214 protein-coding genes, 2 tRNA genes, 2 pseudogenes and 1 other annotated feature are annotated in these 230,686 nt (G+C 49.8%); of the genes and pseudogenes, 114 read left to right on the forward strand and 104 right to left on the reverse strand.

All coding sequences use genetic code 11. The annotated features are described in order from the left end of the window. Positions 1–81: 81 nt before the first annotated feature. From OH773_RS09075 to manX, 4 genes are all read right to left on the reverse strand, one after another. Positions 82–540: a DUF986 family protein gene (locus OH773_RS09075; RefSeq protein WP_270144996.1), complete on the reverse strand. Its 459-nt coding sequence runs from the start codon at positions 538–540 to the stop codon at positions 82–84. A 61-nt stretch (positions 541–601) separates the two neighbouring features. Further along, positions 602–1,456 (reverse strand): PTS mannose transporter subunit IID, encoded by an 855-nt coding sequence (locus OH773_RS09080; RefSeq protein ID WP_034495941.1) that lies wholly within the window; start codon positions 1,454–1,456, stop codon positions 602–604. 12 nt (positions 1,457–1,468) lie between these two features. Beyond that, entirely contained in the window at positions 1,469–2,266 is a 798-nt protein-coding gene (locus OH773_RS09085; protein WP_183269532.1) for a PTS mannose/fructose/sorbose transporter subunit IIC, read from the reverse strand. Positions 2,267–2,341: 75 nt separating this feature from the next. Further along, on the reverse strand, positions 2,342–3,310 hold the full coding sequence (gene manX / locus OH773_RS09090) for a PTS mannose transporter subunit IIAB (RefSeq protein WP_183269531.1): 969 nt from the start codon (positions 3,308–3,310) through the stop codon (positions 2,342–2,344). Between the two features lie 480 nt (positions 3,311–3,790). On the opposite strand from manX, the gene yoaE reads away from it, so the two are divergent. Continuing rightward, a complete protein-coding gene (yoaE, locus tag OH773_RS09095) occupies positions 3,791–5,350 on the forward strand; it encodes a CNNM family cation transport protein YoaE (protein ID WP_270145003.1) in 1,560 nt (519 codons plus the stop codon). Here yoaE and OH773_RS09100 read toward each other — a convergent pair whose 3' ends face one another. The 4 genes from OH773_RS09100 to pabB form a co-directional block, all read right to left on the reverse strand. Continuing rightward, on the reverse strand, positions 5,351–6,946 hold the full coding sequence (locus tag OH773_RS09100; RefSeq protein WP_270145006.1) for an EAL domain-containing protein: 1,596 nt from the start codon (positions 6,944–6,946) through the stop codon (positions 5,351–5,353). A gap of 220 nt (positions 6,947–7,166) precedes the next feature. Next, positions 7,167–8,531 carry an L-serine ammonia-lyase gene (gene sdaA / locus OH773_RS09105; RefSeq protein ID WP_270145009.1) on the reverse strand — a complete coding sequence of 455 codons (1,365 nt, stop codon included), beginning with the start codon at positions 8,529–8,531 and terminating at the stop codon, positions 7,167–7,169. 211 nt (positions 8,532–8,742) lie between these two features. Then, on the reverse strand, positions 8,743–9,321 hold the full coding sequence (locus OH773_RS09110; protein ID WP_270145011.1) for a CoA pyrophosphatase: 579 nt from the start codon (positions 9,319–9,321) through the stop codon (positions 8,743–8,745). Positions 9,322–9,325: 4 nt separating this feature from the next. Further along, the gene (pabB, locus tag OH773_RS09115; protein WP_442865662.1) at positions 9,326–10,690 is read right to left on the reverse strand and encodes an aminodeoxychorismate synthase component 1; all 1,365 of its coding nucleotides are present in this window, start codon (positions 10,688–10,690) and stop codon (positions 9,326–9,328) included. A 109-nt stretch (positions 10,691–10,799) separates the two neighbouring features. On the opposite strand from pabB, the pseudogene OH773_RS09120 reads away from it, so the two are divergent. After that, a pseudogene (locus tag OH773_RS09120) lies at positions 10,800–10,973 on the forward strand (YoaH family protein); the annotation flags it as partial. A gap of 113 nt (positions 10,974–11,086) precedes the next feature. Here the strand turns inward: OH773_RS09120 and OH773_RS09125 are convergent. Next, the gene (locus tag OH773_RS09125) at positions 11,087–11,431 is read right to left on the reverse strand and encodes a RidA family protein (RefSeq protein WP_270145015.1); all 345 of its coding nucleotides are present in this window, start codon (positions 11,429–11,431) and stop codon (positions 11,087–11,089) included. A 121-nt stretch (positions 11,432–11,552) separates the two neighbouring features. Here OH773_RS09125 and OH773_RS09130 point away from each other — a divergent pair, with 121 nt between their 5' ends. From OH773_RS09130 to rnd, 5 genes are all read left to right on the forward strand, one after another. Further along, on the forward strand, positions 11,553–13,463 hold the full coding sequence (locus OH773_RS09130; RefSeq protein ID WP_270145017.1) for an ATP-dependent DNA helicase: 1,911 nt from the start codon (positions 11,553–11,555) through the stop codon (positions 13,461–13,463). Positions 13,464–13,533: 70 nt separating this feature from the next. After that, positions 13,534–14,229: a tRNA (adenosine(37)-N6)-threonylcarbamoyltransferase complex dimerization subunit type 1 TsaB gene (tsaB, locus tag OH773_RS09135; protein WP_270145019.1), complete on the forward strand. Its 696-nt coding sequence runs from the start codon at positions 13,534–13,536 to the stop codon at positions 14,227–14,229. Positions 14,230–14,274: 45 nt separating this feature from the next. Beyond that, positions 14,275–14,880: a Slp family lipoprotein gene (locus OH773_RS09140; RefSeq protein ID WP_270145020.1), complete on the forward strand. Its 606-nt coding sequence runs from the start codon at positions 14,275–14,277 to the stop codon at positions 14,878–14,880. A 204-nt stretch (positions 14,881–15,084) separates the two neighbouring features. Further along, entirely contained in the window at positions 15,085–16,770 is a 1,686-nt protein-coding gene (fadD, locus tag OH773_RS09145; protein ID WP_270145022.1) for a long-chain-fatty-acid--CoA ligase FadD, read from the forward strand. Positions 16,771–16,841: 71 nt separating this feature from the next. After that, a complete protein-coding gene (gene rnd / locus OH773_RS09150) occupies positions 16,842–17,963 on the forward strand; it encodes a ribonuclease D (RefSeq protein ID WP_270145780.1) in 1,122 nt (373 codons plus the stop codon). A gap of 101 nt (positions 17,964–18,064) precedes the next feature. Here rnd and minE read toward each other — a convergent pair whose 3' ends face one another. From minE to minC, 3 genes are read right to left on the reverse strand one after another with little or no spacing between them, the layout of a single operon-like run. Next, entirely contained in the window at positions 18,065–18,343 is a 279-nt protein-coding gene (minE, locus tag OH773_RS09155) for a cell division topological specificity factor MinE (RefSeq protein WP_034455225.1), read from the reverse strand. Between the two features lie 3 nt (positions 18,344–18,346). Next, positions 18,347–19,159 carry a septum site-determining protein MinD gene (gene minD / locus OH773_RS09160; protein WP_270145026.1) on the reverse strand — a complete coding sequence of 271 codons (813 nt, stop codon included), beginning with the start codon at positions 19,157–19,159 and terminating at the stop codon, positions 18,347–18,349. Between the two features lie 24 nt (positions 19,160–19,183). Further along, complete coding sequence (gene minC / locus OH773_RS09165) at positions 19,184–19,891, reverse strand: septum site-determining protein MinC (RefSeq protein ID WP_270145028.1); 708 nt, start codon at positions 19,889–19,891, stop codon at positions 19,184–19,186. Between the two features lie 125 nt (positions 19,892–20,016). On the opposite strand from minC, the gene OH773_RS09170 reads away from it, so the two are divergent. From OH773_RS09170 to OH773_RS09195, 6 genes are all read left to right on the forward strand, one after another. Continuing rightward, on the forward strand, positions 20,017–20,292 hold the full coding sequence (locus OH773_RS09170; protein WP_183269515.1) for a YcgL domain-containing protein: 276 nt from the start codon (positions 20,017–20,019) through the stop codon (positions 20,290–20,292). A gap of 75 nt (positions 20,293–20,367) precedes the next feature. Next, positions 20,368–21,435, forward strand: coding sequence for a lytic murein transglycosylase (locus tag OH773_RS09175; protein WP_442865663.1), 1,068 nt, complete (start codon positions 20,368–20,370; stop codon positions 21,433–21,435). Positions 21,436–21,513: 78 nt separating this feature from the next. Continuing rightward, complete coding sequence (locus OH773_RS09180; RefSeq protein ID WP_270145031.1) at positions 21,514–22,173, forward strand: fumarylacetoacetate hydrolase family protein; 660 nt, start codon at positions 21,514–21,516, stop codon at positions 22,171–22,173. Between the two features lie 87 nt (positions 22,174–22,260). Continuing rightward, positions 22,261–22,707 (forward strand): YcgN family cysteine cluster protein, encoded by a 447-nt coding sequence (locus tag OH773_RS09185; protein ID WP_270145034.1) that lies wholly within the window; start codon positions 22,261–22,263, stop codon positions 22,705–22,707. 95 nt (positions 22,708–22,802) lie between these two features. Next, positions 22,803–22,979 carry a cold shock small protein YmcF gene (gene ymcF, locus OH773_RS09190; RefSeq protein WP_442865678.1) on the forward strand — a complete coding sequence of 59 codons (177 nt, stop codon included), beginning with the start codon at positions 22,803–22,805 and terminating at the stop codon, positions 22,977–22,979. Positions 22,980–23,050: 71 nt separating this feature from the next. Next, a complete protein-coding gene (locus OH773_RS09195; RefSeq protein WP_270145036.1) occupies positions 23,051–23,287 on the forward strand; it encodes a putative hemolysin in 237 nt (78 codons plus the stop codon). 48 nt (positions 23,288–23,335) lie between these two features. Here the strand turns inward: OH773_RS09195 and dsbB are convergent, their stop codons facing one another. Then, positions 23,336–23,866 carry a disulfide bond formation protein DsbB gene (gene dsbB, locus OH773_RS09200; RefSeq protein ID WP_270145037.1) on the reverse strand — a complete coding sequence of 177 codons (531 nt, stop codon included), beginning with the start codon at positions 23,864–23,866 and terminating at the stop codon, positions 23,336–23,338. A gap of 182 nt (positions 23,867–24,048) precedes the next feature. Then, positions 24,049–25,614, reverse strand: coding sequence for a Na(+)/H(+) antiporter NhaB (nhaB, locus tag OH773_RS09205; protein ID WP_270145039.1), 1,566 nt, complete (start codon positions 25,612–25,614; stop codon positions 24,049–24,051). Between the two features lie 292 nt (positions 25,615–25,906). On the opposite strand from nhaB, the gene fadR reads away from it, so the two are divergent. After that, the gene (fadR, locus tag OH773_RS09210) at positions 25,907–26,626 is read left to right on the forward strand and encodes a fatty acid metabolism transcriptional regulator FadR (protein ID WP_270145041.1); all 720 of its coding nucleotides are present in this window, start codon (positions 25,907–25,909) and stop codon (positions 26,624–26,626) included. Positions 26,627–26,703: 77 nt separating this feature from the next. Here fadR and OH773_RS09215 read toward each other — a convergent pair whose 3' ends face one another. After that, positions 26,704–28,239 carry a SpoVR family protein gene (locus OH773_RS09215; protein ID WP_270145784.1) on the reverse strand — a complete coding sequence of 512 codons (1,536 nt, stop codon included), beginning with the start codon at positions 28,237–28,239 and terminating at the stop codon, positions 26,704–26,706. Positions 28,240–28,565: 326 nt separating this feature from the next. On the opposite strand from OH773_RS09215, the gene OH773_RS09220 reads away from it, so the two are divergent. Together OH773_RS09220 and dadX are read left to right on the forward strand one after the other, a co-directional pair. After that, the gene (locus tag OH773_RS09220) at positions 28,566–29,873 is read left to right on the forward strand and encodes a D-amino acid dehydrogenase (RefSeq protein WP_270145786.1); all 1,308 of its coding nucleotides are present in this window, start codon (positions 28,566–28,568) and stop codon (positions 29,871–29,873) included. 11 nt (positions 29,874–29,884) lie between these two features. Further along, a complete protein-coding gene (gene dadX / locus OH773_RS09225) occupies positions 29,885–30,958 on the forward strand; it encodes a catabolic alanine racemase DadX (RefSeq protein WP_270145043.1) in 1,074 nt (357 codons plus the stop codon). Positions 30,959–30,996: 38 nt separating this feature from the next. On the opposite strand, the gene OH773_RS09230 is transcribed toward dadX, so the two are convergent. Together OH773_RS09230 and ldcA are read right to left on the reverse strand one after the other, a co-directional pair. Further along, a complete protein-coding gene (locus OH773_RS09230; RefSeq protein WP_270145045.1) occupies positions 30,997–32,727 on the reverse strand; it encodes a potassium/proton antiporter in 1,731 nt (576 codons plus the stop codon). Between the two features lie 70 nt (positions 32,728–32,797). Next, positions 32,798–33,736: a muramoyltetrapeptide carboxypeptidase gene (ldcA, locus tag OH773_RS09235; RefSeq protein ID WP_270145047.1), complete on the reverse strand. Its 939-nt coding sequence runs from the start codon at positions 33,734–33,736 to the stop codon at positions 32,798–32,800. Between the two features lie 113 nt (positions 33,737–33,849). On the opposite strand from ldcA, the gene emtA reads away from it, so the two are divergent. After that, positions 33,850–34,458: a membrane-bound lytic murein transglycosylase EmtA gene (gene emtA / locus OH773_RS09240; RefSeq protein WP_270145050.1), complete on the forward strand. Its 609-nt coding sequence runs from the start codon at positions 33,850–33,852 to the stop codon at positions 34,456–34,458. Here emtA and ycgR read toward each other — a convergent pair whose 3' ends face one another. Then, the gene (gene ycgR / locus OH773_RS09245; RefSeq protein WP_270145053.1) at positions 34,459–35,190 is read right to left on the reverse strand and encodes a flagellar brake protein YcgR; all 732 of its coding nucleotides are present in this window, start codon (positions 35,188–35,190) and stop codon (positions 34,459–34,461) included. Between the two features lie 229 nt (positions 35,191–35,419). Between ycgR and OH773_RS09250 the strand changes: the two genes are divergently transcribed. Further along, the gene (locus OH773_RS09250; protein WP_183269498.1) at positions 35,420–35,671 is read left to right on the forward strand and encodes a GlsB/YeaQ/YmgE family stress response membrane protein; all 252 of its coding nucleotides are present in this window, start codon (positions 35,420–35,422) and stop codon (positions 35,669–35,671) included. Between the two features lie 63 nt (positions 35,672–35,734). Here OH773_RS09250 and ygjK read toward each other — a convergent pair whose 3' ends face one another. Together ygjK and ygjJ are read right to left on the reverse strand one after the other, a co-directional pair. Continuing rightward, complete coding sequence (gene ygjK / locus OH773_RS09255; RefSeq protein ID WP_270145055.1) at positions 35,735–38,107, reverse strand: alpha-glucosidase; 2,373 nt, start codon at positions 38,105–38,107, stop codon at positions 35,735–35,737. 9 nt (positions 38,108–38,116) lie between these two features. Beyond that, on the reverse strand, positions 38,117–39,166 hold the full coding sequence (gene ygjJ, locus OH773_RS09260) for a protein YgjJ (RefSeq protein WP_270145788.1): 1,050 nt from the start codon (positions 39,164–39,166) through the stop codon (positions 38,117–38,119). A gap of 292 nt (positions 39,167–39,458) precedes the next feature. Between ygjJ and ebgR the strand changes: the two genes are divergently transcribed. The 6 genes from ebgR (at position 39,459) to OH773_RS09290 (ending at position 47,783) form a co-directional block, all read left to right on the forward strand. Beyond that, positions 39,459–40,445, forward strand: a complete 987-nt coding sequence (ebgR, locus tag OH773_RS09265; RefSeq protein WP_270145057.1) for a transcriptional regulator EbgR — start codon at positions 39,459–39,461, stop codon at positions 40,443–40,445. A gap of 181 nt (positions 40,446–40,626) precedes the next feature. After that, a complete protein-coding gene (ebgA, locus tag OH773_RS09270; protein ID WP_270145059.1) occupies positions 40,627–43,698 on the forward strand; it encodes a beta-galactosidase subunit alpha in 3,072 nt (1,023 codons plus the stop codon). Between the two features lie 10 nt (positions 43,699–43,708). Further along, positions 43,709–44,161 carry a beta-galactosidase subunit beta gene (locus OH773_RS09275; RefSeq protein WP_270145063.1) on the forward strand — a complete coding sequence of 151 codons (453 nt, stop codon included), beginning with the start codon at positions 43,709–43,711 and terminating at the stop codon, positions 44,159–44,161. Positions 44,162–44,232: 71 nt separating this feature from the next. Next, positions 44,233–45,729, forward strand: a complete 1,497-nt coding sequence (locus OH773_RS09280) for an amino acid permease (RefSeq protein WP_270145065.1) — start codon at positions 44,233–44,235, stop codon at positions 45,727–45,729. A 217-nt stretch (positions 45,730–45,946) separates the two neighbouring features. Continuing rightward, positions 45,947–46,549 (forward strand): TetR/AcrR family transcriptional regulator, encoded by a 603-nt coding sequence (locus OH773_RS09285; protein WP_270145067.1) that lies wholly within the window; start codon positions 45,947–45,949, stop codon positions 46,547–46,549. 79 nt (positions 46,550–46,628) lie between these two features. After that, the gene (locus OH773_RS09290; RefSeq protein ID WP_270145070.1) at positions 46,629–47,783 is read left to right on the forward strand and encodes an MFS transporter; all 1,155 of its coding nucleotides are present in this window, start codon (positions 46,629–46,631) and stop codon (positions 47,781–47,783) included. A 59-nt stretch (positions 47,784–47,842) separates the two neighbouring features. On the opposite strand, the pseudogene OH773_RS09295 reads toward OH773_RS09290, so the two are convergent. From OH773_RS09295 to OH773_RS09305, 3 genes and pseudogenes are all read right to left on the reverse strand, one after another. Further along, positions 47,843–47,950 (reverse strand): annotated as a pseudogene (locus tag OH773_RS09295) (glycine zipper 2TM domain-containing protein); the annotation flags it as partial. 57 nt (positions 47,951–48,007) lie between these two features. Next, positions 48,008–49,435 carry an aminobutyraldehyde dehydrogenase gene (patD, locus tag OH773_RS09300; RefSeq protein WP_270145074.1) on the reverse strand — a complete coding sequence of 476 codons (1,428 nt, stop codon included), beginning with the start codon at positions 49,433–49,435 and terminating at the stop codon, positions 48,008–48,010. A gap of 39 nt (positions 49,436–49,474) precedes the next feature. Beyond that, the gene (locus OH773_RS09305; RefSeq protein WP_270145076.1) at positions 49,475–50,956 is read right to left on the reverse strand and encodes an APC family permease; all 1,482 of its coding nucleotides are present in this window, start codon (positions 50,954–50,956) and stop codon (positions 49,475–49,477) included. 353 nt (positions 50,957–51,309) lie between these two features. Between OH773_RS09305 and glaH the strand changes: the two genes are divergently transcribed. The 7 genes from glaH to OH773_RS09340 all read left to right on the forward strand — a co-directional run bounded on the left by glaH (position 51,310) and on the right by OH773_RS09340 (position 58,483). Further along, a complete protein-coding gene (glaH, locus tag OH773_RS09310) occupies positions 51,310–52,287 on the forward strand; it encodes a glutarate dioxygenase GlaH (protein ID WP_270145077.1) in 978 nt (325 codons plus the stop codon). 27 nt (positions 52,288–52,314) lie between these two features. Next, positions 52,315–53,583 carry an L-2-hydroxyglutarate oxidase gene (lhgO, locus tag OH773_RS09315; protein WP_270145080.1) on the forward strand — a complete coding sequence of 423 codons (1,269 nt, stop codon included), beginning with the start codon at positions 52,315–52,317 and terminating at the stop codon, positions 53,581–53,583. Between the two features lie 23 nt (positions 53,584–53,606). Further along, entirely contained in the window at positions 53,607–55,055 is a 1,449-nt protein-coding gene (gene gabD, locus OH773_RS09320; protein WP_270145082.1) for an NADP-dependent succinate-semialdehyde dehydrogenase, read from the forward strand. Between the two features lie 98 nt (positions 55,056–55,153). Beyond that, a complete protein-coding gene (csiR, locus tag OH773_RS09325) occupies positions 55,154–55,837 on the forward strand; it encodes a DNA-binding transcriptional regulator CsiR (protein WP_270145084.1) in 684 nt (227 codons plus the stop codon). A gap of 105 nt (positions 55,838–55,942) precedes the next feature. Further along, positions 55,943–56,770 carry an aminoglycoside phosphotransferase family protein gene (locus OH773_RS09330; RefSeq protein ID WP_270145086.1) on the forward strand — a complete coding sequence of 276 codons (828 nt, stop codon included), beginning with the start codon at positions 55,943–55,945 and terminating at the stop codon, positions 56,768–56,770. A 283-nt stretch (positions 56,771–57,053) separates the two neighbouring features. After that, positions 57,054–57,590: a dihydrofolate reductase family protein gene (locus tag OH773_RS09335; protein ID WP_270145088.1), complete on the forward strand. Its 537-nt coding sequence runs from the start codon at positions 57,054–57,056 to the stop codon at positions 57,588–57,590. Between the two features lie 446 nt (positions 57,591–58,036). After that, complete coding sequence (locus OH773_RS09340) at positions 58,037–58,483, forward strand: hypothetical protein (protein WP_270145090.1); 447 nt, start codon at positions 58,037–58,039, stop codon at positions 58,481–58,483. Between the two features lie 305 nt (positions 58,484–58,788). Here the strand turns inward: OH773_RS09340 and OH773_RS09345 are convergent, their stop codons facing one another. Then, positions 58,789–59,190: an Imm63 family immunity protein gene (locus OH773_RS09345; protein ID WP_270145092.1), complete on the reverse strand. Its 402-nt coding sequence runs from the start codon at positions 59,188–59,190 to the stop codon at positions 58,789–58,791. Continuing rightward, positions 59,187–59,414 carry a hypothetical protein gene (locus OH773_RS09350; protein WP_270145094.1) on the reverse strand — a complete coding sequence of 76 codons (228 nt, stop codon included), beginning with the start codon at positions 59,412–59,414 and terminating at the stop codon, positions 59,187–59,189. Before OH773_RS09350 ends, OH773_RS09345 begins: the two co-directional genes overlap by 4 nt. 292 nt (positions 59,415–59,706) lie before the next feature. Here OH773_RS09350 and OH773_RS09355 point away from each other — a divergent pair, with 292 nt between their 5' ends. From OH773_RS09355 to OH773_RS09365, 3 genes are all read left to right on the forward strand, one after another. Further along, entirely contained in the window at positions 59,707–60,531 is an 825-nt protein-coding gene (locus OH773_RS09355; protein WP_270145096.1) for a hypothetical protein, read from the forward strand. Positions 60,532–60,600: 69 nt separating this feature from the next. After that, positions 60,601–61,971, forward strand: a complete 1,371-nt coding sequence (locus tag OH773_RS09360; RefSeq protein WP_270145098.1) for an FRG domain-containing protein — start codon at positions 60,601–60,603, stop codon at positions 61,969–61,971. Between the two features lie 290 nt (positions 61,972–62,261). Continuing rightward, on the forward strand, positions 62,262–63,452 hold the full coding sequence (locus tag OH773_RS09365; protein WP_270145100.1) for an FRG domain-containing protein: 1,191 nt from the start codon (positions 62,262–62,264) through the stop codon (positions 63,450–63,452). A gap of 359 nt (positions 63,453–63,811) precedes the next feature. Here OH773_RS09365 and OH773_RS09370 read toward each other — a convergent pair whose 3' ends face one another. The 6 genes from OH773_RS09370 to pdxR all read right to left on the reverse strand — a co-directional run bounded on the left by OH773_RS09370 (position 63,812) and on the right by pdxR (position 72,749). Beyond that, a complete protein-coding gene (locus OH773_RS09370; protein WP_270145102.1) occupies positions 63,812–65,989 on the reverse strand; it encodes a TonB-dependent siderophore receptor in 2,178 nt (725 codons plus the stop codon). Between the two features lie 276 nt (positions 65,990–66,265). Continuing rightward, positions 66,266–67,972, reverse strand: a complete 1,707-nt coding sequence (gene treA / locus OH773_RS09375) for an alpha,alpha-trehalase TreA (RefSeq protein WP_270145104.1) — start codon at positions 67,970–67,972, stop codon at positions 66,266–66,268. Between the two features lie 145 nt (positions 67,973–68,117). Continuing rightward, entirely contained in the window at positions 68,118–69,503 is a 1,386-nt protein-coding gene (locus tag OH773_RS09380; RefSeq protein ID WP_270145106.1) for a serine/threonine protein kinase, read from the reverse strand. A 33-nt stretch (positions 69,504–69,536) separates the two neighbouring features. Continuing rightward, positions 69,537–70,490, reverse strand: coding sequence for a hypothetical protein (locus OH773_RS09385; RefSeq protein ID WP_270145107.1), 954 nt, complete (start codon positions 70,488–70,490; stop codon positions 69,537–69,539). 59 nt (positions 70,491–70,549) lie between these two features. After that, complete coding sequence (locus OH773_RS09390) at positions 70,550–71,044, reverse strand: SH3 domain-containing protein (protein WP_270145108.1); 495 nt, start codon at positions 71,042–71,044, stop codon at positions 70,550–70,552. A gap of 232 nt (positions 71,045–71,276) precedes the next feature. After that, positions 71,277–72,749, reverse strand: coding sequence for a MocR-like pyridoxine biosynthesis transcription factor PdxR (gene pdxR / locus OH773_RS09395; RefSeq protein ID WP_270145109.1), 1,473 nt, complete (start codon positions 72,747–72,749; stop codon positions 71,277–71,279). A 110-nt stretch (positions 72,750–72,859) separates the two neighbouring features. Between pdxR and puuE the strand changes: the two genes are divergently transcribed. From puuE to OH773_RS09410, 3 genes are all read left to right on the forward strand, one after another. Further along, on the forward strand, positions 72,860–74,125 hold the full coding sequence (puuE, locus tag OH773_RS09400) for a 4-aminobutyrate transaminase (protein ID WP_270145110.1): 1,266 nt from the start codon (positions 72,860–72,862) through the stop codon (positions 74,123–74,125). A gap of 11 nt (positions 74,126–74,136) precedes the next feature. Further along, positions 74,137–75,585, forward strand: a complete 1,449-nt coding sequence (locus OH773_RS09405) for an NAD-dependent succinate-semialdehyde dehydrogenase (RefSeq protein ID WP_270145790.1) — start codon at positions 74,137–74,139, stop codon at positions 75,583–75,585. A gap of 281 nt (positions 75,586–75,866) precedes the next feature. Then, positions 75,867–77,345: an APC family permease gene (locus OH773_RS09410; protein ID WP_270145111.1), complete on the forward strand. Its 1,479-nt coding sequence runs from the start codon at positions 75,867–75,869 to the stop codon at positions 77,343–77,345. 59 nt (positions 77,346–77,404) lie between these two features. On the opposite strand, the gene OH773_RS09415 is transcribed toward OH773_RS09410, so the two are convergent. Together OH773_RS09415 and OH773_RS09420 are read right to left on the reverse strand one after the other, a co-directional pair. After that, a complete protein-coding gene (locus tag OH773_RS09415) occupies positions 77,405–78,100 on the reverse strand; it encodes a cache domain-containing protein (protein WP_270145112.1) in 696 nt (231 codons plus the stop codon). A 37-nt stretch (positions 78,101–78,137) separates the two neighbouring features. Then, positions 78,138–78,872 carry a FadR/GntR family transcriptional regulator gene (locus tag OH773_RS09420; RefSeq protein ID WP_270145113.1) on the reverse strand — a complete coding sequence of 245 codons (735 nt, stop codon included), beginning with the start codon at positions 78,870–78,872 and terminating at the stop codon, positions 78,138–78,140. A gap of 306 nt (positions 78,873–79,178) precedes the next feature. On the opposite strand from OH773_RS09420, the gene OH773_RS09425 reads away from it, so the two are divergent. From OH773_RS09425 to OH773_RS09445, 5 genes are all read left to right on the forward strand, one after another. After that, positions 79,179–80,606 carry a gamma-aminobutyraldehyde dehydrogenase gene (locus OH773_RS09425; protein WP_270145114.1) on the forward strand — a complete coding sequence of 476 codons (1,428 nt, stop codon included), beginning with the start codon at positions 79,179–79,181 and terminating at the stop codon, positions 80,604–80,606. A gap of 46 nt (positions 80,607–80,652) precedes the next feature. After that, positions 80,653–81,129, forward strand: coding sequence for an ester cyclase (locus tag OH773_RS09430; protein WP_270145115.1), 477 nt, complete (start codon positions 80,653–80,655; stop codon positions 81,127–81,129). An 8-nt stretch (positions 81,130–81,137) separates the two neighbouring features. Beyond that, on the forward strand, positions 81,138–83,030 hold the full coding sequence (locus OH773_RS09435; RefSeq protein WP_270145116.1) for an NAD(P)-binding protein: 1,893 nt from the start codon (positions 81,138–81,140) through the stop codon (positions 83,028–83,030). Positions 83,031–83,035: 5 nt separating this feature from the next. Further along, entirely contained in the window at positions 83,036–84,229 is a 1,194-nt protein-coding gene (locus OH773_RS09440; protein WP_270145117.1) for a cytochrome c, read from the forward strand. Positions 84,230–84,291: 62 nt separating this feature from the next. Continuing rightward, positions 84,292–84,531 (forward strand): DUF2164 domain-containing protein, encoded by a 240-nt coding sequence (locus tag OH773_RS09445; RefSeq protein WP_183269465.1) that lies wholly within the window; start codon positions 84,292–84,294, stop codon positions 84,529–84,531. A gap of 79 nt (positions 84,532–84,610) precedes the next feature. Here the strand turns inward: OH773_RS09445 and OH773_RS09450 are convergent, their stop codons facing one another. Together OH773_RS09450 and OH773_RS09455 are read right to left on the reverse strand one after the other, a co-directional pair. Then, the gene (locus tag OH773_RS09450; RefSeq protein WP_270145118.1) at positions 84,611–86,230 is read right to left on the reverse strand and encodes a phosphoethanolamine transferase; all 1,620 of its coding nucleotides are present in this window, start codon (positions 86,228–86,230) and stop codon (positions 84,611–84,613) included. A gap of 444 nt (positions 86,231–86,674) precedes the next feature. Next, the gene (locus OH773_RS09455; protein WP_270145119.1) at positions 86,675–86,923 is read right to left on the reverse strand and encodes a CsbD family protein; all 249 of its coding nucleotides are present in this window, start codon (positions 86,921–86,923) and stop codon (positions 86,675–86,677) included. Positions 86,924–87,055: 132 nt separating this feature from the next. Here OH773_RS09455 and OH773_RS09460 point away from each other — a divergent pair, with 132 nt between their 5' ends. After that, a complete protein-coding gene (locus OH773_RS09460) occupies positions 87,056–87,739 on the forward strand; it encodes a hypothetical protein (protein WP_270145120.1) in 684 nt (227 codons plus the stop codon). Between the two features lie 22 nt (positions 87,740–87,761). Here the strand turns inward: OH773_RS09460 and melR are convergent, their stop codons facing one another. Continuing rightward, positions 87,762–88,691, reverse strand: coding sequence for a transcriptional regulator MelR (gene melR / locus OH773_RS09465; protein ID WP_270145121.1), 930 nt, complete (start codon positions 88,689–88,691; stop codon positions 87,762–87,764). Between the two features lie 271 nt (positions 88,692–88,962). Here melR and OH773_RS09470 point away from each other — a divergent pair, with 271 nt between their 5' ends. After that, positions 88,963–90,318, forward strand: coding sequence for an alpha-glucosidase/alpha-galactosidase (locus tag OH773_RS09470; RefSeq protein WP_270145123.1), 1,356 nt, complete (start codon positions 88,963–88,965; stop codon positions 90,316–90,318). 84 nt (positions 90,319–90,402) lie between these two features. Then, positions 90,403–91,830 carry a melibiose:sodium transporter MelB gene (gene melB, locus OH773_RS09475; protein ID WP_270145125.1) on the forward strand — a complete coding sequence of 476 codons (1,428 nt, stop codon included), beginning with the start codon at positions 90,403–90,405 and terminating at the stop codon, positions 91,828–91,830. Positions 91,831–91,976: 146 nt separating this feature from the next. On the opposite strand, the gene OH773_RS09480 is transcribed toward melB, so the two are convergent. From OH773_RS09480 to mdtK, 3 genes are all read right to left on the reverse strand, one after another. Further along, a tRNA-Val gene (locus tag OH773_RS09480) sits at positions 91,977–92,053 on the reverse strand. A 42-nt stretch (positions 92,054–92,095) separates the two neighbouring features. After that, positions 92,096–92,172: transfer RNA gene (locus OH773_RS09485), tRNA-Val, on the reverse strand. Positions 92,173–92,325: 153 nt separating this feature from the next. Beyond that, complete coding sequence (mdtK, locus tag OH773_RS09490; protein WP_270145127.1) at positions 92,326–93,699, reverse strand: MdtK family multidrug efflux MATE transporter; 1,374 nt, start codon at positions 93,697–93,699, stop codon at positions 92,326–92,328. A 212-nt stretch (positions 93,700–93,911) separates the two neighbouring features. Between mdtK and OH773_RS09495 the strand changes: the two genes are divergently transcribed. Beyond that, positions 93,912–94,553, forward strand: a complete 642-nt coding sequence (locus OH773_RS09495; RefSeq protein ID WP_183269457.1) for a riboflavin synthase subunit alpha — start codon at positions 93,912–93,914, stop codon at positions 94,551–94,553. A 50-nt stretch (positions 94,554–94,603) separates the two neighbouring features. Here the strand turns inward: OH773_RS09495 and OH773_RS09500 are convergent, their stop codons facing one another. The 5 genes from OH773_RS09500 to punC all read right to left on the reverse strand — a co-directional run bounded on the left by OH773_RS09500 (position 94,604) and on the right by punC (position 101,189). Next, on the reverse strand, positions 94,604–95,527 hold the full coding sequence (locus OH773_RS09500) for a LacI family DNA-binding transcriptional regulator (protein WP_270145129.1): 924 nt from the start codon (positions 95,525–95,527) through the stop codon (positions 94,604–94,606). A gap of 53 nt (positions 95,528–95,580) precedes the next feature. Next, entirely contained in the window at positions 95,581–96,972 is a 1,392-nt protein-coding gene (locus tag OH773_RS09505) for a glycoside hydrolase family 1 protein (protein ID WP_270145131.1), read from the reverse strand. Positions 96,973–97,020: 48 nt separating this feature from the next. Then, positions 97,021–98,340 (reverse strand): PTS sugar transporter subunit IIC, encoded by a 1,320-nt coding sequence (locus OH773_RS09510; protein WP_270145133.1) that lies wholly within the window; start codon positions 98,338–98,340, stop codon positions 97,021–97,023. A 208-nt stretch (positions 98,341–98,548) separates the two neighbouring features. Continuing rightward, positions 98,549–99,697 carry a cyclopropane fatty acyl phospholipid synthase gene (cfa, locus tag OH773_RS09515; RefSeq protein ID WP_270145135.1) on the reverse strand — a complete coding sequence of 383 codons (1,149 nt, stop codon included), beginning with the start codon at positions 99,695–99,697 and terminating at the stop codon, positions 98,549–98,551. A gap of 298 nt (positions 99,698–99,995) precedes the next feature. Continuing rightward, complete coding sequence (punC, locus tag OH773_RS09520) at positions 99,996–101,189, reverse strand: purine nucleoside transporter PunC (RefSeq protein WP_270145137.1); 1,194 nt, start codon at positions 101,187–101,189, stop codon at positions 99,996–99,998. Positions 101,190–101,304: 115 nt separating this feature from the next. On the opposite strand from punC, the gene punR reads away from it, so the two are divergent. Then, positions 101,305–102,222 carry a DNA-binding transcriptional activator PunR gene (gene punR / locus OH773_RS09525; protein ID WP_270145139.1) on the forward strand — a complete coding sequence of 306 codons (918 nt, stop codon included), beginning with the start codon at positions 101,305–101,307 and terminating at the stop codon, positions 102,220–102,222. An 18-nt stretch (positions 102,223–102,240) separates the two neighbouring features. Here punR and purR read toward each other — a convergent pair whose 3' ends face one another. Beyond that, the gene (gene purR / locus OH773_RS09530) at positions 102,241–103,266 is read right to left on the reverse strand and encodes an HTH-type transcriptional repressor PurR (protein WP_183269450.1); all 1,026 of its coding nucleotides are present in this window, start codon (positions 103,264–103,266) and stop codon (positions 102,241–102,243) included. A gap of 308 nt (positions 103,267–103,574) precedes the next feature. Between purR and cydH the strand changes: the two genes are divergently transcribed. Further along, positions 103,575–103,664, forward strand: coding sequence for a cytochrome bd-I oxidase subunit CydH (cydH, locus tag OH773_RS09535; RefSeq protein WP_034495793.1), 90 nt, complete (start codon positions 103,575–103,577; stop codon positions 103,662–103,664). Positions 103,665–103,743: 79 nt separating this feature from the next. Here cydH and sodB read toward each other — a convergent pair whose 3' ends face one another. After that, positions 103,744–104,325, reverse strand: a complete 582-nt coding sequence (gene sodB / locus OH773_RS09540; RefSeq protein ID WP_270145143.1) for a superoxide dismutase [Fe] — start codon at positions 104,323–104,325, stop codon at positions 103,744–103,746. Between the two features lie 122 nt (positions 104,326–104,447). Further along, entirely contained in the window at positions 104,448–105,302 is an 855-nt protein-coding gene (locus OH773_RS09545) for a C40 family peptidase (RefSeq protein ID WP_270145145.1), read from the reverse strand. A 362-nt stretch (positions 105,303–105,664) separates the two neighbouring features. On the opposite strand from OH773_RS09545, the gene grxD reads away from it, so the two are divergent. After that, on the forward strand, positions 105,665–106,009 hold the full coding sequence (gene grxD / locus OH773_RS09550) for a monothiol glutaredoxin 4 (RefSeq protein ID WP_034455369.1): 345 nt from the start codon (positions 105,665–105,667) through the stop codon (positions 106,007–106,009). Positions 106,010–106,069: 60 nt separating this feature from the next. Here the strand turns inward: grxD and rnt are convergent, their stop codons facing one another. From rnt to eptA, 5 genes are all read right to left on the reverse strand, one after another. Then, on the reverse strand, positions 106,070–106,729 hold the full coding sequence (gene rnt / locus OH773_RS09555; RefSeq protein ID WP_183269447.1) for a ribonuclease T: 660 nt from the start codon (positions 106,727–106,729) through the stop codon (positions 106,070–106,072). Positions 106,730–106,825: 96 nt separating this feature from the next. After that, positions 106,826–107,233, reverse strand: coding sequence for a lactoylglutathione lyase (gloA, locus tag OH773_RS09560; protein WP_270145148.1), 408 nt, complete (start codon positions 107,231–107,233; stop codon positions 106,826–106,828). Positions 107,234–107,576: 343 nt separating this feature from the next. After that, complete coding sequence (locus OH773_RS09565; RefSeq protein WP_270145151.1) at positions 107,577–108,674, reverse strand: alkene reductase; 1,098 nt, start codon at positions 108,672–108,674, stop codon at positions 107,577–107,579. Positions 108,675–108,729: 55 nt separating this feature from the next. Further along, positions 108,730–109,329 carry a TetR/AcrR family transcriptional regulator gene (locus OH773_RS09570; RefSeq protein WP_270145153.1) on the reverse strand — a complete coding sequence of 200 codons (600 nt, stop codon included), beginning with the start codon at positions 109,327–109,329 and terminating at the stop codon, positions 108,730–108,732. Positions 109,330–109,400: 71 nt separating this feature from the next. Further along, entirely contained in the window at positions 109,401–111,029 is a 1,629-nt protein-coding gene (gene eptA / locus OH773_RS09575; protein ID WP_270145155.1) for a phosphoethanolamine transferase EptA, read from the reverse strand. 184 nt (positions 111,030–111,213) lie between these two features. On the opposite strand from eptA, the gene OH773_RS09580 reads away from it, so the two are divergent. The 3 genes from OH773_RS09580 (at position 111,214) to sodC (ending at position 113,011) form a co-directional block, all read left to right on the forward strand. Then, a complete protein-coding gene (locus OH773_RS09580; RefSeq protein ID WP_183269442.1) occupies positions 111,214–111,453 on the forward strand; it encodes a DUF1289 domain-containing protein in 240 nt (79 codons plus the stop codon). Positions 111,454–111,510: 57 nt separating this feature from the next. After that, positions 111,511–112,407 carry an aldo/keto reductase gene (locus OH773_RS09585; RefSeq protein ID WP_270145158.1) on the forward strand — a complete coding sequence of 299 codons (897 nt, stop codon included), beginning with the start codon at positions 111,511–111,513 and terminating at the stop codon, positions 112,405–112,407. A gap of 82 nt (positions 112,408–112,489) precedes the next feature. Further along, entirely contained in the window at positions 112,490–113,011 is a 522-nt protein-coding gene (sodC, locus tag OH773_RS09590; protein ID WP_270145160.1) for a superoxide dismutase [Cu-Zn] SodC, read from the forward strand. A gap of 2 nt (positions 113,012–113,013) precedes the next feature. On the opposite strand, the gene OH773_RS09595 is transcribed toward sodC, so the two are convergent. The 3 genes from OH773_RS09595 to OH773_RS09605 are packed head-to-tail and all read right to left on the reverse strand — an operon-like array spanning position 113,014 to position 116,135. Then, positions 113,014–115,035: an FUSC family protein gene (locus OH773_RS09595; protein WP_270145162.1), complete on the reverse strand. Its 2,022-nt coding sequence runs from the start codon at positions 115,033–115,035 to the stop codon at positions 113,014–113,016. Positions 115,036–115,043: 8 nt separating this feature from the next. After that, positions 115,044–115,895, reverse strand: a complete 852-nt coding sequence (locus tag OH773_RS09600; protein ID WP_270145164.1) for an efflux RND transporter periplasmic adaptor subunit — start codon at positions 115,893–115,895, stop codon at positions 115,044–115,046. 3 nt (positions 115,896–115,898) lie between these two features. Further along, a complete protein-coding gene (locus OH773_RS09605; RefSeq protein ID WP_270145166.1) occupies positions 115,899–116,135 on the reverse strand; it encodes a DUF1656 domain-containing protein in 237 nt (78 codons plus the stop codon). Between the two features lie 175 nt (positions 116,136–116,310). On the opposite strand from OH773_RS09605, the gene slyA reads away from it, so the two are divergent. Continuing rightward, a complete protein-coding gene (slyA, locus tag OH773_RS09610; protein ID WP_183269436.1) occupies positions 116,311–116,751 on the forward strand; it encodes a transcriptional regulator SlyA in 441 nt (146 codons plus the stop codon). A 105-nt stretch (positions 116,752–116,856) separates the two neighbouring features. On the opposite strand, the gene slyB is transcribed toward slyA, so the two are convergent. After that, positions 116,857–117,324: an outer membrane lipoprotein SlyB gene (slyB, locus tag OH773_RS09615; protein WP_270145170.1), complete on the reverse strand. Its 468-nt coding sequence runs from the start codon at positions 117,322–117,324 to the stop codon at positions 116,857–116,859. Between the two features lie 284 nt (positions 117,325–117,608). On the opposite strand from slyB, the gene anmK reads away from it, so the two are divergent. From anmK to pdxY, 5 genes are all read left to right on the forward strand, one after another. Continuing rightward, positions 117,609–118,733: an anhydro-N-acetylmuramic acid kinase gene (gene anmK, locus OH773_RS09620; RefSeq protein WP_270145172.1), complete on the forward strand. Its 1,125-nt coding sequence runs from the start codon at positions 117,609–117,611 to the stop codon at positions 118,731–118,733. 97 nt (positions 118,734–118,830) lie between these two features. Continuing rightward, positions 118,831–119,154, forward strand: coding sequence for a C-type lysozyme inhibitor (gene mliC / locus OH773_RS09625; protein ID WP_270145175.1), 324 nt, complete (start codon positions 118,831–118,833; stop codon positions 119,152–119,154). Between the two features lie 57 nt (positions 119,155–119,211). After that, the gene (gene pdxH / locus OH773_RS09630; protein ID WP_270145178.1) at positions 119,212–119,868 is read left to right on the forward strand and encodes a pyridoxamine 5'-phosphate oxidase; all 657 of its coding nucleotides are present in this window, start codon (positions 119,212–119,214) and stop codon (positions 119,866–119,868) included. Between the two features lie 142 nt (positions 119,869–120,010). Then, entirely contained in the window at positions 120,011–121,285 is a 1,275-nt protein-coding gene (gene tyrS, locus OH773_RS09635; RefSeq protein WP_270145180.1) for a tyrosine--tRNA ligase, read from the forward strand. A 98-nt stretch (positions 121,286–121,383) separates the two neighbouring features. Beyond that, a complete protein-coding gene (gene pdxY / locus OH773_RS09640) occupies positions 121,384–122,244 on the forward strand; it encodes a pyridoxal kinase PdxY (protein WP_270145182.1) in 861 nt (286 codons plus the stop codon). 44 nt (positions 122,245–122,288) lie between these two features. On the opposite strand, the gene gstA is transcribed toward pdxY, so the two are convergent. The 3 genes from gstA to OH773_RS09655 form a co-directional block, all read right to left on the reverse strand. Beyond that, a complete protein-coding gene (gene gstA / locus OH773_RS09645; protein WP_270145184.1) occupies positions 122,289–122,891 on the reverse strand; it encodes a glutathione transferase GstA in 603 nt (200 codons plus the stop codon). A gap of 85 nt (positions 122,892–122,976) precedes the next feature. Beyond that, positions 122,977–123,624 carry a helix-turn-helix domain-containing protein gene (locus OH773_RS09650; RefSeq protein WP_270145186.1) on the reverse strand — a complete coding sequence of 216 codons (648 nt, stop codon included), beginning with the start codon at positions 123,622–123,624 and terminating at the stop codon, positions 122,977–122,979. An 82-nt stretch (positions 123,625–123,706) separates the two neighbouring features. Further along, complete coding sequence (locus tag OH773_RS09655) at positions 123,707–124,372, reverse strand: winged helix-turn-helix transcriptional regulator (protein ID WP_270145188.1); 666 nt, start codon at positions 124,370–124,372, stop codon at positions 123,707–123,709. Positions 124,373–124,765: 393 nt separating this feature from the next. Here OH773_RS09655 and OH773_RS09660 point away from each other — a divergent pair, with 393 nt between their 5' ends. The 7 genes from OH773_RS09660 (at position 124,766) to OH773_RS09690 (ending at position 132,646) form a co-directional block, all read left to right on the forward strand. Further along, a complete protein-coding gene (locus OH773_RS09660) occupies positions 124,766–125,293 on the forward strand; it encodes a fimbrial protein (protein WP_270145190.1) in 528 nt (175 codons plus the stop codon). A 64-nt stretch (positions 125,294–125,357) separates the two neighbouring features. Next, a complete protein-coding gene (locus OH773_RS09665) occupies positions 125,358–126,035 on the forward strand; it encodes a fimbrial biogenesis chaperone (RefSeq protein ID WP_270145192.1) in 678 nt (225 codons plus the stop codon). Positions 126,036–126,123: 88 nt separating this feature from the next. Beyond that, positions 126,124–128,700, forward strand: a complete 2,577-nt coding sequence (locus OH773_RS09670; protein WP_442865664.1) for a fimbria/pilus outer membrane usher protein — start codon at positions 126,124–126,126, stop codon at positions 128,698–128,700. An 8-nt stretch (positions 128,701–128,708) separates the two neighbouring features. After that, positions 128,709–129,725: a fimbrial protein gene (locus tag OH773_RS09675; RefSeq protein WP_270145194.1), complete on the forward strand. Its 1,017-nt coding sequence runs from the start codon at positions 128,709–128,711 to the stop codon at positions 129,723–129,725. 15 nt (positions 129,726–129,740) lie between these two features. Then, positions 129,741–130,292 (forward strand): fimbrial protein, encoded by a 552-nt coding sequence (locus OH773_RS09680; protein WP_270145196.1) that lies wholly within the window; start codon positions 129,741–129,743, stop codon positions 130,290–130,292. Between the two features lie 289 nt (positions 130,293–130,581). Next, on the forward strand, positions 130,582–131,190 hold the full coding sequence (locus tag OH773_RS09685) for a helix-turn-helix transcriptional regulator (protein ID WP_270145198.1): 609 nt from the start codon (positions 130,582–130,584) through the stop codon (positions 131,188–131,190). Positions 131,191–131,209: 19 nt separating this feature from the next. Next, a complete protein-coding gene (locus OH773_RS09690; RefSeq protein WP_270145200.1) occupies positions 131,210–132,646 on the forward strand; it encodes a capsule assembly Wzi family protein in 1,437 nt (478 codons plus the stop codon). A gap of 83 nt (positions 132,647–132,729) precedes the next feature. On the opposite strand, the gene dtpA is transcribed toward OH773_RS09690, so the two are convergent. The 10 genes from dtpA to ydgT form a co-directional block, all read right to left on the reverse strand. Continuing rightward, the gene (gene dtpA, locus OH773_RS09695) at positions 132,730–134,235 is read right to left on the reverse strand and encodes a dipeptide/tripeptide permease DtpA (protein ID WP_270145203.1); all 1,506 of its coding nucleotides are present in this window, start codon (positions 134,233–134,235) and stop codon (positions 132,730–132,732) included. A 613-nt stretch (positions 134,236–134,848) separates the two neighbouring features. Continuing rightward, entirely contained in the window at positions 134,849–135,484 is a 636-nt protein-coding gene (nth, locus tag OH773_RS09700) for an endonuclease III (RefSeq protein ID WP_270145205.1), read from the reverse strand. After that, complete coding sequence (locus OH773_RS09705; RefSeq protein ID WP_270145208.1) at positions 135,484–136,170, reverse strand: electron transport complex subunit E; 687 nt, start codon at positions 136,168–136,170, stop codon at positions 135,484–135,486. Before OH773_RS09705 ends, nth begins: the two co-directional genes overlap by 1 nt. Beyond that, on the reverse strand, positions 136,167–136,793 hold the full coding sequence (gene rsxG / locus OH773_RS09710; RefSeq protein ID WP_270145210.1) for an electron transport complex subunit RsxG: 627 nt from the start codon (positions 136,791–136,793) through the stop codon (positions 136,167–136,169). The genes OH773_RS09705 and rsxG overlap by 4 nt, the downstream gene beginning before the upstream one ends. A gap of 9 nt (positions 136,794–136,802) precedes the next feature. Beyond that, positions 136,803–137,852 carry an electron transport complex subunit RsxD gene (rsxD, locus tag OH773_RS09715; RefSeq protein WP_270145212.1) on the reverse strand — a complete coding sequence of 350 codons (1,050 nt, stop codon included), beginning with the start codon at positions 137,850–137,852 and terminating at the stop codon, positions 136,803–136,805. Continuing rightward, positions 137,853–139,820, reverse strand: coding sequence for an electron transport complex subunit RsxC (gene rsxC, locus OH773_RS09720; protein WP_270145214.1), 1,968 nt, complete (start codon positions 139,818–139,820; stop codon positions 137,853–137,855). Continuing rightward, positions 139,813–140,391 (reverse strand): electron transport complex subunit RsxB, encoded by a 579-nt coding sequence (gene rsxB, locus OH773_RS09725; protein ID WP_270145216.1) that lies wholly within the window; start codon positions 140,389–140,391, stop codon positions 139,813–139,815. Before rsxB ends, rsxC begins: the two co-directional genes overlap by 8 nt. Continuing rightward, positions 140,391–140,972: an electron transport complex subunit RsxA gene (gene rsxA / locus OH773_RS09730; protein WP_183269421.1), complete on the reverse strand. Its 582-nt coding sequence runs from the start codon at positions 140,970–140,972 to the stop codon at positions 140,391–140,393. The genes rsxB and rsxA overlap by 1 nt, the downstream gene beginning before the upstream one ends. Before the next feature lie 80 nt (positions 140,973–141,052). Beyond that, positions 141,053–141,505, reverse strand: coding sequence for a DUF2569 domain-containing protein (locus tag OH773_RS09735; protein WP_270145218.1), 453 nt, complete (start codon positions 141,503–141,505; stop codon positions 141,053–141,055). A gap of 93 nt (positions 141,506–141,598) precedes the next feature. Further along, positions 141,599–141,814 (reverse strand): transcription modulator YdgT, encoded by a 216-nt coding sequence (gene ydgT, locus OH773_RS09740; protein WP_270145220.1) that lies wholly within the window; start codon positions 141,812–141,814, stop codon positions 141,599–141,601. Positions 141,815–142,092: 278 nt separating this feature from the next. Here ydgT and OH773_RS09745 point away from each other — a divergent pair, with 278 nt between their 5' ends. Continuing rightward, on the forward strand, positions 142,093–143,133 hold the full coding sequence (locus OH773_RS09745; RefSeq protein ID WP_270145222.1) for an oxidoreductase: 1,041 nt from the start codon (positions 142,093–142,095) through the stop codon (positions 143,131–143,133). An 88-nt stretch (positions 143,134–143,221) separates the two neighbouring features. Here the strand turns inward: OH773_RS09745 and speG are convergent, their stop codons facing one another. Continuing rightward, the gene (speG, locus tag OH773_RS09750) at positions 143,222–143,779 is read right to left on the reverse strand and encodes a spermidine N1-acetyltransferase (protein ID WP_183269417.1); all 558 of its coding nucleotides are present in this window, start codon (positions 143,777–143,779) and stop codon (positions 143,222–143,224) included. A 61-nt stretch (positions 143,780–143,840) separates the two neighbouring features. Continuing rightward, positions 143,841–144,191, reverse strand: a complete 351-nt coding sequence (locus tag OH773_RS09755; RefSeq protein ID WP_270145225.1) for a DUF1283 family protein — start codon at positions 144,189–144,191, stop codon at positions 143,841–143,843. Positions 144,192–144,299: 108 nt separating this feature from the next. Between OH773_RS09755 and OH773_RS09760 the strand changes: the two genes are divergently transcribed. The 5 genes from OH773_RS09760 (at position 144,300) to OH773_RS09780 (ending at position 150,148) form a co-directional block, all read left to right on the forward strand. Continuing rightward, positions 144,300–144,626 carry a YnfA family protein gene (locus tag OH773_RS09760; protein WP_183269415.1) on the forward strand — a complete coding sequence of 109 codons (327 nt, stop codon included), beginning with the start codon at positions 144,300–144,302 and terminating at the stop codon, positions 144,624–144,626. 188 nt (positions 144,627–144,814) lie between these two features. Beyond that, on the forward strand, positions 144,815–146,029 hold the full coding sequence (gene rspA / locus OH773_RS09765; protein ID WP_270145227.1) for a starvation-sensing protein RspA: 1,215 nt from the start codon (positions 144,815–144,817) through the stop codon (positions 146,027–146,029). Positions 146,030–146,044: 15 nt separating this feature from the next. Continuing rightward, positions 146,045–147,058: a Zn-dependent oxidoreductase gene (locus tag OH773_RS09770; protein WP_270145229.1), complete on the forward strand. Its 1,014-nt coding sequence runs from the start codon at positions 146,045–146,047 to the stop codon at positions 147,056–147,058. A gap of 62 nt (positions 147,059–147,120) precedes the next feature. Beyond that, positions 147,121–148,524 carry an MFS transporter gene (locus OH773_RS09775; RefSeq protein WP_442865665.1) on the forward strand — a complete coding sequence of 468 codons (1,404 nt, stop codon included), beginning with the start codon at positions 147,121–147,123 and terminating at the stop codon, positions 148,522–148,524. A gap of 172 nt (positions 148,525–148,696) precedes the next feature. Then, on the forward strand, positions 148,697–150,148 hold the full coding sequence (locus tag OH773_RS09780; protein ID WP_270145231.1) for a mannitol dehydrogenase family protein: 1,452 nt from the start codon (positions 148,697–148,699) through the stop codon (positions 150,146–150,148). 45 nt (positions 150,149–150,193) lie between these two features. Here the strand turns inward: OH773_RS09780 and OH773_RS09785 are convergent, their stop codons facing one another. After that, entirely contained in the window at positions 150,194–150,880 is a 687-nt protein-coding gene (locus tag OH773_RS09785; RefSeq protein WP_270145233.1) for a GntR family transcriptional regulator, read from the reverse strand. Positions 150,881–150,973: 93 nt separating this feature from the next. After that, positions 150,974–151,723 (reverse strand): bifunctional NADP-dependent 3-hydroxy acid dehydrogenase/3-hydroxypropionate dehydrogenase YdfG, encoded by a 750-nt coding sequence (gene ydfG / locus OH773_RS09790; RefSeq protein ID WP_270145235.1) that lies wholly within the window; start codon positions 151,721–151,723, stop codon positions 150,974–150,976. Between the two features lie 366 nt (positions 151,724–152,089). Here ydfG and guaD point away from each other — a divergent pair, with 366 nt between their 5' ends. The 5 genes from guaD to dcp all read left to right on the forward strand — a co-directional run bounded on the left by guaD (position 152,090) and on the right by dcp (position 160,117). Then, positions 152,090–153,421 (forward strand): guanine deaminase, encoded by a 1,332-nt coding sequence (gene guaD, locus OH773_RS09795; RefSeq protein WP_270145237.1) that lies wholly within the window; start codon positions 152,090–152,092, stop codon positions 153,419–153,421. Further along, a complete protein-coding gene (gene xdhA, locus OH773_RS09800; RefSeq protein ID WP_270145238.1) occupies positions 153,418–154,854 on the forward strand; it encodes a xanthine dehydrogenase small subunit in 1,437 nt (478 codons plus the stop codon). The genes guaD and xdhA overlap by 4 nt, the downstream gene beginning before the upstream one ends. Beyond that, complete coding sequence (xdhB, locus tag OH773_RS09805; protein WP_270145239.1) at positions 154,844–157,189, forward strand: xanthine dehydrogenase molybdopterin binding subunit; 2,346 nt, start codon at positions 154,844–154,846, stop codon at positions 157,187–157,189. Before xdhA ends, xdhB begins: the two co-directional genes overlap by 11 nt. After that, entirely contained in the window at positions 157,186–157,971 is a 786-nt protein-coding gene (gene xdhC, locus OH773_RS09810; protein ID WP_270145241.1) for a xanthine dehydrogenase accessory protein XdhC, read from the forward strand. The genes xdhB and xdhC overlap by 4 nt, the downstream gene beginning before the upstream one ends. 100 nt (positions 157,972–158,071) lie before the next feature. Then, positions 158,072–160,117: a peptidyl-dipeptidase Dcp gene (dcp, locus tag OH773_RS09815; RefSeq protein ID WP_270145244.1), complete on the forward strand. Its 2,046-nt coding sequence runs from the start codon at positions 158,072–158,074 to the stop codon at positions 160,115–160,117. A gap of 55 nt (positions 160,118–160,172) precedes the next feature. Here the strand turns inward: dcp and yciA are convergent, their stop codons facing one another. Then, the gene (gene yciA / locus OH773_RS09820; RefSeq protein ID WP_270145246.1) at positions 160,173–160,565 is read right to left on the reverse strand and encodes an acyl-CoA thioester hydrolase YciA; all 393 of its coding nucleotides are present in this window, start codon (positions 160,563–160,565) and stop codon (positions 160,173–160,175) included. A 169-nt stretch (positions 160,566–160,734) separates the two neighbouring features. On the opposite strand from yciA, the gene OH773_RS09825 reads away from it, so the two are divergent. Continuing rightward, positions 160,735–161,163 (forward strand): hypothetical protein, encoded by a 429-nt coding sequence (locus OH773_RS09825; RefSeq protein WP_270145248.1) that lies wholly within the window; start codon positions 160,735–160,737, stop codon positions 161,161–161,163. Positions 161,164–161,267: 104 nt separating this feature from the next. Here the strand turns inward: OH773_RS09825 and OH773_RS09830 are convergent, their stop codons facing one another. Together OH773_RS09830 and OH773_RS09835 are read right to left on the reverse strand one after the other, a co-directional pair. After that, a complete protein-coding gene (locus tag OH773_RS09830) occupies positions 161,268–161,804 on the reverse strand; it encodes a septation protein A (protein ID WP_270145250.1) in 537 nt (178 codons plus the stop codon). A gap of 60 nt (positions 161,805–161,864) precedes the next feature. After that, entirely contained in the window at positions 161,865–162,608 is a 744-nt protein-coding gene (locus OH773_RS09835; RefSeq protein WP_270145252.1) for a YciC family protein, read from the reverse strand. Between the two features lie 448 nt (positions 162,609–163,056). Here OH773_RS09835 and OH773_RS09840 point away from each other — a divergent pair, with 448 nt between their 5' ends. From OH773_RS09840 to OH773_RS09880, 9 genes are all read left to right on the forward strand, one after another. Then, positions 163,057–164,073 carry an iron ABC transporter substrate-binding protein gene (locus OH773_RS09840; protein WP_270145254.1) on the forward strand — a complete coding sequence of 339 codons (1,017 nt, stop codon included), beginning with the start codon at positions 163,057–163,059 and terminating at the stop codon, positions 164,071–164,073. A 94-nt stretch (positions 164,074–164,167) separates the two neighbouring features. Then, positions 164,168–165,670 carry an ABC transporter permease gene (locus OH773_RS09845; protein WP_442865679.1) on the forward strand — a complete coding sequence of 501 codons (1,503 nt, stop codon included), beginning with the start codon at positions 164,168–164,170 and terminating at the stop codon, positions 165,668–165,670. A 1-nt stretch (position 165,671) separates the two neighbouring features. After that, on the forward strand, positions 165,672–166,709 hold the full coding sequence (locus OH773_RS09850) for an ABC transporter ATP-binding protein (RefSeq protein WP_270145259.1): 1,038 nt from the start codon (positions 165,672–165,674) through the stop codon (positions 166,707–166,709). A gap of 86 nt (positions 166,710–166,795) precedes the next feature. Continuing rightward, positions 166,796–167,497 (forward strand): heavy metal response regulator transcription factor, encoded by a 702-nt coding sequence (locus OH773_RS09855; protein ID WP_270145261.1) that lies wholly within the window; start codon positions 166,796–166,798, stop codon positions 167,495–167,497. Next, positions 167,481–168,872: a heavy metal sensor histidine kinase gene (locus tag OH773_RS09860; RefSeq protein ID WP_270145263.1), complete on the forward strand. Its 1,392-nt coding sequence runs from the start codon at positions 167,481–167,483 to the stop codon at positions 168,870–168,872. The genes OH773_RS09855 and OH773_RS09860 overlap by 17 nt, the downstream gene beginning before the upstream one ends. Before the next feature lie 278 nt (positions 168,873–169,150). Then, positions 169,151–169,678: an undecaprenyl-diphosphatase gene (locus tag OH773_RS09865; protein WP_270145266.1), complete on the forward strand. Its 528-nt coding sequence runs from the start codon at positions 169,151–169,153 to the stop codon at positions 169,676–169,678. Between the two features lie 2 nt (positions 169,679–169,680). Further along, positions 169,681–170,466 (forward strand): COG4705 family protein, encoded by a 786-nt coding sequence (locus tag OH773_RS09870; protein ID WP_270145268.1) that lies wholly within the window; start codon positions 169,681–169,683, stop codon positions 170,464–170,466. A gap of 192 nt (positions 170,467–170,658) precedes the next feature. Further along, positions 170,659–171,291 carry an outer membrane protein OmpW gene (ompW, locus tag OH773_RS09875; RefSeq protein ID WP_270145271.1) on the forward strand — a complete coding sequence of 211 codons (633 nt, stop codon included), beginning with the start codon at positions 170,659–170,661 and terminating at the stop codon, positions 171,289–171,291. Positions 171,292–171,427: 136 nt separating this feature from the next. After that, the gene (locus OH773_RS09880) at positions 171,428–171,607 is read left to right on the forward strand and encodes a hypothetical protein (protein ID WP_270145273.1); all 180 of its coding nucleotides are present in this window, start codon (positions 171,428–171,430) and stop codon (positions 171,605–171,607) included. 571 nt (positions 171,608–172,178) lie between these two features. On the opposite strand, the gene trpA is transcribed toward OH773_RS09880, so the two are convergent. Genes trpA through OH773_RS09905 form a run of 5 tightly spaced genes read right to left on the reverse strand, consistent with a single transcriptional unit; the run spans position 172,179 to position 178,711 of the window. Further along, positions 172,179–172,988 (reverse strand): tryptophan synthase subunit alpha, encoded by an 810-nt coding sequence (gene trpA, locus OH773_RS09885; RefSeq protein WP_270145275.1) that lies wholly within the window; start codon positions 172,986–172,988, stop codon positions 172,179–172,181. Then, positions 172,988–174,181 carry a tryptophan synthase subunit beta gene (gene trpB, locus OH773_RS09890; RefSeq protein WP_270145797.1) on the reverse strand — a complete coding sequence of 398 codons (1,194 nt, stop codon included), beginning with the start codon at positions 174,179–174,181 and terminating at the stop codon, positions 172,988–172,990. The genes trpA and trpB overlap by 1 nt, the downstream gene beginning before the upstream one ends. 7 nt (positions 174,182–174,188) lie before the next feature. Further along, complete coding sequence (gene trpCF / locus OH773_RS09895) at positions 174,189–175,550, reverse strand: bifunctional indole-3-glycerol-phosphate synthase TrpC/phosphoribosylanthranilate isomerase TrpF (protein ID WP_270145277.1); 1,362 nt, start codon at positions 175,548–175,550, stop codon at positions 174,189–174,191. A gap of 3 nt (positions 175,551–175,553) precedes the next feature. After that, positions 175,554–177,149, reverse strand: coding sequence for a bifunctional anthranilate synthase glutamate amidotransferase component TrpG/anthranilate phosphoribosyltransferase TrpD (gene trpD, locus OH773_RS09900; protein ID WP_270145279.1), 1,596 nt, complete (start codon positions 177,147–177,149; stop codon positions 175,554–175,556). Then, positions 177,149–178,711 carry an anthranilate synthase component 1 gene (locus tag OH773_RS09905; RefSeq protein ID WP_270145280.1) on the reverse strand — a complete coding sequence of 521 codons (1,563 nt, stop codon included), beginning with the start codon at positions 178,709–178,711 and terminating at the stop codon, positions 177,149–177,151. The genes trpD and OH773_RS09905 overlap by 1 nt, the downstream gene beginning before the upstream one ends. A gap of 22 nt (positions 178,712–178,733) precedes the next feature. After that, positions 178,734–178,831 (reverse strand) — a sequence feature (Trp leader region). A 138-nt stretch (positions 178,832–178,969) separates the two neighbouring features. Between OH773_RS09905 and rnm the strand changes: the two genes are divergently transcribed. From rnm to rluB, 3 genes are all read left to right on the forward strand, one after another. Beyond that, the gene (rnm, locus tag OH773_RS09910) at positions 178,970–179,872 is read left to right on the forward strand and encodes an RNase RNM (RefSeq protein ID WP_442865680.1); all 903 of its coding nucleotides are present in this window, start codon (positions 178,970–178,972) and stop codon (positions 179,870–179,872) included. Beyond that, the gene (locus tag OH773_RS09915) at positions 179,869–180,489 is read left to right on the forward strand and encodes an L-threonylcarbamoyladenylate synthase (RefSeq protein ID WP_183269385.1); all 621 of its coding nucleotides are present in this window, start codon (positions 179,869–179,871) and stop codon (positions 180,487–180,489) included. Before rnm ends, OH773_RS09915 begins: the two co-directional genes overlap by 4 nt. A 95-nt stretch (positions 180,490–180,584) precedes the next feature. Continuing rightward, complete coding sequence (gene rluB, locus OH773_RS09920) at positions 180,585–181,463, forward strand: 23S rRNA pseudouridine(2605) synthase RluB (RefSeq protein ID WP_183269384.1); 879 nt, start codon at positions 180,585–180,587, stop codon at positions 181,461–181,463. A gap of 31 nt (positions 181,464–181,494) precedes the next feature. On the opposite strand, the gene cobO is transcribed toward rluB, so the two are convergent. Both cobO and OH773_RS09930 read right to left on the reverse strand, forming a co-directional pair. Next, on the reverse strand, positions 181,495–182,085 hold the full coding sequence (cobO, locus tag OH773_RS09925; protein WP_270145285.1) for a cob(I)yrinic acid a,c-diamide adenosyltransferase: 591 nt from the start codon (positions 182,083–182,085) through the stop codon (positions 181,495–181,497). Then, positions 182,082–182,843 (reverse strand): YciK family oxidoreductase, encoded by a 762-nt coding sequence (locus OH773_RS09930; protein ID WP_270145287.1) that lies wholly within the window; start codon positions 182,841–182,843, stop codon positions 182,082–182,084. Before OH773_RS09930 ends, cobO begins: the two co-directional genes overlap by 4 nt. A gap of 271 nt (positions 182,844–183,114) precedes the next feature. On the opposite strand from OH773_RS09930, the gene sohB reads away from it, so the two are divergent. Beyond that, positions 183,115–184,164: a protease SohB gene (sohB, locus tag OH773_RS09935; protein WP_270145288.1), complete on the forward strand. Its 1,050-nt coding sequence runs from the start codon at positions 183,115–183,117 to the stop codon at positions 184,162–184,164. Between the two features lie 51 nt (positions 184,165–184,215). Here the strand turns inward: sohB and OH773_RS09940 are convergent, their stop codons facing one another. Beyond that, entirely contained in the window at positions 184,216–184,467 is a 252-nt protein-coding gene (locus OH773_RS09940) for a YciN family protein (RefSeq protein ID WP_183269380.1), read from the reverse strand. Positions 184,468–184,868: 401 nt separating this feature from the next. Between OH773_RS09940 and topA the strand changes: the two genes are divergently transcribed. The 6 genes from topA to acnA all read left to right on the forward strand — a co-directional run bounded on the left by topA (position 184,869) and on the right by acnA (position 192,538). Continuing rightward, positions 184,869–187,466: a type I DNA topoisomerase gene (gene topA, locus OH773_RS09945; RefSeq protein WP_270145289.1), complete on the forward strand. Its 2,598-nt coding sequence runs from the start codon at positions 184,869–184,871 to the stop codon at positions 187,464–187,466. A 316-nt stretch (positions 187,467–187,782) separates the two neighbouring features. Beyond that, the gene (gene cysB, locus OH773_RS09950; protein ID WP_064546360.1) at positions 187,783–188,757 is read left to right on the forward strand and encodes an HTH-type transcriptional regulator CysB; all 975 of its coding nucleotides are present in this window, start codon (positions 187,783–187,785) and stop codon (positions 188,755–188,757) included. A gap of 351 nt (positions 188,758–189,108) precedes the next feature. After that, positions 189,109–189,237 carry a YmiA family putative membrane protein gene (locus OH773_RS09955; RefSeq protein WP_270145799.1) on the forward strand — a complete coding sequence of 43 codons (129 nt, stop codon included), beginning with the start codon at positions 189,109–189,111 and terminating at the stop codon, positions 189,235–189,237. A gap of 2 nt (positions 189,238–189,239) precedes the next feature. Further along, the gene (locus tag OH773_RS09960) at positions 189,240–189,410 is read left to right on the forward strand and encodes a hypothetical protein (RefSeq protein ID WP_270145291.1); all 171 of its coding nucleotides are present in this window, start codon (positions 189,240–189,242) and stop codon (positions 189,408–189,410) included. Positions 189,411–189,584: 174 nt separating this feature from the next. Next, positions 189,585–189,683 carry a small membrane protein YmiC gene (gene ymiC, locus OH773_RS22370; protein WP_309878761.1) on the forward strand — a complete coding sequence of 33 codons (99 nt, stop codon included), beginning with the start codon at positions 189,585–189,587 and terminating at the stop codon, positions 189,681–189,683. Between the two features lie 179 nt (positions 189,684–189,862). Next, positions 189,863–192,538: an aconitate hydratase AcnA gene (gene acnA / locus OH773_RS09965; RefSeq protein WP_270145293.1), complete on the forward strand. Its 2,676-nt coding sequence runs from the start codon at positions 189,863–189,865 to the stop codon at positions 192,536–192,538. A gap of 36 nt (positions 192,539–192,574) precedes the next feature. Here acnA and ribA read toward each other — a convergent pair whose 3' ends face one another. After that, a complete protein-coding gene (gene ribA, locus OH773_RS09970) occupies positions 192,575–193,168 on the reverse strand; it encodes a GTP cyclohydrolase II (RefSeq protein ID WP_270145296.1) in 594 nt (197 codons plus the stop codon). Positions 193,169–193,376: 208 nt separating this feature from the next. Between ribA and pgpB the strand changes: the two genes are divergently transcribed. The 5 genes from pgpB to yciH all read left to right on the forward strand — a co-directional run bounded on the left by pgpB (position 193,377) and on the right by yciH (position 197,059). Next, complete coding sequence (gene pgpB / locus OH773_RS09975) at positions 193,377–194,141, forward strand: phosphatidylglycerophosphatase B (protein WP_270145298.1); 765 nt, start codon at positions 193,377–193,379, stop codon at positions 194,139–194,141. Between the two features lie 169 nt (positions 194,142–194,310). Then, positions 194,311–194,616, forward strand: coding sequence for a LapA family protein (locus OH773_RS09980; RefSeq protein ID WP_183269373.1), 306 nt, complete (start codon positions 194,311–194,313; stop codon positions 194,614–194,616). Positions 194,617–194,622: 6 nt separating this feature from the next. Next, on the forward strand, positions 194,623–195,792 hold the full coding sequence (lapB, locus tag OH773_RS09985) for a lipopolysaccharide assembly protein LapB (protein ID WP_270145301.1): 1,170 nt from the start codon (positions 194,623–194,625) through the stop codon (positions 195,790–195,792). A 203-nt stretch (positions 195,793–195,995) separates the two neighbouring features. After that, a complete protein-coding gene (gene pyrF, locus OH773_RS09990) occupies positions 195,996–196,733 on the forward strand; it encodes an orotidine-5'-phosphate decarboxylase (protein WP_270145303.1) in 738 nt (245 codons plus the stop codon). Then, positions 196,733–197,059 carry a stress response translation initiation inhibitor YciH gene (yciH, locus tag OH773_RS09995; protein ID WP_270145306.1) on the forward strand — a complete coding sequence of 109 codons (327 nt, stop codon included), beginning with the start codon at positions 196,733–196,735 and terminating at the stop codon, positions 197,057–197,059. Before pyrF ends, yciH begins: the two co-directional genes overlap by 1 nt. Positions 197,060–197,192: 133 nt before the next feature. Here yciH and osmB read toward each other — a convergent pair whose 3' ends face one another. The 4 genes from osmB to OH773_RS10015 form a co-directional block, all read right to left on the reverse strand. Then, positions 197,193–197,411, reverse strand: coding sequence for an osmotically-inducible lipoprotein OsmB (gene osmB / locus OH773_RS10000; RefSeq protein WP_183269369.1), 219 nt, complete (start codon positions 197,409–197,411; stop codon positions 197,193–197,195). A gap of 268 nt (positions 197,412–197,679) precedes the next feature. Continuing rightward, a complete protein-coding gene (yciT, locus tag OH773_RS10005) occupies positions 197,680–198,438 on the reverse strand; it encodes a DNA-binding transcriptional regulator YciT (protein ID WP_270145308.1) in 759 nt (252 codons plus the stop codon). A gap of 43 nt (positions 198,439–198,481) precedes the next feature. Further along, the gene (locus OH773_RS10010; RefSeq protein WP_270145310.1) at positions 198,482–200,914 is read right to left on the reverse strand and encodes a formate C-acetyltransferase/glycerol dehydratase family glycyl radical enzyme; all 2,433 of its coding nucleotides are present in this window, start codon (positions 200,912–200,914) and stop codon (positions 198,482–198,484) included. A gap of 4 nt (positions 200,915–200,918) precedes the next feature. After that, positions 200,919–201,818, reverse strand: coding sequence for a glycyl-radical enzyme activating protein (locus tag OH773_RS10015; RefSeq protein WP_270145312.1), 900 nt, complete (start codon positions 201,816–201,818; stop codon positions 200,919–200,921). Between the two features lie 132 nt (positions 201,819–201,950). On the opposite strand from OH773_RS10015, the gene fsa reads away from it, so the two are divergent. Beyond that, positions 201,951–202,613, forward strand: a complete 663-nt coding sequence (gene fsa / locus OH773_RS10020; RefSeq protein WP_183269365.1) for a fructose-6-phosphate aldolase — start codon at positions 201,951–201,953, stop codon at positions 202,611–202,613. 29 nt (positions 202,614–202,642) lie between these two features. On the opposite strand, the gene yciZ is transcribed toward fsa, so the two are convergent. Further along, the gene (gene yciZ, locus OH773_RS10025) at positions 202,643–202,825 is read right to left on the reverse strand and encodes a protein YciZ/DeoL (protein WP_183269364.1); all 183 of its coding nucleotides are present in this window, start codon (positions 202,823–202,825) and stop codon (positions 202,643–202,645) included. Between the two features lie 219 nt (positions 202,826–203,044). Here yciZ and OH773_RS10030 point away from each other — a divergent pair, with 219 nt between their 5' ends. After that, on the forward strand, positions 203,045–203,914 hold the full coding sequence (locus OH773_RS10030) for a crotonase/enoyl-CoA hydratase family protein (RefSeq protein WP_183269363.1): 870 nt from the start codon (positions 203,045–203,047) through the stop codon (positions 203,912–203,914). Here OH773_RS10030 and pdeR read toward each other — a convergent pair. From pdeR to fabI, 4 genes are all read right to left on the reverse strand, one after another. Next, entirely contained in the window at positions 203,911–205,902 is a 1,992-nt protein-coding gene (gene pdeR, locus OH773_RS10035; RefSeq protein ID WP_183269362.1) for a cyclic di-GMP phosphodiesterase, read from the reverse strand. The genes OH773_RS10030 and pdeR overlap by 4 nt on opposite strands. 299 nt (positions 205,903–206,201) lie before the next feature. Beyond that, positions 206,202–208,136 carry an exoribonuclease II gene (locus tag OH773_RS10040; RefSeq protein ID WP_270145317.1) on the reverse strand — a complete coding sequence of 645 codons (1,935 nt, stop codon included), beginning with the start codon at positions 208,134–208,136 and terminating at the stop codon, positions 206,202–206,204. A gap of 95 nt (positions 208,137–208,231) precedes the next feature. Then, positions 208,232–209,395 (reverse strand): CMD domain-containing protein, encoded by a 1,164-nt coding sequence (locus OH773_RS10045; protein ID WP_270145319.1) that lies wholly within the window; start codon positions 209,393–209,395, stop codon positions 208,232–208,234. A 222-nt stretch (positions 209,396–209,617) separates the two neighbouring features. Further along, complete coding sequence (gene fabI, locus OH773_RS10050) at positions 209,618–210,409, reverse strand: enoyl-ACP reductase FabI (RefSeq protein ID WP_064546403.1); 792 nt, start codon at positions 210,407–210,409, stop codon at positions 209,618–209,620. Between the two features lie 249 nt (positions 210,410–210,658). On the opposite strand from fabI, the gene OH773_RS10055 reads away from it, so the two are divergent. Then, positions 210,659–211,069: an SRPBCC domain-containing protein gene (locus tag OH773_RS10055; protein ID WP_270145322.1), complete on the forward strand. Its 411-nt coding sequence runs from the start codon at positions 210,659–210,661 to the stop codon at positions 211,067–211,069. A gap of 53 nt (positions 211,070–211,122) precedes the next feature. Here OH773_RS10055 and sapF read toward each other — a convergent pair whose 3' ends face one another. The 6 genes from sapF to pspF form a co-directional block, all read right to left on the reverse strand. Next, a complete protein-coding gene (gene sapF, locus OH773_RS10060; protein WP_183269358.1) occupies positions 211,123–211,929 on the reverse strand; it encodes a putrescine export ABC transporter ATP-binding protein SapF in 807 nt (268 codons plus the stop codon). Then, positions 211,929–212,921 (reverse strand): putrescine export ABC transporter ATP-binding protein SapD, encoded by a 993-nt coding sequence (sapD, locus tag OH773_RS10065; RefSeq protein ID WP_270145325.1) that lies wholly within the window; start codon positions 212,919–212,921, stop codon positions 211,929–211,931. Before sapD ends, sapF begins: the two co-directional genes overlap by 1 nt. Next, entirely contained in the window at positions 212,921–213,811 is an 891-nt protein-coding gene (gene sapC / locus OH773_RS10070) for a putrescine export ABC transporter permease SapC (RefSeq protein ID WP_183269356.1), read from the reverse strand. Before sapC ends, sapD begins: the two co-directional genes overlap by 1 nt. Next, positions 213,798–214,763 (reverse strand): putrescine export ABC transporter permease SapB, encoded by a 966-nt coding sequence (gene sapB, locus OH773_RS10075; RefSeq protein WP_270145327.1) that lies wholly within the window; start codon positions 214,761–214,763, stop codon positions 213,798–213,800. The genes sapC and sapB overlap by 14 nt, the downstream gene beginning before the upstream one ends. Beyond that, positions 214,760–216,412, reverse strand: a complete 1,653-nt coding sequence (gene sapA, locus OH773_RS10080; RefSeq protein ID WP_270145329.1) for an ABC transporter substrate-binding protein SapA — start codon at positions 216,410–216,412, stop codon at positions 214,760–214,762. The genes sapB and sapA overlap by 4 nt, the downstream gene beginning before the upstream one ends. A 184-nt stretch (positions 216,413–216,596) precedes the next feature. Beyond that, complete coding sequence (pspF, locus tag OH773_RS10085; RefSeq protein WP_270145332.1) at positions 216,597–217,580, reverse strand: phage shock protein operon transcriptional activator; 984 nt, start codon at positions 217,578–217,580, stop codon at positions 216,597–216,599. 186 nt (positions 217,581–217,766) lie between these two features. Between pspF and pspA the strand changes: the two genes are divergently transcribed. From pspA to tyrR, 7 genes are all read left to right on the forward strand, one after another. Beyond that, positions 217,767–218,438: a phage shock protein PspA gene (gene pspA / locus OH773_RS10090; RefSeq protein WP_270145335.1), complete on the forward strand. Its 672-nt coding sequence runs from the start codon at positions 217,767–217,769 to the stop codon at positions 218,436–218,438. Between the two features lie 55 nt (positions 218,439–218,493). Then, positions 218,494–218,721 carry an envelope stress response membrane protein PspB gene (gene pspB, locus OH773_RS10095; RefSeq protein ID WP_270145338.1) on the forward strand — a complete coding sequence of 76 codons (228 nt, stop codon included), beginning with the start codon at positions 218,494–218,496 and terminating at the stop codon, positions 218,719–218,721. Continuing rightward, positions 218,721–219,080, forward strand: a complete 360-nt coding sequence (gene pspC / locus OH773_RS10100; RefSeq protein WP_183269351.1) for an envelope stress response membrane protein PspC — start codon at positions 218,721–218,723, stop codon at positions 219,078–219,080. Before pspB ends, pspC begins: the two co-directional genes overlap by 1 nt. Positions 219,081–219,244: 164 nt before the next feature. Continuing rightward, a complete protein-coding gene (gene pspD / locus OH773_RS10105; RefSeq protein WP_270145340.1) occupies positions 219,245–219,463 on the forward strand; it encodes a phage shock protein PspD in 219 nt (72 codons plus the stop codon). A gap of 123 nt (positions 219,464–219,586) precedes the next feature. Further along, entirely contained in the window at positions 219,587–220,984 is a 1,398-nt protein-coding gene (locus OH773_RS10110; protein WP_270145342.1) for a YcjX family protein, read from the forward strand. Then, positions 220,981–222,042 (forward strand): YcjF family protein, encoded by a 1,062-nt coding sequence (locus OH773_RS10115; protein ID WP_270145344.1) that lies wholly within the window; start codon positions 220,981–220,983, stop codon positions 222,040–222,042. The genes OH773_RS10110 and OH773_RS10115 overlap by 4 nt, the downstream gene beginning before the upstream one ends. Positions 222,043–222,232: 190 nt before the next feature. Continuing rightward, positions 222,233–223,795: a transcriptional regulator TyrR gene (tyrR, locus tag OH773_RS10120; RefSeq protein ID WP_270145346.1), complete on the forward strand. Its 1,563-nt coding sequence runs from the start codon at positions 222,233–222,235 to the stop codon at positions 223,793–223,795. A gap of 34 nt (positions 223,796–223,829) precedes the next feature. On the opposite strand, the gene tpx is transcribed toward tyrR, so the two are convergent. Then, positions 223,830–224,336, reverse strand: coding sequence for a thiol peroxidase (gene tpx / locus OH773_RS10125; RefSeq protein WP_183269346.1), 507 nt, complete (start codon positions 224,334–224,336; stop codon positions 223,830–223,832). A 141-nt stretch (positions 224,337–224,477) separates the two neighbouring features. Between tpx and ycjG the strand changes: the two genes are divergently transcribed. Continuing rightward, positions 224,478–225,443, forward strand: coding sequence for an L-Ala-D/L-Glu epimerase (gene ycjG, locus OH773_RS10130; RefSeq protein ID WP_270145348.1), 966 nt, complete (start codon positions 224,478–224,480; stop codon positions 225,441–225,443). 5 nt (positions 225,444–225,448) lie between these two features. Here ycjG and mpaA read toward each other — a convergent pair whose 3' ends face one another. Then, positions 225,449–226,156, reverse strand: coding sequence for a murein tripeptide amidase MpaA (gene mpaA, locus OH773_RS10135; protein ID WP_270145351.1), 708 nt, complete (start codon positions 226,154–226,156; stop codon positions 225,449–225,451). Positions 226,157–226,434: 278 nt separating this feature from the next. Here mpaA and OH773_RS10140 point away from each other — a divergent pair, with 278 nt between their 5' ends. Continuing rightward, positions 226,435–228,054 (forward strand): peptide ABC transporter substrate-binding protein, encoded by a 1,620-nt coding sequence (locus OH773_RS10140; protein WP_270145353.1) that lies wholly within the window; start codon positions 226,435–226,437, stop codon positions 228,052–228,054. A gap of 73 nt (positions 228,055–228,127) precedes the next feature. Here OH773_RS10140 and OH773_RS10145 read toward each other — a convergent pair whose 3' ends face one another. Further along, the gene (locus tag OH773_RS10145; protein ID WP_034455468.1) at positions 228,128–228,226 is read right to left on the reverse strand and encodes a YoaK family small membrane protein; all 99 of its coding nucleotides are present in this window, start codon (positions 228,224–228,226) and stop codon (positions 228,128–228,130) included. Between the two features lie 7 nt (positions 228,227–228,233). After that, positions 228,234–229,379 (reverse strand): GGDEF domain-containing protein, encoded by a 1,146-nt coding sequence (locus OH773_RS10150; RefSeq protein WP_270145357.1) that lies wholly within the window; start codon positions 229,377–229,379, stop codon positions 228,234–228,236. 166 nt (positions 229,380–229,545) lie between these two features. Between OH773_RS10150 and zntB the strand changes: the two genes are divergently transcribed. Then, on the forward strand, positions 229,546–230,529 hold the full coding sequence (gene zntB / locus OH773_RS10155) for a zinc transporter ZntB (RefSeq protein WP_270145359.1): 984 nt from the start codon (positions 229,546–229,548) through the stop codon (positions 230,527–230,529). The last annotated feature ends 157 nt before the right edge of the window (positions 230,530–230,686 follow it).

Raw genomic sequence — 230,686 nt, forward strand, 5'->3', positions numbered from 1 at the left:
GCAAACTGTGCGAAATAGCATCGGCTATATTTTATTAGCCTCAAAAATTATATAAAACATAGTCTTTGCTATGTTTGTAATCTATTGATTATCAATCATTAATTTATAAATTTTTTCGAGGTCATCAATATTTTTTACCCTGATAAGTAAGCGTCGCTGTTCTAATTGCATAACCAGTACGCCGTCTTCGGATAAATTCATTTCTTTAATTCTGGAATATAAAATCCAGACATTTGCGAAGAAGAAGCCTTCTGTTTTGAACAGCAATTTAGGTTGGCGAATCCAGGAAATATAAATAGCAATCAAAGCCAGTGCAGATAATAACCAGGTGGTGAGGGGCGTACCGTGAGTGGTCACGTTGTTATAGATAAGAATTGCAACCAACCCCACAAAGATGGTGCTGTCGATGCGGTTGCGGCGAAGCAGGGTGATTTTAAGAAGCGTTTTGCCCTTGAGCTTATCCATGATGAATTCATCGTAAACTGCCCAGGCAAGTAGCAGCACAATAAACACCAGTAACACCACATCTGTTAACGTCATAACTCAGCCCTTTAAAAAATAAAAAACCGGGGGCAGGCCCCCGGTTGAATTCACAAACTCATTACAGACCCAGCAGGCCGATTGCGTAACCGACAATACCGATAACAAAGAAGCCCATGATAATCCACAGCGCGTTGACTTTCTTACGCAGCAGCCACATACAAGCGAAGGTTAACAGCAGTGGTACGAGGCCAGGCATCAGCTGATCAAGAATCGTTTGAACGGTGGTCACTTTAACTGCGCCAGTCTGGTCGGTTATCTTCGACACGACGAGCGGTATGTTAACGTGCGTCCACTTGTTGACCAGCGCCCCCATGACAAACAGGCCGAGAATTGACGCCCCCTCTGTCAGTTTTTGCAGGAAGCCGCCGCCCATATCTTTAACGATATCGATCCCTTTGCGATATCCGTAAGCCACACCGTAATAACGAGTCAGCAAACGTACTGCGTTGAACAGGATGAAGAACAACAAAGGACCTAACAGGCTACCGCTCATCGCAATACCGGCACCCAGTGCTGCGAATACTGGACGTACAGTACCCCAGAAGATTGGGTCGCCCACGCCTGCCAGCGGCCCCATCAAACCAACTTTGATACCGTTAATGGCACCATCATCAATTTCTGCACCGTTCGCACGTTGTTCTTCCATCGCCAGGGTAACGCCCAGAACCGGAGCGGCCACATATGGATGGGTGTTAAAGAATTCCAGGTGACGCTTAATCGCTTGTTTACGAGCATCGTTATTCTCAGGATACAGGCGTTTGATTGCCGGAATCATGGAGAAGCAGAAGCCCAGCGCTTGCATACGTTCGAAGTTCCATGAACCCTGGAACAGGTTAGAACGCAGGAATACGCCACGAATATCACCTGGAGTGAGTTTCTTCTCGGTAGTCGTTGTTTTGGTGGTATCAACCATTTCGCTCACCTATTAATCTAATTCGTTATCGAGATCGTTAGAACCAGCAACCTGCGCTGGGGCTGCGGAACGGTTGTATTTCGGGCTGAGTTGGATATACAGAATTGCCATCACAGCACCAATTACACCCAGTGCTACCAGGTTGAAGTTGGTAAATGCTGCGGTTACGAAGCCCAGATAGAAGAATGGCATCAGGTAGCCTGCGCGCATCATGTTGATGACCATCGCATAACCAACCACCACAATCATGCCACCGGCGATGTTCAGACCGCTGGTGACCACTTCTGGAATGGCATTCAGCATGTTCTGCACTTCACTGGTACCGACGGAAATCGCGACGATAACGGCAGGAATTGCGATACGCATTGCTTGCAAGAACAGAGAGGAAACGTGAATCCAGGAGAGCGCGGATAGGTTGCCATTTTCGGCGGCCTTATCTGCGGCGTGCTGGAAGCCCACGGTAATAGTACGAACGATAATGGTCAGTACCTGGCCTGCTGCTGCCAGCGGGATGGCCAGCGCGATACCGGAACCAATGCCCTGGTGTCCGGCTATAACCAGAATGGTGGAGATAATCGACGCAAGAGCCGCATCGGGCGCAACTGCCGCACCGATGTTCATCCAACCCAGCGCGATCATTTCAAGGGTACCACCGATAATAATACCGGTTTTCATATCACCCAGTACCAGACCAATTAAGGTACAGGCGACCAGCGGACGGTGGAACTGAAATTCATCGAGCACCGACTCCATACCGGCAATACAGGCTACGATAAACACCAGCACAATCTGAAGAGTGGTAATCTCCATTGTACTTCTCCTTAAACGTGTGACTTATGTGTGAAAACTGAGCAAAACGTAGAGTGAAGCCAATCACCTGAGTAATTAACTTTTCACCTTCGCGATCAGGTCCATCATTTTCAATTTTTGATCGGTTGAAACTTTACGCGCTTCCAGCTCAATGCCGCGCTCGTTCAGCTTCTTAAAGGCTTCAATATCTTTTTCATCGACAGAAATCGCGTTATTCACCTGGGTTTTACCCTGGCGGAACGCCATACCACCGATGTTGACTGACTTAATATTCACCCCACCTTCCACGACGCGTTCAACATCGGTTGGGTTGGTGAAAAGCAGCATCACACGGTCGCCTGCATATTTCGGGTTGTTGTAAACACGGATCATCTTGGCGACATCAACGACGTGAGCCGTCACACCAGGAGGAGCAACTTGCGTAAGCAGTGTTTTACGCACGGTATCGGCAGCTACTTCATCACTGACAACAATAATACGCGTTACGTTGGTTTCTTTGGTCCAGCGGGTCGCGACTTGACCATGAATCAAACGGTCATCAATACGGGCCAAACCAATATTCATGTAATCATTTGGACCCATTGGTTTCGCCGGGGTTGCTGCTTTAGGGGCAGCGACTGGCGCAACAGGTGCGGCTTTTTCAACAGGTTTTGCTTTCAGGGCTTTCACCCCTTCACGGCCTGTTTCTACCGCCAGAGCCACTAACTCATCAAAAGAAGGGTTATCATCACGGGCCATCAAGGTTTCAACCAGCATCGGAATATTGACCCCGGCGACGACCTCGTAATGCTCTTTATCGACGACAATACGGCTTGCCGCATTGAATGGGCTACCGCCCCAGGTATCGACGAGAAACAGCACACCTTTGTCGGTGTTCAGGTTTGCCAGTTGTGCGTTATATTTTTCGATCAAAGTTTCGGCGTTTTCACCGGGAACGAAATCTATCCAGCCAACATTTTCTTGTTCGCCTAATAGCATTTCTGCAGTCTTCAGCAATTGTTCTGCTGCCCAGCCATGCGTGCCTATGACAATAGCAATAGTCACTTGCTACCTCCTGTGTTGGTCATAACCACACCCTTAAAATGGGTGTTTTGTAGATTATCCGTTTCATTGAGCGAATCGATTCAGATAACGGTATGAGTAAAGATGTGTAACTTGAGACGGATTTATTTTAGTCAGTGAAAAAAATATTTTATGTGATGAAGATCCGTAATTTAGCTTTGTTTAAAACATAATGAACCGCTCACTAAATTATGAGTCTGGTCAATGACAGTAAAATTGCAAAATCAGGTAAATCTTTGCAAAAGGGGTTTTTGCTCTGATATTGTTTACATCTCGTTTAATTACTAAGGAGTAAAGGGCAGTAGCCCACCGTATGGACCGTCACCGACGTCTTTTCATTTTCAGGTCTGAATCTTCAGCCTTTCACACTGGCGTAGCACGCCACGTAAATACCTTAGCTCAACTTTCTGCATCCGCTTTATGCGGGTTGCTATTGAGTCATTCCCAAAGCAGGAGCTTGTCATGGAACTCTTAATGGATCCCCAAATATGGGTGGGTTTACTGACGCTTATTGTTCTGGAAATCGTGCTGGGTATTGATAACCTGGTCTTTATTGCGATTCTTGCGGACAAACTTCCACCAAAACAGAGAGATAAAGCAAGACTTATCGGTTTATCACTGGCTTTAGTGATGAGACTGGGCTTGTTGTCGTTAATCTCATGGATGGTGACGCTCACCCAACCGCTGTTTAGCGTCGCTAATCTGACGTTCTCCGGTCGCGATCTCATCATGTTATTCGGTGGCTTATTCTTGCTGTTTAAAGCCACAACCGAGCTGCATGAACGCCTGGAAAATCGCCAGCATGACGATGGACATGGGAAAGGTTATGCCAGTTTCTGGGTCGTGGTGCTGCAGATTGTGGTGCTCGATGCGGTGTTCTCCCTCGATGCGGTGATTACCGCGGTAGGTATGGTAAATCACCTGCCAGTGATGATGGCAGCGGTCGTGATTGCGATGGGTGTGATGCTGATGGCATCAAAACCGTTAACGAATTTTGTTAACCAACATCCAACGGTCGTGGTGCTGTGTCTGAGCTTCTTGTTAATGATCGGTCTGAGTTTGGTTGCTGAAGGTTTTGGTTTCCATATTCCTAAGGGCTATTTGTACGCGGCAATTGGTTTCTCAATCATCATTGAGTTCTTTAATCAAATTGCGCGTCGCAACTTTATTCGTCATCAGTCAAATGTACCGCTACGTGCCCGAACAGCTGACGCGATTTTGCGCCTGATGAATGGCAAGCGCCAACAGCGCGCGGCAAATGAAGACAATAAAACGATAACGCCAATTGAAGCGGAATCTTTCGCTGAAGAAGAGCGTTACATGATTAACGGTGTTTTGACGCTGGCTTCCCGTTCGTTGCGCAGCATTATGACGCCTCGCGGTGAAATCTCCTGGGTTGATGCGGATAAATCGACCGCTGAAATTCGCGAGCAACTGCTGGAATCGCCGCACAGTCTGTTCCCGATTTGTCGCGGGGAGTTGGATGAAATCATCGGTATCGTGCGTGCGAAAGAGTTGCTGGTGGCACTTGAAAACGGTGGTGATGTGGCAGCAATCGCTGCGCAGTATCCTGCGATTGTGGTGCCAGAAACCCTTGATCCGATAAACTTACTGGGTGTATTACGTCGTGCTCGCGGTAGCTTCGTTATCGTGAACAACGAGTTTGGTGTGGTTCAAGGGCTGGTCACACCGCTGGATGTGTTAGAAGCCATTGCGGGTGAATTCCCGGATGCGGACGAAACCCCAGAAATTGTGCGTGATGGTGATGGTTGGTTGGTGAAAGGTTCCACGGACCTGCATGCGATTCAGCAACATCTGGATATCAACACGCTGGTCAATGACGGTGAAGATATTGCCTCGATTGCCGGTTTGGTTATCTCGGTGAATGGCCAGATCCCGAAGGCAGGCGATGTGATTGAACTGGCTCCGCTTCGCATCCAGATTGTCGAAGCGAACGATTACCGCGTGGACTTAGTCCGAGTGGTGAAAGAACGCTCCGAACATGAAGACGAAGAAGAGTAATCAGCGCAGCGGAACGACTGAAACTGGGTGACCTCTACGGCGCGGGGGGCGTGTGTTCCCCCTTAGCCAGCGAGGAAACTCGCTTAGTGGCATCGGTCGCGCGTATAGATAACCCTGCAATACATTCACGCCGTGGCTGCGCAGATACTCTGCCTGCTGCGGCGTTTCAACGCCCTCAGCCACCAGGTCGATTTCCAGTCGCTGTGCCAGTGCGATAATAATATCAGTCACCGTCGAGTTCACCGCATCTGTCCCGATAGCCGCAGTAAACGACTTATCAATTTTTAGTACATTTGGATTAAGTGTTTCCAGATAGGCTAATGAACTCTGCCCAGTGCCAAAATCATCTATCGCCAAATCCACTCCCATACGATGCAAGTCGCGCACCACGCGGTGGTCGACATCCGGCAGCGCATCTCGCTCTGTTAACTCCAGCGTCAATTTCTGAAGCGGATGAGCAGGGAACCATGAGCTGCGTAAATCGGTAATGATCTCACCTTCATGGAAATGGCTGGCAGCCACATTGAGTCCGATATGGAAATGACAAGATTTTGGAAATATATCAAGGTGGCGAACCGTTTCATCCAGCACATAGCGAGTCAATGGGGCAATCAGGTTTTGCTGTTCAGCCAGGGGAATAAACACGTCGGGAGAAATCCAGCCCTGACGCGGATTATTCCATCGCAATAGCAACTCCACCCCCACACATTGAAGATTTCGGGCACTCACCAGCGGCTGGCAGAATACCTCGAATTCACGCGAGGCTATTCCAACATTAATTTCCCACGAAAAACTCATGCGATTGGCAGTCGCAAGCCAGGCGATATAACCGATCAACATACTGAGAATCAACGCCAGTGGCAGTTGAGTGGGCAAATTACTTAATGCCAGTGCTCCGGGAGACGGTCCGATAGTCGTGACGGAAAAGGCAAATCTATTGGAAGCCATTTCATGGCTGACTTGCCCATCCTCAATCGTAATTCTCTGCAACAGGCCTTCACCATATTCCAGATGCGAATCTGCAACGTTGAGTACAGCGCGTGACACCCATGGGCGTTCAGGCTCAAGAATTAATCCGGTCAGCAATTCAATATTAATGATTTGCATGACCCCATCATTGCTGCTGTTCGCCAAAGGTACCCAGGACAACAAAATCGGAGTTCCTTTCAATAACGAACGGTCTATCGAGAGAAACAGCAAGGGAAGCGCTGACGGTAATCGTGGTTGCAGCAAATTAATAGGAACATTGCGGCTGCCAAAAACACTTGAGCAATAAAGAATACCGTCCTTAATTAGCCCGATTGTGCGCACGGTTTGCAAGCGTGCCGCATGTTCACGCATTTTGAGTTGAGCGTTCTCACAAGGCAGTCCAACAAGAGGAATAAGCGCATTATTGACCTCCTCAAGCGGGGTCAGAATATTTTCAAGCGTGCTGATTATGCGTTGATTGAAGGTCAGAAAATGCTGTTCATTCACTTTTCGCTCTGCGACAAAGCGTGCGCTAAGGGTCAACACGAGCGCCAGAACAGCTAACCCGATACACACAATTAAGCGCCTGCGGCGATAGCCTCGTAATATACGTTGAGCTGTCTGCATCCGTGATCACCTTGTGTAGAACCACGACCGAAATCGGCACGCAGAACACTCAAAGTGTAGTGGGGGTTTGGAAACACGATCGTAAAATCATACTTTTAGATGACCGCTAAGTGGTTCGTTCGCACAAGCGTCGCAAGCACGGTATCTGTCATTTTTCTGGTCGCAGAAATAAGAATGACCCGTGGTAGGTTGGCCCCCGAATTCGAGGGCCAGGGGGGAGTTAGTCACACTGCACTTTAATTGCCAGGCCGCCACGGGACGTCTCGCGGTACTTCGCATTCATGTCTTTGCCCGTTTCGTACATCGTTTCAATCACTTTATCGAGAGAAACGCGCGGCTCACTGGTGCGACGCATTGCCATACGCGTGGCGTTGATTGCTTTCACGGAAGCAATGGCGTTACGTTCGATACACGGCACTTGAACTTGACCCGCAACGGGGTCGCAAGTCAGACCGAGGTTGTGTTCCATACCAATTTCAGCCGCAACACAGACTTGCTCAGGGCTGGCGCCCAGGATCTCAGCCAGGCCAGCCGCTGCCATTGAGCAGGCCACACCCACTTCACCCTGACAACCCACTTCAGCACCAGAGATAGAGGCGTTCATCTTATACAGCGCACCAATGGCACCTGAAGCGAGGAAGTAGCGGATGTAAGTATCAGGGCTGACTGATTCGATAAAGTGGTCATAGTACGCCAACACCGCCGGTACGATACCGCAGGCTCCGTTAGTCGGTGCGGTAACAACACGTCCACCCGCAGCGTTTTCTTCGTTAACCGCCAGCGCAAACATGTTCACCCAATCGACAACGTTCATTGGGTCATTGGAGAGCTTATCGCTGGATACCAGCATGCGGCGCAACGCGGAAGCACGACGAGGAACGCGCAACGGGCCAGGTAAAACACCTTCAGTGTTTACACCACGGTCGATACAGGCACGCATCGTTTGCCAGACATTGGCGAAATACTCTTCAATCTCTTTACGGCTGTGCAGCGCCAGTTCGTTTTGCATAATGACGCCAGACAACGACATGCCGGTATCTTTGCAGTGCTGCAGCATTTCTTGCGCAGAATTGAACGAGTAAGGCACTACCACTTCGTTAGCCGCGTCTTTGCCGAAATTCTCTTCATCGACGATAAAACCACCACCGATGGAATAGTAGGTTTTGCTGTAGATTGCTTTTTCGCCGCTGAACGCGTGGATAGACATACCGTTTTCATGCAGCGACAGGTTGTCGTTGCGGAAACACATGCCGGACTCTTTTGGGAAATCGACTTCGTGACGGCCCTGCGCCAGCCACAAACGTTCACGCGCTTCTACATCGCGGATGAATGCGGGAATGGAGTCAATATCAACAGTGGCAGGTTCGTTACCTGCAAGACCCATAATGATAGCGATATCAGTATGGTGGCCTTTACCTGTCAGAGAAAGAGAACCGTAGACATCGACAGCGATGCGTGTCGTGTCTTCAAGTAATCCTTTTTCGACCAGATCATCGACAAACAACTTACCGGCCTTCATCGGACCGACGGTATGGGAACTGGATGGCCCAATGCCGACTTTGAACATGTCGAATATGCTAATCACACTAAAACTCCTTTCAGGACACCGGCTAAATAAAATTTGCTGCTGTGAAATCGCAGCTGACTAGTTTAAAAATTTATTGCTCACCGTAGTAAACTATTCACATGAATTAAACTAATGCTTAACCTTAGCTTGCCTAATCTTAACCAAAAGCGACAAAGTCACGACCAGATACTTCTCTAAATATAGCGTTATTTGCAGAATTAAAGAGTGATCAATCTTCCACGCCTATCTGTAAAGCCAACTCGCGGATAATTCCGGCAGTCATGCCCCAGACAAAGTAGTGCTGATACCATGAAAGCCAGACGCGATGAGCGTTACCGCGACGATGAATATCCAAAGGATGATAGCGGCCCAGGGTGAGTGCTTCCATCAAGGGCATTTCAAAAACGGCTGCCACTTCATCTTCGCAGGCCCGGTAAGGTAAATCGGGAGGAATAATGCCAACAACCGGCGTAACCTGAAAACCCGTGACGCTGTCCACGGGGGGCAGAGTGCCGATAACATCAACGCAGTCTGGCGATATAGCCACTTCTTCCCAGGCTTCGCGCAGTGCTGCGGCAATGAGCGACTCATCAGTGTCGTCTACCGCACCGCCAGGAAAGGCAACTTGACCGGCATGCTTGCGCAGCAGGGCTGAACGTTGGGTCAACAGCAGCCCTGGTTGCGGGCGGCGCACAATAGGGATCAACACCGCAGCCTGGCGCTTATTCCCGCTCATGCGTGTCGCTGGGGGCTGCATTAGTTGAAAACGCGATAAAAAATCACTCATGCTCAATGACGAACCGGACATACCATCACTTCTCTAGTTGCGGAAGAATACGGTTAACTTTATCAAAAGTTTCCTGATACTCCGCAGATTCAACACTATCAGCCACAATTCCGCCACCTGCCGAGCAGTAAAGTTTGCCTCCTTCGGCGGTCAGCGTCCTGATGGTAATACTGGTGTCCATCTTCCCGCAGAAGCTCAAATAGCCAATGCTCCCGCACCAGACATTACGTCGCTGCGGCTCAAGCTCTTCAATGATTTCCATGGCGCGCACTTTGGGTGCTCCCGTTATCGACCCTCCAGGGAAACAGGCGCGCAGTAAATCTGTTGCTTTGAGATGCGACGGCAATTGCGCGGTTATCGTGCTCACCAGATGATGGACGGCGGGAAAAGGTTCGACCACGAACAGCTCCGGGACTTTTACGCTGCCTGGCACAGCCACTCGGCCAATGTCATTACGCAGCAAATCCACAATCATCAAATTTTCAGCGCGATCTTTCGGTGAATTTGCCAGTTTTTCAGCCTGTTGAGCATCGGTCTGTGGATCTTCAAGGCGTGGCAACGTCCCTTTTATCGGGCGGGTCTGAATATGGTCACCTTCAAGTAAAATAAACCGCTCAGGAGAAAGGCTTAAAATGACGCTGTCAGGCAAACGAATAAAGGCACTAAACGGCGCGCGGTTAGCCGCATTCAACTGTTCAAAGGCTTGCCATTCATCGCCTTCGTAGCTGGCATGAAAGCGCTGCGCAAGGTTCACCTGGTAGCAATCGCCACTTTTGAGATATTCCTGTACCTGACGGAATTTAAGTCCATACTGCTCGCGGGTCATACTGGACTGCCACGCGCTTGTCAGGCGGAAGGGTTGATAAGGGCTTTCTGGTGTCAGCGTGTCGAGATACTGTTGGCGAGCCTCTATATCCCCCCAACACAGCAATGTCAGAGACTGTTTCAGGTGATCGGCAATCAGTGCCCAATCATAAATCCCAATCGCCATATCGGGTGTTGTAAGATCGCATTGCGCCTGCTCAGGTAATTTTTCGAAATGGCGACCCAGGTCATAACCAAATAAGCCCAGAGCTCCGCCTAAGAAAGGGAGGTCAGGGTGTGTTGCCGGTTGATAACCAAAGCTGTCCAGGGTTTGCTGTAACCACTGCAACGGATCGCCGTGATGCTTCGAGCTGTTGCCTTCGACGCAGATTGTCGTTTCAGGGCCGCGCGTCACTACTGTTGCCCGAGGCTCGGCCACCAGAATATCAAAGCGATTATGGGGATGATCGGCGAAGCCGGAATGCAAGAGCATGGCCCACGGTTGTTGTGCTAACGCTTTGAAAGTGTGTTGGACAGCATCGGGATTCCACGGCAAAGTTCGAAAAGTTAGAGTCTGCAACGTCATAAACCACAACTAAGAAAGAGACAAATCATCCTGCCAAACCAGGGAACCCTCTGGAAACCCTGAAAGCAGCGTGAAATAATTAACCCAGGCAATGTAACAGGAGTCGAAAATGTTTGCAGGATTACCCTCATTATCCCATGAGCAGCAACAGAAAGCTGTAGAGCGTATTCAGGAACTGATGGCCCAGGGCATGAGCAGTGGCGAAGCGATTACGCTCGTCGCCGCAGAAATTCGAGCCAACCATACCGGCGAGATGGTTGCAGTCCGCTTTGAGGATGACGATGTCGGCAATGCGGAAAGTGACGATGAAGACGCGAATGGCGACACTGAAGAACGCTATGTCGATCGTTACGAAGAAGACGAAGAGTAAAAATGCGGGCCGGAGCCCGCATTCTGTCACACTGCCGCGATAATCTTAATTTCTACTTTATAACGCGGGTTCATCAATTTTGCCTGCACGGTACAACGTACCGGCGCATGACCCGCAACAACCCATTCATCCCAGGCTTTATTCATCGCTGCAAAGTCGGCACTTTCAGGCAAAAAAATGGTTGCGTCGAGGATCTTACTCTTACCGCTGCCTTGTTCCTGAAGCACAGTGTCGATTTGCGCAAGTGTGTTAGCGGTTTGCTCGTAAGCATCTGCATCAAGGTTTTCTGGCACACCGGTGTAATACAACGTGTTGTTATGAATAACCGCATCAGACCAACGTGCTTCCGGTTTTATACGCACAATACTCATCACTGTTTCCTTATCAGCTGGTTCATATTGCGCGACAGCCTGCCACAAACCGCAGACGGCTTCCACTGGCTTAACCTCTCTCAGGCTGACATAATCACTGTCAATAAACCCAGGGGGTAATGTGATAGACGATTTTGCAGCAGACGGCCAACTCGCCACGGCGATAGCGGGTTTTAAACCGCGTGAACCACAACGCCAGATGGCTCAAGCCGTCACCCATGCGATCGCTTCCGGGCGTGAACTGGTGGTGGAGGCGGGAACAGGAACCGGTAAAACCTATGCGTATCTGGCTCCAGCTCTGCGTTCAGGCAAAAAAGTCATTATCTCTACGGGATCAAAAGCGTTACAGGATCAGCTCTTCTCTCGCGATTTACCAACGGTTGCTCGCGCGCTGGATTTTAAAGGGCGACTGGCACTCCTGAAAGGGCGTTCGAACTATTTATGCATCGAGCGTTTAGAACAACAGGCGCTGGCGGGCGGCGATCTGCAAGTCCAGACGCTAAGCGATATCGTTAAGTTACGCGGTTGGGCGATTGAAACCGTGGATGGTGATATCAGCACATGCGCGAGTGTGGCCGAAGATTCAACCGTCTGGCCGATGGTCACCAGCACTAACGATAACTGTCTGGGGCAGGATTGCCCGCTTTACAAAGACTGTTTCGTGGTGAAAGCGCGTAAAAAAGCGATGGACTCTGACGTGGTCGTCGTCAACCATCACCTTTTTTTGGCGGATATGGTGGTTAAAGAGGGCGGTTTCGGCGAATTGATTCCTGAAGCTGAAGTCATGATATTCGATGAAGCCCACCAAATTCCCGACATTGCCAGCCAATACTTTGGGCAGTCTGTCTCCAGCCGCCAGCTTCTGGATATTGCGAAAGACATCTCCATTGCCTACCGCACGGAAGTACGCGATGCGCAGCAATTACAAAAGAGTGCCGACCGACTGGCGCAAAGTACCCAGGATTTTCGCCTGCAAATGGGTGACCCTGGATACCGTGGAAACTTGCGTGAATTACTGGCGGAACCGTCGGTGCAACGTGCGCTACTGCTGCTCGATGACGCGCTCGAATTATGTTACGACGTGGCAAAGCTCTCACTTGGGCGCTCTGCATTACTCGATGCCGCTTTTGAACGCACAGTGATTTTGCGCGGACGCATTAAGCGCCTGAAAGAGGTCGATACTCCGGGTTACAGCTACTGGTATGAATGTAATGCGCGTAACTTCACGCTGGCGCTGACACCGCTTTCCGTCGCAGATAAATTCCAGGAAGTGATAAGCCAGAAAGCGGGAACCTGGATTTTTACCTCAGCTACGCTTTCGGTAAACGACCAGCTCAGCCACTTTACCGAGCGCCTCGGCATTGCCGGCGCAGAAACCTTGTTACTCGCCAGCCCGTTTGATTACGCCACTCAGGCACTGTTGTGCGTGCCGCGCGGCTTGCCAACACCGAATCAACCGGCTGCGGGCAAGCATCTGGCAAAAATGCTCAAGCCGCTTATCGAAGCCAACAATGGCCGGTGCTTTATGCTTTGTACTTCTCACTCGATGATGCGCGATTTAGCTGAACAATTTCGCGCCACAATGACGTTACCGGTGTTGTTGCAGGGGGAAACCAGTAAAGGTCAACTGTTGCAGCAGTTTGTGGATGCGGGTAACGCCCTGTTGGTCGCCACAAGCAGTTTTTGGGAAGGTGTGGATGTGCGTGGTGACGCGCTCTCGCTGGTCATTATCGACAAGCTGCCGTTCACCTCCCCAGACGATCCTCTGCTAAAAGCACGTATGGAAGATTGCCGCCTGCGTGGTGGGGATCCTTTCGAGGACGTGCAACTCCCGGATGCGGTTATTACCTTAAAACAAGGCGTTGGGCGTTTAATCCGTGATGTTGATGATCGGGGGGTGTTGGTGATTTGCGATAATCGTCTGGTGATGCGTCCGTACGGTGCCGTATTCCTTAATAGTCTGCCTCCTACACCGCGTACGCGGGATATTAATCGGGCAGTTGACTTCCTTAACCACCGCTCGGCGCAGTAATTTGTGCCATGCTATGGTATGATGCGCGCCGATTTTTGACCTTTATTTCCTGCCAGAGGTTGGCAATACCATGCGAATTTTAGCCATCGATACCGCGACAGAAGCATGTTCGGTTGCCCTGTATAATGAAGGGGCGATCCGTGCCCATTTCGAACTCTGCCCACGCGAACATACCCAACGCATTTTACCGCTGGTACGCGACATATTGAATGAGGGAGACGTTGGTCTGACCGCATTGAATGCGCTTGCTTACGGCCGTGGCCCAGGTAGTTTTACCGGTGTGCGTATCGGTATTGGCATCGCGCAAGGGTTGGCTCTGGGTGCTGAATTGCCGATGATTGGCATTTCGACGCTGGCCACTATGGCGCAAGGTGCCTGGCGTTTGACAAAAGCGACCCGCGTGCTGGCTGCTATCGATGCGCGAATGGGCGAAGTCTATTGGGCTGAATATCAGCGTGACGAACACGGCGTATGGCACGGCGAAGAAACTGAAGCCGTGCTGAAACCTGAAGCTGTTACCGAACGTTTGAAGCAACTTCAGGGGGAATGGGCGACAGTAGGTACTGGCTGGCAGGCCTGGCCGGATATGGCGCAGGGCAGTGAAGTGATCATCCGTGATGGTGAAGTCACTCTTCCTGCCGCAGAAGATATGTTACCTCTGGCGATTCAGGCATTAAATGATGGTTGTACGGTGGCGGTAGAACATGCCGAACCGGTTTATCTGCGTAACGAAGTGACATGGAAGAAGCTTCCAGGCAGAGAATAGTTTCCAACGTTTTCGTGCAGCGAAACTGCGTTAAGGAGAAAGGATATGGCTGGTTTGAATGTCAGAATTGTCACCCGATTATTTGCAGTTGCTGCCGTAGTGATGCTTAGCGGTTGTGTCACCATCCCCGATGCGATTAAAGGCACCAGTGCCACGCCTCAACAAGATTTAGCACGCGTGATGAACGCGCCGCAGCTCTACGTTGGGCAAGAAGCGCGCTTTGGTGGGCGAGTGGTGAACATCGATAACAAACAAGGCAAAACACGGCTGGAAATTGCCACGGTTAGCCTCGATGACGGCGCACGCCCGCAATTGGGTGAGCCTTCAAGAGGGCGTATTTACGCTGACGTAAATGGCTTCCTCGATCCCGTAGACTTCCGTGGACAATTAGTCACCGTAGTTGGCCCAATCACCGGCGTGGTTGAAGGCAAAGTAGGCGAAACTGCCTATCGATATATGGTGATGCAGGTCAATGGCTATAAACGCTGGCGTGTCACGCAGCAAGTGGTCATGCCACCACAACCTATCGACCCGTGGTTCTGGGGCGGGCCGTATCCTTATCGTGGGCGTTATGGCTACGGCGGGATGTGGGGCGGCGGTGGATGGTATAATCCAGGCCCTGCACAGGTGCAGACTATCGTAACTGAGTAATTGTTTGTTTTATCGGACTAACCAGACAGCGGCATGTCCGCTGTCTCTTTATTTAAACAATCGAATAAAAATAATTAGTGATGTGCTTCGCAACCTTAAATCAGTCTAATTAATAAACTGGTACGCTGAGTTAATATTATGTTAACGACGTGTTTCTATATTGGGGTTGTGATGACGACGAATAATAAATTCAGAGGTGGATCCTTGAAGAAGGTTTGGCTTAACCGCTACCCAGCCGATGTTGCGGCTGAGATAAATCCTGACCGTTATCAGTCCCTGGTTGATATGTTTGAGCAAGCAACGGCACGTTATGCCGATCAGCCTGCATTCGTGAATATGGGCGAAGTGATGACGTTCCGTAAGCTGGAAGAGCGAAGCCGTGCTTTTGCTGCATATTTACAGCAGGGTCTTGGCTTGCAGAAGGGCGATCGTGTTGCGCTAATGATGCCGAATCTGTTGCAGTACCCCGTTGCGTTGTTTGGTATTTTGCGTGCGGGTATGGTGGTGGTAAACGTCAACCCATTGTACACCCCGCGTGAGCTTGAACATCAACTCAACGACAGCGGTGCAAGCGCCATAGTGATTGTCTCTAACTTTGCGCACACCCTGGAAAAGGTTGTCGAAAAGACCCAGGTAAAACACGTTATTTTGACCCGTATGGGCGATCAGCTTTCCGCGGCAAAAGGCACGCTGGTCAACTTCGTTGTTAAGTACGTCAAACGTTTAGTGCCTAAGTACCATCTGCCTGATGCTATTTCGTTCCGCAGTGCGCTGCAACAGGGTTATCGCCTCCAGTACATTAAACCTGAAATTGTGAGTGCTGACCTCGCGTTCCTGCAATATACCGGTGGCACGACGGGAGTTGCCAAAGGGGCGATGCTGACACACCGCAACATGTTAGCGAACCTTGAGCAAGTCAGAGCAGCATATAGCCCATTATTGTTTGAACGCAAAGAGCTGGTGGTGACGGCGTTACCGCTTTATCACATTTTTGCTCTGACGATGAACTGCCTGCTGTTTATTGAAATTGGTGGGCAAAACCTGCTGATAACCAACCCACGTGATATTCCGGGGCTGGTGAAAGAACTGGCGAAGTATCCGTTTACCGCCATGACTGGCGTTAACACGCTGTTCAATGCGCTACTTAACAACAAAGATTTCCAGCAACTTGATTTCTCAAGCCTGCATCTTTCTGCTGGTGGCGGAATGCCGGTACAACAAGTGGTTGCTGAACGTTGGGAAAAATTGACCGGGCGTTTCTTACTCGAAGGCTACGGCCTGACCGAGTGTGCGCCATTAGTCAGCGCCAATCCTCACGATATGGATTACCACAGTGGGAGTATCGGCTTGCCGGTGCCATCAACCGAAGTGAAGCTGATTGATGACGAAGGTGAAGAAGTGCCTCCTGGTGAGCCGGGCGAACTGTGCGTGAAAGGGCCGCAGGTGATGCTGGGTTACTGGCAGCGTCCGGATGCGACGGATGAAATTTTACAAGACGGTTGGCTGCGAACCGGAGATGTTGCGGTCATGGACGAAGAGGGCTTTATGCGCATCGTCGACCGTAAGAAAGATATGATTCTGGTTTCGGGTTTTAACGTCTATCCGAACGAAATCGAAGACGTCGTCATGCAGCATAGCGGTGTGCTTGAAGTCGCGGCAGTCGGTGTCCCAAGTGGCGCATCCGGTGAAGCAGTAAAAATCTTCGTTGTGAAAAAAGATCCCTCTTTAACCGAAGAGGCATTGGTTGTTTTTTGTCGCCGCCACCTCACAGGTTACAAAGTACCGAAGCTAGTTGAGTTCCGCGAAGAGCTGCCAAAATCAAACGTTGGCAAAATTTTACGACGAGAACTACGTGACGAATCGGTCAGTAAAGGCAACAATAAAGCCTGAGCTCCGAGTCAGTCGCCCTAACGCCGGTTCTGCCGGCGTTTTTTATGGGCGCAAACCTAAGAGAACTGAATTTGACTTACCAAATGATTATTACCGATGAAGCCCTTGGCTCTGTGTGCGAAGCGGCTCGTCACTTTCCCGCTATTGCGCTGGATACCGAATTTGTTCGTACCCGCACTTACTATCCGCAACTGGGTTTGATCCAGTTGTACGACGGTGAGACGGCTTCGCTTATCGACCCGTTAACCATCACTGACTGGTCACCGTTTAAAGCGTTGCTACAAGACAAGGCGGTGATTAAATTTCTACACGCAGGTAGCGAAGATCTGGAAGTATTCCTCAATGCGTTTGGCATGCTGCCGGACCCGTTTATTGATACGCAGATTCTGGCGGCGTTTAGTGGACGCCCGCTCTCTTGTGGTTTTGCCACTATCGTTGAGTCCTTCACGGGTATTGCGCTGGATAAAAGTGAATCTCGTACCGACTGGCTTGCGCGCCCGTTGACTGAGCGTCAGTGTGATTATGCTGCCGCAGATGTGCTGTATTTGCTGCCTATTGCGCATAAGTTGATGGAAGAGACACAAGCCGCAGGTTGGATGGAGGCGGCGCTGGATGAATGTAACCTGATGGCGGCACGTCGTCAGGATGTGCTGGATCCCGAAGAAGCCTGGCGTGAAATCGGCAACGCGTGGCAGTTAAGAACTCGCCAGCTGGCTTGTCTGAAGAAACTGGCTTCATGGCGTCTGCGCAAAGCGCGCGAACGCGATATGGCCGTCAATTTCGTGGTTCGCGAAGAACATCTCTGGCAAGTTGCGCGTTACATGCCGGGGTCGTTGGGTGAGCTGGAACATCTGGGTCTGAGCGGTAGCGAAATCCGATTCCACGGTAAAGCGCTGTTGGCGATGGTTGAAGAAGCTCAGGCGCTATCTGAAGATGAATTACCAGAACCATTAAGCAATCTGGTCGATATGCCGGGATATCGCCGTGTATTTAAAGCGATTAAGGCGTTAGTACAGCAAGTGAGTGAGACTTGTGGTTTAAGCGCTGAATTGCTTGCATCACGTCGACAAATTAACCAGTTGTTGAACTGGCACTGGCAATTAAAATCGCAAACGATGCACCCGGAATTAATCAGTGGATGGCGTGGACAAGTAATGGGCGAAGCGTTAAAAACATTGCTGGCAGATTATTAATATACGAAGCGTTATTAAGAATAATCTGAATTAATATCGAGTTGTCATAACAAAAAAATAAACCCCAGGATTATTCCAGGGGTTTATTTCGAGAAAATCAATTACGCAGATTTGGTTGTTGCTTCCTGTGTCTCTGGCAACGTCACGTTAAGTTCCAGAACAGAAATATCGTCATCTTTTTGATCGAGAACGACGGTTAACATCTCTGGATCGATTTTTACGTATTTGCAGATCACTTCCAGAATATCGCGTTTTAGCTGCGGTAAATAATGCGGTTCACTATCACCACGGCGGCGTTCTGCAACGATAATTTGCAGGCGTTCTTTTGCAATGTTGGCGGTGTTCTTTTTCCGTGAGAGAAAAAAGTCTAATAATGCCATAACTTATCCTCCGAACAGGCGTTTGAGGAAGCCTTTCTTCTCTTCTTCAATGAAGCGGAAAGGGCGATCTTCGCCAAGCAGGCGTTCAACAGTATCTGCGTAAGCTTTACCAGCGTCAGCTTCCTGGTCAAGAATGACCGGCTCACCCTGGTTTGACGCGCGCAGAACAGATTGATCTTCCGGGATAACCCCAACTAATGGAATGCGTAGGATTTCCAGCACATCTTCCATGCTGAGCATATCCCCGCGTGTCACACGGCCTGGATTGTAGCGAGTTAACAGCAGATGTTCTTTAATCGGCGCCTCACCGTTTTCTGCACGGCGAGATTTAGACGAAAGAATACCCAGAATGCGGTCAGAGTCACGTACGGACGAAACTTCCGGGTTGGTGGTGATAATCGCTTCATCGGCGAAATAGAGCGCCATTAATGCGCCAGTTTCGATACCCGCTGGGGAATCACAAACGATAAATTCGAAGTCCATATTTTTCAGGTCTTCAAGCACTTTCGCCACGCCTTCACGTGTGAGGGCGTCTTTATCGCGAGTCTGTGATGCCGGGAGAATATAGAGCTGCTCGGTGCGCTTATCTCTGATTAACGCCTGATTAAGTGTGGCATCGCCTTGAATAACGTTGACGAAATCGTAAACCACACGACGCTCGCAGCCCATAATCAAATCCAGGTTACGCAGGCCAATATCAAAATCGATTACGACGGTTTTTCTTCCCTTCTGGGCCAAACCCGTAGCGATGGCCGCGCTGGACGTGGTCTTACCGACGCCCCCTTTACCCGATGTAACAACAATAATGCGTGCCATAAAGGAATTCCTTGTTAAAAGGGCTTAATTCAAAGGTTGAACGGAGAGAGCACCACTGGCCAAACTCAAGCGTGCCGCTTTCCCATAATAATCAGCTGGTATTTGTTCACTCAGCCAGTATTCACCCGCTATTGAGACCAGCTCAGCAGCAAGATTTGTACAGAATATTTGTGCTTCACGATCGCCGCTGGCACCCGCCAGGGCACGGCCACGCATCATGCCGTAAACATGAATATTACCATCAGCTATAAGTTCTGCACCGGCACTGACGTGATTGGTGATAATCAAATCACAGTTTGGTGCATAAATACGCTGTCCGGAGCGAACCGGGGTATCAATCAAACGCGTTTTTGTGACCGAGTTAACAATTGGCTCGACAGGGGCTGGAACCTCAGCGGGCACGGCTTTAGCACGTGAATTTTTTTCTTTCCCTTCGGTCAGCAATGGCAAGCCGGCACGCTCAATTTCTTTTTTCAGCGCTTCGTCTTTACAGCCACTAATACCGACAACCCGCAATCCGGAAGAAACGACAGCTTGCTGGACATTTTTCCAGTTAACTGAACCATCCAGACTGGCAACATTCACCACCACAGGTGCATTTTTCAGAAAGGCGGGAGCCTGGGATACTTTTTCCTGAAGGGCCTGGAGAATCACCTCGGGTTGCGCATCATGTAAATGAAGCACTGATAAGGTAAAACTGCTGCCTTTTAACTCGATTGGCGTGTTTGACATCCTGGCCTTACTCAATTGGGTATAATCCCCACTGATGTGGGACGATATTCCGAAGTACATATGGCATGTTATAGTCACAGGTATATTCAGGCAAGCCACCATCTGGCGAAAATAGAGTAAAAAAAATGTTTTGTGTGATCTACAGAAGTAGCAAACGTGACCAGACATATCTCTATGTCGAAAAAAAAGACGATTTCTCTCGAGTTCCCGAAGAATTGATGAAAGGTTTTGGCGTACCCCAATTGGCGATGTTATTACCGCTTGATGGGAGTAAAAAACTGGCCAGTGCCGATATCGAAAAAGTAAAACAGGCACTCAAAGACGAGGGCTATTATTTGCAATTGCCACCGCCGCCAGAAAGTTTGTTAAAAATGCATCTCGAAAATAGTCCGAAAAAATAAGTTTCAGACGAGTGCCAAATCTTTCCTATACATAAAGGTAGATGATACTTAGAACAAATCACCGCGGGGAAAATGATGAAAACTCCAGCAATTTGTTTAACGGTCATCGCCTTTATGCTTAGCAGTTTGAGCGCAACATCCGCCGAGGAGCTGGCGCAATCCCTTGTTAACACACCGATTGCACCTAAGTCTGAAGCTGCACCCGCGCCAATCACACTTGCACAGCAGGGGCGTGATCCCGCCGAATTCCCCGCTTATGTTGAAACCCTTAAAGCGCAGGCCAGGGCGCAGGGCATTAGCGGTAACACCATCAACAGCGCATTCGCAAACGTCCATTTTGTTGATCGGGTCATAAAATCTGACCAGAACCAGCTTGAAAAGAAAATCATGCTTGATGAATATCTGACGCGGGTTATTACACCGGAAAAGATTGAAAAGGCGCGCGCGCAGTATCAGCAGCATCGAAGCGAATTAGAGCAAATCAGTAAACGGACTGGGGTGCAAAGCCAGTACATTGTGGCGCTGTGGGCGATGGAAAGTCATTTTGGTGAAATACAGGGAAAAGAAGACATCATTTCTGCCCTTGCAACGCTTGCCTTTGAAGGACGACGGGAAGCCTTTTTCACAAAAGAGTTGATGGCGGCTTTGAAAATTCTCGATCAGGGGCACATCAACGTAGCGGAGCTGAAAGGCTCGTGGGCGGGGGCGATGGGGCAAAACCAGTTTATGCCAACTTCATATCTGCACTACGGTGCCGATGGCGATGGTGACGGTAAAATTGATATCTGGCAGAGCACCAGCGATGTTTTTGCCTCCACAGCCAATTACCTGAAAACGGAAGGTTGGAAAGCGGGTGGCTCATGGGGCAAAGAAGTTGTCTTACCTAAGGGTTTCGATAGCGCCATTGCGGGCACTAAAACCAACCAGGGCAAAACCGTCAGTCAGTGGCAGAAATTAGGTATCACTCTTAAAGATGGAACGCCGTTGCACGCCTCTAAACAAAAAGCCTGGGTCGTGACCCCGGAGGACAATCAGGGGCGTTCATTTCTGGTCTACAACAACTTCCGCACAATTATGCACTGGAATCGTTCTTACTACTTTGCGATAAGCATCGGTATGATGGCGGATGCAATCGCACGATAACGTAGATTCATCAGTATTCAGTGGCGCTTTTTTTCTCTAGTATCAAATGTAGTTAACACAACGACGCAGAGGAAAGGCATGTATCAGCATCATAATTGGCAGGGTGCGCTGCTGGATTTTCCGGTCAGCAAAGTAGTGTGTGTAGGGAGCAACTACGCAAAACATATCAAAGAGATGGGCAGTGCGACACCAGACGAACCGGTGTTGTTCATTAAACCTGAAAGTGCGCTGTGCGATATTCGTCAGCCTCTGGTTCTGCCTCAGGATTTTGGTTCCGTGCACCATGAAGTGGAACTGGCGATTCTGATTGGTTCAACCTTGAGAAAAGCCACGGATGAACATGTGAGTAAGGCTATTGCGGGATACGGCGTAGCGCTTGATCTTACATTGCGTGATTTACAAGGCAAACTGAAAAAAGCGGGCCAACCGTGGGAAAAAGCCAAAGGGTTCGATAATTCGTGCCCGATTTCTGGTTTTGTTCCAGCCAGTGAATTTAACGGAGATCCGCAAAATACGGAGCTCGGATTAAAGATCAATGGTGAAATCCGTCAGCAGGGCAGTACTTCCGATATGATCCACAAGATTGTCCCGTTAATTGCGTATATGAGCCGTTACTTCACCTTGCGTGCCGGGGACGTCATTCTTACAGGCACCCCGGAGGGCGTTGGGCCGCTGAACAGCGGTGATGAATTAGAGGTTAGCTTTGCTCACCACAGTCTGACCACGCGCGTACTATAATCAATTTGCCGCCTGCGGGCGGCAAAACTTGCATCTCAGGCTCAGAGTGTTTATAAGGTGCGCTTGTTTTAATTACGGGACACCATCATGACTACAGCGCCGTTCTGGCAGTGCAAAACACTTGACGAAATGAGTGACGCGGAGTGGGAATCTCTCTGCGACGGCTGCGGCCAGTGCTGTTTGCATAAATTGATGGACGAAGATACTGATGAAATCTATTTCACCAACGTCGCCTGTAAGCAACTGAACATCAAAACGTGCCAGTGTAAAAACTATGCCCGTCGTTTCGACTATGAACCAGACTGCATCAAACTCACGCGCGACAATCTGCCTACCTTCGAATGGTTGCCACACACCTGTGCATATCGTCTGTTAGCAGAAGGCAACGATTTACCCGCATGGCATCCTTTATTGACGGGTTCTAAAGCTGCCATGCACGGCGAGCGCATTTCGGTAAGACACATCGCGGTTAAAGAGTCCGAAGTTCGCGACTGGCAAGACCATATCCTGAACAAACCGGAGTGGGCAGACTAAATCACCAGAGTCATCGAAGAACACCAAAATAAATCGTACAAAGTGAATTCTTTGTGATACGGTGTTCTTTCAATAACAAGTAAAAGTAGGTTTTTATCCAATATTTAACATTTAAGTGTCCGTCATGTGGCGGTTCACAGTATCGCACTTCCCCCTACGATGTCCGAGAAACAAATCCCCATGGCGCTGTTTGTATCTTCTGTAAATCAGGGATGCACCTCCTTCATCGTCCGATGAGTGCGATTCATCAACATAACGTGTCTGCTCGATAAGAGCGTGTGCCGCTGATTTTGCTTTCCCCAGTTCTGCACTGTTAACATTCAGCCTCCATAACGGAGGAATAATGAAAAAAATAACACTACTGCTCGGGGCACTCTTACTCAGTGGCTGTTCATCGCCCGAACCTGTTTCCCCCAAACCGCCTCAGGTTATCGGCATGCCGAACCCCGCGTCAGTTTACTGCAAAGATAAAGGCGGTGAATTGAGAACGGTGAAAACCGATTTGGGTGAACGCGGTGATTGCTTATTGCCGAGTGGTGAACGCATAGATCAGTGGACGCTTTATCGTCGCGACCACTAATAATAAAAAACCCGCCGAGGCGGGTTTTTGTTTTCCTGGATCCTGAACTTAACGACCGAACAGGTCTCGACGTTTTGGCTTGAAGGGCTGTGCGATCAACACCAGCACGGCAATCACCAGGAAGACGGCAAAAATGCCTACCAACCATTGAACCATATCCAGCGACAGGAAAACCCACTGGCGTTCGGCACAGTCGCCTGTCGCGACAAAGACTTGTGGCAACCATTTATCCAGTGGCAGCCAACTTGGGAAACGAGCCGCAAAATCACAGGTCACAAATGGTGAAGGATGAAGTTGCAGCATTGTGTGCTCCCATGCCAACTGCAGACCTTTCCCGGCACTGTAGATCCACAGTGCAATTCCGGCATAACGCAACGGTGATTTCGGTGCAATGGCTCCAACAATGCCGGCGCCCATGATGCCAAACAATGCGCAACGCTCATAAATACACATTACACAAGGCTTCAGCATCATGACGTGCTGGAACCACAATGCCACCATTTCCAGAGCGAAAGCAGTGAATGCCAGAAGAAGCCAGGCACCTCGCCCGCGGGAGCATTGGTTTAAATATCGCAACATAATTAGTATCCCTGCAATACCCGTCGCCCTACAAGATGCAATGGTGTGGGTATATATATGTAATGAGTCGGCAGTGTAAACGAATTCGATTTCCGCGCCAGTAGGCACATCAAAATAACACGCTAATTGAATGTTTATCAGACAAAAAAGTAAACGGGCAGCAGGCTGCCCGTAAATTTAGATTAATGTGGTAAACCGTTCAGGATGGGGGACGAAATCCATCCGGCTTGCATCATCCAGTCTGTTGCTGGCACAAGCGTAAACTGTACGCACAACAATCCGACCACTGTCAGTACCAGCGTATATGGCAACGCCATGAGCACCATGCGGCCATAAGAGAGACGAATCAGGGGTGCCAGTGCCGAGGTGAGCAGGAATAAAAACGCAGCCTGACCGTTCGGAGTGGCAACGGATGGCAAGTTTGTCCCGGTGTTAATCGCCACCGCAAGTAACTCAAACTGTTTGAGGTCGATAATGCCATTAGTCAGCGCAGTTTTCGCTTCATTGATGTAAACCGTTCCAACAAACACGTTATCGGAAATGGATGACAAAATACCGTTGAACAGGTAGAACAGCGCCAGTTGCGAATGCGGTTCGGCTTGCAATACATATTGAATGACAGGCTTGAAAAGCTGCTGATCAATGATTACCGCGACGACGGCAAAAAACACCGTTAGCAGGGCGGTGAACGGCAGTGCTTCGGTGAAGGCTTTGCCTATCTGGTGTTCATCGGTCACACCGCACAGTGAGGTGGCGAAGATAATCACCGATAAACCGATTAGCCCCACTTCGGCCAAATGCAGCGCCAGCGCAATCACCAGCCATATGCCAATCAATGCCTGAACGATAAGTTTCATGCTGTCCTGGCGAGTTCGTTTTTGCGCACTCTTCGTATCGTAGTCCTGCAAAATGCCACGGACTTTTTCAGGCAGCTTTTCACCGTAACCCAGGATTTTAGTGGACTCCAGCAGCACACAGGTGAACAACCCGCAGATGAGAACCGGTATGGTGACTGGCGCCATGCGCAGTAAGAAATCGCCAAAATGCCAACCGGCATTTTTCGCAATGATCAGGTTTTGAGGCTCACCCACCATCGTCATCACGCCACCCAGAGCGGTGCCCACACCTGCATGCATCATCAGGCTGCGTAAAAACGCCCGGAATTGCTCAAGCGTGCTGCGATGATCAGCATCAAGAAGGGTGTCATCCTGGATATCATTCTCTAAGGCGCCCTTAGAGGCGACCCGGTGATAAATATCGTAGAAACCTACTGCCACACTGATAACGACGGCAACCACTGTTAGTGCGTCAAGGAAGGCCGATAAAAAGGCTGCTGCGATACAAAAGGCGAGAGAAAGTAAAATCTTCGATCGAATGCCAAGCAGTAATTTAGTAAATACCAACAGCAGAAGCTGTTTCATGAAGTAGATGCCCGCCACCATAAACACCAGCAGCAACAACACTTCAAGGTTGGACGCGATTTCTTCGCGCACATGATCGGCGCTTGTCATGCCGATGAACACCGCTTCAAACGCCAACAAACCACCAGGCAGTAATGGATAGCATTTCAGCGCCATTGCAAGGGTAAAGATAAACTCTGCAACTAATAGCCAGCCCGCAATAAACGGACTAATAAACCAAAAAATCAAAGGGTTAACGACTAGAAAAGTCAGTAAAGCCAGCTTGTACCAATTCGGAGATTGACCTAGAAAGTTGCGATAAAGCGCACGACCAGTAGACATTTCCATCGTGAATTTTTCATGCTCCTGTTACCCGTCATATTTCAAAGAACAGAAGAGGTATTCACATACCGCTAACGAATTGAATATATCGGATAAATATAAAGTTGCGATCAAATAAGTGGTTTCAGGTTACTCGTGCGCAAGATATCAATCAAGCCATAGGAAAAAGTCTGGGGAGTGTGATTGCGTGCAAAATTAAACCATGATTCCGCTTTTGGCGGTTGTCGCTGCTACCTGCGCCGCAAGGCATCTGGTATGATGAGTCTTTTAGCAAAACCTGTGTAATGGAAAGCATACTATGGTCATTAAGGCGCAGAGCCCAGCGGGTTTCGCGGAAGAATATATCATCGAAAGTATCTGGAATAACCGCTTCGCTCCGGGAACCATTCTTCCGGCTGAACGAGAGTTATCCGAGCTCATTGGCGTCACCCGTACCACATTGCGCGAGGTGCTTCAGCGCCTGGCGCGAGATGGCTGGTTAACGATTCAGCATGGCAAGCCGACCAAAGTGAATAACTTCTGGGAAACCTCAGGTCTAAACATTCTGGAAACGCTGGCCCGTCTCGATCACGACAGCGTGCCGCAGTTGATTGATAACCTGTTATCCGTTCGAACCAACATCGCGACTATCTTTATCCGCACGGCTGTTCGTCAGCATCCAGATAAAGCGCAAGAAGTATTGGCGACGGCAAACAGTGTTGAAGACCACGCTGATGCATTTGCAAAGCTGGACTACAGCATTTTCCGCGGACTTGCTTTCGCTTCCGGGAACCCGATTTACGGATTGATCCTCAATGGAATGAAAGGATTGTATACCCGTATCGGGCGTCACTATTTCTCAAGCCCTGAAGCGCGTAGCCTGGCGTTAGGTTTCTATCACCGTTTGGCAGAAATTTGCCAACAAGGATTGCACGATCAGGTCTTTGATACCGTTCGTACCTACGGGCGTGAAAGTGGTGAAATCTGGCATCGAATGCAGAAAAATTTACCGGGCGATCTGGCGATGAACAGCCGTTAATCGGGTATCTTTTTAACCTCAGTAATACGAAAAACGCTTCCCTAAGGAAGCGTTTTTTTATGGCTGTGAAATGCCGGTTACAGGCTGTTAAGCCGAGGAGGGCAACGTTCAAGCAACTCAACGCTACCATCTTCATTTTGTTGCTCTAACGTCACATCAAAGCCCCACAAACGATGCACGTGTTTGAGAACCTCCCGACGCCCTTTATCCAGCGGCGCACGGTTATGCGGGATATAACGCAGCGTCAGCGAACGGTCACCGCGTAAATCGACGTTCCATACCTGAATATTTGGCTCAAGGTTGCTCAGATTGTATTGCGCCGACAACTCAGCACGGATCTTCCGGTAACCTTCTTCGTTGTGAATAGCGGCAATTTCCAGGTAATTATTACGATCGTCATCCAGCACGGTAAACAAACGGAAATCCCGCATCAGTTTAGGCGACAGGAACTGGCTGATAAAACTTTCATCTTTAAAATCACGCATTGCGAAATGCAGAGTATCCAACCAATCTTTACCTGCAATATCCGGGAACCAGTAGCGATCTTCTTCCGTCGGCGACTGGCAAATCCTTTTGATATCCTGGAACATGGCAAAGCCGAGAGCATACGGGTTGATCCCGTTGTACCACGGGCTGTTGTACGGCGGCTGGAACACCACATTGGTGTGGCTGTGCAAGAACTCAAGCATAAAGCGGTCTGTCACTTTTCCTTCATCATACAGATGGTTAAGAATGGTGTAGTGCCAGAACGTTGCCCAACCTTCGTTCATCACCTGGGTCTGTTTCTGCGGATAAAAATACTGGCTCACCTTACGCACGATGCGCAAAATTTCGCGCTGCCAGGACTCCAGTAACGGAGCATTCTTCTCCATAAAGTAGAGCAGATTTTCTTGTGGCTCAGAGGGGTAACGACGCGCTTCTGCAATCGTTTTTTCCTCTTCACGGCGCGGCAACGTGCGCCAGAGTGTATTTACCTGGCTTTGCAGATACTCTTCGCGACTTTTCTGCCGGGCTTTCTCTTCCTGCAACGAAATTTTCTGCGGCCGTTTATAGCGATCAACGCCGTAGTTCATCAACGCGTGGCAAGAGTCGAGCAGGCGTTCAACTTCGTCCACGCCGTAGCGTTCTTCGCACTCGGTAATGTATTTACGCGCGAAAATCAGGTAATCGATAATCGAGCTGGCATCCGTCCAGCTACGGAACAAATAGTTATTTTTGAAGAAAGAGTTATGCCCGTAACAGGCGTGGGCGATAACCAGCGCTTGCATTGTGATGGTGTTTTCTTCCATCAAGTAAGCAATGCACGGGTTCGAGTTAATCACGATTTCATAGGCAAGCCCTTGCTGCCCATGTTTATAAAGCCGTTCCGTTTCGATGAATTTCTTACCAAACGACCAGTGTGGGTAGTTAATCGGCATCCCGACGCTCGAATAAGCGTCCATCATTTGCTCGGAGGTAATCACTTCGATTTGATGAGGATAGGTGTCCAGCCGATAGAGTTTGGCTACCCGGTCAATCTCGTCGAGATAGACATCAAGCAGCTCGAACGTCCAGTCAGGTCCATCACTTAGACGTTTAGAATCCTTTGTGGCGGAATCAGTAACAATAGCCATCAGCGCGCCCTCATTGTTGGCGGCTCTCTCTGGATGGAAAGCCTCACCTTCAAGAATAGACAACTCCTGAAACTTATCCGCTGCAAGCAAAATTTTTTCCTCACGATTTACTCATCTGAACACCCCGTTAATCGCGACTCATACAGAATAATGTTCTGTTGAAAATATATTCGTTCGCAGGAGATCCTAATAATCACTATCCCGCTATATCAGGTTGAGATGTGAGGAAAGTCACTATAATAAAGCCATATGTTGAATAACATTTTCATCTGGGTTATCAATTTGTAATCAGAAGATTATTCTTTTAGCTAAATGGTGGAATGGTTATGCATGTTGTGGTGCTGGGAAGTGGTGTTGTGGGTGTCAGCAGTGCCTGGTATTTGCGCCAGGCTGGGCATGATGTCACGGTTATCGACAGGGAAGCGGGGCCAGCTATGGAAACCAGCGCGGCAAATGCCGGGCAAATCTCACCGGGTTACGCTGCGCCCTGGGCTGCACCGGGCGTGCCGCTTAAAGCCATTAAATGGATGTTCCAACGCCACGCACCGCTGGCCATCAGCCTCGATGGCACGCAATTTCAGCTGAAGTGGATGCTGCAAATGCTGCGTAATTGCGACATGCGCCATTACATGGAAAACAAAGGCCGTATGGTGCGCTTGGCGGAGTACAGCCGCGATTGCCTGAAAGAACTGCGCCATAACACCAATATTCAATATGAAGGCCGGCAGGGTGGGACGTTGCAATTGTTCCGCACGGCGCAGCAGTTTGAAAATGCGGCGAAAGACATTGCGGTACTCGAAGATGCCGGTGTGCCGTATCAATTACTGGAAGCCAATCGTTTATCTGAGGTTGAACCCGCATTAGCTGATGTTGCCCATAAACTGACTGGCGGCTTGCGCTTACCTAATGACGAAACAGGCGACTGCCAACTGTTCACGCAGAATTTGGCACGCATGGCTGCTGAGGCGGGCGTCGTGTTCCGTTTCAATACGCCAGTCGATCGTCTGCTGTACGAAGGCCAAAATATTTATGGCGTGCAGTGCGGTAAAGAGGTGGTGAAAGCCGACGCTTATGTGGTCGCTTTCGGTTCATACTCCACCGGGTTATTGAAAAATATCGTTGATATTCCTGTCTATCCACTCAAAGGATACTCTCTGACCATCCCCATTGCCGATGAGCAAGGCGCTCCGGTTTCGACTATTCTCGATGAGACATACAAAATTGCGATCACGCGATTTGACCAACGCATTCGTGTCGGTGGAATGGCGGAAATTGTCGGGTTTAACACTGAATTGCTGAAACCTCGCCGTGAAACCCTGGAAATGGTGGTGCGTGACCTGTATCCACGCGGCGGGCATGTTGAGCAGGCGACGTTCTGGACGGGTTTACGTCCTATGACGCCAGACGGCACACCGATTGTTGGGCGTACACCGTTCAAGAATTTATGGCTCAACACCGGGCATGGAACACTGGGCTGGACGATGGCCTGCGGCTCGGGTCAGATGTTAAGTGATTTAATTTCTGGAAGAACACCAGCGATCCCGTTCGACGATCTCGCGGTTGCACGTTATTCCCCTGGATTCACTCCGACAGATTCACGGCGTCTGCATAACGCGCATAACTCATATCAATAAAGGAGTGGACAATGTCCCGTCCTATTGTTGCGACGCTGAAACTTAGCGCGCTGCGTAACAATTTACAGGTTGTTCGCCAGGCCGCGCCTCATTCGCGTGTCTGGTCGGTCGTTAAAGCAAATGCTTATGGTCATGGGCTGGAACGCATCTGGTCTTCATTGGGTGAAACCGATGGTTTCGCGATGCTCAATCTCGAAGAGGCTATTTTGCTCCGCGAACGCGGCTGGAAAGGGCCAATTCTGATGCTCGAAGGCTTTTTCCATGCTGATGAACTGCCGCTATTTGACCAGTATCGCCTCACCACCAGTCTTCACAGTAATTGGCAGGTGAAGGCACTGGCGAATGCCAAACTTAAGGCGCCGTTGGATGTTTATCTGAAAATGAACAGTGGCATGAACCGCCTCGGGTTCAGTCCTGAGCGGGTGCACTCTATCTGGCAACAACTGCGGGCGATTGCCAATGTCGGCCAGTTAACGTTGATGGCACATTTTGCCGATGCCGAGCAAATGGACGGCATCACAGAACCCATGAAACGCATTGAGCAGGCCGCTGAGGGCATAGATTGCCCTCGTTCACTTTCTAACTCTGCAGCAACGCTATGGCATCCTGAAGCGCATTTCGACTGGGTTCGCCCTGGGATTGTGTTGTATGGCGCATCGCCAACCGGCCAGTGGTGCGATGTCGCAACCAGCGGTTTGCAACCGGTGATGAGCCTGCAAAGCGAAATCATTGGTGTCCAGAACTTAAAGCCAGGAGACGCGGTGGGTTACGGCAGTCGCTATCGAGCTCAAGTCGAGCAGCGTATCGGGATCGTCGCCTGCGGATATGCCGACGGTTATCCTCGCCATGCCCCTGACGGAACACCCGTGCGCGTCAACGGTGTGTTAACGCACACGGTGGGAGCCATTTCGATGGATATGATGACGGTCGACCTGACACCATGTCCACAAGCCGGGATTGGTAGCCCGGTAGAACTGTGGGGTAACGAGGTTAAAATTGATGACGTCGCCCATGCTGCGGGGACGATAGGGTACGAACTGATGTGTGCGCTGGCACCTCGTGTGCCGGTTGTGACGCAGTCTTAGTGGTGAGCTAAAGGGCGGTCTCCCGCCCTTTATTGTGACTACTCGGTTTCGTTGCTTTCTACGCGAACACCGATTTTAAGCACCTGATTATCTTCTTTTTCCGCAACAGTCCAAATCATGCCTGCAAACTCCACCTGGTCACCGACCACGGGTGCTGCGCCAAGCATGCCCACCACAAACTCGCCCAGCGTTTGCTGCGTATTAACACTGTCATCCAAATCAAGGCCATAAATGGTCGCGACATCAGCAAACTGGGCATTGGCTTCGAGAATGAAGTCACCAAAGAAGCGCTGATCGAGCGACACAGGCGGTGACTGGCTAAACATTTTACCCAGCGCGGGTAGGTCACGCTCACGGCCAATCACGCAGAGCACATCGCCGACTTGTAATCGCGTACGGTCGCCCGGATTCATCAGTACATTGTCACGGAACAGGGCGGCAATGCGCGTATCTTTCGGCATATTCAGGTCACGCAGGGAGGCACCAATGCACCATTTATCTTCGCTGAGTTGGTAAACAAATTGTTCCCACGGGTTTTCCGGATGAATATCCAGACCCACGCGAGAAACTGGCCAACCCACGAGCGGCACCACAACTTTGGCTTTTTTAGCGGCCCATCCCAGTGACGTACCCTGTAATAACAGCGAAACCAACACCACGAAGAAAGCCACATTGAAGAACAGACGGGCGTTTTCAAGGCCTGCCATCATCGGGAATACGGCGAGAATAATCGGCACCGCGCCGCGTAATCCCACCCAACTGATAAACACACGCTCTCGCAGATTAAAGCCACGGAACGGCAACAGTCCCAGGAACACCGACAGCGGACGGGCAAAGAAAATCATCCACAGAGACAAGAGCAGGGCAGGAATGGCAATCGGCAGTAAATCCGACGGATTGACCAACAGCCCCAGTACCAGGAACATGCCGATTTGCGCAAACCACGCCAGCCCATCAAAGTTTTGCAAAATACCAAAGCGGCTGCGAATCGGGCGGTTGCCCAGCAGGAAACCACAAAGATAGACTGCCAGAATCCCGCTGCCGTCGAGTGCCGTGGTAATGCCAAACACCATAATCCCACCGCTCAACGCCAGCAGCGGATACAGACCTTGCGGCAACGTAATTCGGTTAATCATTTGCAGCAGCAGATAACCGCCACCGAGGCCCAGTACAATCCCGAGGCCAAACTGCTGAATGATATCCATGAGGAACATCCAGCTCAGGCCGGTTTGCCCATGCTGGATCATCTCAATGAGTGTGATGGTCAGAAACACCGCCATCGGATCGTTGCTACCCGATTCAATCTCAAGCGTGGCACCGACACGTTCGTTAAGACCTTTGCCGCCCAGCAATGAGAAAACGGCTGCCGCATCGGTTGAACCGACGATTGCGCCAATCAACAAACCTTCAATTAAGTTGAGATTAAACAACCACGCGGCGGCCATGCCGGTTAAGCCCGAGGTCACCAACACGCCTACTGTGGCAAGTGAAAGTGCTGGGCCAAGTGCGACGCGAAACGAACTGGCCTGGGTACGCATGCCGCCATCCAGCAGGATCACCGCCAGTGCCAGGTTACTGATTAGATAAGCGAAAGGATAATTATCAAAGGGAATGCCGCCAATACCGTCGATCCCCGCCAACATACCGATGGCGAGGAAGATAACCAGGATGGGGATACCAAGACGAGAGGAAAAAGAACTCAATAAGATGCTACAAGTTACCAGTACGGAACCTAAAATAAACAGACTGACTATCGCCCCTGCGTCCAAAATTATCTTTCTCCTTTTACCTGTGCCATTCGTTGCGAAATGTTACCACGGAAAGCATTGATTAATTGTGCTATCTGGTGCCCGGATGCGCCTTTTTTTGGCTGATAACGGGGTGACCGCTTATCGTCAGGCTGGCAGTTTGCCCATCGTGATGCAGTTCTCCATACGCGCCCAGCGGCAGAGTGACAGTTTCGGGTTCATGCCCGAACGGTAATCCGCGTAAAACAGGGATCGACAAGCGCTGCTGCAACATCTGGCACATTGCGTCGAAGTCATATCCGTCGTCGTAATCGCTTAACGTTGCCCCATTAAAACTGCCGAGGATCAGCGCTTTTTGACGCGCTAAAATTCCCGCGTGATGAAGTTGCAGTAATAAGCGCTCAACGCGGAAGGGATGCTCGTTAATGTCTTCAACCACTAAAATGCCGCCATCAATCACGGTGAGCCACGGCGAGCCAATCATGGAGACCAGCATCGCGAGATTTCCCCCCCACAGCGTACCGCTCGCCGAACAGGCAGGCGTGGCGCTCTGCCAGCTCACGGTAAATCTCGGTTCGGTTATCGCTTGCCAGAAATGCTGCCAGGTGAAGCGGTTTAACTCTTCTGCGCCAAAATTACCGGCAAGCATTGGCCCGCTGAACGTTATCGTCCCTGTTTGGGAAAGAAGCGCTAACTGTATTGCCGTGAAGTCGCTATGCCCGCAAATTATCGGTGTCCGTTCAGCAAAAGCACGGCCAAGGCTTGAATAGTCGATATGCTCAAGCAGGCGAGTTGCCCCATAACCACCACGAACTGCAAGTACAATGTCACATTCTGGCGGCAGGGCAGATAAATCCTGAATATCTGCCAGACGTTGATCGTCCGTCCCGGCAAATCGTTGGAAGCGCCGGGTCACCACCGATTGGTTCTCAACCCGGTGACCCGAGGTTTTCAAGCGCTCGATGCCGCGAGCGGCAGCAGCCTGATTAACACAGAATCCTGAAGGGGCAATCAATCGAAACGTGGACATGGCATTTCCTTGCGTAAAGTGAATTGGTTATCATGCCGCTTGAAACGGTGGTTGTCACCCGCCGGTAACGACGAATCGCGGTAATAACGGCTCAGTAATATAAGGATAGATGCGTGAATAAAAGATGGCTGATTGTATTGATTTTGTTATTAGCGGGCTGTTCAAGTCATACCAAGAAACAACCTGAGTGGGACCCAACAAAACCGGTACAACGCGCATTAACCTGGATGCCGATAACCGAGCAAGCGGGGAAAGAGTGGGGCGTTAGCCCGCGCGTGGTGACGGCAATTATTGCGGTGGAGTCCGGTGGCAATCCGACATTGGTCAGTAAGTCTAATGCCGTGGGTCTGATGCAGATTAAAGCGTCAACGGCGGGCAAAGATGTATACCGCCATCTGGGTTGGGGCGGACAACCGTCAACCAGCGAACTGAAAGATCCCGCGCGTAATATCTCGATTGGTACCGCGTATTTGAGCATTCTCGAACACGGCATTCTTGCGGGTATAGAAGATCCAGAAACGATGCAGTATGCCTTACTGGCTTCATATGCTAACGGTGCGGGCGCATTGCTCAGAACGTTCTCATCCGATCGTAAAAAGGCCATTGATGAGATCAATGACCTGAGCCCAGACGAGTTTTACGAATACATCGCTAAGAATCACCCAGCACCGCAAGCACCGCGATATTTGTATAAAGTGTCTAAAGCGTTAAACGCGATGTAATTACTTAATCCGGCCCGCCTTTTCGCGGGCTGAACGTTCCAGCGAAAAAATAATACGCTGTAACTGGCGCTCCACGGCGGGGTTAACGTTAAGAAAACGGAAACTCAGCCGAGGGGTGCTGATAGTCTGGTTTTTACTGTCGATCACTTTACGTTCAGATAAGGTGATTAACTGCATATCAAAATGAAATTTTCCCCACTGCACTAAATCGAGTTCAACCTGAGAAAATCGCATTCCGTCCTTCACCCCGTCCGGGAGAGGCCCGTCGACCAATGCACCCATCCCGCCCAGTGACAAATCACAAAGTCTGAACTGGAAAGGGGAGCCATTCGGCAACGTGGCATTGCAGAGATAGTAGGGTTGAAGGGGGGCAGTAATGCGGAAATATTCCCGACGCTGCACGAACCACAACGTCGGTGGGATAGGGGCATGGAATGCCGGCAAATTCAGGTAATTCACCGGCTGTATTTTCGGCAAAGTAAATTCTACCTTCGCGCCTTCTGTTTCAGCGGTGAATTGAATATTCGCTGCTTTTTGCGCGGCCTGGTTTTCCTGCGACTGGCTGCCAAAATCCACAATCAAACCTGATGCGGTAACCTCCAGGATTTTGGTAATAAATTGCCCTGATTGCCAACTAATTCTAATCGGCACTTGGTTTTTATGGAGATCACGTAACACGCCTAATACTGCCAGAGGACTTTGTTTCAGAAAATGCTCGTTATAGTTACTCAAGGCCAGGTCCATGTTGTGTTTTGAAAGCTGTAAGAAAATTTATCGGCAGGAAAATAAAAAACTTAAGATAAATCTCAAGGTTTTATGGTGATAAATTCAATAACTTAGTGATGTCGGTCACGTTTTTCTATGGCAGGTATATACTTAGCGTACCGACAGACAGAACCCGGTGGAAGATTACGTGGGTTTTGGCTTGTTACCACAAACAATAAAGAAGAGGACGTTCAACATGGGTATTCTGGCCTGGATCATTTTCGGTTTGATAGCTGGTGTCATCGCAAAACTTCTTATGCCTGGTAAAGACGGCGGCGGTTTTATCCTGACGTGTATTTTGGGGATTATCGGTGCTGTAGTGGGTGGCTGGATTGCAACATTTCTTCATATCGGAGGCAGTGTAACGGGCTTTAACCTTCCAAGTTTCCTGGTTGCCGTTGCGGGCGCAATTATTGTATTGATTATTTACCGAATGGTTCGACGCTAACACTTCGCGTCATACCTGAAGTTATTCTGTCAGAGCGGCCCCATTTCTGGGGCCGTTTTATTTTTACTGCTTTTGAGTGAAGAAGTCGTTGTACAACATATACAGATGCGCGGCACTCCATGAGAAGTTTGGCGCGCCTTGCTGTTCACCGGTTAACGGATTGTAGTTCTCGCGGATAGGGCCGTCGGTAATCAACCCGTTAGCATGGGCAAAGAAGCTATTCGCCATTTCGACGGCATCGGCACGATAACCATAACGCTCCATCCCTTTTAGACCGAAGTAGAACTGATCCACCCACACACGTCCACGCCAGTATATATCAGGCCCAAATGCCGGGTTGGTGAGGGCCGCGGTACCCAATGGCACATAAGTGTTGAACTCTTTTGGATCTTTCATCACCTTCACGACGGCATCAGCATGTTGTTGGGTCGCGGCACCATTAAATAACGGTGACCAGCCTTCTGGCCCTTTGCCACGCGCAACAATAGGTTTGCCCGCGCAGCCATTCGGCAGAGGTTTATCCTCGATGCGGATGTCGTAGTAGAAACCGGTCGCGTCGTCGAACATACAGGTGTTGATGTAATCGGCCAGTTTTTGGGCATGATTGCGGAATTTCTGTGCATCATCCTGTTTACCCAGAATATCTGCCATTTGTGCCAGATAAGTGCTGTCGCTATACATGTAGCTGGCCTGATCGACCGATTCCTGGAGCAAGGAATAGCCAAGCAAGGTGCCATCTGCGGCACGGTTTTCAGCGAACAGCACCTGCCAGTCTTCGCGTTTACCGCCTTTCTCAAGATAACGTTGCAACTGGTCTGGTTCGATAAAACCAAATACTGCCGCACCGTCACGCCCTGACTCCCAGGCGGCCGCTACCTGCGCCGGAATATCGATGCTGTCATATTTTCCGCTGCGTAAAACGCGGTTGTAGTTCTCCAGTCCGACCATCTTTTGTTCTTTGTTGCCGCGCTTAACGGTAAAGATCATCTCGCCTTTGGCGGTGTTATGCGCTTTATCGCGCGTTGCACCGTATTCCGGTACGCCATTGCTGTTGTGGTCACGGTTGCGCAACCACCAGTCGTGATAAGCCACCAGATGCGGATACATCTCTTCGAGCCAGGCTTTCTCACCCGTGGTTTTATACACTTCCATGACCGACCAGGCGGCGAGACTCGGTTTGGTGTTGCGCTCATTCCAGTTGCTGCCATCACCGCCGCGTTCCGGGTTAGTGTTATAGGCGAGCAGGTCTGGCACAAACCCCGCATCCCACGGACGAACCGGATCATCGACCGGGATTTGCCACGCGAACACGGCGCGGATGTTGTCTTTTGCGACGTCAGGGTTGAAATGCGCCATCGCGTAAGCCTGTTTCCAGGTGTCCCACGGCCAGGTCTGGTTGCCAGAGAACCAGCGCCCGGTAACAGACGGCGTGACGGAATCAAACTTCATTGCCCCTGCGACACCTCTCCAGTTGCCGTTAAGCGTTTCAATCGATTTTACCGCGACGCGAGTCTGGGCCTCTGTGGCATCAGGATTGTTTAATCCTTTGTTCAGATAGCCCTCCCAGCGTTGTTCAGACGCAGTGAGGTACGGCTGGGGATGCTTGAGAATATCGGTGATTTTGGCTTGTTCTTTTTGCACCTCAGCCGCATTCAGCAGATGTGAATAAGTGGTGTAGATCGTGGTAGAACTCGCAATGTTTGCCTTCGCAACAAAACGATGCCCGCTTATTTGGGTGCTCATCGGCAGCGTTTTGTGGATTTGGTACTGCGACTCACCGGACGTCATCAGGTTCGAGTCGGAGCGCACTTTGCCAAAGGTCACGTTCAGACCATCTTTGGTGGCGTGTAGGGTGCGGGAGTAATCAGGGAATGCCTGATCAATCGTCTCGTTTGACTGCGGTTTTTGTTCCTGCAGATGGTATTTTTCCAGCAGTTCGCCGTCCCACACCAGCTCAAGCGGGGTGTCGGTGGTGATTTCTGTTGCCAGCAGCGAGGTGCGAGAGGTGACAAAACGCAGCGTCATTTTTACCGTGACACCAGGAGCCGTCAGCGTTTGAATCAGCGCCCCCGGAATGCTGTAAGCCTGCAGGGTGAACGCCACTTTCTGACCGTCTTTATACACGCTCAGGCGATCGAAATTGTTCGCCATAAAGTTGATGTACTCTTCGGTCAGCAGCGCGGGACCAGGGAATCCGCCCATACCTTCACTGTTTGCTGGCAGCAAATGACCATGCCACGCACCATCGTCAAATAGCGGGTTAAAACGCTGATGTTCATCAAAATCATAATCGAGCATTGCCTGTGGCGCGCCCGTGCGGTCAATAACATTGTGGAACTGATTGGCCTTTAAACATGTGGTGTCAGCCTGTTTAGTGCTACAGCCAGCAACAATCAACAGTACGGCGAGTGGAGCAAGACGATGTAATCGTTTCATGACGTTTCCTTACCAGTAAAAATATTGCATCAGGAATACCGAGTTGCTGGCATCCGTCGTGTCGTTATGCAGATAAAAGCGGCTGTCGAGCGCGGTGGCGAATTTGCCATCGCAATACTCATACCAGACCCCAAATTGTGCGAAAGAGGTGGTCTGGTCCTCGGCGTTATCCAGTAGATGTTTTGCGTAACTCCAGGCGGTGGATAAATAGAGCCCTTTGGTGGGTTCCACCATGCCGCTAACCATCATCCCTGTTTCGCTACCTGGGTTGTTCCCATCACCTTTGCCAGTGTGATGCCAGACACGCCCGGCCAAATTTTTGCCCTGTAATCCCAGCAAAAAGAGTTGCCCTGTGCCGTCAGTCACTTCCAGACCGTTCAGCAGCGTCAACCCTTCCTGAATGTCGTACTGGAGATAACCATTGATCATGGCTCGATACGTGTATTTGTCCGAATAGCGATCATATTTACCGAAGTGCAGCAGCGCGGTGCTTTCATCAACGCGGCTTTCAGGTGCTGCGGTAATGCTGTAACGGAAATCCCCCGTCAGGTTTTGCACTTTGGCGGCGTAAGTCAGATCGCGCGTATTGGGAATGACATAACCGTATTCGGGGGTGAAATCTCCCCACCACTGCAAATCATCCAGCGAGGAGTCATTACGTGCACTGAGAATAAACTCCGTCCCTTTATCGGTACGATACCCGCCGTAAAAACGGTTTATCCCGCCTTCGAAGCCACCCCAACCGTGATCCGGCACCCAGGCGTTGCCCTGGCTATCGGCTTGCACCGTCCAGCCTTCGCCGTATAGCAACCCAAACCAGTTGCCATGTTTGATTTCAAGGCCGCCTTCAATATAAGTGCCATCGCTATATTTATGTTTATCCTCACCGTTCAGGTACACGCTCCCGCCAAGTCCCATCTCGCCATAGAAGCGAAATGCTGTTTCTGAAGGTTTCGCCACCAGAGTAGGGGGCTCTGGAGTCTGATGCTCGGCAGGCACGACCGCTTCCGCCGCCAGTAATGTCCCTGCGGGGGTCAGCAGAAAGACTAAAGATGCCATAGATAATGTTTTGTTCACTCAATGCAATCCTTGTTATTTTTTTGATTTTCCTGGCCACACTCGTTCCGTCACGCCAGTATGACGGCAAGGATTTTAGTTAAATATTTACTAAATAATACACTTAAAATAAACTTAAGTTACGAAATCGATAACTGGATCACATCGTTGATCGGGCGTCAGACAGGGGTATACAGGTGTCAGATATGACATTAAGCTGTTACCCGGCTGGCATTGCGCCGCAAGGACGCAGGCTTAGGGTTAATGGTGTTTATCAGATGATTATTGGGATGTTATGGCTACATTGAAGGAAATTGCCCAGGCCGCCCAGGTCTCTGTGGCGACAGTTTCACGGGTGCTTAATGACGATCCGACGTTAAGCGTCAAAACGCAGACTCGTCAAAAAATCCTCGAAGCGGCAGAAAGGCTGGAATATAAAGTCCCCAGCGCTAAACGACAGGCCGGCCAGCGGCTGACGTTTGCGGCACTGTATACCCACGGGCAAGAACTGGAAATCAACGACCCCTATTATCTGGCGATGCGCTATGGCATTGAAACACAATGTGAAAAGCTTGGTGTTACGCTCATTTCCTGTTACGACTTTAAAAGTGAACGCCCGGCGGTTGCCGCCGCCGACGGTTTACTGATTATTGGTAAACCTCAGCCTTCAGCACAGGCCTGGCTTGAGCAACAAGAGCTACCGTTGGTATTCCTCGATGGTGTGACGGACGATCCTCGTTTTGACTGTGTGAACGTGGATTTGTACAAAATCAGCCGTAAAGTTATCGATTACTTCATCTCTCGCGGCTATATGCGGATTGGTTTTATTGGTGGGCGAGATGACCCAGCATATGCTGATCAACGTGAAGAGGCGTTCGTTGAATACGGGCGCAGCAAGAATGTTGTCAATGCGCAGGATGTTTATTACGGTGATTTTAGCAGCCAGTCTGGTTATCAATGTGCGCTGAAAATGCTCGGCACATCAGGGGATTACCCGCCAGCTTTGTTCGTTGCGACCGACTCCATTGCCATTGGCGTGCTGCGTGCATTGCATGAACACGGCATCAAAGTGCCTGATCAGATGGCATTGATTAGCGTGAATGATATTCCTACCGCACGCTTTGTCTTCCCCGCGTTGTCTACGGTGCGTATCCATTCTGAAACCATGGGTGCCCAGGCGGTCAATCTCTTAATGGAGCGGCTGCGTGATGATCGCACCATCCCACTCTCGGTTTATGTCCCCAGTTCACTGCAACTGCGCGACACAACGACCGCTGAATAATCAGTCACTCACGCAGTTTTAAGGGCGGAACTCCGCCCTGCAACGCCTCAAGATTTCTCGTCATCCCGCATTTCGCAATGTTGATTTATTGTGATCCCTTTGGCATTTAGTAAAACCAAAGTTTTAATTTTAGTAAATGTTTACTATTGTTATCCCCTACACACGTAATGAGGATGTTGGCGTGAATAACTGGGAAAACATAGACAAGCAATCTGAGAATCGGCTGCCACCACGCGCCTGGTTTCATGGCTACGCTAGCGAAGCGCAGGCAAGAACCCTTAATCGGGATGAAAGTCTGGGCTTTATGCTGCTCAGCGGCAAATGGGCGTTTAACTATTTTGACCATCCTGAAAAGGTGCCTGCTGAGTTTTACCGCGAAGCGATGCCTGAGTGGGGTGAGATAACTGTCCCTGGCATGTGGCAAATGGAAGGCCACGGCAATTTGCAGTACACCGATGAAGGATTTCCTTTCCCGATTGATGTCCCCTATGTTCCCACCAACAACCCAACCGGTGCCTATCAGCGCCAGTTTTCACTCACCGCGCAATGGCTACAACGCCAGATTGTTATCAAATTCGACGGCGTAGAAACCTACTTTGAAGTGTACGTGAATGGCCACTACGTTGGGTTTAGCAAAGGTAGCCGCCTGAGCGCTGAGTTTGACATCAGCCCTTACGTGCAAGCCGGTGAGAACTTACTCTCCGTGCGCGTGATGCAGTGGGCGGACTCAACCTATATCGAAGACCAGGATATGTGGTGGATGGCGGGGATCTTCCGCGACGTTTACCTGCTGGGTCAGCCAGATGTGCATCTTCATGATTTCACGGTCGTCACCGAATTCGATGAAAACTACGGTGATGCCGAACTTCAGCTTTCCTGCGACTTACGCAACATTGCGGCGACACCTGCCGAAGGTTATCAACTGCTGGCACAACTTTTTGACGGTGAGAAATGCGTCGCGCAACAGCAACACGATGCGCTGTCTGTCCACAGCGATTCGCGCTGCCAGTTCGTCATACCGGTTAAAACCCCAAAACAGTGGAACGCAGAACATCCCAATCTCTATCTGTTGCTGCTGACGCTACGCGATAACCGTGGCGAAATCGTCGAAGTGGTGCCGCAGCAGGTTGGATTCCGCGATATTAAAGTGCGCGACGGCTTGTTTTACGTGAATGGTCGCTACCTGAAACTGCATGGCGTAAACCGCCACGATCATGATCATCAAAAAGGTCGTGCCATCGATATGGCGCGTGCTGAGCGCGACATCATTCTGATGAAGCAGCACAACATTAACTCAGTACGCACTGCCCATTATCCTAACGATCCGCGTTTTTACGCGCTTTGCGACCAGTACGGTTTGTTTGTGATGGCTGAAACCGACCTGGAAAGTCATGGTTTTGCCAACGTCGGTGATATCAGCCGCATTACGGATGATCCCGCATGGGAACAAGCTTATGTCGAACGCATCGAACGTCATGTTCTGGCGCAGAAAAACCATCCTTCCATCATTATTTGGTCGCTGGGCAATGAGTCTGGCTACGGGTGCAACATTCGCGCAATGACGGCGCGTTGCAAACAGCTCGACCCAACTCGTCTTGTACATTACGAAGAAGATCGCGATGCGGAAGTGGTGGATGTCATCAGTACGATGTATTCCCGCGTCTCAATGATGAATGCTTTTGGTGAATATCCGCACCCGAAACCCCGCATCCTGTGCGAATACGCTCATGCGATGGGCAACGGACCTGGCGGGCTTGCGCAATATCAAACGGTCATCAATCAACATAAAAGCCTGCAAGGACATTATGTCTGGGAGTGGTGCGACCATGGCTTGTTAGTGCATGACGAGCAGGGCCGTGAGCGTTACCAGTACGGTGGCGATTATGGCGATTATCCAAACAACTATAACTTCTGTATGGATGGGCTGATTTACCCTGACCAGCGTCCTGGTCCTGGGCTTCGCGAATATAAGCAAGTTCTGTGTCCGGTTGCTGTTTATCCCACAGAGAAGAACGATGTCTTGCTGGTGGAGAACCGTTACTGGTTCAGCGCACTGAACGATATCGAACTACACGTCACTTATCAGGTTGAAGGCGAAATCATCGCGCAACACACGCTGGCCGCACCGTGTTTACAACCGGGTGAAAAAGAAGAACTCCACCTGAATGCACCATCGCTGCCCGTAGGTGAAGTGTTTATTAATGTCGAAGTCTACAAACGTCACGCCACGGCTTACAGCGAAGCGATGCATCCACTTGGCCAGTATCAAATTCTGCGTCAGACGGCGGCTGCGCGCGAAGCACTGCCAGCGAAGCAAACCAGCGCACTGGTGAACGAAACGCGTGGGCATCAGCAAGTCGTCAGTGGTGCCGATTTTTCCCTGACTTTCTGCCGTTTGAGTGGCGAGCTTCTCTCCTGGCACGTGCAGGGAGAGGAGATAGTAGGGCGCGCACCTCATCTCACGTTCTTCAAGCCGACGATTGATAACCACAAGCAGGAATTTGAAGGACTGTGGCAGCCGTATCACGTGCATCTGATGCAACATCATTTCCGTGCGATGCGACAATCCGCGCAAGGTGACGATGTCATCATTGAAGTGGATACCGTGATTGCGCCTCCGGTTTTCGATTTTGGCATGCGTTGCACCTACCAGTGGCGAATTACCCCTGCGGGCCATATATCGCTTGAACTGTCGGGCGTTCCTTACGGAAATTATCAGGCGATTATTCCAAAAATCGGCCTCGATTTCGGCATCAGCAAGCGTTTCAGTCAGGTTGAATATTATGGCCGTGGGCCGGGTGAAAACTACGCCGATAGCTGCGAGAGCAACCTGATTGGGCGTTATCGCCAGTCTGTTGACAGCCTCTTTGAGAATTACCCGTTCCCACAAGATAACGGGAACCGGCAGCAGGTGCGCTGGCTCACCGTTGAAGATGGAATGGGCAACGGTCTTTTCATTCAACCGCGCAAACCGATTAACTTCAGTCTGTGGCCGTATAGCGCTGAAATGCTGCAACAGGCGCAACACATCAATGAGCTTGAGGAAAGTGGCTACCTGACACTCAATCTTGATGACCAAATCCTGGGTTTAGGTTCCAACTCCTGGGGTTCAGAAGTGTTGGATTCGTTCCGGGTTTATCTCAAACCGTTTAGCTACGGCTTCACGATGGTGCCGTTACGTCCGGGGCAAAGCGCTGCATCTCTCGCTGCCTATGATTTCCAGCCGCATTCAGAATGCGCACATTCTTGTTGAGGTACAGGTAATGATTATTCTAAACACCTTAGAAGATTTTAAGCGCATTTATCATGCGGGAAAGAAATGGCAACGCTGCATGGAAGCGATTAATAACCTGAAGAATATCGAGCCGAATGTTTTTTATTCCATCGGTGATTCACTGGTTTATCGCCTGGCGGAAGGGGCTACCGAAAACACGGAATTATTCGAAGGGCATCGCCGTTATTTTGATGTGCATTATTACCTGGCCGGTGAACAACAGGTTGAAATTGCCGCCAAAAATACCTTAACCCCAGAAATGGCTTATCGCGATGAAAGCGACAGGGAATTTTTTAGCGGGCAGGGAGCAACGCAGAAGCTGGTGGCAGGAAATGTCGTCATTTTTGAAAATCACGAAGCGTACCGATTTTCCACCGGAGAGGGCGTACGGAAAGTCATTTTGAAAGTCACCGTTGAGGAAACCTATTTCCTGAATAAGTAACTTTCGCGACCCGTCCAGAACGTCTGGGCGGGTCAATACAATAAAAATACCCTACACAATGTGGAGTTTCTATGGCTTCGACTAGTAGAAATACAATTGGCAAGTTTGGCTTACTGGCGATGACATTTGCGGCGGTGTTTAGCTTCAATAACGTCATTAATAATAACGTCCAGCTTGGCATCGCATCGGCACCGGTTTTCCTGGTGGCCACGCTTATTTACTTTATTCCGTTCTGTTTAATCATCGCAGAATTCGTTTCGCTCAACCGTAATTCAGAAGCCGGGGTTTACGCCTGGGTGAAAAGCGCACTAGGGGGCCGTTGGGCATTTATTACCGCGTACACCTATTGGTTTGTGAATCTGTTTTTCTTCACCTCGTTATTGCCAAGGGTTATTGCATACGCTTCGTATGCGTTCCTCGGATATGACTATATTTTCACACCATTAACCACGGCAATTATCAGTATTATCCTGTTCGCGTTCTCCACCTGGATTTCAAACCACGGTGCGAAATTGCTCGGACCAATGACGTCAGTCACCTCCACGTTGATGTTATTACTCACTTTCTCCTACATCATTCTGGCAGGAGCAGCGGTGGTGGGGGGAGTTGAACCTGCAGACCCAATCAACGTGCAGGCGATTACTCCGCAGTTCAGCTGGGCATTTCTCGGCATTATTGCCTGGATTTTCCAGGCGGCGGGTGGTGCTGAGTCCGTGGCGGTGTACGTTAACGACGTCAAAGGCGGCAGCAAAGCGTTTGTTAAAGTCATCATACTTTCTGGTCTGTTCATCGGTGTTCTTTATACCGTGTCATCGCTGCTGATTAACGTCTTTGTTCACCAGTCTGATTTGCACTACACCGGCGGTACGGTTCAAGTCTTTGGTGGGCTGGCGCAACACTTTGGCCTGCCAACCGTGCTGATGAACCGCTTTGTTGGTATTGTTTCGTTCACCGCCATGTTTGGTTCATTGCTGATGTGGACGGCGGCACCGGTGAAAATCTTCTTTACCGAGATCCCTAAAGGTATCTTTGGCGAGAAGACCGTGAGCCTGAACCAGCATGGTGTACCGACTCGCGCGGCCTGGATTCAATTCCTGATTGTGATTCCATTGATGCTTATCCCAACCGTGGGTTCGGGTAGCGTGCAGGAATTAATGAACACGTTGATTAACATGACGGCTGCGGCGTCGATGTTGCCACCGCTGTTTATCATGCTTGCCTACCTGAATCTGCGCTTGAAATACGATGCAGTGAACCGCGACTTCCGCATGGGTTCACGGATGCAGGGTATCGCGATTGTGAGCGTATTGATCGTTATCTTCACCATCGGGTTTATTGCGTCAACTTTCCCGACCGGGGCCAGCATCATGACCATCGTATTTTATAACGTCGGCGGTCTGGTTATTTTCCTTGGCTATGCCTGGTGGAAATACAACAAATACGAGAAAACCCTGGATGCGAAAGAGCGTTATGAAGCGGATACGCCGCTGGCGCAAATCGTTCTTGAACAGCAGCAGGGAAAGCAGGCTGTACCGCAGGCAGGTAATGTCGCGGTAACACGGCAATAATAAAAATGCGGCCATGAAATGGGCCGCATTTTTGCTTTGTAGGAATTACAGCAGCAATTATGTGGTCATCACGCGTAAAAACTAAAGCTGTGGTGCGAGGCAATTCATAAGAAAATCTGTCTGCGCATCACCGCTGATTTTTTTATGAAAATTATTTGACTGATCGTTCCATAATCAATACTATGCCGCTTCAACTCATTTCAAGTCCCCCATCCCTATGAGTGCTGAAAAACCAACCTTTCCAGGTCGTCCACGTAAGTTCGAAGATCAGGATGTCATTGATGCTGCCGTTGCTGTTTTCAGCGCCAATGGCTATGCGGGTACCTCTGCGCAAGATTTATGCGATGGCACAGGATTAGGGCGGGGAAGCTTATATAATGCTTTTGGTAGCAAGCAAGCTCTGTACGAGCAAGCGTTGTTACGCAGCCATGAACAAACTATGTCAGCACAGTTATCAATACTCACACAATCTGGCCGGGTAAAAGAGCGGTTACATACCCTTCTGCTTTGGGGTATTGCCGAAGATCTTTCTCAACCAGAACAGCATGATGCCATGGTCTTATTTTCAGCTCTGGAGATGGGCAGTAAAGATGAAGCCGTTGCCAGTCTGAATAATGAATATCGTCAGCGCTTAGAGCAAACGCTGGTCGCCGTTTTTATCGAAGGCCAACAAAGCGGTGAGCTTGGCAATAGAGCATCCGCCGTTGAAATGGCAAGAGGCTTTATGGCGGGCTATTACGGTTTACGTGTACTCAATAAAAACATTACAGATAGAAAAATCCTCGAAGATGTTGTCGCTGGTCTGTTAATCAACTTATAAATTCAAGCGTAAAAGTTCATTAATTATCATCATCCATTTTTGTAACGTTCATTCCAATACAGGGAAAAAATAAAAAGCCATGCCATTAGTCGTCTATATTTTAGGGTTAGCCATTTTTTCATTAGGTACAGCAGAGTTAATGGTGGCGGGTATGATGACCACGCTATCTGAAGCATTTGGCGTTACTGTCGGTGAAGTTGGGCATTTGATTTCGTATTATGCATTCGGTGTGATGCTAGGTGGCCCAGTATTAACTTACGCTTTTCTTAAATTTAAAGCCCCATACCGGGCAACGTTATTAGGGATGCTAGGACTCTATGTTATCGTGCAGGGGTTAAGTGTCTTTGTCTCTGATTACAATGTGTTAGTTGCCATTCGAATCGTTACAGGTATTTTGTGCGCGGGTTGTTTAAGCCTTTCACTAGCGACAAGTATGGCCCTTGTGTCTGTAGAAAATCGCCCAAGGGCAGCATCAATAGTGATCGCAGGCTTTATGGTGTCCAATGTCTTCGGTGTCCCTATCGCGACAATCATTGACCAATACTGGGGCTGGAAAATGAGCTTTGGGTTGGTCGCAGTCCTGGTATTGATATGTTTGTTGGTCTTAGTACGCTTATTACCGCAAATGACAGGCGGCGGTGCTATTAAAATGGCCGAAGAGATAAAGGCATTTAAAAATAAAGCCTATTGGAAAGCCTGTACGACCAGCTGTTTAATTTTAGGCGCAAGCTTTGCGGCATTCAGTTATTTCGTGCCGGTTCTGACGGATGTCAGTGGATTTACAATGCAAACGGTTCCCTTCATTCTGATGCTTTATGGGCTAGCCAATATCATCGGAAATATGGTAACGGGACGTCTTGCATATCGCCATAGTTTAGCTGTTATGGTTATTGGCTTAACAATATTGAGTATTTCTTTGCTCGGCATGGCACTATTTGTTCAATATCAGGTTATTGCTATTCTGGCTGTCATACTCATTGGTTTATCAGGCGTGCCAATGAATCCGGCAATGATGGCAAGAATTGTCAGCGTGGCACATCCAGGCCCAATGGTTAATGCCGTTCATACTTCTGTTATCAATATTGGATTAGGTGGCGGTTCTTATTTAGGTGGGATGGCAATTTCATCAGGACTCGGTTTACGTTCAGCTTTATGGATTGGAATGGTATTAGCGGTTCTGGCTTTATTATCCGTATTACCTTATATCCGTCGCAGTAAACAAGGTTGGAGTTAATAGGTTCTGAAGATAAAAATGCCACGATTATAAAAAATCATGGGGCGTCGATTTAGCCATTAAATTTTATTCAAAACTATCAGGCCTTTATCATCGAGTGGGATCTGCGTGCCGGGGTCTTTATCCATCCGGATTTTGCCCTGCTGATCGCCATGTTTGATGCTTACAATGCCGGGAGTAAAGCAGTGGCTGCAATATAATCGACTATTGCAGCCACGTAGCTGTTATCCGTGCTTAATCATCACATGACGCACCACGGTGTAATCTTCCAGCCCATACATTGACATATCCTTGCCGTATCCGGAGAGTTTCTGCCCGCCGTGGGGCATTTCGCTGACCAGCATAAAGTGGGTATTTACCCAGGTGCAACCATACTGTAGGCGGGCGCTGAGGCGATGGGCGCGGCCCACGTCCTGGGTCCAGACCGATGAGGCCAGGCCATACTGGGAGTCGTTTGCCCACGCCAGCACCTGCTCTTCGTCGTCGAATTCTGTGACGCTGACCACCGGGCCGAAGACCTCGCGCTGAATGATTTCATCCCCTTGCTTCGCTCCGGCCAGTAGGGTTGGCTGGAAGTAATAGCCTTTGCCGTCGGCTTTGTTACCGCCGGTCACTACCCGAATGTGCGGCAGGGCTTTGGCGCGTTCCACCGCCTCGCTGACGCGTGTCAGATGGACGGCGGAACTGACCGGGCCCAGCTCGGTGGTTTCATCGTCCGGGGCACCCATTTTCAGGCTGGCCACGGCGACACCCAGTTTTTCTACCAGCGTGTTATAGACCTCTTTTTGCGCATAGATCCGGCAGGCCGCCGTGCAGTCCTGCCCGGCATTGTAGAAGCCAAAGGTGCGCACGCCCTCAACCACGGCATCGATATCCGCATCGTTAAAGACGATTACAGGCGCTTTCCCCCCCAGTTCCATATGAGTGCGCTTAATCGACGACGCGGTGTGCGCAATTATATGCTCGCCAGTAGCGATAGAGCCGGTCAGCGACACCATGCGCACTTTTTCATGGCCCGTCAGCGGGTCACCCACGGTTTTACCGCGCCCAAACAGCACGTTCACCACCCCGGCAGGGAAGATATCCTTCACCAGTTCGGCCAGTTTCAGTGCCGTGAGTGGCGTGATTTCCGAGGGTTTGAGCACCACGCAGTTACCCGCAGCCAGCGCCGGGCCCAGCTTCCAGGCAGCCATCATCAACGGGTAGTTCCACGGGGCGATCGACGCCACCACGCCCACCGGATCGCGGCGGATCATTGAGGTGTGACCTTCCATGTACTCTCCTGCGGCAAGCCCGTTCAGACAGCGGGTAGCACCGGCGAAAAAGCGGAACACATCGGCGATGGCCGGAATTTCATCGTTAAGCACGCAGTGCAGCGGTTTGCCGCAGTTTTGTGATTCCAGTCGGGCAAAGGTTTCGGCATTCTGTTCAATCACCTCTGCCAGCTTCAGCAGGTACTCAGAGCGCGCTTTTGGCGTAGTTTGCCCCCACTGATGGAACGCGCGATCGGCAGCCTGTACAGCCGCATCGACCTGGGCAGGTGTAGCTTCGGCAATCTGCACTAGCACCTCGCCGGTTGCCGGGTTATAGACGGGCTGCAGCTCACCTTCGCCCGCCACCAGTTCGCCATTAATCAATAAGTTGTGTTGCATAGCCGACTCCATTGGTGATCGTTGTTATGTATGAGTAAGTTACAGAGATTGTTCCGCCTTCAGGCGTTTGGCATGTTCGATGGCATCGTTTTCCGGGGCGTTTGACCGCCCGAACGGCCGTGCCAGCGTCATGTACACCAGCCCGGACATCACCACAACCGCCAGCCCAACCAGCACCGTCCAGCGGTCGATAAAACTACTGCTCTCGGCAGGTTGTGCCAGCAGCCAGATCCCACACAGGCCATAGGCCAGCGCCAGCACGTTAACCAGCATTCCCCAGCCACCCACGGTCCACTCCCCGGCAGGTTTCCAGCCTCTCAGGCGCTGGCGCAGGGCAGCCAGTACCACCATCTGGAAGGAAATGTAGATCCCGATAACCGCAAAGGCGGTGATGCGCGCCAGGTTATCCGGCTGGAAATAAACCCACACGCAGATGGTTACCGGCAGCAAGCAGCTGACGATCATCGCGTTGTCCGGCACGCTGTTTTTCGACAGCTTCGACATCCAGGTGCTACCCGGTAGCATCTGGTCGCGGGAGAAAGAGAAAATCAGGCGACTTAACGCGGCCTGCAGCGACAGAATGCATGACAACATGGCAATCACCGCGATGATGATAAACACCATGGCACCGGTTTCACCGAGGGCTTCGTTGAGGATAGCCGGGATCGGATCGGTGATTTTGCCGTTGACGATATTCATCAGATTGGGTGATGCCAGCAGGTAACCGAGGATAGATACCATCGCCGAAAGCGCGCCAAACACGATGCTGAGGATCATCGCAATTGGGATTTTTTTGCTCGGGTTTTTCACCTCTTCCGCCACGTTGCCGCAGGCTTCAAAACCGAAGAACATGAACAGGCCGATCAGCGCCGCCGCCATAAACGCTGGCTGGTAGCTGCCGTCTTTCGCCAGCACGCCCATGGAGTCAAACACCACCGAGAACGGCTGCGCGCGGTGGAACAACAGTAGATAAATCCCCAGTGCAATGACGCTGACGATTTCACACCAGAAGCCAATACGGGCGACCCGGGCGAGGTTTTTGGTGCCGGACATGTTCACCGCCATCATCAGCAGTAACAGCACCACCGAAGTGATCAGCATGTTACCTGCCGATATCGCATAACCGAACAGCGAGCCGACGAAGGTGGCGGTGTATTCCGCCACCGAGGTGATGGTGACCACCAGCGCCCACAGGTAAATCCAGGCGGCGATCCACGCATATTTTTTACCCCACAGGCGGCGCGCCCACGGGTATAACCCGCCGGTAATCGGGTACTGGGAAGCCACTTCGCCAAACACCAGCGCCACCAGCAGTTGCCCGCAGGCCACAATCGGGATCCACCAGATTGCCGGTGGCCCCGCCAGCGTCACGGCCAGCGCAAACAGGGAATAGACAGCCGTCAGCGGCGAGAGGTAGGTGAATCCGAGTGAAAAGTTAGAGATGAGTCCGATGGAGCGGTTAAATTGCGGTTTATTATCGCTATGAATTGCTTCACTTTTCTTGCCAGAAGTCTGTTCCATACGTTTTTCTCTGTGTTGTTGATGTGTCGCAGGTAACACGGATCAAGGTATAGAGGAGCGCCAGGAGGCCGTACAGTCTCGTCGTCGCAATTTGTTAAGATTTGTGTGGATATGTCACGTTTTTGTTACTGATTTCCTGCTTTTTCCGTGAGGCTTATCACGCTATCGCCTTTGCATCGACAGAAAACCGCGTTTTTTGCTCCCTTTTCCTGCTCGTTTTTTACACCTGCGTCACAAAATTTAAACAATTTGAGCGATGTATGCACATTTCTCAAAAATGTAGATATTTTTAATTTATGGCTACGAAATTCACTGCCCTGTCTCCTGAAGACTTTCTGAGAGGATTGATTCTGATGAATGCACTTACTGCCGTAAAACAGCCTGACGATGCGTTATCCAGTACTATCACTGGTTTCAGTATCGCGCCATCCGTGCAGTCTCCGCGTCTGCTGGAACTCACGTTCTCCGCAGAGGTCACGCAGCAATTCCTGCGGGAGGTAGAGCAGTGGCCCGTGCAGGCGCTGGAATACAAATCCTTTCTGCGCTTCAAAATCGCGAAGATCCTCGACGACATGTGCTGCAACCAGCTTCAGCCGCTGCTGCTCAACACGCTGCTCAGCCGTAACGAAGGCGCTCTGCTGATCGACGCGGTGGGAATCGATAACGTCGCCCAGGCCGATGAGATGGTGAAGATTGCCACCGCCGTGGCGCACCTCATCGGGCGCTCCAATTACGACGCCATGAGCGGCCAGTATTACGCCCGCTTTGTGGTGAAAAATGTCGATAACTCAGATAGCTACCTGCGCCAGCCCCATCGCGTGTTGGAGCTGCACAATGACGGTACCTTCGTGGAGGAGGTGACCGATTACGTGCTGATGATGAAAATCGACGAGCAGAACATGCAAGGCGGCAACTCTTTGCTGCTGCACCTCGACGACTGGGAGGGTCTGGATCAGTTCTTCAGCCACCCGCTGGCCCGCCGCCCGCTGCGCTGGACCGCACCGCCGAGTAAAAACGTCACCGCAGATGTGTTCCACCCGGTGTTTGACGTCGACCAGCAGGGTAGGCCGGTGATGCGCTATATCGACCAGTTCGCCCAGCCGAAAGATTTTGCCGAGGGCGTCTGGCTCAGTGAATTGTCTGACGCGCTGGAAGGCAGCAAAAACATCCTCTCCATTCCGGTGCCAGTGGGGAAATTCCTGCTGATTAACAATCTGTTCTGGCTGCACGGCCGCGATCGCTTCACCCCACACCCAGATCTGCGCCGCGAACTGATGCGTCAGCGCGGCTATATCAGCTACGCCACCCAGCACTACCAAACGCATCAGTAAGGGTTCAACGGCAAAGGAATTGAGCGGATGTATGATTTTGTGATTATTGGCGGCGGCATTATCGGCATGTCGACCGCCATGCAGTTGATTGAGGTCTACCCGGATGCCCGCATCGCCCTGCTGGAAAAGGAGGCAGGCCCGGCCTGCCACCAGACCGGGCACAACAGCGGCGTGATCCATGCGGGGGTCTATTACACCCCCGGCAGCCTGAAGGCGCAGTTCTGCCTCGCCGGTAATCGGGCTACCAAAGCCTTTTGCGATCAACACGGCATTGCCTGGGACAACTGCGGCAAACTGCTGGTGGCCACCTCCGAACAGGAGATGGCGCGGATGCAGGCGCTGTGGGAACGCACCGCCGCAAACGGGCTGGAACGCACCTGGTTAAGCGCCGCGGAACTGCGCGAGCGTGAGCCCAATATCACCGGGCTGGGGGGGATTTTTGTCCCCTCCAGCGGAATTGTCAGCTATCGCGAGGTGGCAGCGGCGATGGCCCAACGCTTCCTGGCGAAAGGTGGCGAGGTGATTTACGGCGCGGAGGTCAGCGCCCTGAAGGAGCACGCCAGCGGCGTGGTCATCCACACCCGCCAGGGCCAGGAGTACGAAGCGGCGACACTGATCGGCTGCTCCGGGCTGATGGCCGACCGGCTGGTGAGCATGCTGGGCATCGACCCCGGCTTTATTATCTGCCCGTTCCGCGGAGAGTACTTCCGCCTGGCCCCCGAACATAATCAGATTGTGAACCACCTTATCTACCCGATCCCCGATCCGGCAATGCCATTTTTGGGCGTGCATCTGACGCGGATGATCGATGGCAGCGTCACCGTCGGCCCCAACGCCGTGCTGGCCTTTAAGCGCGAAGGCTATCGCAAGGGTGATTTTTCGTTATCCGATACGCTGGAGATGCTGGGCTCGCCCGGCATCCGCCGCGTGTTGCAGCGCAACCTGCGCTCGGGGCTGGGGGAGATGAAAAACTCATTGTGCAAAAGCGGCTATCTGCGGCTGGTGCAAAAATACTGCCCGAGCCTGACCCTGAAGGATCTGCACCCCTGGCCTGCGGGTGTGCGGGCGCAGGCAGTCTCGCCCGACGGCAAATTAATCGACGACTTTTTGTTTGTCACCACGTCGCGCACTTTGCACACCTGCAATGCCCCTTCACCGGCAGCCACCTCGGCGATCCCGATTGGCGCCCATATTGTGAGCAAGGTTCAAACCTTGCTGGCCAGTCAGCATAACCCCGGGCGTTCTTTGCAGGCAGCCTGTAGTGTGGAAACCGTCCATGCCGCGTTTACCCGGTAATCATTCAGAGACAGGAAACCATCATGCAACTCAACGATCTCAGCTTATTCCGCCAACAAGCCTATATAGAAGGAGAGTGGCGTGACGCACACGGTGGTGAAACAATCACCGTCACCAACCCAGCGAATGGCCAGTCTCTGGGCAGCGTGCCGAAAATGGGCGCCGAGGAAACTCGCGTGGCCATTGAGGCCGCCAACCGCGCTCTGCCCGCATGGCGTGCGCTCACCGCCAAAGAGCGCGCCACTCATCTGCGCCGCTGGTTCGATTTGATGATGGCCCACCAGGACGACTTGGCCCGGCTAATGACCCTTGAGCAGGGCAAACCGCTGGCAGAAGCCAAAGGTGAGATCGCCTATGCCGCTTCCTTTATAGAGTGGTTTGCTGAAGAGGGTAAACGGATTTACGGCGACACCATTCCAGGCCATCAGGCCGATAAACGCCTGCTGGTGATCAAACAGCCAATTGGCGTGACGGCGGCGATCACCCCGTGGAACTTCCCGTCGGCGATGATCACCCGCAAGGCCGGCCCGGCGCTGGCGGCAGGCTGCACCATGGTGCTCAAACCCGCCAGCCAGACACCGTTCTCGGCGCTAGCGCTGGCGGAACTGGCGAGCCGCGCCGGGATTCCGGCCGGGGTATTTAACGTGGTGACCGGTTCCGCTGCTGCTGTGGGCAACGAGCTAACCAGCAATCCGCTGGTACGCAAGCTATCCTTTACGGGGTCTACCGACGTTGGCCGCCAGTTAATGGCCCAGTGCGCGAAGGACATCAAAAAAGTGTCGCTGGAACTGGGCGGCAACGCACCTTTTATTGTCTTTGACGATGCGGATCTGGATAAGGCCGTAGAAGGGGCGTTGGCCTCGAAGTTCCGTAACGCTGGGCAGACCTGCGTGTGCGCCAATCGCCTGTATGTTCAGGAAGGCGTCTACGCGAGCTTTGCCGAAAAACTCCAGCAGGCGGTCGACAAACTGCAGCTCGGCGACGGTCTGACTCCAGGCGTGACCACCGGGCCGCTGATCGACAGCAAAGCGGTCGCAAAGGTACAGGAGCACATTGCCGATGCGGTTGAAAAAGGCGCGAGTATTATTACCGGCGGCAATATTCATCCGCTGGGTGGCAACTTCTTCCAGCCCACTATTCTGGTGGATGTACCTGCCTGCGCCAAAGTGGCAAAAGAGGAGACCTTCGGCCCGCTAGCACCGCTGTTTCGCTTTAAAGATGAAGCCGACGTTATCGCCATGGCCAACGATACTGAATTTGGGCTGGCGGCCTATTTTTATGCCCGCGATATGAGCCGCGTGTTCCGCGTGGGCGAAGCGCTGGAGTACGGCATCGTCGGCATCAATACCGGCATTATCTCTAACGAAGTCGCCCCGTTCGGCGGCGTTAAAGCCTCTGGCCTTGGCCGTGAGGGCTCAAAATACGGCATCGAAGACTACCTGGAAATCAAATATATGTGCATCGGCATTTAATTATCTGATTCTGGTGCCGCTGACCGTAGAAGACTCGCTAAGCTGTCAGCCCCGACATGCAGGTCGGGGCTGTATTTTGAATTTTCAGGGGTATGACCATGACCACTATTTCTCAGGCGACGGCCATCGATGGCTACCGCTGGCTGAAGAACGACATTATCCGCGGCGTTTATCAGCCGGATGAAAAGCTGCGCATGAGCTTGCTGACATCCCGTTATGAACTGGGCGTCGGCCCGCTGCGCGAAGCTCTGTCGCAGTTGGTTGCCGAAGGGCTGGTCACGGTCATTAACCAGAAAGGCTACCGGGTCGCGCCGATGTCCGAACAGGAGCTGCTCGATATTTTTGACGCCCGCGCCAATATGGAGGCCATGCTGGTGCGCCTCGCCATCGAACGCGGCGGCGAAGAGTGGGAAGCGGATCTGCTTGCCCGTATGCATCTGCTGAACAAACTGGAATCACGCCATGCCAGCGAAACCATGCTGGATGAGTGGGATCAACGGCATCAGGCATTTCATACCGCGATTGTCGCGGGGTGTGGATCGCAGTATCTGTTACAGATGCGCGAGCGACTATTCGACCTGGCGGCAAGGTATCGTTATATGTGGCTGCGCAAAACGGTGCTGTCAGTGGAGATGCTGGATGATAAGCACGAGCAGCATCAGATGCTGATGGACGCGATTCTGGCGCGCGATGCGGTGAAGGCAGGTGAGCTGATGTATCAGCATTTGCTGACGCCGATTCCGATTATCAGAGGGGCGATGGGGGTGAGGTTGGGTGGATAATAGAGAAGTGAATGTCCTTCCATGAAAGCTCAGCATCCATGAGTTAAAATGCTCACAGGCATGCCTCGTTTCGGCCTTTGACATAAGGGTTTTAAAGAAAGGATTATGGATACATTCAAATTAAAACCTTGGTTAACTCACTGGAACCTCATCCCTGATGGTGCCCCATTTATAACCCATACCTCACAATTACTCCCGGTTAAAACAGCAATTCATGGTGTTAAATCCATGTTGAAAGTAACGGATGATGCTGATGAACAAACCGGTAATGCACTTATGGCATGGTGGGAAGGGAATGGCGCCGCACAGGTTATTGCACATGAAAATGAAGCAATTCTTCTTTCAAGGGCCACAGGTTCAGCGTCACTGTCAGCTATGTCCCGAGAAGATCAAGATGATGTAGCTTGTCGTATTTTGTGTATTACTGCGAACCGGCTTCATGCGTCCTCAAAAAGACCCTTACCACAGCTTACGCCTCTACATGAGTGGTTTTATCCTCTAAAACCAGCGGCCCTGAAGTATGGCGGTATCCTGACACGTTGCGCGGAAATTTCGGAAGAGTTGTTATCTTCTCCACGTGATGTGGTTGCATTACATGGTGACTTACATCACGGCAACGTGCTTGATTTTGAGTCGTCAGGCTGGCTTGCCATTGATCCAAAAGGACTAATAGGTGAACGAGGATTCGACTTTGCCAATATTTTCACTAATCCAGATCTTGCTAACCCAGTGCCTCGTGTAGCTACTGAACCGGAGATATTTAAAAAGCGGCTAAGTATAGTTACCGAAACGGCAGGCCTTGACAGAGAGCGCCTTCTCAAATGGATAATTGCGTGGTGTGGGCTCTCAACAACATGGTCCCTCGAAAGTAACGATGCAACATCAGTTGCATCAGAAGTTGCTGAATTGGCAATTACCGAATTGGAAAAGTGATTTGACAGTTACGTCCGTTTCTCGCTTACAGCTGACCCCCTGCCCAGTTAGCCTGTCCGCCCCGAGCCAGGAGCGGACAGGCTAACATTGTGATTTGTTACTTTATGAGGTGAAGATCACTGCTTTTCGCTCCATTCTGGATTCTACGGCACATGATTTTTTGCCTTAGTACATAAAGAAGATGCAGCTACTCGCATGTCGTGTTTTCCCACAGGGAGCATGTCAATATCGCTAACATCCCTATACTCAACGAGATATATGCATCCTGAATACGGAGTACTTGATGGTCACCACACATGTTTTTATCGCGGTCAGTCTTGATGGTTATATCGCCCGACAGGATGGCGATATCGACTGGCTGTTGAAGCGCGATGATCCGACAGAAGATCATGGCTATGCAGCATTCATCGCGGACAAAGATTGGATCGTTATGGGTCGAGGCAGCTATGAGAAGGTGCTGACCTTTGACGAATGGCCTTATGACCGACCCGTGCTGGTGCTCTCGCGACAGCTAACCAATACCTCCGTGCCCGAGGAGCTGAAGGGCAAAGTGCAGTTCTCATGTCGCACACCAAAGGAGGTGCTTGCGGACCTGACGGTGCAGAACGCGCACCGCGTCTATATCGATGGCGGCCAGGTAATACAGTCGTTCCTGCGCGAAGGTCTGGTCGCCGATATCGTCATCACTACCGTTCCTGTCCTGCTCGGTTCGGGAAAACCGTTGTTCGGTTCCGTGACTGAGGATATAGATTTGACTCTGTTATCAAGCCGCAGCTTCCCTTCGGGTCTGGTGCAGTCGCACTATCGATTGACGTCATAAACTACAGTTCTACAACCGGGCAAGAGCCACAGCCATCCTGGCGGCGTCAACCCAGAGGCCTTTAAACATTCCTCGGCGTGAGGACAGGATTTGTCTACTGTCGCGGGGTCAGTCCATTGACAGCCTGGAAGTGTCTAGATTATCCGTAGCGATTCAGTCCGCTGCTCGCTCATAACCGACGTCATACCCAGAACCTGTCTGCTACGTACCAGGAGCGGAAGTCGTTACAGCGGTTTGATCTAGCGAATGGAGAACGGGACAGTCTACCTATTGCCTCATAGTCAAAATATACCTTCCCGAAAATAGGATGATTGTTCAGGTTTAAATCTCCCCTAATGATGGTTAACGCTGATATCTTCTGACATGTTGTGATGCTCTGAACCCCATTATTCTTCTGAAGTCATAAGTGATAAATTCAGATACAACAACGCACCTGGAGAGGAAAAATGGATAAATATGCGGAACGACTTACAGGATTTATGTGGGCCGTAGGCTGTATGAATGATGTGGCAGACCGCGTGTCTGACTATTTTGTGCTAAAACTTGAAGAAAGCGACAGCATGCTGACTTCTCTTGCGATTTATCACTCGACCATCACAGATAAGTTTCCTGCCGCATACTGGCATCCGCAACTTAAAGCCTGCGATGAAAAAACGTTTCTGGAGAAGGTGGCGTTATGGTTTTTTGAGCATAAGGACACTCAGCGACTGCCTTCCTCACTCAAGCAGAACCTACTCGCCCATTTTCAAGATGGGCTCACTGAAATGACCGGTAATGCGCTGTTCTTTATCCTCACTACCAGCCCACCAGTGTGGTATGGCTCCCTATACGATGAGTTCGTCATTGAGTCACCCTATGGCAGATTCCTCGTCCATTTTAGTTGCCATGACTGACTCTTTTTTCACTATCCAGAGGCAGCAAAGTTTCGCTTAATAATGTGTTTCGCGGGCTAATCAACCGCTGGTAGCGGCATCAGCAGATGCTGTGACAGTGATTGCGAGGCCGGGATTTTATGTTTAAGAAAATGTAATTACTAAGTCGTTAGAAGAGAAACTTCCGTTCCTCGCTCATAGCTGCCAGCGAGCAGTGCTTCGGGCCGAACAGTGCCAGGAGCGGAAGTTGGATGCTGAGTGGTGGGAACAGTGATATTCGAATCAAACTGATGATAACGACGTTTCTGAAAAATGCTTTGACCTTTTTAAACCTGTCCGCTAAGGATTTCTGTAAATTCTCTGCGCTTCTTTGTTGCCCATTCAGGTTTGATGGAGAGCATTAAACTATATTGTTTTCGAAAATAAACATACCTGAATTCCGTTTCAGGTGAGCTATTCATGGCTGCATACTCTGTAGCCAGACCAACCACACCACACTCAACAAACCAATAAAGAATCTCATCATCACTGAGGGTCACTCTACGCGCTATTTCGGCACCTCTTTCATTGACAATGAAATGATATTCTTTGCCATGAATTTCCAGATATGGAGTCGCCATACCGTCAGGTCTATTAGGGATGGTGAAGTAATAATTGGGTCTTATTCCACCACCAATTCTCTCACCGATTTTGAGAAGTTCTGCGCGTAACTCTTCGATATTTTTCATGATTTATTGTTTTTTATCGTTAACCATTCGTTCCAGACATGCTCCGCATCAATATCTTGATAGCCCCGGCTTATTGTCATGTCTCTGGCAATTTCTGTCGGTAATTCAATAGCGGTAGCATTATCTCTTATCGTCTCAACCTCATGCCTGAGCAGTACACGGCCGGCCTCTTTCTCTTTTGCTTCAAGCAACGCAACAAGTGACGGGATGAATACAACAGCCATTTCACTAAGTCTCCGCTAATCATTAAATTTGGATCATTTTGGCATAAGTAGCAGGCTGTTATACACCCTTAATAACCAATGAATAATGACGTACATTCCCCAGGGCATCAGGTTCTGAAATCCGCATTTCGCTCAAAGCAGATCTGACTGTAAGTGGTCTGTCTGCTCCGTGCCAGGAGCGGACATTCCCAGCGCTATTGATAGCTATGTTCAGTACGCCATTATATGATTATGCAATCCAACCGAGGACTCACAAGAAGAGTCTATAAATACTAAGATGCTGAGGGTTGATATGGGCGATGTATCAATTATTACTAATGCTCTTGGGCGTTTTGCCAACAATATGCGACTCTATGGGGAAGCATTTTTAAGATACCGAGAGTTGGTAGCAATCGACCGTGAAGAGGCTATCCACAACCTAGATCGAGCATTTGAGCAAAATCTTGAGGGTTTTCATACGTTATATGATGTATCACAAGCGATATTTGACTTCCATGAGCATCCTGAGACTAGCCTCTTAATTTCAATTCGAAATGCTCTTCATCACCGTGATCATCCTCTATTCCATAGCCTTCTCCAGACTATTTGGTTGGATGGGAAACCTGAGCGTCTACTTGGGGCTGAATATTTAATTGCTAGGCATCGAACGACAGGTGGCAATCCTCCGTTGATGATGCATTTGATAAAGTTAGAAGATGTTTATAGTCGCTTAGATCCACGCAGCGAATCGGACCACTTAAACCCAATGGGTAAAGCAAATGCTTTATCCAGATTCGTCTCTCTGGAAAATGGCTTGGCCTTTGAAAAAGTGTGGGAAAAAACGAAAGTAGATCGATACCCCACAAAGCAAGTGTATTTGGACTTGTTGCCGATATTCAATTCTGCTGTTTCTAGAGTTTTTACTGCATTGGATAATGCTGGAGTGTTATTCCAAGGGTTTGATGCAAATGCTTATAAATCCGTATTTATTGAAGAATTAAAAACTGATCTTCATCATTTTGATTTTTTTGGTCTTAGAATAAATGCGCTACAGGTTGAGTTGGGTCCAAAATTTACAATCCAAGAAGCTTCTATCCGACGAGGTTGTACCTATCAAGGGATGATGGTAGACGAATAGGTATAATGGCACACTAAATATGAGTCAAGAGCATTTATTCGACTATTAAAGTTGGAATGGAGAGGTGGGATGGAACATTGTCATTGCGAGACGCTCGAAGAACTCAAAATAGTTATTAAACAATATGGGCCAGGAGTTCTCTACAGAGGACAAACTCAACATTACCTATCTTCAGATGGCTCGCCCTCAATGCCCACGTCATTTCAGCGTCAAGGGTGCGTACCCGATTTGATGATTATGTGGACCTATTATGCAAAGAGAGCCTTGCAACACTTAGTACGCGGTTGGAATGATACCGGCGATAATGCAATCAACCAAGCAATCCTTCAGCATTATGGGTTTCGTTCCTTTTTCCTTGATGTTAGTGGCGATCCGCGTGTTGCTGCTTGGTTTGCATGTAATAAATTTGATTCTAAGTATGTGGTCAATTTGGTAGAGGATTGCTTTGAAGATCCAGTTTGGTTGCGTACTCTAAATGCTTGTTTCGCTCCATCCGAAGATATTGGCCACATTTATTTAATAAGCCAGAAGTTACTACGACAATACAATCTTCAGGCTGTTCATCTATCCGAAATTGCGACAGATCATGGCGCACCAAGATATGTGCGACAGGATGCGTACATGGTGGGGCCTTTAATTCGTGAAGGGTTAGATGGAGACTGTATTATTTGTCATATCAGCGCTCCAGCAGAGGTTCTGCGTAAATATGCGGAGGGATATAGTGTTGGCTGGCTATTTCCAGAACCATGTGAGGATCCTGTTTATCGCGAACTTTTGGCAATGCCATGGGTGAAGATGCGACACCTTTCGGATGAAGGTCTTGAGGCGTTCAAGAGGTCATTGGAGTTACCTGAGTATTCCTGTCACCTTCAAAAGCGCATGCCTTCTAGAAGTGCAATGTATAGACCCTTTTGGACTAGGGACCTTCCGCCTCCGGACGGTTTGGCCATTATCTCTTCACAAATAGTTCAGATTCTATGTGGAAGCGCCCTGTATCATGGTGTAAGTGACCCTTGTTTTGTTCTTCCTGAAATCAACAAGCTATTAGAGAAGTATAATGAGATATCAATTGAACTTGATGGACTTGTTTACCATGGTATGGACACAAGATATGGGAAGGGCGTTGGAATAGTAAAAATGCATGAAAATATTGTATGTGTATTTGAATATGGTATCGATCATCCAGGGTTGCGTATCATGAGTATTGGTCGCTTCTATGGGATGCACTATCGAATCGATAGTAACGGCTGTTGGGAACGTGTTATTCATGAGGAAGACTGCAAGTGTGGTTCAGAACATATTGACAATATTTCCTTACTTGGCCGGGTTGATGTATCCTTGAGGAACAAGTTACTAGAAGATATCGGTTCAGATTTATATGTTCAGAATGGTATTGACCCGTCCTCTGACAAATTGGCTACATGGGGGGAACCTTACTAGCGTGATTGAGCTGGCAAGGAAATGTCTAAATTATCCGTGGCGGTTCACTTATCGTTAAGTATTACAGCATTCTATGGCTGTATGAATATAACGTTGAGACAACTGACCACCAAACGAATCGGAAAACCGTCACATGAAAAAATCTAACTTGGCGACCAGTTTTATTTGACAAGTATCTACATTGGTAATAATAAAGCTTATTCGAAAGCTTTTGCTAAAATTTAATTTAGAAGAAAAATCTTTTATGTATTGGCGTTAGTATTAGTCAACTATTGGAAAATAAGAAACTCATGGCGAATTATGATAACTATTGGAATTACTACAGTAATGACTTCGATTGGCCAAATAATTTTTATCCCCCAAATTTAGAGAAGACTCGACAGATTTATTCTGACCTTGGCATCCAAACTGCAGAAGCCGAAGCGCTAATCTCGTCAGGATATGTGAATATGGGTGGTGACATAATTATAGATCGTTACTATGGCGGACCTTTAGCCAGTTCGGATCTTGCCACACGAATTCACAAAAATCATTTTACCGAGTGGTATCAGATAGCAAAGTCCGGTAAGATCTTCTGTAAAGATATTTTTTTAAACACAGCAAAATCATACGACGAATTAACTAGGCAGGTTAACAAAATCCAAGATTCTCTAGGGCAAAAACTATTGTTCCGTGGGCAGATTATGCATTACGAGATTACTCGCCCAATAAGAAATCCATACTTTCTTATCGAAGGGCTTGGCGAGACTTCTTTTATTCCTTCTATTTGGCGAAATCTCCTCCAGAATCATCCGCGATCATTTCACCATTTCAATGGTATTAACTTGTATGAGTGGTCGAAGATTATCTATTCACAATTCGACATCGAGGAAGTGGATCGGCGAATAAACGAACTCATAAAACGAGGTGAGTGGATATATTCAGCACAAGATATGGAGGATTCAGATGATCCTTTAGTGAGTCTCTTTGGCCGCGTTCGATTGGATTTGAGTATGGGCCACAATTACAATCTGGCTGACCTACTTAATACTCTACTGCAGCACTATGGACTGTTTTCGCCGTATTTGGATTTAAGCAGTGATTTGCGAGTGGCAATGTTTTTTGCGAGTCATCGTTTTGTTCCCAATGCTGGCAATGATCATTACCAGTTCGTCGGAAGTAACGGTTCGAAGTCCATCCTGTACTTGTTTAAGCATAAACAAAATGAAATGGCGGTGTATGCAAACGATCGAGTTCTTCATGGTTTACAGCCACTTAGACCGGAGAGGCAATCATGTGTAATCTGCCGATCAGGTCCGTACGCACTTAATCTTGCGGGCTTATATCTTGTTGGAGCGATTCGAATCGATTTCGAACTGCCGGAGTCTGAACGTTTATCGTCGCATGTGCTCTTTCCTGATGAACATGAGGATAATTTTCTCGCGGCCCTAATCGAAAATTGCAGGCATCCAGAAAGAGTGACCACTTTTCGACATCGATAGCCACTCTTAAATAGCACAATAAACTGTGGTAGCTCAAACTCATTTGACAGCTACTGTCAGGTCAAATCACAATGAGTCTTTAAATTATCCACATGCGACTTTGGGTCGAAATCGGTCATAAACAACCGATAGGTCTGGTCAAAAGCATAAGTTGTTACTGCGGTTAGTCTTAGCGGATGGGGAGCTGGTCCATTTGACCTACTCCCCAATGATTAAAATTCCTCAATGTTAGTCATGTAGCTGTTGGCATTGCCAACTTCCGCTTCTCGCTCTTAGCTGACAGTCATATCTATCTGTGACTAACACAAATATTCTCTTGAAACGGCCCCATTGACTGGAGCCGTTTTGCACAATAACCCTTAGAAATCATACCCCACAGTGGCAATCACAGAACGCTCTGCGCCCCAATAGCAGTAACCCGTGCCATAACAGCCCGCAACGTAATCACGGCCGGTCAGGTTCGTGGCGTTAACTTGTACAAAAGCCCCTTTCAGCGAAGGTGTCCACGTGCCCATATCTGCACGCACCATGGCATCGAGCAGTGTTACCGACGGTACGCGCAGGGTGTTTTCATTATCCGCCCATTGCTTGCCTATATAACGGATACCCGAACCCAGGCTGATGCCGAAGTCGGCCTGGAACATGCCCCACAGGCTTGCCATCTGATCAGGCGTGACGTATGGCGTGTTGCCATCGTTACCGTCAATGGCATCTTTAAAGCGTACTTTGTTGTAAGTGTACCCGGCGATGGTTGAGAAACGTGGGTGCCATTGAGAACGCGCTTCAAGCTCCACACCCTGCGAATGTACTTTACCGGCGGGTTCGTAGTAACTGCCTTGAACCACACGGTTACCCACGTCTTTCTGCGTCAGGTCATACAGCGCGGCGGTGTACATATCCGCCGTACCGATCGGCTGATATTTTACGCCCGCTTCATATTGCTCAGCGGTAGTGGGTTTCAGCAGTTTGCCTTCGGCATCAGGCAACACTTGCGGCGTAATGGCCTGGCTGTAACTGATGTAAGGAGAAACACCGTTGGTGAAGGCGTACAGCAAAGATGCGCGCCCGCTGAAGTGGTCATCGGTACGGTTATCGGTGACTTCGCTATCAATCGCGTTAGCGACGATATGGCTCTTGGTTACGATGTGGTCATAACGGCCAGACAGCGTCATATGCCATTGATCCCACTGCATATCATCTTGCAAATAGACACCGGCCTGTTCGTATTGACGTTTACCAGCTTTGGTCAGCAGACCCTGGTTGATGGTGGAGTAAGTGGGGTCACGCGGATCGTAATAATAGAAACCGCCAGGACCACCAGACTCGCCGGTCCACGGATTGAGGTTAGTGGTGTAGGCGGAATCATCGGATAAATTGTTGGTGAATTTGTGGAATTCACCCCCGAGCACCACTTTGTGAGCCAGTTCGCCGGTCGCAAAATCAGCTTCAAGTTGGTTATCGATGGCGTACGCGTCCAGCGATGAAGTTTCGCCGCTGTAGTAACGCATCAGTTCGTCATGGGCCACGTCCGCCCAGCCAATCTGATAAGCCTGTTTCAGGCCCACGTTCGAATGCGTGTAACTGGCATTTGAGCGGAACGCCCAGATGTCATTAAAGCTGTGCGCAAACTCGTAGCTATAAATCTGCTCGTGGCGTTTGAATGCGTCATTGCCCGGTTCAACGTCAGAGAAACCGGTGCTGATTTTGCGCCCCGTGGAAGAATAGAGACTACCATCCGACGGAACAGAGCCATGGAATCCGCCTGAAGGATCTTTTTCCAGATAAGCGCGTAGCACCAGCGAGGTATTCTCACCCGGCTGCCATAGCAGGGACGGGGATATCGCGTAACGTTCGTCGCGCGTTTTCTCATACTGAGTGTCGCTATTTTTGGTTAAACCAATAATGCGATACGCCCATTCGTCGTTAATCGCATTGGTGTAATCAAATGCAGTACCGTTGGTTTTGTTATTACCGACCATCGCACGCACGTGGCCTTCTTCGATAAATTGCGGGCGCTTTGATGTTTCCATAACAAGGCCGCCAGGAATGGTCTGGCCATAAAGTGCCGAAGAGGGTCCTTTAATTACATCAATTCGATCCAGGAACCATGGGTCAACCTGAATCACGTTGTAGCTGCCGCCGTCGCTCATCAGGCGTAGTCCATCAAGGAAGGTGTTATTGACGTCGCCGCCATGGAAGCCGCGCAGTGCCACGGTGTCATAACGCGTTGCGCCGCCCGCAAAGCCAGTAAACACGCCCGGCGTATAATTCAGCGCACTGTTTACGGTTAACGCACCCTGGTCTTCGATTTGCTGGCGGGTAATGACCGAAATAGATTGGCCGGTGGTGATCAACGGCTCATCGGTTTTGGTCGCGCCACGGCTGACTGTCGCGCTATAACCTTCGGTTTGGCTGGTGGAAGTTTGCGCTGGTGTAGCGGTGACGATGACGGTGTCTTCAGCGAGTGCGTAAGCGGGCGCCGCGAGTGCAAGCGCGCAGAGTAAAGCAGAACGCTTTACCGTAAATGCCAGTTTCATTTGATGTTTTCCCAAGAAGGTATTGTTTTATGCCGATCTGCGTCAGCAATAGTGGTGTGAATTCAGGTGAAACCACTGCGTTTATAAGAATGCGAATTATTATCGTTATTATTTGATGATTCAAGTGCAAATATTGGCAGGGTGTCGATGAAAATCCATGAAAATATTATTGTTTTTAGCAGCGGTGGAGCGGGTTCTTTAGAGAGGGGGATACTTTAACGGCTGAAATACGGAGTACCCAGCCTCTCCCGTTTCAGGAGAGGAGGGTAAAAGGAATTACTGAGTGACGGTTTTTGCGGAAGTGTCTTTAACCGGACCCGGTGTTGCAGAAGGCAATTTATCCGGAGCTGAATCGCACGGTTTCTCTTTAGCGCACAACATATCGAGCATTTTCAATGTGACGCCGTTAGTCCAGCCGAATCCATCCTGCAGCGGATATTCACCGCCGCCACCGCCTGTGCCGGTGGTCGAAACGTCATATTTCTCCACCAGTTTTTGCTCGCGGTTATAGGTCTGCTGCACGTTAGTCAGGAATCGCCAGGAGACTTCCATCGCCAGATCGTTATGCCCGTAATTTTGCAGACCTTCGGTGGCCACCCACTGAAGCGGTGCCCAGCCATTTGGGGCATCCCACTGCTGGCCTGTTTTCAGATTGGTCGTGGCAAGACCCCCGGCTTTCAGCAGTTGAGAGCGGGTGAGGGCAGCCATTTTATCCGCGCGATCTTTCGACGCGACATGCACGTAAAGCGGGAACAGCGCCGCAGCCGTCAGTTGCGAACGGGCAGCATGGGTTTTGAGATCGTAATCCGCATAGAAGCCTTGTTTATCGTTCCAGAGATACTTTTCCATGGCTTTTTGGCGGGCATCTGCTGCTTGCTGATATTGCGTGGCATCCGTGCTGTCTTTCGCCACACTGCTGGCGTGGGCCAGGGTTTTTTCCATCTGGAAGAGCAGGGCGTTTAAATCCACCGGCACGATAGAGGTGGTACGGATTGTGCCCAGTTGCTCGGGTTTATCCATCCAGCGGGAGCTAAAATCCCAGCCCGAAGCGGCGGCTGCACGCAGGTCGCGGTAAATTTCTGTCGCCGGGCGATTGGGATTGTTCTTCGCTGTTGTCACGTCATCCAGGTACGATTCGGTACGCGGCGTGTCGCGATCGTCCCAGTAACGGTTTAACACAGAGCCATCTTTGAGTTTCACCACCCGAAGATTTTCAGTACCGGGTTCCAGCGTTTCACTGCCTTGCATCCAGTAGCCGTACTCTTTTTTCAGCTGAGGTAAATAGTTGGTGTAGGTTTCGTCGCCATTATGGCTAGCGAGCAGTTTAACCATGAAGGCAAAGAAGGGGGGCTGTGAGCGGCTCAGATAGTAACTGCGGTTGCCGTTAGGAATATGCCCCCAGGTGTCGATTTCATGGGCAAAGTTATCGACCATGTCCTGCACTTTGTCCCAGTGCCCGCTTTCTGCAAGCCCAAGCATGGTGAAGTAGCTGTCCCAGTAATAGACCTCGCGGAAACGCCCACCCGGCACCACATACGGTTTCGGCAACGGTAACAGCGAATCCCATTCATCTACGCTGTCTGTGGTGCGCGTCAGCACTGGCCACAAACTGTTGATATGTTCGCGTAACGTTTGCCCTTCAGGCGGGACATACTTTTTACCTTCTTTGGGCAAAATAAAGTTAACGTTAACGAAATGGCGTAAGTCGAAACTTGATTGATTGCGCTGCATGCGGTAATCCGCAAGGATCATCAACGGATCATTCCTGGGGACGGCATCAGCAAATGTTTTCTGATCGGGGAATAATTTTGCTGTTTGTACATCGGTAAACAGTGGACCAAGAAGGACATCAGGCGGTTGGGGCAGCGGTTGTAGATCGTCTGCGGCGGACGAGGGCAAAGTGAAACTAACGAACGTACAACCGATAGCGATTTGAATCGCAAATAATAACGTGCGAGGACGGCGCAAAACAGGATTTATCATTAATTGTTCTCCTTTACAGGCTACTACGGCGAAAGTTTTCCGCGATCAACCCTATGAAAACCTTAGACGAATTTCCGGCCAGTGAAAGGGGAGATGTCTCATAATCTGATAAAGCAGATAAATTACCGCCTTGCTAACCGTCAACTTATCCTTGCGGATTAACCAACCACGTCCCCTCTTTTTCTACTGATAACGTCATGCTTCGTGACTGATTTTTATCCCGCAACGTTAGCTCATATTTGCCCGCAGGCAATTGCAGGAAACCATAACCATTGGCTCCTGGCGTGACATTTTCGGTCTTGCCGTTGACATTCAGTTGTTCGCCGTCGTTCATCCGAACATAAATGCGTGCTATCGCCCCATCAACCACGGGCAGAGCCGCTTTAGGCTCGATGGCTTGTTCTTTTTCCGCCACCGGTTTTTCGGCTTTGGCAGTCTGGGTCGAAGGAACAGAAGGAGAAGAATGACTAAATATCAAACCGCCAATCGCCACGCCGACCAGCAAACTGGCAGCAATCTGCGCAGCGAGTTTGTAGCGTTTTTTGAAGGGCAAAAGTGGCGATATTTCGGCATCTTCCACTGCTACCAGCATGGTGCCGGGCTGCTTTGACGGTGCCAGACCATTGACGCCACTCAACGGGATTTCAGCTAACGCCGCAAATTCTGCGATAGATTGCGGGCGGTCTTCAGGTTTTAGGGCCAACGCGCTATCGACGGCCTGCAACAGACTATGGGAATAACCTTCCGGGCGGTTTTTCGCGAGTTTTACGCAAGGGTCATGAATGGTTCGCGTGACGCTGGCGGGCGGGCAAGTGCCGGTAATCAGCGTGTAGAGGACCGCACCAAGCGCGTAAATATCCGTCCACGGCCCAAGCTGACCTTCGAGGTCTTCAGCGTATTGTTCAAGTGGCGCAAAACCTGGGTTCAGCGGCGTTTTGATCTCATCGCCATTTTCTGCTTTCCCTGGGCGTGGAGCGCCAGCATTAAGCAGCAATGGTGCGCCATTGTCCTGAATATGAATACTTCTTAGAGACAGGTCACGATGGATAAATCCTTCATCATGTAAGGTTGCCAGCGCGCCGCATAACATGGGCAGCATACGGCGGATCCAGGCTTCATTAATGATTTCGGGTTGATGCTGATGCAGTTCAGCCAGTGTGACATCGTTGGAATAGCGCGTCGCCACATAAGCGGTTTCGTTTTGTGTCCAGAAGCTGAAAACTTGCAGTAAATTCGGATGATTAAATTGCGCAAGTTGGCGGGTCGACTGCACAAAACGGCTCATGCCGATATTAAACGCCTGGCTGTCTTGCTTACTGCGTAACACCAGCTGCATGTTATCGCTACGCACCGTCAGTGCGCGCGGCATAAATTCGCGGATAGTGACCGGGCGTTCCAGCTGGTGGTCCCAGGCTTTATAGACCACGTTGGTATTAGTCGATTCAGTCACTTGCTGAATTTCAAACTCGTCGAAACGGAAACCAGGCGGCAGAGCGTCAGGAGTTTCTGTGTTGTAATCTTTTTCAGTCATGATGGCCTTTCTCTGCTCGACGAAACTTAAAGGTTACTTCTGTGCGCGCCATGCGCCAACCGCAGGGTCACGCAATTGCGGACGCAGGGAATCAATCAACAACAGCGTGATAGGCGTCTCTGGCGCAAGCCACGCCGCCCAAACTTTTCGCACCACGTTTAAACGTTTCTGAATAGCGGCTTCATCCACTGCCATTTCTCGTGGTACTTCAACGGCAACAATCCCGGTCGCTCGCCAGCCATTCAGCTCCGGGTGATAGGGCAAAATCATCCAACTCTGCGGGGCGTGTTCATTACTGACCACCATTCGCTCGTTGTTGAGACTGGTAATCAGCAGGCTGTCAGAGCTTGCCTCAGAGCTTAATCCGCTGACCGGGAAACCATGCACAAAGGTCATCACATTGCGCGTTTCACCGCTAACACCACTTTGAATGATTTCGCTGCGACCGTTTAACCAGCCGCCTTTTTCACATTTGCCGTTGGGAATAAACATGGCGGCTGCATTGGCATCACCTTGCCAGAAGGTACGCAGATGGCAGCCGTCCTGAAGCGTAAATTCCTGCCAGGGCGTGCGGTCAGCTAACGGTGAGTTTTCTTCGCGCGCAGGTTGGGCATTGAGTTCGCTGGAAACCACAGGCGCAATAATCACCGCCCAGTCACTACTTTTGTTCGCAGTACCGACAGCGAGTGTGTGACCTTGCGGATCTTCCATTCGCCAACTGACTAATTGCACGGTGCTACATTGGTTTTCCAGCAGCGACCCAAGACGTGGCATAAATACATTGAGCAACGCCGGGTTTTTATCGCCATTGGCGACAATACGCAGCGGAAGTTCTGGCGCACACCAACTTTGCGGCGTGTTGTTTTGCACATCGTCAATCCAGACATCCAGCTTTTGCGAAGGAGACTGGACGATACGATAGTTCCCAGCAGCCCACGCCGTGGTCGATGCCAGCAGTAGCGCCAGACCCGAAAGCCAGAGTTTCATAGAAATCCTTGTTAGCAGAACAAACTTAAACAAAAAAAGCGTGACGTAAACGTCGACAATTAATCGATTATCCAGGTACCACTGTTCGCGTTCTGACAGGCCTTGCTGCCGCCATCAACTGCAACACAGGTGGTTTTTTTAGCCGCTGGGCGTGGACGTGGACGGTCTTTTTTCAGCGTCTGCGCATACAGTTCACTTTTCACCAGGGCGCGTGTCGGGACATAACCCAACATTTCCTGTTTATCCTGCTCCGCAATGGCGAGCCAATTATTCTCAACTTGCCCCAACACGGTATAACTTTGCCCGTTCTCAAGGGTGCTGACCACTTTCCCGCCAAAGTCCGGTTTGGTCATAATTGACCCCGGGTACAGCGCCCGATAACTGGCGTTAACAGGGGTGAACTCGTGAGGTGCGGCTACCGCGTAGCGGTGTGTCAGCGTGACACCGTTGATCTCACTGGTCACGAGAGTATCGTCCGTCATTTTTGGCGGTGGTGCTTTACAACCTACAACAGTGGCAACAACGGCAAGGATCAGCAGATTGCGCAATTTCATCGTAACGTTCCCTGAAAAAATGATTCAAACCTGGTCGCCGAGAAGGGGGTGAAGTGGCGAAGAAGATGTCCAGGAATCTGAAGAATGATTCACAATAACAATACATATTAACGTTAATTTTACATCGCTTGATTAACAATTCAATGCGGATGTAACTGATTGACATTATTAAGTGTTAATTAGGTCATGAGCGACGCTCAGAGCGATGATTCACAGGGTGAATGATTTGAGTTTACAGGTTTTGCTTAATGATCCCCGCCAGCCGCTCAAAGGAAGGCTCCATATCGCAGTCTTTGATACTGGCGAAACCGACTAACAATCCTTTTGATTTCTGGCTATTAAAGTAATAACGCGATAGCGGCCTGACCAAAATACCTTCAGCATTAGCACGCTTAGAAATGTCGATATCGTTTGCATCAGCCGGAAGTTGGATTATGAGATGTAAACCGGCGTTGCTATTGAAATAACCGAGAGATTCTTCGCCTAAATGCTGCTTAATTAATTCGACCAGCACAGTACGGCGTTTGTTATACAACTGGCGCATTTTACGAATATGCGCGGCGTAATAGCCTTCGCGGATAAATTCGGCCAACGCGGCCTGAATAATCTGATGACCGCTGCGATAAAGCTCGTTATGCACCTTTTTCAGCGGGGCGGCTAACGGCTTGGGTAAAACGACATACCCCAGACGGAGCGCGGGATAGAGCGTTTTACTAAACGTACCGATGTAAATCACCGGGCTGTCATCCTCCAGTCCTTGCAACGAAGGAATGGGCTGGCCGGAGAAACGAAATTCGCTATCGTAATCATCTTCGACAATCCAGCTTTGATATTCCCGAGCCATCGAAAGTAATAACTGGCGACGGGGAAGACTCATGACCGAACCGAGGGGATATTGATGGGATGGGGTGACGAAAATCAGCTTGGGTTTGTCAGTGGGCGACGTGTGCGGAACCAGGCCCTGATCGTCAACATCGCACGCCGTTATATTGACCGCATTCATGCGTAAAATATTCTTAATTCCCCAGTAGCCGGGTTCTTCAATCCACGCGTGGTCCCCCGGATTGCACAAGGTGCGGGTGACTAAATCCAGCGCCTGATGAATCCCTTCGGTGATTAAAATCTGGTCGGTCGAACACTTAACCCCGCGCGCAGTGCGCAAATAATCGGACAGCGCAGACTTCAAAATTTCGAGCCCACCGTCAGCGTCATAGGTCAAAAACTCAGGGTTAGGGCGCCTGGCAATTCGGTCATAAATCTTCTTAAAAGTACGGTGCGGAAAACTGTCGACGTCGGGCACGCCCGGAATAAAGTCACCCCATTGCGCGGGGCTGGCACTGGCATTTTCCAGCAAGTCGAGGCAGCGCTTCGACAGGCTTGCAGGCGGGAATGGCTGGGCGGTTGGTGCGGTTCTGGGGACCTGCGTATTGAGATTATCCAGCACACTTTCGGTGACAAACGTCCCGCTGCTGGTGCGTGTCGAAATATAGCCTTCTGCCTGCAATTGCTCATACACCCGCAGCACAGTATTGCGTGATACCGCCAGCTCATTTGCCAAATCCCGGGTCGGTGGCATGCGCGCTGCAGGCCGTAAACTTCCCTCAAGAATACAGCTGCAAACCGCGAGATAAAGTTTCTTATGAAGTTTCTCACCCGGTGTCTGGTTAAATGCTTGCTTGATCACATCTACGGCAAGTGAACGCATTTGGATCCTATTATTAAAACGATTTGGCTCTCGATTAAGGTACCAGATTCTGTCTAAATGAATACGGTAATACAACCTATCTATTTGATAAATGTGTGAGGGATAAAAAAATGAGTAATAACGAACTCCATCAACGTCGTCTGGCTGCTACTCCACGTGGTGTAGGTGTGATGTGTAATTTCTTTGTGCAAACCGCGCAGAACAGCACCATCACCGATGTTGAAGGCAAGCAATATATTGATTTTGCCGCCGGGATTGCCGTGCTGAATACCGGCCATCGCCATCCTCGCCTGGTCGAGGCGGTAGAACAGCAACTTCATGCGTTTACTCACACTGCTTATCAGATTGTCCCTTACGAAAGCTACGTTACGCTGGCGGAAAAAATTAACGCCGTCGCACCTATTGTTGGGCCGAAGAAAACTTCATTCTTCACGACTGGCGCTGAAGCTGTAGAAAACGCGGTGAAAATTGCCCGCGCTCATACTGGCCGCCCAGGGGTGATTGCCTTTAGCGGTGGGTTCCATGGCCGCACCTATATGACCATGGCGTTAACCGGCAAAGTTACGCCCTACAAAATTGGATTTGGCCCATTCCCGGGGTCCGTGTTCCACGCGCCATATCCGTCAGAGCTTAATGGCATTACCACCGAAGACGCGGTGAAATCCATTGAACGTCTGTTTAAATCCGATATTGAAGCCACCCAAGTGGCGGCGATTATTTTCGAACCTGTGCAGGGCGAAGGCGGCTTTAATGTCGCACCTCCGGCGTTTGTCGCCGCGATTCGCCAGATTTGTGATACCCATGGCATCGTGATGATTGCCGACGAAGTGCAAAGTGGTTTTGCGCGTACCGGCAAAATGTTCGCCATGAACCATTACGCGCATCAACCTGATTTGATGACCATGGCAAAAAGTCTGGCGGGTGGGATGCCGTTGTCCGGCGTGGTGGGTAAAGCTGATATTATGGATGCGCCAGCACCGGGCGGCCTGGGCGGCACTTACGCCGGTAACCCGCTTTCTGTCGCCGCAGCGCTTGCGGTACTGGACATTATTGAAGACGAAAAACTGTGCCAGCGTGCCGAAGCGTTAGGTGAGAAATTGAGATCAGCACTGCGCGATGTTAAACAACATTGTCCGGCATTAGCTGAAGTACGTGGATTGGGTTCGATGGTCGCCGCTGAGTTTTACGACACCACAACGGGTGAGCCTTCTGCGGCAATCGCCCAACAGGTTCAAAAGCGCGCCCTGGAGCAAGGTTTGCTGCTGCTCACCTGTGGTCAAAACGGTAACGTTATCCGTTTCCTCTATCCGCTGACCATTCCGGATGCGCAGTTCGACAAAGCCCTGGATATCCTTAAATCTGCAACACAAATGTGAGACTCGAGATGATCAATTTACACAATGCTGGCTTGCTGCTCGATAGTTGTCCGGTTGATGGCGAATGGAGCCACGCGCTGTCGGGTAAGACAATGACCGTTGTGAATGCCGCGACGGGGCAGAAAATCTCTGACGTGCCTTTCATGGGGCAGGCCGAAACGCAGCGGGCAATCGCTGCGGCTGAAATTGCGCAGAAAGAGTGGAAGACGCAAACCGCAGCCTATAGGGCGAAAATCCTTCATAGCTGGGTGAGTCTTATCAATGAAAATAGCGAAGACCTCGCGCGGCTGATTACTCTCGAAGGTGGGAAACCGCTGGCTGAGGCGCGTGGGGAAGTGAATTATGCTGCCTCATTTATTACCTGGTTTGCTGAAGAAGCGAAAAGAGTCGATGGCGTGTTGTTGCAACCGACTAGCCCTGACCAGCGCTTTATCGTGTCAAAGCAGCCGGTTGGCGTTTGCGCGGCTATCACACCGTGGAATTTCCCGGCGGCCATGATCACCCGCAAAGTGGCACCTGCGTTGGCCGCAGGCTGCGCGATTATCGTTAAACCGGCGGAGCAAACGCCATTAACCGCACTGGCGTTAGCCAAACTGGCAGAACTGGCGGGCCTGCCAAAATCGCTTTTGCAGGTGATTACCGGGGATGCGAAAGAGATCGGCGACGAGCTGTGTCGCAATGCCACGGTGCGTAAACTCAGCTTCACCGGTTCCACCCAGGTCGGGCGTTTATTAATGGCTCAATGTGCACCGACGATTAAAAAGCTGTCACTGGAATTGGGAGGCAATGCTCCGGTGATCGTCTTTGATGATGCCGATCTTGAGCAGGCGGTAAAAGGGATTATGGTGTCGAAATTCCGCAATAGCGGGCAGACCTGCGTGTGCGCGAACCGCATCTACGTGCAGAGCGGTATTTATCAAAAGCTGTGCGATGAGCTGGTGAAAGCGGTCGAAACCTTGAAAGTCGGTAATGGCCAGGATGACGGAGTCACACAGGGGCCGTTGATTAATGCCAAAGCGATTGAGAAAGTGGAACTCCACATTAACGATGCGCTTTCAAAAGGGGCTGCGGTGTTAACCGGCGGACACAAACATACGCTGGGTGGGAACTTCTTTGCACCGACTGTAGTGGCAAATGTCACGCAAGAAATGCGCTTTGCCCGAGAAGAAACCTTTGGGCCAGTGGCCGCGCTGTTTAAATTTGAGTCCGATGAAGAAGTCGTCAATTACGCCAACGATACCGAGTTTGGTCTCGCCGCGTATATTTTCACCCAGGATGCGAAACGCCAATGGCAAATCCCCGAAGCGCTGGAATATGGCATGGTTGGGGTGAATACCGGACTTATTTCCAACGAAATTGCGCCATTTGGCGGAATCAAACAATCAGGGCTTGGCCGTGAAGGTTCGCGTTTTGGAATTGATGAGTATCTGGAGATGAAGTACGTCTGCGTGAAGCTCTGATAAACCCGTCATACTTCGAGTTACAGGGGCAGTATTCGGCTCATTTGCTGCCAGCCTGTAACTCGATTTACTTAGTTTTTTTACCCTCACTCATTATGCCTGCGCCATCTATTTTCCTTTTGGTTTTCCTTCCCCCAATGCCTGCCTGATGTGAATTTCAAAATGTTGCGATTGCGATCTTATTCTTAACAATTATGTGACATTGAGTCTATACATATAACATATTATGTTTTATAAAATGTGGACACTGCCTGCCCTTATGCCACATAAAGAGAAAAGATATGGAACAGACGACAGACAAAAAAAGTCATCAACATCAGCCTGTTGAAGGCGAGCAATTCAATCGCTCGATAGGGCTGATGTCTAACTTCGCATTGGGATTTACCTATCTATCGCCCCTGACAGCGGTCTACTCGCTGTTTGCCCTGGCCATCACTCTCGCCGGGCCCCCGGCTATTTGGTGGATACTGATTGTGGCGTGTGGGCAATTACTCGTAGCGTTAGTTTTCGGTGAGGTGGCTTCGCAATATCCGATTACCGGCGGCCTATATCCATGGGCGAGAAGGTTGTGGGGTAAAAAATATGCGTGGATTGCTGCCTGGATTTATCTTTGGGCGTTAGTGGTGACCATTACGTCAATTGCGGAATATACCGCTACTTTCGTGGCCTCTTTATTCCACTACGCTACCAGTGCAGGCAACATGATGGTGACATCGGTTGTCTTGTTGCTGATTATGATGGTGGTGAACATGTCGGGTACCAAAAACCTGGCACGGGTGGCGCGAATTGGTTTCTGGTGTGAAATCATCAGCGTCATTGCGCTGGGCATTTATCTGCTGATATTCCATCGCTCACAACCTTTCTCCGTGGTATTCGATTCGATGGGTGTGCTGGCAAAAGACGGTAATTACACCACCGCATTTATATCCGCATCACTCATGGGGCTGTTTATGTTCTTCGGTTTTGAAGCCTGCGGTAATGTGGCTGAAGAAGTAAAAAATCCTGGTAAGAAAATTCCCGTGGCGATGATTTTAAGTATCGTATTTGGTGCCATCTCCGCCGTTATTTCGATTATGGGCTATCTGTTATCGTCTCCAGATCTCATTAATATTGTAAACGGCAAAATTTCAGACCCTATCCCTGCAATCCTTAACGAAGCATTGGGGCCAACCGGTGCCACCGTGTTTATCGTTGTCGCCGTCATCGCGATGCTGTCTTGTATTCTTTCGCTGCAGGCTGCATTAAGCCGCCTGATATTCTCCTTCTCCCGCGATAACATGCTGCCTGGCAGCCAATGGATGTCGAAGATCTCCAGACACAGCGTGCCGGATAACGCCATGATGGTGAGCTGTTTGTTACCGGTGATTATCTGCGTGTGGGTCTACTTCCAGCCTGATAGCCTGGCGCGTATTACAGCGTTTGCGGTCATCGGTATCTATATTTCCTTCCAGATGGTGGTATTAGCAGCATTGCGCCAACGTTTAAAAGGGTGGAAACCGGCAGGCGAATGGACGGTGGGATCGTGGGGGATTATCGTCAATATTCTGGCGTTGGCTTACGGATTATGCGGTATTTGGTTATTGGCCCAACCGGCTGAAAGTGAGAACTTTATGGATCGCTGGACGGTGCTGGTAGGACTGGCAATTGTCATCGGCTCCGGGCTGATTTATATGCTGATCAGCAAACCGTTTGGCCGCTCGAATGCACCAGAAAATGATGCGATTGAGTATGCCCGCAAATTGAATGTTGAGCAGAGCTAATGTAAAGACGTTAAAGGGTGGATAACACTTATCCACCCTTTATGATGATTTAGAATAAACTATTCAGACTGATATAAATTAAAGTAATCATTCTCGTAGATAACGGCGGAGAATTGTGGATTAAGTAAATCACCGACGCGACATCTTGGATGGGTAGAGAAAATAATTCTTCGATCTTTATTAGTGAGAATAACTTTGTCATTCACTGCGTAGGGTAATAATTCATCTTCAACCCGACTGACCAATAAATCTATTGCTGCTACCCCTAAAAAGCGATCCTGAAAATGCACTGGCACCGCAGCGGTGAGTGTGTATGAGGTATTGCAAATATAGTCGACGTAGGGGCCATGTAAAAAAGCGTTATCAACCGACGGAGCTTGTTTAAACCATTCAAAGGTTCTGAAATCCAGACGCTGTTGGGTGGCCTGGTCTAAATCAAGATTGACCTGTTTTACACCATCAGCTTTCTTATACCACCACTCCAGAAGCCAGAACTCCTTATGACTCTCGCTGCTTTCAATGTGGCTGGCAAAACCGGCACCGGAGCAGTACACATTGCTGCTCAGGGTCTTTTTAATAAGATCCTGAATGGTATTTCTCACAGATGGTTCAAGAAGATGTGCCAGATTAACGTCTTTAATTTCAGCCAGGGCAGCTTCAATTTCACTGGCAAGTAAACTGGTTGACGTAATGGTAGCGTTAATGATGCTATCAATTTTATCGCTAAGGTTACGGAGTGATGTTGTTTGTAGCATATATATGCCTATTTTTATTTATATGCACACCTAATCTCTACGGAGTGCTGTTTGCATTGTGCTTTAATTTATTTTCTATCAGATAGAAAGTAAACGTGTCGATTAAATTTTTAGCAATGTTAACTGACTCAACTTCATTATGTGATGCAAGCACGTCAATTAACGAGGTATACAGATCAACAATCTCACGATGTATATTTTCTGAACGGAACAGAATAGCCACCAGTGACGACCATTCAGACTGTAAAATCAGCTCCTGATTGGCCAACCGTGCTGACTGGGAACACGCGGCAATGGCTAATAAACAGCGCATGTCCGCCTGAGTGCGTGCTTCAGGCGTGGTGGAAGCGCTAAGCACCTCAACAAAATCGCGTAAGCGAGTAATATCTGCGTTCGTCATTCGGCGGGAAGCAAGCCTTGCACTGTGGCTGATAATGGCACAATGCATTTCACCCAAATCAGACAAATAATCAGTACTTAACGTCTTAAATGGATTAAGAATATTGCTGAATTCCCAGGTTTGCTCGCAGACAAAACTCCCACCATTACGCCCACGTACCGTGTGGATTAAATTATTGGCGCGCAGCGTATTTAATGCTTCCCGAATCGTGATGTGCGAAACACCCATCATTTTTGCAAGGTCGGCTTCGTTAGGTAACTGCTCATTTGCCTCAAGCAGCCCGGTAATAATGGCATTAGAAAGTCGCTGAACTATCTGATCGGAACGGCTGGCCTGACCGATTGGCGCGAATATCACCGCATGCGTAATCATAATATTCCCTGGTAAGAAAATCCTTTATACCCGCAACTCGAATAATTCGGGGTATAGATGTGCCACTGAACATAGCATACAACCCTTTGTTAATGAAGGAAGGCTAACGTATCCGGGCCCGTTTGCTTCCTTGTTTCTCAGTTGCCTGTGACGGTTCACAACGCGTGATTCTCGCAAGCCAATTGCAGCGTAAAAATTCACTTCAAAATGGGATGCATATCATATTGTTAGCATAATGTTATTGAATTTAACCTTCGATAAACATATTACATAATATAATATATGTTTAAACGATCGGAGAGCGTGATGAAAATTCTTAAGCATTTTATTAATGGGCAATATGTATCGGGTTCGGAGGAGAACCTCTTTGAGCTGATAAGTCCTGTGAATGGAGAAACTTACGCCCTGTCGCCATGTGCGGGTCGTGATGAGGTCGAGCAGGCCTATAGCGCGGCGAAAAGCGCATTTACCGTGTGGAAGCGCTCCACGCCGTCGCAAAGGCAGCGTGCTCTGTTAAAACTGGCGGATGAAATTGAACGTAATGTTGAGCGCCTGACGCAAGCGCAAAGCGAAGAGACGGGTCAATTGCGGCATTTCATTGAAAAAGAAGAGATTGCGGCATCCTGTGATGCTCTCCGATTTTTTGCCGGTGCGGCGCGTTGCCTGGAAGGTAAAGCATCATACGAATATGCTGAAGGATTAACCTCTACCATTCGTCGCGAACCGTTAGGGATTGTCGGCCAGGTTACCCCCTGGAACTATCCTTTCATGATGGCCGTGTGGAAAATTGCCCCGGCGCTGGCTGCCGGGAACACGGTGGTGTTAAAACCCAGCGATACCACGCCTATCAGCACCTTAATTTTGGCCGAACTGGCGGCACCGATTTTCCCACAGGGAGCCTTTAATGTGGTGCTCGGTAAAGCGGAAACGGGCTCGCTGGTGGTTTCCAGCACCGAAGCTTCGCTGGTATCCATCACCGGTTCGGTGCGTGCAGGGTTGCAAGTTGCTGCATCTGCTGCGGCGAACCTGACCAAAGCACACCTCGAACTGGGTGGCAAAGCGCCGGTTATCGTTTTTGCCGATGCAGACATTGAAAAAGCAGTTGATGTCATCACCACGGCGGGCTTCTTCAATGCCGGACAAGACTGCACCTCGGCGACACGAATTTTGATTGAAGCCTCCATTTATGAGCCATTCCTCGAGAAACTGGTCAGCAAAACCCGCCAAATCAAATTTGGTGCCCCTGAAGATAAAAACGCGTTGTACGGTGCGTTAAACAGCCGTAATCAACTTGAACAAGTTAAAGGTTTTATCAGTCGTTTACCGTCACATGCCGTCATTGAAACTGGCGGGAAAGCGGGAGACGGTCCAGGCTTCTATTTTGAACCCACAATAATCTCAGGGCTTGAACAGCGTGACGAGGCAATCCAGCACGAAGTGTTTGGCCCGGTCATGACCGTACAGTCATTTTCCTCGGAGGAGGAGGCGCTGAACAAGGCCAATGATGTGGAATACGGCCTGGCGTCGAGTATCTGGACGAGTAACCATAGCCGCGCCCAGCGCTTGAGCATTCACCTGGATTTCGGCACCGTCTGGATTAATAACCACATCCCGCTGTGTGCAGAGATGCCGCACGGTGGCTTCAAGAAGTCGGGCTACGGTAAGGATTTGTCATCCTATTCTCTGGATGAATATACGCGAGTGAAGCACATTATGTGTGACATCTCTGAATAGTAAGATCGGTATGAACGCCTCTCTGATTATATTTTAAGGTGATGAAATGAAAGCAATGAAAGTCGCTGTTTTATCCTTTGCGCTATTCTCAAATTTGGCATTGGCAGAGGTTTCCCCGCTAACGGTCGTCAAAGATTATATGTCGGCGTGGAACGCGCATGATTCCGCGAAAGCTGCGCAATACCTGGCTAACGATGTGGTGTATTACGACGCAGCCAGTGGTGCGCCTGTTAAAGGGAAAAACAATGCCGAGAAAGAAGTAATTGGCGCGTTTATTAAAGCCGTACCCGATTTGACGTGGAAAATGACCAGTAAGCCAGTGTACGACCACGACACCATCGCATTTCGCTGGGAATTTAGCGGAAAAAATAGCGGCGAATGGGCGGGAAGCCCGGCTACCAATAACCAGATAAAATTTGAAGGTGTCAGTTATATCACCGTCAATAACGGGAAAATCACCTGGCAGGGTGATTATTATGACTCTAAGAAACTGGATGAAGAATTAAAACCACAGGCTAAATAAGGACTTTTATGTCGATTACCAGACGAGATTTTCTCAACGGAGTTGCCATTACTATTGCCGCAGGGGTGACACCATTAGACCTTGCAAAAGCGGCCGGTAAAGCCAGTGCGATGATGGGTGAGGACTATTATCCACCGCAGCTCACAGGGCTGCGTGGGAATCATCCCGGTTCATTTGAAATGGCGCACGCGATTGGTCGTGACCATGAAAAATTCAGTACCGATCATCTGCCGATCGAAGAAGAATATGATCTGGTGATTGTCGGTGGTGGGCTAAGTGGATTATCTGCCGCCAGCTTCTGGCACGACCTGGCGGGGAATAATAGCAAAGTTCTGGTACTCGATAATCACGATGACTTTGGTGGTCACGCGAAGCGAAATGAATTTAACGCGGGCGGTAAAAAGATAATCGGCTATGGTGGCAGTGAAGCATTTCAATCGCCGAGCCGGAATTTCAGCCCGGAGGTGAATGGACTGATGTCTACTGTCGGCGTCAGCGTGGTCAGAATGAAGCAGAGTTTTGATGTGAATTTCTACCCTGATTTAAAACTCAGCCGTGGCGTTTTCTTTGATAAAAAGAACTTCGGTGAAACCAAAATTGTGAGTGGCGATCCGGGCCATGCCGTGGCTGATGATATTCCCCGAGATAAAATTAATGGCCGCAGCCTTGAGGCCTTTATTAATGATTTCCCGTTGAGCGAAAGTGACCGTAAAGCGATTTTAGATTTGCATGTGAATCCGGTGGATTACCTTAAAGGCATGTCGGTCGAAGAAAAAACCGCGTGGATGGATACCCACAGTTATCGAGATTTCCTGGTGGAAAAAGTCGGTCTGAGCAAAATGGCCGTGATGTATTTCCAGCAACGTACTAACGACTTTTTTGCCATTGGTATTGAAGGTGTCAGTTGCACCGATGCCCGAACGTGTGCGCTTCCGGGCATGGATGCCATGGAATTACCGCCGCTTGATGAAGAGGCGCAGGCTGACCTTGATGAACCTTACGTTTATCACTTCCCTGATGGAAATGCCGGGCTTGCGCGCCTGATTGTCCGGCACCTGATCCCAGACGCTTTGCCGGGTAATACCATGGAGGACTCCATCACCTCCAGGCTTAACTATGAAAAGCTCGATCTCCCGGAAAACACCACGCGCCTTCGCCTGAACAGCATTGTCATTCATGCGGCCAATACTGAAGACGGGGTCGTCGTGACCTATGTTAATGACGGCAAAGCGCATCGCGTGAAAGGGCGCAAAGCCATCATGGCGGGATACAACATGATGATCCCGTATCTGGTGCCTGAGACACCGGAACAGCAAAAAGCTGACCTGCGGATGAACGTCAAAGCGCCGTTGGTTTACACCAATGTGGTGGTCAAAAACTGGCAGGCGTTCACGAAACTAGGCATCCACGAATTCTATTCTCCCGCTGCACCTTATAGCCGCGTGAAGCTGGATTATCCGGTCAGTATGGGGAGTTATCATCATTCACAGAACGCCGACGAACCGATGTGTCTGCATATGGTTTATGTGCCGACTTATCCTGGAAGCAAGCTGAGCGCACGCGAACAGTTCCGCCAGGGAAGGGCATATTTGTTGGGTACCCCGTTCGATACCCATGAAAAAATGATCCGTTCGCAATTGCAGGAAATGCTCGGTCAAACCGGCTTTGACCATGAGCGCGATATCACGGCAATTACCGTTAACCGCTGGGCGCACGGTTATGCCTATTACGCCAGTGCGCTGTTCGATGATATGGACGAGGTGCCGAAGATAATCGAGCGGGCGCGTCAGCCGATTGGACGCATCGCGATAGCCAACTCTGATTCAGACTGGGATGCCTACGCGCATACTGCGATTGACCAGGCGTGGCGCGCGGTCAACGAACTAAAAGCGATGGGATGAGCGACATGAAACAGACTTTACTGGCTATCGGCTGCTTGTTAGTGACGGGGAATGCCTCGGCGATTTCTGCAGGCGAATATATGGCGCGAGTGTCGGACTGTGTGGCTTGCCATACCGTTGAAGGTGGCCAACCCATGGCGGGCGGGAAAAAGTTTTCCACGCCGCTCGGGGATATTTACTCGACCAATATAACGCCCGATAAAATATCTGGCATCGGTCAATATAGCTACGATGATTTCGAAAAAGCCGTCAGACAGGGCATTGCAAAGGAGGGTCATCCGCTATATCCCGCGATGCCGTATCCCTCTTATGCCAAAATGACCGATAACGACATTCACGCGCTTTATGATTATTTCATGAATGAAGTGCCTGCATCCCCGGAGAAAAACAAAGAGAATGAGATACCCTGGCTGCTTTCGGCCAGATGGCCGTTACACGTCTGGAATACGTTCTTTATCGACGAGGTGAAGGCGGATAACCCAGCAACGAAGGCCGATAAAAACCGCGAATTACTGAGCCGGGGTGCTTATCTAGTCGAAGGGGCGGGGCATTGCGGAGCCTGCCATACCCCAAGGGGCGTGGCTATGCAGGAAAAAGCGTATGACGCATCCAGCGATGTTTATCTTAGCGGCGCGATGATTGATGGCTGGTATGCGCCATCGCTGCGAAATATCACTATGTCGCAGGATGAATTAAAGGATTTATTGCGTATGGGCAGGAGCCAGCATAACGCGATATCCGGGCCAATGAGCGAGGTCGTCACGCAGAGTACGCAATATCTGAACGAAAACGATCTCGATGCCATTTCATTTTATCTGCTGAGTTTTAATCACAAGGCCACAGCGCCGGTTTCGCCAGACGGTACCATTGTCTATAAACCGACCGATGGCAAAACGCTCTATTCAATGTATTGCTCAACCTGCCACGGTGATGACGGTCAAGGCAAAGATTTCACGGTTCCTTCGCTGGTGAATAACTCTTTAATTACCGCTGACGATCCTTCGTCATTAATTTCGGTTATTTATCATGGTGCAGAAACACCACAAACCCAGGGCAATATCTCGTTTAAAATGCCTGCTTACAAAGAGGTGATGTCTGACGATGAAATGACGAATGTCGTTAATTATGTCAGAGGAACATGGGGGAATGGGGCACCGCAGGCGAATCCAGATGATGTGGCTAAGGTTAATGGCCACTGAGGTTGAAGACTGCCGGGGAGGACGTTAGATTACGTTAAACCCTTTTGCTATCTGGATATGTGATGACTGAAATTAAACTGAACCTGAATGACAAGGAAGATATTCGGCAGAAGCTGGTGGATTATTGTGAGGCGAATTTCGATTTAACGCTCGAGCAGTTTGATGCCGATTTTTTCACCGATTTCGTCATTAAAGAGTTGGGGCCTGCGTTGTATAACGCCGGAGTTGATGAGGCTATCAAAACCCATGCGGCTTATTGTGACCGTATCCAGGAAGAGATGGATCTGAAGAAAATTCTTTAGCTTCTGAACATCTGATAAACGTTTTGCGGCAGCCAATAATCGGGCTGCCGCAACAGTTTAAACCATGCTCAACAGTGGACTAACTCCGACATTCGCGGAACAAATCAAGGTCAGGGTTATACACGCTGGAGGTAATGTCCCAAAGCCCTAACACTGATGAGAACAGGTTGTCGTGTGAGTAGTCGTTTTTAACCGCATTATTTTTCAAACACGCCATATTCATATGTTTGTCGCTGATAAAACCGGGCGACATCCACACCTGCATCGGAATATGCGTTTGCTGGTCCGGTGCCAGTTTGTACGGTGTGCCGTGCAGATACAGGCCACTTTCTCCCAATGACTCACCATGATCGGAAACATACAGCAGTACGGTGTTGTACTGGTCGCTGTATTTTTTCAGTTTTTCCACCATTTGAGCCAGTACACGGTCGGTATGGCGAATAGTGTTGTCGTAGGTGTTGACCAGTTGTTCTTGCGTACAGTTTTCGATATCGCTACGCGCGCACTCAGGCATAAAGTGACGATCTTCAGCCGGGTAACGCTTGTAATAGGTCGGTCCATGGCTGCCAATCATATGGAAAGCGATGAGTTTATCCCCGGCCATTTTAGCCACTTCTTCGTCGAGATGTTCCAGCATCACCTCGTCGTAACAGGTTTCGCCATCGCACAATTTCGCGTTATCGGTGGGTTTAATTTCGATAGTCGGGATCCGGCTACACACACCTTTACAGCCACCGTCGTTTTCTTTCCATAGCAACGAAACCCCGGTCTTTTGCACCACATCGAGGAAGTTTTCGCTGTTGGAGGCTTTCCTGGCATCGTAGTCGGTGCGGTTCATATTTGAGAACATGCACGGCACGGAAATGGCGGTGGCAGTACCACACGAATGCACATTCTTAAACGAGATAACTTCGCCCGTCTGGCTGGTGAAGGCGTTAGTGTCGCGTGAATAACCGTTCATCGAGAAGTTCTGGCTACGCGCGGTTTCACCAATCACCAGGAACATCAGGGTAGGTTTTTCTTTATGGGCGACACGTTTGGCGTCATCACCTAATGTCTGGAACGGTTCTTTGGTCGTGAAGTAGGTGTCTTTTAGATAGCGTACGGTGCCATAGGCGTAATTCGCCGGGATAATTTCTTTGTTTAGCGTCGAGTTGTTGCGCCCAACGGAGGCGTAATCCTGATAGTAAAGTGCCGCCACGCCGCCAATCAACAGCAGGGATGCAACCATGGACAACAAGCGATATGCGATGCCTTTATACCACTTGGCTGGATATTCAATCTCAATTAAAAACAGCAAGATAGCGGGCAGTACACCGGTTAACAACACCCATAAAATGATTGAGCCATTCAGGTAGGAATGGGCTTCCTGTGGATTCGTTTCCAGGATGTTTTGGATCATTGACTGATCAAACATCACTTTGTATTTCAACGTCGAGTAGCTGACCATTGAACCGGTGACGAGCAGAAAAGCAAAAAATGGTTTCAACAGATACCGAATAGAAAAGGGTATGAAGACAAAGTTGAGTGCTGCGACCAACACGAACGGGATAGAGATAGCAAAGCCCACTTTGACATGCTCAAGATGGGTCAAAATATCGTAAAAATGCAGTAATACTGGCCAGTTAAGCAAAAAGGCAAAAACCACAGCCAACAGTAAAACCAGTGGGATAAGCTTAATCCTGAAAAGTACGGGCATTAACATCTCCGAGAAGTCATTGATTCCAAAAGCTACAGCTATCCGAAACTATTTAGTTATAAAAATCTGACCCATTAATTTCATGGGTGTCTATTTAAGCATTGCGAACCTTAACTTAACCTTAATCGAATTTAATCATTAAAAGATAAGCAGCTTTTTGTGGGTTTTGATTGTGTAACTTTATGTTATTACATGCTTTTTGTGAAGGGTGTCATCATGGCGAACATTTTAAAAAAAGTGGCCTTATTTTATTTTCACTGGTTCAATCTTAATATTAAGCTAAGAAATTTCTGTTATGTGTTTTCAATTTAACTGCGGTTTAGATAACACTTTTTTGATTCGGTCATATTTTGAGTATATTTAATCGCTCGGCAACTTGATAAAACCATGTGCGGGCCGTTGGGTTTCTGGCGGGTAAATGCAGGGTCACCCGCCAGGCGGCTGTTATCTACGGCCCAGCAAGAAGCCAAATACGACACCTACCGCCGCGGCAATGGCTAAACCCGCAACCGAGTTGGTCGAGACCTGATCCCGCACATTATCTGCTGCGTCTCGTACGGCGTAGCTGGCTTGTGACGCATATTTGCGTGCCGCTCCCTTTAATTCTTCATCAGGGCGCTGGGTATGTTTGCCATAAAATTCACGCGCCGTACCTGCTGCTTCGTTAACTTTGTCTGCTGTTTTATCAAACATTCTGAACTCCTGATCGGTAAATACAGAACTCAGTATAGTTGAGTGAGCGCGGGGACACGTTTTCGCCTGAGAATTCGGATAATGAGAAAAAATGGGCTATTTTTGCAAGACAAAGAGATCGAGGAGGTCGATGTGTTGAATTCTGATGATTTTCCGCAGCTTTATCGCCGTACCAGCGAGAAAACCCTTGAGCAATGGAATGCGCATTCCGGGATTGGGCTGGTGAGGGACGAAGCTTTTTATGATCCGCACAAGCTGGCGATTACCAGCGGTATCCAGCCTGCGCTGACTCCGCCGTTAACGCAGCTGTTGCAAGAACTGCATCAGCTTGCTGAAAACGATCCACGCGCTGACGTCATGCCTTTGAGTGGGCTGCACTTTACCTTTTTTGCTATTACCATGCCGCAATACCAGCGCAGTGACATCGCCGATGTCGATCCCGAACTCCTGTCCATTTTTGCCGAACATGCAAAAAACCTGACGGTGAGCGTGCGCAAATTGCAGCTGGTGGCATTGCCGAATCAACTGTTAATAGCGGGGACACCGGATATTGGCAGTCTGCGGGCAAAAGAGGCGTTTGCCCGTCGGCTGATTGATTCCCCCTGGCGGGGTAAACTCCACGAACGTCATGGCGATATACCGTTGCCGCCTCCATTCTGGCACAGCACGCTGGTGCGCTATCAGGCGCAGTTCCTGCCACAGCGTTTCAGAAACTATTTTCAGGCGCAGCAAACACACCATTACGGCGACGTCTCAGCTGAAGTGAAATTAGCGTTCACAAACTACAACTGGACCGAAGTATTCAGCTGCCCGTAACCCGTTGATAAAGGTTCCAGGTTTAAAAACTCGAGCTGCGTAAATGGCTGAGCTTGCGGTAGTTCTGCGGTGACATCCCAACATATTTATTAAACGTACTGTAGAAACTGCTGCTGGAGTGGAACCCAGCGGTGAGCGCAATATCGAGAATCGACTTGTCAGTATCACTTAACAGGGCGCGCACATGGTTAACGCGCATCGCGGTAATATATTGCTTCATGGTCAACTGCATCACCCGCTGAAATATCCCCATCGCATAGTTAGGATTGAGTTTGACATGCTCGGCGACGCGTTCAATCGTCAGCGCCTGATCGTAATTCGCACCGATAAATTCCAGCATCTGGCTGACATAAAATTGCGCATGGCGTGAAACGTTATTGCCGTTGCTCTGCGTGCGCGGTGTCTTATTGACCAGAATGGGTTGCCAGCCGGACAGGCTAAAACGCTTGAGCATGAGCCCAATTTCGTCGATTGCCAACTGCCGAATTTGTTCGTTGGGGCTGTTTATCTCCTGCTGCCAGCGTTCGACCTCAAAAGGACTGAGCTGCTGAGCGTTCAGTGATTTGATGACCATGCCGTGGGTGACATGGTTAATGAGCTGCCTGTCCAATGGCCAGGAGAGAAACAGATGCATCGGCAGATTAAAAATCGCCATTTTTGAACAGCGACCGGGGCGGGTGAGTTGATGGGGCGTACAGGCCCAGAACAGAGTGATATGCCCCTGTTTAATCTGCACCACTTCATTGTTTATCAGATATTCAACATCGCCATCGAAGGGGACATTCACCTCTACCTGGCCGTGCCAGTGGCAGGATTCCATTGAGTGCGGTGGCCGTAGCTCGATGTCCATACGCTGGTATTCCGAATAGAGCGAAAGCGGGCTACGCGTTTTTTGATCGGTACTGTTGCACATATGCGGGTCGGGCGGCAGGCGCACTGGGATGAAATCCATTTTTCTCTCCGGTTCCTGAATAATCAGATATTGTGGCATAAACCTGGAAAAGCACCTGTGAAACGTCCGAGGTTTGTCGAGCTAGGGCACAAGATTATTGCTGATTTCCCTGAAACCTCTTCTTTCCAGGTTAAAAACTCCGGAAAACTCAGATTTAACGGCGCAGTGAAAATAATCTGAGTATTCCGGAATGCTCGGTCGGGAAGAGGGAGGAGAAGCGCAAATCTGCGTGCCACTCTGAGAGTGTTCAATCATGTCTCGGAGAAGCAGAATGTCAGCACCTAAAATTACCTTTATTGGCGCGGGTTCCACGATTTTTGTTAAAAACATTCTCGGTGATGTTTTCCATCGCCAGGCCCTGAAATCCGCCCATATCGCCCTGATGGATATCGATGAAACCCGCCTTGAAGAGTCGCATATCGTGGTGCGAAAGCTGATGGATTCAGCGGGCGCCTGCGGCAAAATTACCTGCCATACCGACCAGAAAGCCGCTCTCCAGAATGCAGATTTCGTGGTGGTCGCTTTCCAGATTGGTGGCTATGAGCCTTGTACCGTTACCGATTTTGAGGTCTGTAAACGTCACGGCCTTGAGCAAACCATTGCGGATACCTTAGGGCCTGGCGGCATCATGCGTGCGCTGCGGACTATCCCGCATCTATGGCAAATTTGTGAGGATATGACGCAGGTTTGCCCGGACGCCACGATGCTCAATTACGTTAACCCGATGGCGATGAATACCTGGGCGATGTACGCGCGCTATCCGCATATTAAACAGGTGGGGTTGTGCCACTCGGTGCAGGGAACCGCAGAAGAGTTGGCGCGGGATCTCTCTATCGACCCGGATTCGCTGCGTTATCGAAGTGCCGGGATCAACCATATGGCGTTTTATCTGTCGCTGGAGAGAAAAACGGCCGATGGCGAGTACGTCAGCATCTATCCTGAACTGCTGCAAGCCTATGAGTCGGGGCAGGCACCGAAACTCAATCAACATGGCAATACGCGATGTGAAAATATCGTGCGTTACGAGATGTTCAAAAAGCTGGGTTATTTCGTGACGGAATCTTCTGAACACTTTGCGGAATATACGCCGTGGTTTATTAAGCCAGGGCGTGAAGATCTGATTGCGCGTTATAAAGTGCCATTAGACGAATATCCGAAGCGCTGCGTTGAACAATTGGCAAACTGGCGTAAAGAGCTGGAGGAGTATAAAACCGCCGAAAGAATCGACATTAAACCGTCGCGTGAATATGCAAGCACTATCATGAACGCGTTGTGGACCGGTGAACCGAGTGTTATTTACGGCAACGTGCGCAACGATAACCTGATCGAAAACTTGCCGCAGGGCTGTTGTGTTGAGGTTCCGTGCCTGGTGGATGCCAACGGTATTCAACCCACGCATATCGGGTTGTTGCCGTCCCACCTTGCCGCGTTGATGCAAACGAATATTAATGTCCAGACACTGTTGACCGAAGCGATTTTGACCGAGAATCGTGAGCGCGTTTATCACGCCGCCATGCTTGACCCGCATACCGCTGCGGTATTGGGGATCGAGGAGATTTATGCTCTGGTTGACGATCTGATTGCGTCCCATGGCAACTGGTTACCGGCGTGGTTGCACCGCGTATAAGAGCGAATGCCGGGTTTTATTCCCGGCACCTGACGAGTCTAATAACAGAAGGAGGGCACTGGTAACAGTGACCCTGTACCCTATATGAGCATATCGATTACAACAAAACTCAGTTATGGATTTGGGGCATTTGGTAAAGATTTCGCTATCGGTATCGTTTACATGTACTTGATGTATTACTACACCGATGTTGTGGGTTTGTCGGTGGGCCTGGTGGGCACACTGTTTTTGGTGGCAAGGATCTGGGATGCCATCAACGACCCGATCATGGGCTGGATAGTGAACAGTACGCGCACGCGATGGGGGAAATTTAAACCGTGGATTTTGGTCGGGACGATTGCCAACTCCGTCGTGCTGTTTTTGCTGTTCAGCGCGCATCTTTTTGAAGGTACGACCCAAGTGGTGTTTGTCTGCGTCACGTATATATTGTGGGGGATGACCTACACCATCATGGATATTCCGTTCTGGTCGATGGTGCCAACCATTACCCTGGATAAACGCGAACGCGAGGAACTGGTGCCTTTCCCGCGCTTTTTTGCCAGTCTCTCAGGGTTTATCACCGCAGGGATAACGCTGCCGTTCGTGAATTATGTCGGGGGCGGGGATCGCGGGTTCGGCTTCCAGATGTTTACTCTGATACTGATTGCCTTTTTCATCGCCTCGACCCTCATCACGTTGCGTAATGTCAAAGAGGTTTACTCATCTGACAGTGACGCAACATCTGACAGCAGTCGTCTGTCATTAAAAGCCATTATCGCGTTGATCTATAAAAACGATCAGCTCTCCTGCGTGTTGGGGATGGCGCTGGCCTATAACATCGCATCAAATATCATCGCTGGGTTTGCGGTTTATTACTTCACCTATGTTATTGGCGATGCCGATCTCTTCCCGTACTACATGTCATATGCGGGGGCGGCAAACTTGTTAACCCTGATTCTGTTCCCTCGACTGGTAAAAGCGCTGTCGCGCCGCCTGTTGTGGGCAGGGGCCTCCGTGTTACCGATTCTGGGTAGTGGGGTGCTGCTCTGGATAGCGTTGGCGGGGTATCACAACGTCTGGCTGATTTCGCTAGCTGGCGTTTTGCTCAATGCCGGTACTGCGCTCTTCTGGGTGTTGCAGGTGATTATGGTGGCAGACACGGTGGATTACGGGGAGTACAAACTCAACGTGCGCTGCGAGAGTATTGCCTATTCGGTGCAAACTATGGTGGTTAAAGGGGGCTCGGCATTTGCCGCCTTTTTCATCGCCCTGGTGCTTGGCATTATCGGATACGTGCCAAATACTCCACAAACGGAAAGTACCGTGGTTGGAATGCAATTTATTATGATTGCGCTGCCAGCAGTGTTCTTCCTGATAACCCTGATTTTCTATTTCCGCCTCTACAAACTCAACGGCGACCTGTTGCGAAAAATCCAGATTCATTTGTTGGATAAATACCGCAAGCCTGTGACCACTGAAGTAGCAAAACCCGTCAGCATCATCACCACAAAAACATCAGACGCGAAGGCATAACAACAACGCAGGGCATGGATGCTCTGCAAAGTAGCATTGTTTCAGTCGTTACGGATCTGGGTGATTTTTATCGATGGAATAAAGAGAATAGTGATTTTGTAGAATTTGAAAACGGGAGAAGAATCAGGGGAGTTTACAACTAAGAATGGTGCGTCCGAGTGGACTCGAACCACCGACCCCCACCATGTCAAGGTGGTGCTCTAACCAACTGAGCTACGGACGCACTGTTTTGTTACGATGATAAATACTGCGGTAAAACTTTAAATGGTGCGTCCGAGTGGACTCGAACCACCGACCCCTACCATGTCAAGGTAGTGCTCTAACCAACTGAGCTACGGACGCATCATGTTGTCTGTGACAACGGGGACGAATATTAGCGGCAGCCCCCGAGCCTTGCAAGTGGAAAACAGCAATTTTCTTCCAGAATTCACTCGTTTGCTGCGCATCTGTGCAACTCGCTGGAAAAATAGCCGCCAAAACGGCGGCTATTGTGTTTTAACGCGCCGCGCGCTGCAAAATTTGCACTGACGGCTGGCGTTGCAACATACGCATTCGCAGCATCATCATGATTGCAGCTGAGGTCAGACCGATAATAAAACCAGTCCAGAACCCGGCTGGCCCCATCGGTGCGACGACCCAATCGGTCAACGCCAGAATGTAGCCGCTCGGCAAACCCAGCACCCAGTAGGCGATAAAAGTGATAAAGAAAATCGAACGCGTATCTTTATACCCACGCAGCACGCCGCTACCGACCACCTGAACGGAGTCAGAAAGCTGGTAAACTGCCGCCAGAAGCATCAGGTGCGCTGCCAGCGCGACCACTTCCGGATTGTTGTTGTAGAGCAGGGCGATGTGTTCGCGCATCACGATGGTGAAAACGGCGGTGAGCGTCGCCATACACATCGCCACGCCAATCCCTGTCCACGCAGCGGTTTGGGCATCAAGCGTGGAACCCTGGCCCAAACGGAAGCCGACGCGAATCGTGACCGCCGCGGAAAGTGACAACGGCAACACGAACATTAGCGAGCTGAAGTTCAGGGCAATCTGGTGACCGGCGACGTTAATAATGCCTAATGGTGCAACCAGCAATGCCACGACCGCAAACAGCGTAACTTCAAAAAACAGTGCCAATGCAATCGGCAACCCAAGCTGAGTTAAGCGTTTCATCACTTTCCAGTCAGGCTGGACGAAGCCTGAAGGATTGCGTATGTCGCGCATTGAGCGTGCCTTCTTCACATAAGAGATCATGCAAAAGAACATGACCCAGTACACCGCAGCGGTAGCGACACCACAGCCTACGCCACCAAGCTCAGGCATGCCGAAGTGCCCATAAATAAAGATGTAGTTGACCGGAATGTTAACCAACAGGCCGATAAACCCCATCACCATGCCAGGTTTGGTTTTCGCCAGTCCTTCACACTGGTTACGGGCCACCTGGAAGAATAAATAGCCGGGAACGCCCCACAACAGCGCGCGCAAATAGCCCACGGCTTTATCGGCAAGTTGTGGATCGATATTTTTAGTCGCATGGATAATATGGCCCGCGTTCCAGAGCACAATCATGATGAGTGCCGACACAAATCCTGCCAGCCAAAAGCCCTGGCGAATCTGGTGAGCAATGCGATCACGACGGCCTGAGCCATTAAGTTGTGCAACAGTCGGCGTCAGAGCCATCAGTAAGCCATGGCCAAACAGGATGGCGGGTAGCCAAATAGAGGTTCCGATTGCCACAGCGGCCATATCGGTTGCGCTGTAGCCACCGGCCATCACCGTATCGACAAACCCCATTGAAGTTTGTGCAATCTGCGCGAGGATCACGGGTATCGCCAGTGCAAGTAGCTGGCGGGCTTCAACTATGTACTTCTGCATTTTTACACCTGATTATTTTAATTTTTAGAGAGACAACAAGACCGCCTTAAATGGCAGTAAAAGAAATTGCAGGGAAATTAACCAGAGTATTGTAGCGGGAGAATCTGATTTCGCTAGTCTAAAAATAGTGGGAACTGGCAAGCCTTTTTACCAACTGTTAAAGTGCAGCGTGATAAAATTATTAGCTGCCATTTAATTTCAGGAGCTTTACGATGTTTACAGGTATTGTGCAGGGCACCGCAACCCTGGTCTCCATTGATGAGAAACCGAACTTCCGCACGCATGTTGTCGCAATGCCCGAAACGATGTTACCCGGCCTTGAAACAGGGGCTTCGGTTGCGCACAACGGTTGTTGTCTGACGGTTACGGAAATTAATGGCAACCACGTCAGCTTTGATCTAATGAAAGAGACGCTGCGCATCACCAATCTCGGCGAGTTAGTCGTGGGAGACAGTGTTAACGTCGAACGTGCTGCCAAATTTAATGATGAAATCGGCGGGCATCTTATGTCCGGGCATATTATGACCACGGCTGAGGTGTCCAAAATTCTTACCTCAGAAAATAACCGTCAGATCTGGTTTAAAATTCAGGACAAAACCTTGATGAAATATATCCTGCATAAAGGATATATCGGCATTGACGGTATTAGTTTGACCGTGGGTGAAGTGACCGCGACACGTTTCTGTGTGCATTTGATTCCAGAAACGCTTCAGCGCACCACTCTGGGCAGTAAGAAGCTGGGTAACCGCATCAATATTGAGATTGACCCGCAAACTCAGGCGATTGTCGATACCGTTGAACGTGTGCTTGCACAACGTGAAGCGACATTAGCTGCAGTGTTGCCTAAGGTTTAATCCGACGCAAAAGCGGGGGAGTATCTTCACCCGCTTTATTTTTAATCACCTCAGGCAATTAATAAACTTCCTCGCACCACATTGCTGGCCTGGCGCTCTCCTAATAGTACTTCGACGGCCCGACGGGCAATGCTTTCTAGCGGATATTTGATGGCGGGAATAGCGTGTGATCCTGGCATTCTGGTTGAACCGTCCAGGCTAAAGACCATCACCTGTTCCGGCACGTGTAATTGATACTGATTGAGCATCATGACCGCCTCTTGCGCCTGGGTGTCGTCGGTGACTAACAGGGCAGAAAACTTCACGCCACGGTTAATCAGACGTTGTAGCGCAATGCGTACTGACGACTCATCTTCAATGACTAACTGGCGGTTAAAAGGCACGACATGGTTGTGCAGGGCCTGATGATAACCTTCTAGCGTCAACGCTGCCGCTTCGCCGCTGGCAAAGTTAATTAACGCGATATGCCGCCGTTTCTGATTACATAAATAGTGCACGGCGGTTTCAGCAGCAAAAACATGATCGCATTGAATGCTGAAATTGTTTGAGCCACTCAGGCAATCAATCAGCATGATATCGTCGGCGAGGTCCGGGAGCGGGAAACGCGCGCCCACGACCACCAGCGCATCACACAAACCGTTAGATAACTCCTGCGCGGCTTGCGCTACGCTGTCGGGTTCATTCGCAAAGCGCAGTAACAAGTGCTTATGATGATGATTGAGCTGTTTTTCCAGCGCTTGCAGGTAGCCTGTGGACTGCTGAATATGCTCAGTGGCACAAATAACCCCAATGCAGTTTGTCGACTGGCTGCTTAGGGATTGAGCAATGGCGTTCGGGGTGTATTTCAGAACTTCGGCTGCGCGTAATACCGCCTGACGACTCTCTTCTTTGACACCTCGGCTGCCGCTTAATACGCGCGAAACGGTGGCTTTAGAAACCTGCGCCAGGCGCGCTACATCATTAATATTCGACATGGTCTTTTCCCAGTCCTCAGCCAGAAACGGGCCTTGCGGCCCGAATACTGAGATTACGTCCGATCGTTAAAGCCATTTTCAGCCGCGGTCGCGCGATACCATTCGCCGCTTTTCTTGATGGTGCGTGCTTGAGTCTCCAGGTTTAACGAGACAAAACCGTAACGGTTTTTATAGGCGTTACACCATGACCAGTTATCAATAAACGTCCACATATGATAACCGAGGCAGTTGCTGCCTTCGCTGATACCTTTGTGCAGCCACTTCAAGTGCTCGCGCACAAAATCAATGCGGTAATCATCCTGAATTTGGCCGTTCTCATCGAAACGCTGTTCGTTCTCAACGCCCATGCCATTCTCGGAAATATAGCAATTCGGGTTGCCGTAGTTTTCACGCAGGTTAGTAAGAATATCGTAGATCCCTTGCTCGTAAATTTCCCAGCCACGGTATGGGTTCATTTTGCGGCCCGGCATTTCGTAAGACTCGAAGAACCATTCCGGCATAAACGGACTATCCGGGTTGACCAGCGAGTCGCGGCATTTGATTCGACGCGGCTGATAGTAGTTTATGCCCAGCAAATCGACGACACCTGCGGCCAGCAAGGCTTTATCTTCTGGCTGGCATGCAGGTAACTGGCCGTGTTCTTTCAGCAACGCGACCAGTTCCTGCGGGTATTCACCACGCAGAGCTGGGTCGAGGAAACTGCGGTTAAACATCAGGTCTGCAATATTGGCTGCTTTGACATCGGCCGGATTTTGCGAGCGTGGATAGGATGGTGTGAGGTTAAGGATAATACCAATTTCTCCACCGTCGTTACGCTCATGGTAAGCCTTTACGGCCAGAGAGTGCGCAATCATGGTGTGGTAAGCCACGGTCGCTGCACGTTTGAAATCCACCACATTCGGGTAATGGAAATCATACAAATAGCCGCCTTCAACAGGGACAACCGGCTCGTTGAAGGTAAACCAATGCTTCACACGATCGCCAAAGAGTTCGAAGCAAACCGTGGCGAATTCAGCGTAAGCGGTGACAACGTCACGATTCTCCCAGCCGCCTTGCTGTTGCATCACCATTGGCATATCGAAGTGGAACAGGTTGATAAACGGTTTGATACCTTGCGCCAGCAACTCGTCGATCACCTGATTGTAGAAGGTCACCGCTTCCTGATTTACCGTTCCGCGCCCTTCAGGGATTAGACGCGCCCAGGAAATCGAGGTGCGGAAGGTGTTGTGGTTGAGCTGTTTTAACAGCGCGATATCTTCTTTCCAGTTTTTATAGAACGTCGAGGTATCCGCTGGGCCAACGTTGTTATGGAAGCGGGTCGGTTGCTCTTTATACCACTGATCCCAAATGGTGGCTGTTTTACCAAAAGAGAGGGTTTCGCCTTCAGTTTGCGGTGCTGAACTCGCGCTGCCCCACCAAAAGTTATCAGGGAATACATATTTCATTTTCGTTCCTCGTTTGACGTGCCTGCCATCAGGGCAGGCAAAAAATGGTTAATCTGCGGCGACTGGATTATTGCTTTCCTGCACGTTGCGCTCTTCGTCCTGTTTCAGCAGGGTGCGCTCGTAAGCCTTCAGGAAGGGGTAATACATCACAGCCGACATGACCATACAAATCAGACACATGATTACGGGACTTACCGCCCAATTTGCAGCCCACGATGCGCCAATGGGAGCAGGCGTCGTCCACGGTGTTAACGATACAACTTGCGCAACCCAACCTAATTTTGTCGCAACGTAAGCGAGGGTTGCGTTAATCATCGGCACTAAAGTAAAGGGTAAGAAGAACAGTGGGTTCATGATGATGGGTGTACCGAATAAAATCGGTTCGTTGATATTAAAAAAGCTTGGAACCACACCCATTTTACCGATAGTGCGCAGGTGAATGGCGCGGCTACGTAGCAACAGGAAAGCGAGGGGCAACGTGGAACCCACGCCACCAATCAGCAAATAGTGATCCCAGAAACCTTGCAGATAAATATGCGGCAGCACATTGCCTGCGGCCAGCGCCGTTTGGTTAGCTGAAAGGTTTGCCATCCAGAACGGGTTCATGATGCCGGTGACAATCAGCGCACCGTGAATACCGGCAAACCACAGGATCTGGCAAATAAATACCGAAATGAGAATCGCCGGGAGTGAATCCGATGCCGAAACCAGCGGCGCGAGCAGATGCATAATGGCTTCTGGAATAATCATTCCCGTCGTGGATTCGATAAATAAATTCAGCGGGTGGAGTGTGGCCACAATCACGACAACGGGGATCAGAATCTCAAACGAACGCGCCACACCGGTTGGCACTTCCTTCGGCAAACGGATAGTGATGTTGTGGCGTTTGAGGAAAGCGTACATTTCGCTGGCATAAATGGCGGTCAGAAGGGCGGTAAAAATACCCTGGCCCGAGAAGTATTGCGTTGAAATATGCCCGTCTTTATAGGGAGCCGCGACCAATAAAAAAGCCATAAAGGCCAGTAATCCGGTCATTATCGGGTCGAGCTTATAGTGCTTCCCGAGGCTTGCTCCAATACCGACTGAAATAAAGAAGGTCATCACACCCATGCTGAGGTTAAACGGCAACATCAGCTGTTCCCGGTAGTTTAGGGAGAATTTTAACCACGAGCGCGCGAAGCCCCAGGAACTGTCGGGTGAGAAGGGTGGGAAAATAAACACTAACAAGAAAGAACCGATAATCATAAACGGTAGCGCAGAGATAAAGCCGTCGCGGATGGCGATGACATGACGCTGAGAGCCCATTGCTCCGGCCATGGGGGTGACTTTTTGCTCAATCACATTGACCATTTTTTGGTACATGCTCATGGCGGTATCCTTGTTAGCATTTTGTAAGTGGACTGATTGTGAAACAAAACGGAAACCGGTTTCCATCAAGGAAAGAGATAAGTGTTAGCGAGATCAAAATCGTGAGTAAAGGAGCGTTGGAAACGTGAGGAGCCCCACATTTTGTTATGAAAATGCTACGGAGGGTTAAAAGAGAGACTACCCCGACAGCGCCGGGGTAGTCGATGAATCAATGTGGAACGCGTAAACCATGTTCGACTCCACGAGTGAAGACGATTTGCCAGAGCTGAATGTCGCGGGCGCGGAAGGCTCCCGCACACGCATTGAGGTAATAACTGAACATGCGTTTGAATCTTTCTGAATAGTTATTAGCAATTTCCGGCCAGTAATTCTGGAATCTTTCATGCCAGGCCATTAACGTTTTGTCATAGTCGGCACCAAAGTTATGCCAGTCCTCCATCACAAAATGTCCTTCGCTGGCTTCTGCAATTTGGCGTACCGAAGGTAAACAGCCGTTCGGGAAGATGTATTTGTTTATCCATGGGTCGACGATATTATCGGTTTTATTGGAGCCAATGGTGTGCAGCAGGAAAATACCGTCGGGTTTTAGATTACGGTCAGCGACGTTGAAATAAGTGGCGTAGTTTTTGGGACCCACGTGCTCGAACATACCGACGGAAACAATGCGGTCAAACTGCATATCCAGATCGCGGTAGTCTTGCAGCAAAATAGTGACGTCCAGCCCAACACAACGCTCCTGCGCCATTTTTTGCTGCTCGGCAGAAATCGTTACCCCGTGAACCGCCACACCGTAATGTCGTGCGGCAAATTCGGCAAGCCCACCCCAACCACATCCAATATCCAGCAGCGTCATACCCGGTTCGAGATGCAGCTTATCGCAGATCATTTTTAGCTTGGCATTTTGCGCGTCGCTAAGGGTATTGGCGTCTTTCCAGTAACCACAGGAATATTGCATATGCTCATCAAGCATGCGGGTAAATAGATCATTACCGAGGTCGTAATGCTCTTTACCGACAATCCAGGCGCGCTTTTTAGATTGCAGGTTGATAATGCGAGCGGCGGCAACCCGAAGCGTGTCTTTTAAATGATGGGGGAGTTGGTTTTCAAGTCCGGCGCGAATGGCGTTGTGAAAAAAAATATCCAGTCGGTCACAGTCCCACCAACCATCCATATAGCTTTCACCCAACCCCAGCGTGCCCTCTTGCAGGACGCGTTTAAAAAAGTCGGGATGCTTAACCTGGAGATCGAAAGGGCGCGGGCCATTTATTTCCACACCAGCCTGCGTGAGCATTTCGCTTACGATTCGATACCACGGGTTATTTTTTATGCTGATTTCTTCTATACACGATGAACTCATAGCTTCTCCATCACCTTTGTGTGAGGAACCTTAAAACAGCGTAGACGCTATTTTGGGCATGTGAGAAATGTCACGGGAAAATCCGCGAGCCTGATATCCGACGTAGAACAGAGAAAGGGCGAGTGCCCATGAAAAATAGCTGCATAAAACAACAAACGGGAGCACAAAGGCTCCCGTCAAAACTTCATTATTATTGTGCTGACGGTTGAGCCGTTAATAAGTATAGGCTCGCCGAAGCGGTGGTTCAATAAAACATTGTTAGCATGCTATCGATATGGGTGTCACGCTAACTTGCCGCTTAATGTGCATCAGATTCAGCAGGTTGCCACGCTTCAGCTTTTTTACTGCGTTGCAGTAAATAGCCCAGAATTGACAAGACGATCGTCACCAACATCACGCTGGTGGTGGTCAACAGTGGGGTCACAACCAGCCAGGAGACCATTAAACTTGCAAAGAAACACAGACCTAATTGCAGCGTGTTTTGCAGCGCAGCGGCTTTACCGGTTGCTTGCGGGAAGGGCAGCAGAGCTGATGCCACCACAATCGGGTAAATTGCGCCGTTGGCCATGGCCATCACACAGAATGGGATCAGCAACAACGTGAGGTTAGCGTGACCGCTCATAGCAACCGCCCATGTCGCAAAGGTGCTCAGTGCGTAAAGGGCCAGTAACCACGGCAGCATCTGCTTACCTTGCCATTTTTGCAGCGCGCTGCGGCAGCCGTAACCACCAATTAAGAAGGCGATGGTTTGCGGTACATAACTCAGGCCGATGGCCGCCGGGCTGTAGCCCATATCGTTAAGAATGAAGGGGGAGCCGGTAAGCCATGCAAAGAAGCTGGCGGAGCAGGCGGCATAGAGCAACACGTTGCCGCTATAAACTCGGGAGCTCAACAATGACATGAAGCTCACTTTATTGTCTTCAGTTTGCGGATGATGCTGAGTACGAGGTTTCAGACGTAAAGTCGGGATCATCAGCACCAGGGTGATGACAAACAGCGTGGCGAAAATCGCCTGCCAGTCAAAGTGGTTCAAAATCCAGCTGCCCAGCAACGGTGCCAACGCCGGGGATAAGCCAACCAGCGGCATAATCGTTGCGAAAATACGATTAGCGCGATTCGCCGGGTAGTAATCGGTCACCAGAGCCTGCCAGCTTACTGCCGCCGAACAGACGCCAACTGCCTGAACAAAACGCAGTACCAATAGCGCAGTGGCGCTTTCGACCCACAACATGCCGATACAGCCAATGGCGAACAGGCTTAACCCCGCCAGTAATACCGGTTTACGGCCGAAGTGATCTGACAGGGGTCCCCACATTAACTGGGCAAACGCAAATCCAGCCAGGAACAGACTCAGGCTTGCACTGACTGCCGATGCATCGGTCTGTAAATCTTGCTGAATGGCAGCGAAAGCAGGCAGGTACATGTCTGTGGCAAGGAAGCCCAGCACACTTAAGCCGGCCAGCCAGATAAGAAATCCTTTTGAAGGTTGCATAATTTTCTCTTGATTAATCTTGCAGGTTCATTGCCGCGAGAGTGTACGGAGTGCAATTACGCTTGTGAAACGCTAATATTTGTAGGTTGCGTTCAAAAATTTTGTGAGCAGAGAAATGTGGTCAGAATACTCGCTGGAAGTGATAGATGCGGTGGCGCGCAATGGTAGCTTCAGCGGTGCGGCACAGGAGTTGCACCGCGTTCCGTCTGCCATTAGCTATACGGTGCGGCAACTCGAAGATTGGTTAGCCGTTCCGCTATTCGAACGGCGTCATCGTGATGTCGAATTAACCCCAGCGGGCCTCTTTTTCCTTAAAGAGGGCCGTTCTGTTATCAAAAAAATGATGACGACACGGCAGCAGTGCCAACAGATCGCAAACGGATGGCGCGGGCATCTGGCTATAGCCGTTGATAACATCGTTAAACCTGAGCGAACGCGGCAACTGGTCGTGGATTTCTATCGCCATTTTCCGGATATCGAACTGCGCATCTTCCAGGAAGTGTTCAACGGCGTATGGGATGCGCTGGCGGATGGTCGTGTCGAGGTGGCTATTGGTGCAACCCAGGCTATTCCGGTCGGAGGGCGTTATGCCTTCCGCGATATGGGAACGTTGAGCTGGCGTTGTGTGGTGGCTTCCACTCATCCTCTGGCACAGCGCGGTGGGACGTTAAGCGACGATGACCTGCGTGACTGGCCGTCTTTGGTACTCGAAGATACCTCGCGTTCGTTACCCAAACGAATTACCTGGCTTTTAGATAACCAGCGCCGTGTGGTGGTGCCTGACTGGCAGTCCGGTTCGGATTGTTTGAGCGCGGGTTTGTGTATCGGCATGGTGCCGTTGCATATCGCCAGGCCGTGGCTGGATTCCGGGCGGTGGAGCGAATTAACCCTGGATAACCCGTTTCCTGACGCAGCATGTTGCCTGACCTGGCGGCAAAACGACGCATCACCTGCGTTGAGCTGGTTACTGGATTATCTGGGGGACAGTGAAACGATGAATCAGGAATGGTTACAGGAACCTGAGCCCGAGTAAACCCGGGCTCAACAACACTTAACGACGATAATCGCGGAATGGGCCATCAGCTACCGAGCGGCGTTCAATCAGACGCGGATGGACTTCAATCGATTGGGACTCTTCGCGTTTATTAACGATTCTATCCAATAGCATGTTAAACGCCGTTTCCCCCAGCGAATCTTTTGGCTGGTGGATGGTGGTCAACGCCGGTGAGAAGAAGCGCGCGTTACGCACATTGTCGTAACCAATAATGGAAATATCCTGCGGTACGCGCAGTCCCATCTCATCAGCGGCACAAATTGCCCCCATCGCCATGATGTCACCGCCACAGAATACTGCGGTAGGGCGATGAGACTGGCCGAGGATTTGCTGCATAGCGCGATAACCGGATTCAGGTTCAAAGTCACCCTGAACAATCCAGTTTTCTGGAATAGAAATACCCGCTTCTTCGAGTGCTTTCATAAAGCCAGCATGGCGACCGCCGCCAGTATTGCGTTCCATTTGGCCGGGGATAGCACCAATTTCGCGGTGACCGCGTTCAATTAAATAACGACCCGCCAGGTAGCCACCGTGGAATGCGTTATCGACCACGGAGTCGGTGAAATCAGCACGGGACTCGCCCCAGTCCATCACAACCATTGGGATGTGGCGGTACTCTTCGAGAACGGAAAGCAAGGAGTCTGGATATTCAGAGCACATCACCAGCAAACCATCGACACGCTTTTGCGCCATCATCGATAAGTAAGCGCGCTGTTTTTCAAAGTTATTGTGTGCGTTACCCAAAATCAGGGTATAGCCTTTTTCAAAGCAGCTATTTTCCACCGCTTCGATGATCTCGGCGAAATAAGGTGCTTCACTGGAAGTGGCAAGCAGACCGATCGTTTTGGTGTGATTAACTTTCAGGCTTCGTGCTACAGCACTCGGTGAGTAGTGCAATTCTTTAATTGCAGCCCATACCGCGTTGCGCGTTTCTTCCGCCACAAAACGGGTTTTGTTAATCACATGTGATACGGTTGTAGTGGAAACGTTTGCGCGCTTCGCCACGTCCTTGATTGTCGCCATTAAATTTCACTCCGGGCCATCTCTTAACCCCCTGATTACTAATGTGTTAAACGTTTGCGTACGCTGACTCCAAAGGCAACATAATGGTTGCAGGTATGCCGGGATTGCGACATAAAACGGGAGGAGGGCATTGAATTGACGATACGCAATAAATTAGCGAGGGATTTTGGCCTATCCTGGCGAAAAGTGGAAGAGGGAAAATGGATATCGGGTTAAAACCGTGAGGATTTTTATCTCCGATTGTGGGAAACTCATCATGACACATCAATTGTAAGGCTGTTTTGTAAGGTAACAAAAAGGAGTTGCTGATGAGTACCGACCTGAAATTTTCAATCACGACCACAGTTATTGTTCTGGCTTTGATTGTTTGCGGCGCATTAACTGCCGTACTGCACTGATTAAGATGGGCCGCTTATCGCGGCCCATTAACATTCCCCTAAATAGCTCCGCAACACGAACTATTTAGGGAGCAAACTTCTACGCTGCAAGATTCTTCTCAACAAACGCCCAATTCACCAGCGCCCAGAAATGCTCGAGGTAGTTAGGACGAGCATTGCGGTAGTCGATGTAGTACGCATGTTCCCAGACGTCCACCGTCAGCAGTGGTTTAGCGGCAGTCGTCAGTGGCGTACCCGCGTTGGAAGTAGAAACAATCGCTAAAGCGCCATCTTCCTGTTTAACTAACCACGTCCAACCTGCGCCAAAGTTCTTGATAGCGGCATCAGTAAACTGTTGTTTGAATTCAGCGAAGCTACCGAAAGATTTGTTGATAGCGTCCAGAAGTTCGCCAGTAGGTTCCCCGCCTGCATTTGGTGCCAGGCAGTTCCAGTAGAAGGTGTGGTTCCACACCTGAGCGGCGTTGTTAAAAACACCACCCTCGGAAGTACGAACGATCTCTTCAAGCGTTTTACCTTCAAAAGCTGTGCCCTTAACCAGGTTATTCAGGTTAGTGACATAGGTTTGATGGTGTTTGCCGTAATGGTATTCCAGGGTTTCAGCGGAGATATGCGGTGCTAAAGCATCTTTCGCATACGGTAATGCAGGTAGTTCGAACGACATTGCTAACTCCTTATTATTTTGTTTACTTCTAAATAACCACTTTTAATGCGGGTTTAGGTTAACAAATTGAAAGGATAAGCAAAAGAAGAACTCACCTGCCCATTTCAGGGCAGGTGAAGGTTTTAACGAATGGTTTTAGATGTCATGACGCGTTTAGCGCCAACATAGTGGCGTTGCCAATAGTCTTCGCTCAACGAGGTGATTTGAATATCACGGCCAGTACGCGGTGACTGGATGAATTTCCCATTACCGACGTAGACACCAACGTGATCCGCAGTGCCACGGCCTTGGGTGCGGAAGAACACAAGGTCACCCGTTTCCAGTTCCCCGCGATCAACCGGAGAAGCATCACGCAGGTGATACATTTCGTTTGCAGTACGCGGAATACGGAATTTCACCAAATCTTTGTAAGCGTAATAAACCAAACCGCTGCAATCGAAGCCAGTACGCGGCGACGTGCCACCCCAGCGATACGGTTTGCCAATCTGGCCCATCAGTTTGTTCATCGCCGTCTTCTGTGCTTTCTGCACCCGGACTTTGTGCGCTGCTGCAATCGTCGTTGGTTGCTCTGCTTTGACTTTCACACAGCGCGTTTTGTAGCCCTTACGCGGTTTACTGCATTTTTCGGTAAAAGTAACAGGCTGGACTTTCGCGAGCTGGGAGGAGTTTTTACGATCATTTTTTGCAAGATGTTTTGTTTTTGCACTGCTGGTGTTCTTAGCGATTTTACTCTTTGAGGCAGTGGATTCTTTTTTCTTGCTGGTGGTTTTAGAAGAGGTGTTAGTTTTCTTGCTGGCGGTAGTGGTTTTATCTTTACTCTTACTGCTCTTTTCTGTGCTCTTCGTTGTGCTTTTCACAACGTGCGCTTTTTGCGCAGCCACGGGACGAGCGTGCTCAGACGCCTGCGTCAATGGTGTATACGGCAAGGTAAATAGCAGAGCACAGAGCGTGATAGAAATTTTTGTTATCCGCGCCACTCGACAATCCCCTGGTTAAAATGAATGCACGATGAATACCATCATGCCCGTGTATGATTTTGCGAAACCCGCCGATTCTAATCTATAAGAGGTTATAAAGTTAATAACCTTTTTCTCTTCGTCTTGTTGTTTCGTTACCACACGCAAAAAAAATGACCAAACTAATGGTTGTCAGGCTATTTATTGATCGGGCTTATAGTTATTTCCTGATTTGCAGCTGCGGGAAAAGTGTTATTCTTGATGCATGTTGTCCCTCCATCGCACATGAAACAGAGACCCTGTAAAAAATGGTGTTTTCTGGAGAGGGTGTCAATCGCTACAATGGCAGGCTACTGCCAGTAAAAGGTTTGAGGAAGCAAGCAATGAGCACTATTGAAAAAATCCAACAACAGATCACAGAGAACCCAATTCTTCTTTATATGAAAGGTTCTCCTAAACTGCCTAGCTGCGGCTTCTCAGCCCAGGCTGTGCAGGCGCTGTCTGCCTGTGGTGAGCGTTTCGCGTATGTTGATATTTTACAGAACCCAGACATCCGTGCTGAGTTGCCAAAATACGCAAACTGGCCGACTTTCCCACAGCTGTGGGTTGATGGCGAACTGGTTGGCGGCTGCGACATCATTATTGAGATGTATCAGCGTGGTGAATTACAGTCATTGATTAAAGAAACCGCTGCTAAATACAAATCCGAAGAGCCAGACGCAGAGTAATTTGTTGCTGGAGTATTGTATTAACGGTAATAAAAAAGCGACCTGTTACGGTCGCTTTTTTTATGCTTTTGATTCGGGTTCTTCAGGCAGCGGGAGAGGCCATCCACCTAACCGTTTCCAGCGATTCACAATCTCGCAGAACAGTTGTGCAGTTTGTTCAGTGTCATAAAGTGCTGAGTGCGCCTGGCTGCTGTCAAATGGCATGCCAGCGGCAATACACGCTTTCGCCAGTACCGTCTGGCCTAATGCCAGCCCGCTCAATGCGGCTGTATCGAAGGTGACGAAGGGATGGAACGGGTTACGTTTTAATGAAGCACGTTCTGCCGCCGCCATCATAAAGCTGTGATCGAATGTCGCGTTATGGGCAACCATGATTGCGCGGTTGCATCCGCTGTCTTTAATGCCTTTGCGCACCATTTTAAAAATCGCATGCAGCGCATCATATTCACTAACGGCCCCACGCAACGGGTTATGCGGGTCGATGCCATTAAAGGCCAGCGCTTCAGGCTGCAGAATTGCACCTTCAAAAGGTTCGACATGGAAATGCAGGGTTTCATCAGGCGATAACCAGCCATCTTGATCCATCTTTAAAGTGATGGCGGCGACTTCCAGTAAAGCATCGGTTTTCGCGTTAAACCCAGCGGTTTCAACGTCAATGACTACCGGATAAAAGCCACGGAAACGGTCACACAGGCCATGCAGTTGCGTGTTGTCAGACATCAGGATCTCTTAATACGGGGAAAAAGCAGCGCGCATTATGGCAAATTTTGCGAAGGGATGCAGCAGTGGGCGAGACGAACGCCCACTAACAGAGTATTAGTTGCCCAGGCCTTTGCCTGCGTCTTTGCTTTCGATCAGCTCAATTTTATAGCCGTCTGGATCTTCAACGAAAGCGATGACGGTGGAACCGCCTTTTACTGGACCTGCTTCGCGGGTGACATTGCCACCGTTTTTGCGAATACGCTCGCAGGCTTCGGCTGCGTTATCTACGCTCAGAGCGATGTGACCGTACGCGTTACCTAAATCGTAGCTATCGGTGCCCCAGTTATAAGTCAGTTCGATAACCGCTTCTTCGGTTTCCGGGCCGTAACCAACAAACGCGAGAGAGTATTTGTATTCAGGGTTTTCACTGGTGCGCAGCAGGGTCATGCCCAGTACGTTAGTGTAAAAATTGATGGAGCGTTGCAGGTCGCCGACGCGTAGCATGGTGTGAAGTAAGCGCATAAAATCCTCTTATTCTACCCGTCGCCCTTCAAGATGCAGGGGTGTTGGCTACTCTCGTTCACCCGAATCACTTACTCAAGTAAGCTCATCGGGATTCACTCAATTGCCGCCTGCCTGCATCTCGAATCGCTTGGGTATAAATGGTTGATTTTTCGAACCGAGTTAAAAAAGTGAAGTAAGTATATACCCAAAATAATTGGAGTTGCATCAAGGCGGCAAATTCAAGAGTCCCCAGGAGCTTACTTGAGTAAGTGACTGGGGTGAGTGAGTGCAGCCAACGCAGAGGCAACTTCAAATATGAAGGGTATAGCGGCGATGACTCGCCGCTATCAATGGACTGTTCTTATAATGTCGGATAATCGGTGTAACCTTCAGCACCGCCGCCATAGAAGGTTTCTGGGCGTTGGGTGTTGAGTTCTGCATTGTGGTGCAGGCGTTCAACCAGGTCGGGGTTCGCGATGTAGTCACGACCGAATGCCACAGCGTCGATTAAACCTTTCTCGATTAACGACTCTGCCTTTTCCGGGGTATAAGCGCCCGCGCCAATGATAACGCCGTTGAAACGCTCACGCACTTTCTGACGGAATTCTTCGGTGTACGGCTTGCCACCGGCCCAGTCAGGCTCGGACATGTGCAGATAGGCAATCCCACGTTTGTTTAATTCTTCAATCAGATACAGCGCATCCGCTTCTTCGTCCGGGCCGTTATCGACATTCTGGAACGAACCGATTGGCGAAACACGGATACCTATGCGATCGGCGCTCCACTCTTTACTCACCGCATCAACCACTTCCAGCACCAGACGAGCACGGTTTTCACGGCTACCGCCGTATTCATCGGTACGGTGGTTAGAGGTAGGCGACAGGAACTGATGCAGCAAATAGCCATGCGCAGAGTGCAGTTCGGCCATATCAAAACCGGCATCACGCGCATTGCCTACCGCCTGACGGAAATCATTTACGATGCCCGGAATTTCACTGAGCTCAAGTGCTCGCGGCATCGAGGTGTCGACGCGGATTGCATGCCCATTTTCATCACGCAGTGAGGTGCGCGTACCGGCAGAAATTGCTGATGGCGCAACAGGAGCCTGCTGGCCTGGCTGAATGCTGGTGTGGGAGATGCGTCCGGTATGCCACAGTTGCACGGCAATGCGACCGTTAGCCGCGTGAACGCCAGCCGTAATTTTCTTCCACGCAGCAATTTGTTCATCGCTGTGCAGGCCTGGCGCGCCTTCATAACCTTTAGCTTGCGCTGAGATCTGCGTCGCTTCGCTGATGATAAGGCCGGAGCTTGCGCGTTGACGATAATACTCACCCATCAACGGGGTAGGGATATCCCCTGGCACAATGCTACGCAGACGCGTTAACGGCGCCATAAAAATACGGTTTGGAGTGGTAATGGCACCGACTTTCAGTGGGGTAAACAATTTATCTGCTGACATATAAAACGCCTCGAGTAGACCGGTCGTCTAGTTTGAAATTAAATAAAAAAGCCTGTCAGGAGACAGGCTCCGCTAATAATTGGGTAACGTGGGCGAGGGCGCATTCAAGCGGCACCGCGCTACGAGAAATCTTCGCCTGGAGACTGGCTCCGAGCCACAATGCATAAATCACTTGCGCCTGGCTTATGGCCGAGTCAGTGAGCTCCAGACTTTTTTCAGCATCGCCTTTTGCCAGTGCATCAGCTAATTGGGCGACGATTTGCGAGGCACCATGATTGAGGGCGGCTCGCATATCTTCTGAAAGATCACAGACTTCAGCCGAAAGTTTTACGGTCAAACAGCTGATAAGGCTACCGTGCTGAGAAAACCAGTTAACGGTTTCCTGATACCAGGCCACTATTTTTTCACGGTATGTTCCGCTTTCTTGGGAAAAATGTTGCTGTAAACGCTGGTTGTACGCAGTGTAATACCGTTCCAGCATCGCCACACCAAACGCCTCTTTAGAGCGAAAGTAGTGGTAAAAGGAACCTTTAGGCACTTCGGCCGTGCTTAACAATTCGCTCAATCCCATGCCAGTGAATCCGCGTTGCAGGCAAAGCTGCTCGCCGGTAGCAAGAAGATGTTCACGAGTGTCATGGTCTGGATGTCTGTTCATGGGAAAAAATATAATAGACCAGTCGGTCTAATGCAAGAGACAGGCGACAGAATTTTTCTGCCGCCTGATTATCAGGTTTTACGACAATTGGCGAAAATATCCATATCCGACTGATATTCAGATGTTTTAATGTCCATCATGCCCAGCAGCGTTGAGAAAATATTATCCTGAGAAACTTTTTCCGCAGCGGCTTTTTTCGTCAGACAGTCCGCATTCACTGCAAAGTTCTGTTGGTAATCTTTCGATAACCAGAACAAGAATGGAATGTGTGTTTGCTGCGAAGGTGCCAGCATGTAAGGCGTGCCATGCAGGTAAATGCCGTTTTCACCTAATGATTCACCGTGGTCGGAAAGATACACCAGCGCGGTATTGAACCGATCGCTATGCGCTTTGAGTTCGTCAATTGTGCGGCTGACAATATCATCGGTATACAGAATCGTGTTGTCATAGGTATTGATGAGTGCCTGGCGATCGCAATCCTGTATCTGGTTGCTGTCGCAAGTTGGCGTGAATTTACGAAATTTGTCAGGGTAGCGGTGATAGTAAGCCGGGCCATGGCTACCCATCAGATGCAGGACAACCACGGAATCTTGTTGCACGCCATCCAGCACATTGCCAAAGCGGTGCAGCAACGCGTCATCCCAACATGATTGATCTTTGCACAAGGCGCTTATATTCCACTGCGTCATATCAGTATGCGGGATTCGATTACAGACTCCTTTACAACCCCCGTCATTTTCACGCCATAACACGTTGATACCTGCATGCGCGAACACATCCATCAGCCCTTCCTGGTGGTGGGCAAGATCAGCATCGTAATGTTTACGCGGCATATTAGAGAACATACAAGGGACAGATACGGCCGTTTCTGTGCCACACGATGAGGCATTAGGGAAATATATAACGTTCTGTTTTTTCAACTCAGGATTGGTTTCACGGGCGTATCCGTTCAAAGAGTAGTTTTCAGCACGCGAAGCTTCGCCGACCACAAATACGACTACGGTCTTCTTTTTCTGTTGGGTAATCAGTGCGCCTTTCCTGGCATCTTCACCAATCTTTAGCAATGTCTGGTCACCGGTAAACCAACGCGCTTTGGTGTAGCTGCTAATCGCACTGATGTAATTGGCGGGAGTCACCATTTTCACGATGTTTTTGTTGTTACGGAACAGTGAGGCGTAGTCCTTATAAAATACGGAAGCCACCAGAATAATGATAAGCAGACCGGCAAGAACACTGACGGTACGTGTCAGGAGGGTGTACCACCAACGTGAGGGTTTGATTTTAATTATGGACATGAACACGGCAGGCACGATACCGGCAAACCCTAGCCACAACAGCAATTGTGGGGTAACCAATGCCACCGCTTCCTGGGAGTCGGTTTCAAAGACATTGGTCATCATATTTTTGTCGATAACCGCGCCATAGGTGAACATAAAATAGTTACAGGCTGCGCAGCCAATAACCAATATCACCAGCAGGGGTTTACGTAACCACGGCAGGTTAATCAGACTAAAGATAGTCAACCAGGCGCTAAACAAAACGACAGGTACGGAGATGGCGAAAACCCAGCTGTGGAAAGAGTTGGGTGCAATGATTTCCCAGGTGCGCTTGATAAATAGAAAATTAATTAATGTGAAGAAGAATGCGCAGTAAAGATTAAACTTTGAGTCGTTACACTGTAACTTTTCTAAGGTTTCCATAACAACCATAAGAGCCCATAAATAATGAGCACAGACTAATGAAGGAAGATTAGGTGAACCTTAATTTAATTAAAACGGTCCTATTTCGGGTTTCGCGACAAGTGTTAAGAATATTCACCGCACCGCTTGCAACAATTTGGATGTCAGGCTTCAATTGAAATAACGTTGCAAAAAGGGGTTTAGGGTGTCTGAACAGTTAGAGTTTTTCCCGATACAAAGCCCGTGTCGCGGCATCTGCCAGTCAGATGAGCGTGGATTTTGCCGTGGATGTATGCGAAGCCGTGATGAGCGTTTTCAGTGGCAGCAGATGAGTGATGTGCAAAAGCAGGACGTATTGCGCTTATGCCGCCAGCGTTTAATGCGCAAATTACGAGCAAACAAATCCGCTTCACCTGAAGAGCCGCAACAACCCTCACTATTTTAATTCGTTGATGTCGTTATACTCAGAGGCAGAATTCGTTTAATACTGAGGATCGGCCTTATGGTACAGCGCATTACGATTTCCCCGCAGGGACCTGAGTTTTCTCGCCTGGTTATGGGTTATTGGCGTTTGATGGAGTGGAATATGTCCGCTCGTCAACTGGCCAGTTTTATTGAAGAACATGTCGATTTGGGTATCACCACTGCCGATCACGCCGATATTTATGGTGGTTATCAGTGCGAAGCCGCATTTGGCGAAGCGATGCGTCTGGTGCCACATCTGCGCCAGAAAATGGAAATTGTCACCAAGTGCGGGATTGCCACCACGGCCAATCCAAACCATGCATTGGGGCACTACATTACCGACAAATCACACATCATCAGCAGTGCTGAAGCCTCGCTACAAAAACTGGCTACTGATTACCTCGATTTGCTTCTGATTCACCGTCCTGATCCTCTAATGGATGCTGATGAAGTGGCTGATGCGTTCACTTCGCTACATCAGAGCGGTAAAGTGCGTCACTTTGGGGTGTCAAACTTCACACCGGCACAATTTACGCTGCTGCAATCGCGGCTGCCGTTTACGCTTGCCACCAATCAGGTAGAAATCTCACCGGTGCATCAGCCAACCATTCTTGATGGCACGTTGGATCAATGCCAGCAGTTGCGCACGCATCCTATGGCGTGGTCATGCCTTGGTGGCGGCAGCTTGTTTAATGATGAAGCATTCCAGCCGTTACGTGATGAGTTACGAACGGTAGCTGATGAGATCGGGGCGGAAACCATCGAGCAAGTGGTTTATGCCTGGGTGATGCGTTTGCCTGCAAAACCGCTGCCTATCATTGGTTCTGGCAAAATTGAACGCGTGCGTTCGGCTATCCACTCTCTCAGCCTTGATATGAGCCGCCAACAGTGGTTCCGCATTCGTAAAGCCGCTCTGGGTTACGACGTGCCATAACGCGCAAAAACAGTTATCTCCCGGAGCAATCGACTGGTATGGCCTATGCTTAACAGGCTGAAAGTCAATCCGGGAGGTAAATATGAAGCGAATAAGTCTGGCTTTTCTAACACTATTTAGCTGTGCGGCAGTTCAGGCTGCAAGCACCGAGGTTCAAATGAATCTCGTCACGCCGCAGGGAATTGGTCATTCTCTTGGTACGGTAAAAATCACCGAAACCGATAAAGGGCTGGTCTTCGCGCCCGATCTCCGAACACTTCCTCCTGGTGAGCATGGCTTCCATGTTCATGCTAACGGCAGTTGTGATCCCGCAATGAAAGAGGGAAAACCCTCGGCCGCTGAAGCCGCAGGAGGACACCTTGATCCCGATAAAACCGGTAAACATATGGGGCCAATGGGCGTTGGTCATCTGGGCGATTTGCCCGTGCTGGTGGTTGATAATGACGGGAGCGCAACTGACCCCGTGACTGCACCACGCCTGAAAACCCTTGATGAAGTCAAAGGCAAGGCGCTGATGGTGCATGTCGACGGCGATAATATGTCCGATCAACCTAAACCGCTTGGCGGTGGCGGCGCGCGATACGCGTGTGGTGTTATCCAGTAAACTCAGTGGCTGCCTGCTGTTTGCTCAGCAGGTGGCGCTTGTGTCAGTTGTGACAGCGAGCAATAAAGTCGCCAGATGATCCCGGCAAGTTCACGCGCAGCCGGGGTGTGATGGTGAGAAAGTGAATCTGACATGCGCTGTAACTCCAGCAACGCCTTTGTTAATGAGTTTTGCTGGACCCCGCGCTCGCTCATGATATCTCTCAGGGTATGAATACACACATCACGTACCTGAGAAAGCGGGTCTGAGCGAGTCTCCCATCCGCGAAGTTGCCACACCACGTGCGAGCAGTTCAGCAGCACCACGCCCCAACGCAATAACCAACGACGCGCTATCTCATCTTTACTGTTACTTAGTTGGCTGATGTGATGATAAATCAGTGATTCGAACTGGTGCTCAGAATGCAGCGGCTTGCGGCTGAGTTGGTCAACAAAACCGCGACGTAATGCACGAATATGACGACGACTTTTCCGCGAATCTGACCCCGGGCGCAGTATAGAAAATGCGACCCAGGAAAGGCCCACGCCGATAACTTTTGCCAGATTGTCGTTCAGGAAGTCGCCGAGGTCATAAACCGGAGGATTTGTCACAGCAACAAATGACCCCATGAACACAATCAATTGCCCCCATAAACCGGCAAGCTTAGGTTGTTGTAGTTTCAGTAATTGCATCGTCGCCAACAGCGGCAACAAGAAAATCAGGAATTGCCAGAGATCGGTAATCTGGACCATCAGGCCAAATTTTACCAGGAAGCTGAACATTGAGAGCCACAACAACGTGCGCATCAGGAGTGTGAGTGAATTCAGCGGCGAAGGGACGGACGAATAGAGCACGCAGCTGATTGCCGCAAGTGTCAGTGCGCCACTGCCCGAATCCCATTGGGTGCTGATACACAAGGCACCGGTGAGCGTTATGACGCAAAATGTGCGCAGTGCACTCCATATCGCTTCGGTATTATCGGTATGGCGTGCCAGTGGTGCAGTGGCGGGTGGAGTGAGGACTGAAACCGGTGTGGCATTTCCCAGCTCTCGCATCCAACGGCTGCTATTGAGATACAGCCAGCAGAAATAGCGCAGCCGATGCCAGAATGCCTGATGGCGGTAATCATCTTGTGAATTTGGGGCAATTTGCGAAAGCAGGCGTGCAACGGTGTATTTATGAACGTTTTCCCGCGACAACTCTTTGATTAACGCTTCTAAAACAGGCCATAAATTCTCTGGCGGGTTAGGCCAGTTCATCAGCATACGGCGCAGGCCGGAGATAACACTGGTCATGCGGAGTTGTTGATGAATGAGATAGTTAAGCAAATTGTTCTGGCGGCGGAAACGGTAGTGGCTCCAGAATGCCTGAATACGTAATAGGTTCATGGTCAGAATTTGCCCAATAACACCTTCATGCGCGGTACGAATTGCATCCGTGGTTTCCGGCTTCCACAGCATTGAGGCGTGTTCAAGCAATCGCGTGTGCATATTGCGCAGTGCGGTGAGCAGCGTGGTGCCATCTGACGTGCTGGGCAGCACCATCATCATGAATGCACCACACAAAATACCGACGATGACTTCGCAAACACGCGCCTGTGTGATATCCCAAAGTTGCGTGGTATCGACGGTATTTACCATCGGGAAAGCGATGATTGCGGCGGTATAGCCCGCCAGCATAAAGGCGTATGCCACGTTGTTCTGATAATGACTGGAGCTCCAGGTGCAGAGCGCAAGCCATGACGCCATCGCAAAGGTAAACAACCACGGGTCGTTGAGCGTATTCCCCGCAATGATGAGTGAGGCCATCGCACCTATCAGGCTGCCCGCCACTCGCCCAAGGCTTTTGCTGACCACGCCGCCGACCGTTGGAAAACTGACTACAGCCGCTGAGGTCATTGCCCAGTAAGGTTCATCTAAATTGAGGTAGTAGGCGATGGTGAGTGCGAGACACATCGCGATAGCATTACGCAATGCGTAACGCCATTGGCCTGCATTCGCTTTCGCCCAAGGGGTATTTCGCCATGTCAACGCGGAGAATTTCATCGGCGAGGTCAGTGTTTAATGGTCACAGTGCAGGTGGTGCCGGAGACCAGCGTAATTCCTTGCGGGATTTCATCTAGCTGAATGCGCACAGGAACACGTTGTGCCAGGCGCACCCACGGTACATTAGGTTTAATGTCCGGGACTAAATTGCTGTCACTTTCTACGCTTTGATCGTATATCGCGCGCCCAATACTTTGTACTTTGCCGCTTAATGGGATATGGCCGCTGTATAAAACAATCTGTGTGGCATCACCGGGTTGGATATGGCGCAGTTTGGTTTCTTCAAAGTAACCCACAACGTAAAAAGAGTGGCTGTCGATGAGGGCAAAGACGGGTTGGCCTACTGTGGCGTAATTACCTGTTCGAGTGGAGAGATTGGTTACCCATCCATCCACGGGCGCACTCACAGTCGTTTGGGTAATTTGCCATTTCGCCTGTTCAAGTGTGGCTTCGGCAGCTTTGACTGCGGCTTGCTCGGCTTTAACATTAATATTCGCGGTATCCATATCTTCAGCCGATATGTAATTGCGGGGTAAATTTCTGCGGCGCAGAGCTTCATTGCTGGCTTTTGCCAGTTCAGATTGCGCCTGAGCTAATTGCGCTTCCGCGTTCAGTTGCGCTATGTGATAGGGCGTGGGATCGATTGTGAACAGCACCGTACCCGCTTTAACGAATTGGTTATCTTCAATATTGAGTTGCGTAATCGTTCCTGACACCTGGGGCGTGATGCTGACTTGTTCAGCCCGAACTTTCCCGTCTCGCGTCCAGGGAGATTGCATGTAATAATTCCATAACATCCAACCAACAATGATGGCTACCGCGAAAATCAGCAAGGTGGAAAAGTACTTTATTGTTTTCATGTTTTACCAGACCACCAGAATCGCAAGCCCTGCACTGACGGAGAGTGAAAATAACGACAGATCCATTAATGTCGGATGCCAGATATCACCGGAATACATCCAGTCACGCAGTAAATGATGAAGAATGAGCCAGATAAAAAAACCCAGGATTATCGCTTTAAAAATAGGGGGGAAGTAGATTGAAGCTCCTACAACCAAGTCCTGGAGCGGCAGGCCGGATGTTAAAAAATTGAGTTTCACGTCAGATAATCCTTTAAATTTCCGGGGATGACTGCCGTTTCCCCTGACTTAGTTGTAAACTAAAAGTATAGCTGGTTGCTTAACGTCAGCAAAAGTAAGGAATTTAATTTTTCAATTAATGCCTGCACAATAGTTTAAAATCAGTATAATAAGTTAGCAAGCTAATTATAAGGAGATGAAATTGGAATCGCCACTAGGATCGGATCTGGCACGGTTGGTGCGCATTTGGCGTGCTCTGATTGACCATCGCCTGAAACCTCTGGAGTTGACACAGACGCATTGGGTAACGCTGCACAATATTCACCAGTTACCGCCCGAGCAGTCACAGATTCAGTTGGCCAAAGCGATTGGTATTGAGCAACCATCACTGGTTAGAACGCTCGACCAACTGGAAGAGAAAGGGCTTATTTCACGTCAAACTTGTGCGAATGACCGAAGGGCGAAACGCATAAAGCTTACTGAACGTGCTGAGCCAATTATTAATGAGATGGAAACGGTTATTAAAAAAACGCGTAATGAGATTTTGTTGGGGATCAGTTCTGAAGAACAAGAACTATTACTTGACCTGATTAATCGCCTGGAGCAAAACATCGTTCATCTACAGACAAAAGAGTAATGCCTTTCAGTAAGCCTCATCATTCGGTGAGGCTTTCTATTTTGCAACAATCGATACTGCAGAAATAACGAGGGGCAACCTGCAAGCAAGCCACCCCTGGCATTATTAATTTGGTGATACAGTCGTTTGGCTGCCGTTGCTGGCGATGCGTACACGTTGGCCCGCTACGAATTGGGTCTTGCCTTGTTTCTGCACGACCAGAATAGTGTTGCCATCATCTTTGCGAATTTCTAGCTCAACACCGTCGGTTTTGTTCAGTGCACCCTGAACGCTCTGGCCCGCAACCCCACCTGCTACTGCACCAGCAGCAGTTGCCAGTGAACGACCGGTACCCCCGCCAACAGTGTTACCCAGGAAACCACCCAGAACAGCACCACCAATCGCGCCCATCACATTTGAATCATCGCCTGCCTGGATTTGAACCGGACGGGTGGATACCAACGTGCCGTAGGTTACGCTTTGAACTTGTTTGGCTTCTGAGGCGCTATAAACATCACCTGAAAGCGTGCTGGTGTTAGTACAACCAGCCAAAGTTAAACCCACTAACGAGACTGCCAGTATACGTGAAATCATTTATGACTCTCCTGATCATCTAGAAACGCCCAACCGAGCATCCATCGTGTCTAAATTATATGGTATTTAGGTGCTGAATTTAATATTAGTTCAGCCGCATTATGGCATTGATACTAAAAAAGCCTGCATTAACCAGGCTTAAACCAGTTGCAATTAGGGCATTACACCACTTTCACTATCATTTTGTGACGCAATGTTATTAAAAATATTAATTAATCACCGCATTGAATGTTAGTTTATGAAGGAATTAATCCCACTATTTGGCGAGTCTCCAGGAGTAACAGATGAAATCAGGGCGTTATATCGGTGTGATGTCAGGTACCAGCCTGGACGGTATTGATGTCGTTCTGGCAGCGATCGATGAACATCTTGTTGCCCAGCAGGCCAGTTACAGCCATCCGATTCCGTTGGATATCAAAAAAGCCATTTTGGCTATCTGCCAGGGCCAACAATTAACCCTTTCTCAACTTGGACAGCTTGATAATCGGCTGGGTAAATTATTCGCTGAGGCGGTACAAACCCTGATGACAGAGCAAGGGCTGACGTATACGGATATCACCGCTATTGGCTGCCATGGGCAAACGGTGTGGCATGAGCCACAAGGTGAAGCGCCTCATACCATGCAAATTGGTGACAATAATCAGATTGTTGCCCGTACGGGCGTCACTGTTGTGGGGGACTTCCGTCGCCGTGATATGGCGCTTGGGGGACAGGGGGCACCACTCGTGCCTGCTTTCCATCAGGCTTTACTTGGGCATCCCACCGAGCATCGTATGGTGCTCAACATCGGCGGTATCGCCAATCTCTCGCTGCTCATTCCCGAACAACCGGTGCGCGGCTTCGACACTGGGCCGGGAAATATGCTGATTGATGCCTGGATATGGCGTCAGCGTGGAAAAGCCTACGATAAAGACGCGGAATGGGCGATCAGCGGTAAGGTGATTCTCCCGCTGTTGCAGCAAATGCTAAGCGATCCTTACTTTGCGATGCCCGCGCCAAAAAGTACCGGGCGCGAGTATTTCAATTATGGCTGGCTCGAGCGTCAACTTGCGGCATTCCCTGGGATTGCTGCAGAAGATGTTCAGGCAACACTCACCGAACTGACTGCGGTAACGATTTCAGAGCAAGTCTTGTTGAGCGGCGGTTGTGAGCGCCTGATGGTGTGTGGCGGGGGCAGTCGTAACCCTTTATTGATGGCCCGTTTGGCTGGGCTCCTGACTGGAATCGAAGTCACCACCACTGACGACGCGGGAATCAGTGGTGATGATATGGAAGCGTTAGCTTTCGCCTGGCTTGCCTTCCGCACGTTATCTGGGTTACCGGGTAATCTGCCTTCGGTAACGGGGGCGTCGGCCGCCAGTGTGATAGGTGCAATTTTTCCTGCAAATCCGCTGCATAATCAGAGTTAACTGAAATAATCTTCAGCACTAAATCTCTAAACTGAAGTTAATGGGGGAGGTTATGCTCCCCCTTTATAAGAAATAATAAGAACTTCAGGACATGCAGATGAAAAAACTACTTATTGCCACCATCCCCTTCATGCTTGCCGGATGTAGCTACTACAACACTTTTGTAGAACGTATGCAGACGGATACGCTGCAATACCAATGTGATGAAAAACCCCTGACGGTTAAACAAAACAACCAAAAAAGTATGGTGAGCTTTGTTTACGACAACGAATACTTATCACTGACACAGGGCTTATCCGCATCGGGCGCCCGTTATACTGATGGGGTTTACGTGTTCTGGTCGAAGGGGGATACCGCTACGGTGTATCGTAAAGACAGTGTTGTACTGAATAATTGCCAGCTACAAAATCCAAAACGTTGAGATTTCTTAGGGTGGAGCGCACAATAGCTCCACCTTACGATAGCCTGACGTAACGCCATGTCTGATAACGATTCTCTGCAACAAATTGCACATCTGCGCCGCGAATACACTAAAGGTGGCTTGCGCCGTAATGATCTGACTGAAGAACCCTTAGCACTGTTTGAGCGCTGGTTAGCTCAAGCCTGCGATGCAAAACTTGCTGATCCTACCGCCATGGTAGTGGCCACAGTTGATGAAAACGGCCAGCCGTATCAGCGTATTGTTTTGCTCAAACACTTTGATGAGCGCGGGCTGGTGTTTTATACCAACCTCGGTTCACGCAAGGCCCATCATCTGGAAAATAACCCGCGTATCAGCTTGCATTTCCCCTGGCATATGCTCGACCGTCAGGTGATGGTGCAGGGCACTGCGGAGCGCTTATCCACACTCGAAGTGATGAAGTATTTCCACAGCCGGCCGCGTGACAGCCAGATCGGTGCCTGGGTTTCCAAACAATCCAGCCGAATTTCCGCTCGCGGTATTCTTGAAAGCAAATTCCTCGAACTGAAACAGAAATTCAAGCAGGGCGAAATTCCATTACCCAGTTTCTGGGGTGGGTATCGTGTAACAATTGAACAAATGGAATTCTGGCAGGGTGGAGAACATCGTCTACACGATCGTTTTTTATACCAGCGTGAAGGCAGTGCCTGGAAAATAGACCGTCTGGCTCCATAACATAGGCAAATTGTTGTTTTAAGCGCTGGCACTCCGGTTGTTGGCGCTTTATTCTATGTCCCCTAAGAAATTACTTCCTTTCGTCAACTGGCGAAAAGCCGTGTACCGGCCAAGGTGCAGTCGTATATAGATGGAGAATTTGATGGCAAGCATCAATTTGATAAAACAATTGCAAGAGCGGGGATTAGTCGCCCAGGTAACGGATGAAGAAGCGTTAGCACAGCGACTGGCGCAAGGGCCAATTGCTCTGTATTGCGGCTTTGATCCTACCGCTGACAGCTTGCATTTGGGCCATCTGGTTCCACTGCTGTGCCTGAAACGCTTCCAGGAAGCAGGTCACAAACCGGTTGCGCTGGTAGGCGGAGCAACAGGTCTGATTGGCGACCCGAGTTTTAAAGCATCAGAGCGCAAACTCAATACCGAAGATACCGTGCAGGAGTGGGTTGAAAAAATCCGCCGCCAGGTTGCGCCTTTCCTTGATTTCGACTGTGGCGAAAACTCAGCCATTGCGGCCAACAACTACGACTGGTTTGGCGGTATGAACGTGCTGACCTTCCTGCGTGATATTGGCAAACACTTCTCTGTTAATCAGATGATTAACAAGGAAGCGGTGAAACAGCGTCTGAACCGTGATGATGTCGGTATCTCCTTTACTGAGTTCTCCTACAACCTGCTGCAGGGTTATGACTTCGCGTGTCTGAACAAGCTGCATGGCGTGGTTCTGCAAATTGGGGGTTCTGACCAGTGGGGTAACATCACCTCCGGTATCGATTTGACTCGTCGTCTGCATCAGCAACAAGCTTTTGGTCTGACGGTTCCGTTGATCACCAAATCCGATGGCACCAAGTTTGGTAAAACTGAAGGTGGTGCGGTGTGGCTGGATCCTAAGAAAACCAGTCCATATAAATTCTACCAATTCTGGATTAACACGGCTGATTCCGATGTCTATCGTTTCCTGAAGTTCTTCACCTTCATGAGCCTCGACGAAATCAACGCGCTGGAAGAAGAAGACAAGAACAGCGGTACGGCTCCACGTGCGCAATATGTGCTGGCAGAGCAAGTGACTCGTCTGGTTCACGGTGAAGAAGGTCTGGAAGCGGCGAAGCGTATCACCAGCAGCCTGTTCAATGGCAACCTGAGCGATTTGACCGAAGCTGACCTTGAGCAACTGGCACAAGACGGCGTACCGATGGTGGAAATGGATCGCGGCGCTGACCTGCAGCAGGCTTTGGTTGATTCCGAACTGCAACCGTCACGCGGCCAGGCACGTAAAACCATCGCGCAAAACGCCATCACCATTAACGGCGAGAAGCAGTCTGACCCGGAATATACCTTTGTTGATAGCGATATTCTTTTCAATCGCTACACCTTGCTGCGCCGGGGCAAGAAAAATTACTGCCTCGTTTGCTGGAAGTAATTAAGAATGAACAGAAGGGCGTGGGAAACCACGCCCTTTATTTTTACCAACCGTTGTCTTCACAACCACTATAAGAATCGGTGTCTCCGAGTAGAGAAATGAAAAACATTCTTGCCATCCAATCCCATGTAGTTTTCGGTCATGCAGGTAACAGCGCCGCAGAATTCCCGATGCGACGTCTTGGTGCGAACGTATGGCCTTTAAACACAGTACAGTTCTCCAACCATACCCAATACGGAAAATGGACAGGCAGCGTAATGCCAGCCAGTCACCTCAGCGAGATTGTGCAGGGGATTGCAGATATTGGGCAATTAGAGCGTTGTGACGCAGTTCTGAGTGGTTATCTTGGCTCAGCGGAACAGGGCGAACACATTCTTTCTATTGTGCGTAAAGTTAAAGAAGCGAATCCCGGCGCGAAGTATTTCTGTGACCCGGTCATGGGGCATCCTGAAAAGGGCTGTATCGTCGCCCCCGGTGTTGCTGAATTCCATACGCGTTACGCACTGCCAGCCAGTGACATTATCGCGCCAAACTTGATTGAACTTGAAATCCTGTGCGGTCATGCGGTTAACACGGTAGAAGAAGCCGTGCATGCCGCGAGAGAGTTGATTAACCTGGGCCCGGAAATTGTGCTGGTGAAACACCTGGCGCGCGCCGCTTATCAGCATGATCGCTTTGAAATGCTGTTGGTGACGGCCGATGAAGCCTGGCATATCCATCGTCCATTGGTCGATTTTGGTGAGCGCCAGCCAGTCGGCGTGGGTGATGTGACGAGTGGGCTGCTGCTGGTCAATCTTTTGCATGGTGCCACGCTACGCGAAGCCTTAGAGCATGTTACCGCAGCGGTTTACGACATCATGGTCGTGACCAAGAAAATGGAAGAATACGAGCTACAACTGGTCGCAGCGCAGGAAGGTATTGCGCACCCAGAGCATTACTTCACTGCGGTGAAACTGTAAAACAAAATGCCCTCAGATGAGGGCATTCTTAACGGCTTACCTGCTTAGATCCCTTCAGCTGTTAATGCAGCCGCCACGGCCGGACGCGCTTTCATTCGTTCCATAAACGCATCGATATTACTTAGTCCTTCCATGTTCAGTTTCACCGCATCCGCCCAGCGCAACACGGTAAACAGATAGGCATCTGCCACACTAAAACGCAGCCCCATCAGCCACTGTTTATCATTGAGCTCTTCGTTGACGTATCTGAATTTCTTCTCCAGTGCCGCACGAGTGATGAGTTTGAACTCTTCCGGCGTGGCCGGATTGAACAGCGGTGAGAAACCTTTATGTAACTCGGTGGCAATATAGTTAAGCCATTCCAGCGTGTGGTAGCGCGTCATGCTCCCGGCAGGTGCAAGCAATTGGCGGTCAGGGACTTTATCTGCCAGATACTGCACAATCGCCACGCCTTCAGTCAGCAATGAACCATCATCAAGCAGCAGCGCGGGAACTTGCCCTTTAGCGTTAACTTCAAGGTAGTCATCACCCGTTTCGGTCTTTTTCGACGCTAAATCAACTTTAACCAGAGAGAAATCAACACCGGATTCACGCAGGACAATATGAGGGGAGAGGGAACAGGCACCAGCTTTATAATACAGTTTCATTACTGAACTCCTATGGGGCGCTAAGATACCCTATGGTAGTTCGCATCCGGTTAAAAAAAAAGGGCATCCTGGCTCACTGTGAACTCTAATATCTTGCGGGCAATGAATTTAGTTTTGTCAAAAAACCGTCTTTCGTCTCGATATAGCCGCCTTGTTTGAGCTGTGCGAGGATCTTCATCACCGAACTACGCGATAGCCGTGTTCTTTGCAAAACGTACTGAATAATCGACGTAGTTTCCCGAATGTTTTCTTCTTCTTGCATAAGAGAAATGAGCTGGAAACGAACGACCTGGTAGGCGGTGGGGGCGGTCATGATGACATTATGTTTAAAAAGGTTGGCTGACACTTTTGCAATGTGTCCTGCCAGTGCCTCCCATGCGTTGGTGTCGTTGATCAATTTCCGTGCGTCATCGGTGGTCAAGATTGCAATTTCACACTCGCTGAGTGTTTCGAGGAATAACCCCACTGATGAAGGCAACAAATTCGACACCCCAGTAATGTTGGGAACGAGCAAGTATGTAATGACAATTTCATCCGTATCCCGTCGAACCATCACGCTGCCGGAGCGAATGATGTAACACATATGCACACCATCAACAGAGTAGTAAAGCCGTTGCAAGGCAGGTACTTTTTCAAACGTGACAAGCGGGCTGAGCATGTCAACAAGATCCAATGTCGCTTGCGATTGGATTACCAATTTTTCGTCTTGTTCCGGCTCAGAGGGTTTCATCATGAATTCAACTTTTGGTCTCAGATACTCAGATAACGTTAGTATAATTTATAACATGAGTTCCATGTCTTGCCGCAAGGTGTGGTTAATATCTCAGCGGGATGTTATTGATGGCGAGCAATAAGCCTCGCTCGGTAATGATATATCCCCCTGTTTTAAGCTGGGCCAGAATTTTCATCACGCTACTTCGCGACAGAAACGTGCGGCTTTGTATGTAGTTTGAAATGGTGATTTTGCTTCTGATTTCCTCGGTTTCTCCCATTAATTCATACAGTTGATAGCGAATGATGTCGTAGGATGACAGGGCTGAAATTTTCGTGCAATGATCGTAAACCCGGGTCACGGTATAAACGAGGAGCTGGGATAAACTGCGCCATAAGTTCTGCTCAGCAATAATCTTATTCGCCTGTTCCAGCGACAGACTGCTTATCCTTGATTCGTCATGTGTGCGGAAATAAAGATACTCAGAGTGGGTATGTTGCGTGCTCATACCAAATAAAAATGGGGCTGATTCCGTATTCAGTACCATGCCATCTACACTGCGATATAGCGAAACGCTGCCCGAATGAAGAATAAAACACATACGTTCTGTGCTGTCTGCGTAGTTAATTATTTGTTTTGGTTTTGTTTCAATTGTGTTGGCGATGGGCGTGAGCCAGGCAATGAGTTGCTCAATTTCGTGAACCGGTTTTTGGTTTCGGATATTTAAATCGTCAGTAAAAAATGGCCTTTGGTGTTCAAATACAGTCATTTGTAACTCACTCTCATTGGATAGGATAATTCTTAGAGGTGTAATAAGTGGCGGTATTATGAGTAAGGCATTTTATTAAGTGAATAAATGTTGCGGTGTAAAATTACACCGAGAAAAACCTTGTGGTCATTGTGCTATTTAATGAAAATATAAACAGACAGGAGTGTATGATTGGTTAAGTCATTGCTGAAAGAATAAATCAAGGCCACTTGATGGAAGATAAGTAAGTAAATATAAGTCTACAACAATCCATTTATTTCACGAAATAAATGCACTCCTGTGCTCCGTATGATGATACAAGGATATTTTTGGTAAGTTCCATCTGATTATAGTTTATTGGATGGGGCGTATTTTAATTTATCAAATCCAATTAAAATATTAAGGAATAGAATTATGAAAAAGAATTTAATCGCTGCGATTATTGCTGGTGCGACTGTCCTCTCTATGGGTTCTGCATTAGCTGTCGGTGGCCAGGTTAATTTCCAGGGTGAAATCATTGATGCGGGTTGTGACATTGTTAATACCCCATCTAACCCACTGACAGTGACTCTCGGTCAGGTAGCAAAATCTGAATTCAGTGGTACAGGTTCTACTGCTGCTGCGACCAAATTCGTTCTGAAGTTAGTTAACTGCCCGGCAACGGTCAGCAATGCAATGGTTAAATTTGACGGCACCAACGTTACTGGTGACACCCGTGTTCTGGCTTTGACTCCACAGTCTGGCGTTGCAACCGGCGTGGGTATTCAGCTTTCTGATAATGACAATACTGTGCTGCCATTGTTCACCGCGTCTAAAGCATACCCATTATCCAGCACTGCTGATAACAACCTGGAATTTGTTGCTCGTTATATTGCGACTGCGGCAACTGTAACTGCTGGCCCTGCAAACTCTACAGCTAATTTCTCTGTAACTTACAACTAATTTCATCTGATGGCTGGTGACAACTTAGTGTTGCCGGCCATTTTTATTTTTCAGGAGTCGATTGATGAAAATATTCTCTGGCACTTTGCTGGTGGTATTACTGATGGGCGCAAACATGGCGCAAGCGGGTGTCATTATTGGTGGCACGCGCATGATTTATGACGGTGGCAAGAAGGAGTCTTCACTGAGCGTCAACAACCCGGATAAACAGCCTTTTCTCATCCAGAGTTGGGTAGAGGCTGCCAGTGGTGGCGCTGAGAAAGCCCCTTTCATGGTGACGCCACCGCTGTTTCGTTTAGATGGCGAGCAAAATAACGTGCTGCGCGTTGTACAAGTCGGCGGTGCAATGCCAATGGATAAAGAATCACTTTACTGGATGAATATTAAAGCGATTCCAGCCGCAGATAAAAACTCTGGACAAAATACATTACAAATTGCGGTGAAAACACGCATCAAGTTGATTTACCGCCCTCAGGGATTGAAAGGTGTACCTGAAGAACAGACGGATAAATTGACCTGGCATCGATTGGGTAAAACCGTCCAGGTGACCAATCCAACCCCGTTTTATATGAACTTTATGGAAGTGAAAGTGGGAGGGAAAGCCTTGAGCGATGTGACCTATGTAGCACCTGGAAGTACCGCCAGTTTTGATATCCCTGCCGGAGTTTCCGCAAATCGTGTGACCTGGAAAATCATCAGCGATTATGGAGCCATCGGCGTGGAACATAATAGCCCACTGTAATAATTGTCACTCCAATTCATAGCACTGCCAATATAAATATTTTTTACAGACGGAGAGTACCTCCTGACTGTAAGCCAGGAGTTGATAGATGAATAGCAAAAATAATATAAACAGGGATATTAATAAGTACCTCGTCACCCGTTTGGCCTATTTTATCGGTAGCCAGCTTATTATTATGAGCAGTCTATTTTCAGAAGCAAATGCACGGGATTATTTTAACCCGGCGTTACTGGAGCTTGGCAATGAAAGTCAGGGCGTAACCGATGTCTCGGTCTTTGAAGATGGCGCAGGCCAACTTCCGGGAGTATATCGGGTCGATATCTATCTGAATAATGAACTGCAAGATACGCGTGACGTTAAATTTATTATCGTTAAAGATAATGAAGGGCAGGAAACGCTCCAACCTTGTTTGAGTGTGGCACAGCTCAATGAGATGGGTGTTAAAACAGCACTGTATCCGGAAACAGGTGACCTGAGTACCGCCTGTGCAAATATTAATGCTATTGCGCAGGCAAAGGCTGAATTTCGTTTTAATTCTCAGCAGTTGCTATTGAGCGTTCCGCAGATAGCGATTTCAAAGAAAGCGCGTGACTATATTCCCGAAACGCAATGGGACAGCGGTATTCCGGCAGTGTTGCTCAATTACAACCTGAGCGGCGCCAATAATTACGCACGTAGCGGGAATGCGGGAAACAGCAGCAGCCAGTACGCCAATCTTCGACCTGGTATCAACTATGGCGCGTGGCGACTTCGTAATTACACTACCTGGAATCGTAGCAGCGAAGGTGAAGGAAAATGGGACACCGTTTATACCTACGCCCAGCGCAACATTGTGGCACTGAAAAGTCAGCTAACACTGGGTGATAGCACTTCCCCAAGTGACGTTTTTGATAGCGTTCCTTTCCGAGGGGCGCAACTGGCTTCCGATGACGATATGTTGCCAGACAGCATCAAAGGTTATGCGCCCGTTGTGCGGGGCATCGCCCGTACCAACGCACAGGTAATTATCCGCCAGAATGGCTACATCATTTACCAAAGCAGTGTGGCTCCAGGCGCTTTTGAAATCACGGATATGTATCCAACAGGTGGCTCCGGCGATCTCTATGTCACCATAAAAGAGGCGGATGGCAGTGAGCAAATCCTCGTTGTGCCTTTTGCTTCATTGCCTGTTTTGCAACGCGAAGGCCGCCTCAAGTACAGCCTGACGAGTGGCCAATATCGCTCTTACGACGGCAGCGTAGACCGCACGCCGTTTACACAGGGAACGGCCATTTATGGACTGCCGAAAGGTTTTACTGGGTACGGTGGTGGGCAATTTTCCAGCCACTATCAATCGCTTGCGTTTGGGCTTGGGAAAAACCTGGGAGAGCTTGGTGCGGTATCAACGGATATCACGCAAGCCTGGTCAACATCGCAGAACCAAACTAAAGATGATGGGCAATCGTGGCGTGTTCGTTACAGCAAAAATATTGTCGAGACGGGAACCAACTTTGCCATCGCGGGTTATCGCTACTCGACCAATGGTTTTTATACCCTTCAGGAAGTGATGGATACATATCGTGATAACAGCGACAGGCAACGGCTTGAACGCCGTCGCAATCGCAGTGAACTGACGGTAAGCCAGAACCTTTGGCAGGATGCTGGTTCGTTATCATTGAGTTGGGTCAGCGAAGATTACTGGAACTCTAACCGCACGATGCGCTCGATGGGGGTGGGGTATAACAATAGTTGGCGCAGCATCAGCTATGGCCTGAACTACAGCTACAACGAAAATGCTCAGGCCAATAACAGCAATGGTCAAGGGCGCGTTTACGAGCGGGATCAGATCTTCAGCCTGAATATCAGTGTGCCACTAGACAGCTTCCTGGCTAACAGCTACGCGAACTATAACCTCAGTACCAGTAAACACGGCAGCACCACTAACAGTGTGGGGCTCAGTGGTACGGCACTTGCGGATAATAATCTGAGCTGGAGCGTGCAACAAGGCTATACCAGCCAGGGCACGGGCAACACGGGGTACATGAACACGGATTATCGTGGCACTTATGGTGAGGTCAGCGCGGGTTATGGCTACGATCAGAACAGCCAGCGTCTGAACTATGGGTTACAAGGCGGCATTGTCGGCCATGAGGACGGAGTGACCTTTGGCCAACCGATGGGTGAAACCATCGTGTTGGTGAAAGCGCAAGGTGCCAGCGGGGTGGGGGTCAATAACCAGACGGGAGTCAAAACGGACTGGCGTGGCTACGCCATCATGCCTTATGCAAGTCCTTACCGTAAGGTTAACGTGCGCCTCAATAGTGACACTCTGCCCGATGATGTTGACCTGACGCTGACGGATCAGAATGTCGTTCCAACACGTGGTGCTGTAGTGCGGGCGAACTTTAATGCCAATGTCGGTTTGCGTGCATTAATGACGTTGCTGACAGCTAATGGAACTCCGGTTCCCTTTGGGGCAATGGTTACCGACCCTACCCGGAAAACCTCTCAGGGCTTTATCGTGGGTGATGCAGGTCAGGTTTATCTGACCGGTATGGCAGACCGCGGCGTTCTGGATGTGAAGTGGGGCAGTGAAACAAGCCAGCAATGCCGGGTGGTTTATACCCTGACAAAACAGACAACAAACTTAACGGGTGTACAGACCGTTCATGGCCAATGTAAGTGAGAGATATCATGGGTAGAGTTAATATTCTCGCCAGAATAGCGGTGATATGCGGTTTGTTGCTGAGCTTTTGTTTTATTTCTTTGCCAGCAAGTGCTGCCAATTTTGGCTGCATATCTTCACCTGATATTCCTGGCGTGGCGAACTTAAGTTCTGTTGCCGTCGATTCAACATTACCGGTAGGGTCAACCATTCCCGGTTCTGAAAGAACATTTTCATTCTCAGGTAATTGCGCCGCTATCTCTGCAGTGCCGCAAGGTAGTGCCATTATTACCTGTTATTATGGCTTAGGCACGGAGATCTCTGGAATGCCGGGTGTCTATAATACCGGAGTGACGGGTGTCGGTATCACCATTATTAATTCATCCGGACAACGTGTTATTGGTGCTGGAGCCGGTTGTGATACCAGAAATACTCCTCTGGGCTATATTTCAAATACGAGTGCGAAAACGTTTTCGGTCAGTATGACTCTGGCATTAGTCAAAACCAGCATGACAATAGGCTCAGGGTCATTAAGCCGTGCGCAGTCTATATTCGGCATTGGTATGTACAATACAGGTTATGGCCTTGGCTCAAATGCTGACAGCTCAGTTTCATACAGTGGTAATGTTTTTTATCGTGCGGTTTCATGTTCTGTTGATGCAATAATTCCTGTGCCGTTAAATGATGTTCTGGTTTCTAATTTCAGTGGAACAGGGACTACGGCGGGAGACAAAAACTTCAACGTGCCTGTTCTTTGTAATGCACCAGTAAATGTCAGTATGAACATGACATCAGCGGGATACATTTCCAAACCCAACGCCGTACTTGCATTAACACCTGGTGGGAATAATGCAACAGGTATTGGTATTCAACTGCTCTTTAATGGCAATCCTGTTACCTTCGATAATTACTTCCCTGTAGGTAATATTATCAATGCGGGTGATACGCTTAATGTTCCTTTTGTTGCAAGATACTACCAGTCAGGAAGTTCAATTACGCCTGGGACAGCAAATGCTACCGCAACAGTGACAATGGCCTATCAATAGCGCTGTATATAAATCATGGCTGAGGAAGTTGAAGTGATTAAATATAATTTATTATTAAGAGCAGCTGTGATATTTGCTTTTATGGGTGGCGAGGTTATGGCTGCCGATATTGTAAATATTAATATTACCGGGCGAGTGCTTGCAGCTCCCTGTGTCGTGGACGCAGGTTCGGTGAGCCAGAACGTCGACTTTGGGCAATTAATTGCGACAGACCTTAGAGCAGCGGGTTCATCATCTGAATGGAAGCCGTTTAAGGTCACGCTGGTGAATTGTCCGGTGTCTACAGTTGCTGCGATTGCTACGTTTACCGGCACGCCATTTGCCACTGATGCCACACTCTATAGCAATGCAACCTCTCCAACAGATGCATCTAATGTGGCCATTCAGGTTGTCGACGATAGCAACCGCAGCATTGTGAAAGGAAACGGAACGAGTATGACGACCAGCATCAACCCGGCTTCACACCAGGCAGTTTTTGCGCTTGCTGGGCGTGTTATAAGCCCAAATGGAAATGCGGGCTCAGGAAGAATTAATAGTGTTGTCATGATGACGTTCACCTATCAATAAATGAATATGTTCAGGTTCGTTATTGCTTCAAGTCGATAGTTTAAATAAATGGAGTCATGTTTCCTTTACGCCATGGAGTTATGTTATGCATAATTTTTATTATTACCTTCAGTGTATTATTAAATTAATTATCGTATTGACTTTAGTGGGCTGTATTGTTTGGGGGATTCTTCCCGAAGCTGAAGGTTTCCTGTTGTGATCGTAAAGCGTATTTATTGAGTTAAGGAGTATCATTATCAATATTATTATTGAAAGTGCGGATAAATTATATGCACAAGGTATGGAGTTGATGCTTCGTGAACTGTTGCAAAGAAGTTATCGCCAGCGATTATCGTTTAGTAGGAAAATTGAAACAGGAAAGGTAGCAAAAGCAGATATCATCATTAAGCATTTTTCCGTAGGTGAAGGTTACATTTGTAATCAGTTGCTAAAAGAGCGCAGTGAAAGTAGTTTAATGATAGGTGTTTACGATGGCGATAAAATCCCTTGCCATGCTGAATTGCCGTTATGTTTTAAAAACATCACTTTTATTAATCGCAAAGCATCATTACATAGCATCAAAGGGGTTATTGAAAAATATCTTGATGAAAAATGCACGGGGAAATCAACGTCACAACAACATGACTGCCATTATTGCCGGCACCGCACGCTGTCACCCCAACAAGCAATAATCGCTGCGCATTATTATAGTGGGAAAAGTGCAGAACAAATTGGACAGGTTCTTCATATCAATATCAAAACGGTGAGTACGCATAAAAGGATGATTATGATGAAATTTAATCTGAGTACCGATTACGAGCTATTATCATTTCTGCATTTATTAAGAAACCAACCTATGGTCTCAAATATATTTTGCGAAAATGTTGACCACATTGCGAAGGTATCGCTTCAGGAATAGCGTATTTGACAAGGAACGCATGATGATATATTGGACGTATCTCCTTGGACGAAATTTGTTATATGCAACACTCATCGTTACAGCACAGGTTGGTGCAGCAGGACTTGTGCAACCCGACGCTCAACTGCGAAGCGATCTCGCCTGGTTAACCGATCGTGGCGTGATTAACCTCAGCCTGAGCACCTGGCCTTTGAGCCAGAATGAAATTGAGCGCTCAATCGCGGCGCAAAAAGCTAAAAATGATGACGCCAGCCGCCGGGTTATTTCACGAGTTGAGCAGCGACTGGCCGAACTTAAATCTGCTGTCCGGCTTAACGGTTGGTCACAATCATCCCGATCTTCGTTACCCTCCATTTTTTCTTCTCTCCAGCAAAGCGCTCACGGAGTGGGGGCAACTCTTTCCAGCAGTGGCGAAGTTTGGGATATCAGCTTTCATAGCCAGCTTGAAAGCCATCAGTACATTGAGGATACCTCCCGCGCAAATCTCAATAATGCTTATGCAGGCGTTCAGTTTTTTAATCAGTGGCTAGCTTTTGGTGAACTGGCTCAGTGGTGGGGGCCGGGCAATGAAGGAAGCACCATTCGCTCAGATGCTGCACGTCCGGTGGTGGGCTTTATGTTGCAACGTGCCGAACAATCGCCGTTTGAAACACCCTGGCTTTCGTGGATGGGGAGCTGGCAATATCAGCTTTCAGCAGGGCAGTTACGCCAGTACCAGCGGCCGGAAGAACCCAAATTAATCGGCGGTCGCTTCACGCTAAATCCAGCTAACTCGGTTGAGCTGGGGGCATCGCGTATTATGTTATGGGGTGGAAAAGGGAGGCCGCAAACGGTTCACTCTTTTGGCGATGCCCTCATCGGTCGCGATAACACAGGCAGTCAGGACCGTGACCCTGGGGACCAACTGGGCGGCGTCGATTTCCGAATAAAGCTATCTTCCCTGGTCAATCTTCCGTTGAGTCTTTACGGGCAGATGGCGGGGGAGGATCAGGCTGGAATTTTACCCTCGCATAATCTCTTTCTCGTCGGCCTGGAAGGACACACTGCCTGGAAGAATACGCAAATAAACGGGTATCTGGAAGGCGCGGATACCCGTTCGGGAATGAATAAAACCGGGATCATTTATTACCACTATTGTTATCAACAGGGCTATTACCAGCAGGGATACCCGTTAGGAGATGCAATGGGTGGGGACGGCAGGCGGTATTCCGGAAAAATAGAGTGGGTACTGGAAAACCAGCAGCGTCTGAGCACTCGCCTGGTATGGATGAAGGTCAACCCAACTTCGCAAACGATAAACCATGCCTATCCCAATGCGGACACTATTAAAGGCACTGAACTGGCCTGGAGTGTGCCACTGGGCAAAGCGACAATTAGCGCGGGGCTTTGGTACGCACAGCGTGATACAGGGCATACCAAAGGTGTCTCCACTTCATTCGAATTACCTCTGTTCTGACTTTTCTCTGAGCCCCCGAAATTTACCCAAAAAAAAGCCGTTAGCTTTCGCTAACGGCTTAAAATTTTATGTTTCCCGCTACATTACGCGGTCGCTGTTTCCTTCGCGGCTTCAGCTTTTTCGTCACTCTGTGCCATACGGCTCAGTTTCGGTGCAGTGATCATCATCAGAACCGCGATGACTGCGGTGGCAATACCAATCTGCATGAACACACGACCGTAAACTTCCAGAGAAACCAGCGGATCTGTAACGTTTTCAGGTACAGCCATCAGGTTAGCCACTTTACCTGCAATGATTGCAGCACCCGCGGTAGTCAGGAACCAGCTACCCATGATGAAGCCCATCAGACGCTGTGGAACCAATTGTGCCACCATCGCCAGACCCAGACCGGAAATCATCAGCTCACCGATACTCTGCAGCGCATAGCTCAGGATCAGCCAGCTTACAGATACGATACCGGCATCAGAGGCGAATTTAGCGCCCAGTGGCAGCACCAGGAAGGCCAGAGAACACAGAACCATACCGAAGGCGAACTTGTGCGGCATCGGCATACGGTCGCCCATCTTGTTATAGATTGCAGCCAGAATCGGGCTACCAATCATAATCCAGAATGGGTTCAGTGCCTGGAACTGCTCAGGTTCGAACATGACACCCAGGATAGAGTGCTCAACGTTACGAATCGCAAAGAAGTTCAGAGAGGTTGGCATTTGGCTATACAGCACGAAGAACACAATTGCCTGCACCATCAGGATGAACGCAACAATCATCTTACGACGAGCAGCGCCCTGCATGGCGAAAGCTTCTTTAGCAAAGATAATCACGATGCCCAGAGCGACTACGCCCAGAACCATACGTGCAATACCCTGGTTGTGCAGCAGCCAGGTGGCCGCAGTAACCAGCACCAGAACACCCACAATAGTGGTTGCCAGTTTACCTAAGTGCACAGGCTGGAAGTCAGGTTTGGAACCGTGGTTCTTGACCCACTTCTTGCAGAACATGAAGTTTACGAGGGTGATAAGCATACCCACGAAGCTCAGAGAGAACGCAACGCTCCAGCCATACTTCGCAGCAAGCCATGGTGTGGCAAGCATTGAGAAGAATGAACCGATGTTGATGGACATGTAGTACATGGTAAATGCACCGTCCAAACGTGGATCATCCTTTTCATAGCAAGTAGAAAGCAGGGAGGACGGGTTAGCCTTAAACAGACCGTTACCCACAGCGATAGTCGCCATACCCATATAGACGATAGCAACATCGTGACCGGAGTAAGCGACCAGCGCGTAACCGATAGCCAGTACGATGGTACCGAGCACAATGACACGCTTGGTGCCGAGAACTTTATCACCTAACCAACCACCAATCGCAACCATCCCGTAGACCAGTGCGCTGAAGGAGGAGAACAGAGTAATGGAGTCAGCTTCGGACATCCCAAGCATTTTGACCAGATAAACGGCCATGATGCCCTGGAGGCCGTAGTAGCCAAAACGCTCCCATAATTCGATAGAAAAAATCAGGTAGAACGATTTAGGTTGCTTGAAAGCATTCAGACTAACGCTTTCTGCTGGTTTTTTGTTTGCAGTCGACACATATACCTCTTTTTTTACATCCCAATTTAACAGGAGTTTTTAAACGCTATGCCTGAAATGCACGCGCTTTTTTAGTTATAAGAAAGGGGAAACGGCGGGTAATGTTCACTATCCTGAGGCATCAGGCAAGAGGTTTGTAATAATATGTTACATTTATCTGTGGCGAAATAAAGCTCCGCAAAGCAAATTGTTATTCAGCGTTAAATTTTATCAAAATGCACTTTACCGATTTATTCTCTTAGAGAATGACAAAATAAACACAAATAAGTGATATATTCTGCTCTACAGCCAAATGAGTAGTGATATGGGCCAGATGTAAAGATTTGTGCAGGCTATTGTACTGCCTGGGTCGGGTTATCACTGTGTATTACGAGGTTATTTATTTCATTTTGATGACTAAAATTTAACATCAAGTTATCAAAGTGATCTATGTCACATAGTTATGGAAAATTCTTATCGTAAAAAAACGATTAACCGCTTCGAGTGATTACATCCAGCTGAAGTAAGCGAACCGGTAATAATATGCAGAACAAATCAATGGTTTTTCTGCTGTTAGCAGTGAGGAGAATGTCTGGGAGGGAAATCGCCCGCTTCCTAAGAAGCAGGCAACCGACTAGATATCAACTTTCTCTTTGAATTCGCAGAGATCTTCAATGATACATGAGCCACAGCGGGGCTTACGGGCGATGCAGGTGTAACGGCCATGGAGAATTAACCAATGGTGGCAATCCACTTTAAATTCTGCCGGAACGACCTTCAGTAGTTTTTCCTCAACTTGCTCAACATTTTTACCTGGAGCGAAGTTGGTGCGGTTACAGACGCGGAAAATGTGGGTATCGACGGCGATAGTGGGCCAACCAAACGCAGTATTGAGCACAACGTTTGCCGTTTTACGGCCCACACCCGGTAAGGCTTCCAGAGCGGCCCTGTCTTCCGGTACTTCACCGTTATGTTGCTCGAGCAATATCCGGCAGGTCTTGATGACGTTTTCGGCTTTACTGTTAAACAGGCCAATGGTTTTGATATACGACTTCACGCCATCCACACCCAAATTGAGCATGGCCTGAGGAGTGTTCGCCACAGGATAGAGCTTCGCCGTGGCTTTATTGACGCTGACATCCGTAGCTTGTGCTGACAGCAATACGGATATCAACAATTCAAACGGGGAGCTGAAATGTAACTCTGTGGTCGGGTGAGGGTTGTTATCACGCAGACGAGTGAGGATCTCTAACCGTTTGGCTTTATTCATTACGCTTTCTCTGGATTCCCTTCAGGTGCAGCAACTTTCGCTGCGCGGCGCGTTTTCATTTTTTCATCAATCAGATACTTCACTGCCAACATTAAACCCAGGCCGATGAATGCACCCGGTGGTAACATCGCGAGCAGGAAAGGCGTGTCAGTGTGGAAGACTTCAATACGCAGCACCTTAGCCCAGCTACCCAGTAGCGCATCGGCCCCATCAAACAACGTTCCGTTACCAATGATTTCACGCAGCGAACCTAAAACAAACATTGCGCTGGTTGCGCCCAGACCAATGGCTAAGCCATCGAGAGCAGCAAGCGGTACGCTGTTTTTAGCCGCAAACGCTTCGGCACGGCCAATAACGATACAGTTGGTCACAATCAATGGAATGAAAATCCCCAATGACTGGTACAAACCGTAGGCGTAAGCGTTGATCAACATCTGTACGATACTCACCACCGAAGCAATGATCATCACATAAATTGGAATACGAATTTCCGCTGGAGCCCATTGGCGTAGCGCGGAAATAGCGCTGTTGGTCAATACCAATACCAGCGTAGTCGCAAGGCCAAGGCCGAGTGCGTTGGTGGCCGTAGATGTCACCGCCAGCAGCGGGCACATACCCAATAGCTGAACCAGAGCTGAGTTATTTTTCCACAGCCCCTGAACGATAATATCTTTTACGTCGCTCATGGTTGTGCTCCACATGCAGGAAGGTTATCAATTTGCGAGGGCAATGTTTTAGCAAACAGCCCCGCGCGTTTTACCGCATTAACCACGGCACGAGGGGTAATCGTCGCGCCCGTGAACTGGTCAAACTGGCCACCATCTTTTTTAACCGCCCAGCTTGGGTCATCACTGCCCTGGATGGTTTTACCGGAAAAATAGGTAATCCAGTTACTCAGGCGTGTTTCGATTTTATCGCCAAGCCCTGGCGTTTCATGATGTTCCGTGACGCGCGAACCTAATACTTTGCCATTAAAATCAGCCGCGACCAGCAATTGAATCGCGCCAGAATAGCCATCTGGTGCAGTTGCTTCCATCACCACGGCAACGGGCTGTTCGCCAAGACGCGCCACATAAATATGGTGTGAGCCTGTTCCTAATGGCGAATGATTAACGACCAGGCAACTGGCTTGAATATCATTGTTGTAGCTATCAGCCGGAATAACCTGGTTAAACAACAGCTTTTGCTGCGCAACGGCCTGTTGTTCGATGGTGTCTTTGGTCAAGGCATTGACCACTGCCGTCAGACCCGTAGCCAGTACGGCAAACAGCGCCAACGTTACGCCATGTTTTTGCATTGTTTTCAGCATGACATTTCCTTAGCGGTGTCCATAAGCGCGAGGACGGGTGTAGTAATCAATCAACGGGACGGTAATATTTGCCAGCAATACGGCAAACGCAACGCCATCTGGATAACCGCCGTAGGTACGAATTAGCCACACTAAAACCCCCGCCAGGGCGCCAAAAATCAAACGTCCACGATTTGTTGTCGATGCGGTAACAGGGTCGGTAAGAATGAAAAATGCACCCAACATCGTTGCACCCGAGAACAGGTGAATAACCGGCGAGGCACATTTTTCAGGGGAAAACATCCAACCCAGCGTGGCGCATACCGCTAGCGTGACCAGGAAACTGACCGGAATATGCCAGCGAATCGCGCCTTTCATCAATAAGAAGACGCCACCCGCCAGAAATGCCAGGTTGACCCACTGCCAGCCGATCCCAGCCAGAGCGCCCGTATAAATAGGAGCCTGCATCAGGGATGTCGCGGAATGCCCGGCACGTAACCCGGTTTTAAAGGTATCAAGTGGTGTGGCCTGACTTATGCCATCAATGCCCATGCGCAGTTGCGACATGCTGTCACCCGCAGCAGTGGCACCCGAAAAAATCACATGTAACGAATCGGCAAAACCAGGCACCGTGGCGGCAAGCGACTGTGGTGGGAGCCACGATGTCATTTGTACCGGAAAGGCAATCAGCAACACCACGTAGCCGACCATTGCCGGGTTAAATGGGTTGTGGCCAAGCCCGCCATACAACTGTTTAGCGATAATCACCGCGAATACGGTACCGAGGATCACCATCCACCATGGGGCCAGCGGTGGAATACTCATGCCTAACAGCAGGCCGGTTAATGCAGCTGAATTGTCACTCAGAATTCTCAGCGGTTGCTTACGAAGTTTGATCACCAGCAGTTCTGCGGCGACGGCCGTCAGGACGCCTAATGCGATTTGCACCAGACTGCCCCAACCGAACCAGTACCAGAGCATTGCCATTCCCGGCACGCAGGCACAGGTTACCAGCAGCATAATACGTGAAGTGCTGCGTTGGTTATGGGTATAAGGGGAGCTTGCTATCTTGAAAACCATCTATTCCTCTGATGCCATTTGTTGCGCTGCTTTTCGTGCCTGGACTCGGGCGATAGCTGCGGCAACCGCGGCTTTACGCGGATCTTGTTCTTCTGCGGTTTCTTCTACAGATTCCTCAGTAGCCTTAGCCGCTTTACGTGCTTTAGCGCGGGCAATAGCTGCTTCAACTGCCGCTTTGCGTGGGTCAACGGGTTCAACGTTTGCCACTTCAGCGTTTTTCGCAATAAGTGCAGATTCACCGGCTTGCGCGGCTTTACGTGCTTTAGCGCGGGCAATAGCTGCTTCGACTGCGGCTTTGCGTGGGTCGTTTGTCTGTGTATCTGCCACGTTAATTTGCGATTCTTTCTCTGCCTGACGAGCGCGAGCCTGCGCCTTGCGTGCTTCACGAGCAGCGATGACTTGTTGGTTATCAGGCAAACTTCCTGCCTGAATCACAATAGGCTCATGGCTTTGCGCTTGTTTGTTTTTCACGCGCGCAAGGGCTGCCTGAATGGCATCGTTATCTTGCGCGGTAGGCTGAACAGCGGCCTTTTTATGGCGCTCCAGTCGGGCGGCTTTTTCACGCTCAAGACGCGCCTGGCGAGCTTCAAAACGAACTTTCGCTTCCGCCGTACGTTTTGCTTCGAGCTCTAATTCGCGGATCTCCGCCTTTTCCTGACGGAAATATTGCACCAGGGGAATGTTGCTTGGGCAGACATACGCGCAAGCCCCGCACTCGATACAATCTTTGAGGTTATGCGCTTGTGCTTTATCGTGCTGCTGCCCGCGGCTAAACCAGTAAAGCTGCTGTGGCAGTAAATCGGCAGGGCAGGAATCGGCGCACGCGCTGCAACGAATACAGTTTTGTTCTTCTTGCTGTGCACCCATTTCGTTAGCCGACGGGGCCAGCAAACAGTTGGTGATTTTCACCACCGGTACATCCAGCCACGGCAGGCTAAAGCCCATTAGTGGGCCGCCCATAATCACTTGTTGATCATATCCTGGTCGGAAACCGGCGAAATCAAGCAGATGACGAACGGGGGTCCCCAGCCGCGCCCAGACATTCCCGGGCTGCTGAACAGCCTCGCCGGTTAACGTCACCACGCGTTCGGTTAAAGGTTCACCGTCGATAATGGCGCGTTTCACCGCGAAGGCAGTTCCGACGTTTTGCATTAACACGCCGATATCGGAAGAACGCCCACCCTGGGGAACCTGCTTACCCGTCAGAATTTGGGTCAGTTGTTTTGCGCCGCCGGACGGATATTTGGTCGGGATCACGCGCAGTTGAATGCCGTGGGTGTCGCATAGCACCGCACGCAGCATCGAAATTGCTTGCGGTTTGTTGTCTTCAATCCCGATTAATACGCGTTGGGGTTTCAGGATATGCGCGAGGATGCGCACACCTTCGACGATTTGCGCGGCACAATCCTGCATCAGACGATCGTCGGCAGTGATGTACGGTTCGCATTCAGCCGCATTGATAATCAGCGTATCAATTTTATCTCCGCCACCCTGCAATTTATTGCCAGTAGGGAAGCCTGCACCGCCCAAACCGGCGACGCCAAACTGGTGAATACGCTCAATCAGCTCTTCACGGCTGCGGGAGAGATAGTCTTGCCAGCCATCGCGTTCAATCCACTTATCTTCGCCATCGGCTTCGATAATGACACTCAATTCAGCCAGCGCAGAAGGGTGAGCAGTGGAGTGGGGCGCAATGGCGGAAATGGTTCCTGATGTTGGGGCGTGAACCGGCAGCATGCGACCACGCCCGCGCGTCAAAGGTTGACCGCGCAGAACATAATCACCGGGTTTTACGCACAGCTCACCTTCAGCACCAATATGCTGCTTTAACGGAATAACCAGTTTTTGAGGTAAAGGAACCTGGCGTAACGGTGTGCCGTTTGACTGAGTTTTCATTTCTGGCGGATGAATGCCGCCATCAAAATCCCAGATTTTATCTTTGTTGAAACGGGTAAATAACTTAAACATGTTGCTCCACCGGAATCAGTCGAACAGGGATGGTTTGCAGATCCCACTTCCAGCTTTCTGTGGTGGTTTCGACCTGGCGCAACTCAATACAGCGCGTTGGGCACGGGTCGACACATAAATTGCATCCGGTGCAAAGGTCACTAATAACGGTATGCATGGCACGGGTCGCGCCGACAATAGCGTCAACCGGGCAAGCCTGAATGCACTTTGTACAGCCGATACAGTTGGGCTCATCGATAACCGCCAGCATTCGTACCGGTTCCTGAGCCTGGCCATCGCCATCAATAGGCTGTGGGTCGACGTTCAGTAACGTGGCTATTTTTTGCATGACAGCTTCGCCACCAGGGGCGCACAGGTTGATATTTGCGCCCTGGTTTCCTACGGCTTCTGCGTAGGGGCGGCAACCTGGATAACCACACTGGCCGCACTGACTTTGCGGCAGCAACTCATCAATTTTGTCGACGATCGGGTCTTCTTCAACGAGAAAACGGCGTGAGGCGTAACCGAGTATCAGCCCAAATACCAGGCCTAAAAGACCCAATGCAAGCACAGCAATCCAGATAGTACTCATCAGAACTTAACCAATCCGCTAAAGCCCATAAAGGCCAAAGACATCAAGCCAGCAGTGATCAGCGCAATAGCGTTGCCGCGAAAAGGTGCGGGCACATCGGCGACGGCCATGCGTTCGCGAATGGCCGCAAATAGCACCATCACCAGCGAAAAACCTACCGCGGCTGAAAAGCCATAAAGTGCTGATTGCAGGAAGTTGTGGCCCAGATTGATGTTGAGCAGCGCAACACCCAGCACCGCACAGTTAGTGGTAATGAGTGGCAAAAAGATACCCAGCAGGCGATAGAGTGCCGGGCTGGTTTTGCGAACCACCATTTCGGTAAATTGCACGACGACGGCAATGACCAGAATAAAGGCCAGCGTGCGCAAATAGACTAAGTCGAGAGGAACAAGGATCAACTCATTGACCAGCCAGGCGCAAATAGAAGCCAGCGTCAGTACAAAAGTGGTCGCCAGCCCCATGCCGATGGCGGTCTCCAGTTTTTTGGAAACCCCCATAAACGGACACAGACCAAGAAACTTCACCAATACGAAGTTATTGACCAGCACCGTGCCAACAAAGAGCAGCAAATAATCTGTCATGAATAAGACCTGAAACTAAAAAAAAGCCGCCTATTATCGGCCAACTGGCCAATAACGACAACGGGGTGTTTATAAGGTTATTACGGCTTAATAAATGTTTGCTTCACACGGCTTGAGCGCTTGAGGTAAGGAACCAACAAGGCCGCAGCCAATAAAGGAAACATCAACTGACGTAATGCCAGCGTGTCACTTACTGGGGAAAATGCGAAGGTTTTAATCGCTAACAGCACTGACAACAATAACCATAAAATATAATGACGTACCACATTCTTACGACGTTTAAAGAAGGCAATCGTCAACCACATGGTATAACCCCACATGGCAATGGCACAGGCAATCGAGGTGTACCAAAAGATCACCATTTTGGGGCCTTGTGCGCTCATAAGTCGATGGCTTTCTGGGGAGATGAGCATCATAAGATAAATGGCCAGCGCAATTGTGCTGCTCAGAAGCGTCATCAAAAGCCAGGCGAGAGGGGCCAGAAGCCAGCCTGCAATACGTGGTGCTTGCGTGGATTCTTGCAGGGTATTCATATTACCTCCCGAAAAAGTGCGTAACCTTCCTTATGCAAATCATAAGGCGGGAGGATTATAAGGTTTTTTTAGCGCTTTGCTACCTGTGGGAGGTTAGATCACATAGCGCCAGACTGATTTGGGCACGCAACCTAAATCAAACAGACGCCCGCCCGAGACTAATTCAGCACGGCGATGATCAGCCGCGCGATACATATTCATCAGCTCATTATTATCCGTCAGGCTGTAATTGAGGTGATCAAACAACTTTTCCAGGCTTTCAGATGAGCTGATTTTACGAAACTTCATTAAATAATCGAGAGCAGTCATGGGCGGCTGTTATCCATACAATAGAAGAGGAATAGGAAGGCGGTATTTTCATTTTGCATGAATAATAAACGGTAACCGGGCTTTAAAAATGAATAAATATCCCGTGCGTGGTGTTTTAGGATTTTTCAATGGGTAGCGGCAAACGAAAATGACCAAAAGGCCGCTTGATTGACCGTCGCCTGGCGAACGCGCAACTAACACGTAACAATATAATTACCTGTTGTTACAATCATTGGGATGGTGTCAAATGAGCCGTCAAATAATCATGAGGAAAGCAAATGAGTGATAACATTCGTGTCGGACTAATCGGTTACGGCTACGCCAGCAAAACCTTCCATGCACCATTAATAGTAGGTACACCAGGCATGGTTTTGGCCGGCGTTTCCAGCAGTGATGCCACGAAAGTTCATGCTGACTGGCCAAACATGCCGGTTGTCTCTGACCCTCATCATCTGTTCAATGACCCTAATATCGACCTGATTGTCATCCCAACGCCAAATGATACCCACTTCCCGCTGGCCAAAGCCGCACTGGAAGCCGGCAAACACGTGGTGGTCGATAAACCGTTTACCGTGACGTTGTCACAAGCGCGTGAATTAGATGCACTGGCAAAAAGCTGCGGTTTGTTGCTTTCAGTGTTTCATAACCGCCGTTGGGACAGTGATTTCCTGACGTTGAAAGGGTTACTGGCCGACGGTACGCTAGGTGAAGTGGCCTACTTTGAATCGCACTTCGACCGTTATCGCCCACAAGTTCGCAATCGCTGGCGTGAGCAGGCTGGCGTAGGCAGCGGCATCTGGTACGACTTAGGACCGCATCTTATTGACCAGGCGCTGAATCTTTTCGGGTTGCCGGTGAGCTTGTCCGTGGATTTAGGCCAGCTTCGTCCAGGTGCGCAAGCGACCGACTACTTCCATGCTGTCCTGGCGTATCCGCAACGCCGCGTTGTGCTGCACGGTACCTTACTGGCGGCGGCAGAAACGGCTCGTTATATCGTGCATGGCGCGCATGGCAGTTATATCAAATATGGCCTGGACCCGCAGGAAGACCGCCTGAAATCGGGCGAACGTTTGCCTCAGGAAGACTGGGGTTACGATATGCGTGACGGCGTTTTGACGCTGGCACAGGGCGATGTGATGAGCGAACAGACGTTACTCACCGTGCCGGGTAATTATCCCGCCTACTATGCCGCCATTCGCGATGCGCTTACCGGTCACGGCGAGAATCCCGTCCCGGCGAGTCAGGCGATTCAGGTCATGGAGATGATTGAACTGGGTATGGAATCTGCAAAGCATCGCGCCACGCTGAATCTTGCCTAACAGGTTTCACCGTGAACGACAGATGAATGCGGCTTTCAGGGTGGATGAGTGTCTGTGTCATCCACCCCATTTACTGGATGCTGGCTGATTATTGGGCGGTAGGTTTTAACATATTGCCGCTCTTTTTGTGCTCCGCCAGATACTGATGCTGGAAAATGCACATACGGATAGTGTTGCGGTACTCACCATTAATAAAGAATTCGTGGATTAATTCGCCTTCCACCATAAAGCCCAATTTCTTATAAATATGCACGGCTTTTGCATTTTCTTTATCAACAATTAAATACAGTTTGTACAGGTTCAACACCATAAACCCATAATCCATCGCGAGCTTCGCTGCACGCGACGCCAGCCCTTTACCTTGATAGTCGGGCGAAATGATTATCTGGAATTCAGCACGGCGGTGAACATGATTAATTTCGACTAATTCCACCAGACCGGCTTTTTCACCATTACATTCAATGACAAAACGCCGCTCGCTCTGGTCGTGAATATGTTTGTCGTACAGATCGGACAGCTCGACAAATGCTTCGTAGGGTTCTTCAAACCAGTAGCGCATCACGCTTGCGTTGTTGTCCAACTGGTGGACGAAACGAAGATCTTCGCGTTCCAGAGGGCGAAGTTTGATTTGCAGCTCTTGGGACATGTGAGTTCCTTTCAAAGTTTTAAGGCTTCTGGGCAGAAGCCTTATTGACTACAGTACGGTGTTACGGTGCGACATCACGTCCGGTTTTGCGATCCAGACAACGCAGGGTGTTTGGTTCCCAATAGGCGTTGATATTGGCGCTTTTCTGGCAATTATCACGCGCGTCAAAAGCAGTATCGGCTTTATCCCACTCTTTCTCGGTCCGTTTGTTCACTTTCTGGCGTAAGTTGCGGGTGTCATTCCATTGCTCTTTGTCCATCGCCGCATCCTGGCGAGTCTGCGCATTGTCACCAGATTCAACAATCAGTTTGTTCGTCTGGGCATTGGCGGGTTGAACAAACGCAAATGCACTTAGCAACAGCGCCAGCGGCAGTGTTGCCACGGACAGACGTTTGCGAAGATTTGTGTTCATTGCATTTTCCTTTTAGGGTGACGCTCTTTGTTGAAGTAAATGTACCATTGAGACTGGCGCGGACCAACGCGACCATGTATTAGCCCATTATTCCAGACAAGGTTAAAGATGATCAAAACAACCTTACTTTTTTTTACAACAGCGCTGGCTGAAATCATCGGCTGTTTTTTACCCTGGCTGTGGTTAAAACGAGAGGGATCGCCGTTGTTGCTGATTCCTGCAGCGTTCTCCCTGGCAATGTTTGTCTGGTTACTCACGTTGCATCCGGCCGCGAGTGGGCGTGTTTATGCCGCGTACGGTGGGGTCTACGTCGTAACCGCGTTGCTCTGGTTACGCTGGGTGGATGGCGTAAAATTGAGTGTCTTCGATTGGGTTGGCGCAACCGTCGCCTTCTGCGGCATGTTGATCATCGTTGCTGGATGGTCTCGCACCTAATTTCACCTTTCCCCATCGTTCGTTTTTCCCATCTCCTCTCAAATCGGCCATTTCCCTTTGTCAGTGTCACAAGTTAATTGTGACACAGTGCAATAATTCAATACAAGAATACATGTATGGTAGTATTTGTCAGTGTAATTTAACATTCATTGAACACCGTACACCTCATGTGCAGTAAGGGAATCCGAATGAAGATTGTAAAAGCTGAAGTATTTGTCACGTGTCCTGGGCGTAACTTTGTCACGCTAAAAATCACGACCGATGAAGGGATTACCGGACTCGGTGATGCCACCTTAAATGGCCGCGAGCTTTCTGTTGCTTCGTATCTGAAAGATCATGTGTGCCCGCAGTTAATGGGTCGCGATGCACATCGCATCGAAGACATCTGGCAGTTCTTTTACAAAGGGGCTTACTGGCGTCGCGGACCCGTTACCATGTCGGCAATTTCTGCGGTCGATGTCGCATTGTGGGATATCAAAGCGAAAGCCGCCAACATGCCGTTGTATCAATTACTGGGTGGCGCATCCCGTGAAGGAGTCATGGTCTATTGCCACACCACCGGCCATTCCATTGATGAAGTACTGGACGACTACGCGCGTCATAAAGAGTTGGGCTACAAAGCGATTCGCGTGCAGTGCGGCGTGCCAGGCATGAAAACCACCTACGGTATGGCGAAAGGCAAAGGGTTGGCTTACGAACCCGCAACCAAAGGTGACTGGCCAGAAGAGCAGTTGTGGTCCAGTGAAAAATACCTAGATTTCACGCCAAAGCTATTCGAAGCCGTGCGTAATAAATTTGGTTTCAATGAGCATTTATTGCATGACATGCACCACCGTCTGACGCCAATCGAAGCCGCTCGCTTTGGGAAAAGCATAGAAGATCACCGCCTGTTCTGGATGGAAGACCCCACTCCGGCGGAAAACCAGGAATGTTTCCGTTTGATTCGCCAACACACCGTGACCCCCATTGCAGTAGGGGAAGTGTTTAACAGTATCTGGGACTGTAAACAGCTTATCGAAGAACAACTTATCGATTACATCCGCACGACCATCACCCATGCCGGCGGGATCAGCGGAATGCGCCGGATTGCCGATTTTGCTTCGTTATATCAAGTGCGTACCGGTTCACATGGGCCATCCGATCTTTCGCCCGTTTGTATGGCTGCCGCGTTGCACTTCGATCTGTGGGTACCGAACTTTGGCGTACAGGAATACATGGGGTATTCCGAGCAAATGCTGGAAGTGTTCCCTCATACCTGGACGTTTGATAACGGCTACATGCATCCGGGTGAAAAACCGGGGATCGGAATTGAGTTCGATGAAAAACTGGCGGCGAAATACCCCTATGAACCTGCATATTTGCCGGTTGCTCGCCTTGAAGATGGCACCTTGTGGAATTGGTAATAAGGAAAACAAACGATGAAAAGCATCACCATACAGCAACCAGGAAAATTGGTTATTGAAGAGCGTCCTGTTCCACAACCCCAGCCAGGAGATGTGCGTATTCGTGTCAGCAGTGCCGGTATCTGTGGCTCTGACGTACACATTTATCGCGGCCACAACCCGTTTGCAAAATACCCTCGTGTTATCGGTCATGAGTTCTTTGGTCATATTGATGCAGTGGGTGACGGTGTTGAACCATCGCGCATTGGGGAACGCGTAGTAGGTGACCCGGTCGTGAGTTGTGGGCAGTGTTATCCATGTTTAGTCGGGCGTCCCAATGTTTGTACGGAACTTCAGGTTATTGGTGTGCACCGCGACGGTGGTTTTAGTGAATTTATCACCTTGCCCACGAGGAATGCCCACGTTGTACCGCATAACATTTCTGATAATGAAGCCACGATGGTGGAGCCGTTCACCATTGCCGCCAATATCTGTAGCCAAATGAATCCAGGCCTACTGGACATCGCAATGATTTACGGGGCTGGGCCGATGGGGTTGACGTCAATCCAGGCCTTGCGGGGCGTGTATGGCGTAAAAGAGATAATTGCTGTTGACCGTATCGACGAGCGTCTTGCGATGGCGAAAGTAAACGGCGCCGATCGCGTTATCAATAATACCTGCCTGGATTTGCGCGCAGAACTTGAGCGCCTGGGAATACGCCCAACACTGATCATTGATGCAGCCTGTCATCCGGCCATTTTACCGGAAGCCATCGCACTTGCTTCTCCCGCTGCACGCATCGGCATTATGGGCTTCTCATCTGACCCTTGCGTGCTGAATCAACAGGCTATCACCAGCAAAGAGCTTTCCATATATAGCTCACGACTCAACAGCAATCGCTTCCCCATGGTGATTGACTGGATGACACAGAAAAAAATAAACCCGGAAAAATTAATCACCCATCAGTTCAATTACATACAAGTGATTGATGCAATGGAAATATTTGAAAAAGACCAAAAGCAGTGCTGCAAGGTATTACTGACGTTCTGATTCACCCATCTGTACCTGAAGATTTGCTGTCCCTACAACGACAAATTGCTGAGAACAGAAATATGAATACTTCTATTGATATTAAAAATAACCAACCGGAAAGAAGTACTGGTGATTTAGTTAAGGCCGCCGTTTCCGGTTGGCTCGGTACTGCACTTGAATTTATGGACTTTCAATTATATTCATTAGGCGCTGCATTAGTTTTTCATGAAATATTTTTCCCCGAGCAATCTGCTGCGATGGCATTAATACTGGCGATGGGAACCTATGGTGCCGGTTATATAGCACGCATCGCCGGTGCATTTTTCTTTGGCCGAATGGGCGATACGATTGGGCGTAAGAAAGTTCTGTTTATTACGATTACCATGATGGGGATCTGTACCACCTTAATTGGTGTGCTCCCCACTTACGCTCAAATCGGTATTTTTGCACCGATACTGTTGGTCGTGCTGCGTATTATCCAGGGATTAGGTGCCGGGGCGGAAATATCCGGGGCAGGGACCATGCTTGCGGAGTATGCGCCGAAAGGTAAACGCGGCATTATCTCCTCTTTGGTGGCCATGGGGACCAACTGTGGCACATTATCGGCAACAGCGATTTGGGCTGTGATGTTCTTCGTGCTGCCGAAGGATGAACTACTGGCATGGGGTTGGCGTGTGCCGTTTCTTGCAAGCGTGGTGGTCATGATTTTTGCCATCTGGTTGCGTATGAACCTCAAAGAAAGCCCGGTATTTGAGAAAGTTAATGAAGACACAGAAAACGTTGCGCTTTCAAAACCCGTAGCCGATAAGAGCCATTCATTAGGCGCAATGTTTACCAGTAAATCATTCTGGCTGGCAACGGGATTGCGTTTCGGTCAGGCCGGAAACTCAGGTTTAATTCAAACCTTCCTGGCCGGGTATTTGGTTCAGACGTTATTATTTGAGAAAAAGATCCCGACTGATGCGTTAATGATTAGCTCCATTGTTGGTTTTATGACGATTCCGTTCTTAGGCTGGTTATCAGATAAAATAGGTCGTCGCATTCCTTATATTATCGTTAATATTTCAGCCATTATTCTTGCCTGGCCAATGCTGTCGATGATTGTTGATAAGAGCAATGATGTTAACGTTATTATGGCTTCAATTATCATTATTCATAACGTTGCGGTACTGGGATTGTTTGCCCTGGAAAATATCACCATGGCAGAAATGTTCGGTTCACGTAATCGATTTACACGAATGGCGATTTCGAAAGAGGCGGGGGGCCTGGTCGCGGTCGGATTTGGTCCGGTTCTTGCGGGTATTTTCGTCAACATGACGGGTTCCTGGTGGCCAATTGTCGCCATGATGATTGCTTACTCAACCATTGGCTTACTGGCAGCGATATTGATGCCGGAAGTGAAAGACCGGGATCTCAGTCTGGCTGAAGATGCAGCAGAAATATCGAAGAAGGCGACTGCCATAGAAGGTGTCAGGAGCTATTAATGGATTCGCCACACTTTCAGGGAGTGTGAGGCGGCGAAAAATGAGATCCTGTTATACAGCTTTTAAATTCGTGTCATACCAAATAACCAAAGTTTAATTCAAATCAAAATGCAGACTACCATAGCAGGTAGTCTGTAGCTGTCCCCACGTTACTACACAGCGAGTTTTAAAAATGGAAAACAAGCTCTTATCTGCAAAAGCTATTCTCCCAAAATATGACCGTAACAAACTGGTTTCACGCATCGTTCATCTTGGTTTTGGCGCTTTCCATCGCGCGCATCAGGCCGTGTACGCCGACATTTTGGCTAATGAACAGGGTAGCGACTGGGGTTACTGTGAAGTTAATTTGATTGGTGGCGAGCAGCAAATTGCTGATTTGAAGAAACAAGACAACCTCTATAGCGTAGCAGAGATGTCTGCCGAGGCCTGGCATTGCCGCGTTGTAGGTGTGGTGAAAGAAGCCATACATGCGCAGGTTGATGGCCTCGAAGCCGTATTTAGCGCACTGACTCAGCCTGACGTTGCCATTGTTTCACTGACCGTGACGGAAAAAGGTTATTGCCATACTCCAGCAACCGGCACCATCCTGCTGGACCATCCTTTAATTGCGCACGATCTCGCTAATCCACAGCAGCCAAAATCCGCTCCTGGTGTGATTGTCGAGGCACTGGCTCGTCGTAAAGCTTTGGGTTTGCCTGCATTTAGCGTGATGTCCTGCGACAACATGCCGGAAAACGGTCACGTAACGCGTAACGTTATCACTGCATACGCACAGGCGCTAAACCCTGAGCTGGCGCAATGGATTGGGACTCATGTGACATTCCCATCCACCATGGTTGACCGTATCGTGCCAGCCGTTACCGCTGAGACCCTGGAACAAGTTGCCCAGGCGACAGGGGTTGCAGACCCAGCGGCGGTGGCGTGTGAACCGTTCCGTCAGTGGGTTATCGAAGATAACTTCGTTGCAGGCCGTCCTGAATGGGAAAAAGCCGGTGCAGAACTGGTGAATGATGTTCTGCCATACGAAGAGATGAAACTGCGCATGCTCAACGGCAGCCACTCATTCCTGGCTTACCTGGGTTATCTGGCGGGTTATCAGCACATTTCTGAATGTATGCAGGATGAGAACTATCGTCGTACTGCGCATGCATTAATGCTGCAACAGCAGGCGCCAACGTTAAAAGTGCAGGGTGTTGATCTGGCAAAATATGCCGATTCATTGATTGCGCGTTATACCAACCCGGCGCTGCGCCACCGTACATGGCAAATCGCCATGGACGGCAGCCAGAAGCTGCCGCAGCGTTGGTTAGATTCTATTCGCTGGCATCTGGCAAACGGCAGTCAGTTTGATTTGCTGGCGCTGGGCGTTGCGGGTTGGATGCGTTATGTCGGCGGTATCGACGAACAGGGTAATCCAATCGAAGTAAGCGATCCGTTGCTGCCTGCCATTCAGCAGGCGGTGGCCGCCAGTAAAGAAGGGGAGACTCGTGTTAAAGCGCTGCTGGAGTTGAAAACTATCTTTGGCGAAGATCTGCCTGCCAACGAGAAATTTGTTCAGCGTGTCACGGAGTGTTATCTGGCGCTACGTGAAAACGGTGCAAAAGCAACAGTAGCTAAGTTCTAAAAATCGCGTATTTATCTCGCCCGATATCGGGCGAGTTTTCTCACATCACTCTTCACTAAACCAGTCGCGCTTTTCTTGATGAATCAATAATATCGACTGGCTAATCTCATGCAGATGGCGATGCATGGCCTGATCCACACCATTTTCATCATGGCGTTTTAACGCGTCAAAAATATCGTGGTGCTGGGCGAGCAACATCTCTGGTGGCGAAACGTGATCAAGGCTCATGTAGCGCACTCGATCCATCGTCGCTTTGATGTTTTCCACTGTGTCCCAGGCTAGGGGGCAATCGGCAACCAGTGCCAGCTGCTGATGAAATTCATCATCTAGCAGGAAGAAATCATCCAGCTGGTTTCGCTCGATGGCGATACGTTGCTGGTTCAGCAATTGCTCAAGCGTATACAGATGCTCGTCCGTCGCCATTTTTGCCGCACGCTTCGCTACTGCACATTCAATCGCTTCACGAACAAAGCAACCGTTCTTCACCTGGCTGACGGAAATCTTATTGACGTATGTGCCACGCTGCGGGCGAATTTGCACCAATCCTGTTTCCGCCAGTTTAATAAAGGCTTCTCGAACGGGTTGGCGTGAAACATCAAAGCGAATGGAGACTTCTTTTTCGGACAGCGGTGTTCCTGGCGGAATTAAGCAACGAACAATATCCCGACGCAAAATACGGTAAATTTGCTGGTTAACAGGCTGGGTAGGATTTAGCAAAGTTGACGGTAGCATTAATATTTTCTTATCGTGGAATAACCGTGCAAATGTAACATTTATTTGCACGGTCGCCCATACCCGAAATCCCCTCAAATATGGGCGGAGTGGTTAACCTTCGCGGTGAACGCTTAAACCGGCAAATGTCTGGCTAACCGGCATCATTTCAAGCGTATTGATGTTGACATGTTTAGGCAGCGTTGCGACCCACCAAACCGCTTCAGTCACGTCTTCTGGCGTTAATGCATTGGCGTTTTCATACGTTTTTCCGACTTTGTCGTCATCGCCTTTGAAACGCACATTGGAAAACTCAGTGCCGCTGACTAAACCAGGCTCAATATCGGTTACGCGGATCGCCGTTTTATGCAGATCGACACGTAAGTTCAGGCTGAACTGACGCACAAAAGCTTTCGTCGCACCGTAGACATTCCCACCCGCGTATGGCCAGTTACCCGCAGTAGAACCAATATTGATAATGTGCCCGCGATTACGTTCCACCATGCCAGGAAGCACGGCGCGAGTCATATAGACGAGGCCTTTATTGTTGGTGTCAATCATGGTTTCCCAGTCATCCGGGTCAGCTTTATGTGCCGGTTCCATGCCGAGAGCAAGACCTGCGTTGTTCACCAGCACATCAATATTGCGCCATTGCGCAGGTAACTGCTCCATCGCGAGTTCGATAGCCGCGCGATTACGTACATCAAGTTGCAGCGTCATGATGCTGTCACCCAGCTCTTCCTGGAGCTCTTGCAGACGTTCATGACGGCGACCTGTGGCAATCACTTTATGGCCTTGCTGCACGAAACGACGGGTGATGCTCTCACCAAATCCGGCGGTGGCGCCGGTTACCAGAATAATCATCTCACTGTTCCTCAACGCTTTTATGTCGTAATACCTTAGCACGCTAAGGCTGTTAGTGATAATTCAACTTTTGCTAAAAACGACGTCGAAACCGCCTGCGCGTTGCTGGTGCAGCGACGTCGAAAAAGTGCAATTTTCTGGTGCACGATAATCCACGACGTGTCGTGTACGAACCCATGATACCAAAATGCAACCGGTTGCGCCTTAAGGCAACCGTTTGCATGATCAATAGTTGCGCAAATGTTGCGCAATCAGTGTGAATGTAATCTAAGCTGCTGTTATAAAACCGATTAAACCCAAACTCCAATATGGCATCAACATTGCAATATTTAACTCACTCTTCACAAAGCCATTACAGGTATGACGATGACAGTGAATTATACGCAAGTGCTACGCGGTCAGTTTTTCGATATGACCCAAACCGGAACACGTCCTGACGAGTTGCTGGCGAATGCGCGTCATCATGAAGATGCATTGCTGTTCATTGATGGCGGTACGGTGTTGGCGTTGTTGCCATGGGAAGAAGGGCGCAAGCATTTGCGTGGCGAGAGTGATTATGTCGATTATCGCGGTAAATTGATTCTTCCCGGATTTGTCGATACCCACCTGCATTATCCGCAAACGGAAATGATCGGGGCCTATGGCGAGCAACTGCTGGAATGGCTACAGACGTATACTTTTCCGGTTGAGAGCCAATATCAGGACAGCTCGCACGCGGCGAAAATGTCGGCATTTTTCCTCAGCCAACTCTTGAGCAATGGCACCACCACGGCTTTAGTTTTTGGCACAGTACATCCGCAGTCGGTGGAGGCACTTTTCAGTGCGGCAGAACATCTCGCCATGCGGATTATCGCCGGTAAAGTCATGATGGATCGCAACGCACCGGAATACTTAACTGAAACGCCGGAGCAAAGTTATCAGCAAACGCGTGAACTGATTCAACGCTGGCATAAAAAAGGGCGTCTGAACTATGCACTGACGCCGCGATTTGCCCCGACCTCTTCGCCAGAATTGCTCAAAATAGTGCAGACCCTGCGCGAAGAGTTTCCTGATACCTGGCTGCATACCCATTTGAGTGAAAACAGTGCAGAAGTGGAATGGGTGAAGAACCTGTGGCCGGAATCCGAAAGCTATCTTGACGTTTATCACCAGTATCAACTGACCGGGAAACGCAGCGTATTTGCCCATGCCATTCATTTGCAGGAGTGCGAGTGGGATTGTCTGCACCGTACTGAATCGGCCATCGCATTTTGTCCGACCTCCAATCTGTTTCTGGGAAGTGGACTGTTTAATCTGAAACAGTGCCATGAGCGGGGGATCCGCATGGGAATTGGCACGGACGTGGGTGCCGGCACCACATTTAATATGCTGCAAACCCTTGCCGAAGCCTACAAAGTCGCCCAGTTGCAAGGCTACAGACTGTGTGCCAGTGAGGCGTTTTATCACGCCACCCTGGGAGGGGCGCACGCACTGGATTTGGATGACAAAATCGGCAATTTCTTGCCGGGGAAAGAGGCGGATTTCGTGGTGCTGGACTTAGCAGTAACGCCTCTTCAGAAACTGCGCTACGCCAACAGTCGGGATATCTACGAAAAATTGTTCGTACTGATGACGCTTGGCGATGACCGCAACATTTGGCACACCTGGGTTAACGGCAAATGCGTGTGGCAACGCGGCACGCTGGAGGTTGCGGCATGATCCAATTTTTGCTCAATCAAACAGTCAAGACGCTTGATGATATTGACCCGAACACCACCGTGTTGAACTGGCTGCGTGGCAGCGAACACCGCTGTGGCAGCAAAGAAGGGTGCGCGTCGGGGGATTGTGGAGCCTGCACGGTAGTTCTTGGGCAAGTTGATGGCGAGAAAATGCGTTATGACACCGCCAATAGCTGCATCATGCTTGTCAGCCAGCTTGAGGGTAAACAGTTGCTGACAGTGGAAGATTTATCAGCCGGGGGAAAATTGCACCCCGTTCAGCAGGCGATGGCCGACTGCCATGCTTCACAATGTGGTTTTTGCACTCCCGGTTTTGTGATGTCAGGTTTTGCATTGCAAAAGAAAAACCGCGCCCCGCAGCATCATGATATTGAAAAGCAACTCGCGGGAAACCTTTGCCGCTGTACCGGCTATCGCCCGATTATTCAGGCGATGCAGCAAAGCTGTGGAGCATTTACAGACTCGTTTACGCGAGAAGCGCCGCAAACCGTACTGCGCTTAAAGTCTCTGCAGAATCCTGAGGTCGCTAAGTTAGTCAAATCCAACCGATGTTTACTGCCAAAAACCGTTCAGCAACTGGCGCAGCTCTATCAGGAAAATCCGCAGGCACGTTTGCTCGCGGGGGGAACCGATTTGGTACTGAGTATTACGCAGCAGTACCAGACGCTACCGCTGATTATCGCGCTTGATCAGGTGGATGAACTCAAAACGATTTCTGTTACGGATAGCCACATTCGTATCGGCGCAATGGCGACGTTGCAAACGTGCCAGGAGATTTTGCAGCCACTTATCCCGGCGTTTTCACAGGCGCTGGATCGTTTTGCATCCCCGCAAATTCGCCATCACGCGACGCTTGCAGGCAACCTCGCTAATGCCTCGCCCATTGGTGATGGTGCTCCGATGCTGTTGGCACTCGGTGCCAGTCTCGAACTGCGCTGCGGGCAGAGCGTTCGCCTTCTGCCGCTTGACGAGTTCTTCCTTAGTTATCGCAAAACCGCGATGCAGGTAGGTGAGTTTATCAGCGCGGTGATCATTGAGCGGGACGCGATTTCCCCGACGTTCAGGGCATGGAAAGTCTCCAAACGGTTGGATGACGATATTTCAACGGTGTTTGGGGCGTTCAATCTCCATTTGGAGTCTGGCGTGGTGACACGAGCTCGGCTGGCATTTGGCGGTATGGCGGCGGTGCCGGCGCGTGCAAAAGGGGCTGAAAATGCGCTAACAGGATTGCTGCTCAATTCGCAAACACTGGCTCAGGCTTGCACCGCGCTGATAGAGGATTTTCAACCGCTCAGTGATTTCCGGGGTTCCGCAGCGTATCGCCTGAAGCTCGCGCAAAATCTGCTCAGGCGTCTGATGCTAGAACACACCGAGCCCTCTCACGCTCTGGAGGTACAGCGTTATGTCAACTAATCCAGTGCGCCTGTCAGAACAGGCTTTAATAGAACAGTTCTCTCGCAAGATGCACGGCGGTGCGGGCGAAAGCCGCAAACATGAAAGTGCGGATAAGCATGTTAGCGGTAAAGCGGAATATATCGACGACAAACTAACGTTACCCGGAATGCTCTACCTGTGTCCGGTTCTCAGCCAGCACGCTCATGCACGGATCCTCAATATTGATACCTCCGCGTGTTACGCCATTGCTGGCGTGGTACGCACTTTTGGCTGGCAGGATGTGCCGGGCGAGCTGGATATTGGCCCACTCGCTCCAGGCGACCCGCTGTTTGCCCGCGATAAGGTTGATTATCACGGCCAGGTTGTCCTGACAGTGGCGGCCGATACACCAGACGCGGCGCGAGCAGGGGCGCAGAAGGTGGTTATCGAATATGAAATTCTCGAACCGGTGCTGGATGTTGAAGAGGCTTTACGGCGTGAACTCTACGTTCAGGAACCGCATGTCCATCAACGTGGTGATGCTGATACCGCGCTGGCCACTGCGCCGCACCGTATTCAGGGGCAATTTCACATTGGGGGCCAGGAACACTTTTATCTTGAAGGGCAGATTGCAGTGGTCATGCCAGGGGAAGATGGTTGTGTGACGGTCTGGTCATCCACCCAACATCCGACCGAAGTGCAAAAGCTGGTGGCGTCGGTGCTGGGCGTAACAATGAACAAAATAACGGTGGATATGCGCCGTATGGGCGGTGGGTTTGGTGGAAAAGAAACCCAGGCCGCCGGGATTGCCTGCCACGCAGCACTGGCGGCGGCATTAACAGGACGCCCAGCAAAAATGCGTCTTTCACGGCGTGATGACATGCGCATGACAGGTAAACGGCATCCCTTTTTTGTGCGTTATGACGTGGGGTTTACCGACGACGGTCGACTCAACGGTGTGAAAATCGATCTGGCCGCCAACTGCGGGTATTCACTGGATCTATCAGGATCGATCTGCGATCGCGCGATGTTTCACGCCGATAATGCTTACTACCTCGGTGATGCACGAATTACCGGATATCGTTGCCGCACCAATCTGGCGTCCAATACTGCCTTCCGAGGATTTGGCGGACCGCAGGGTATGGTCGCCATTGAGCAGATTATGGACCACATTGCGCGCGAACTCGGACTTGATCCGTTGGACGTTCGCAAGCTCAATTATTATGGCGACACCGAGCGCAATGTGACGCACTACCATCAAACCGTTGAACACAACATCATGCCGGAAGTTACCCGCCAGCTTGAGATCAGTGCCGATTACTCTCAGCGCCGTGCGGAAATAAACGCGTTTAACCGTACAAGCGCGGTGCTAAAACGTGGCCTGGCGCTCACGCCGGTAAAATTTGGCATCTCCTTTACCTCCAGTTTTCTTAACCAGGCAGGGGCGTTAATACTGATTTATACCGATGGCACCGTGCAGCTCAACCATGGCGGGACGGAAATGGGCCAGGGGTTAAACACGAAAGTGGCGCAAGTGGTTGCCGGGGTGTTGCAAATACCTGTCGAACAGATTCAGGTCACCGCCACTCATACGGGGAAAGTGCCTAATACCTCGCCAACGGCCGCATCATCGGGTGCGGATCTTAACGGTAAAGCCGCTGAAATCGCGGCACTGACCATTAAGCAGCGTCTGGTAGAAATGCTTTGCCGTTTGCATGATTGCGAAGCCGAAGATGTGGAGTTTCGTAACGGCGTGGTGAAAGTCCAGGGGCGGCATTTTACTTTTAGTGAAGTGGCTAATCTGGCCTGGCTGAATCAGGTCCCGCTGTCTGCCACTGGGTTTTACACAGTGCCGGGCATTCATTACGACCGTGCTGCTGGGCGTGGACAACCGTTCTATTACTTCTCATACGGCGCAGCCTGCTCGGAAGTCATCATCGACACGCTAACCGGAGAATATCGCCTGTTGCGTACGGACATTCTCCATGATGTTGGCAATTCGCTGAATCCCGCACTCGACATCGGGCAAATTGAAGGCGGTTTTGTACAAGGCGCAGGCTGGCTGACCTGCGAAGAGTTGGTGTGGGATGACAAAGGACGGTTACTGACCGACAGCCCGATGAGTTACAAAATCCCGGCAATTAGCGATGTGCCAGCCGACTTGCGGGTGAAGCTGCTTGAAAATCATGCCAATCCGCAGCACACCGTTTACCGTTCTAAAGCCGTTGGTGAACCGCCATTTATGCTGGGGATTTCCGTCTGGTGCGCCTTACAGGACGCCGTAGCCAGCATCTCTGATTACCGTAAACACCCAATGCTGGATGCGCCCGCCACGCCGGAACGCGTATTCTGGGGTTGTCAGGAGGCACCATGAACGATGACGAATGGATAAGCATTCTGATGCAATTGCGCGAGCGTCGCGAACCCTGTGTGTTGCTGACGGTACTGGCTGATAAAGGATCGGTGCCGAGAAACTGTGGCACCAAAATGGTTGTTGGGCGTGAACACGCTTACCTGACTATCGGCGGTGGTCATCTTGAATATCAATGTATCGCCTTGGCACGCGCGATGCTGGAAAAGCACATTACAGAGCCACATACCGAGCATTTTAATTTGGGCGCAAGGCTTGGGCAGTGTTGCGGAGGAATGACGTCAGTACTCTTTGAACCCCTGATTCAGGTACAACCGCAAATGACCGTTTTTGGCGCAGGCCATGTCGGGCAGGCGCTGGTAGCGTTGTTATCAACGTTACCCTGTCACATTACTTGGGTTGATGAACGACCGGATCTGTTTGCCTGTGCACCAAAGGGGGTGAAAACGTTTCAGGCAGAAGAGCCGCTGGATGCCGTACACGCCGCACCTGCACAGAGCTATTTTGTCGTGATGACCCACAGCCATCCACGGGATCTGGAGTTGACCGAAGCGATACTGAAGCGTGGAGACTACCGCTATCTGGGGCTGATTGGGTCGCAGACCAAACGTCAGCGCTTTGAGTATCGGCTAGCAGGAAAAGGAATAACGCCTGATCAACTGAGCACTTTGCGCTGCCCGGTGGGGTTGCCGGATGTAAAAGGTAAACTTCCGGCAGAAATTGCTGTGGCTATTGCCGCTGAAATTATTGCGGTGTATCAGGCGGCGAAGGTGAACGGTGGATGACGCTCACGCGTATCCGCCCTACAATCAATACATCTTTTTCGTAAGGTGGGAACGCAAAGCGGCTTCCACCTTCCTGTTGGCCTCGCTTTGGGAGTTCAGGATGTTGTCAGACAATCCGTTTTACCACCTCAGTTTATTGCCTTATCAAGCCCCTCATTTTGATGACATCAAAGATAGCCACTACCGTCCGGCTTTTGACGAAGCCAAACGCATTAAACGTGAGGAAATTGCGGCGATAGCCCACGACCCCGCAGAGCCTGACTTTGAAAACACGTACCTGGCGCTGGAAAATACGGGTCATATGTTGGGGCGCGTTACCCAGGTTTTCTTCGCGATGACCGCGGCACATACCAATGATTACCTGCAACAACTGGATGAAGAGTTTGGCGCTGAGCTGGCTGAGTTAGCGGATGAAATGCGTCTGAATGCCGTGCTGTTTTCGCGTTTAAATGACGTGTACCAGCGTCGCCTGACGTTAGATCTTGATGATGAATCCCTGCGTCTGATTGAGGTTGTCTGGCAGAACTTTACCCTCGCGGGTGCCACGCTAAGCGAGGATAAAAAAGCGCGTTTGAAAGTGCTGAATAAAGAAGCCGCGCAGTTGAACAGCCAGTTTAATAATCGCCTGCACGCCGCCAATAAAGCCGCTGCGCTGGTGGTTGATGACGTTCAACTTCTTGATGGGTTAACTTCTGCGGAAATTGCCGCGGCAGCACAGCATGCCAGTGCTAAAGGACTGGAGGGGAAATACGTCATCCCGCTGCTTAATTTTACCCAACAACCCGCGCTGCAATCCATGCGTAACCGCCAGACGCGTGAAAAACTGTTTAAAGCAGGTTGGGAGCGGACTCAGCACGACGACAGCCACGATACACGCGCCATTGTCGCTCGTCTGGCGACGTTGCGTGCAGAACAAGCGCAACTGTTGGGGTTCGAGAGCTATGCCGCGTGGAAAATTGCCGACCAAATGGCGCAAACCCCGCAGGCTGCATTACAGTTTATGCGAGACATCGTTCCCGCAGCGACCGCGCGTGCACAACGCGAATTAGCCGCTATTCAACAGGTTATTGACCAGCAGCAAGGCGGTTTCAAGGCAGAAGCCTGGGATTGGGCATTTTATTCCGAACAAGTCCGACTCGCGCAATACGACCTCGATGAAGCGCAAATCAAACCCTATTTTGAACTGAACAATGTGCTAACCAATGGCGTTTTTTGGGCGGCGAGCCAGCTGTTCGGTCTGAGTTTTGTTGAACGTTTTGATATTCCCGTCTATCACGATGATGTGCGGGTATGGGAAATATTTGATAAAGACGGGCGCGGTATGGCGCTGTTTTATGGCGACTTTTTTGCCCGTGACAGCAAAGGCGGCGGCGCGTGGATGGGCAACTTTGTAGAGCAATCTACGCTGCTGGAAAGCGCACCGGTGATTTACAACGTCTGCAACTACAGCAAACCGGCAAACGGGGAGGTGGCGCTTATTTCCTGGGATGACGTCGTGACGCTGTTCCATGAATTTGGCCATACGTTACACGGGCTGTTTGCTACCCAACGTTATGCGACACTGTCGGGCACCAACACCCCACGCGATTTTGTTGAGTTTCCATCGCAAATTAACGAACACTGGGCGCGCCAGCCGCAAGTTTTCGCAAACTACGCGCGGCATTACCAGACCGGCGAGCCGATGCCTGAAGCCCTGAAAGAAAAGTTATTCCGTGCTGCGCAATTCAATAAAGGCTACGACATGACGGAACTCCTCAGCGCCGCATTGCTGGATATGACCTGGCACAGTTTGCCTGAGGGCAGCGTAGTGGATGATGTAACAGCGTTTGAAGCGCTGGCACTCAATCGCGAGCATATTGACTTGCCGGCAGTACCTCCGCGTTATCGCAGCAGCTATTTTGCCCATATTTTTGGCGGGGGTTATGCCGCAGGATATTACGCTTATATCTGGACGCAAATGTTGGCGGATGATGGCTACCAATGGTTTGTGGAGCAAGGTGGGCTAACGGCGCACAACGGTCAGCGTTTCCGCGAGGCGATTTTATCTCGTGGCAATAGTCAGGATCTTAAAGCGTTGTATAACGAGTGGCGGGGACATGCACCGTACAGTGAACCGATGCTGGCAAATCGGGGTTTAGCAGACTAACCCGTGTCGATAAAAGAAATGCGCCCTCAGGCGCATTTCTTCTTCGCAAATGGGTTTAGCTCGGAATCGGGCGGGGTTTACCTGTAGGATCCACCGCCACATAAATGAAAATGGCTTCTGTTGCTTTGTAACGCTGACCAATAGGCTCGGAAGAGACTTTTTTCACCCAAACTTCCACGTTAATCGTGATGGAACTGGTCCCGCGTTTTACGCATTTCGCATAGCAACACACCACATCGCCCACAGCGACCGGCTTGAGAAATGTCATCCCATCGACACGAACAGTGACTACGCGGCCTTTTGCGATTTCTTTTGCCTGAATGGCACCACCCATGTCCATTTGTGACATCAACCAGCCACCAAAAATATCGCCGTTGGCGTTAGTATCAGCAGGCATTGCCATGGTGCGTAATACCAATTCCCCTGAAGGAGTGTCTTGCTGGATCATTTGTCTTCCCGATATGTATAGATGTCATTCATCATAGCTTTGATGTCTCTGCCTCTAGTTTAATACGTGTAAGCCTTTGTAAGTAGCATTTAAGTAGCATTAATATCTAAAGGGGATTGTTTCATGACTGGCAGAATCATGGTCACCTAAAAATGACACAGCCCTCAACATGAAGAAAACTCTCCTTATCGCAATCAGCCTGCTCGCGTTATCCAGTCAAGTGAGTGTCGCGGGGACCAAAACCCTGGTGGATTATGGCGTTGTTCAACAGAGCACAATTATCAGCAGCCAGAGCCGCTCTCATCCGCTGCGAACCATGGCAGCTGGTGCCGCCGGTGCTGCAATAGGTAATCAGTTTGGTGGGGGATCCGGGAAGACTATCATGACGGCCACAGGCGCCGTCGCTGGGGTGGAAGCTTCACGTAATCGTCAGGCCAGGCAGCAAAGTGCTCAGACTGTGAACCTGACTATTAAGACGAATAACGGACAAATCATCCAGGTGGTGCAGGACTACAACGGAACACTCACCTTCAACAAAGGTGACAAGGTGCGTATTCTCACCTCCGGTTCGAATACCACCGTTGATAAGTCTGTGTGATCTAAAACTGGACAAGCGGTTAATCGAACTCGGTTGAAATAAAAAAGCACACGCTCGGTAAGGATACCAATGTGTGCTTTTTTTTGGGCCATGTAGCGGGAGAATTACTTCTCTTCTTGCGGCATACGCTTATAGATGTACACGCCGCTGAGCAGGGTAAATACGAGTGTCGCAGCTGTCAGGCCGAACACTTTAAAGTTGACCCAAACGCTTTGAGGAAGCCAAAAAGCGACGTAAATATTCACCGCTCCACAAACGATAAAGAACAGCGCCCAGGCAATATTCAGACGCGACCAGACGGTTTCTGGCAGAGAAATTTCCTTTCCTAACATCCGTTGAATTAACGGCTTGCCCATCACAAATTGGCTAATCAGCAACGCGAGAGCGAACAGCCCGTAAATCACCGTCACTTTCCATTTAATAAATTCATCATTATGGAAGAACAACGTCAGGCCGCCGAACACAGCAACCATCAGGAAAGTAATCAACGCCATCTTTTCCAGCTTGCGGAATTTATACCAGCTGTAGATCAGCGCAAAGCCGGTTGCGACGATCAATGCGCCGGAAGCGACGTAGATGTCATACATTTTGTAGAATGCGAAGAAGACAATCAGGGGGAGGAAGTCGAGAAACTGCTTCATAATCTGTTCCGTAAAATGACTCCTGAGCGCTGAAAAAACAGGCTCAGGAGCAGGTGTAAGTTATTGGCGAATCAGCATGTACAGGCGGAATAAATAGATGAGCAAGACTGCTGAAATCAGATTGCTTATCGTATTCGCTATCACCGCGCCAATAGAGGGGGATAGTGCCGCAAACGAAGATGCGAGCATCAGCAGTGCGGTCTTCGCCAGCAACCAGCTAATCACTGCTGGTGCAACAAGGCGCATATTTGACCAGGCAAGACGCATACTGCTGCGCAGTGACTGGAAGACGCCCGCTTTATCCTGAACAACCATAATCGGTGCGAATGAAAGCAAAATCGCTAACAGCACGCCCGGCACGACTATCAACATGATGCCAATCTGCACCAGGAAAGTCGTCAGGAACATCAGAATAAAGATTTTAGGCAACACAGGAGCCGAAGTGCCAATGGCACGAAGCGCACTCACACGTTGTCCGGCACTCACCATCTGGATTAGCACCAGCACGCTACCTGCAAGGATAGCATTGCCGATCAGGCCAGAAAATGTCGAAGCCGCAGAGGCTCTGAGTAACATTTGTTGCTGCTCAGGTGTCATGTTCTGCACAAGGTCAAACAGCCCAACGCTATTCGATAAATTGTCTCCTTCACTAAGGATAGACAGTTGCTCGTCGCTGGGTGAAAAGGCGTGACCGATCACAACCGAAATAAAAGCACAAAGTAACGCGATCAGTAAGACAGTAACAAACTGATTGCGTAGAAAATTCCCCGTGTCACGGTACACAGAACCTGCCGTGATAGACATGCACTCTCCTTGATGTTGCGCGGTTAAAAATCAGCGGCCAATTGTACCCTGGATGGAGGGCGGTGGCACCGACAAGATGTAAGCCTTGAGTAAGTTACTGTCAGCAAGAATATTGATCTGGATAGGGTATGGCGTTTTATCCATAAGTTGGCATAGCCTGAATCTTCCCTGCGTCTTCTGATTTATTCAACAGAGCCCGGGAACGTTACAAAATGGCGGTCGTGCGATTTTTCGTGCCATGGTCAATTGTTCCTAAGGTTTTACTAATGTTTTTAACCTCCGTCATTCGGGAGCAGGATATTTTCTTAGTAAAGCCTCGATCCGCCACATTTTTTACCTTTCTTTAAAAATGATAACCATTTTCATTATCATTCCGAATGCGCTGTGGTGTAATCCGCGTCGCTATGCATTCTGGTGTTATGTACTCATTTTTATGAAGGATTAACTTATGAAATTTGGCGTATCGTCCCTTTGCTCCATCGCAGTAGTGACTTCATCTATTCTACTGTCGTCATTTGCCAGTGCGGCGGATAACAACGAAGGAATCGTGGTTTATAACGCCCAGCATGAAAATCTGGTTCAGTCTTGGGTCGATGGCTTCACCAAAGAGACGGGCATCAAAGTCACCCTGCGTAACGGCGGCGACAGTGAGTTAGGAAATCAGCTGGTGCAGGAAGGCAGTGCGTCGCCTGCGGACGTTTTCCTGACCGAAAACTCACCTGCGATGGTACTGGTTGATAACGCGAAATTATTTGCACCTCTGGATGCCGATACTCTTGCGCAGGTCGCTCCAGCATATCGTCCGGATCATGGGCGCTGGATTGGCATTGCCGCCCGTAGCACCGTGTTCGTGTATAACCCTGCAAAACTGAGCGAAGCGCAATTGCCAAAATCCTTAATGGATTTGGCGAAACCTGAGTGGAAAGGGCGCTGGGCTGCTTCCCCGTCAGGTGCTGATTTCCAGGCGATCGTAAGCGCCGTTCTGGCACTGAAAGGCGAGAAAGCAACGCTGGATTGGCTGAAAGCAATGAAAACAAACTTTGTTGCTTATAAAGGCAATAGCACCGTCATGAAAGCCGTGAACGCAGATCAGATTGATGGTGGGGTGATTTATCACTATTACCGTTTTGTTGACCAGGCCAAAACTGGCGAAAACAGCAAAAACACGCAACTCCACTACTTTAAACATCAGGACCCAGGCGCATTTGTCAGTATCTCTGGCGGTGGTGTTCTGGCTTCCAGCAAGCATCAACAGCAGGCTCAGGCCTTCGTGAAGTGGGTGACTGGTAAATCTGGTCAGGATATTCTGCGTACTAATAATGCGTTTGAATATGCGGTCGGTAATAACGCGGCATCTAACCCTAAACTGGTTCCACTGAAAGATCTGGATGCGCCGAAAGTTGAACCGTCATCGCTCAATAGCAAAAAAGTCATTGATTTGATGACTGAAGCTGGCCTTCTTTAATAAATGCAGTGGTGAGTGCCTGATGTCCGTGGTTAACGTTACAGAGAGTCCCAACATACAGATCCGTGATTTACAGCGGCGTCCTGCATTTTTGATGGTGCTGCTCGCGATCTTTTTCTCGATGCTATCGCTGATCCCCCCAGTTTTTGTCATTGTTATTGGATTTGACACTGGCTGGGAAACGGTCAAGGCACTCATATTCCGTCCTCGTGTTGCTGAGCTTCTCAGCAACACACTGCTCTTAGTGATTATCGCCGTCCCGCTTTGTATCTTTACGGGTACATTGCTCGCCTGGCTGACTGAAAGAACGACGCTTGCCGGAAGGCGTATCTGGTCGATGCTGGCCGTGGCTCCCCTGGCAATCCCGGCTTTTGTGCAAAGTTACGCATGGGTCAGTGCGGTGCCATCGATGCACGGTTTATCCGCTGGGGTCTTTCTGTCTGTTCTGGCCTATTATCCCTTTATTTATCTGCCTGTGGCGGCCGTACTTCGTCGTCTCGACCCCACATTAGAAGATGTCGCCGCTTCACTGGGTACACCGCCCTGGGCGGTATTTTTCCGTATTGTCCTGCCGCAGCTTAAGCTTGCGATTTGGGGTGGGGCGCTGCTAGTGACGTTGCATTTGCTGGCGGAATACGGGCTGTACGCAATGATACGTTTTGATACCTTCACCACTGCTATTTACGACCAATTTCAATCGACGTTTAGCGGCCCTGCGGCGAATATGCTGGCGGGTGTTTTGGCCTTGTGTTGTCTGGTGTTCCTTACCCTCGAAGGTGCTACTCGTGGCAAAGCCCGTTACGCGCGAGTGGGAGCGGGTTCGCCGCGTCAGCAAAACCATCTGCGTCTGAACGGGCTGATGAGCATTTTAGGTCAGTTATTCTCATCTACAATCATACTGCTGGCTTTCGTGGTGCCAATCGCGGTGCTGTTGCGCTGGTTATGGTTGGGGGGAATAGAAAACTGGAACCAGCCCGAACTCTGGTCCACTCTGCGCCAGACTCTGCTGCTGGCATCTGCCGGCGCATTGGTCATTATTCTTGCAGGTATTCCCATTGCCTGGCTTTCGGTGCGCCATCCGCGTCCGCTGTACCGCGTGCTTGAAGGGTGTAATTACTTTACCAGTTCATTGCCCGGCATTGTGGTTGCACTGTCGCTGGTCACAGTAACCATTCACTACATGCGCCCCATCTATCAGACAGAAGTCACTCTGTTTCTGGCTTACTTGCTGATGTTCACGCCGAGAGCGTTGATAAACTTGCGCGCCGGGATTGCTCAGGCGCCTGTAGAACTTGAGAATGTCGCTCGCAGTTTAGGTAAAACCCAGGCCGCTGCCATCTGGAGCATTACCCTGCGCCTTGCGGCTCCGGGTGCCGCCGCTGGTGCTGCTTTGGTATTCCTCGGGGTGACCAATGAGTTGACTGCAACGCTTTTGCTATCACCGCCAGGCACGCGCACGCTTTCGACCGCCTTCTGGGCGCTGACCAGCGAAATTGATTACGTTGCTGCCGCCCCTTATGCGCTGCTGATGGTCCTTATTGCACTGCCGTTAACCGGTATTTTATATGTGCAGTCTCAAAAACTGGCGGGTCTGTAAGATGATTGAACTAGCGAATATTTCCAAAAAATTTGGCCAGACATCCGTGCTGGAAAATATCAATTTATCTGTCGTGCCTGCCAGCCGGACGGTGATCGTTGGGCCATCTGGTTCGGGAAAAACCACATTGCTGCGCATTCTTGCGGGGTTTGAAACGCCAGATAGCGGGCGAATTACTCTGTCGGGTAAAACGCTTTTTGACGAAAACACCTTTATCCCGGCGCATCAGCGTGGCATTGGTTTCGTTCCGCAGGAAGGGGCGCTTTTCCCACATATGAAAGTGGGAGAAAACATCGCGTACGGCCTGACGGGGTCCCGTCATGAAAACCGCCGCCGCATCGCAGAACTGATGGAACTCGTCTCTCTTGACCGTCATCTGCAAGACCACTGGCCGCATGAAATCTCAGGCGGACAACAGCAACGCGTGGCGCTGGCTCGCGCGCTTGCACAAGAACCGGTGCTGATGTTGCTCGATGAACCGTTCTCGGCACTCGATACCGGGCTGCGTGCAGCGACCCGAAAAGCGACGGCTGAATTATTGGCATACGCCGGAGTGGCGTCGATTCTGGTGACTCACGATCAGCATGAAGCGCTCTCCTTTGCCAGCCAGATTGCGGTCATCCGCGATGGACGTTTTTCCCAGGTTGGTTCGCCGACCGAGGTTTATTCACAACCCGTGGATGAAGCCACCGCACTGTTTCTCGGCGATGCGTTGATTTTCTCCGCGCAAATCAACAACGGTTTTGCATACTGTGAACTGGGTACCATTCCTGCGGACAACCCGCAATTTACCGGTGACAAACGTATAATGCTGCGCCCGGAGCAAATCATTATTTCTCCATACCAGGCCGATGCTCAAACTCATCACGCTGTCACCATCAGCGAAGTGGATTTTACCGGTTACCTTTCAACACTGACGCTCATCTCTCCCGAGTGGGCCACGCCGTTACAGATTAAAACGGTCAGTCAGCAAAAGTGGCAGGTGGGGATGCAAGTTAAACTGGCGGTTAGCGGCCACGCCTGTGTCCTGGCGGATTAAGATGACAAAATTGTCATCTTAGCGCCCCTCTATTTGTCGGAAAGCCCAAGGTAAAATGTAGTCGCGGCGCATTTATTGGAGGCTCAATGAGACTATTGCTGGTTGAAGATCAATCCATGGCGGCGGATTACATCGCTAAAGGAATGAAAGAAAACGATTTTGTGGTTGATGTTGCCAACAACGGTGTCGATGGCCTGCACTTTTTGCTTACCAACGACTATGACCTTGCGATTCTGGACGTGATGCTGCCGGGCATGAATGGCTGGAAAATTCTTGAGCTGGCACGCCAGGCGGGGAAGGCCACTCCAGTCATGTTCCTCACTGCGCGGGATGAGGTCGAAGATCGGGTTCGTGGTCTGGAATTAGGTGCAGAAGATTACTTGATCAAACCTTTTTCCTTCAGCGAATTGCTCGCAAGAGTACGCGTGATCATGCGCCGTCAGGCCGCTCATGCGCCAGTAGTGGAAGAATCAGTATTGCAAATCAGCACCTTGCAACTCGATTTTCTCAAACATCGGGTATCGCGTGCAGGTAAACGCATTGAGCTTACGCAAAAAGAATTTCTACTCTTAAGTCTGTTGATGCGTCGTAGCGGCGAGGTGCTCTCGCGAACAGTCCTTGCTGAACAGGTATGGGACATGAATTTTGACCCGGAAACCAACGTGATTGATGTCGCGATTCGCCGTTTGCGCAACAAAATTGATGATGGCTATGACATGAAGCTTCTACATACCATCAGAGGCGCAGGTTACGTGCTGGAAGAAAGAGATAATGCCGATACCGCGTAATTTCTCGATAACGTTAAGGCTGACGCTCTATTTTACCATCGCCATGACGCTGGTGCTGTATAGCGTATCCGGGCTTTTGTACTCCAGCATGCGCAATCAGATCAGCCAAAAAAATGAAAACGAACTGCGCAGCACCTTGCAGTTTCAACAAGAGATTGCCACCACCATCAGTGAGCGCCAGGGGCCAACCGATCTCTGGCAGCGAGAGTTGTTCGATTTTATCGCCCACCAGGACAGGCTATCGTTGCGCATCATCAGCCCCGACGGCAAGGTATGGGCGCAATCGAAGAATTTGCGGGTGCCTGAAGGGGATTTCCCGGCTCCATCACCTGAGTTCAAATACAGCCCATGGCACTATCGCTTCGGCGGCATCACAGAAGAATACCTGATTACCTCGACTCATTTTCTGCTGAAAGGCAACCAACCGTGGCGGGTTCAGGCAGCGCTAAATATTTCGCGCAACAATGAAATCATTGAAGATTACTGGGAACGAATGCAGATTGCGGTGGCGCTGGCGATTGTTCTCTTTTCGGCAATCGGCTACTGGCTGGCGCGGCGCGGGCTATATCCGCTGCGTAAAATGAGCCGCGAAATTGAGTATATTCACGCGGAGGATTTGCATACCCGTCTTGCCACTCAGCGCTGGCCATCTGAGCTAAATACACTTGCGTCTTCGTTCGACGGCATGATGACACGCCTTGAAGCGTCGTTTAAACAACTGAGCCGCTTCTCATCTGATATTGCCCATGAACTGCGCGGCCCGATCAACAACCTCATCTCAGCGGCCAGCGTGACGCAGAGCAAAGCACGCAGCCCGGAAGAGTATCGGGATGCTCTGGCGGCGATTGTGGAAGAAGGTGAAAGGTTGTCACGCATGATCTCATCCATGCTGTTTCTGGCAAGGGCCGATAACAGTCGTGAACCGCTACACATAAAACAACTGGATAGCACCCTGGAATTTGCTCGTTTAATTAATTATTACGACATCCTGGCTGAAGAAAAAAAGATCACTCTAACGAGCGAGGGGAGCGTGACATTCCGCGCCGACCCACTGCATTTACAACGGGCGCTTTCAAACTTGCTCTCCAACGCAATACGCCACACCCCATCGGGTGGTGAAGTGTGTCTGAAAGCCGTGCAGGAAAATGGCAATGTACTGTTATCGGTAATTGATAATGGTGAGGGGATCAGTACCGAACATTTGCCACATATTTTTGACCGTTTTTACAGGGTAGACGATGCACGCAGCAATGCCGGAAGCACCGGGCTGGGACTTGCATTAGCCAAGACCATTACCGAGCTGCATGGAGGAAAAATCCAGGTGGAAAGCACAGAAGGCAAGGGAAGTTGCTTCACTCTGGTATTACCGCAATAACATTCACCCACTGTCAATTCTGACAAAATTGTCATTCAGAGGTTGAGCTACCGTCATGGTTAAAAGCTGATAATACCGGGAAGACCAACAACAGGATTTCCCGGAGAAGCCAATGGCCCTGCATGGTGTTTATTATTTGTCACCACCGGTTATCTCCTGGGTTTTATTCCCCTGGGTTAAAACGCATATGGAATTAATAGTGCTGGCTTTTATCGTGCTCTCTTTTATTCCTGTGAGCAACCCGATAAAAATAAAGTCATCTCGGTGGAGTCAATAACATGTCACTTAATACGTCATTATTTCTTCTGATTAATGCATCACATATTCCTGGTGTCATCCCGCTTTACGTTGCACGAGCTATTGCAGAAATACCAATATGGTTTATTCCGTTAATTTTAGGTTTGCTTTGGGGAAAGAAAGAGAATCGGCAACTTGTGCTGAGCTGCCTATTATGCGCAGGACTCGCATTGCTGATTAACATCACTATTGGCCATATTTGGCCAATGCCACGCCCGTTTGTGGAGGGTATCGGTCTTACACTGGTTCCTCATGCTGCCAGTGCCTCATTCCCAAGCGATCATGCGGTGCTGACGTGGTCAGTTGGTTTCACGATGTTGATGACACCTCGTTATCGGAAAGTGGGCATCTTACTTTCTGTGGCTGGTGTCGCGGTAGCCTGGGCCCGAGTTTATATTGGCGTGCATTTCCCGGTTGATATGCTCGGTGCTTTGGTGGTGGCAGCAGTAAGCGCCTGGATCATTACTCGTCTGCAAATAATACAACGCCTGACTAATGTGAGAAATTAATAATGAATAGCCAACAAAATTATTCTGGGTGGTTAAATAAAGTCCCGGAAATCACCCTTGTATTCTGGTTCATTAAAATGATGTCGACCACCGTCGGTGAAACGGCGGCAGACTTCCTGAATATGGACCTTAACTTTGGCCTGACAAATACTTCGATTATTACCGGTATATTACTGGCGATTGCACTGTTCTTTCAAATGCGCGCACCACGTTATAAACCGGTTCTTTATTGGCTAACGGTCGTTTTTATTAGCGTCTTTGGCACGTTGATAACCGATAATCTAACCGACGCCTGGCAGGTTCCGCTTGCCGCATCATCACTCTTTTTTAGTGTGGTTTTAGTCGTGACGTTTGTGGTCTGGTATCGCCAGGAAGGCACGCTATCAATTCGCAGCATTGATAGTTTGAGCCGTGAATCTTTTTACTGGCTAGCTATCCTTGCGACATTTGCTCTGGGTACGGCGGTTGGAGACTGGTTGGCAGAAGGGCTTGGGCTTGGTTACAGCAGTGCCGCCATCTTCTTTGGCGCATGGATTGTGATAATCACTATTGCCTGCTTTACCTTCAGTGCCAATAAGGTGTTCTGCTTCTGGGCGGCCTACATTCTCACGCGGCCCTTCGGTGCAGCCTGCGGTGATTTGCTATCACAACCCGTCGACAATGGTGGATTAGGGCTTGGCGCGAATCTGACCAGCCTGATTTTTGGCGTAGCGATTGTGGTGATGGTCGGCGGTCTGGTGGTGAACGACTGGCGTAAAAGTGAAAGGATTGCAGGGCAAAGAGATTGATAACACGAGAGTTAAATAAAATTGATCGCGGCTATCTTATGTTCAGACTACCAGTTTAAGCAAAATGTGGAAAAATTAATCTAGATCATTAAATGTTAAATTAGCCAGTGAAGTGTGATCGAATCAAGATCACTTTGTACTCAATAATGAGTATATTCAGCCCGCTTATAAAACCATAACAAGGAGAGGGCTATGAAAAAACTGTCTGTGGCGTTACTCGCATTAACCTGTTTGTCAGGTGAAGCGCTGGCACATCAACAAGGTGAGTTCTTCATGCGTGCGGGTTCTGCTACCGTGCGCCCAACGGAAGGTTCTGACAATGTGCTTGGAATGGGTGGTTTTAGCGTCAGCAACAATACCCAACTGGGGCTGACATTTGATTACATGGTGACGGAAAACATAGGAATCGAACTGCTGGCTGCTACACCATTCCGCCATCGCGTCGGGTTAGGCCCAACAGGTGACATAGCCACTGTACATCAACTGCCGCCAACGCTGATGGCACAGTGGTACTTTGGCGATTCGAAAAGCAAAGTACGTCCATACATTGGTGCAGGCATCAACTACACCACCTTCTTTGATGCCGATTTTAACCAGACGGGCAAAGATGCCGGTTTAAGCGACCTTAGCGTCAAAGATTCGTGGGGTGCAGCGGGTCAGGTGGGGTTGGATTATATGGTCAATCAGAACTGGCTGCTGAATATGTCAGTCTGGTACATGGATATCGACACCGAAGTGAAATTTAAAGCGGGTGGCGAACAGCAGAATATCAAGACACGCATTGACCCGTGGGTGTTTATGTTCTCTGCGGGTTACCGCTTCTAAAGTACTTCAGCAAAACCCCTGCAAAACTGGTCATTATATGGCCAGTATTTTTGAATACATTTTGTTACCTATCTTTTCAATGACACATCGTTGGTGGTATTTTGATACTCTTCACGACGCTCGAGGAATATCAAAAATGACCAAAGAAGAAAAAGTCATGTTTTTAATGCGTTTAGCTGTCGAGACACATAACGCTTATAGATCTGCTCAAATAACCACAAGTCAAGCATTCACCGCTGCAACCAACCCAATGAAGCTAATTGGCGAATTCTATTCTCGCTATGAAGAATTTTTCGACGAAAAAATAAAGGAGTAGAAACCTATCTTCTGGCAATGCATTTCTTAATTAAATGCAATAACTTGATATGAGTTGTTTGGGCTGAACGTCACGAGCGGGCAGCTCACTTCATAAAACTTCTAAAATCTCAGAACTGATAATCCCAAAAAAGCTCTCGATGCAGGTCATAACGATCTACACGCTCGCCTGTATTTAGATGACGGAAAGTACGCGTCTATGTGCAGGTGGGCTTAAAATCTATCTTCGAACCAATGCGTAACCTGGGATAAAGGGTGAGAAATCATTTCTATATCGAAGATTAACGCACCCCATAGTAGTGAAATCAGTGCAAATGCAGCAGTGGTAATAACCTTAAACAACTTCAAACTCTCCAGCAGAAAAAACCAATAGTAGGGATAATGTCCAATAGACTATCGGAAAAACAGGAGTAATGCGTGCAAGTTTGATGGTCCGCACAAACATTTCATGCACACAAACATTTTTGTAAAACATGTACATTGAACTGTCGGTTTTTATGTTTTCTGAAGGTTATCGATTATGACTTTCTGGAAACAATAAAGGCCGGAATGGCTCCGGCCAATCAGTTTTCTTATTCCGTGTGAGTTGCTGCTTTCAGCGCCTGCACAAAGGCTTTCAGCTCGCTTAACATCACATCCGGTTTATCAAGGTTCTTCTCGATAATCTTCACGATGGCGGAACCTGAAATCGCCCCGGCAGCGCCCGCAGCAATTGCATCTTTAACTTGCGATGGTTCGGAAATCCCAAAGCCTTGCAGCGAAGGCGCCGCACCAAATTCAGTCAGCTTTTCTACCAGATGATGCAGCGGCAACTGGGCGCGAGTTTCCGCTCCCGTCACACCCGCACGAGACAGCAGATAAGTGTAACCACGGCCATGAGTTGCGATTTCACGCAGCAGCGCGTCATCCGCATTCGGTGGACAAATGAAGATTGGCGCGACGTTGTGGCGCATGGCGGCCTGACGGAATGGCGCAGACTCTTCAATAGGGACATCCGCAATCAGCACGGAATCAACGCCCACTTTTGCACACAACGCATAAAACTCATCAATGCCACGGTTAAACACCAGGTTTGCGTACATCAGCAAGCCAATCGGAATGGTCGGGTGTTTATGGCGAATTGCCGCCAGCATTTCAAAGCATTGTGTTGGCGTTACACCTGCGGCAAATGCGCGCAGTGCAGCGTTCTGAATGGTTGGGCCATCTGCCAATGGGTCGGAGAAAGGAATACCCAGCTCCAGTGCGTCAGCACCCGCTTCAATCAGTGTGTCGATTATCTTCAATGACTGTTCAGGTGTTGGGTCGCCAAGGGTGACGAAAGGAACAAAAGCACCTTCCTTGCGAGCTTTTAACTGTTCGAATGCGTGTTGATAACGTTCCATTAAATTTCCCCTCGTGCTTTAAGGATGTCGTGAACAGTGAAGATATCTTTGTCACCACGGCCAGAGAGATTCACCACCAACAGTTGTTCTTTTTCTGGGTTTTCTTTCATCATTTTTAGCGCATGAGCCAGTGCGTGAGAAGATTCCAGCGCAGGAATAATCCCTTCTTTGAGGCACAGCGTTTTGAAAGCTTCCAAAGCTTCGTCATCTGTAATCGAGACATAGTCCGCACGGCCAATGCTGTTCAGGTGCGCATGCTGTGGGCCAACAGAAGGGAAGTCCAGACCAGCCGAGATGGAATAGGACTCTTCAATTTGGCCTTCGTCCGTTTGCATCATTGGCGATTTCATACCGAAGTAAATCCCCACGCGACCATGTTTTAATGGTGCGCCATGCTCACCGCTTTCGATACCGTGACCAGCAGGTTCAACACCAATCAGACCCACGTTCGTTTCATTGATGAAATCAGCAAACATGCCAATAGCATTCGAACCTCCGCCCACGCAGGCGATTACTGCATCTGGCAGACGGCCTTCTTTTTCAAGGATCTGTGCTTTGGTTTCCTCGCCAATCATGCGCTGGAACTCACGCACGATAGTTGGGAATGGGTGCGGGCCTGCTGCAGTACCCAGCATATAGTGTGCGGTGTCGTAGCTACCAGACCAATCGCGGAGCGCTTCGTTGCATGCGTCTTTTAACGTGGCGGAACCGCTGTGTACTGGGATCACTTCCGCACCCATAAGACGCATACGGAACACGTTTGGTGACTGACGCTCAACGTCTTTTGCACCCATATAGATACGGCATTTTAAGCCGAGCAGGGCGCTGGCTAATGCCGACGCCACACCGTGCTGGCCCGCGCCAGTTTCAGCGATAATTTCAGTTTTACCCATTTTCTTCGCCAACAACGCCTGGCCAAGTACCTGGTTAGTTTTGTGCGCGCCGCCGTGTAGCAAATCTTCGCGTTTTAAATAGAGAGTCGTTTTCGTGCCAGCGGTCAGATTTCTGCACTTGGTCAGTGCCGTTGGGCGGCCCGCGTAGTTTTTCAGCAGGTCGTTAAATTCTGCCTGAAACTCTGCATCGCTTTGGGCTGCCACAAACGCTTCTTCCAACTGGCGCAGTGCAGGCATCAAAATTTGCGGTACATACATACCGCCAAACTCACCGAAATAGGGATTAAGTAATGTCATGATATTTTCCTTAGTAAGCCCGCAGCGTCTGGAAGACGGCAGCCAGCTTGTTAGCATCTTTTATACCCGGCGCGCTTTCGACACCTGAGTTGAAATCTAATCCTGCGCAGCCGGTTTTGGCAGCATCTACGCAGTTATCAGCACCTAAACCACCCGCCAGAATCACATTTTCCAGATTCTGTCCTGTGAGCAGTGACCAGTCAAAACGCTGGCCGCTACCGCCCTGGCCGTTATCGAACAGGTACTTGTCGACGTGGTTTAAATCACGAGCAGGCAAACTCTCTTTCACGCTCAATGCTTTCCAGATTTGTACATTTGCCGGAAGGGCCGCACGAAGATCGTCTATATACGCCTGGTTTTCTTCACCATGCAGTTGCACAGAGCTAAGAGAGAACAGCGCGGCTTTTTGTACGACCTCGTCAATCGCGGTGTCACGGAATACGCCAACATATTTCAGTGCGGCGGCTTCGATGACCGATGCGGCAGTTTCATCGCTGATAAAACGCGGTGAGGCAGGAACAAAAATCAGTCCGCCATAAATAGCACCCGCTTCAAATGCGGCGCGTGCATCTTGTGGGCGAGTCAGGCCGCAGACTTTGTTTTCACCGAGCGTCACACGCCGAACGGCAGCATTTAAATCATCTTCGCCCATTAAGGCAGAGCCTATCAGGAAGCCGTTGGCGAAATGGCTGAGTTCGCGGATTTGACCATAGTTGCTGATACCCGATTCGCTGATCACCGTGACGCCGTGCCCCAGACGAGGGGCTAGCTGGCGTGTACGATTCAGATCGATGGATAAATCGCGCAGGTCACGGTTGTTGATACCGACGACTTTTGCGTCAAGCGCAATGGCACGTTCCAGCTCTTCTTCATTACTGACTTCTGTCAACACGCCCATGTTCAGGCTATGTGCAACGGCTGCGAGCTGGCGGTACTGCTCGTCGTTAAGCACCGAGAGCATCAGCAGACAGGCATCGGCCTGATAAAAACGAGCCAGAAGAATTTGATACGCATCGATAATAAAGTCTTTGCATAACACCGGTTGCGTGACGATATCGCTAACAATCGGCAGAAAATCAAAACTTCCCTGGAAATACTTCTCGTCGGTTAACACGGAAATCGCGGAAGCATAGTGTTTGTACACCCCAGCAATGCGAGCCGGGTCAAAATCATCCCGAATCACGCCTTTTGACGGAGAAGCCTTTTTGCACTCCAGAATGAATGCCGTTCTTGCACCTTGCAGGGCGTGATAAAAGTTGCGTGTTGCCGGTACAATGTTGTTCTGGAAACTTGCCAGAGGTTGCTGTTGTTTACGTGCTTCAACCCATATCGCCTTATCGTCGACGATCTTCTTTAATACGGTTTCCTGCATGACTTACCCTCTTCCTGCCAGTGCTGTTACCCGGTCGTATGCCGCGCCGCTGCGCAGCACTTCCAGCACTCGTTGTGCATTCTCTTTAAGATCTTCTTGTCCATGCAGACGCATCAACATGGCGACGTTTGCCGCGACTGCAGACTCATGAGCGGTCTCACCTTTACCTTGTAACAGGCGGGTGAGAATGTCACGGTTTTCTTCCGGTGTGCCGCCTGCAAGCTGATCCTGATGATAGGCAGGTAGGCCAAAGTCTGCGGCTTCCAGTTGATAACTTTTGATTTCGCCGTCATGCAGTTCTGCAACTTGCGTCGTGGCATGCAGAGAAACCTCATCCATGCCTCCGCTGTGTACGACGGCTGCACGTTTGTAACCCAGCACGCGGAGAGTTTCTGCAATGGGCAGAACCAGTTCCGCGCTGTAAACGCCGATCAATGCCATTTGCGGATGCGCGGGGTTAATCAATGGTCCCAATACGTTAAACAGGGTACGCGTCTTTAACTGTTGGCGCACGGGCATCGCATGTCGGAAACCAGTGTGGTATTTCGGTGCAAACAGGAAGCAAACGCCCAATTCATCTAACGCTTTGCGCGACGTTTCAGCGCTCATTTCGAGGTTGATCCCAAATGCAGCTAATAAGTCGGATGAACCTGATTTACTGGAAACGCTGCGGTTACCGTGTTTGGCCACTTTCAATCCGACCGCGGCAGCAACAAATGCGCTGGCGGTAGAGATATTAATGCTGTTGCTACCGTCACCACCGGTACCGACGATGTCGGCAAACGGATACTCAGGGCTTGGGAATGGCGCTGCGGCTTCAAGCAACGCGGTAGCAGCACCTGCGATTTCGTTCGGATGCTCACCGCGCACTTTCATACTGACCAGGGCCGCCGCCAGCTGTTCTGGCTTCAGCTCGCCACGCACGATAGCGGCAAAAAGTTGGTGGCTTTCTTCACGGCTCAGGGTTTGTGCCTGGTAAAGTTTGTCGAGAATCGGTTGCAGCGTATTGGCCTGCTTTAACTTCAGCAGCGCCCAGTCGAGGGTTTGCTCAAGCAGACGAGCACCATGCGTGGTGAGGATGGATTCCGGGTGGAACTGGAATCCACATACACGGTCAGCATCGTGGCGTACGGCCATGACCATACCATCAAAGTGGGCGTTGATGGTCAAACCTGCCGGAATATTGCTGCCGACTAATGAATGGTAGCGCGCAACCGGGAGTGGGTTAGGTAAACCCGTAAACATCGCTTCGCCGTCATGAGAAATGATCGACGCTTTACCATGCAGGATTTCGCCTGCCTGGCCGACGTAGCCACCGTAGGCTTCAACAATCGCCTGGTGACCCAGGCAGATACCAATAATCGGTAATTTTCCTCGCAGTCGCGTTAACAGTTCGGGCATACAACCTGCTTCACTTGGCGCACCAGGGCCTGGGGAAAGCATCAGTACGGGATTGTCCATAGTAGCCAGACGTTCAATTAAGGTCTGCGCAGGAACGTGATTGCGATAAATAACGACATTATGACCGTTGGCGCGTAATTGATCGGCCAGGTTGTAGGTAAACGAGTCGATGTTATCGAGCAGCAGAATGTCAGCCATCAGAAAATCTCCTGTGCGTGATGCGCGGCGGCAATGGCGCGCAGTACAGCGCGGGCTTTGTTGCGGGTTTCATCAGCTTCAGACTGCGGTACAGAGTCCAGTACCACGCCAGCACCCGCCTGAACGGTGGCAATACCATTTTCAACGTAGGCGGAGCGGATGACGATGCAGGTATCCAAATCGCCATGAGCAGTGAAATAACCCACAGCACCACCGTAACTGCCGCGACGAACGGCTTCTGCTTTGGCAATCAATTGCATCGCACGGACTTTTGGCGCGCCGCTCAGGGTGCCCATATTCATGCAGGCGCGGTAGGCGTGCAGTACGTCGAGATCGTTACGCAATTCACCTACTACGCGAGAAACCAAGTGCATCACAAAGGAGTAGCGGTCGACTTTAGTCAGGTCAGCAACATAACGGCTGCCTGGGGTACAAATGCGCGCCAGGTCGTTACGTGCCAGGTCAACCAACATCAGGTGTTCGGACATCTCTTTATGGTCAGTACGCATTTCCAGTTCAATGCGGCTATCCAGATCGCGGTCCAGCGTTCCGTCAGCACGACGACCCCGTGGGCGAGTACCGGCAATGGGATAGATTTCAATCTGACGCGATGTCGCATCATACTTAAGTGAACTTTCAGGCGATGCGCCAAACAGTGTGAAGTCGTTATCCTGCATGAAGAACATGTACGGGCTTGGATTGCTCTTCTTCAGCGTCTGGTAAGCCGCAAGTGGAGAAGGGCACGGCAGTGAAAAACGGCGAGAAGGAACAACCTGGAAAATCTCACCGATGCGAATCGCTTTTTGCATTTTGCGCACCACGTCGCCAAATTCTTCATCGCTCTGGTTGCACTCGCAGGTCATGTGCTCAACTTTCTGCACGGGCAATGCAGCGGGCTCTTGCTGCATTTGCTTGCTCAGTTGTGCAGCACGCTGAATCAAGCGCTGTTTTTCTGATGCTGATGGAGTAAATAAGCTGGCCTGAATGCGGGTGCTCTTTTTCTGATGATCGATAACCAGCAGTGTTTCTGCCAGATAGAAACAGTAGTCAGGGCAATTGTTATCTTGCTTTAGGGCTGGCAGGTCTTCAAACCCTGCGACCAGGTCATAGGCAAATAAACCGCCGAAGAACATGGCTTCGCGCTCGTCTTCCGGCACAGTAACCAGTTCCTGCATCAGGCGGAATGCGTCAAATACTGACAGTGAACACAGACGCGCATCTTCATCGAGTAGCGAGCTAACCGTCGGGAAGCGCAGTACGCGGCCTTGAGGAGAGTGTTCGTTTTCAACACCGGCAGGCAATGCGGCATCTAACAGAGGGAGCAGTGAAGCGCCGTTCTCTGAAAGTGCGTGAATAGTGACGGTGTCACCTAATGCGGTAATACGTAGCGCGCTGTCGACTAACAGCAGGCTTTTCAAATCGTTTTTACTGTCGATATCGGCGGATTCGAGCAGCAAGGTTGCCGGGCGAGCGCCGCAAAGCTGGTGGAATACTGCCGTTGGGTTATCCCGATATGGCGCGTCATTAATCAGTAATTCGAGCGCTGGTTTTTGTGTTCGCATTTTTTGCTCTCATATTTTGTTCAAAAAAAAGCCCGCGGAGTTGGCGGGCCTAGTATCTGGGCTGAATTACAGCCATAGCGATTACACTGCCCGTTATCAGGAAGTACGCCACCAGTTGTGCATGCGGATTATCGCTTTCATTTTCAGATACCTTTATCGTGTGAACTTGCGTACTAGTTAACTAGTTCGATGAATCAAAGTCAATAGCGATTTTTAGTTATCAGTGAATATCGTTATCATGAGCGGCGTTTTTCTTTTATTAGCACATCCGGAGCCATTTTGAGCGAACCAACACTTGCGGTGATTTACGACTTACATAGCCATACCACTGCGTCAGATGGCCTGCTAACACCTGAGGCGCTGGTGCAACGTGCTGTGGATATGCGTGTTGGTATTCTGGCTATTACTGACCATGACACAGTAGCCGGAATTGCCGCGGCAAGGGAAGCGATATCACGCCTCCAGTTACCTTTGCGCTTAATCAGCGGCGTGGAGATCTCCACCCTTTGGGAAAACCATGAAATCCATATCGTTGGCTTAGGTGTTGATGAACATCATCCAGCGCTTACAGAGTTTCTGGCCCAGCAAAGTGAGCGACGTGTACAACGTGCGGCGTTAATTGCTGAACGGCTTGAAAAAGCGCATATCCCTGGGGCACTTGAGGGGGCGATGCGCCATGCCAACGGAGGGGAAGTGACTCGCGGGCATTTCGCGCGTTTCCTGGTGGAGTGCGGTAAAGCCAATAATATGGCTGACGTGTTTAAGAAGTATCTCGCAAAAGGGAAAACCGGTTACGTTCCGCCTCAGTGGTGTACAATAGAACAAGCTATTGATGTGATTCATCATTCTGGCGGGCAGGCGGTTCTGGCACATCCAGGCCGTTATGACCTGACGGCTAAATGGCTGAAAAGATTGCTGGCGCAGTTTGCCGAAAGTGGTGGCGATGCTATGGAAGTCGCACAGTGTCAGCAAGCCCCAAATGAGCGTACCCAACTTGCCAGCTATGCCCAGCAGTTTAATTTGCTGGCATCGCAGGGCTCTGATTTCCATATGCCGTGTGCGTGGATAGAGCTTGGGCGCAAGCTTTGGCTACCGGCAGGTGTAGAACCTGTCTGGCAGAATTGGGGTAGCAGCCACATCGCAAAAGAGAGGGCAGTATGAGTCAATTTTTCTATATTCATCCCGATAATCCCCAGCAGCGCCTGATTAACCAGGCGGTGGAGATTGTTCGTAAGGGCGGCGTGATTGTTTACCCAACCGATTCGGGTTATGCGCTGGGCTGTAAAATCGAAGATAAATCGGCAATGGAACGTATTTGTCGTATTCGTCAGTTACCCGATGGACACAATTTCACCTTAATGTGCCGGGATTTATCGGAGCTTTCGACCTACGCATTTGTGGATAACGTGGCGTTTCGCTTAATCAAAAATAACACGCCGGGTAATTACACATTTATTCTGAAAGGTACCAAAGAAGTCCCGCGGCGTTTGTTGCAGGAAAAACGTAAGACCATTGGTTTGCGCGTACCTTCCAATCCTATAGCGTTAGCGCTTCTGGAAGTGTTGAACGAGCCTATGTTATCGACTTCGCTGATGTTACCTGGCAGCGAGTTTACGGAGTCAGATCCGGAAGAAATTAAAGATCGTCTTGAGAAGGTTGTCGATTTGGTTATCCACGGTGGATATCTTGGCCAGCAACCCACGACTGTAGTTGATTTAACCGATGATGCACCAGTGGTTATCCGCGAAGGAGTGGGTGACGCTAAACCTTTCTTATAAGTGCGTCTACGGCTATACTGTCCGGCCTAAAATGGGGCTGATGTGCCCCATTATCCCAATTCGACGCCTGTGAAGGCGACACCCGAGGAAGCTCAATGAGCGATAAGAGCGAAAAGTTACAAAAAGTCCTGGCTCGCGCCGGCCACGGTTCACGCCGTGAAATTGAAACCATTATCTCCGCAGGCCGCGTTAGTGTGGATGGCAAAGTTGCTACACTGGGCGACCGTGTTGAAGTGACTCAGGCCCTGAAAATTCGTATTGATGGTCACCTGATCTCTATTAAAGAATCCGCAGAACAGATTTGCCGTGTACTGGCTTACTACAAGCCGGAAGGCGAATTGTGTACACGTAATGACCCGGAAGGGCGTCCAACGGTATTTGACCGTTTACCCAAACTGCGCGGTGCGCGCTGGATTGCCGTCGGTCGTCTGGATGTCAATACCTGCGGACTGCTGTTATTCACAACTGACGGTGAGCTGGCAAACCGCCTGATGCACCCAAGCCGTGAAGTTGAACGTGAATATGCTGTACGTGTATTCGGTCAGGTTGACGAGGATAAAGTGAAACAACTGGCGCGTGGCGTTCAGCTTGAAGATGGCCCAGCAGCGTTCAAAACCATTAAGTTTACCGGTGGTGAAGGCATTAACCAATGGTACAACGTGACTCTGACTGAAGGCCGCAACCGTGAAGTTCGCCGTCTTTGGGAAGCAGTCGGTGTACAGGTTAGCCGTTTGATCCGTGTGCGTTACGGTGACATTCAGTTGCCAAAAGGCCTGCCGCGTGGTGGTTACACTGAACTTGACCTGGCTCCAACTAACTACCTGCGTAAATTGGTAGAGTTGCCAGAAGAGACAGAAAGTAAAGTTGCGGTTGAAAAAGACCGTCGTCGCATGAAAGCGAATCAAATTCGTCGTGCGGTAAAACGCCACACTCAAGTCACGGGTGGTGGCCGCCGCGGTGGACGCAGCAGCTAAAAAATCAAACCCCTCAGCTGAGGGGTTTTTTTTAATAATCGATTCCGATTTGCGCTTTGACACCTGCATCAAATGCGTGCTTAACCGGTCGTAATTCACTGACCGTATCAGCGACTTCAAGAATATCCCGATGACATCCGCGGCCAGTCAGAATCACTGTTTGGTTCACAGGGCGTTGTGTCAGTGCGGCTAGCACCTCTTCAAGCGGTAAGTAATCGTAAGCCACCATGTAAGTGATTTCGTCGAGGATAACCATATCAAGGGAGCTATCCACAAGCATACGTTTTGCATGCTGCCACACTTCCATGCAGGCGGCGGTATCGGTGTCGCGGTTTTGCGTGTCCCAGGTAAAACCTGTCGCCATTACCTGAAACTCGACACCCATGGGTTCGAGTAAATTACGTTCCCCATTTGGCCATTGGCCTTTGATGAACTGAATGACGCCGACTTTTTTACCGTGTCCTACCGCGCGAGAAGCCGTGCCAAACGCAGCGGTGGTTTTACCTTTCCCGTTTCCGGTAAAGACAATCAAAATGCCGCGTTCTTCTTGTGCTGCCGCCACACGTGCGTCTACTTTTTCTTTTTGTCGCTGTTGGCGTTGTTGATAACGATCTTCACTCATTCGGAAATTCCTGGTTTACGGTTGGGTTGTGCATCAAAGCTCATGCCTGTTTTACGGCGACTATCATCACCCATCAGCCATAAATAAAGCGGCATCAAATCTCGTGGCGTTTTCAGTTTTTCGGGATCTTCGGTGGGAAAGGCACTGGCGCGCATTGCGGTACGTGTCCCGCCTGGATTAATGCAATTTACGCGCAGATTCTGTTGTTTATATTCCTCGGCCAGCACCTGCATCATTCCTTCAGTGGCGAATTTCGACGCAGCGTATGCTCCCCAACCCGCTCGTCCCTGACGGCCGACACTGGAACTGGTAAACACCAGCGACCCTGAATCTGATTTCAGTAATAAAGGAAGCAGGGCCTGAGTCAGGAAAAAGGTGACATTAACATTAACTTGCATGACGTTTTGCCACGTTTGCGGATCTTGCTCATCCATTGGCCGAACATCGCCGAGGATCCCGGCATTGTGTAGAACGCCATCCAGACGAGGGATTAGCCCTGACAGTTTTTGTGCCAGATGCTGACAATTTTCAGGTGTAGCGGTAGCAAAATCCAGCATGAACCAATGCGGCTGGCCCCCGTAGCGGGTGGTGATCTCCTGGGCTGTGATACGTAATTTTTCCTCATTACGACCTAACAGCACGAGGCTTGCCCCGTAACGTGCATAGGTTAAGGCGGCTTCTCGCCCGATGCCATCACTGGCACCTGTCACTAAAATGATGCGATTTTGCAGTAAGTCGGTTTTCGGTTGATAGTGCACTTTCAACTCCTCGCGCGATGCAAAGCTCGCGTCTTAATTCTCAGAAATGCCTGGGTTTACTTAGCCTTTAGGCTTTATGCCTGAAAGGGCTGGTTATTTCAATCAGGCAACAGGAGACAATACCTTTGATTAACATTTTGCAAAAGTTTCATTTTGCTAAAGCCGTTCAGGAATGCGCCTCGCAGCATTTATAGTTGGTTGCAGACGTGGAATCAGCGCTCGGTTACACTGGGCGCCAGGTATTTAATGCTCTGAATGGAAGGCGGAAAGCGTGGATCTAATTGCAAACTATGGGCTGTTTTTGGCAAAAATTGTCACTGTCGTTGCGGCTATTGGCATTCTTGTCACGATTATCGTGAATGTGGCTGGGCGTAAAAAACATCAGCGTGGGGAATTACGGCTCACCAATTTAAGTGAACAGTACCAGGAAATGCAGGAAGAAATGCAGGTGGCAAGGCTCGACAGCCATCAGCAAAAAATATGGCATAAAGCTGAGAAGAAAAAACATAAACTCGAAGCAAAACAGGCTAAAGCACGTGCTAAACGGGGTGAAAAGGTTATTTCCGATAAACCAACGCTTTATGTGTTGGATTTTAAAGGGAGTATGGATGCCCACGAAGTCACTTCTTTGCGTGAAGAGATAACAGCTGTGTTAGCGGTCATCAAGCCTGAGGATGAGGTTCTGTTGAGGCTGGAAAGCCCAGGTGGCGTCGTGCATGGATATGGACTTGCGGCTTCGCAATTACAGCGTCTGCGTGACAACAAAGTGCGTCTGACGGTCGCTGTGGACAAAGTCGCGGCCAGCGGGGGTTACATGATGGCGTGTGTGGCAGACAAAATTGTCGCCGCACCGTTTTCTATTATTGGCTCAATTGGCGTCGTCGCACAGGTGCCAAACTTTCACCGCCTGCTAAAACGTAATGATATCGATGTTGAGCTGCATACCGCAGGGCAGTACAAACGCACCTTGACACTGTTTGGTGAAAACACCGAGCAGGGGCGTGAGAAATTCCGTGAAGACCTGAATGAAACTCACCTGTTATTTAAGCAGTTCGTGCATGATATGCGCCCTTCGCTGGACATTGATTCCGTGGCGACAGGGGAGCACTGGTACGGTACGCAAGCGCTGGATAAAGGCCTGATTGATGAGGTAAGCACCAGCGATGATTTACTGATCAATCTGATGAAGAATCATGAAGTCATCAATGTGCACTACACGCGCCGTAAAAAAATGATGGATCGTTTTACGGGTAGTGCGGCAAATAGCATTGATAGTCTGTTACTGCGCTGGTGGCAACGCGGTGAAAAACCGTTGCTCTAAGCAAATTAATACCGAAAATGAAAACGAGGCCAAATGGCCTCGTTTTTGACTTTAATCTTGCAGGTGATATTTATCAGCAAACACATGCGCAAGATGCTTAAACATATTAAAAATCGCGGTGCTTTTCCCGGTAGGTAAGCCTTGCTCATCAAGGAAGTATTCACCTTTGAACACCAGCACCCCGTTTTTTTGCTCTACATCCGTTGCTTCCATTCCGTGCATGAAATCTTCATGTTCGCGGATGACTTTGTTGGCTTCAACGAGTAGCGATTGTTTATCGATAGGTTGAGTGGTCGGTTTCATGATTTCCTCCTTTAAAAACTGGCAGTAGTGTACTTCCGCTATACTGCAAAGGGCAATATTTCCCTGTAAACCTCGGGTGATTTAATCAGTTTACTGTTCTGGCAGGAATCGAAGTTGCATGCTAATAAAGTTGCTTAACTCATTTTATCAGGTAGAGTGTGACGCTTTCGCAAATCTGGCAACGGAATTGCTTGACATTCAACCAAACATACGTCGTGCTATGTCACCGTTGTGAAAGGCTCGCTATCTCAATCACCTGCGCATGTTGGTGCAATCTGGCTGGTGATAAAAAAGAGTTGATATCCAATGACGCTGTCGCAATATAGAAAAGCGAGTCGCCAGTGGAAGGTGTAACTAACGTGCGACGTTTTCTGGAAGAATTACATTAGGTAAAGGTGAATATGGGTAAAGCTCTCGTCATCGTTGAGTCCCCGGCAAAAGCCAAAACGATCAACAAATATCTCGGCAATGACTACGTGGTTAAATCCAGCGTCGGTCATATCCGCGATTTGCCGACCAGTGGATCAACCACCAAGAAGAGCGCTGACTCCGCCTCGACCAAAGGGACCAAAAAGGTCAAAAAGGATGAACGCGGCGCGCTCGTAAATCGTATGGGTGTCGATCCATGGCACAACTGGGAAGCACAATACGAAGTGCTGCCTGGTAAAGAAAAAGTGGTTTCAGAACTGAAATCGCTGGCTGAAAAAGCAGACCATATCTATCTCGCAACCGACCTTGACCGCGAAGGGGAAGCCATTGCATGGCACCTGCGGGAAGTTATCGGTGGTGATGACACACGCTATAGCCGCGTTGTGTTTAACGAAATTACGAAAAATGCCATTCAACAGGCATTTGAAAAGCCGGGCGAATTGAACATCGACCGTGTGAACGCACAGCAAGCTCGTCGTTTTATGGACCGCGTTGTGGGTTACATGGTGTCGCCACTGCTGTGGAAGAAAATTGCCCGTGGTTTATCTGCCGGTCGCGTTCAGTCTGTTGCTGTGCGTCTGGTTGTTGACCGCGAACGCGAAATTAAAGCGTTCGTACCCGAAGAATATTGGGAAGTTGATGCGAATCTGACGACGCCGAAAGGTGACAGTCTGCCGGTTCAGGTCAGCCACCATAAAGATAAACCGTTCCGTCCGGTTAACCGCGAGCAGACTATGTCTGCGGTTAGCGAACTGGAGAAAGCACGTTATTCCGTGCTTGAGCGTGAAGATAAACCAACCAGTAGTAAACCTGGTGCGCCGTTTATTACCTCCACGTTGCAGCAGGCTGCAAGTACCCGTCTTGGTTTTGGCGTGAAGAAAACCATGATGATGGCCCAGCGTCTGTATGAAGCGGGTCATATTACTTACATGCGTACCGACTCAACCAACTTGAGCCAGGATGCAGTGAGCATGGTGCGCGGTTATATCGAAGATAATTTCGGCAAGAAATATCTTCCAGCAGAGGCTCTCCAGTACTCCAGCAAAGAAAACTCTCAAGAAGCGCACGAAGCGATTCGTCCTTCAGATGTGAGCGTTGTTGCTGAGTCGCTGAAAGATATGGAAGCCGACGCGCAGAAACTTTACCAGTTGATCTGGCGTCAGTTTGTCGCGTGTCAAATGACACCGGCACAATACGACTCCACTACCTTAACGGTACAGGCGGGTGATTTCCGTCTTAAAACGCGTGGTCGTACGTTGCGTTTTGATGGCTGGACGAAGGTCATGCCTGCGCTGCGCAAGGGTGACGAAGACCGTACATTGCCAGCTGTTGAGCAGGGTGATGAACTGGCGCTTGTTGAGGTCATACCGGGACAACACTTTACTAAACCACCGGCACGTTTTAGCGAAGCCTCGTTGGTCAAAGAGTTAGAAAAACGTGGAATTGGACGTCCGTCTACTTACGCATCAATCATTTCCACTATCCAGGATCGTGGTTATGTGCGTGTAGAAAACCGCCGTTTCTACGCTGAAAAAATGGGTGAAATTGTTACCGATCGTCTGGAAGAAAACTTCCGCGAATTGATGAATTACGATTTTACCGCGCAAATGGAAAGCAGCCTCGACCAGGTGGCCAATAATCAGGCAGAGTGGAAAGGGGTTCTGGATAACTTCTTCAGTGATTTCAGTGAGCAGCTTGGAAAAGCTGAGCTGGATCCAGAAGAAGGCGGTATGCGTCCAAACCAAATGGTTCTGACCAGCATCGATTGTCCAACGTGTAGCCGTCAAATGGGTATCCGTACCGCCAGTACCGGCGTGTTTCTGGGTTGCTCCGGTTATGCATTGCCAGTTAAAGAGCGCTGCAAAACCACCATTAACCTGGTGCCGGAAAACGAAGTCCTCAACGTACTTGAAGGGGATGATGCGGAAACCAACGCTCTTCGCGCGAAACGTCGCTGTACTAAATGCGGTACCGCGATGGATAGCTACCTGATTGATCCAAAACGTAAACTTCACGTCTGTGGTAATAACCCAACGTGTGATGGTTACGAGATCGAAGAGGGTGAGTTCCGCATCAAAGGTTATGACGGCCCAATCGTTGAGTGTGAGAAATGTGGTTCTGAAATGCACCTGAAAATGGGGCGTTTTGGTAAGTACATGGCGTGTACGAACGACGATTGTAAAAATACCCGTAAGATCCTGCGTAATGGCGATGTGGCTCCACCGAAGGAAGATCCTGTTCCATTACCAGAACTGCCTTGCGAGAAGTCAGACGCTTACTTTGTGTTGCGCGATGGTGCGGCGGGTGTTTTCCTTGCGGCAAACACATTCCCTAAATCTCGTGAAACACGTGCGCCACTGGTTGAAGAACTGTACCGCTTCCGCGATCGTTTGCCAGAAAAACTGCGTTATCTGGCTGATGCCCCACAGCAAGATGCTGAAGGTAACAAAGCGGTCGTGCGCTTTAGCCGTAAAACTAAGCAGCAGTATGTCTCTTCCGAAAAAGAGGGCAAAGCGACGGGTTGGTCAGCGTTCTTTGTGGATGGTAAGTGGGTTGAAGGGAAGAAATAAATCTCTTTAACATTGAAAGCCGGAACCTGTGTTCCGGCTTTTTTATATCTGCGTATATAACCTGATTATTATTTTTTCTTTCAAACTATACAAATAGGGTATAACTGATATAGTGGCTATACCCGTCATACTTCAAGCTGCATGTGCGTTGGCTACGTTCACTCACCCCAGTCACTTACTTGAGTAAGCTCCCGGGGATTCAATCTCTTGCCGCCTTCCTGCAACTCGAATTATTTTGGGTATGAAGTGAATTTTACCTTGTCTGAATCCCCGCCGTTGTGCGTGTCGGGGCTGTTTTTACTGCGGATGGAACGCCATGAAACTACAGCAACTTCGTTATATCGTAGAGGTGGTCAATCACAACCTCAACGTCTCGTCGACGGCAGAAGGGCTTTATACTTCGCAACCGGGGATCAGTAAACAAGTTCGGATGTTGGAAGATGAACTGGGCATTCAGATCTTTGCGCGCAGTGGCAAACACTTGACGCAAGTGACGCCTGCCGGGCAAGAGATTATCCGGATTGCCCGCGAAGTGTTGTCTAAAGTCGATGCGATTAAGTCGGTCGCCGGTGAACACACCTGGCCTGACAAAGGTTCATTGTACGTCGCCACGACACATACCCAGGCGCGCTACGCGTTGCCTAATGTGATTAAAGGGTTTATCGAACGCTATCCTCGTGTATCGCTGCATATGCATCAGGGCTCGCCGACGCAAATTGCGGAAGCAGTATCTAAGGGCAATGCTGATTTTGCGATAGCGACCGAAGCGTTACATCTTTACGATGATTTGGTGATGTTACCTTGCTATCACTGGAACCGTTCGATTGTCGTGACGCCAGACCATCCGTTAGCGTCGAAAGAGTCCGTCTCAATTGAAGAGTTGGCGCAATATCCGCTAGTCACATATACCTTCGGCTTTACCGGGCGTTCCGAATTAGACACCGCGTTTAATCGCGCTGGATTAACGCCGCGTATCGTCTTTACCGCAACTGACGCCGATGTGATCAAAACCTATGTGCGTCTGGGATTGGGCGTGGGCGTGATTGCCAGTATGGCCGTCGATCCTGTTTCTGACCCGGATTTGGTCCGTATCGAAGCGCAGGGCGTATTTAGCCACAGCACCACCAAAATTGGTTTCCGCCGTAGCACATTCTTGCGCAGTTATATGTATGATTTTATCCAGCGCTTCGCACCGCATCTGACTCGTGATGTTGTGGATACCGCAGTCGCATTGCGATCTAACGAAGATATTGAGGCCATGTTTAAAGATATTAAGTTGCCTGCAAAATAATATCGTCAGGTATCTTTCCCCTGGGGAAAGATACCTCTTCTCATTTGCAATTAAGAATATGTTTCAATCCGCCTGATAATTAATATCCCGCCAGATTTTCATTAACCACGAATTATAAGTGGTTAATCTGTCTCAATTAAGAGACAAACGTAGATAATAATTAACCACCCTGCAAATTTCATCATTCAATTATTTATTTGAGGTCAAAAGATTAAATCTTTTCCTGCAACCGGTAAGCATTTTCTCTGGCTTTTGTACTAGAGTTTCTTTAGGATTTATCCCAGCTGGCGATTAATTTTACCGATTGTTTGGGTTTATATGATAAGTGGTGCCGATTGTATGAGGTTAGCAATGCCTTCAGGAAGTGAAGAACCGCAGAGTGAGTCAGGGCTTAAACGTAAAGCCTGGGTAGCGGTGTTTCTCGTATCAGGCCTGTTTTGGCTAGTCGTTGCGTTGGCAGCGTGGATTTATTGGGGGTAACTATGACAACCCTAACACAGATGCATGCACAGAAAACTGTGCGTCAGCAAGATGATAAACAACAGCAAGAGGCGAAACCTGACAACGTTCAGATTCCAGAATCGTGGCAGCTGACTCAACAACAAAAAGAGTTCATCGAACTGTTTTCAAAAGATGACCATATAAAACAATAATCATTCTTTTCGTTCACCTTTATTTAACTTGCGGTTAATCACACTTTTTTATTCATTGTGACCAGTCGCTCACTCTTTGCCTCATCACTACACACAGCAATATTCAACGTGATTGATTTTTTATTCAGTCCCGGTGTTTTCATAAAGTGGTTATCCGAAATATGAGAGTGGCTTATGAATATTCACTGTAGCGTCAAGTACTGGTCATGGTTGAGCGTATTTACCGTTTCGTTTGTTTTTTGGGCGCAAATGGCCTGGATGCTGACAAACTAATTATCTTCGACACCCTGGCCTGCTGCCGGGGTGTAAATCCATTCATCCTCCCGCTTTACATCCTCTGATTTATCAATTCGGGTTGTTATCAAATCGTTACGACATCTTTGTGTTATCTTTAATACTGTCCCTGATCTTCATCCGGGATACCGCGATCCTAAGAAATTTAAGGAGGAGCTATGTCGTTAACCCTACGCGAGGCCAGTAAGGACACTCTACAGGCGCTGAATAAAACCTATCACTATTACAGCTTGCCACTGGCTGCAAAGGAACTTGGGGATATCACCCGTTTACCCAAGTCGTTAAAAGTTCTGCTTGAAAACCTGCTGCGCTGGCAGGATGAAAACTCCGTTACTCAAGACGATATTCATGCTTTGGCCGGTTGGCTGAAAAATGCCCATGCCGATCGCGAAATAGCTTATCGTCCCGCACGTGTATTGATGCAAGATTTTACCGGTGTTCCCGCCGTTGTGGACTTAGCCGCGATGCGCGAGGCGGTAAAACGTCTTGGCGGCGATGTCGCCAAAGTCAATCCGCTTTCCCCCGTTGATCTTGTCATAGACCACTCCGTGACCGTCGATCATTTCGGTGATAACGAGGCTTTCGAGGAAAACGTGCGCCTCGAAATGGAACGCAACCACGAACGATATGTTTTCCTGCGTTGGGGCCAACAGGCCTTCAGCCGCTTTAGCGTGGTACCACCAGGAACCGGGATCTGTCACCAGGTGAATCTGGAATATCTTGGTAAAGCGGTGTGGAGTGAAATGCAGGGCGATGACCTGATTGCCTATCCGGACACGCTGGTCGGTACGGATTCCCACACCACCATGATTAACGGTCTTGGCGTACTGGGGTGGGGCGTTGGGGGTATTGAAGCTGAAGCCGCCATGCTAGGTCAGCCGGTTTCAATGCTCATCCCGGATGTTGTCGGATTTAAACTTGATGGCAAGTTGCGCGAAGGTATTACTGCGACAGACCTGGTACTAACGGTCACGCAAATGCTGCGTAAACATGGCGTGGTCGGGAAGTTTGTCGAGTTTTATGGCGATGGGCTTGATTCTCTGCCGCTGGCCGACCGCGCGACTATTGCCAATATGGCGCCTGAATATGGTGCGACCTGTGGTTTCTTCCCGATTGATGCGGTGACACTGGACTACATGCGTCTGAGTGGACGCAGCGAAGAACAAATCGCACTGGTTGAAGCCTATGCGAAAGTGCAGGGGATGTGGCGCAATACCGGCGATGAGCCGATATTTACCAGCACGCTTGCACTGGATATGAATAAAGTTGAAGCAAGCCTTGCCGGGCCGAAGCGTCCACAAGATCGTGTCTCGTTGAGCGACGTGCCGAAAGCGTTTAACGCCAGCAATGAACTCGAACTCAATACATCGCAAAAAGACCGGGCTCCGGTTAACTACACGATGGCCGGGCGTGAGTATCAGCTACCCGATGGTGCGGTCGTCATTTCCGCCATTACATCTTGTACCAATACTTCAAACCCCAGTGTTCTGATGGCCGCAGGGCTGTTGGCGAAAAAAGCCGTGACATTAGGATTGAAACGTCAGCCGTGGGTAAAAGCATCATTGGCTCCGGGTTCCAAAGTCGTTTCAGACTATCTGGCAAAAGCAGGATTAACGCCTTATCTCGACGCGCTTGGTTTTAATCTGGTGGGATACGGCTGTACGACGTGTATTGGTAACTCGGGTCCGCTGCCTGATCCCATTGAACAAGCCATCAAGAAAGGCGACCTGACTGTGGGTGCGGTGCTATCCGGTAACCGTAACTTTGAAGGGCGCATTCACCCGCTCGTGAAAACAAACTGGCTGGCTTCACCGCCGCTGGTGGTGGCCTACGCACTGGCTGGGAACATGAATGTTAATCTGACCACCGATCCACTGGGTCATGATAAAAAGGGCGATCCGGTTTATCTCAAAGATATTTGGCCGAGCAGTCAGGAGATTGCCCGTGCCGTTGCGCAAGTGACGACTGAAATGTTCAGCAAAGAGTATGCGGAAGTGTTCGAAGGCACACCGGAATGGCGCAATATAGAAGTGGATCGTTCAGACACTTACGGCTGGCAGAGCGATTCTACTTACATTCGGTTGTCGCCATTCTTTGATGATATGGGCGCGACGCCTGAGCCTTTGCAGGATATTCATGGTGCGCGTGTGCTGGCCATGTTGGGGGATTCCGTCACCACTGACCATATCTCTCCGGCAGGGAGCATCAAACCGGATAGCCCCGCCGGGCGTTACTTGCAAAATCACGGGGTTGAACGAAAAGAGTTTAACTCCTACGGTTCGCGACGTGGCAACCATGAAGTGATGATGCGCGGGACTTTTGCCAACATCCGTATTCGAAACGAAATGGTGCCGGGAGTGGAAGGTGGCATGACACGCATGCTACCGGGAGACGAAGTTATTTCGATTTATGATGCCGCGATGCGTTATCGGGATAAAGGTATTCCGTTGGCGGTGTTTGCCGGCAAGGAGTATGGCTCGGGTTCCAGTCGCGACTGGGCAGCAAAAGGGCCACGTTTGTTAGGCGTACGCGTGGTCATTGCGGAATCCTTTGAACGAATTCACCGTTCTAACCTGATTGGTATGGGCATACTTCCGTTGGAATTCCCTGAAGGTGTGACGCGCAAAACGTTAGGTCTGACGGGTGAGGAGTTTATTGATATCAGTGGCCTCAATGACCTTAAACCGGGCATTTCGGTTCCGGTATCTTTGACTTTTGAGGACGGTAGAAAAGAGGTGATTCAGTGCCGTTGCCGTATTGATACCGGCAATGAACTGACGTATTTCAAAAACGACGGTATATTGCATTACGTGATTCGTAACATGCTGAACTAGCTAAAATTCTCCCCCAGCTATGGGGGAGAAAATCACTTAATCTTTCGACAGCAAGTGGCCCATTTTAGCGGCTTTGGTATCAAGATAATGTGCGTTTTTCGGGTTACGACCCACGATGAGCGGCACGCGTTCAACAATATTAATTCCCGCTTCGCTGAGAATTTCTACCTTACTTGGGTTGTTGGTCAGCAAGCGAACGGCATCGATACCCAATAATTTAAACATATCAGCACAGAGAGTGAAGTCACGCTCATCGGCGGCAAAACCGAGTTGGTGGTTGGCTTCAACCGTATCGTAGCCCTTATCTTGCAAGGCATAGGCGCGGATTTTATTAAGTAAACCAATATTGCGACCTTCCTGGCGGTGATACAACAGCACGCCACGACCTTCTTCAGCAATTTGGCTTAATGCAGCTTCAAGCTGAAAACCACAATCGCAGCGCAGGCTGAACAGGGCATCGCCCGTCAGACACTCTGAATGTACACGCGCCAAAACAGAATCATTTCCGTTTACATCACCAAAAACCAAAGCAACGTGATCATGCCCGGTTGCCAGTTCTTCAAAGCCCACCATCAGGAAATCGCCCCATGGGGTTGGCAGTTTGGCCTCTGCCACACGTTTAAGCTGCATGTGATTCTCCAGGTACTTATCGTGGCACTCAGGGTGCCTGCCAGCAGACTGGCTTGTTTAATTACTACTGCTTAGTTTGCCACAACGCCGACCACTTCGCCTAATAGACTGGGCAGACTCCTATTTTTACGCTTTGTACGACTCCCCGTTTTCCCTTCGGTGCGGTTTATCGGGTATCCTTGAGATTCAAATAGCATAAGGATAAGCAATGCGAGCAATAGCAAAACGAACAACAATGGGTGCTGGATTATTGTTAGTCATGCCTTTAGCCGTGTGGATCTCAGGTTGGCAGTGGGTTCCAAGCGCGCAGGGAGGTTGGCTTAAAATGATGTATTGGGTGACGGAAACCGTTACCCAACCCTGGGGCATCATTACCCACGTTTTGCTGTGCGGTTGGTTCTTATGGTGCCTAAGGTTTCGCCTAAAAGCTGCTCTGATGCTGTTTGCGATACTCGGTGCGGCTATTCTTATTGGGCAGGGGGTAAAATCTGTCATTAAAGATGAAGTGCAAGAACCGCGTCCTTTTGTGGTATGGCTTGAAAAAACTCAACATATTCCTACAGATGAGTTCTACAATTTAAAGCGTAAGCAGCGTAGCGAGTTGGTGAAAAACCAGCTTGAATCGCAGCAGGAAATACCGGGATGGTTGCGTCAGCACTGGCAAAAAGAGACCGGTTTTGCATTCCCGTCAGGGCATACAATGTTTGCGGCAAGTTGGGCCTTATTAGGTGTCGGGTTGCTGTGGCCACGTCGACGTACCTGGACCATTGCATTGCTGTTAGTTTGGGCTACGGGGGTGATGGGCAGCCGATTAGTGCTCGGAATGCATTGGCCACGAGACTTGGTGGTTGCCACGCTCATCTCTTGGGTGTTGATAACATTGGCAACCTGGCTTGCTCAGAAACTGTGCGGTCCGTTATCTCCACCGCCTCAAGAAGCTGACGAAATAGCCGAAAGAGATGCTGAGCCTTGAGATTATTGATTTAACCCCCATTTCTTATGAATTGAACGTCGCTAATGGATTCCACGAGCAACCGGGAAATGGTAGTTTATATAGTTGGAAAAACATTAGCGCTTAATTTATCCCCATCATTCATTAAGCGATGGGTATAGTCGCGTAAGACCACATGACGGGAAGTAATGTGAAATATTTATTCATTTTCTTACTGGTGCTAGCGATTTTTGTGATTTCTGTCACTTTGGGCGCGCAGAACGATCAGGTTGTTAATTTCAACTACCTGTTGGCACAAGGCGAATATCGTGTATCCACATTGCTGGCGACGCTTTTTGCTGCCGGTTTTTTGCTTGGCTGGCTTATTTGTGGCCTGTTTTGGTTGCGTTTGCGTGTTTCGCTGGCACGCGCCGATCGCAAGATCAAACGCCTTGAGCAGCAAATTACGACGGATTCTGACGCCATAGCAGCGGCTGTACCGGCTGTTAAGGAATAACCTGCCATGCTGGAATTGTTGTTTCTGCTGTTGCCTATCGCCGCCGCTTACGGCTGGTATATGGGACGCAGGAGCGCGCATCAAGATAAGCAACAAGAAGCTAATCGCCTGTCGCGTGACTATGTGGCGGGGGTTAACTTCTTGCTGTCGAACCAGCAAGATAAAGCTGTAGATCTCTTTCTCGACATGCTCAAAGAGGATACCAGCACCGTTGAGGCTCACCTCACGCTTGGGAACCTGTTCCGCTCTCGTGGTGAAGTTGACCGCGCCATTCGTATCCACCAATCATTAATGGAAAGTGCCTCGTTAACTTACGAACAACGCTTGTTGGCAGTGCAACAGTTGGGGCGTGACTATATGGCTGCTGGTCTGTATGACCGCGCTGAAGATATGTTCGCGCAACTGATAGACGAAACCGATTTCCGCATTGGCGCGTTACAACAGTTGCTGCTTATCCATCAGGCTACCAGTGACTGGCAAAAAGCCATTGATGTGGCCGAGCGGCTGGTTAAACTTGGCAAAGATAAACAGCGTACCGAAATTGCCCATTTCTATTGCGAACAAGCACTGCAATTGATGGCAAGTGACGACCTTGACCGCGCCATGTCTCTGCTTAAAAAGGGCGCGGCTGCTGACAAAAATTGCGCCCGCGTTTCTATCATGATGGGCCGCATCTTTATGGCGCGTAATGAATACGCGAAAGCCGTTGAGCTGCTCCAACGCGTTATCGATCAAGATAGCGAGCTCGTCAGTGAAACTCTTGAAATGCTGCAAACCTGCTACCTGCAGTTAGACAAATCACAAGAGTGGGAAACATTCTTGAAACGTTGTGTTGAAGAGAACACCGGTGCGGGTGCTGAGCTGATGCTTGCCGAGATCCTCGAGCGTAAAGAAGGCTCAGAGGTGGCTCAGGTTTATATTAACCGCCAACTTCAGCGTCACCCAACCATGCGTGTGTTCCATCGGCTAATGGATTACCACCTACAAGAGGCGGAAGAAGGGCGCGCGAAAGAGAGTCTGATGGTACTGCGTGATATGGTCGGCGAACAGGTGCGTACCAAACCTCGTTATCGCTGCCAGAAATGTGGCTTCACCGCATTTACCTTGTACTGGCATTGCCCATCTTGCCGGGCCTGGTCAACGATTAAACCTATTCGCGGGTTAGACGGGCAGTAACGGTTAAATCCTGCGCATTTATAAAAAAACGCCACACTTTAGTTACAACATACTTATGATGCAATAGTTAACCACACTTAGGCACCGTGCTGTTTATGCTTAGCAAGGTACAATGGCAACTGTAATTTTGTGTCTACCGCGGGTAGAATGCTTGCCGTTTATCTCTTGCGCCGCAATGCTGCCCAACATCAGAAGGTTTAGCCATGAATTCAACTGCATCCTCCTCCTCCCGTGTTGCTACCGATTCTCCAATTGTCGTCGCACTTGATTACGATAATCGCGATAAAGCCTTAGCTTTCATTGACCGTATCGACCCGCGTGATTGCCGCCTGAAAGTGGGCAAAGAGATGTTTACTCTGTTTGGGCCGCAGTTGGTGCGTGATATCCAGCAACGTGGCTTTGATGTATTCCTCGATTTGAAATTTCACGATATCCCAAACACCACTGCACGTGCAGTCGCTGCTGCTGCTGAACTGGGCGTATGGATGGTGAACGTGCATGCCAGCGGTGGGGCGCGCATGATGAGCGCTGCGCGTGAAGTGTTGCTGCCATTTGGCAAAGATGCACCGTTGCTGATTGCTGTGACCGTTCTGACCAGTATGGAAGCCAGCGATCTGGCGGATCTTGGTATTACGTCAACTCCTGCTGAATATGCTGAACGGTTAGCTCGTTTAACGCAAAGTTGTGGTCTGGATGGTGTGGTTTGTTCTGCGCAAGAAGCGGTACGCTTCAAAAGCGAGCTGGGGCAGGGTTTCAAATTAGTCACTCCGGGTATCCGTCCGGTTGGAAGTGATGCCGGTGATCAACGCCGTATCATGACACCACAACAAGCACAGACTGCGGGTGTGGACTTCATGGTGATTGGACGCCCGATCACCCAATCTGCTGATCCCGCCCAAACTCTGCGTGACATCCGCGTTTCACTACAGCAGGGGGCGTGATGAAGGACGATAACAGTCGTTTAGTTTACTCAACTGAGAGTGGACGCATTGATGAGCCTAAAACAGCACCTGTTCGGCCAAAAGGGGACGGTGTGGTGCGCATCCAACGCCAAACCAGCGGGCGCAAGGGTAAGGGCGTGTGCCTGATAACCGGTATCGATGCTGATGATGCGGAATTAGCGACACTCGCAGCAGAGCTCAAAAAGAAATGCGGCTGCGGGGGTTCGCTAAAAGAGGGTGTGATTGAAATTCAGGGCGATAAACGCGATCTGATAAAATCTCTGCTGGAAGCTAAGGGAATGAAAGTTAAATTGGCAGGCGGTTGATTCGTATATTGAAATAAATAGGCCACGGTATATTTACCGTGGCTTTTTTATTGTGACTGCTGAAAGTCAGACCTGAAAAATTAAATATTTTATAATTCTTTAAAGCGCTTCACGCTTCTGCTGGCATCAAGCTTTATTTACTTACCTGATGGCCGATAATACCACCTACTGCGGCGCCACCCAGGGTGCCCAGCGCGCTACCGTCTGTTAAGACAGCACCACCAACAGCACCAGCACCCGCACCAATCGCGGTGTTACGGTCACGTTTGGACCAGTTTGAACAGGCGCTCAGAGACATGGCTACGGTTAAGGCCAGCACAACGGCGGCAATTTTTTTGTTATTTAAGGTCATAATACTTTCTCCTGAATAATTGATTCACGGAAATAAGCTTCTCTAAAAGTATAGTGGTTTTGAATCAACTTCGAGAAAGCTTCCGTGAAACTGCATAACGATATAAGACTTAAAAGATAATTTTGGTCATTATCACTTCTTGTTACACCGCTAACAAACATTCTAATTTGAATGAAGAATTGCAACAGGTAAATAGTCTTAAAGGAACGGCAGGATAATTCTGAGAAAAGAACTGCCTGCAGGAGAAGCAGGCAGATAACGATCGTGATTACTCGATGGGAAATTGTTTAACAATATTGATTTGCACGCCAGTATCCCGCAATTGCTGCCCTGTGGTTTCGTTGAGACCATCATCAGTAATCACGCGATTGATGCATGAAATTGGCCCTAGCGTGTAAGGGTGCATCGAGCCGAACTTGGTACTGTCTGTCAGAACAATGGCTTCGCAGCCTTTTTCCAACACGGTATTCACGACATCGGCGCGCATCATGTCACGGCTCGTAAATCCGGTTTCAGGCAAGAAGCCATCAATACCGATGAACGCCTTGCTGAAATGCACTTGCTGGATAAATTGACGCGTCAGGGGCCCAACCATACTTTCGCTTTTTTTCTGATAGATACCGCCAAGTAATACGACTTCACAGTCAGTATCCTTCAGAAGATGGGCGATATAGCTGCTGACGGTGACCAGCGTAATTTTTTTCTGCTCAGCCAATGCGCGAGCGAGGAGTGCATTACAACTGCCATTTTCGATAAAGATTGTTTCGCCATCGTTGACTAAAGTCGCCGCAAAATCAGCGAGATGCCTTTTAAGCGAATAATTGTTCATCATTCGCGTTTCAACGTCTTCGCTATCCAGCGGAACGGCATAGCCATGTGTACGTCTCAGGTAGTTCTTTTTCTCCAGAAGATTGAGATCCTGCCGAATAGTCACTTCTGAGACGCCGGTTTTTTTAGCGAGATCGGTCACACTCATGCGACCATGATCTATCACCATCTGTAAAATAATTTGTTGTCTGGAGTTCATGTCAGCCAAATTTTGGGCGGCGCATACCGCGCCGCCTGGATTATCAAAGAGTATGTTCTGTACGGGCTATAATATCATCCTGAGCGTCTGGAGATAAGGCGGTAAAGAAAGCAGAATAACCTGCTACTCGTACTACCAGATCGCGATACTTATCAGGATGTTGTTTGGCATCCAGCAGGGTTTCACGGGAAACAATGTTGTACTGAACATGCCACCCTTTATGTGCCTCGAAGAAAGTTCGCAACATAATCATTAACTTTTCGCGGTCGCGCGGGTTATCCAGCGTTGCCGGATTCAGCTTCTGATTCAGTAACACACCACCCAGAATTTTGCTGGTAGGTAATTTACCGACTGAGCTTATCACTGCTGTTGGCCCCAGACGGTCAGTCCCTGACGCCGGGCTTGCACCTTCCGCCAGTGGAGTCTTCGCTTTACGGCCATCCGGTGTTGCCATTGTTGCGGCGCCGAAGGGGACGTTTGCTGAAATCGATGAAGTCCCTGCGTAATAGGTCCCGCCAATAGGGCCGCGACCAAAGCGGGTATTGTGGTACTGTTTCAGCTCGTCGATATAAGTCTGGTAAGCCCGTGCCAACAGCAAATCGACTTCATCGTCATCATTGCCATATTTTGGTGCGCTATTAATCAAGCGCTGGCGCAACTGCTCACCGGTCAAACCATCAAAATCGTTGGCCAGTGCTTCAGCTAATTGCTGTTGGCCAATAGCGCCTTGTTCGAACACCAGTTTCTTCACGGCGGCAAGACTATTACCCAGGTTGGCAATACCGACCTGCAGACCCGAAACCCAGTCATATTTTGCACCACCTTGTTTAATACTCTTACCGCGCTCGATGCAGTCATCGACCAGAGCCGAGCAAAGAATATCGTGGGCATTTTCTTCAAGAACGGTATCAACAACGCATTCTATTTCGATAGATTTCTGGGTGTAGTAACGAATCTGGGTATCCCAGGCGTCGATAACCTGGTCAAACTGTGTAAAGTTGCCGGAGGATAGAGCATGTTCCTGCGGCAGGAAGATTTTACCGCTGGTTGCATCACGTCCATGCTCCAGCGCGGCCAGCATCACTCGGGCAAAGTTAATGAAGCTCATGCCAGTGCAACGATAGCCCCATTTGCCTCCCACTGCGGTTTCAATACAACCGATGGCGGCATAATCGTAAGCATCTTCGCGGCTGACACCCAGCTTGATAAATTCATCGATAACGATTTCATCGTTATTAAACGCAGGCATACCGAAACCACAACGAATCACTTGAACACAAGCATCCAGGAAGTCGTTACTCATTCCCGCGTGATAACGAACGCTCAAGTTAGGTTGTGTTGAGCGTAACTGGCCACATGATTCAAGGATGGCGTAAGAGAGCGGGTTGACCGCATCAACAGGTTCACCATTGACGAGCGTTTGGCCGCCAATTGTCACGTTTTGGTATAACGGGCTACCGGCGGAAGCTTTGGAATGAGAACCAGAACGAATCTTGTTAACTTCCAGTAACTTCAACCAGCAGCTTTGCAGCAATTCGATAGCCTGGTCACGTCCCAACGTTTGTTCAAGTTCAACATCACGGCGATACCATGGATAGAGGAACTGGTCGAGACGACCAAACGAAACAGAGTGTCCGTTAGATTCAATCTGCAATACCAACTGAACAAAGTAGCTTAACTGCAATGCCTGCCAGAATGAGGTTGGTTTTTGATGGGCAATAACTTCACAGTTTTCAGCCATTGCCAGCAGTTCGTCACGACGAGATTCGCGTGTTTCTGTGCCAGCCATTTCTTTAGCAAGTGCCGCATAACGCAGGATATGATCACTTAATGCAACAAAGGTAATATCGATGGCTTTAAGGAATTGTTCTTTATGCAAATCTTCCCAATCGGTGAGATGCAGGCGTGAACGGCGCTCGGCAACTTTGGCACGTAAACCATCAATCCCTAATTCCAGTAACAGAGGGAAGTTGACCGCCAGATGAGCGTCGCCCGAGGTCATATTGCCTTCGGCTTTAATAATCCCACTTGCCAGCAACTCTTTCTGCTCGTCGGTAAACATTCCGTAGCAACGGTCTTGCACGGTTTGACCGCGCCACCACGGGCAAATTTCATGCATTACCGCTTTGTCTGCATCAGAAATTGAGAAGCCAGCACCAGGACGGTCACCCAGCTCATCAATTTCAGTCTCAATCCAGCCAACTGTATATTCAGGGAAGAACGGCGCACCACGGACATGGCTTGCCTGGTTACCGACGATCAACTCATCATGCTTAATCCAGATAGTACGTTCAGCAAGGTGATGGGCAAGGGCGAGGGCGCGGCGCATAGGCAAAGGCTTGTCCTGATGCTGCTGATAAATCGCCGTGTAATGCTGTGCACGTTCAGTACAAACAGGCGGCTTAACGATATGAATTAGCGCCTCTTTATGATCTTTTATGCGTTGGCTTAAGGTGTTCAGGTTCAGTTGTGTCATCGGTTTATCCTCTTATCCAGGCAGTCATCCCTTTTTGGCTTGCGTACTGCTCAGCAAATTGCAGCAGTTCTGGCGCATCAAGCGGTTGGTGCGCGGCCGTATAAGGGATATTCAGGAGTTTATATTTGTTAATACCTAAGGTGTGGTAAGGCAAAAAATGAATCGCTTTCACGCCGATTTCGTCGGCAGCAAAATCACTGATTGCACGAATAGATTGCTCATCAGCATTAAAATCAGGGATAAGCGGTACGCGAACTGTCATTTCGACATTGCGCGCAGCGAGCTTGCGGAAATTATCCAGTACGCGTTCGGCGCTGCCGTCCGTCCATTGTTTGAACCGCTGTGCATCGACATGCTTCAGGTCAGCGAGCAGTAAATCGAGGTGTTCGATTGACGGCTCGATATATTTCCATGGCACATGAAGGCAGGATTCGACGGCGGTATGAATGCTCGCTTCTTTGCTTTTTCTCAGCAGTTGCTCAGCTACTTCAGGCTGCATAAAGGGTTCGCCGCCAGAAAGCGTGATACCACCGCCGCTGCGGTCATAAAATGGCTTATCACGCAGTACGGTTTTCATGATTGCATCAATACTTTGCGTTTCGCCGCAAACACTCAATGCCTGAGTAGGGCAGCAGTCTGTTAACGCAGTGAGATCATCAGTACCCAGTTTTTCACGGGCGATAATCAGCGAATCATCAATGCGAGAAATAGCATGTGGAGCAACCTGTGGGCACAACTCACAAGCAGCAAGGCATAAACGCTCATCAAACAGAACATCCCGATCGCGTGCGCGGCTCTCTGGATTCTGGCACCAGCGGCAACTTAAGGAGCAGCCTTTCAGGAACACCACGGTGCGGATGCCTGGACCATCATGTGTTGAGTAACGTTGGATATTAAATAGCATAAGCCCGCCCTTATCTTCTGTTCGTAAATTAGATTACTTTCGAATGAAAGTTTTATTGATCCTGATCAGATAAAGAACAGACAGTGACGTTATGATGTCAGCAATGAGATAGATGACCGATTCGGAGAGCTTATGGAACTGTATTTAGATACTGCTGATGTTGCTGCAGTGAAGCGTTTAGCACGTGTTTTGCCTTTGCAGGGCGTCACAACCAACCCATCCATTGTGGCTAAAGCAGGTATTTCCTTGTGGGAAGTGCTGCCCGCGTTGCAGGATGCACTAGGTGGCGAAGGCAAGTTATTTGCTCAGGTCATTGCCGCACAAGCTGATGAAATGGTGAAAGAAGCGGAATTGTTGGTTAAGCGCGTGCCTGGCATCGTGGTGAAAGTTCCGACCACCGTAGAAGGTCTGGCTGCCATGAAGCAATTGAAAGCGCTGGAAATTCCGACCCTCGGGACGGCGGTTTATGGCGCTGCACAAGGGTTACTTGCGGCACTTGCAGGAGCTGAATATGTCGCGCCATATGTGAATCGTCTGGACGCGCAGGGTGGTGATGGCATTCAAATGGTTCAGGACTTACAGCAATTGCTGACGCTGCACGCTCCGCAATCTAAAGTTCTGGCTGCCAGTTTCCGTACGCCACATCAGGCGATGTCTTGCCTGTTGGCTGGCTGCGAAGCCATTACCTTACCGGTGGATGTCACTGAACAACTACTGACAACACCTGCGGTCAATGCGGCTATTGCGACATTCGAAAAGGACTGGCAAGGGGCGTTTGGTTCACTGAGCTTGTAAAACTGTGCCGGTTTTTAGCCGGCGGCAGATCAAATCTCCCAGGGCGACTTTTTCAAGTCGCTCTCTTTTTGTTCTTTACCGCTCGCAACATTCAGCAATTCAGCTTTCAAAATCTCCAGATTATTAATGGCTGACGCATGATCGCCTCCCACCAAAATATCCAGTACGGTGTCAATACGCTTTGCGAGTTGCAGAGGGTCCACTGAAGGCATAGTGCATCCTGTTTATTCTGAAAAAAAGTTACCGTCATAATGCAAAAAAAGACTCAAAAAGAGAAGGCGTCATGACTCTTTTTTAGCCTTATTCATCAATCGATTATCGAACAATATATAAGTAATAATTATTAAATGTCTCGGTACATTCATCCTAAAGCAGTAGTGCATTAGTCTGATCCTGCGCGTAACGCGCTTTCATAACATGAGGATAAGATAATGACAGTAATTAACCAGCCAACCTGCAAATTGTTCACGGATACTACTCGATTCACTCAATTGTCGGGATATTACGAAGCAGAACGCCGCACGGTGTGGATGATGTTACGAGCTCAACCTCGCCCTTGCTTCAATCACAAATTGATCGAAGAAATTATGAACCTGCGGTATTTGGTTCAACAGGAAGGGTTTGTGGTTGATTTTTGGGTGACCGGTTCATTGGTGCAAGGAATGTATAACACAGGTGGTGATTTGGGCTTTTTTGTTGAATCAATTCAGCAAGGACGGCGTGAAGCACTGCGTGCTTATGCACGTGCTTGTGTGGATTGTGTCCACGCGGCTTCCCGAGGCTTTGATAGTGGTGCGATTAGCCTTGCAATGGTGGAGGGTAGTGCATTAGGGGGAGGGTTTGAAGCCGCGCTCGCACACCATTTTATATTGGCACAACGGGATGCGCGCATGGGGTTCCCGGAAATCGCTTTTAACCTGTTCCCTGGAATGGGGGCGTATTCGCTGGTTGCACGCCGCTCAGGGATGAAACTGGCAGAGGAGCTTATTTATAAAGGAGAATCGCATACCGCTGAGTGGCATCAGCAATTTGGTCTGGTGGATGAGTTGTTTGAGCCGGGTCAGGGCTATCTTGCTACTCGTACCTTCATTGATACCTTGCAACCGAAACTCAATGGCGTGCGCGCTATGTTGCGTGCCCGTCAACGTGTACTTCAGTTACCTCGTTCGGAATTAATGGATATCACAGAGGACTGGGTGGATGCTGCATTCTGCCTGGAAGCTAAGGATATTGCGTATATGGAAAGGTTAGTGCTGTTGCAAAACCGCCACACCGCGACGGTTTTACGTAAAGCCAGTTAACGCGCGGTTCTCGCCTGATATCGTTTTAACCAACGTTCGAATACGGCTGCGGGCATTGGTTTAGCAAATAAGTAACCCTGCCGTTCGTTGACGCCATTCTTTGTTAGAAAGGCGTCTTCTTTTTGGTTTTCGACTCCTTCAGCAATCACCTGCAAATTCAAAGCTTGCGCAACCGCAACGATGGCACGAACAAGCGATTGGGAAACCGATTGTTTATGAATATCGCGCACAAAACTTTGGTCGAGCTTAATGGCGTCTATCGGGAAACGAGCGAGCTGAGAAAGCGAAGAATAGCCCGTGCCGAAGTCATCTAAATGCACTTGCGCACCAAGGCGACTGAACTGTTGAATCACTGAAAGGGCCAACTCTTCGTTCTCAATCAAACAGCTTTCCGTCAGTTCGACATCAATCGGGCAGTATTCAAAGTCGAGATCTTTGAGAGCTTGCTTCAGATCGCTAAAGATAGTTTGGTCGGCTAACTGACGCGCGGATACGTTCACCGCAACACGTAAATTGATACCTTTATCGCGCCATTTCGCGACCTGTTGAACCACACTTAACATCACCCAGCGGCCCAGCGGAACAATCAGTCCGGACTCTTCGGCATAGGAGATAAAGTCCAATGGAGGGATCAAACCACGCTCAGGTGATTGCCAGCGCACTAATGCTTCCAGGCTTCTGACTTCACCGCGCCAGGTCATTTTCGGCTGGTAGTGAATGACAAGCTGGTCGTTTTCCAGAGCCTTACGCAAGTTGGTATCGAGCCACAAGTATTCAAAGACCCGCTGATTCATTTCCGGCGAGAAGACGCAGAACTTACCGCGACCACTCTCTTTGGCGGTATACATCGCGGTATCCGCGTTGCGAATAACGCTTTCACGGTCTTCACCGTGCTGGGGAGCTAGCGAAATACCTAATGAACAACCGGTGTAGACTTCAATTAAACCGATGCGGAAAGGTTGCTTCAGGCGTGTCAAAATACGCGACGACATCGCTTCCAGAGTGGCTTGAGAAGTGTCGGTCGCCAACACAATAAACTCATCACCGCCAAGGCGCGCCAGAATTTGCCCGTCATCAAGACAACTTAAAATGGCTAACGAAACCGCCTGTAAAAGCTGATCGCCGAACATATGCCCATATGCGTCGTTCACTTTTTTAAAGTTATCGAGATCCAGATAAACGATGCCTACTTGAGTTTCACCACGATTTTCAATCGAGGCGGTAATCAAGTCATTAATGGCATTGCGATTGGGCAGGCCGGTAATGGTATCGGTATTCGCCAGAACTCGCAGACGCTCTTGTGCGCGGCGTTCTTCGGTAATGTCAGTACCAGAACAAATCAGATAGATTTCGTTCTTACCGCTGCCACTGTGGACGAATTTATTGCGGAATAAAAACAACCGCTGGCCCTTACGGGTTTTTATCCAGCGTTCAACTTCATAAGAGTTACCGTTGCGAAAGAAACCACTGATATTACGTTTAGAGGCGGCGGCTTCACTGCGACTCATGAATAACTTAAATACGTTTTGGCCAATGACCTCTTGTTCTTTAAGACCGGTATATTCTTCACACAAGCGGTTAAAGCGTTGAATATTCCCTAATCTGTCGAGAATGACGATAACTGAATTCGCCTCGGAGACCACCTGTTCTGCAAATGAGAGCCCTTGCACCAAATCACGTGCAACAGAAGGGGTGTCGTTCCATGCCGACGCGGAGCCTGCCCACTCCTTTTTTGAGACTTTACGCCCTACCAGATGCACCGAAACTTCACTGCCAAACAACGAAATTGACATGGTTACACTTGAGGTAATCACCGTCATTTGGCGAATTTGTTCAGCCTGTTCAGGAGCCAACGCAATGACTTGGCTAACATCTGAATCTTCACTGGCTGCTAATTGCAGCGCATTGCTATCGCCTGGCAAACGCCAATATGGGCTGGTTGTCCCTAAATAACGGTAGAGCAGATTCTGCTCCAAATCGTCTTTCATGCTCTCTCCTGAACCGGGGCCGACATATCGCGTCAGTCTGATATTCATATTAGCAATATAAAACCGATCTCAAAGTAACAACTATATGTAAAAATGATTGTTTTTACAGAATATGTGGGAAATCTGAATCTTCGGCGCTAGATTGTCAGTTTTTTAGGCGTTATAGCAAGTAAAAAAAGTGTTACGACTCTAATCATTTCCCGGGTGTGACTATTACTCAAAATCCGATCGTGAGAGAACAACGCAAAAAAAAAGCTGAACGCGTGTTCAGCTTTTAAAGAAGATTTCTAAACTTGCGGTTAAATGGCAGGGCGAGCAATCACGCTACGCGTTTCCATTCGCACTTCAGCGATTGTCACATCAATCACATCTGTGACTTTGAAGGCGACTTCACCTTTGATTTGAACCGTGCCACTTTCCTGGCTGCAAACCAGTTCGTCACGAACGGCGTGCAGGAACGGGGCAGGGATAAAAGCAACGGCGCCGTTATCAACCAAACGAACACGCATCCCGCCACGGCTGACATCAATGATTTCGGCAGCAAACCGAGTATCCGTTCCAGCTTTATCTTTCAAGAAGCGAGCATATAACCAATCACCGACATCACGTTCTGCCATGCGGTTCAGGCGACGACGTTCTGCCATCTGTACGGTAATTTCATCCTGTGGACGCGCTGCGGTTTCACCTTTGATGATCGCTTTTAACAGGCGGTGGTTGATCATGTCGCCGTATTTACGAATAGGTGAAGTCCAGGTTGCATAAGCTTCCAGGCCAAGACCGTAATGCGGGCCAGGCTCGGTGCTGATTTCAGCAAACGACTGGTAACGACGAATGCGGCTGTCCAGGAAACTGGTGGGTTGCGCATCGAGCTCACGGCGCAGTTTGCAGAAGCCGTTCAGGGTCAGCACTTCTTGCGCATCAACTTCCAGTCCATGGCCTTGCAGCATGGTTGCGAGTTGTTCAGTATTCGCTGGGTCAAAACCGGTATGGACGTTATAAACGCCGAAACCGAGTTTTTCACGCAGCACAATAGCTGCGCAGACGTTGGCGGCAATCATTGATTCTTCAACGATGCGGTTAGCGATACGACGTGGCTCCGCAACGATATCCAGCACTTCGCCTTTTTCACCCAATACAAAGCGGTAGTCAGGGCGATCTTTGAACACCAGCGCATGGGTACGACGCCAGTCAGCACGGCTCTGGCAAACACGCTCTAACAGGCGGATTTGCTTAGCAATAGCCTCGCCTGGTGGCTGCCAGTCGCCTTTTTCTTCCAGCCAGTCGGAAACATCGTCATAAGCCAGTTTGGCTTTTGATTCGATAGTGGCCACGAAGAAGTTAATTTGCTCGTCAATCGTGCCGTCTTGCGCGATAACCATGCGGCAAGCAACGACAGGGCGCGTGACATTTGGACGCAATGAACACAAGTCGTCAGACAACTCGCGTGGCAGCATCGGGATATTAAAGCCCGGCAAGTAATTGGTGAACGCGCGAACTTTAGCAATATTGTCAAGCTTGCTGCCTTCAGCAATCCAGGCAGTAGGGTCAGCAATAGCAACAGTCAGTTGCAACTTGCCATCGGCCAGCTCTTCTACGAACAGCGCATCATCCATATCTTCGGTGCTGGCACTATCAATAGTCACGAAATCCAGGGCGGTTAAATCTTCACGCACCAGGCCTTCATCCAACATTTCAGTCGCGACACCGTTAGGGGCTTCGCGCTCCAGATTGTGGCGTGACAGTGTCACCCACCATGGCGCAAGGTGATCGTCGCCGAAGGTGATGAACTGCGTCAATTCAGCGTAGAAACCACGGTCGCCTTTAAGCGGGTGGCGCTTCATTTCTGCAACGGCCCAGTCACCATTCTGGAAATCATGCGTCACGTTACGATCGGCGCGACACTGAATCGCATCGCGTAATAACGGATGATCCGGCACGATAGACAGGCGGTCGTCTTTACGTTGTACACGGCCAACAAACCGGCTGAGGAACGGTTCGATAAGCTCTTCTGGCTCAGCGGTTTCGCGGTCCTTGTCGGTGTGAATCACCGCGCTCACGCGGTCACCATGCATCACTTTTTTCATCTGCGGCGGCGGAATAAAGTAACTTTTTTGGGAATCCACTTCGAGGAAGCCAAAGCCTTTTTCCGTGCCTTTAACCACGCCTTCGACGCGTGGAGTTTGGGAATGCAGTTGCTGTTTAAGCTGCGCGAGCAGCGGGTTATCCTGGAACATGTTTTTTAGTTTTCGTGGCCAAAAGAGCGGCTGACAGTTTTACGCGAAACCACCCTTTGCAGCAAGTGATGATTACCCTAAAAGCATGGGATATCCTATGCCTGGCTGGCATTTCCCAGCCCGATTTTTAGCCGATTCAACCAGCCAGATAACGCTGAACACACCAGTAGCCGCAATGCATCATTCTGACTAAAACCCTGTTCGAACAAGGGTTGAAGCTGGGCGGCGCTGAAACTGCCCGGTGCGCGAGTTAATACGCGTACGGCCTGAATAATCGCACGCTCCCGAGGATGATTGTGGCTCCAGGCCTGTAATGCACGTTCCCCATTGCGTATCGCCTCGGGCAGACCACTTTCCCCATGCCAGTGAGTTGTCGCATCACTAAAGCAACTGACACTGCCGTTTATGCGCGCTGTCAGCAGGTTAACCAGTAAGAGATCGTTACTAGTTGCTGCATTGGGTGGGAATAACAGGTTGATTAGCTCACTCAGGGCATAAAGCGTCTGCGCATCATGGGCCAGCACCCAGCTCAGTGGGTTTAAAGCACGTTGTGCCAGGCTAACGTTCACCACCTCCAGTTGATATGTGTTTGCGTAACGTTGCTCGACAGGCGGTAATCCAGCCTGCCATATTTTATCACCCGCAAGGAACAACTCCGCGCTGGCATCCTGTTGAGTATCAAGCCCTGGAAGCCAGCGTACAGGCAAGCCCTGCAGTGCCTGGAAAACAGCAATCACGCGCGCCTGAAAGCCGACAAATCCGATCAACTGGTTAAACGTCACGATGTCATTCACTGAGAGGGCGACTTCATCGAGCTGTTGACGCGAATTATCATCAATCAATGTTGGCTGGCTGGCCAATTGGCGTGCGTACTGGGTAATTTGCGTCAGGCGACGATTGCTTTCGCGCGAAGAGTCTGGCCCCGGTTGTGGAGCCAGTCGCGCGGCGTAATGGTTACAAAGCCGTTGCACGCCATACACCTGTGCAACCGTCAGTGCGGTACTCAATCGGTCATAACAGCTTAAGGTGTGTAAACGGGTGACAGGGTTGTTGTCAGGCAGCAGAGCGTTTGCCGCATCACGAGCCACGGAAAGCCAGGCTGCTTCTGCTGCGCGTTGTTCAGCACTCAATTCTACGTCGAGTAAAAAACGGTCTTCGAGGTAAGCGGCCTCGGGAACTAGCGGTAATACGGCGTCGCTGCGGCTGGACTGAGTCTCATGATACCAGTGGCCTTTGCCAGAGATTCGGCGTTGTTCCATGGTCGTTCCTTGGTCAAAGAGTTTACAAGCCGGGGGAACCCTGACGGCTTGATTCGCTGCTTTATCCTGGCGTAAGCGCGGGAGGCGACAAAAGAATGATCGGTGATAATAAATATCGGAAAGGTATAACTAAGAAAATTTGCTGTGTGGAAATGAAGGACAAAAGGGGCGTTGGGAAGTGATAACGGGGCGGACAGATGTCCACCCGCGTTGCGAACCGAATTAGTCTTTCAGTTCCAGTTCGTTCATTGCAGCGATGCTGAAACCGCCGTCAACGTGCAGAACTTCACCGGAAACACCGGCAGACAGATCTGAACACAAGAATGCTGCGGAGTTACCCACATCTTCAATGGTCACAGTACGACGAATCGGGGTAACCGCTTCGCAATGTGACAGCATTTTACGGAAATCTTTAATGCCAGACGCGGCCAACGTACGGATTGGACCCGCAGAAATGGCGTTTACGCGCACGCCTTCAGGACCCATCGCGTTCGCCATGTAGCGCACGTTAGCTTCCAGAGACGCTTTAGCCAGACCCATTACGTTGTAGTTAGGGATTGCACGTTCAGCACCCAGGTAAGACAGAGTCAGCAGAGCAGAACCTGGGTTAAGCATTTCGCGACATACTTTAGCCATCGCGACAAAGCTGTAAGAGCTGATGTCATGAGCGATTTTAAAGCCTTCACGGGTAACTGCATTCACGTAGTCGCCATCTAACTGGTCGCCTGGAGCGAAACCGATAGAGTGAACGAAACCGTCAAACTTCGGCCAGGTTTTAGCCAACTCAGCAAACATTGCATCGATGCTCGCATCTTCAGCCACGTCGCACGGCAGCACCAGGCTTGAACCCAGATCGGCTGCGAAGCCTTCAACACGGCCTTTCAGTTTTTCATTCTGGTAAGTGAAAGCCAGTTCAGCCCCTTCACGGTGCATCGCCTGTGCGATACCGTAGGCGATGGAGAGTTTACTGGCGACGCCAGTGATCAGAATGCGCTTACCGGTAAGAAAACCCATAGCTTTGAATCCTTATAGTTTCTGCTTATTTTATGACTGTAAAATCATTAAGTTACGATTGATTAGTCACAATTTTTCAACACGAAAGTGAAATTATATCCCACTCGGCGTCTGTTGTGTCACCTTATTTTTACCACCCTTACTGACTGGTTATCACGTCACCAGAGGTCGGAACAGCCAGAGTATGATTAACGTACTACGCTTTAGGGGATAATTTTTGTGTCCTGGTCACCCAGCATGTGGAGCGTAATGATGAAGATCAATGTCGAAACACGGGTTGACGCACCCGTTGAGAAGGTTTGGCAGGCTTATATCGATCCGGAAGCCATAAAGCAGTGGAATACCGCATCTCCCGACTGGCACACGCCGACGGCTGCAGTAGATTTTCGTGAAGGTGGGCCATTCTCATTTCGCATGGAAGCCAAAGACGGCAGCATGGGTTTTGATTTTGCAGGTGTTTATACCCGAATTGTGCCGTATGAATTAATTGAATATAAATTTGGTGATAGAGAAGCGAAGGTCGAATTTACGCCAGCAGAAAAGGGCGTGGATGTGCGTCTGGAATTCGATCCTGACGGCCAATATCCCGTTGAGCATCAAAAGAACGGTTGGCAGGCGATTCTGGATAACTTTGCGCGTTATGTTGAGGCGCAGTCTTAATGTTTGCAGGGAGGATAGTTTTATCCACCCTGCAACTCATCTGACAGCAGAACCTACCGGTCTTTGCGCCACGCATCTGCCGTCAGTGCCTCGCCAAAGTGGCTGGCAATCAGGCGTTTGGTCAAATCGTGGAGCGGGGAGGCGAGAACATCGGCGGTGCTGCCACGTTCTACCACTTCGCCCTGATGCAACACCATCACCTGGTCGCTGATGTGTTTCATCATGCCGATGTGCTGCGTCACGTAGATATAGGCTATGCCCTGTTTTTCCTGAAGTTCTAACATCAGATTAATCAACTGCGAACGCATCGACATATCGAGCGAGGCGAGCGCTTCATCGGCAATAATGACTTTCGGACGCAGAATTAATGCCCGGGCCAACCCCAAACGCTGCTTTTGCCCAGGAGCTAGCATGTGCGGATAATAACTGGCATGGTCTGGAAGCAACCCTACCATTCTTAGCGTCTCGATAATCTGCTTCTGGCGCGCTTCCGGCTCCAGATTGGTGTTCAGGCGCAGCGGGAAATCGAGGATCTGTGAAATGCGCTGGCGGGGATTCAGCGAAGTGCTGGGATCCTGGAAAATCATACGAATATGCTGGCTACGGTAGGTGTAGTCACCGTAATGCAGCAAATGGTCGTTAATGACCACTTCCCCCGTCGTCGGCTCCACCATTCCAGCGAGCATTTTTGCCAGCGTGGATTTGCCTGAGCCGTTTTCGCCAATAATCGCCAGCGTTTGCTTTTCACGTAAGGTGAAACTCAACGGTTTTACTGCATCGACGTGCTGACGACGGAACAGGCCCGTTCGGTAACGAAACGTTTTACTTAAGTTACGGACTTCGAGTAGCGTTTCGACCATTACTGACTCTCCATATTCAGCGGGAAGTGGCAGGCATAAAGATGTGTTTTAGCCCCGGTCAGGCGCGGTGTTTCGATACATTCACGTTGCGCATAAGGGCAACGAGGCCCGAGTCGACAACCCATCGGCAGATGTTCCAGTAACGGGATGGCACCTGGCATCGTATTCAAGCGGCTTTTATGCGGCATTGAACGGCCAAAGTCGGGAATAGCACGGATCAGCGCCTGAGTATACGGGTGATGCGGCGTGGTGATCAGTTCTTCACTAGGCGCACTTTCCACCGTTTGCCCACAGTACATCACGTTAATTCTATCCGCCCATTGGCTCAGCATCTGCAAGTCGTGGCTTATCAGCAAAATTGTCGTGCTGTTGTACTGATTCAGGCGCGTCAGCAATTTAAAAATCTGCAGTTGCGTCGTCGGTTCCATGGCGTTTGTTGGTTCATCGGCAATCAACAAACGCGGTTGGTTTGCCAGCGCGATAGCGATCATCACCTTCTGGCACTCACCGTCTGTCAGTTCGTACGGATAACTGCGCATCGCATCTTTATGGTCTTTAATGCCGACGCGGTGTAACAGTTCGATGGCACGACGTTTACGCCAGCCAAAACGTTTCCACCAGCGGCCTTTAAACGTCCAGCCGGGGATGTTTTGCATTAACTGGCGACCCACGCGCTCAGAGGGATCAAGACAGGATTGTGGTTCCTGGAAGATCATTGAAACGTTATGTCCAACCAGACGGCGGCGCTCTCGTCCGCTCAGGCGTAACAAGTCGATGTCATCAAAACGCATACGGTCTGCGGTAACGCGCCAGTTGTCTTTCGTGACGCCGCAAATCGCTTTCGCAATCAGGCTTTTACCGGAGCCTGACTCACCGACCAAACCGCGGATTTCCCCTTCATTCAGGGTCATACTTACACGGTCAACGGCCTTGACCCACCCCTCGGAAGTCATAAATTCGATGGTGAGATTTCGGATATCAAGTAATGGCATTATTGCACCCCCGCATTGATTGCGCGGCGTAATCCATCGCCCAGCAGGTTGACCAGTAACACACTGATCATTATAGCCACGCCGGGCAACATCACGGTCCAGGGCGCCACATAAATCAACTCCAGCGCATCACCCAACATCGCGCCCCATTCAGGCGACGGAAGCTGGGCTCCTAAATCGAGAAACCCTAACGCCGCAATATCCAGAATGGCCATGGAGAGTGCGCGGGTGATTTCGGTAATCAGGATTGAGGCGGTATTCGGCATGACCGCAAACCACAGAATATTGAGCGTTGAAGCGCCGTCCAGACGAGCGGCAACGACGTAGTCTTTTTCCAGTTCGTCATGCACAGCGCTATAGACCGAACGCACCATTCGCGGCAGCAGCGCCAGCCACACGGCGAACATGGCGTGAACCAAATGCGGGCCAACAAACGCCACGACGATGATGGCCAGCAGTAGGGTAGGAATCGATAACAACGTATCCAGAATATGGTTAAGAACCGCAGAACGCAGGCCATGTGTGGAGCCCGCAATGACACCCAGAATGATCCCGAATACGGCTGCGGCAAGCGTCACCACAAACGCACCGCCAACGGTCGGAGCTGCACCACTTAACAAGCGGCTTAATACATCGCGCCCAAGGTCATCCGTACCGAGGAAGAACGATACATCGCCATAGCGTGACCAGGACGGTGGCAACAACTGATAACCCAGGAATTGCTGGTCGATACCATAAGGGGCAAAAACGCTGCCAAACACGCACAACAGTACCAGCGCACCGCAACCATACAGGCCAATCATCGCCGTGGTGTCGCCGTAAAATTTTCGCCAGGTCAGTCGCAGCGTACTCGGCGGGCGCTTCTCGCGATAGACGCTATCGTAAGGCATACCATTCCTTATGTGTCAGTGGGTTAGCCATAGCCCCCAAAATATCAGAGATAACGTTCACAATGATGACCAATGAACCAATGACCATCACGCCAGCAGAAATGGCCGTGTAATCTTGTTGACGGATGGCGTTGATAAGCCAACGTCCAAGCCCCGGCCAACTGAACACCACTTCGGTGATCATCGCCAGCGTTAACATCGTTGAAAACTGTAACCCCAGGCGCGGGATCACCGGAGGCAGCGCATTGTGAAGCACGTGGCGATGCAAAATGGTCAGCCGCGATAAACCGCGCGTCGCCGCTGCTTTAATGTAGTTTTGGTCAAACACGTCAATGGTGCTGAGGCGCATTAAACGAATCACTTCCGTGGTCGGGGCGACGGCAAGGGTGGCGACCGGTAAAATCATATGGCGTATGGCGCTGATGATCATTTCGTCACGATAAGGTGAGTCAGATAGCCAGGCGTCAACCAGCGCAAAGCCGGTGACCGACTTCACTTCGTAAAGTAAATCGAAACGGCCTGAGACGGGTAGCCAGCCTAACGTCAGTGAGAAAAACATGGTCAGTAGCAGCGCAAACCAAAATACCGGAATCGAAAAACCGACCAGCGCCAGAGCACTGATAAGCTTATCCTGCCATTTGTTATGCATGATCCCGGCCAGCATTCCCACAGGAATACCGATGAGGAGTGCCAGGCCAAACGCCAGCAAACAGAGTTCCATTGTGGCGGGGAATACGAGACTCAACTGTTCGTTAATCGACTGACCATTAATACTTGATACGCCGAAATCCCAGTGCAGGATACTTTCAAACCAGAATACCCATGCGTTCCACAGCGACGCTCCTTGCAATGGCGCGTGCGGCGTGAAGTAGTTGAGGCTAAAGCCAATAAAGGTTAGAAAAAACAACGTCACCAGCAGCAACAGCAGGCGGCGCAAGGTATAGATGATCATGGTTTTTTCACCTCAACATTTTCACGGAAAACACCCGCAAACGATGCGTTACCAAATGGACTCAGCACCAGCCCTTTAATGTCGTAGCGATAGGCTTGCAGGCGCAGTGATGATGCCAATGGCAGCACCGGTAACTGCTCTGCCAGAATATCCTGCGCTTCCCGGTAAGCCTCAATACGCGACGCCAGTTGTTGAGAAGACAACGCTTTTTGCAGCACTTCATCAAATTCAGGGTTACACCAGCGAGCATAGTTGGTCTGCGAACGAATCGCCGCGCAACTTAGCATCGGGCGAAAGAAGCTATCCGGATCGTTACTGTCTGTGGCCCAGCCCGCGAGGGTAAGATCGTGGTTCATATCCATCAAACGTGCTTCCTGGAAGCGACCTTCGACCGGCACAATAATCACTTTCACGCCAATTTGCGCCATATCCGCCTGAATAAGCTCTGCCGTTTTCAACGGACTTGGGTTCCACGCTTGCGAACTGGTTGGCACCCACAAGCGCAATTCCAGATTATTGAGTCCCAGCGCTTTTAATTGCTGACGGGCTTTGGCGGGATTGTATTCGGTGATTTTGGAGTCGCTGTCATAGGCCCATGATGCGCGAGGCAAAATAGACGCGGCAGTTTCAGCGGTACCGTAGTAAATCGACTGCATCAGGCGCTGGTTATTAATCGCCAGTGCCAGCGCATGGCGAACTTCAGGATTATTTAATGGCGCTTTGTTGGTATTGAACGCCAGATACGCAATATTCATCCCCGAACGCAACGTAAGACGCAAACGCGGATCATCACGCAAAATCGTCAGCTGGCTGGCGGCAGGATAGGCGAGTACATCGCATTCGCCGGTGATAAGTTTCGACAAGCGCCCCGTACCGCCCGAGCCCAAATCCAACACCACTTGCGGCATTAACGGCACACCACGCCAGAATTTAGGGTGGCGCGCGAGGCGAATATACTGCCCGGAACGATATTCACTAATCTGGAAAGGGCCGGTGCCAACCGGTTCGCGGTCCATCATCTCTTTTCGATCGGACTTAGCCAATTGCGCGGCGTATTCTGCAGACATAACGGATGCGTAATGCGTTGCCATATGCCACAGGAACGACGCATCGGGTTTCTCAAGACGGAACTCAACGGTATTGCTGTCCAGTTTACGGATGCTTTTTACGGAGTCAGGGAACTGAAGACTGTCAAAATAAGGGTAATTGCCGCCGTTTACGCTGTGCCAAGGATGGTTGCGGTTAAATACACGCTGGAAACTGAACACCACATCATCGGCATTAAGTGCACGAGTCGGTTTAAACCATGGTGTCGTCTGGAATTGAACATTGGGCCGTAGATGGAAACGGTAGGTTGCGCCGTTATCCAGCACTTCCCAGCTTTCGGCCAACTCAGGTACAAGGCGGTAAGTATAAGGATCAACATCTAATAACCGGTCATACAACTGTGCGGCAAGGGTGTCCACAGTCAACCCGCCACTCGCCATCTGCGGATTAAAGGTGTTGACCTGACCGCTGACACAATAAACAAATCCGCTGTTACGGATATCTGCTGGCTTTTGGACAGGTGTTACCGCTGGGGGAGCAGCAAAAGCTACGCCACTCAGGCAGCTAACTGCCAGTAACAGGGAAGATACAATTGCGCGCATAAGTTTTTGAGTTTTCACGGGTGATAGCCAAAGTGTATCGTACTCTTGAGGGCTTCCCAAAATATGTCAGGCTATTTTGCTTTTTTTATAAACAATGCCTGCAAAAAAGGCAGGGGAATGCTGTTTTTTACAGCGTTTACGGCCTTCAGAGAGCTACCGCGAGCCGTATGCTGGCTCATTTTTATCAGGATTCAGATTGCACAATTTGGTGTTTTTTAAGCAATGCACGCAGCTGATGGTAGGTCAGACCGAGCAAATCAGCGGCTTTACGTTGATTAAATCTCGCCTCTTTGAGGCTTTGTTCCACCAGCATTTTCTCTTGTTCATTTTGCCAGGCACGCAAATCCATCGGTAAAATCTGTTGGTTTTTATCATCCTTCGTGGACGGGGCGGGTTGCCGTGCAAACGGGTCAAGAATGACGTCATCAACGGGCTCATCGCTGGTACCATGGCGATAAACTGATCGTTCCACCACGTTTTTCAGCTCACGAATATTGCCAGGCCAGCGGTAATTAAGCAGCGTTAATTGCGCTTGTTCTGTAAATCCGGGGAACAGGGGAAGCTGTAGCTCGCGGCACATCTGAATCGCAAAATGCTCGGCCATTAACATGATATCGGGTTGGCGCTCGCGTAACGGGGGTAATTTGACGACATCAAATGCCAGCCTGTCGAGTAAATCGGCGCGGAATTTACCTTCTTCTGCAAGTTTTGGCAGGTCCGCGTTGGTTGCGCAAACCAGACGCACATTCACCTGTAACGGCTGACTCCCGCCGACACGCTCCAGTTCGCCATATTCCACCACACGCAGCAGCTTTTCCTGCACCATCATCGGCGCGGTTGCCAGTTCATCCAGAAACAGCGTACCTCCATCGGCACGTTCAAAACGTCCCGGATGACGTTTTTGTGCACCGGTAAAGGCACCGGCTTCATGCCCAAACAGCTCGGAATCCAGCAAATTATCATTCAGAGCCGCGCAGTTAAGTGAAATAAACGGCCCTTGCCAACGGCGTGACAGGAAGTGTAGGCGGTTAGCAATCAACTCCTTACCGGTACCGCGTTCACCAATCACTAACACGGGCTTTTCGAGGGGGGCCAGCCGCGAGACTTGTTCCAGAACCTCAAGAAAACTGTTTGCCTCGCCAATCAGGTTATCTTTGCTATCTGCCATGATTAAATTAACCAATAGTTAGTGAATTTAACCACTATAACCGTTATGGATAATGAGTCAAATTTAATCATTTTCTTTAAAATCAATGAAGTAAAAAGTTGGCATGCCCATTGCAATATGTACTTCGTGAAAGTGTTTCGTGCAAGGTGCCAGGCACCTGAAATAATGACTAAAGAGGATTGAATTATGGGTATTTTTTCTCGTTTTGCCGACATCGTGAATGCCAACATCAACTCACTGCTTGAGAAAGCAGAAGACCCGCAGAAGCTGGTGCGACTGATGATTCAGGAAATGGAAGACACGTTGGTTGAAGTACGTTCAACCTCAGCACGTGCGTTGGCTGAAAAGAAACAGCTTTCCCGTCGTGTAGAACAAGCGATCGCACAGCAAGCTGAATGGCAGGAAAAAGCGGAACTGGCGCTGCGTAAAGACAAAGAAGATTTGGCGCGTGCAGCGTTAATTGAAAAACAAAAAATGACCGACATGATCGCCACCCTGGAAGATGAAATGGTGCATGTCGATGAAACCCTGGCGCGTATGAAAAAAGAGATTGGCGAGCTTGAGAATAAACTCAGCGAAACCCGCGCGCGCCAGCAGGCTCTGACGCTGCGTCATCAGGCGGCATCTTCTTCACGCGATGTTCGTCGCCAGTTAGACAGCGGAAAAATCGACGAAGCGATGGCGCGTTTTGAATCCTTCGAGCGTCGTATCGATCAGATGGAGTCTGAAGCGGAGAGCCACAGTTTTGGCAAACAAAAGAGCCTCGATTCGCAGTTTGCTGAACTTAAAGCAGACGATGAAATCAGCGAACAACTGGCTGCGCTGAAAGCTAAAATGAACAATCAGGATCGTGGTTAATTTTTAGCAACTGCGGCTTATGCCGCAGTTCGCCTGACTTGTAAAAGGAGTACACATGAGCGCGCTTTTTATTGCCATCCCGTTGACGATTTTTGTGTTGTTTGTCGCCCCCATCTGGCTGTGGTTGCATTACAACAACCGTGCTGAAAATGGCGGTCAACTTTCTCAGGGCGAACAACAGCGATTGGCACAACTGACTGACGATGCACGTCGTATGCGTGAACGTATTCAGGCGCTGGAGCAGATCCTGGATGCAGAACATCCGAACTGGAGAGACAAATAATGGTGAATTCATTTTCCGGTCGTAAATTATGGCGTATCCCAGAAAAAGGGATGGTGAAAGGGGTGTGTGCAGGTATTGCACAATACCTTGATGTTCCGGTGAAACTGGTACGCCTGATTACTTTTTTAGCGATGATTTTTGGCCTGTTCTTTTTTGTCATCGTGGCCTACATCGCCCTGACTTTCATCCTTGACCCGATGCCAGCGGGTGCAGACCAGGTAAAGCCGCAACCGACTAGCCGTGATTTACTCGACGAAGTCGATGCCCAATTAGCGGCAGGTGAACAACGTTTGCGTTCCATGGAGCGCTACATAACGTCTGATACTTTCACTCTACGCAGCCGTTTTCGTCAGTTGTAAACCATCCTCACCCTAACCCTCTCCTTGAAGGAGAGGGAATAGACCGGATTTCTCCCTTGAAGGCGAGGGGATGTACATCTTCTCCCTCTCCTGGGGAAGAGGGCCGGGGTGAGGGCGACCTGGCAATATCACAGCAGCATTTCAACACTCGGAGACTCAATCCCATGGCAACATTTCGCACCACGGCGCAGAAAGCCAAACCCGGCTTGAAAATTGTCGGCAAATTAGTGTTGCTGACGGCCCTGCGTTACGGTCCGGCAGGTGTCGCGGGATGGGCGATTAAATCCGTTGCGCGTCGCCCGCTGAAAATGCTGCTGGCGCTGACACTCGAACCACTACTTGCCCGTGTTTTACGTAAAATGTCGGCACGCGTTACAAAGTAAGCTTTTCTCCACGTTTTTGATTTCCCATTCATTTGCCATTGATTCGGCATTAACAACCCATATTTATTACAATCAATGAAGATTCATCCTCAGATGAGGACGGCTATCGCAACCAGGATGCATATGAAAAGAATAAAAAATGAATTTAATGCCCTGATGAACCGGGGTGTGGACAGACATTTACGCCTTGCCGTTACCGGTTTAAGCCGTAGCGGCAAGACGGCATTTATCACCTCGATGGTGAACCAATTATTAAGTGTGCATAACGGTGCGCGTTTGCCATTGCTAAACGCGGTGCGAGAAGAACGCTTACTCGGTGTAAAACGCGTGCCACAGCGGGATTTAGGCATTCAGCGTTTTACTTATGATGAAGGCCTGGCGCAGCTTTATGGCGATCCTCCGAGCTGGCCGACGCCAACCCGTGGCGTCAGCGAAATGCGACTGGCACTGCGCTATCGCTCAAACGACTCGCTGCTACGCCATTTTAAAGACACCTCAACGCTGTATCTGGAGATTGTTGACTATCCAGGCGAGTGGCTGCTCGACTTACCGATGTTGGCGCAAAACTATTTGTCATGGTCACGCCAGATGACCAGCTTGCTGACAGGCAACCGTGCTGAATGGTCAACGGTTTGGCGCAAGTTATGCGAAGGGCTGGACCCACTTGCGCCAGCAGATGAAAACCGCCTTGCCGCGATTTCAGAAGCGTGGACGGAATATTTATTGCAGTGCAAACGTGAAGGGCTGCACTTTATCCAACCGGGCCGGTTTGTCTTACCCGGCGATATGGCGGGCGCACCGGCACTGCAATTCTTCCCGTGGCCGGATGTGGATAGCATTGGTGAATCAAAACTCGCTCAGGCGGATAAAACCACCAACATTGGCATGCTGCGCGCACGATTTGATTATTACTGTGAAAAAGTGGTGAAAGGGTTTTATAAAAATCACTTCCTGCGTTTTGACCGACAAATTGTGTTGGTGGACTGCCTGCAACCGCTCAACAGCGGCCCACAGGCGTTTAACGATATGCGACTTGCGCTGACGCAGCTGATGCAAAGTTTCCATTACGGCCAGCGCACGCTGTTCCGTCGTCTGTTTTCGCCGGTCATCGACAAATTATTATTTGCCGCCACGAAAGCCGACCACGTCACCGTGGATCAACACGCCAATATGGTGGCGCTGCTTCAGCAACTGGTACAGGACGCCTGGCAAAATGCCGCCTTTGAAGGTATCGACATGGACTGTATGGGGCTTGCGTCAGTGCAGGCAACACAAAGTGGTTTGGTCGATGTGAAAGGGGAACAAATTCCGGCGCTACGCGGTAATCGGTTGAGCGATGGCGAGCCGTTGACTGTTTATCCAGGCGACGTTCCGGCGCGCTTACCAGGCAGTGCATTCTGGGAAAAACAGGGTTTTCAGTTTGAACAGTTCCGCCCACAAGCCATGGATGTTGACCGGCCGATGCCACACATTCGGATGGACGCGGCACTGGAGTTTTTAATTGGGGATAAATTGCGATGAACGAACCCTTAAAACCGCGTGTCGATTTCGCGCAACCACTGGATGTGGAAAAAGAACCGAGCTTTAAAGCCGCACATGCTTTTAGCGAACCTGAAGCGGAAAAATTTATTCCTGCCTTAAACTCGCTGGACGAAGTGGAAGACGAAGGACAGGCCGAAGCGGTAATTGAAGCCGCGTTGCACCCCAAACGCAGCCTGTGGAGGCGTATGGTTCAGGTGGGACTTGGACTGTTCGGCGTCAGCGTGGTAGCGCAAGGGATTCAGTGGACGCACAACGCTTTTGTCACGCAGGACTGGATAGCGCTCGGCGGGGGGATTGCTGGAGGGTTGATCATCGCCGCGGGGGTCGGTTCGGTAGCAACTGAATGGCGTCGTTTATGGCGCTTGCGCCAGCGAGCAGAAGAACGTGATGAAGCACGTGATTTGATGCATAGCCACGGCATTGGAAAAGGGCGAGCATTTTGTGAAAAACTGGCGCGTCAGGCTGGACTGGATCACGGACATCCCGCGTTACAACGCTGGTACGCGGCGATTCATGAAACGCAAAATGATCGCGAAGTGGTTGAGCTATACGCCCGTTTGGTGCAACCCGTTCTCGATAACCAGGCGCGGCGGGAAATTAGCCGTTCGGCGGCTGAATCGACCTTAATGATCGCCGTCAGCCCGCTGGCGCTGGTGGATATGGCCTTTATCGCCTGGCGTAACTTGCGGTTAATTAACCGCATTGCCACGCTGTACGGCATCGAATTGGGCTATTACAGCCGTATCCGCCTGTTCCGCCTGGTGCTACTGAACATTGCTTTTGCCGGAGCCAGTGAACTGGTGCGCGAAGTTGGGATGGACTGGATTGGCCAGGATCTCGCGGCGCGACTTTCCACACGAGCCGCGCAGGGGATTGGTGCCGGACTACTGACGGCGCGTTTGGGGATCAAAGCGATGGAGCTCTGCCGTCCGTTACCCTGGATTGACGGTGATAAACCCCGGCTGGGGGACTTCCGTAAACAGTTGCTGGTACAACTCAAAGAAACGATGAGTAAATCATCCACGCAATCTAAATAAACTGGTGGATGTCGCTACATTAATCCCGAAATGGTAGTTTTTCATAGGGTAAATTAGGACTGCGACATCCTGTAACACAAATCTCGCAAACCCCGCATTTATCTGTCAACTTTTCCTGACACATCATATACGTCTGGAGTATTATTGGCGCACTCAATGACTCCGCTTAATGCAATTGAAGGACATCTCCATGCGTCTGGAAGTCTTTTGCCAGGACCGCCTTGGTCTGACTCGAGAATTACTTGATTTACTGGTGCTGCGTAGTATCGATTTGCGAGGTATCGAAATTGATCCCGTTGGGATTATCTACCTCAATTTTTCCACTCTGGATTTCGATTCATTTAGCAGCCTGATGGCTGAAATCCGTCGAATTCCTGGCGTGAGAGATGTACGCACGGTGCCATGGATGCCGTCAGAGCGCGAACATCGCGCCCTGAGCGCCTTGCTGGAAGCGCTACCAGAGCCGGTTTTGTCGCTGGATCTGAAAAGTAAAGTTGAGATGGCGAACCCGGCAAGTTGCGCACTGTTTGGGCAAAACGAAGATAAATTGCGTAACCATAACGCAGCCAGCCTGGTAAACGGTTTTAACTTTATGCGTTGGCTGGAAAGCGCGCCGGTGGAGTCGCATACCGAACATGTCGTTATCAACGGGCAAAATTTCCTGATGGAAATCACGCCGGTTCATTTAGATAACGAAAACGAAGGGACTTCGCTTGTCGGTGCGGTGGTGATGCTGCGTTCCACGGTGCGTATGGGCCGCCAACTGCAAAATCTTTCTAATACCGATGTGGGGGCATTCAGCCAGATTGTCGCCGTCAGCCCTAAAATGCGCCATGTCGTTGATCAAGCGCATAAGCTGGCGATGCTCAATGCACCGTTACTGATTGTGGGCGATACCGGTACGGGTAAAGATCTGCTGGCACATGCCTGCCATCTTGGCAGCCCACGTGCGCAAAAACCTTATCTGGCACTGAACTGCGGTTCGATGCCAGATGATGTGGTTGAAAGCGAGCTGTTTGGCCACGCGCCTGGCGCTTATGCTAATGCCGTCGAAGGTAAAAAAGGCTTCTTTGAACAGGCGAACGGTGGCTCTGTTCTGCTGGATGAAATTGGTGAAATGTCACCCCGCATGCAGACTAAATTGCTACGTTTCCTCAACGATGGAACATTCCGTCGAGTGGGGGAAGAGCATGAAGTGCATGTTGATGTGCGCGTGATTTGCGCCACGCAAAAGAACTTGATTGAGATGGTGCAAAAAGGGGAATTCCGCGAAGATCTCTATTATCGTCTGAACGTTCTGACTCTGAATCTACCGCCGTTGCGAGACAGGCCGCAAGATATCATGCCGCTGACTGAACTGTTTGTTGCGCGATTTGCCGATGAGCAAGGGGTGCCGCGTCCAAAACTGGCTAATGATTTGAGCAACGTGCTCACGCGTTACGGTTGGCCGGGTAATGTGCGTCAGTTAAAAAATGCGATTTATCGCGCATTAACGCAATTAGAAGGTTACGAGCTTCGCCCACAAGACATTCTGCTCCCTGATTTTGATACAGCGAGTTTGGTGGTTGGGGAAGAGGCGATGGAAGGATCGCTGGATGATATTACCAGCCGCTTTGAACGTTCAGTGCTGACGCAGCTTTATCGCACCTATCCAAGTACGCGTAAGCTGGCTAAACGCCTTGGCGTTTCGCATACCGCGATTGCGAATAAATTGCGTGAATATGGATTGAGCCAAAGAAAAACAGAAGAGTAACAACAATGCCCCCGGTTCTCGGGGGCATTCACACTTAAGCCTGAAGAGCTTCCAGTGCTGCGGCATAATCCGGCTCGTTAGTGATTTCATTCACTAACTGGCTGAATACCACTTCATTTTTCTCATTCAGAACGACGACTGCACGGGCAGTCAGGCCTTTCAGAGCGCCTTCAGCAATACCCACGCCATAAGCCTGCTGGAATTCCGGGTTACGCAGTGTAGACAGCGTAATCACGTTGCTCAGGCCTTCAGCGCCGCAGAAGCGAGACTGTGCAAATGGCAGATCGGCAGAAACACACAGAACAACGGTGTTATCCATCTCAGTCGCCAGTTGGTTGAATTTGCGCACGGAAGCGGCACACACGCCGGTATCGATGCTTGGGAAAATGTTCAGTACTTTACGTTTTCCATCAAACTGGCTCAGTGCAACATCAGAGAGATCTTTTGCTACCAGAGAAAAAGCTTCAGCTTTGTTGCCAACTTGTGGGATCTGACCTGCAACCGCTACAGGGTTGCCCTGGAAATGAACGATTTGTGACATGTTTGATTTTCCTGTTTACATATAATTAACGCCGCGAACAGTGTATGTCAGTATTCATCGTCTGAATATAAAAAACTGATACTGCAAGTGAAAGTGTTCTCTGGCTATACTCAGCGAAAGTCCTGGCGCACTGGAAAACTAATGAGAACAGTTAAGGTTTATCAAGAAGCATGGCCTCTTCACACACCATTTGTGATTTCTCGCGGTACCCGCAGCGAAGCCGTGGTCGTGGTCGTGGAGCTTGAAGAAGATGGGATTAAAGCCGTCGGCGAGTGCACGCCGTATCCACGCTACGGAGAAAGCGCGGTTTCGGTACTGGCGCAAATTACGGCCATTATTCCACTGCTCGAAAAGTCGCTAACACGTGAACAATTACAAGAGCTGCTTCCAGCCGGTGCGGCGCGAAATGCCGTCGACAGCGCGTTATGGGATCTCGAGGCGCGGCGCAGTCAACGTACCCTTGCGTATGCTGCAGGCGTTGAACTTCCAGAATTAATCACGACTGCGCAGACTGTGAGTATTGCTGACCCAGAGCAAATGGCGGCGGCGGCTAAAATATTGTGGGATAAAGGCGCGCGTTTGCTGAAGGTCAAAATTGATGACCGATTAATCACCGAACGTATGGTCGCGATCCGAGCCGCAGTACCCGAAGCGGTGCTGATTGTGGATGCCAACGAAGCCTGGCACAGCGACGGGTTGGCTGCGCGTTGCCAGTTGTTGGCCGATCTGAATGTGGCGATGCTTGAACAACCCTTACCTGCGGGGCAAGACAGCGCGCTGGCGAACTTTATCCATCCATTGCCTATTTGCGCTGATGAAAGCTGCCACACTCGCGAAAGCCTGGCGGAGCTGAAAGGGCGCTACGAGATGGTCAATGTGAAACTGGATAAAACCGGTGGTTTAACGGAAGCGCTGGCACTCACTCAGGCTGCTCGTGAGCAGGGGTTTGATGTGATGTTGGGCTGCATGTTATGTACCTCGCGAGCAATAGCTGCCGCGTTGCCGCTGGCAGCTAAAGTGCGTTTTGCCGATCTCGATGGGCCAACGTGGCTGGCAGTGGATGTGACCCCAGGGTTGCTCTTTGAAACCGGCAAGCTTTATCCGTGACGGTTTTACTTCTGCCAGTGTAAAAGACCCATCATGGCATGCAGATACCGCTCACTCGCTTCGTCAGCTGAGATGGGCGGGAATTCTGCGGTAATGCACGGCAGATCTAAATCTGCACACCAACTGCCAAACGAACCTGGTGTCTCGTATCCCACACTTGTCACCAGCGGCAACTCAAACTCTTTGGCAAGCCATGCACCCAGCGGGGAGTTGTCTGGATCTTCTATGCATCCTAAAGGATCGTGGAAGGAGACAACCCAGGCCGGTTGCAAGGTATGAATCAACTGGCAAAGGGCGGCGGTTTCCGGTTCCGACCCCGGTTTGTTTCCTGTGGACAACACCACATCACGTTCATCCGCGCTGCTGTTCCAACGATAAACCGTTTCTCCCGATTTCCAGTTCGCGGCAGGAAAGTTACGATTTAAGTCAACGCCGTTGGCGTTGGCGCGTAAACCCAACTGGCAACCGTCTGGATTCACAGCAAGAACCACATGGTGGTGGCGGTGCTCCGGCTCAAGGGTGCGTAACGCGCATGACAGAGTGACCATCGCAGCATTTTCATCGCCATGCGTTCCCGCAATAATTAATCCGCTGCGTTGTTCACCCGGTGTTGCCGGGAACCAAATCAATGGCGCGCCAAACACAGATTTCCCATAACGTTCGGAGCCGTGTGGCAAATGGCCGCGTTGTGAGCGAGGACGGTGGCCTGACATAGTGTTCCTTAAAGTGCTTTGATTTTTATTGTTGATAGTAATAGCAGTGATTTAAAAAAAACTCATCTGAAACAAACTTATGTCTGCCCTGTTGTGAAACTTCTCAAACAGATAACCATGCTGTGGCTAAGCGATGGACAAAAACCGTGCTCAGAAGGGATTTTCATCACGTAATTTATTTTTGTTATTGGCAAAACAGTTGATTGCGCTACATTGTTTGTCTATCCCTGGTGCGAACGTAGTGCTATCCCAAACAAAATTATTCATAAGGGTAAACAATGAAAAAGCGTTTTTTGACGACTTGCTGCGCGATAGCCACCGCCAGCCTTTTTTCCACTTCCTGGGCGGCAGATGTTCCTGCAGGTACAAAGCTTGCGTCTGACCAGAGTCTGGTGCGCCATATCAAAGATGAACCCGCTTCCCTTGACCCGGTAAAGGCCGTGGGCTTACCTGAAATTCAGGTTATTCGCGATCTGTTTGAAGGGCTGGTTAACCAAAATGAAAAGGGGCAACTGGAACCCGGTGTTGCGACCAAATGGCAAAGTAATGATAACCGCTCATGGACATTTACCTTGCGTGATGACGCTCGCTGGTCAGATGGCACGCCGGTCACGGCACAAGATTTCGTCTATAGCTGGCAACGTTTGGTGGATCCGAAAAACACCTCTCCATTCGCCTGGTTTGCCGCACTCGCTGGCATCAATAATGCGCAAGCTATCATTGATGGAAAAATGCCTGCGGATAAATTGGGCGTGACGGCAGTCGATGCCAAAACATTGCGCATTCAATTAGATAAACCGGTGCCGTATTTCCCTAATCTGACCGCCAACTTCTCGTTCTATCCAGTACCTAAAGCGGTGGTGGAAAAATTCGGTAACGACTGGACTAAACCGGGCAATCTGGTGGGGAATGGTGCGTACACGCTAAAAGATCGTGTGGTGAATGAAAAACTGGTCGCGGTGCAAAATAAAAATTACTGGGATAACAGCAAGACGGTGATAACCCAGGTCACATTTGTCCCTATTAATCAGGAGTCGTCAGCGACAAAACGCTACCTGGCGGGGGATATCGATATCACCGAGTCTTTCCCAAAAACTCTCTACCAAAAACTGCTCAAAGATATTCCTGGCCAGGTTTATACGCCGCCGCAATTAGGAACGTATTATTACGCGTTTAACACCCAGAAAGGGCCAACCGCTGATGCGCGCGTGCGTCTGGCACTCAGTATGACCATAGACCGTCATATTATGGCGGATAAAGTATTGGGCACCGGCGAAAAACCAGCGTGGCGCTTTACCCCAGATGTGACCGCAGGCTTTAAACCAGAACCTTCTCCATTTGAGCAAATGAGCCAGGAAGAGGCCAACGCTCAGGCGAAAACATTGCTGCGGGCGGCGGGCTATGGCCCCAACAAACCGCTTAATCTGACGCTGCTGTATAACACTTCGGAAAACCATCAAAAGATTGCTATTGCAGTGGCTTCGATGTGGAAGAAGAATCTGGGTGTTGATGTGAAACTGCAAAACCAGGAATGGAAAACCTATATCGACAGCCGTAACACCGGTAATTTCGATGTGATTCGCGCATCCTGGGTCGGTGATTACAACGAGCCGTCCACCTTCCTGTCACTGCTAACGTCTACTCACAGCGGTAATATTGCGCGCTTCAACTCGCCGGAATACGACAAACTTATGCAGCAGGCAAGCCAGGAAACAACGGATGCCGCGCGTAACAAGGATTACAACCAGGCCGAGAGAATCATCCAGGAACAAGCGCCGATTGCGCCGATTTATCAATACACAAATGGTCGTTTAATCAAGCCATGGCTGAAAGGGTATCCCATTAATAACCCTGAGGATGTTGCTTACAGCCGCACAATGTACATTGTGGCGCACTGATAGCACAGACGGTGTGTGACGCGAAACTTATCCGCCTGGTTGAAAGGGCGGATAAGTTTTTGCGAAACGTGAATCAGGAGGCGGAAGTGGCGTAGCCGCCGACAATAAACCAGGTGATGAAGACGATCGCAGCAACAATTATCGCGATAGGAAACAGAACACCAATTTTCATTTTTATCTCATTTGTCAGTTTGAAAAATTTGCCACTGGTTGCGGCCCGCTTCTTTGGCTCTATACAACGCAGCATCGGCCTCAGCAATAAGGCGTGTCGCGGTGGTTTCAGGCGTTAAACTCGTGATGCCCTGGCTTATGGTCACAAACGGTGCGACCGGTGACTCCGCATGGAGTATCCCCAGAGTCTGTATGTTTTGCTGAATTCGTTTTGCGACTTCTATCGCTTGCTGCACGGTGGCATCAGGCAGCAACATAATAAACTCTTCCCCGCCAAAACGCGCCGCAACGTCTTGAGTTGAACGGGTGGCCCCCTCCAGACATTTTGCAATATTCATCAGACATTCATCACCCGCCTGATGGCCGTAATGGTCGTTGTATTTTTTGAAGAAGTCGACGTCCAGCATGATCAACGACACCGAGGTATTGCACTGTTTATGACGCTGTATCGCCTTATCCAGCAATAAATGGAAGGAGCGGCGGTTGGCGAGACCGGTCAGAGGGTCGTGGTTCGCCAGGCTTTGTAACTGTTTAATCAGCTCTCTGTTTTCCTGTTCGCGACGAATCGCCAGGACAAACCAACCGCGTAAAATCCTGCGTCCTGATTCAAAAAGACAGGCCAGCAGCACGTAGAGTACGGCATTTAGCACCGTCAGGTCGGATGGGTAGACAAAATTGCATATCAGAAGTACCACCCAAATCGGCAGGGTGAAACTCAGTAAGACTCGAGCGTCAAAATAGAGCGAAATCAGAGCGGTGAAAATCAGTAACCCTGCGAAGGGGAAAACAATGCGTGAATCACCGCTGGCTAAAAGTATGTAAAAACAGCCGACCCATAATGCGCTGATGCAAAGTAAGATTCCGTGCAGGAATTTGCTTAACCATTCCGCTTGTTGGTCATATGCCATGCGCAAAATGAAAATCCCTGACGACGCCAGGGCAAGGAGCAGACCCATGACCGTTTCGAGTTCCGGGAATGACCGCGTAATGATGGCGATTGTCGGTACGGGTGTAAAATAGTGGCGGCCTAAAATAAACAAGCAGAACAATAAGTTAATCCAGAGAAACCACGGACCACTCACCGTTATCGCTCGCTGTTGCATGCTCTTAAGGCGAAAGTCTAAGTCCGGGCTAGCCTTACGTCTTTCTTGCAAATCATTCTCCATATGCCGGTTTGGCAGGACTGTATTTAATAATCCAACATAAATGTAACATTCTTTATCCAGCAAATTCAGCATGTTTGCCGGTTTTTCCGAGTTACATAACAAAAGAAGACGGCTAGACTGACAACAGTATTACGGTCACACGTGGAGAATGGCAGTGGAAACCATCAAGGGACATCAGTTGATTGTGCCGGATGCCGTATTTGCCTGGCAATTAGATGGCAAAGGCGGTGTCGATACCATCGAAAGTAACGACACCATTGATGCTGAGCATCCTGGCTGGTTGCATCTGAATTATACCCATAAAGACAGTGCTCAATGGCTTGCGACAACCTCAGTGCTGCCAAATTATGCTCGTGATGCACTGGCCGGTGAAAGCTTGCGTCCGCGTGTGTCACGCATCGGAGAGGGCACGCTCATTACTTTGCGTTGTATAAATGGCAGTACGGATGAGCGGCCAGACCAGCTTGTCGCCATGCGTTTGTATATTGATGAGCGGCTGATTGTCTCAACGCGCCAGCGCCAGGTGCTGGCTCTGGATGATGTGGTCAACGATCTTAAAGAAGGCGCAGGTCCCGTAGACAGTGGTTCGTGGCTGGTGGATGTTTGCGATGCGCTGACCGATCATGCCAGCGAATTTATCGAACAGCTGCACGATAAAATTATCGACCTTGAAGATAACCTGTTGGATCAGCAAATTCCGCCTCGTGGTTATCTGGCGTTACTGCGTAAACAATTGATTGTGATGCGCCGTTATATGGCCCCTCAACGTGATGTTTACGCCAGGCTTTCCAGCGAACGTTTACCGTGGATGACCGACGATCATCGACGTCGTATGCAGGATATATCTGACAGGTTGGGCCGCGGGCTGGATGAAATCGATGCGTGTATCGCACGGACCGCCGTTATGACCGATGAAATTGCGCAGGTTATGCAAGAAGCGATGGGGCGACGCACCTACACCATGTCATTGATGGCGATGGTCTTTTTACCCAGTACATTTTTGACCGGGTTATTTGGGGTGAATTTAGGTGGCATTCCAGGTGGTGGCTGGCACTTTGGTTTCAGTATGTTCTGCATCATGTTGGTGGTTCTTATCGGCGGTGTTGCCTGGTGGTTACATCGTAGTAAATGGCTGTAAAATTTAACGTTTTATACAGGAGGCTGACGATAAAAGGCCGCGATAATTGAGCGAGGTCAATAAATGGAACGTCGGTTCAGGGCAATATCTCTTCCGCAGGTGAATGCAACGTCAAGCGATGGGCGTTGCGCTCCATATTGTCTTACTTCCTTTTTTT

Origin of the sequence: Buttiauxella sp. WJP83 (assembly GCF_027594725.1) — a bacterium.
Lineage (GTDB): Bacteria > Pseudomonadota > Gammaproteobacteria > Enterobacterales > Enterobacteriaceae > Buttiauxella > Buttiauxella selenatireducens.

Coding starts and splice junctions, on each gene's coding strand:
- OH773_RS09075 (WP_270144996.1), bottom strand. CDS start 540: ATGACGTTAACAGATGTGGTGTTACTGGTGTTTATTGTGCTGCTACTT.
- OH773_RS09080 (WP_034495941.1), bottom strand. CDS start 1,456: ATGGTTGATACCACCAAAACAACGACTACCGAGAAGAAACTCACTCCA.
- OH773_RS09085 (WP_183269532.1), bottom strand. CDS start 2,266: ATGGAGATTACCACTCTTCAGATTGTGCTGGTGTTTATCGTAGCCTGT.
- yoaE (WP_270145003.1), top strand. CDS start 3,791: ATGGAACTCTTAATGGATCCCCAAATATGGGTGGGTTTACTGACGCTT.
- OH773_RS09100 (WP_270145006.1), bottom strand. CDS start 6,946: ATGCAGACAGCTCAACGTATATTACGAGGCTATCGCCGCAGGCGCTTA.
- OH773_RS09110 (WP_270145011.1), bottom strand. CDS start 9,321: ATGTCCGGTTCGTCATTGAGCATGAGTGATTTTTTATCGCGTTTTCAA.
- pabB (WP_442865662.1), bottom strand. CDS start 10,690: ATGACGTTGCAGACTCTAACTTTTCGAACTTTGCCGTGGAATCCCGAT.
- OH773_RS09125 (WP_270145015.1), bottom strand. CDS start 11,431: ATGAGTATTGTGCGTATAAAACCGGAAGCACGTTGGTCTGATGCGGTT.
- tsaB (WP_270145019.1), top strand. CDS start 13,534: ATGCGAATTTTAGCCATCGATACCGCGACAGAAGCATGTTCGGTTGCC.
- OH773_RS09140 (WP_270145020.1), top strand. CDS start 14,275: ATGGCTGGTTTGAATGTCAGAATTGTCACCCGATTATTTGCAGTTGCT.
- minE (WP_034455225.1), bottom strand. CDS start 18,343: ATGGCATTATTAGACTTTTTTCTCTCACGGAAAAAGAACACCGCCAAC.
- minD (WP_270145026.1), bottom strand. CDS start 19,159: ATGGCACGCATTATTGTTGTTACATCGGGTAAAGGGGGCGTCGGTAAG.
- minC (WP_270145028.1), bottom strand. CDS start 19,891: ATGTCAAACACGCCAATCGAGTTAAAAGGCAGCAGTTTTACCTTATCA.
- OH773_RS09170 (WP_183269515.1), top strand. CDS start 20,017: ATGTTTTGTGTGATCTACAGAAGTAGCAAACGTGACCAGACATATCTC.
- OH773_RS09175 (WP_442865663.1), top strand. CDS start 20,368: ATGAAAACTCCAGCAATTTGTTTAACGGTCATCGCCTTTATGCTTAGC.
- OH773_RS09180 (WP_270145031.1), top strand. CDS start 21,514: ATGTATCAGCATCATAATTGGCAGGGTGCGCTGCTGGATTTTCCGGTC.
- OH773_RS09185 (WP_270145034.1), top strand. CDS start 22,261: ATGACTACAGCGCCGTTCTGGCAGTGCAAAACACTTGACGAAATGAGT.
- OH773_RS09195 (WP_270145036.1), top strand. CDS start 23,051: ATGAAAAAAATAACACTACTGCTCGGGGCACTCTTACTCAGTGGCTGT.
- dsbB (WP_270145037.1), bottom strand. CDS start 23,866: ATGTTGCGATATTTAAACCAATGCTCCCGCGGGCGAGGTGCCTGGCTT.
- nhaB (WP_270145039.1), bottom strand. CDS start 25,614: ATGGAAATGTCTACTGGTCGTGCGCTTTATCGCAACTTTCTAGGTCAA.
- fadR (WP_270145041.1), top strand. CDS start 25,907: ATGGTCATTAAGGCGCAGAGCCCAGCGGGTTTCGCGGAAGAATATATC.
- OH773_RS09215 (WP_270145784.1), bottom strand. CDS start 28,239: ATGGCTATTGTTACTGATTCCGCCACAAAGGATTCTAAACGTCTAAGT.
- OH773_RS09220 (WP_270145786.1), top strand. CDS start 28,566: ATGCATGTTGTGGTGCTGGGAAGTGGTGTTGTGGGTGTCAGCAGTGCC.
- dadX (WP_270145043.1), top strand. CDS start 29,885: ATGTCCCGTCCTATTGTTGCGACGCTGAAACTTAGCGCGCTGCGTAAC.
- ldcA (WP_270145047.1), bottom strand. CDS start 33,736: ATGTCCACGTTTCGATTGATTGCCCCTTCAGGATTCTGTGTTAATCAG.
- OH773_RS09250 (WP_183269498.1), top strand. CDS start 35,420: ATGGGTATTCTGGCCTGGATCATTTTCGGTTTGATAGCTGGTGTCATC.
- ygjK (WP_270145055.1), bottom strand. CDS start 38,107: ATGAAACGATTACATCGTCTTGCTCCACTCGCCGTACTGTTGATTGTT.
- ygjJ (WP_270145788.1), bottom strand. CDS start 39,166: ATGGCATCTTTAGTCTTTCTGCTGACCCCCGCAGGGACATTACTGGCG.
- ebgR (WP_270145057.1), top strand. CDS start 39,459: ATGGCTACATTGAAGGAAATTGCCCAGGCCGCCCAGGTCTCTGTGGCG.
- OH773_RS09275 (WP_270145063.1), top strand. CDS start 43,709: ATGATTATTCTAAACACCTTAGAAGATTTTAAGCGCATTTATCATGCG.
- OH773_RS09280 (WP_270145065.1), top strand. CDS start 44,233: ATGGCTTCGACTAGTAGAAATACAATTGGCAAGTTTGGCTTACTGGCG.
- OH773_RS09285 (WP_270145067.1), top strand. CDS start 45,947: ATGAGTGCTGAAAAACCAACCTTTCCAGGTCGTCCACGTAAGTTCGAA.
- OH773_RS09290 (WP_270145070.1), top strand. CDS start 46,629: ATGCCATTAGTCGTCTATATTTTAGGGTTAGCCATTTTTTCATTAGGT.
- patD (WP_270145074.1), bottom strand. CDS start 49,435: ATGCAACACAACTTATTGATTAATGGCGAACTGGTGGCGGGCGAAGGT.
- OH773_RS09305 (WP_270145076.1), bottom strand. CDS start 50,956: ATGGAACAGACTTCTGGCAAGAAAAGTGAAGCAATTCATAGCGATAAT.
- glaH (WP_270145077.1), top strand. CDS start 51,310: ATGAATGCACTTACTGCCGTAAAACAGCCTGACGATGCGTTATCCAGT.
- lhgO (WP_270145080.1), top strand. CDS start 52,315: ATGTATGATTTTGTGATTATTGGCGGCGGCATTATCGGCATGTCGACC.
- gabD (WP_270145082.1), top strand. CDS start 53,607: ATGCAACTCAACGATCTCAGCTTATTCCGCCAACAAGCCTATATAGAA.
- csiR (WP_270145084.1), top strand. CDS start 55,154: ATGACCACTATTTCTCAGGCGACGGCCATCGATGGCTACCGCTGGCTG.
- OH773_RS09330 (WP_270145086.1), top strand. CDS start 55,943: ATGGATACATTCAAATTAAAACCTTGGTTAACTCACTGGAACCTCATC.
- OH773_RS09335 (WP_270145088.1), top strand. CDS start 57,054: ATGGTCACCACACATGTTTTTATCGCGGTCAGTCTTGATGGTTATATC.
- OH773_RS09340 (WP_270145090.1), top strand. CDS start 58,037: ATGGATAAATATGCGGAACGACTTACAGGATTTATGTGGGCCGTAGGC.
- OH773_RS09345 (WP_270145092.1), bottom strand. CDS start 59,190: ATGAAAAATATCGAAGAGTTACGCGCAGAACTTCTCAAAATCGGTGAG.
- OH773_RS09350 (WP_270145094.1), bottom strand. CDS start 59,414: ATGGCTGTTGTATTCATCCCGTCACTTGTTGCGTTGCTTGAAGCAAAA.
- OH773_RS09355 (WP_270145096.1), top strand. CDS start 59,707: ATGGGCGATGTATCAATTATTACTAATGCTCTTGGGCGTTTTGCCAAC.
- OH773_RS09360 (WP_270145098.1), top strand. CDS start 60,601: ATGGAACATTGTCATTGCGAGACGCTCGAAGAACTCAAAATAGTTATT.
- OH773_RS09365 (WP_270145100.1), top strand. CDS start 62,262: ATGGCGAATTATGATAACTATTGGAATTACTACAGTAATGACTTCGAT.
- OH773_RS09370 (WP_270145102.1), bottom strand. CDS start 65,989: ATGAAACTGGCATTTACGGTAAAGCGTTCTGCTTTACTCTGCGCGCTT.
- treA (WP_270145104.1), bottom strand. CDS start 67,972: ATGATAAATCCTGTTTTGCGCCGTCCTCGCACGTTATTATTTGCGATT.
- OH773_RS09380 (WP_270145106.1), bottom strand. CDS start 69,503: ATGACTGAAAAAGATTACAACACAGAAACTCCTGACGCTCTGCCGCCT.
- OH773_RS09385 (WP_270145107.1), bottom strand. CDS start 70,490: ATGAAACTCTGGCTTTCGGGTCTGGCGCTACTGCTGGCATCGACCACG.
- OH773_RS09390 (WP_270145108.1), bottom strand. CDS start 71,044: ATGAAATTGCGCAATCTGCTGATCCTTGCCGTTGTTGCCACTGTTGTA.
- pdxR (WP_270145109.1), bottom strand. CDS start 72,749: ATGCGTTCACTTGCCGTAGATGTGATCAAGCAAGCATTTAACCAGACA.
- puuE (WP_270145110.1), top strand. CDS start 72,860: ATGAGTAATAACGAACTCCATCAACGTCGTCTGGCTGCTACTCCACGT.
- OH773_RS09410 (WP_270145111.1), top strand. CDS start 75,867: ATGGAACAGACGACAGACAAAAAAAGTCATCAACATCAGCCTGTTGAA.
- OH773_RS09415 (WP_270145112.1), bottom strand. CDS start 78,100: ATGCTACAAACAACATCACTCCGTAACCTTAGCGATAAAATTGATAGC.
- OH773_RS09420 (WP_270145113.1), bottom strand. CDS start 78,872: ATGATTACGCATGCGGTGATATTCGCGCCAATCGGTCAGGCCAGCCGT.
- OH773_RS09425 (WP_270145114.1), top strand. CDS start 79,179: ATGAAAATTCTTAAGCATTTTATTAATGGGCAATATGTATCGGGTTCG.
- OH773_RS09430 (WP_270145115.1), top strand. CDS start 80,653: ATGAAAGCAATGAAAGTCGCTGTTTTATCCTTTGCGCTATTCTCAAAT.
- OH773_RS09435 (WP_270145116.1), top strand. CDS start 81,138: ATGTCGATTACCAGACGAGATTTTCTCAACGGAGTTGCCATTACTATT.
- OH773_RS09440 (WP_270145117.1), top strand. CDS start 83,036: ATGAAACAGACTTTACTGGCTATCGGCTGCTTGTTAGTGACGGGGAAT.
- OH773_RS09445 (WP_183269465.1), top strand. CDS start 84,292: ATGACTGAAATTAAACTGAACCTGAATGACAAGGAAGATATTCGGCAG.
- OH773_RS09450 (WP_270145118.1), bottom strand. CDS start 86,230: ATGCCCGTACTTTTCAGGATTAAGCTTATCCCACTGGTTTTACTGTTG.
- OH773_RS09455 (WP_270145119.1), bottom strand. CDS start 86,923: ATGTTTGATAAAACAGCAGACAAAGTTAACGAAGCAGCAGGTACGGCG.
- melR (WP_270145121.1), bottom strand. CDS start 88,691: ATGGATTTCATCCCAGTGCGCCTGCCGCCCGACCCGCATATGTGCAAC.
- OH773_RS09470 (WP_270145123.1), top strand. CDS start 88,963: ATGTCAGCACCTAAAATTACCTTTATTGGCGCGGGTTCCACGATTTTT.
- melB (WP_270145125.1), top strand. CDS start 90,403: ATGAGCATATCGATTACAACAAAACTCAGTTATGGATTTGGGGCATTT.
- mdtK (WP_270145127.1), bottom strand. CDS start 93,699: ATGCAGAAGTACATAGTTGAAGCCCGCCAGCTACTTGCACTGGCGATA.
- OH773_RS09495 (WP_183269457.1), top strand. CDS start 93,912: ATGTTTACAGGTATTGTGCAGGGCACCGCAACCCTGGTCTCCATTGAT.
- OH773_RS09500 (WP_270145129.1), bottom strand. CDS start 95,527: ATGTCGAATATTAATGATGTAGCGCGCCTGGCGCAGGTTTCTAAAGCC.
- OH773_RS09505 (WP_270145131.1), bottom strand. CDS start 96,972: ATGAAATATGTATTCCCTGATAACTTTTGGTGGGGCAGCGCGAGTTCA.
- OH773_RS09510 (WP_270145133.1), bottom strand. CDS start 98,340: ATGAGCATGTACCAAAAAATGGTCAATGTGATTGAGCAAAAAGTCACC.
- cfa (WP_270145135.1), bottom strand. CDS start 99,697: ATGAGTTCATCGTGTATAGAAGAAATCAGCATAAAAAATAACCCGTGG.
- punC (WP_270145137.1), bottom strand. CDS start 101,189: ATGCAACCTTCAAAAGGATTTCTTATCTGGCTGGCCGGCTTAAGTGTG.
- punR (WP_270145139.1), top strand. CDS start 101,305: ATGTGGTCAGAATACTCGCTGGAAGTGATAGATGCGGTGGCGCGCAAT.
- purR (WP_183269450.1), bottom strand. CDS start 103,266: ATGGCGACAATCAAGGACGTGGCGAAGCGCGCAAACGTTTCCACTACA.
- cydH (WP_034495793.1), top strand. CDS start 103,575: ATGAGTACCGACCTGAAATTTTCAATCACGACCACAGTTATTGTTCTG.
- sodB (WP_270145143.1), bottom strand. CDS start 104,325: ATGTCGTTCGAACTACCTGCATTACCGTATGCGAAAGATGCTTTAGCA.
- grxD (WP_034455369.1), top strand. CDS start 105,665: ATGAGCACTATTGAAAAAATCCAACAACAGATCACAGAGAACCCAATT.
- rnt (WP_183269447.1), bottom strand. CDS start 106,729: ATGTCTGACAACACGCAACTGCATGGCCTGTGTGACCGTTTCCGTGGC.
- gloA (WP_270145148.1), bottom strand. CDS start 107,233: ATGCGCTTACTTCACACCATGCTACGCGTCGGCGACCTGCAACGCTCC.
- OH773_RS09565 (WP_270145151.1), bottom strand. CDS start 108,674: ATGTCAGCAGATAAATTGTTTACCCCACTGAAAGTCGGTGCCATTACC.
- OH773_RS09570 (WP_270145153.1), bottom strand. CDS start 109,329: ATGAACAGACATCCAGACCATGACACTCGTGAACATCTTCTTGCTACC.
- eptA (WP_270145155.1), bottom strand. CDS start 111,029: ATGGAAACCTTAGAAAAGTTACAGTGTAACGACTCAAAGTTTAATCTT.
- OH773_RS09585 (WP_270145158.1), top strand. CDS start 111,511: ATGGTACAGCGCATTACGATTTCCCCGCAGGGACCTGAGTTTTCTCGC.
- sodC (WP_270145160.1), top strand. CDS start 112,490: ATGAAGCGAATAAGTCTGGCTTTTCTAACACTATTTAGCTGTGCGGCA.
- OH773_RS09595 (WP_270145162.1), bottom strand. CDS start 115,035: ATGAAATTCTCCGCGTTGACATGGCGAAATACCCCTTGGGCGAAAGCG.
- OH773_RS09600 (WP_270145164.1), bottom strand. CDS start 115,895: ATGAAAACAATAAAGTACTTTTCCACCTTGCTGATTTTCGCGGTAGCC.
- slyA (WP_183269436.1), top strand. CDS start 116,311: ATGAAATTGGAATCGCCACTAGGATCGGATCTGGCACGGTTGGTGCGC.
- slyB (WP_270145170.1), bottom strand. CDS start 117,324: ATGATTTCACGTATACTGGCAGTCTCGTTAGTGGGTTTAACTTTGGCT.
- anmK (WP_270145172.1), top strand. CDS start 117,609: ATGAAATCAGGGCGTTATATCGGTGTGATGTCAGGTACCAGCCTGGAC.
- mliC (WP_270145175.1), top strand. CDS start 118,831: ATGAAAAAACTACTTATTGCCACCATCCCCTTCATGCTTGCCGGATGT.
- pdxH (WP_270145178.1), top strand. CDS start 119,212: ATGTCTGATAACGATTCTCTGCAACAAATTGCACATCTGCGCCGCGAA.
- tyrS (WP_270145180.1), top strand. CDS start 120,011: ATGGCAAGCATCAATTTGATAAAACAATTGCAAGAGCGGGGATTAGTC.
- pdxY (WP_270145182.1), top strand. CDS start 121,384: ATGAAAAACATTCTTGCCATCCAATCCCATGTAGTTTTCGGTCATGCA.
- gstA (WP_270145184.1), bottom strand. CDS start 122,891: ATGAAACTGTATTATAAAGCTGGTGCCTGTTCCCTCTCCCCTCATATT.
- OH773_RS09650 (WP_270145186.1), bottom strand. CDS start 123,624: ATGATGAAACCCTCTGAGCCGGAACAAGACGAAAAATTGGTAATCCAA.
- OH773_RS09655 (WP_270145188.1), bottom strand. CDS start 124,372: ATGACTGTATTTGAACACCAAAGGCCATTTTTTACTGACGATTTAAAT.
- OH773_RS09660 (WP_270145190.1), top strand. CDS start 124,766: ATGAAAAAGAATTTAATCGCTGCGATTATTGCTGGTGCGACTGTCCTC.
- OH773_RS09665 (WP_270145192.1), top strand. CDS start 125,358: ATGAAAATATTCTCTGGCACTTTGCTGGTGGTATTACTGATGGGCGCA.
- OH773_RS09670 (WP_442865664.1), top strand. CDS start 126,124: ATGAATAGCAAAAATAATATAAACAGGGATATTAATAAGTACCTCGTC.
- OH773_RS09675 (WP_270145194.1), top strand. CDS start 128,709: ATGGGTAGAGTTAATATTCTCGCCAGAATAGCGGTGATATGCGGTTTG.
- OH773_RS09680 (WP_270145196.1), top strand. CDS start 129,741: ATGGCTGAGGAAGTTGAAGTGATTAAATATAATTTATTATTAAGAGCA.
- OH773_RS09685 (WP_270145198.1), top strand. CDS start 130,582: ATGCTTCGTGAACTGTTGCAAAGAAGTTATCGCCAGCGATTATCGTTT.
- OH773_RS09690 (WP_270145200.1), top strand. CDS start 131,210: ATGATGATATATTGGACGTATCTCCTTGGACGAAATTTGTTATATGCA.
- nth (WP_270145205.1), bottom strand. CDS start 135,484: ATGAATAAAGCCAAACGGTTAGAGATCCTCACTCGTCTGCGTGATAAC.
- OH773_RS09705 (WP_270145208.1), bottom strand. CDS start 136,170: ATGAGCGACGTAAAAGATATTATCGTTCAGGGGCTGTGGAAAAATAAC.
- rsxG (WP_270145210.1), bottom strand. CDS start 136,793: ATGCTGAAAACAATGCAAAAACATGGCGTAACGTTGGCGCTGTTTGCC.
- rsxD (WP_270145212.1), bottom strand. CDS start 137,852: ATGGTTTTCAAGATAGCAAGCTCCCCTTATACCCATAACCAACGCAGC.
- rsxC (WP_270145214.1), bottom strand. CDS start 139,820: ATGTTTAAGTTATTTACCCGTTTCAACAAAGATAAAATCTGGGATTTT.
- rsxB (WP_270145216.1), bottom strand. CDS start 140,391: ATGAGTACTATCTGGATTGCTGTGCTTGCATTGGGTCTTTTAGGCCTG.
- rsxA (WP_183269421.1), bottom strand. CDS start 140,972: ATGACAGATTATTTGCTGCTCTTTGTTGGCACGGTGCTGGTCAATAAC.
- OH773_RS09735 (WP_270145218.1), bottom strand. CDS start 141,505: ATGAATACCCTGCAAGAATCCACGCAAGCACCACGTATTGCAGGCTGG.
- ydgT (WP_270145220.1), bottom strand. CDS start 141,814: ATGACTGCTCTCGATTATTTAATGAAGTTTCGTAAAATCAGCTCATCT.
- OH773_RS09745 (WP_270145222.1), top strand. CDS start 142,093: ATGAGTGATAACATTCGTGTCGGACTAATCGGTTACGGCTACGCCAGC.
- speG (WP_183269417.1), bottom strand. CDS start 143,779: ATGTCCCAAGAGCTGCAAATCAAACTTCGCCCTCTGGAACGCGAAGAT.
- OH773_RS09755 (WP_270145225.1), bottom strand. CDS start 144,191: ATGAACACAAATCTTCGCAAACGTCTGTCCGTGGCAACACTGCCGCTG.
- OH773_RS09760 (WP_183269415.1), top strand. CDS start 144,300: ATGATCAAAACAACCTTACTTTTTTTTACAACAGCGCTGGCTGAAATC.
- rspA (WP_270145227.1), top strand. CDS start 144,815: ATGAAGATTGTAAAAGCTGAAGTATTTGTCACGTGTCCTGGGCGTAAC.
- OH773_RS09770 (WP_270145229.1), top strand. CDS start 146,045: ATGAAAAGCATCACCATACAGCAACCAGGAAAATTGGTTATTGAAGAG.
- OH773_RS09775 (WP_442865665.1), top strand. CDS start 147,121: ATGAATACTTCTATTGATATTAAAAATAACCAACCGGAAAGAAGTACT.
- OH773_RS09780 (WP_270145231.1), top strand. CDS start 148,697: ATGGAAAACAAGCTCTTATCTGCAAAAGCTATTCTCCCAAAATATGAC.
- OH773_RS09785 (WP_270145233.1), bottom strand. CDS start 150,880: ATGCTACCGTCAACTTTGCTAAATCCTACCCAGCCTGTTAACCAGCAA.
- ydfG (WP_270145235.1), bottom strand. CDS start 151,723: ATGATTATTCTGGTAACCGGCGCCACCGCCGGATTTGGTGAGAGCATC.
- guaD (WP_270145237.1), top strand. CDS start 152,090: ATGACAGTGAATTATACGCAAGTGCTACGCGGTCAGTTTTTCGATATG.
- xdhA (WP_270145238.1), top strand. CDS start 153,418: ATGATCCAATTTTTGCTCAATCAAACAGTCAAGACGCTTGATGATATT.
- xdhB (WP_270145239.1), top strand. CDS start 154,844: ATGTCAACTAATCCAGTGCGCCTGTCAGAACAGGCTTTAATAGAACAG.
- xdhC (WP_270145241.1), top strand. CDS start 157,186: ATGAACGATGACGAATGGATAAGCATTCTGATGCAATTGCGCGAGCGT.
- dcp (WP_270145244.1), top strand. CDS start 158,072: ATGTTGTCAGACAATCCGTTTTACCACCTCAGTTTATTGCCTTATCAA.
- yciA (WP_270145246.1), bottom strand. CDS start 160,565: ATGATCCAGCAAGACACTCCTTCAGGGGAATTGGTATTACGCACCATG.
- OH773_RS09825 (WP_270145248.1), top strand. CDS start 160,735: ATGAAGAAAACTCTCCTTATCGCAATCAGCCTGCTCGCGTTATCCAGT.
- OH773_RS09830 (WP_270145250.1), bottom strand. CDS start 161,804: ATGAAGCAGTTTCTCGACTTCCTCCCCCTGATTGTCTTCTTCGCATTC.
- OH773_RS09835 (WP_270145252.1), bottom strand. CDS start 162,608: ATGTCTATCACGGCAGGTTCTGTGTACCGTGACACGGGGAATTTTCTA.
- OH773_RS09840 (WP_270145254.1), top strand. CDS start 163,057: ATGAAATTTGGCGTATCGTCCCTTTGCTCCATCGCAGTAGTGACTTCA.
- OH773_RS09845 (WP_442865679.1), top strand. CDS start 164,168: ATGGTGCTGCTCGCGATCTTTTTCTCGATGCTATCGCTGATCCCCCCA.
- OH773_RS09850 (WP_270145259.1), top strand. CDS start 165,672: ATGATTGAACTAGCGAATATTTCCAAAAAATTTGGCCAGACATCCGTG.
- OH773_RS09855 (WP_270145261.1), top strand. CDS start 166,796: ATGAGACTATTGCTGGTTGAAGATCAATCCATGGCGGCGGATTACATC.
- OH773_RS09860 (WP_270145263.1), top strand. CDS start 167,481: ATGCCGATACCGCGTAATTTCTCGATAACGTTAAGGCTGACGCTCTAT.
- OH773_RS09865 (WP_270145266.1), top strand. CDS start 169,151: ATGTCACTTAATACGTCATTATTTCTTCTGATTAATGCATCACATATT.
- OH773_RS09870 (WP_270145268.1), top strand. CDS start 169,681: ATGAATAGCCAACAAAATTATTCTGGGTGGTTAAATAAAGTCCCGGAA.
- ompW (WP_270145271.1), top strand. CDS start 170,659: ATGAAAAAACTGTCTGTGGCGTTACTCGCATTAACCTGTTTGTCAGGT.
- OH773_RS09880 (WP_270145273.1), top strand. CDS start 171,428: ATGACCAAAGAAGAAAAAGTCATGTTTTTAATGCGTTTAGCTGTCGAG.
- trpA (WP_270145275.1), bottom strand. CDS start 172,988: ATGGAACGTTATCAACACGCATTCGAACAGTTAAAAGCTCGCAAGGAA.
- trpCF (WP_270145277.1), bottom strand. CDS start 175,550: ATGCAGGAAACCGTATTAAAGAAGATCGTCGACGATAAGGCGATATGG.
- trpD (WP_270145279.1), bottom strand. CDS start 177,149: ATGGCTGACATTCTGCTGCTCGATAACATCGACTCGTTTACCTACAAC.
- OH773_RS09905 (WP_270145280.1), bottom strand. CDS start 178,711: ATGCGAACACAAAAACCAGCGCTCGAATTACTGATTAATGACGCGCCA.
- OH773_RS09915 (WP_183269385.1), top strand. CDS start 179,869: ATGAGTCAATTTTTCTATATTCATCCCGATAATCCCCAGCAGCGCCTG.
- rluB (WP_183269384.1), top strand. CDS start 180,585: ATGAGCGATAAGAGCGAAAAGTTACAAAAAGTCCTGGCTCGCGCCGGC.
- cobO (WP_270145285.1), bottom strand. CDS start 182,085: ATGAGTGAAGATCGTTATCAACAACGCCAACAGCGACAAAAAGAAAAA.
- OH773_RS09940 (WP_183269380.1), bottom strand. CDS start 184,467: ATGAAACCGACCACTCAACCTATCGATAAACAATCGCTACTCGTTGAA.
- topA (WP_270145289.1), top strand. CDS start 184,869: ATGGGTAAAGCTCTCGTCATCGTTGAGTCCCCGGCAAAAGCCAAAACG.
- cysB (WP_064546360.1), top strand. CDS start 187,783: ATGAAACTACAGCAACTTCGTTATATCGTAGAGGTGGTCAATCACAAC.
- OH773_RS09955 (WP_270145799.1), top strand. CDS start 189,109: ATGCCTTCAGGAAGTGAAGAACCGCAGAGTGAGTCAGGGCTTAAACGT.
- OH773_RS09960 (WP_270145291.1), top strand. CDS start 189,240: ATGACAACCCTAACACAGATGCATGCACAGAAAACTGTGCGTCAGCAA.
- ymiC (WP_309878761.1), top strand. CDS start 189,585: ATGAATATTCACTGTAGCGTCAAGTACTGGTCATGGTTGAGCGTATTT.
- acnA (WP_270145293.1), top strand. CDS start 189,863: ATGTCGTTAACCCTACGCGAGGCCAGTAAGGACACTCTACAGGCGCTG.
- ribA (WP_270145296.1), bottom strand. CDS start 193,168: ATGCAGCTTAAACGTGTGGCAGAGGCCAAACTGCCAACCCCATGGGGC.
- pgpB (WP_270145298.1), top strand. CDS start 193,377: ATGCGAGCAATAGCAAAACGAACAACAATGGGTGCTGGATTATTGTTA.
- lapB (WP_270145301.1), top strand. CDS start 194,623: ATGCTGGAATTGTTGTTTCTGCTGTTGCCTATCGCCGCCGCTTACGGC.
- pyrF (WP_270145303.1), top strand. CDS start 195,996: ATGAATTCAACTGCATCCTCCTCCTCCCGTGTTGCTACCGATTCTCCA.
- yciH (WP_270145306.1), top strand. CDS start 196,733: ATGAAGGACGATAACAGTCGTTTAGTTTACTCAACTGAGAGTGGACGC.
- osmB (WP_183269369.1), bottom strand. CDS start 197,411: ATGACCTTAAATAACAAAAAAATTGCCGCCGTTGTGCTGGCCTTAACC.
- yciT (WP_270145308.1), bottom strand. CDS start 198,438: ATGAACTCCAGACAACAAATTATTTTACAGATGGTGATAGATCATGGT.
- OH773_RS10010 (WP_270145310.1), bottom strand. CDS start 200,914: ATGACACAACTGAACCTGAACACCTTAAGCCAACGCATAAAAGATCAT.
- OH773_RS10015 (WP_270145312.1), bottom strand. CDS start 201,818: ATGCTATTTAATATCCAACGTTACTCAACACATGATGGTCCAGGCATC.
- fsa (WP_183269365.1), top strand. CDS start 201,951: ATGGAACTGTATTTAGATACTGCTGATGTTGCTGCAGTGAAGCGTTTA.
- yciZ (WP_183269364.1), bottom strand. CDS start 202,825: ATGCCTTCAGTGGACCCTCTGCAACTCGCAAAGCGTATTGACACCGTA.
- OH773_RS10030 (WP_183269363.1), top strand. CDS start 203,045: ATGACAGTAATTAACCAGCCAACCTGCAAATTGTTCACGGATACTACT.
- pdeR (WP_183269362.1), bottom strand. CDS start 205,902: ATGAAAGACGATTTGGAGCAGAATCTGCTCTACCGTTATTTAGGGACA.
- OH773_RS10040 (WP_270145317.1), bottom strand. CDS start 208,136: ATGTTCCAGGATAACCCGCTGCTCGCGCAGCTTAAACAGCAACTGCAT.
- OH773_RS10045 (WP_270145319.1), bottom strand. CDS start 209,395: ATGGAACAACGCCGAATCTCTGGCAAAGGCCACTGGTATCATGAGACT.
- fabI (WP_064546403.1), bottom strand. CDS start 210,409: ATGGGTTTTCTTACCGGTAAGCGCATTCTGATCACTGGCGTCGCCAGT.
- OH773_RS10055 (WP_270145322.1), top strand. CDS start 210,659: ATGATGAAGATCAATGTCGAAACACGGGTTGACGCACCCGTTGAGAAG.
- sapF (WP_183269358.1), bottom strand. CDS start 211,929: ATGGTCGAAACGCTACTCGAAGTCCGTAACTTAAGTAAAACGTTTCGT.
- sapD (WP_270145325.1), bottom strand. CDS start 212,921: ATGCCATTACTTGATATCCGAAATCTCACCATCGAATTTATGACTTCC.
- sapC (WP_183269356.1), bottom strand. CDS start 213,811: ATGCCTTACGATAGCGTCTATCGCGAGAAGCGCCCGCCGAGTACGCTG.
- sapB (WP_270145327.1), bottom strand. CDS start 214,763: ATGATCATCTATACCTTGCGCCGCCTGCTGTTGCTGCTGGTGACGTTG.
- sapA (WP_270145329.1), bottom strand. CDS start 216,412: ATGCGCGCAATTGTATCTTCCCTGTTACTGGCAGTTAGCTGCCTGAGT.
- pspF (WP_270145332.1), bottom strand. CDS start 217,580: ATGGCAGATAGCAAAGATAACCTGATTGGCGAGGCAAACAGTTTTCTT.
- pspA (WP_270145335.1), top strand. CDS start 217,767: ATGGGTATTTTTTCTCGTTTTGCCGACATCGTGAATGCCAACATCAAC.
- pspB (WP_270145338.1), top strand. CDS start 218,494: ATGAGCGCGCTTTTTATTGCCATCCCGTTGACGATTTTTGTGTTGTTT.
- pspC (WP_183269351.1), top strand. CDS start 218,721: ATGGTGAATTCATTTTCCGGTCGTAAATTATGGCGTATCCCAGAAAAA.
- pspD (WP_270145340.1), top strand. CDS start 219,245: ATGGCAACATTTCGCACCACGGCGCAGAAAGCCAAACCCGGCTTGAAA.
- OH773_RS10110 (WP_270145342.1), top strand. CDS start 219,587: ATGAAAAGAATAAAAAATGAATTTAATGCCCTGATGAACCGGGGTGTG.
- OH773_RS10115 (WP_270145344.1), top strand. CDS start 220,981: ATGAACGAACCCTTAAAACCGCGTGTCGATTTCGCGCAACCACTGGAT.
- tyrR (WP_270145346.1), top strand. CDS start 222,233: ATGCGTCTGGAAGTCTTTTGCCAGGACCGCCTTGGTCTGACTCGAGAA.
- tpx (WP_183269346.1), bottom strand. CDS start 224,336: ATGTCACAAATCGTTCATTTCCAGGGCAACCCTGTAGCGGTTGCAGGT.
- ycjG (WP_270145348.1), top strand. CDS start 224,478: ATGAGAACAGTTAAGGTTTATCAAGAAGCATGGCCTCTTCACACACCA.
- mpaA (WP_270145351.1), bottom strand. CDS start 226,156: ATGTCAGGCCACCGTCCTCGCTCACAACGCGGCCATTTGCCACACGGC.
- OH773_RS10140 (WP_270145353.1), top strand. CDS start 226,435: ATGAAAAAGCGTTTTTTGACGACTTGCTGCGCGATAGCCACCGCCAGC.
- OH773_RS10145 (WP_034455468.1), bottom strand. CDS start 228,226: ATGAAAATTGGTGTTCTGTTTCCTATCGCGATAATTGTTGCTGCGATC.